This is a genomic window from Streptomyces sp. G45, assembly GCF_049542095.1.
GTDB lineage: Bacteria > Actinomycetota > Actinomycetes > Streptomycetales > Streptomycetaceae > Streptomyces.
Genome location: NZ_JBMUZU010000001.1, coordinates 5683689 through 5914374, shown reverse-complemented (window position 1 = coordinate 5914374; position 230686 = coordinate 5683689). Strand labels below are relative to the sequence as shown.

The following is a 230686-nucleotide window of genomic DNA, read 5'->3' as shown; positions in this document are numbered from 1 at the left end:
GCGCACGACGCGGTCGTCGTCACCACGTACGACGTCGCCGACGGCGGCCCCCAGCAGTCCCTGGTCGCCGCGCTCGCCGCCACCGGCACGCCCGTCGTCGCCGTCGCCGTACGCGTCCCGCACGACGTGGCGCGCCTGCCCGAGGCCGCCGCCTGCCTGGCCGCGTACTCCTGGACGGACGTCGAACTGCGCGCCGCCGCCCGGGTCATCGCGGGCCGCGTCCCGCCCGTGGGCAGGCTGCCGGTGCCGGTGCCGCGTCCGGACGACCCCGGGCAGGTGCTGTACCCGATCGGCTACGGCCTTTCGTACTAGCGTCGTACGCGGCCCCCGCGGTCGCCCGTTCGCCTTGCGCGGCCCCGCTCCCCGGGGTCACGCTGGGACGGTCCGGGGGTGTGCGATGCGGGTATCCGGGGCGGGGGCGGTCTGCGCGGGCGTGCTCCTGGCCGCCGCGCTCTCCCTGACGGGGTGTCACTCCTCGGGCGGGGGCGGCCCCGTCGGCGGCGGTGCCTCCGGGCCCGCCCACGGCGCCGTCTTCCTCGGCATCGGCGACTGCGCCTCGCGCGGGCGCTCGGGCGTCACGGAGGTGCCCTGCACCAGCGAGCGGGCCGCCGCGCGCGTCCTCGCCCGCTACGACGGCGGACGCGTCGCCCGGCCCTCCTGCCCCGCCCGCACCGACTTCGTCCTGCGCGTCAGCGACCGTGACGTGGCCCGCGGGTACGCCTGCGTGCGCAACCTCGAACCGCCCCACCCCGGGGACCCCGGGCAGGGCGGGGGGCCGCGGACGCTCGTCGGGGACTGCGTGTACGCCGTGGGGCGCGGGGAGGTGCGGGAGGCACCCTGCGACGGCTCCGGGCGGCGCCGCCCCGAGTACCGGGTCGTCCGCGCCACCACGGCCCGCGCCCACTGCGCCCCCGGCACGGCCCTGTACGTCACCTTGGGCGGCCGCCACCCGATCGGCTGCGCGATCCCCCACCCCGCCCGCCCCTAAAGGGGGCGGGCGGGGTGGGCGGGGAAGACAAGCCCGTCCGGCGTTTGAGGACGAGGCGCGCAGCGCCAATCAAGCGGTGCCGGGCGCCCACGCCAGCAAGGGCTACGGCCGCAGGGACTCGTCGCGGTCCAGCCGCTTCTGGTCCAGCTTCTTGTCGTACGGAGCCAGCGGCTTCGCCGCCGCGGACGGCACCCCGGCCCAGGCCAGGATCCGCTGCGTCGCCTTGGCCTTGTCGGCGGCCGTGAGGCCCGCCACGTTCGCGCCGTGGTTGGCCCCGGGCGCCGTGAAGACGTGAGAGTCGTGCTTGGCGCCGCGCGCGGGCTTGAACGGCTCGGCGCCCCACGGGTCGTTCTCGCCGTACACGAACATCATCCGGTGGGAGTTGTGCCGCACCCAGCGGTCGACGTCCTTCATGGCGTGCTTGTCGAACCGCATCGGAATCGAGCGGGGCACGAAGTTCCGCGGCGGCTGGTAGCCGTAGCGGCTCAGGTCGGCCAGCCAGGGCTGCTTGATGTCCGGGGAGCCGAGCTGCGTGCCCGCCTGGTAGTAGTACGGCGTGTACGGCTCAAGGCCCTGGTCGGTGTAGGAGGACCAGCCGCCGACCTCCTCGATCCAGTCGAAGAGCTCCTGGTCGCTGGCGGTGTCCGCGTCCGGCACCCGGCCGCAGGCGGTGCTGGACGGCTGGTACTGCCAGAAGCCCCAGTTCACGTCGAGGACGACGGCCTCGAAGGCGCGGTCGAGGCCGCCGATGGTCTTGAAGGTCTGCCCGTTCGCGGCGGCGTACGCGGCGTACTTCTCCTTCAGCGGCCCGCGGCGCTCCAGCGCCTCGCGCTGCGCGTCCTGGAGGGCGGTGCGGCACTCCTTGGTGCCGACCGTCTCGAAGAAGCGGTCGTACGCGGAGTCCTCGCGGTTGTCGACGTCGTTGGGCGCGACGTAGGCGACGACGCCGTCCATGTCGCGCGGGTAGAAGCGCTCGAAGTAGGTGGCGGTCATGCCGCCCTTGGAGGCGCCGGTGGACAGCCACTTCTTGCCGTAGAGCGGCTTGAGCGCCTTGAAGATGCGGTGCTGGTCGCTCGCGGCCTGCCAGATGTCGAGCTTGCTCCAGTCCGCGGGGCTCGGCCGCGACGGCGTGAAGAAGCGGTACTCCATGGAGACCTGGTTGCCGTCGATGATCCGGGTCGGCTCGGCGCGGGACGGGTTGGTGTTCAGGCCGTAGCCGGAGGTGTGGAAGACGGTGGGCCGGGCGGTGTCCTTGTGCAGCACGGTGATCCGCTGCTGGAAGGTGCCCTTGGAGGGGTGCCGGTGGTCGATCGGCTGGGTGTAGTTCAGGACGAAGAAGCGGTAGCCGTCGTACGGCTTCTCCTCGATGAGGCTCATGCCCTTGATGGCGAGGAGCCGGTCCTTGATGTCGGCGGTGGCGGCGGGCCCCGCCGCGAACGTGCCGGTCGACGCGTCCGTGGCGGCGGTGGCCGTGGCTCCGGTGGTGCCCACCGTGCCTATGAGCACCGTGAGCGACAGCGCCCATCTGAGCGTTCTGTGCATGTGTGATCCCCTGTCGGTGTCGGTCCCTCTGGGTGGCCGGTCAGTGGCCGGTCGGTGGCCCGGCGGTGGCCCGATCCGGCCGCGATGCCCGGAACCTATACGCAGCAACTCGCCCCTCACCAGGGCACATTGAGGGCAAAAGGGGACTACATCCGCTCAGGGACATTCACTTAGAGGACCCGGGCGTCCGCTCAGCGGACCCGAGCCGGGGCAAACACGGCAGTTCGGACCGGTACCGCACAGGCGTCAGCACGCGGCGGCCCGGACCCGGCTCAGCACAGGATCCAGCCGGAGCTGACGCCCCGTCCGGCCACCGCCCCGCGTACCCACACGCAGCGGTGCCCGGCGTGCATCCGCACCGGCCCCGCGTGCCGCAGGTAGTTCCCCCGGTCCCGCACCGGACGGCTGCCGCGGGCCTGCACGCTGACCGACATCGCCTTGCGGACGCGGGGGTCCTTCGCGTACGTCACGGCGCACACATAGCCCCGCTTCTTGTACAGCACGACCTTGCCCGTGGCGAAGGACAGGGTGCGCACCTTGTGGCCGGGGCACAGGGGGCGGCCTGCGCGGTGCCGGAGCCGGGTCCGGCGAGGCCGAAGAGGAGGGCAGCCGAAAGCGCGGCCGCGCCTGTCGCAAGGTGCCGCCGTATCCGACCACTGTGCACGAATACCCCTCCCGTCGCCCCCGCCTCAGCGTACTGAGGTACGGACGCAGGACCGGCGCCCGGCGGTTGCGGAACCGACCGCCTCACTTCCGGCCGCGCCCGGACGTGACGATTCCCTGCCCGTTTCCTGACCGAGTTTGGGGCAACTCCCGTCAGGCACCCGTTGTCGAACCAGGCAGCAAGGCCAGAGCAGGAGCCGAAGCAGGACCCAGAGCAGAACCAGAACAGGACCCGGAGCGGGACTGGAGCAGGACCCGGAGCGGGACCTGGACACAGGAGGAGCACTCTCATGAACCGCACGCTCACCCGGGGCAAAGTCGCCCTGACCGCCGCGCTGCTCACCGCCGTCGCCGTGGTCCCCTCGGCCGTGGCGGCGTCCGCCCCGGCCGACGCCGACGCCAAGGCGCCCGGCGCCAAGGCACCCGTCCGCAGCGGCAGCCCCGGCCCCGCCTACGAGCGCGTCGCGCACTTCTACGGCGCGTACGTCGACGCCGCCAGCGACCCGGGCTCCCACAAGGCCGCCGCCGCGCTCCGCGCGTTCTACCTCACGCCGGAGCTGCGGACCCGGCTGCTCGACTGGGAGCGCGGGCACGACGCCGACGGCGTGCTGCGCGCCCAGAACGCGCCGACCGCCTGGCGCGTGACCGCGGAGGACAGCGGCATGGGCCACACCTGGTCGACGGTCCGGCTGACGTGGGGCACCGGCGACGAGCGCCGGTACACCTACCTGACGGTCCAGTCCGACCTGGCGACCCGGAAGATCAGCGACATCAAGGAGAAGTACTGATCAAGGAGAAGGACTGGTCGGCGCCCGGGGTCAGGCCCCCACCGGCTCCCCCACGAACGTCCGCCACAGCGCCGCGTACCGCCCGCCGCGCGCGAGGAGTTCCGCGTGGGTGCCGTCCTCCGCGACCCGGCCGTGGTCCATCACGACGACCCGGTCGGCGCGGGCGGCGGTGGTCAGCCGGTGCGCCACGACCAGCGTGGTGCGCCTGCCCGCGAGGCGGTCGGTGGCCTGGTTGACCTGGGCCTCGGTGGCGAGGTCCAGGGCGGCGGTGGCCTCGTCGAGGAGCAGGACGTCGGGGTCGACCAGCTCGGCGCGGGCCAGGGCGATCAGCTGGCGCTGCCCGGCCGACAGGTTGCGGCCGCGCTCGGTGACCTCGTGCAGATAGCCGCCCTCCAGCGTGGCGATCATGTCGTGGGCGCCGACCGCGCGGGCGGCCGCCTCGACCTCGGCGTCGGTGGCGTCGGGGCGGCCGTAGGCGATGGCGTCGCGGACGGTGCCCGCGAACAGGTACGCCTCCTGCGGCACGACGCCGAGCCGGTGCCGGTACGAGGTGAGGTCGAGGGCGCGCAGGTCGGTGCCGTCGACGGTGACGCGGCCGCCGGTCGGGTCGTAGAAGCGGGCGACGAGCTTGACGAGCGTGGACTTGCCCGCGCCGGTCTCGCCGACGAAGGCGACGGTCTGGCCCGCGGGGATGCGCAGGTCGACGCCGCTGAGCGCGGTCTCCGCGCCGTCCCCGGCGCCGTACGCGAAGTCGACGTCCTCGAAGGCGATCTCGCCCCGCAGGGACAGCACGTCGAGCGGCTCGTCGGGCGGTGTCGTCGACGTCGGCTCGCGCAGCAGCTCCTGGATGCGGCCGAGCGAGACGGCGGCCTGCTGGTAGCCGTCGAAGACCTGGGACAGCTGCTGGACGGGGGCGAAGAACAGGTCGATGTAGAGCAGGTACGCGACGAGCGCGCCGGTGGTGAGGGTCCCCGCGTCCACGCGGTGCGCGCCCACGATCAGGACCGCGACCACCGCCACCGACGACAGGAGCTGCACGAACGGGAAGTACACGGAGATCAGCCACTGCCCGCGCACCCGGGCCTCGCGGTAGGCGCGGCTGCGGTCCGCGAACCGCGCGCCGCCCGACCGCTCGCGCCGGAAGGCCTGCACGATCCGCAGGCCGGACACGGTCTCCTGGAGGTCGGCGTTGACCACGGACACCCGCTCGCGGGCCAGTTCGTACGCCTTCACGCTGGACCTGCGGAAGAAGTACGTGCCGACGGCGAGCAGCGGCAGCGTCGCGAAGACGACGAGCGCGAGCTGCACGTCGATCACCAGCAGGGCGACCATGATGCCGAGGAAGGTGACCACGGAGACGAACGCTGTGACGAGCCCGGTCTGGAGGAACGTGGACAGGGCGTCGACGTCCGTCGTCATCCGCGTCATGATGCGGCCGGTCAGCTCCCGCTCGTAGTAGTCGAGCCCGAGCCGCTGGAGCTGCGCGAAGATCTTCAGGCGCAGGGAGTACAGGACCCGCTCGCCGGTGCGTCCCGTCATGCGGGTCTCGGCGGTCTGCGCGGCCCACTGCACGGCGACGGCGGCGAGCGCGAGGCCGGAGGCCGTCCACACGGCGCCGAGCGCGAGCTGGGAGACGCCCTCGTCGATGCCGTGCCGGATGAGGACCGGAAGCAGCAGCCCCATGCCCGCGTCGACGGCGACGAGCCCCAGGCTGAGCAGCAGCGGGAGGCCGAAGCCGCGCAGCAGGCGGCGCAGGCCGTAGGAGTCCTCGGGCGAGACGGCGCGGGCCTCGTCGATGCCGGGGGTGTCGGTGGCGGGCGGCAGGGCGTCGACCTGGGCGAGGAGTTCGGGCGTGGCGGGGGTCCCGGCGAGCGCGGCGTCCTTGGGTTCGCGGTCGCCGGTCCACAGGCGGGGCGTGATGCCGCGCTCGGCGTCGAACTCGGCGTCCAGCTCGTCGCGTACGGAGGTGTCCTCGCGGGTCTCGGCGGGGCGGGGCGCGATGTGGCCGGGCGAGACGCCGCCGAGTTCGTCGGGGTCGGTGAGCAGGCGCCGGTACAGGGGCGAGGTGCGTTCGAGTTCGGCGTGGGTGCCGAGGGCGGCGAGGCGGCCGCCGTCGAGGACGGCGATGCGGTCGGCGAGGTTCAGGGTGGAGCGGCGGTGCGCGATGAGGAGGGTGGTGCGGCCCTCCATGACCCGCGCGAGCGCCTCGTGGATCTCGTGCTCGACGCGGGCGTCGACGGCGGAGGTGGCGTCGTCGAGGACGAGCAGGCGCGGGTCGGTGAGGATGGCGCGGGCGAGCGCGACGCGCTGGCGCTGGCCTCCGGAGAGCGTGAGCCCGTGCTCGCCGACCTTCGTGTCGTACCCCTCGGGCAGCTCGCTGATGAACCGGTCCGCCTGGGCGGCGCGCGCGGCCCGCTCGATCTCCTCGTCCGTCGCGTCGGGCTTTCCGTACGCGATGTTGGCGCGCACGGTGTCGGAGAACAGGAAGGAGTCCTCGGGCACGAGCCCGATGGCGGCGCGCAGCGACTCCTGGGTCAGCTCGCGCACGTCGTGGCCGCCGATGAGGACGGCGCCTCGGTCCACGTCGTAGAAGCGGGGCAGCAGCAGCGAGACGGTGGACTTGCCGCTGCCGGAGGACCCGACGACGGCGAGGGTCTCGCCGGGCCGGATCTCGAAGCTGAGCCCGTCGAGGACGGGGGGCTGGTCCTCGCCGTACGCGAACGCCACGTCGTCGAACTCGACGGTCGCCGGGGCGTCGGCGGGCAGCTCCTTGGTGCCGTCGGCGATGGCGGGCCGGGTGTCGATCAGCTCCAGGACGCGCTCGGCGCCCGCGCGGGCCTGCTGGCCGACGGTGAGCACCATGGCGAGCATCCGCACGGGCCCGACGAGCTGCGCGAGGTACGTCGAGAACGCCACGAACGTGCCGAGGGTGATCTCCCCCTCCACGGCCAGCCAGCCGCCGAGGGCGAGCATCGCGACCTGGCCGAGCATGGGCACGGCCTGGAGGGCGGGCGTGTACCGGGAGTTCAGCCGGACGGTGCGAAGCCGCCCGGCGAACAGCTTCCTGCTGACCTCCCTGAGCTTCCCGGTCTCCTGCTCCTCCTGCCCGAAGCCCTTCACCACGCGTACGCCGCTGACGGCCCCGTCGACGACGCCCGCGACGGCGGCGGCCTGGGCCTGCGCGTACCAGGTGGCGGGGTGCAGCTTGGCGCGACTGCGGCGGGCGATCCACATCAGGGCGGGCGCCACGGCGAGCGCGACCAGGGTGAGCGGCGGCGAAAGCCACGCCATGATCGCCAGGGACATCAGGAACAGCAGGACGTTCCCGATGGTCATGGGCAGCATGAACAGCAGGCCCTGGATGAGCTGGAGGTCGCTGGTGGCCCGCCCCACGACCTGCCCGGTGGACAGCTCGTCCTGCCGCCGCCCGTCCAGCGCGGTGATCGTGTCGTACATCTCCGTACGCAGATCGTGCTGCACGTCGAGGGCGAGGCGGCCGCCGTAGTAACGCCGGATGTACGTCATGACGTACACGAGCACAGCCGCGCCGACCAGGGCGGCGGCCCAGGGCCCCATGGGCCGACTGTGATCCCCGATCACGTCATCGATGACGACCTTGGTGAGCAGCGGGACGACGGCCATGAGCGCCATTCCGCCGAGGGACGAGCCGAGGGCGAGCAGCACGTCCTTGGGATAGCGCCAGGCATACCCCCACAGCCGCTTCGCCCAGCTCCGCTGGTCCTGCCGCTCCGCCACCACGCGCCTCCTCGTCGTCTGCCGAGAGGCGCAACGCGCGGGCCTGCGGATTTCATCCCGCCGCAACAAAACGATGGGCTCTGCGCCTGAGCAGGGAGCGGCTTTTCCCCGCCCGCCCCTTTTCAGGGGCGGGCGGGGAAGCCCTACGCCTCCGGCACCGGAACTGCCGCTTCCTTCGGGGTGTCCGTCGGGGTGAAGCGCGTCGGGGCCTGGCTGATCGGGGTCAGGTCCTTGTGGATGGCGCGGGACACCTTCTGGATGGTGTCCACGCCGTACTGCATGCTGCCGTTGCCGTGCGTGAGCACGGAGATCGTGTAGTCGTGCCCGCGGCCCTTGAACGCGCCGACGCTGTGCACGCGCCACCCGTGCGTGGCCCGCGGCAGCCAGCCGTTCTTGACGGCGATGGAGGTGCCGGACGGGGCGCCCGCCGGGGTGCCCCAGCGCTGGTCGCGGACGACCTTGCCCATCAGCTTCAGGATGTACGCGCGGGCGTTGTCGCTGAGCACGTCGTTCTTGGTGGTGATCAGCGCGAGGAGCTTCTGCTCGTCGGTGACGTTGATGCGCGTCAGGCCCCAGTAGCCGCCGGAGCCGGGCACCGTCTTGGTCATCTTGGCCTCGGCCAGGAACTTCTTGACCTTGGTGGTGCCGAGCTGCCGCCACAGGGTGCTGGTGGAGGCGTTGTCCGACTTGGTGATCATGGCGGTGGCGAGCTTGGCCTCGCGGTCCGTGAGGTACCGGTCGTGCTTCTTGGCGTCCCACAGCAGCGTCGCGAGGACGGTCACCTTGACGACGCTGGCGGAGTCGAAGGAGGTGGTGCCGCGCAGGGTGCAGGTCGTCTTGGTGGCCTTGTCGTACAGGCCGACCGCGATGGTGCCCTTGCGGTTCTTCAGGGCGGCCGCGATGTCCTTCTTCAGCTTCTTGGCCAGCTCCGGCTGCTGCGAGGTACAGCTGACCTGCGGCGTCGCGGCGACGGCCGGACCCGCGGCGGCCACCCCGGCGACCGGCACGAGGACGGCGGCGGCCACACCCGCGCTGAGCACGCGGGCACGCCGCGAGATGCGGTGAGTCATTGGAGGTTCCCCCCTAGTCGGTACACACGTGCGCCCCCGGCACACGCGTATCCCATGACTCACTTACACGGGTGAATGGTTGTACGGATGTGGGGCTTCTGTCGGCGCTGCCTTCGTCACACAGGCGTCAGGTCGGGCTTCACGCCTCGAAGCCGTACTCCAGGACGTACGCGGCGGCGTCAAGCACCATCTCGTTGGCTTCGACGGCCCGCCCCTGCTCGTCGTACGCGGTGCGGCCGACGAGCATGACCGGCGTGCCCGGCGCCATGTTCAGCTGGGCGGACTCTTCGCCGTTCGGCATGCGGGAGCGGATCTCCTCGCGGAACCGGACCGGCCGGTGCCCGAGTTCTTCGAGCCTCGCGTACGTGCCGCCCGGACCGGTGTCCGGCCGCGTGATCGGCGTCCCGCCGACCAGGTCCATCGGCAGGTACGAGACGGAGAGCAGCACCGGTTTGCCGTCCAGGACGAACCGGCGCCGCCGAACGCAGACGCGGTCCTCGTCGCCGAGTTCCAGGACTCCGGCCACCGCGGCCGGGGCGGCCTCCTCGGTCACCCCGACGGAGTCGACCACCAGGTCGCGCTCACCGACGTCGGCGGCCCAGATCGAGCGTCCCGAACCCCACTGCGTGTGCGCGAGGCGCTCGATGCCACGCCTGCGGATCGGCCTGAAGTCCCGGACGAACACCCCGGCGCCCTTGCGGGCTTCGACGAGCCCTTCCGCCTGAAGCAGCGCGAGCGCCTGCCGAGCCGTCATGCGCGCGACGCCGTGGGTGGCCATGAGGTCGTTCTCACCGGGCAGCCGCTCCCCCGGCCCGTACTCACCAGCCTCGATCCCCGCCCTCAGCTCCGCGGCGATGCGCTGGTACTCGGGCTGGCGTGCGCTACCCCGGCCGCTCATCCGGACCTCCTCCGACCATCCCTGGACACCTTAGGCAGCCCGCGTCGCGCGACACAGCCGACTCCACGAAGCGCAGCCAGCGCCCGCGTGCGGTTCCGGCGGGCCGGGAGACCGGCGTACGGATCGCCCGCCACGGGGGGCAGTCGCGGATCGCTCAATACCCTGACAGCGCCGCACGCCCCACGCCCTGAGGGAGGACGCGATGAGCACCGCCTGGGAGGAGCTACCCCTGTGGATGCGGCCACCGCGCGAGAGCGGGTGGGAAGCCGACGACCTCGATCACGTCCCCGACCTGCCGCGCCACACCGAGCTGATCGACGGAGCCCTGGTCTTCAGGATGTCCCCGCGGCGCTCCGCGCACGCCCGGATCGTGGAGAACCTGACGTTCGCCCTGCGGCGGGCCGCCGGGGCGGCGTACGAGGTGGAGCGGGAGATGACGGTCCGCATCGACAAGCTCACCCGGCCCGAACCGGACATCCTGGCCGCGACCGTGCCGTACGACCCCGACCGGACGCGTTTCCTTCCCGAAGAGGTCGCACTGATCGTGGAGGTCGTCTCGCCCGAGTCGGCCCATCGCGACCGCACGGTCAAGCCGATGAAGTACGCCGAGGCGGGCATCCCGCACTACTGGCGGGTGGAGGAGGAAAGCGGGCTGCCGGTGGCACACGTCTACGAGTTGGACGAGACCACGCGGTGGTACGTCGCCACCGGCATCCACCGCGACCGGCTGAAGGTGGCGGTGCCCTTCCCCGTGGATCTCGACCTGGCGGCGCTCGCCCCCTGAGGGACGGGGTCGCCAGCCGAACGGACGGGTGGGTGGGTGGGTGGGTGATCAGGGCGCGTCGAGATGTGTCGGTGCGAACATGCGCAGGACGGCGGGGAGTACGACCACCGACGGGCCCGGTGTGGACAGGGCCTTGGCCAGGTCGGCGCGCAGCGCCTCGGGGGACGTCCGCACCCCCGGCACCCCGAAGGACTCCGCCAGGGCGACGAAGTCGGGGCGGGTCAGCTCCGTGCCCGTGGCCTCGCCGAACGCGTCGGTCATGTACTCGCGCAGGATGCCGTAGCCGCCGTCGTCGACGATCAGCCAGGTGACGTTCAGGTCGTGCTGGCGGGCGGTGGCCAGTTCCGCGATCGAGTACATGGCGCCGCCGTCGCCGGAGACGGCGAGGACCGGGCGGGTCGGGTCGGCCGCCGCCGCGCCGAGGGCGGCGGGGAAGCCGTAGCCGAGGCCGCCCGCGCCCTGCGCGGAGTGCATGGTGCCCGGGCGCCGGGCGTCGAACGCGGACCAGGCCCAGTACGCCAGGATCGTCATGTCCCAGAAGGACGGGGAGGTGTCGGGGAGGGCGGTTCGGATGGAGGCGAGGACCTGCTGCTCCAAGGTCAGGTCCTGGGCGGCGATGCGTTCCCGCACCCGGGTGAGCACCGCCGCGACCCGTTCAGCGGCAGCCGGATCACGCCGCTCCCCCACCGTCTCAAGCAACGCCGACAGGGCGAGGCGGGCGTCCGCGTGGATGCCGAGCGCCGGGTGATTGGACTCCAGTTTGCCGAGGTCGGCCTCGATCTGGATGACCCGGCCGCGCGGCCGGAAGGTGTGGTAGTTCGAGGAGAGTTCGCCGAGGCCCGAGCCGACGACGAGCAGGACGTCGGCGTCCTCCAGGAAGTCCGTGGTGTGCCGGTCCTCCAGCCAGGACTGGAGGGACAGCGGGTGCTCCCAGGGGAAGGCGCCCTTGCCGCCGAAGGTGGTGACGACGGGCGCGTCCAGCCGCTCGGCGAGCGCGCGGAGCTTGCCGGAGGCGTCGGCGCGCACGACCCCGCCGCCCGCGATGACCGCCGGGCGCTCGGCCCGCGTCAGCAGGTCGGCGGCGACGGCGGTCAGCTCGGGGCGGGGCACGAGGTCGCGCGGGGTGGCGTCCACGGCCGTGACGACGGGCAGGGCCGTCCCGGCGAGGAGGACGTCCTGGGGGATCTCCACCCACACCGGCCCGTGCGGGGCGGTGAGCGCCGACTCCCAGGCCGCCGCGATCGCGGACGGGATCTGGGACTGCGTACGGACGGTGTGGACGGACTTGACCACGTCCCGGAACGAGGCCTGCTGGTCGCGCAGCTCGTGGAGGTAGCCGTGGCGCCCGCCGCCGAGCCCGGCGGCGGGGACCTGGCTGCCGATGGCGAGCACCGGCGCGCTGGCGGCGGCGGCCTCCTGGAGCGCGGCGAGCGACAGCAGCGCGCCCGGCCCGGTGGACAGCAGCAGCGGCGCCACCTCGCCCGTGATCCGGCCGTACGCGTCGGCCGCGAACCCGGCGTTGTTCTCCACCCGCAGCCCCACGTAGCGGAGCCCCGAGCGGCGCAGGGCGTCGAACATGCCGAGCGCGTGCTGCCCGGGCAGGCCGAAGACGGTGGACGCGCCGAGCCCGTGCAGCGTCTCGACGACGAGGTCGCCGCCGGTGCGCCCGGCGGGCGGGTTCAGGGCGGCCTCGGTCTGCGCGGCCGTGGGCCTCAGTTCCAGGTCGTGGTCGTGGGTCACTGCGCGCGGGCCTCCGCGATCTGGCGGGACATGATCGTCGTCAGTTCGTACGCGGTGTGGGAGGCCGCCACGGCGGTGATCTCGGCGTGGTCGTACGCGGGGGCGACCTCGACGACGTCGGCGGAGACCAGGTTGCAGGAGGCGAGGCCGCGCAGGATCTCCAGGAGTTCGCGGGAGGTCATGCCGCCCGCCTCCGGGGTGCCGGTGCCCGGGGCGTGGGCCGGGTCGAGGCAGTCGATGTCGATGGAGATGTACAGCGGCCGGTCGCCGATGCGCTGGCGGAGCTGGTCGGCGACCTCGTCCGCGCCGCGCCGGTAGATGTCGGCGGACGTGACGATGCCGAAGCCCATCTTCTCGTCGTCGGTCAGGTCCTTCTTGCCGTACAGCGGGCCGCGCGTGCCGACGTGGGACAGCGCGGAGGTGTCGAGGATGCCCTCCTCCACGGCCCGGCGGAACGGGGTGCCGTGCGTGTACTCGGCGCCGAAGTAGGTGTCCCAGGTGTCGAGGTGCGCGTCGAAGTGGAGCAGCGCGACCGGGCCGTGCTTCTTCGCCATGGAGCGCAGCAGCGGCAGCGCGATGGTGTGGTCGCCGCCGAGGGTCATCATGCGGGCGCCGGTGGCGAGGAGGTCGTCCGCGGCGGCCTCGATGGTCTCCACGGCCTCGTTGATGTTGAACGGGTTCGCGGCGATGTCGCCCGCGTCGGCGACCTGGGCGAGCGCGAAGGGCGACGCGTCCTGGGCCGGGTTGTACGGGCGCAGCAGGCGGGACGCCTCCCGGATGGCGTTGCCGCCGAAGCGGGCGCCCGGGCGGTACGACACTCCCGTGTCGAAGGGGACACCGACGACGGCGACGTCCGCCGTGCCGACCTCGTCGAGGCGGGGGAGGCGGGCGAAGGTGGCGGGGCCCGCGTAGCGGGGGACGCGGGAGGAGTCCACGGGCCCGCGGGGGCTGGCGGGGGCGCCCTGGGCGGTGCTGTCGGTGCTGGTCATGGTTGGTGTCTCCTGGTGATGCGGATGTGCGTGTTCAGTGTGGTCCCTCGCGGGGGCGCCCCGGGCCCGCCCCCGGGGATCCAGCCCGTCCGGCGTTTGAGGACGAGGCCGCCAGGCCGATGGACGGGGGTCCAGGGGGCGGAGCCCCATGGTTCGGGAAGGGGCGGGGTGGGGGAGATCAGACCGGCATCGACACCTCCGGCTCGGGTGCGCGCCCAGCGACCCGCTCACGCCACGCGCCCAGCACCGCCTCGTCCGTGGGCCGGGTGGCCAGGGACACCCCCACGTACACCACCAGCGAGGTCAGCAGCCCGTAGTAGATGGGCTCGTTGGCGAGGATCCCGTACCCCCACATCAGGCCGATGACCGACAGGCCCCCGGCGACGACGGCCGCGAGGGCCCCCGCGCCCGTGCCCCGCCGCCACAGCAGCCCGCCGAGGATCGGCACCAGCAGCCCGCCCACCAGCAGGTTGTACGCGACGGTCAGCGCCTCGACGACGTCGTTGAGGGCGATGGAGACGCCGATGACGGCGACGCCCATGACGAGGATGAAGGCCCGGTTGCCCTTCACCTCGTCGTGCGGGTCACCGCCGCGCCCGGCGGCGCCCCGCAGCCGCGCCCAGATGTCGTTGTTGGCGACGGTGGCGCAGGCGATGAGCGCGCCGGAGGACGTGGACATCACGGCGGCGAGGGCGGCGGCGAGCACCAACCCCCGTACGCCCATGGGCAGTTCGTCCTTGACGATGGTTGCGAAGGCGGAGTCGGGGCTCGGCAGCTTCGGGTACATGACGCGTGCGGCGGTGCCGATGACCGCGCCCGCGAGGGCGTAGACGAGGCAGTACGTACCGGCGACCGTGCCGCCCCAGCGGGCCACCTTGTCGCTGCGCGCGGTGAAGACGCGCTGCCAGATGTCCTGCCCGATGAGCATGCCGAAGGTATAGATCAGGACGTACGTGAAGATCGTCTCGCCGCCGACGCCGAGCGGTTCGAAGTAGTCGTCGGGCAGCGTGTCGCGCATCGCGCCGAAGCCGCCCGCCTTGACGACGGCGATGGGCAGGAGCAGCAGCAGGACGCCGATGGTCTTCACCACGAACTGCACCATGTCCGTCAGCGTGATGGACCACATGCCGCCGAGGGTGGAGTACGCGACGACGATGGAGCCGCCGATGACGATGGCGACCGTGCGGTTCACGTCGAACAGGACGTCGAAGATCGTGGCGTACGCGATGGTGGAGGTCACCGCGAGCATCAGGGTGTAGCCCCACATGACGACGCCGGACAGGACGCCCGCCCGGCCGCCGTAGCGCAGGTCGAGCATCTCGGAGACCGTGTACACCTTCAGGCGGGCGATGCGGGCCGAGAAGAAGACCGACAGGGCGAGCAGGCCGAGGCCGATGGTGAAGACCATCCAGGCGCCGGACAGGCCGTGCGTGTAGCCGAGGCCCACGCCGCCGATGGTGGAGGCGCCGCCGAGGACGATCGCGGCCATCGTGCCGGAGTACATCCACGGCCCCAGGCGGCGGCCCGCGACCAGGAACTCGGACTTGGACTTCGCGCGGCGCATGCCCCACCAGCCCATGGCCAGCATCCCCGCGAGGTACACGACGATCACTGCGTAGTCGACAGCCATGGACAGCTCTCCTTCACGCGCGGGAGGGGGCGACCTCGGTGTGACGGTCGACACGACCCTAGGTGGCCGGAAAGCGACGTTGAAGTGTACGTTTCCTCTACTTCTCCCGGACTGGATGGAGGAATCGTCCACCATGGCGGAGCCCACGCCCGCACTGCCGGGACCGCTTCCCCCGGAGCCTCCCGCCGCGCCTCCCCCGGAGCCTCCCTCGGGGCCTCCCGCCGGGCCTCCCTCGGAGCCTCCCGCCGGGCCGCCTTCGGGGCCGCCGGGCGCACCGCCGGGCCCGCCCACCCCGCCGGTCCCCCTGACCGCGCTGCTCGCCCGCGCGGAGCTGGGTCTGCGGCAGATCGCGGGCCCGGACGCGGCGGCCACGGCCCTGCACTGGGTGCACACCTCCGAGATGGCCGACCCGTACCCGTACCTGCTGGGCGGCGAGCTGCTGCTCACCGCCGGGGTGCACGTCCGGGCGGGCGAGGAGGCCCGCCTGGACGACTACGTGGCCCGCATCGTCGCGGCGGGCGGCGCCGCGCTCGGCTTCGGCGTGGCACCCGTGCACGAGGAGGTCCCGCGGGCGCTGGTGGCGGCCTGCGACCGGCACGGCCTGCCGCTCCTGGAGGTGCCGCCGCGGACCACGTTCAGCGGCGTCGCGCGGGCCGTGTGGCAGCTGATGGCCGAGGCCCGGCACACCGAGCTGCGCCGCGTCGCACAGGCCCAGGCGGGCCTCGCCGCGGCGGCCGCCCGCCCCGACCCGGTGCCCGCGCTGCTGCGCCAACTGGCCGCGCGCCTCGACGGGTACGCGGCCCTGTACGCCGCCGACGGCACCGTCACGCAGAGCGCGGGCCCCCCGCCGGGCCCCGCCGCCCGCGCCGCCCTCGCCCGGCTCACCGGCGTCGTCCGGCACCCGGCCGAGCCGCACCCGGCCGAGCCCCGCCCGGCGCCCGCGTCCGGCGCCGACACCGCCGACGGCAGCCACCTCGCCGCCTACGCGCTCGCCGGGGCCAAGGGCCTGGCCCTCGGGGTCGCCGCCCCGCGCCGGGAGCCCGGCGACCACACCATCGCGCAGGTCGCCGCCGTGCTCCTGGCGCTGCTCACCGCCGCCCACCAGGGCGCCGCCGAGTCGGCGCGCACCGCCGCGCTGGTCCGCCTGCTGCTGGGCGCGGCCCCGGCCGAGGTGGCGCCGCTGCTGGGCGGTGACCGCTGGACGGTGGTGCGCGCGCGGGCCCGCGGCACCGGCGGCGCCCCGCCCGCGGCGGCGTCCCTGGCGGTCGCCCTGGGCAGCACGCTGGTGGACACCGCCGCGGACGACGTGACGCTGCTGCTGCCCGCCGACCGCGGGGTCACCCCGCACAGCGGCTGGACCCTCGGCGCCTCCGCCCCCGCCGACGCCGCCGGGCTCGCCGCCGCCGACGCCCAGGCCGCGCGCGCCCTGGCCCGCGCCGAGGCGACCCGCGCGCCCCTCGTGCGCCACCGCGGGACGGGCCTGTCCGCGCTGGTCTCCCCCACCGAGGCCGCCGCCCACGCGCGCGCCCTCCTCGCCCCGCTCGGCGGCAACGCGGCCCTGACCGAGACGCTGCGCACCTGGCTGTCCCTGCACGGCAGTTGGGACCGCACGGCGACCGCCCTGTCCGTCCACCGCAACACGGTCCGCCAGCGCGTCACCCGCTGCGCGACCCTCCTGAACGCCGACCTGGACGACCCCGACGTCCGCATGGAACTGTGGTTCGCCTTGAACCACCCCACCTGAGCCGAGGGGGCAACCACCCCGAAAGGCAACCGCCCCGAAGGGCAAGCGCCCCGAAGGGGCGCGGGGAACTGCGCGAGCAACCACAACAAACCCGCACCCGAAAAAGACCCCGCACCCGAAACCCGCCCACGCCAGTCGTACGTGCCCCGGCACAATGGGGGGCATGCCGATACCCAGCCGCCCCGCGCTCGTCGACCACCTCGTGCGCACCCGCATCGCGGGCGACGTCGCCACGCCCCGCGAGAACAACCTCTCCCACTACCGCAAGCTCGCGAACGGCGACCGCCACTACTGGCTGGGCCTCGAACTCGGCGACCGGTGGAGCGACGAACAGGACGTGCTCGCCGTGATGGCCGAGCGCTGCGGGGTGATCGACGACCCGCAGCACCGCCAGGGCCAGGACACCATCGACCCGGAGCTGACGGTCGACGCCCTGGAGCGGATGGCGGGCCGCCTGCGCAAGGCGGCCGACGCCAAGGAGCGCGTGCTGTTCGCCACCGGGCACCCCGGGGGTCTGCTCGACGTGCACCGGGCGACGGCGGCCGCGCTGCGCGCCGCGGGCTGCGAGATCGTCGTCATCCCCGAAGGGCTCACGGCGGACGAGGGCTTCGTGTTCCAGTTCGCGGACGTCGCGGTCCTGGAGCGGGGCGCGACGCTGTGGCACACGCACTCGCCGGAGCCGATGAACGCGATCCTCGACGGGCTGCTGCGCGAGGAGCGCCCGCTGCCGGACCTGGTCGTCGCCGACCACGGCTGGGCGGGCCGCGCGGGCCAGCGCGGGATCGACGCCGTCGGCTACGCGGACTGCAACGACCCGGCCCTGTTCATCGCGGAGGCCGAGGGCACGGTCCAGGTGACGGTCCCCCTCGACGACCACGTGACCAGCCCCCGCTTCTACGACCCGCTGACCGCCTATCTGCTCGGCGCCGCGGGGCTGACGGACGGCTGACCCGGGCCCGGCGTCGGGTCCAGGTACACCCGGCGCACCGCGGGGAAGCGGGCCTGGACGCGCCGGGCCGCGCGGTCGCAGGCCCGCTCGACCTCGGCCGCCGTGGACACGTCCCGGAAGTCGACCTTCGCCGCGACCAGCGCCTCGCTCGGCCCCTGGAGCAGCGTGGTCAGCTCCAGTACGGCCACCACGTGCGGGTCGTCGAGGAGTTCGGCCCGCACCGCCGCCCGCACGGACGGCGGCAGGGGCCGCCCGATGAGGAGTTCCGCGTTGGCGCGCCCGAGGACCCAGGCCACGTACACCAGCAGGGCGCCGATGGCGAGCGACGCGACGCCGTCCCAGGCGCCGGAGCCGGTGAGCTGGCCGCCGAGCAGGCCGCCCGCGGCGAGCACGAGGCCCGCGAGCGCGGCGGAGTCCTCCATGACGACGGCCTTCACCGCGGTGTCGGGCGTGTGCCGCAGGTAGTGCCCGACACGCACGTCGAACCGGGCGGCCGCGCCGCGCGCCTGCCTCAGGCCGGTGCGCAGCGAGTAGCCCTCCAGGACGAAGGCGACCGCGAGAACGAGGTACGACACCAGCGGGTCGCCGGGCTCCTCGCCGTGCGTGAGGGTGTGGATCCCGTCGTACACGGCGAAGACGCCGCCACCCACGAAGGTGGCGACGGAGGCGAGCAGCGCCCAGACGTAGCGGGCGCCGCCGTAGCCGAGCGGGTGGTCCTCGTCGGCGGGCCGCTCGGCGCTCCTCAGGGAGAAGAGCAGCATCAGCTCGGTGACGGTGTCGGCCACGGAGTGCGCCGCCTCGGAGAGCATCGCGCTGGACCCGCTGACGGCCCCGGCCACGGCCTTGGCGACGGCGATCCCGAGGTTGGCGAGCGCGGCGACGACCACGGTGAAGGCACTCTCGCCACCCGTGCCGCCCGTGGGGGTACTTGACACTGTTTCACCCATGGTGGGCGAGTATGCCGGACCGCCCTCCCCTGCCCCGTGACGCCTCGCGGGCGGACCTTATCGCCTACTTACAGCCCAACTTGTAGCCTGGCTGCAAGTTCTCAACACGTGCGCTTTCGCTGAAGGTTCGCCCACCGCTTCCGCCGAGGCAGGGAGAAGAAGGACCATGACCGACGACCAGCGTGACGACGACCAGCATGAAGACGACCAGCGGGAACTCGACATCGCGATCCTGGTGTGCCCGGGCTATATGCCGGTGGACGTCATCGGCTTCCACTGGGCCATGAGCGCCCTGCCCCGCACCCGGGTGCACCTCGTGGGCAGGACCCTGGACGAGATCGCGGGCCATCCGCACTTCCCGACGCGCGCGACCACCACCTTCGAGGACTGCCCGGCCGACCTGGACGTGCTGTTCACGGGCGCGGTGCCCGCCGACGTCCTGGAGGACGCCGAGACGCTGGCCTTCCTCGCCGACCGGGGCGGCCGGGCGCGCTGGGTGGCGGGCGTCTGCGCGGGCAGCCTGCTCCTGGGAGCGGCCGGACTGCTCCAGGGCTATCGCGCCACGACCAACTTCCACGTATACGGCCTGCTGCCGTACTACGGCGCCACGCTGGTGCCCACCAACCGCGTGGTGGAGGACCGCGACCGCATCACCGCGGGCCCCGGCACCGGCGCCCACGAGATCGCCCTGCGCCTCATCCAGGACCTCCGCGGCACCGAAGCGGCCCGCCTGACCGAGCTGACCATGGAGTACGCGCCGCGACCGCTGTTCGGCGTCGGCACCCCGGAGCTGGCCGGTCCCGAGCTGACCCAGGCCGCGCTCGGCGCCGCCGCCAAGGGACTCACGCCCTTCCTCGAGGTGTCGCAGCGGGCCGCCGACCGCTTGGGCGTCGCGGTGTGACCGCCCCGCCCGCCCCCGCTCGCCCCCGCCGCCCGGCCTGGGACACTGACACCGGTCATGTCCTGTCCGCACGGACACCGGTAGGGAGAGTCACAGGTGAGCAAGGCGCCGGAGAGTGCGCAGTCGACCGTCATGCTGGTGATCGCCACCGGACGGCGCCTGCACGAGCGGCTGGAAGCGCGGCTCACCGACATCGGCCTGTCGATGCGGCTCTTCGGGGCGCTCGGGCACATCTCCCGCAACGCCGACCTGTCCTACAGCGACCTGGCCCGCCGCGCGGGCGTCACGAGCCAGAGCATGCGCGCCACCGTCCTCATGCTGGAGGAGCTGGGGGCGGTGGAGCGCGACCTCCAGGGACAGGGGCACCGCGCGCGCCTTGAACTGACGACGTACGGCCGCTCCCTGCTCGCCACGGCCTGGGACATCGTGGCCGACCTTGAGGAGGAGTTCCTGCGCGGCGCCCCCGAGGGCGGCGCGGAGGCGCTGGCCGCGGCCTGCCGGGCCACCCTGGACGCGCCGCCCGCGTAGCTCAGCGGGCGCGCGGCACCCGCACCACGCCCTCCTGGATCACGGTCACGGCCAGCCGCCCGTCCCGCGTCCAGATCCGCGCCTGGCCGAGGCCCCGCCCGCCCGAGGCCGACGGCGACTCCTGGTCGTACAGCAGCCACTCGTCGGCGCGGAACGGCCGGTGGAACCACATGGCGTGGTCCAGCGAGGCGCCGACCACGTCACCGACGGCCCAGCCGCCGCGCCCGTGCGCGAGCAGCACCGAGTCGAGCAGCGTCATGTCCGACACATACGTGGCCAGACACAGGTGCAGCAGCGACCCGGCGGGCTCCGCGCCGAGCTTGCCGTTGGTGCGGAACCACACCTGGGAGTGCGGCTCGCGGGGCTGCCCGACAGTGCCCCACGGCGGCGCGTCGGCGTACCGCAGGTCGACCGCGGCGCGCGCCTCCACCAGGCGCCGGGCGACGTCCGGCGGCAGATGGCGCGGCAGCATCTCCGCCGCCGTCTCCAGGGTCTCCGGGTCCGGCGCGTCCGGCATCCCGCCCTGGTGCTCCAGGCCCTCCTCGTACGCCTGGAACGACGCCGACAGGTGGAAGATCGGCTGCCCGTGCTGGACGGCGACGACGCGGCGCGTGGTGAAGGAGCGGCCGTCGCGGATGCGGTCGACGGTGTAGACGATGGGCACGCCCGGGTCGCCGGGGCGCAGGAAGTACGCGTGCAGGGAGTGCGCGGGCCTTTCGTCGGGCACGGTACGGCCCGCGGCGACCAGGGCCTGGGCCGCGACCTGCCCGCCGAAGACGCGCGGCACCAGCGCCGAGCGGCTCTCGCCGCGGAAGATGTCCTGCTCGACCCGCTCCAGGTCGAGCAGGTCGAGCAGGTCCTCCAGCGGGCCCGAGGCCTCGCTCACAGGCCCATGTCCTTGGCGATGATCATCTTCATGACCTCGCTGGTGCCGCCGTAGATGCGGTTGACGCGGTTGTCGGCGTACAGGCGGGCGATCGGGTACTCGTTCATGAAGCCGTAGCCGCCGTGCAGCTGGAGGCAGCGGTCGATGACACGGTGGGCGACCTCGGTGCAGAACAGCTTGGCGCTCGCCGCCTCGGCGGGCGTCAGCTCGCCCGCGTCCAGGGCCTCCAGGGCGCGGTCGGCGACGGCCTCGGCGGCGTCCACCTCGGCCTGGCAGGCGGCCAGCTCGAACTTGGTGTTCTGGAAGGAGGCGACGGGCTTGCCGAAGACGGTCCGCTCCTGGACGTACTCCTGGGCGAACCGCACGGCGGCCTTGGCCTGCGCGTAGGCGCCGAAGGCGATGCCCCAGCGCTCGGACGCCAGGTTGTGGCCCAGATAGCCGAAGCCCTTGTTCTCCTCGCCGAGCAGGTCCTCCACCGGGACCTTCACGTCGACGAAGGCCAGCTCGGCGGTGTCGGAGACCTTCAGGCCGAGCTTGTCGAGCTTGCGGCCGACCGAGTAGCCCTCGGAGCGGGTGTCGACGGCGAACAGCGAGATACCGAAGCGGCGGTCGTCCTCGCGCGGCGGGGAGGTGCGGGCGCAGACGATCACGCGGTCGGCGTGCACACCGCCGGTGATGAAGGTCTTGGCGCCGTTGAGGACGTAGTGCGTGCCGTCCTCGGAGAGCCTCGCGGTGGTCTTCATGCCCGCGACGTCGGAGCCGGTGCCCGGCTCGGTCATGGCGAGCGCCCACATCTCCTCGCCGGTGACGAACTTCGGCAGGAAGCGCTTCTTCTGCTCCTCGGTGGCGAGCATCTGGAGGTAGGGCAGGCCGAGCAGGACGTGCACCCCGGAGCCGCCGAAGGAGACGCCCGCGCGGGCCGTCTCCTCGTACATGACCGCCTCGAACTTGTGCGAGTCGATGCCCGCGCCGCCGTACTCCTCGGGCACGCGGATGCCGAAGACGCCGAGGTCGGCGAGCTTGTAGTAGAAGTCGCGGGGCGCCTGGCCCGCCGCGAACCACTCGTCGTACACCGGGACGACCTCGGCCTCGATGAAGGCGCGGATCGTCTCCCGGAACGCCTCGTGGTCCTCGTTGAAAACGGTACGCCGCACGACGTGACTCCCTCTGGCGATGGGCGCGCCCTTACTAAGCGCTTGCTCAGGCCCAGGCTACCGGTGGGTTCGCGCGACCGTCCAGACCGGCCGGGTCACCAGTGGCGGCGGGGCCGGTCGTCGCGGCCTTCGGCCTGGCCCGTCCTCACACGCCGGACGGGCTTGGATTCGCGGCCTCCAACGCTCCGCGCGCGAGTCGGTGCAGCAGGGCGGCCATGGCCTCCCGGCCGGGCAGGGACGCGGGGCGGGACAGGTGCGGGGTCGAGTTCAGCAGGCCGAAGACCGCGTGGACGGCCGCGCGCGCCTCCGGCTCCGCGAGCCCCGGGTAGACCTCCCGCACCGCCGCCACCCACAGCTCCACGTACTGCCGCTGGAGCTGGCGGACCCGCTTGCGGTCGGCCTCGCGCAGGCGGTCCAGCTCGCGGTCGTGCAGCGTGATCAGGGGGCGGTCGTCGAGGGCGAAGTCGATGTGCCCCTCGATGAGGGAGTCCAGGGCGGCCTCCGGCGCGCCCGCGGCCTCGGCGGCCCGGCGCCTGCCGCCGGTGAGCAGCCGCTCGCTGATGCCGACGAGCAGTTCGGCGAGCATCGCGTCCTTGCCCGAGAAGTGCCGGTACAGACCGGGTCCGCTGATGCCGACGGCGGCCCCTATCTCGTCCACGCCCACGCCGTGGAAGCCGCGCTCGGCGAACAGGCGGGCGGCTTCCTTGAGGATCTGCTCGCGGCGGGTGGGGGCGTCGGTCCTGGTGGCCATGGAGACAATTCTAGACAGCGCGGTTAGCGGTCGTTAACCTGAGGAGCAGACGTTAACGCTCACTAACCAGGGAGCACAGCGGATGCAACAGGCACCGGTCCTCACGAGCGCGGCGGACCCCGCCTCGGACGCCTGGCGGGCGAACGAGTCGGCGCACCGCGCCCTCGTCGACGAGCTGCGCGCCAAGCTGGCCGCCGCCCGCCTCGGCGGCGGCGAGAAGGCGCGGGCGCGGCACACGGCGCGCGGCAAGCTCCTGCCGCGCGACCGCGTGGACGCGCTGCTCGACCCCGGCTCGCCGTTCCTGGAGCTGGCGCCGCTGGCCGCGGACGGGATGTACGAGGGGCAGGCACCGGCCGCCGGGGTGATCGCGGGCGTCGGCCGGGTCAGCGGCCGGGAGTGCGTGATCGTCGCCAACGACGCCACGGTCAAGGGCGGGACGTACTACCCGATGACGGTGAAGAAGCACCTGCGCGCCCAGGAGATCTCCCTGGAGAACCGCCTGCCGTGCGTGTACCTGGTCGACTCGGGCGGCGCGTTCCTGCCGATGCAGGACGAGGTCTTCCCCGACCGGGAGCACTTCGGGCGGATCTTCTACAACCAGGCGCGGATGTCCGGCGCGGGCATCCCGCAGATCGCGGCGGTCCTCGGCTCCTGCACGGCCGGGGGCGCCTACGTCCCGGCGATGAGCGACGAGGCCGTGATCGTGCGGAACCAGGGCACGATCTTCCTGGGCGGCCCGCCCCTGGTGAAGGCCGCCACGGGCGAGGTCGTGACCGCCGAGGAGCTGGGCGGCGGCGAGGTCCACTCCCGCGTCTCCGGAGTGACCGACCACCTCGCGGAGGACGACCCGCACGCCCTGCGGATCGTGCGCACGATCGTCTCCACGCTGCCCGCGCGCGGCGCGCCCCCCTGGGAGGTGCGCCCGGTGGACGAGCCGAAGGTCGACCCGCTCGGCCTGTACGGGGCGGTGCCGGTGGACTCCCGCACTCCGTACGACGTGCGCGAGGTCATCGCCCGGGTCGTCGACGGCTCGCGCTTCGCCGAGTTCAAGGCCGAGTTCGGGCAGACGCTGGTGACGGGCTTCGCGCACATCCACGGCCACCCGGTCGGGATCGTCGCCAACAACGGCATCCTGTTCGCCGAGTCCGCCCAGAAGGGCGCCCACTTCATCGAGCTGTGCGACCAGCGCGGCATCCCGCTGGTGTTCCTCCAGAACATCTCCGGCTTCATGGTCGGCAAGGACTACGAGGCGGGGGGCATCGCCAAGCACGGCGCGAAGATGGTCACCGCCGTGGCCTGCACGCGCGTACCGAAGCTGACGGTCGTGGTGGGCGGCAGCTATGGAGCGGGTAACTACTCCATGTGCGGCCGGGCCTATTCGCCCCGCTTCCTGTGGATGTGGCCGAACGCCAAGATCTCCGTGATGGGCGGCGAGCAGGCCGCATCGGTGCTCGCGACGGTCAAGCGCGACCAGTTGGAGGCGCGCGGCGAGCAGTGGTCGGCCGAGGACGAGGAGGCCTTCAAGGCCCCGGTCCGCGCGCAGTACGAACAGCAGGGCAACGCCTACTACGCCACGGCGCGCCTGTGGGACGACGGCGTCATCGACCCGCTGGAGACCCGGCAGGTCCTCGGCCTGGCCCTGACGGCGTGCGCCGGGGCCCCGCTGGGCGACCGCGGCTTCGGCGTCTTCCGGATGTGAGGGGTACGCACGCGATGCACACGAACAGGACGAGCATGTTCGACACGGTCCTCGTGGCCAACCGCGGCGAGATCGCCGTCCGCGTCATCCGCACGCTGCGCTCCCTGGGCGTCCGCTCGGTGGCGGTCTTCTCCGACGCGGACGCCGACGCCCGGCACGTGCGGGAGGCCGACACAGCGGTACGGATCGGCCCGGCGCCCGCGGCCGACAGCTATCTGCGCGCGGACCGCCTCCTGGAGGCCGCCGCCGCGACCGGCGCCCAGGCCGTCCACCCCGGGTACGGCTTCCTCGCGGAGAACGCCGCCTTCGCCCAGGCCTGCGCGGACGCGGGCCTCGCCTTCATCGGGCCGCCCGCCGCCGCCATCGACCTGATGGGCGACAAGATCCGCGCCAAGGAGACGGTGCGCGCGGCCGGGGTGCCGGTCGTCCCCGGCTCCTCGGGCAGCGGCCTCACCGACGCCGAGCTGACCGCCGCCGCCCACGAGATCGGCACGCCGGTGCTGCTCAAGCCCTCGGCGGGCGGCGGCGGCAAGGGCATGCGCCTGGTGCGGGACGCGGCGCTGCTCGGCGAGGAGATCGCCGCCGCCCGGCGCGAGGCCCGCGCCTCCTTCGGCGACGACACGCTCCTGGTGGAGCGCTGGGTCGACCGGCCCCGGCACATCGAGATCCAGGTCCTCGCCGACGCCCACGGCAACGTGGTGCACCTCGGCGAGCGCGAGTGCTCCCTCCAGCGCCGCCACCAGAAGATCATCGAGGAGGCGCCGAGCGTCCTGCTGGACGAGGCGACCCGCGCCGCGATGGGGGCCGCCGCCGTGGAGGCGGCGCGCTCCTGCGGGTACGTGGGCGCGGGGACGGTCGAGTTCATCGTCCCCGGCGGCGACCCCTCCTCGTACTACTTCATGGAGATGAACACCCGCCTCCAGGTCGAGCACCCGGTCACCGAGCTGATCACGGGCCTTGACCTGGTGGAGTGGCAGCTGCGGGTGGCGTCCGGCGAGCCCCTTTCCTTCGGGCAGGACGACATCACGCTCACCGGCCACGCGGTCGAGGCGCGCGTCTGCGCGGAGGACCCCGCCCGCGGGTTCCTGCCCTCCGGCGGAACGGTCCTGCTGCTGCGCGAGCCCTCCGGGGACGGGGTGCGCACCGACTCCGGGCTCAGCGAGGGCACGGAGGTCGGGAGCCTGTACGACCCGATGCTGTCCAAGGTCATCGCCTACGGCCCCGACCGGGAGACGGCCCTGCGGAAGCTGCGGGCCGCGCTGGCCGACACGGTCATCCTGGGCGTGCCGACGAACACCGGTTTCCTGCGGCGGCTCCTTGCGCACCCGGCGGTGGTGGCGGGCGAGTTGGACACAGGGTTGGTGGAGCGCGAGGCCGAGGGACTGGTGGACGGGGACGTCCCGGCGGAGGTGTACGAGGCCGCCGCGCTGGCTCGGGTGAGCACCGCCGCGAAGGACACCGGGAGTTGGGTGGACCCCTTCTCCGTGCCCAACGGCTGGCGGCTCGGCGGTGAGCCCGCCTGGACCGTGCACCACCTGCGAGTGCCGGGGCACGACCCGGTCGTCGTACGCACCCGGCTCACCGCCGACGGCGAGGTCGAGGCCAGCCTCGGAGGGTCCACGGGGCGCGGCCCGCTGGCTTCCGGCTTCCACCGCGCCGGAACGTGGCTCGGGCGGGACGGCGACGCCTGGGACGTCCGGGACCACGACCCCGTGGAGGCGTCCCTCACGGGCGCGGCCCACGCGGGCGCCGACGCGCTCACCGCCCCCATGCCCGGCACCGTCACCGTCGTCAAGGCGTCCCCCGGTGACCGCGTGAGCGCGGGGCAGAGCCTGCTGGTCGTGGAGGCGATGAAGATGGAGCACGTCATCTCCGCCCCGCACGCGGGCACCGTCACCGAGCTGGACGTCACCCCCGGCACCACGGTCGCCATGGACCAGGTCCTGGCGGTGGTGGTCCCCGACGAGGCCGAGGAGGAGTCATGACCGCGAACGGCCTGCCGATGGCGGTCCCCGCCCAGGGCCTGCCGCCCCGCGTCCGCGTCCACGAGGTGGGCGCGCGCGACGGCCTCCAGAACGAGAAGGGCACCGTCCCCACGGAGGTGAAGGCGGAGTTCGTCCACCGCCTGGCCGACGCGGGCCTGACGACGATCGAGGCGACCAGCTTCGTCCACCCCAAGTGGGTGCCCCAACTGGCCGACGCCGAGCGCCTGTTCCCGCTGCTCGGGGACATCCAGGGGGTGCGCCTGCCGGTCCTGGTGCCCAACGAGCGGGGCCTGGACCGGGCGCTGACGCTCGGCGCGCGCCGCGTGGCCGTGTTCGCCAGCGCCACCGAGTCGTTCGCCAGGGCCAACCTGAACCGCACGGTGGACGAGGCGCTCGCGATGTTCGAGCCGGTGGTGGCGCGCGCCAAGGAGGCGGACGCGGCACACGACCGCGTGCACGTGCGGGGCTATCTGTCGATGTGCTTCGGCGACCCCTGGGAGGGCGCCGTGCCGATCGCGCAGGTGGTCCGGGTGAGCAAGGCGCTGCTCGACATGGGCTGCGACGAGCTGAGCCTCGGCGACACCATCGGCGTGGCGACGCCGGGCCACGTCCTGGCGCTGCTCGCCGCCCTGAACGAGCACGGCGTGCCGACGCACCGCATCGGCGTGCACTTCCACGACACGTACGGGCAGGCGCTCGCCAACACCCTCGCCGCGCTCCAGCACGGCGTGACCACCGTGGACGCCTCCGCGGGCGGCCTCGGCGGCTGCCCGTTCGCCAAGAGCGCCACCGGCAACCTCGCCACCGAAGACCTCGTGTGGATGCTTCACGGCCTCGGCGTCGAGACCGGGGTCGACCTCGGCCGCCTCACCGCGACCAGCGTCTGGATGGCCGACCAGCTGGGCCGACCGAGCCCGTCCCGCACCGTGCGTGCCCTCTCCCACAAGGAGCAGTGATCTCCATGGACCACCACCTCTCCCCCGAACACGAGGAACTCCGCCGCACCGTCGAGGAGTTCGCCCACGACGTGGTCGCCCCGAAGATCGGCGACTTCTACGAGCGGCACGAGTTCCCGTACGAGATCGTGCGCGAGATGGGCCGCATGGGCCTGTTCGGCCTGCCCTTCCCCGAGGAGTACGGCGGCATGGGCGGCGACTACCTGGCGCTCGGCGTGGCCCTGGAGGAGCTGGCCCGGGTCGACTCGTCGGTGGCCGTGACCCTGGAGGCGGGCGTCTCCCTCGGCGCGATGCCGCTGCATCTGTTCGGCACCGAGGAGCAGAAGCGGGAGTGGCTGCCGCGGCTGTGCTCCGGCGAGATCCTGGGCGCGTTCGGCCTCACCGAGCCCGACGGCGGCTCGGACGCGGGCGGCACGCGCACCACGGCCCGCCTGGACGAGGCCACCAACGAATGGGTGATCAACGGCACCAAGTGCTTCATCACCAACTCCGGTACGGACATCACGGGCCTGGTCACGGTCACCGCCGTCACCGGCCGCACCGACGCGGGCAAGCCGCTGATCTCCTCGATCATCGTGCCGTCCGGCACGCCCGGCTTCACCGTCGCCGCCCCGTACTCGAAGGTCGGCTGGAACGCCTCCGACACCCGCGAGCTGTCCTTCTCCGACGTGCGGGTGCCCGCCGCGAACCTCCTGGGCGAGGCGGGCCGGGGCTACGCCCAGTTCCTGCGCATCCTCGACGAGGGCCGCGTGGCCATCGCGGCGCTCGCCACGGGCCTGGCGCAGGGCTGCGTCGACGAGTCGGTGAAGTACGCCAAGGAGCGGCACGCCTTCGGTCGGCCCATCGGCGCCAACCAGGCCATCCAGTTCAAGATCGCCGACATGGAGATGAAGGCCCACACGGCGCGCCTCGCCTGGCGCGACGCCGCGTCCCGGCTGCTCGCCGGGGAGCCCTTCAAGAAGGCGGCCGCCGTCGCGAAGCTGTACTCGTCCACGGTCGCCGTGGACAACGCCCGCGAGGCCACCCAGATCCACGGCGGGTACGGCTTCATGAACGAGTACCCGGTGGCCCGCATGTGGCGCGACTCCAAGATCCTGGAGATCGGCGAGGGCACGAGTGAGGTGCAGCGGATGCTGATCGCGCGGGAGCTGGGCCTCACGAGCTAGGGGGTACCGGCGGGGCCGGGGGCGCCCTCTTCTCCCACCCGCCCGCCCTCCCCTCGCGCTCCGCGCTCGTCCTCAAGCGCCGGACGGGCTGGATCCCCGCCGCCGCCCGGCGGGGTCCAGCCCGTCCGCCGTACTCCGACAGCGGCCCCGCCGTGGGAAGTTGGCCCCTACCATCGGAGGGGAGCAGCCTGAGCTAACGCACTGGAGTGGCCGTGGGCAACTGGGCAGACCTGACGACCGGTAAGCGCATCAAGCACCTGCGGGGCTCTGATCTGACACAGCAGGGGCTCGCCGACGCCTCGGGCCTCTCCCTCGCCCTCGTACAGAAGGCGGAGCAGGACCGGGGAGAGCTGTCCGTCGGTTCCCTGCTCAAGCTGGCGAGCGCGCTCAAGACGGACGTGGCGGTGATCCTGGGGCAGCAGGCGCCGCGCCGGGGGATGAGCCAGGACATCAGGGCCGCGTTGCGGCAACTGTCCGACGCGGTGCACGAAAGCGCGCTCGGCGAGTGGGAGGGCATCGACGACCCGAGCACCGTGGAGGAGTTGAGCGCCGCCCGCGACCGCGCTTGGGACGCCTACTGGGCGAGCGACACGGTGATGGTGAGCGGCTACGCCGCGAAGGTCCTCATGGAAGGGCAGGTCAGGTACGTCAGCGCCACCGGGCGCGAACGCGAGCAGGTGGGTGCGATCCTGGCCAGCACGTACCGCGTGGCCGCGTCGTGCTCGAACGGGTTCGGGCAGCGTGACCTCGCGTTGAGCGCGCTCACGTCGGCCAAGCACCTCGCGAAGGGCGCCGACGACCCGGTGATGACGGCACTGCTTGAGTCCACGCTGTCGTGGATCTACCTGCGCGGCGCCAACCTGCCCCGCGCCGTGACCGTGGCCGAGCGCGCCGCGCTGGCGATCGAGCCGTCGTTCAGCAGCGGGTCCCGGTCCCAACTGCTCGCGTACGGACGCCTGATGATCTCGGCGGCGGTGGCGGCATCCCGGCGCGAGGACGAGGCCACGGCCGACGACTACATCTCCCAGGCCCATGCCGCGGCGGCACGCCTCGGCCGGGACGAGAAGCTGTACGGCACCAACTTCGGCCCCACGGCGGCGAAGACCGAGGCCGTGGGCATCCACGTCGCGCTGAAGAACTACGGACGGGCGCTCCAGCTGGCCAGCCAGCCGGACATGAAGCAGCTCCCCCAGTCCATGTCGAAGGTGGCCCGCAACCGCTACAAGCTGGATGTCGCCCTCGCGCAGTGCGCGGCCGGACTGCACGACCGCGCGGCGGACACCCTCATCGAAGTGGGCCTCGACGCCCCGGAGTGGGTCAAGCACCAGGCCCTGCCCGGTGTCATCGGCAGGCGGCTGGCGAAGGTGTCCACCGCGCGCGTCCGCAGGATCGGGGACGTCATCGGCGTACCCCTGATCGCGTAGGCACTACGGAGCGTACGAGTCGCGGCCTGACAAGCTCCCCGGTCCCACCCCTCGTCACTTCGCTGTCCGTGATCGCTCGGGCACGCTGGGGACATGGTCAGCAGTGACAACGGACAGAGGTGGGAGCGGGCCGGGGCCCGGCGGACCGAGCGCGAACTGAGGCGCCGCCAGGCGCTGGCGGACGCGGCGGCGGGCGTCGTACCGGGCGAGGGGCGGGCGCCGGACACGACGGCGCGGATAAGGCGGTTCCGGTGCGTGATCTACCTGTGCGGCGCGCCGCACACGGACCTCGCGACCGCCCGCAAGGAGTGCACGGAGTACGCGGAGGCGTTCGGCTGGGAGATCACGGACGTGATCGAGGAGCGCGCGGGGCTGCTGCCGCCGCACGGGCGGGACGGGCTCGGGCAGGCCCTTGAGCACCTCAAGGACGGCGAGGCGGGCGCGGTGCTCACGGCGTACCGCTCGATGATCTCGTCGGTGCCGCAGGAGTACGACGAGATCGCGCGCGAGACGGAGAAGGCGGGCGGGTTCCTGCACGTCAGGGACGCGGCGCGGGGGGAGCCGGGCACCTGAGGGGCCCGCTCGGCGGCTGTGGGCGGGGCGCGGGCTGGACCACGGGGAAGGTTAGGTTAACCTAAGCACGATTTCCGGCCAGCGCCCAGCGCACCCGTACGAAAGCAGAGACCGCCATGCCCCGTCTCCCCCAGCCCACCCGCCGCGGCATCCTCGCCGCGGGCGGCGCCCTCGGCCTCACCGCCGCCCTCGCCGCCTGCGGGGACGACAAGAAGGACAGCGGCGGCAAGAGCGGCGGCGGTTCCGGCAAGGACGGTGGTCCCTGGTCGTTCAAGGACGACCGCGGCAAGACCGCGAAGAAGGACTCCACGCCGAAGAACATCGTGGCGTTCACCGGTGTCGCCGCCGCGCTGTACGACTACGGCATCGAGGTCAAGGGCGTCTTCGGCCCGACCAAGACCAAGGACGGCAAGGCCGATGTCCAGGCGGGCGACATGGACGTCAGCAAGCTGACGATCCTGGGCAACGCCTGGGACCAGTTCAGCGTCGAGAAGTACGTGGGCCTCCAGCCGGATGTCCTGATCTCGACGATGTTCGACGACAAGGGCACCCTCTGGTACGTGCCGGAGCAGTCCGCCGACAAGATCCTGAAGCTCGCCCCGAGCGTCGGCATCTCGGTCTACGACCGCCAGATGACCAAGCCCCTGGAGCGGCTGCACGCGCTCGCCGAGTCGCTGGGCGCGGACGTCAAGGCCGACAAGGTCGTCAAGGCGAAGAAGCGGTTCGAGGCGGCGGCGGAGCGGCTGCGCAAGGCGGCGAAGTCCCGGCCGGAGATCCGGGTGCTCGTCGGCTCCGCCAGCGCGGACGTGTTCTACGTCTCCGGGTCCAACCTCTCCGCCGACCTGGAGTACTTCAAGGCCCTCGGCGTGAACCTGGTCGAGCCGTCGGCGCAGGCGCTGAAGGCGAGCGGCGGCTGGTTCGAGAACCTGTCGTGGGAGAACGTCGACAAGTACAAGGCCGACGTGATCATGATGGACAACCGGACGTCGGCGCTTCAGCCCGAGGGCCTGGAGAAGCAGAAGCCGACGTGGGGGAAGCTGCCCGCGGTCAAGGCCGGGCAGGTCATCCCGCGCGTGACCGAGCCGATCTTCTCGTACGACAAGTGCGCGCCGATCCTGGAGGACCTGGCGGAGGCCATCGAGAAGGCCAAGAAGGTCGCCTGACGGGCCCTCAGCCCCTGGCACCCCGCCCACCCGCCCCCTCCGGGCGGGTGGGCTTCTTCAGCCTGTCCGGTGCGTGAGGACGAGTCGAGGGCACCACCCCACCCGCAGGTGACTTAGGTTAGGCTAACCTTAGTTTCGCGTCGCCTCCGAAAGGACGACCCATGCTCCCGCACCTGCTCAAGGACACCCCCGCGGAGCGGCACCGCGTCGGCGTGGTCGAAGGAACCGTGGGAACCCTCACCCTGCGCCCCATGGACCCCTTCACCGACGCCGAGCTGATCCACTCCTGGCTCACCCACCCCAAGGCGGCCCACTGGCAGATGGGCGGCGTGAAACTGTACGACGTGGAGCGGGAGTACATGGCCGTCGCGGCCTCCGACCACAGCCACGCGTACGTCGGCCTGCACGAGGGCGAGCCCGCGTTCCTGATGGAGCGCCACGACCCCCGCCACGGAGAGCTGGCCGACCTGTACGAGCCCGAGCCCGGAGACGTCGGCATGCGCCTCCTCACCGCGCCGACCGACCGGCCCGTGCACGGCTTCACACACGCGGTGCTCACCACCGTGATGGAGTACCTGTTCGCCGACCCGGCGACCCAGCGCGTCGTCACCGCGCCCGACGTGCGCGCCACGGCCGCCCATGCGCTCGTCGAGACCGTCGGCTTCGTCCCCGAGCGCGAGGCGGACACGCCGGAGCGGCGGGTGCTGCTCAGCTTCTGCGCCCGTGAGCGGTTCGAGGCGGCCGTCATCCACCGGGCCGTGGCCGCCCGCCCGGCCGCCGCGCTCGGCGCCTGAGACCAGGCGGGGCTCCGGAGTACGGTCCTCCGGAGCCCCGTCTTCCGTCACCGTGCCGTCGGCCAGGGCACCTGCGGCGAGCGGTAGTAGGTGATGCCGAGCGCGTCCCAGCGCGGGGCCTGCCGCACCAGGCGCTCCTTGTACGCCTCCCAGTCGTGCGTCGAGGCGGGCGACCAGCCCAGCTCGGCGATGCCGGGCAGCCGCGGGAACGCCATGAAGTCCAGCTGCTCGTTCGTCGACAGGGTCTCCGTCCACAGCGGCGCCTCGACGCCGAGGACCGCCTCCTCGGCAAGCCCCTGGAGATAGGCGCCGGGGTCCCAGTCGTAGGCCCGCTCGACCTCCACATAGCCCGCCCAGCTCAGACCGAGCGGGGTGTCCTTGTGGTACTTGTGATCGAGGTACGAGCGGTCGGCGGGCGACAGGATCACCTTGGCGCCGTCGCGCGCGGCGTCCACCACCTTCTCGCGCTCCGCCTGACCGGTGCGGTCGTAGCCCCAGTACTGCACCACGGCACCCGGCACGGGCTTCGCGTCCACCGCCAGCTGGTGCCAGCCGACCACCGTCTTGCCGTGCTCGGTCACGATCGGCTGCACCCGCTCCATGAACGCGTGGAAGTCGTCGTCGCTGGTGGAGTGCGCCTCGTCCCCGCCGATGTGCAGATAGGGGCCGGGCGTGAGCGCGGCCAGCTCCCGGACGACGTCCGCCACGAAGTCGTACGTCACGTCCTTCTTGACGCACAGCGAGCTGAACCCGACCTCGGTGCCCGTGTACAGCGGCGGCGCCACGCCGTCGCAGTTCAGCTCCGCGTACGAGGCGAGCGCCGCGTTCGTGTGGCTCGGCATGTCAATCTCGGGGATCACCGTGATGCCCCGGGAGTACGCGTAGTCGACGAGGCCGGTGTACTGCTCCTTGGTGTAGTGGCCGCCGGGACCGCCGCCGACCTGGGTGGAGCCGCCGTACTCCGCGAGGCGCGGCCAGGAGTCGATGGCGATGCGCCAGCCCTGGTCGTCGCTGAGGTGCAGGTGCAGCGTGTTCATCTTGTACAGGGCCAGCTGGTCGATGAACCGCCGGACCTGCTCGACGGTGAGGAAGTGCCGGGACACGTCCAGCATGGCGCCCCGGTAGGCGAAGCGCGGCCGGTCCTCGATGACGCCGCCCGCGACCCGCCAGGGCCCCCGCTGCCGTGTCGTCCGCTCGACCGCGGCGGGCAGCTGCTGGCGCAAGGTCTGCACGCCGTGGCGCAGCCCGGCGGCCGTCCACGACGTGATCGTCAGCGAGCCGCGCGTGGACGCGAGCCGGTAGCCCTCGCCGCCGAGCGCCTTGCTGTGCGCGTCGGAGCTGATGCGCAGCCGGATGCCGCCGGGGCCGCCGCGGTCGGTGACCGGCAGCGGATAGCCGGTCGACGGGCGCAGCAGGCCCGCCAGGTACTCGGCGACGCGGCGCTCCTCGGGGTGGCCGCCGACGCGGATGTACGTCTCGGGGGTGATCTCGAAGCCGGGCCCGGCCGCCGTCACCTTCATGGGGACGGGCACGACCTGCCCCAGCGGGACGGGGTCGCCGGGGGGCCGCCGCTCCCCGCCCGGTACGGCCGCCATGGACGACATCCCGGCGGCGACGACGAGCAGCAGCGAACCGATGACACGTGTCGATCTGTGGTGCTCTCTCACTAGCGGGTCCCTTCGACGGGCCGTCGCGGATGTGCACGCAGTCGAACCTTCATCATCCGTACCGCGCGCCCCAGGCCCGGTCAAGGTGTAGACCACCTGGCCCAAGGCCCAGTGGGACAATCCCCGCATGGCGGAAATCATCCAACGCGATGGAACCTGGACCTTCGACGGACTGACGCTGCGGCTGGTGCCGGGGCGCGACAAGGGCGTCTCGCTGCTGCGCAAGACGCTGGGCGAACTGACCGTGCCGCTCCAGGCGTTGGCGGGCATCGCCTTCGAACAGGGCAAGAAGAGCGGGCGCCTTCGGCTGCGGCTGCGCGACGGCTCGGACCCGCTGCTCCAGGTGACGGGCGGCAAGCTCGCCGACTCCTCCGACCCCTACCAGCTCACGGTGGAGTCCGACCGGTACGGCGTCGCGGAGTACCTGGTGGACGAGGTGCGCAACGCACTCCTGATCGAGCAGGTGCCGTCCACGTGCTGCGACGCCTATCTGCTGCCCGGCCCGTCCGTGCCGCTCCAGGTCTCCGCGGGCGACGCCACCGTCAGCTTCGACGGCGAGCACCTGCGCCTGGAGTGGAACTGGAAGACGGAGGAGGCCAAGTCCGCCTCAGGCACCCGCTCCCTGGCCCTCGCGGACGTCGCGGCCGTGGAGTGGCAGCCCGCCATCGGCCTGGAGAACGGCTACCTCCGCTTCAGTGTCCGGAACGCGCCGACGAAGGCCCCGCCGAAGTACGACCCGAACTCCGTGGAGCTGTGGGGCTTCAAGAAGGACCCGCTGATGGCGCTCGTCGCGGCCGCCGTCCAGGCCCGGCTCCCGCACCCGGCGGCGCCGCGCGAGCCCGCGCCGGAGCTGGCGGACGCCCCCGTGCCCGCGCTGGCCAAGGGGCCGGACGCCGCGCCGCCCGCCGCACGGGAGGACGACCACGACGCGCTCCTTCGCCGCCTGCGGGAGCTGGGGGAGCTGCACCAGAGCGGAATCCTGACGGACGAGGAGTTCACGGCGGCGAAGCAGGCGGTGCTGCGGCGGATGTGAGGAGGTGAAAAGGGGGTGCCCTGGGCCATCCGGGGCGCCGATCGGGTCAGCCCCTGCCCGAAATCGGGCAGGATTCTTGCGAAAGGTCCCTGTGTAATCCAGGATCGTCGGGTGCACGAGGAACTTGTCGATCACCTGACGCGCTCCACCCAGCTCCAGCGCGGCGAAGCGCTCCGGGTGATCCAGGACGTGCTCGCGTACTTCGACGAGACGACGGAAGCGTACGTCCGCCGCCGCCACCGCGAACTCCAGGGTCAGGGCCTGGTGAACGCGGAGATCTTCGAGCGGATCGCGACGGACCTGCGGTACCGCGCGGTGGCGCCGCCCGAGCTGACGCTGAGGCAGCTGCGCCGCATCGTCTACGGCTGACCCCTGTCCACACCAACCCGAGGGACCCTTATGTGCGGAATCGTCGGATATATCGGCAAGCGTGACGTCGCCCCTCTCCTCCTCGAAGGCCTCCAGCGCCTGGAGTACCGCGGCTACGACTCCGCGGGCGTCGTCATCACCAGCCCCAAGGCCACCGGCCTGAAGATGGTCAAGGCCAAGGGCCGCGTCCGTGACCTGGAGGCCCGCGTCCCCAAGCGGTTCACCGGCACCACCGGCATCGCGCACACCCGCTGGGCCACCCACGGCGCCCCCTCCGACGAGAACGCCCACCCCCACCTCGACGCCGAGAACAAGGTCGCCGTCGTCCACAACGGCATCATCGACAACGCCGCCGAGCTGCGCGCCAAGCTGGTCGCCGACGGCGTGGAGTTCCGCTCCGAGACGGACACCGAGGTCATCACGCACCTCATCGCCCGCTCCGAGGCCGAGACCCTGGAGGAGAAGGTCCGCGAGGCGCTGCGCCACATCGAGGGCACCTACGGCATCGCCGTCCTGCACGCCGACTTCAACGACCGCGTCGTCGTCGCCCGCAACGGCTCCCCCGTGGTCCTCGGCATCGGCGAGAAGGAGATGTTCGTCGCCTCCGACGTCGCCGCCCTGGTCTCGCACACCCGCCAGGTCGTCACCCTCGACGACGGCGAGATGGCCACCCTCAAGGCCGACGACTACCGCACGTACACCACCGAGGGCTCCCGCACCACGGCCGCGCCGACCACCGTGGAGTGGGAGGCCGAGTCGTGGGACATGGGCGGCCACGACACGTACATGCACAAGGAGATCTTCGAGCAGGCCGACGCCGTGGACCGCGTGCTGCGCGGCCGCATCGACGACCGCTTCGCCACCGTGCACCTCGGCGGCCTCAACCTGGACGCGCACGACGCCCGCAAGGTGCGCCGCGTGAAGATCCTCGGCTGCGGCACCTCGTACCACGCGGGCATGATCGGCGCCCAGATGATCGAGGAGATGGCCCGCATCCCCGCCGACGCCGAGCCCGCCTCCGAGTTCCGCTACCGCAACGCGGTCGTCGACCCCGACACCCTGTACGTGGCGGTCTCCCAGTCCGGCGAGACCTACGACGTGCTCGCCGCCGTGCAGGAGCTGAAGCGCAAGGGCGCCCGCGTCTTCGGCATCGTGAACGTCGTCGGCTCGGCGATCGCCCGCGAGGCGGACGCGGGCGTGTACGTGCACGCGGGCCCCGAGGTCTGCGTGGTGTCCACCAAGTGCTTCACCAACACCACCGTCGCGTTCGCGCTGCTCGCCCTGCACCTGGGCCGCATCCGGGACCTGTCGGTCGCCGACGGCAAGCGGATCATCGCGGGCCTGCGCGAACTGCCCGCGCAGATCGAGCAGATGCTGGCCCGCGAGGACGAGATCAAGAAGCTCGCCCAGGAGTTCGCCGAGGCCAAGTCGATGCTCTTCATCGGGCGCGTGCGCGGCTACCCGGTGGCGCGCGAGGCCTCCCTGAAGCTGAAGGAGGTCTCGTACATCCACGCCGAGGCGTACCCGGCCTCCGAACTGAAGCACGGGCCCCTCGCCCTGATCGAGCCCGCCCTGCCGACGGTCGCGATCGTCCCCGACGACGACCTCCTGGAGAAGAACCGCGCCGCCCTTGAGGAGATCAAGGCCCGCAGCGGCAGGATCCTCGCGGTCGCCCACCAGGAGCAGGAGAAGGCCGACCACACCATCGTCGTACCGAAGAACGAGGACGAGCTGGACCCGATCCTCATGGGCATCCCGCTCCAGCTCCTCGCCTACCACACGGCCCTGGCCCTCGGCCGGGACATCGACAAGCCGCGGAACCTGGCGAAGTCCGTGACCGTGGAGTAGTCCGCACGCGTCGGGTGAGTGGCCCCCGTACGTGTGAGTGGCCCCCCGTACGTGCCACCAGGCGCACGGGGGGCCACTCTTCCAGGGACCGGGGTCGCCCATTACCCCGGCCCGCGCCTGCCTCGACCGGTGGCCGTCACCCCCCGGTCGGCAGGACGCCGCGTCCCTTCGGGGCATCCGAAGCCCCAGCGACCGGTATGTACCCTTCACAAGGGAACAAACCACCTCTACGCGCGAGTAGATTTATGCGTTCCTCGTAGGGGAGTTGGCGCCTGGGGCGCTCAACTCGGCAGTGCGGGCGGGGTGTTGCGGAGGGTGGGAGCGCGGCGCGAGTGCGGGCGCGGCGCGGGGGTGCCGGGGTGCCGGGGGTGCGCGTACGGGTGATGTGCGGCGGCCGGGGGGTGGGGGTGGCGCGCGGCGGTAGGGGGTGCCCGTGGTTGTTACAGGGGTTGCAGGGCTGCGGGGTGCCCCTTGCGGAACGCGGGGGCGGCGGGGTGCCGGGACGCCGGAACTCCGGTGTTGCGGGACGGCGGGGTTACGGGATGACGACGACCGGGCGCTGGGCGCGGCGCGCCAGGCGGCCCGCGACGGAGCCGAAGATGCGGCCCACGATGCCGTGCGTCGAGCCGACGACGATGGCGTCCGCCGCGTACTCCCGGCCGACTTCCTCCAGTTCGTGGCAGATGTCGCCGCCGCGCTCGACGAGGATCCAGGGGACCTCCGCGAGATACTCCGCGCAGGCCAGCTCCAGCCCGAGGACCTCGGTGCGGTGGTCCGGGACGTCGACGAAGACGGGGGGCTCGCAGCCCGCCCAGACCGTGGTGGGCAGGCGATTGGCCACATGGACGATGATCAGGCCGGATCCGGAGCGATGGGCCATCCCGATCGCGTAGGCGAGGGCCCGCTCACTGGAGGTCGAGCCGTCGAAGCCGACGACTACGCCGTGCCGGAAGGCGGGATCGCAGGAATGACGTGGTTCTTCCGCCGCTTGGGGCGTCGCCGTCGGATCGGCGACCTGCCGCTTGCGGTCCGCGGGTTCGGAGAATTCGTGACCGGCCATCGGTGTCTCGGCGAAGGAGTCCTCGTGTGGGAGGGTCGGCTTTTGTCTGAGGTGAGCGGTGGTCACCGGACCTGCGCGGGAACCTCGCTCGCGGGGCCCCTGTCCGGTAATCGTCTTCACAGCCCCTTACCCCCAAGGGTACGGCGGCACTCCTCTCCTGCCCAGGTTCCGTCCGAAGCCGCACCGGGCCTGTTTCCGGGCCCGCCGGGGCCCGCGGGGGCCGCGCGGCGTTCCCCGGAGCATGCATGAGCCGGGCTCGGATGGCAATGGCAGCTGCCCCGTACAGGCGGTTTCCACCCGGTTCGCGCGGCGTGGTCCCGTTGGGCCAGTGACCGCGCGGCGCGCCACGCGTTGAACCCGCGAAACCACTCTTTCGAAGACATTCGCCCCCACGTTCCCCACCCACCCGCTTTCCCCAGCCACTCACCCCCACCGACTCCCCGCCGACTCCCCGCTGGCTCCCCCCCCCCCCCGCTGGCCCCCCGCTGGCCCTCCATCGCTCCCCGCCCGCTCCCCTATCCGCCCCGCCCCGGCCTCTCCCCTACCTGCCCCCGGGCCTCTCTCCGGCCCAAGCTCCATCCGCACCCCCAGCCCTCCTCGTCCGCTCCCTCCTCGTCCGCTCCCTTCTCCGCTCCCCGTCCCCCGGCTCCGCCCGCGCCCCAGTCCCTCCCCGTCCGCTCCCCCAGTCCCTCCCCGTCCGCTCCCCCATTCGCTCGCCCTCCGCTCCCCATCCCCTCTCCTGTCCGCTCCCCGACCCCTCCCCGTCCCCAGCTCCCTCCGCGCCCCCGGCCGCCCGCACCCCACGCGCCCCGGCTCCGCCCCTCTCCGCCACGTCTCCCGTCACCACACCACCCAGCCGCCCGCCCCCCGCTCCCCAGCCCCAGTTCCATCCGCACCCCAGCCACCCCGCCCCCCGCCCCCACGCCCGTCCACCCCCCCCTCGCCCCCCACACCCCCACCCCGCCACCACGTGCGAAACCACCGTCACAGGGAGTACGCCGTGCCAGGACCGACGACCACCGCCGAAGCGACCGCCGCGACGCCCCGTCGCCACACCGCCCCGAGGGCGCGCGAGCGCCGGGGGACGGAGGCGGGCGGGCAGCGGACCACCCCCGCACAGGCGCCCACGCCAGAAGACGCCGCGAGCGACGTCGTGCGCTGGGCCGCCTTCTCCTGCGTCCTGGTTCCCGTCGTACTCATCGGGTACGGGACCTCACTGGCCGGGGCGGCCGGATCCGCTCTGGGGCTCGCGGCCGTGACGGGGGTCTGCCGGGTGCTGCTCCGCCAGTCGGAGCGCGGGGCGGCGCGGGCGCGCGCGGAACGGCGCTCACGCGCCCGGGGGCGCCGCCCGAGGGCCGCCACGGGGGCGCGCAGGGGCGGTCGGCACGGAGGCCCGGACGCACCGGCGCACTGACACGCACTGACCGATTCCCACGCACCCCTCCGCATGTTTTCAGCCAACTTCCGGCTGGTCCTCACTCCCTGGCCGAACAGGGGGTCAACCCACGTCCCACCAGGGGTGAAAGGAGCGAAGGAGGCGTCTGCACCCTACGTTGACCGGCCACTGGGACAAGGCGCACTTCCCTGGGGGCCTCGCGAGTGCGACGCTTCGTGATCGAATGCTTTACGCCAAGTTGCCATGTCGACAATGCGCCGGGTGCTGAACTGGTCACTCCGGCGGCACGGAACGCAGTAGATTCGATCTTGACTGTAGTACGGCGGGGGACTGGTGGAGGACCGAGGGGAAACGTGCAGGAGCGACAGGTCCGTCAAGAACAGGGAGCCGGGACGACCGAGGGGGGCTTAGCGCCATGAGCCACGACTCCACTGCCGTGCAGGAAGCCGCGGCGCGGAAACTCTCCGGGCGGCGCCGTCGGGAAATCGTCGCGGTGCTGCTCTTCAGCGGCGGTCCCATCTTCGAGAGTTCCATACCACTCTCCGTGTTCGGCATTGACCGGCAGGACGCGGGAGTGCCCCGGTACCGGCTGCTGGTGTGCGCCGGTGAAGAGGGCCCGCTGCGCACCACGGGCGGGCTCGAACTGACCGCGCCCCACGGGCTGGAGGCGATCTCGCGGGCAGGCACCGTCGTGGTGCCCGCCTGGCGTTCCATCACCTCGCCGCCGCCCGTGGAGGCACTGGACGCGCTGCGCCGCGCGCACGAGGAAGGGGCCCGCATCGTCGGCCTGTGCACGGGTGCGTTCGTTCTCGCGGCGGCCGGTTTACTGGACGGCCGCCCGGCGACGACGCACTGGATGTACGCGCCGACGCTCGCGAAACGCTATCCGTCCGTCCACGTCGACCCGCGCGAGCTGTTCGTCGACGACGGTGACGTGCTCACGTCGGCCGGGACCGCGGCCGGAATCGATCTCTGCCTGCACATCGTGCGCACGGACCACGGCAACGAGGCGGCGGGCGCGCTCGCCCGCAGGCTCGTCGTGCCGCCGCGCCGGGCCGGTGGCCAGGAGCGCTACCTGGACCGTTCGCTGCCGGAGGAGATCGGCGCCGACCCGCTCGCCGAGGTGGTCGCCTGGGCCCTTGAGCACCTCCACGAGCAGTTCGACGTGGAGACGCTCGCCGCCCGCGCGTACATGAGCCGCCGCACGTTCGACCGGAGGTTCCGCTCGCTCACCGGGAGCGCTCCCCTCCAGTGGCTGATCACCCAGCGGGTGCTCCAGGCGCAGCGGCTCCTGGAGACGTCCGACTACTCCGTCGACGAGGTGGCCGGGCGCTGCGGCTTCCGCTCGCCCGTCGCGCTGCGCGGCCACTTCCGCCGCCAGCTGGGCTCCTCGCCCGCCGCGTACCGCGCCGCCTACCGGGCGCGCAGGCCGCAGGGCGAGCGGGGCGTCGACGGCGTACCCGCCACCGTGCCCCCGGCACCCGCCGTGGTCGCGATGGACGGCCCGGGCGGCTCCGGAAGCCACGGCGGTCACGGCAGTCACAGTGGGCACAGCGGTCACGGAGGCCACGGTGGGCACAGCGGTCACGCCGCCAGCCACAGTGGTCACGGAGGCCACGGAGGCCACGGTGGTCACGGAGGGCACGGCGGCTCGGGCGGACCCATCGGTCCGGGCGTCGGCGCGGGCTCGACGGGGATGACCCCCGGCCCGGTCCCGTCCCAGACCCGGCGCACCGCCGCCGCCAGCGCGCTCGGCGCCACCGCGTCCCTGCCGCTGGACCCGGGCAAGCCGGGAGCCGACGCCTACGCCCCGGGCCGGGCGCCGCTGCCGGGTCAGAGGAGTGCGCCGTAGGGTTGGGCGCATGAACGATCGCATGGTGTGGATCGACTGCGAGATGACCGGGCTCTCGCTGACGGATGACGCACTTATCGAGGTGGCCGCGCTGGTCACCGACTCGGAACTGAACGTGCTCGGCGAAGGTGTGGACATCGTGATCCGCCCGCCGGACGCGGCGCTGGAGACCATGCCGGAGGTGGTGCGGCAGATGCACACCGCCTCCGGACTCCTGGCCGAGCTGTCCGGCGGCACCACCCTGGCCGACGCCGAGGAGCAGGTGCTCGACTACATCCGTCAGCACGTGAAGGAGCCCCGCAAGGCCCCGCTGTGCGGCAACTCGGTCGGCACGGACCGCGGCTTCCTGCTGCGGGACATGCCGACCCTGGAGAACTTCCTGCACTACCGCATCGTCGACGTCTCCTCCATCAAGGAGCTGGCCCGGCGCTGGTACCCCCGGGCGTACTTCAACAGCCCGGACAAGAACGGCAACCACCGGGCACTCGCCGACATCCGCGAGTCCATCGCCGAGCTGCGCTACTACCGCGAGGCGATCTTCGTGCCCCAGCCGGGCCCGGACTCGGAGACGGCGCGGACGATCGCGGCGAAGCACGTGCTGCCCGCGGAGTAGCCCGCCGGGAGGCCCCGCGTACGGGGTCCGGGAAAGGTGTGCGCGAGCACCCCTTCGGACCCTGTACACTTTTTCTCGGCCGGTCGGAAGAACGACAAAAGACCGGCTCACGGTGGGTGTAGCTCAGTTGGTAGAGCACCTGGTTGTGGTCCAGGTGGCCGCGGGTTCAAGTCCCGTCACTCACCCTGATGATCAAGGGCCTGACCTGCGAAAGCGGGTCGGGCCCTTGTCGTTTCCCGATGTTTGGGAACACCACGGGAACACGATCTTCGTTCTGGCGCCTACCGTCCCGGCATTCGGGTGTGGCAGGAGCCGCGACCGGATTGATCGCCCTCCTCGCACGCTGAACAGGCCCCCCTCCCACCACCCGGCGGGAGGGGGCCTTCGTCGTGCTCAGGGACAGGCCGTGGTGACCACGTCCACGGAGTCGTTAGCTGCCCAGGACGTCCATCAAGTGGTCATCGAGGTCGGCGACCCAGTTCTCCCGGCGCCACGGCCTCAGCTCCCGGCGAGCCCGACGTAGACGAAGTGCCGGAACGCGGCCGCCCGTGGCAGACGCTGCGGCGACGCACTGGTGCAGGAGCTGCACGGCGCCACGCGGCTCACCGAGGCGGATGCGGGCGAGCGCCTGGTCGGTCGTGACGATCGCCCGCTGCACCTGCTCCCGCGGAGCGGACAACCCCTCTGCCGACCGGGCGAATCGATCATGCGCCGCCACCGGATCACCGACGTACAGCTCGCATACGCCCTCGAATCCACGCAGGTGCCCGAGCGAAAACGACGACGGCGACGGATCGTCCTCGGGGGGCGCTTCCATGTCGTACCAGGCCAGGCCGAGCGCGGTCTGTGCCTGCCGCTCATGCCCGGCCCGCGCGGCTAGCTCGGCCTGAAGCGCGTGGGCCCGCGCGCGAGTCAACGTGCTTTCCCCGGTGCGGGCTGTTCGTACGGCCTGATCGACCAGGCGCCGCGCGCCGTCGAGGCCGTCCGTCGAGTAGAGGGTGACGAGGGCGTGGCTCATGTGCACGCTGGACTGCCGCCACGGCTGCTCAAGCAGGCCCGCCTCGCGAGTGGCCTCGGCGTACAGCGCCCGTGAGGCGGCATCGTCGCTCGTCTCGAAAGCGAGTCGACCGCCGAGCGTCGCGGCGGCGACCACGACCTCCCGCAGGTGCGGCATGAGCGGGGCGGGGGTCGGGCCCGCGAGCAGGCGCCGCGCAGCCTCGGCCGCCGGGGCCAGGAGCATCTGGAGTCGCACCATCGGCAGCGAGCCCACCTCAGCGTTGACGTCGGCCACGACAGCGGCCAGCCCTGCCACGGTCGCCTCGTCTGCCTGAGACGGGTCTGCGAGCGCCACATCCAGACGGGCCTGCGTGCTCGGGGCGAGAAGGGCGAGCAGCCCACCGCCAGAGTCGGTGGCCGCGCACAGAACCAGGCTGCGAAGCTCGGCTATGCGGTGCTCGCTCTCACCGAGGAGGCCGAGCGCGTGGAGATACTCGGCGAAGTCGGAGCCGCTTCCGAGGGATACGCCCCCCGCGGGGGTGCGCGCGTAGAGGTGAGCGAGCAGGAGCTGATACCGATCGTCCGGCATGGTCGGCCGTCTCGCCTCCCAGCGGGCGACGGAGCGCTGCACGCTGGCCACGGCGGGCAGGGCTGGCTGATGCAGTTCCTCGGCGAGCGCGACGAGGCCGCGGGCGGCCTCAGCGAGGGACAGGCCGCGGCGGTGCCGCAGCGCCTTCAGCCGTGCCGCTCCCGCGGCTCGATCCTCCATATCGTCATAGTGGCGCCGACCGGGCTTACACGGGCACGATCAGGCATGGTTTCCCCTGATCGCGTGTGTAGTTGAGGGTCTGCCATGTGCCCGAGGACTCTTCGGCGTGGTGCGGGAAGCCGATCGTCATGCTCGCGCGGTCCACCATCCAACGGTTGCGCGCGTGGTAGGCGGGCGCCTTCAGCTCTGGCGCTCGCAGTTCGACGATCTCCTTGACGCGGTCGCGGGTGCGGGCGATGGCCTGCCGGGCCTCGGGAGGCTGCTGGTCGATCCGGCCCGGGACGACGATGGTGATGACCGCGGACGTGTTGCCTGCCAACCAGATCAGGGACATGGAGTCGATGCCCTTGGCGCCACCGATGTAGAAGTGCGCCTCTGAGCTGGCGAACGGTCCGAGGTAGTCCCGGAACAGGTCCGCGTACTCGTCGAGGCGGCGGTGCCCCGTGTTCCTGGTGCCGGTCACGGCCACCGCACGCATGATCAGCTCTGTGTCATAGGTTGTCATATCCCGCACCTGCCTGCCTCGTTGGGATCGTCAGCGCGTGGACACCAACGACCTGAAGCAGCTCACCAGCCATCTGGAGAATCTCGGTCTGCTGATCGACGTGGGCGAACCCGCGATGCGGGTGGCCGTCACCAACCCCTTGAATAGCCGTCTGTCTGAGGAGATTCTCGTCGTCGGCGACCGGTACGTCACCAGTTTCGACTACGAGGTGGGAGTGCGGGGAGCGGAACGCGAGTGCGCCGATCGCATCTCCCGCATCCTCGCCGTCAACAGCAATTCTGGCCGCACGCGATGACCAGGCATCGCCGCAATGACGGCGTCCTCGGGGCGGTGGGCCGATGATGACCGCCGACCCGACCCCGCTGGAGGACCTGCTCGACCGGGCCTTCGCCGCGTGCAGCGAACTTCCCTCACCTGAGGTGACGGCCGTCGTGCGCCGCCGCCTCGTCGAGGAGATCCTCCGACGCGTACCTCGCGCGGAGCAGGCCGCAGCGGGCCGGTTCCGTGTGCGTCTGGTGCCCCCGCGCCCGGGTTGATCGCCCTCCTCGCACTGAACAGGCCCCCTCCCACCGGGCGGTGGGAGGGGGCCTCCGTTGCGCGTACCGTTCTGAGTGTCGAAGCTCTGAACGGAGGCGTTATGCCCGAGACTACCGACCCCGCAGAGGAACAGCAGCTCACCTTCGGCCAGCGTGCCAGGCGGGCCCGTCTACGCACGGGTAAGAGCCGCGCCTACGTCGCCGCCGTCATGGGTCAATCCGTCGAGTGGGTCAAAGCCATCGAGACCGGCGCCATGGGGATGCCCCGGCTTCCCAAGCTTCTGCGGCTCGCCCACGCCCTAGGCGTCGAGGACGTCCGGGATCTCACCGGGGACGATCGCATCATGGCCGCCACGTACTCGAAGGCCGAGCACCGTCAACTTCCACTCATCAAGCAGGCCCTGACCACGTACCGGCTATCGCCGTCGGAGCGGCAGCCCGAGCCTGCCGACGTACTGGCCGCGCGGCTACGGCAGGCGTGGAAAATCTGGCACGCCCGCGACGATCGTGCCGGAAACCGAACGATCGGGCACCGTACCCGCATCGCCCAGCTGCTCCCCGCCCTTCTGGACGACACCCGGCACGCCGCCCGGACGCTGGAAGGGGCCGATCGGCGCCGCGCGCTGATGGCCGAGGCCGAGGCGAACCACCTCACACAGTTGTTCCTGTCCTTTCAGCCCGCGCCGGACCTGGTCATGCTCACCGGAGACCGAGCCATGGCCGCCGCCCAGGACGCCGACAGCCCGCGGGCGATCGCGGCCGCCGCCTGGTACGTCAACCACGTCCATCGCGACGCTGGCGAGGCCGCCGAGGCCCGGGTCGACCTCGCCGAGCAGGCCGCCTCGCTCCTTCCCGACACGGACGACCCCGACCACCTTGCTCGCCGAGGGCTGCTCTACCTCGCGGCCGCCCTGTCATACGCGAAGACCGGCCAGGCCGGTGACGCGTGGCGGTACTGGGACAAGGCCGACGACCTGGCCCGCCAACTCGGCGACGACTACGCGCACCCGTGGCTGATCTTCGGGCGGGGGGTGGTCGGCGGCTATGCGATCACTATGTACAACGATCTCGTGCAGCCAGCCAAGGCGCTGGGGATCGCCGATGACCTCGATCTGTCCACGATCCCGTCGGCCACGCGCCGGTCGTACCACCTGATCGAAACGGCTCGTGCGCACACCCTGCTCGGCGAGGGGGCGGCGGCCGTGGGCTACCTGAAGAAGGCCCACGCCGAGTCACCGGAGACGATCCGGTACAACCTTTTCACCCGCAATGCACTGCCCGGTCTGGCGACGTCGGGCCCTCGAATGGTGCGCGAGGATGCCGCCGAGCTGGCAGCGGAGTTGGGCGTACCCGTGTGATCACGTAGGTGGTAGAAACCCTACCCCTGCTCATAGGGGTAGGAGTTCTACCCCTTGCTCGCCTCACGCCCCCCCTACGGTCGCGATGTGAGACACATCACTCATGTTGCCCATGGGAGGCCCTGCAGTGAGCAGAGCAAACAAGGCCATCTCGGCGTGGTTCGCACAGGCGCACCCGAGCCCACTCAAGGCGTACGCGGAGTGGCGGCAGCACGGTGTCGCGCTGCTCCCTCTCGGCCGCCGCTTCGACGCAATCCGCGTCGCCGCCGCGCGCGTCCATGTCGCCGTGGGCAGCAGCGCCCCCAGCACTGTGGCCGCAGCGCTGGCCGACTGGCTGCACGGCCCGGTGGTCCGGGACCAGCGGCCCGCGCACGGCCCGTACTACGTGCTGATCTCCCCAGCTGAACAGTGGGTCGGCGACGAGCGCCTGAGCACCACCACATACCTCGGCATCCCCCGCGTCGGCGACCCCGGCGAGATCATCACGTGGGTCGTCCCGCCCGCGTACCCGGGCGCCCTGTGCGACATCGCGAGGCTACGGGCCCTCCTGCTCCTCGCCGACGGCATGCAGACGCAGGCGGTAGAACCGTGACCGCTGACCTGCCCGCGCTGGAGGACCGCGCCCAGCGGGCGTACGCCGACCACCTGGCCCACCTGAGCGCCTGCCCCGCGTGCGGCCGGACCACGCACGGCTGCCGCACCGGCGCCCTCCTGCGGCGCGCGGTGCGCGACGCCAAGAACACCGCCCTGCGCGTCCGCCGCGCCCGTCCAGCCCACACCGAGGGAGGCGGCGGCGATGCGTGACGTGACCGAGGCCCTGCGCGTATTCATCGTGCCCCCGGGCAGCGCCCTGACCGCCGAGCAGCGGGCCGGTGCCGTGTGCGTCTGGTGCCCCCGCGCCCTCGACGGCGGCGACGCTGGCATGGACCTCGGCGGCACCGGCGACTGGCACCCGCGCGCCTGCCCGGCGTGCTACGAGATCCAGAGCCGGGCCCTGGCCTCGTACCTCGACTGGCACGAGCACGGCCTCACCTGCCCCCACTGCCCCCTGCGCCCCTGCGACCACGGCCAAGCCCTGGGCGCGGAACACCTGGCCGCGCGCGAACGGGCCGGGAAGCTAGCCCTGGTGTGCGCGCACTGCCGCACCGCCCCCGCCCCCGGCGAGCAGATGCGCCCGCACCTCTGGCACGGCGTGAGCGGTCCCGTGTTCAGCTACATACACGCCCGCCCGTGCCCGGCACGCGCCTCACACCCCGAGTGAGACACGCCCGGCGACCCGCGCCCGGCACGCTCGCCCCGAGGGCAGCCCACCCTCAATCCCCCAGGTGTGTGGGTGTGGCTGGCAGCGCCCCGGGACGGTTCATCAAGGCCCTCGTCATTCCCCCAGCATGGTTACGGTGCCCCTACCCCGTACCCATACGCCCCTCACGACGAGGCGCGGCAGACCAGTTCCGTCGGCAGGATGATCCGGGGGCGGCTCAGGTCGCGGGTCGCCGTTGGGCGGGGGTCGGCGATCTCGGTCAGGAGGACGTCCGTCATCACCTGGCCCATCCGTACGATCGGCTGGCGCACGCTGGTCAGCGGCGGGTCCATGTGCCGGGCGATCGCCGAGTCGTCGAAGCCGACCAGGGCCACGTCATCCGGTATGCGGCGGCCCGCGCCGCGCAGCACCTGGCGGGCGCCCGCCGCCATCACGTCCGAACCGGCGAAGACCGCGTCCAGGTCCGGCCTGCGGTCCAGCAGCTCCGCCATCGCACGGCGGCCGCCGTCCTCGGTGAAGTCCGAGCGCGCCACCAGGGACTCGTCCACGCCGTACCCGGCCTCGGCCAGGGCGTCGCGGTAGCCGTCGAGGCGGCGCTGCGCCCCGTACACGTCCAGGCGGCCGGTGATCGTCGCTATGGCGCGGCGGCCCCGGGCCAGCAGATGCGTGACGGCGGCGCGGGCGCCCGCGAAGTTGTCGGAGTCCACCGAGGCCAAGGGCTCCTCGGCCGAGCGGCGGCCGCTGATCACGGCCGGGATCTCCAGCTGCCGCAGCAGGTCGGGCAGCGGGTCGTCGGCGTGCACCGACACCAGCAGGACCCCGTCCACGCGGTGCGCCGACAAGTACTGCGCCAGTCGCTGCCGCTCCCGGTCGCCGCCCGCGAAGGTCAGCAGGAGCTGCATGTCGGTGTCGGCGAGCGCGCGGCCCACACCGTGGATGATGTCCGAGAAGTACGGCTCCGCGAAGAACCGCGACTCCGGCTCGGGGACCACCACGGCGATCGAGTCGGTGCGGTTCGCGGCGAGCGCGCGGGCCGCCGTGTTCGGTACGTAGCCCAGCTCGGCCACGGCCTCCTCGACGGCGGCGCGGGTACGGGCACTCACCCGGGGCGAGCCGTTGATCACCCGGGACACCGTGCCCCGGCCGACGCCCGCGCGCGCGGCCACCTCCTCCAGGGTGGGCCGCCCCCCGCCGCGCCCCTTGGGCCGATCACTCCTCATCCGTGCCTCCCCATGACGCGCCGGGACCACCCCCGGGATGCCCCGGCACAAGCACGTCAATCTAACAGCGCGGCAGCCGCCACCAGCGGCGGTGCCCGGGCCCGCAACTCCCGGCGTCCAGTGCCTTGACACCCCCGCGGCGAGCCGGGACTCTTCAAGGCATCACGAATGGGAGCGCTCCCACCCTACTCGTCTCTTACATGACCCGCACGTGCCGTCCGAGCCGTCCCGTCCCGAATTCCGCATCGCACAAGGTGGTTGGCCGGTGGCCGGTACGTCGGAGCACCAGGAGGACGCAATGCGCTACAGGACTCGAACGCACCGCACGGCCGTGGTCCTCACGGCCGTCGCCGCCCTCGCGGGCGGACTGCTCACCGGCTGCGCGGAGGACTCCGACGACGGTGGGCAGGGCGGCTCCTCGGGCGGGGGCGGCGGGGGCGGCGGGGGCGGCAAGGGGAAGACGACCCTGACCGTCGGCGTCTTCGGCGCCTTCGGCCTGAAGGAGGCCGGGCTCTACGAGGAGTACGAGCGGCTCCACCCCGACATCGCCATCAAGCAGAACTCCGTACAGCGCAACGAGAACTACTGGCCCGCGCTGCTCACCCACCTCAGCAGCGGCAGCGGCCTGTCCGACATCCAGGCCGTCGAGGTCGGCAACATCGCCGAGCTGACCGGCACCCACTCCGCCAAACTGATGGACCTCGGCAAGGTCCCCGGCGTCGACAAGGGCTCCTACCTCGACTGGAAGTGGAAGCAGGGCACCACCAAGGACGGCAAGACCGTCGGCCTCGGCACCGACATCGGCCCGACCGGCATCTGCTACCGCAAGGACCTGTTCGAGAAGGCCGGGCTGCCCACCGACCGGGAGGCCGTGGGGAAGCTGTGGGCCGGGGACTGGCGCAAGTACCTGGCGGCGGGCAAGCGCTACCAGGCCAAGGCACCCAAGGGCACCGCCTTCGTCGACGGCGCCACCGGCGTGATGGCCGCCGTGCACGGCTCGGGCACCGAGAAGTTCTACGACGCCGACGGCGAGCTGGTCTACAAGGACAGCGCCGCCGTCAAGGAGGGCTGGGACCTCGCCGCCGAGTTCGCCGAGGCCGGGCTCACCGACAAGCTCCAGCAGTTCCAGCCCAGTTGGGACCAGGCGCTCGCCAACGGGTCCTTCGCCACCGTGACCTGTCCGCCCTGGATGCTCGGCTACATCAAGGACAAGGCGGGCGAGGCCGGGAAGGACCAGTGGGACGTCGCCGCCGCGCCCAAGCCCAGCAACTGGGGCGGCTCCTTCCTGACCGTGCCCGAGGCGGGCGAGCACAAGGAGGAGGCCGCCAAGCTGGTGGCCTGGCTGACCGCGCCGAAGCAGCAGGCCAAGCTGTTCGACAAGCGGGCCAGCTTCCCCAGCGCCAAGGCCGCGTACGACCTGCCCGAGGTGAAGGACGCCAAGAACCCCTACTTCGGCGGCGCGCCCGTCGGCCGGATCTTCTCCCGCGCCGCCGAGGGCGTGCCGGTCCAGCCCATCGGGCCCGAGGACGGGATCATCTCCCAGTACCTCGCCGACACCGGGATGCTCGGCGTCGACCAGAAGGGCACGGACCCCGACAAGGCGTGGGGCAAGGCCGTGAAGACCATCGACAACGCGCTGGACCAGTGACGCGGTGACCGACATGCCGAGCGACGCCACCGCGCCCCCGGGGGCCACCGCGCCCCGGGGGCCGCCGGGTCCGCTGGGGCCACGGGGTCCGGAGGGGCTGTCGGGACCGCCGGGTCCGCCGTCGTGGAGGAGGGCGCCGCCGCCGGTCCCGCGCGGGCCGGGCGGTCGAGGGGGTCCGTGGTCGACGAGCGGGCCGTCCGCCTCCGGGCGCGCCGCAGCCGCCGCTACCGCTGGGACGTGCGGTGGAGCCCCTACGCCCTGGTCGCGCCCTTCTTCCTGTTCTTCGTCGCCTTCGGGCTGTTCCCCCTGCTCTACACCGGGTGGGCCTCGCTGCACCGCGTGGAGCTGGGGACGCCCACCGACATGGAGTGGGTGGGCCTGCGCAACTTCTCCCGGCTCCTGGACGACGACTTCTTCTGGAACGCGCTGCGCAACACCTTCACCATCGGCCTGCTCTCGACCGTGCCGCAGCTGGCGATGGCCCTCGGCCTCGCCCACCTCCTCAACTACCGGCTGCGCGGCTCGATGTTCTTCCGGGTCGCGATCCTCACTCCGTACGCCACGTCCGTGGCCGCGGCGACGCTCGTGTTCGTGCTCATGTTCAGCAGGACCGACCACGGGCTGATCAACTGGGGGCTCGGGCTCGTCGGGGTCGATGCCGTGGACTGGCAGAACGGGGACTGGACGGCGCAGTTCGCCGTGTCCGCCATCGTGATCTGGCGGTGGACCGGGTACAACGCGCTGATCTATCTCGCCGCGATGCAGGCCGTGCCGCGCGATCTGTACGAGTCGGCGGCGCTGGACGGGGCCAGCCGCTGGCAGCAGTTCGTCCATGTGACGATTCCGTCGCTGCGGCCGACGATCCTGTTCACCTGCGTCGTCTCCACGATCGGGGCGACGCAGCTCTTCGGCGAGCCGCTGCTCTTCAGCCAGGGCGCGAGCCCCACCGGCGGGTCCGACCACCAGTTCCAGACGCTGGGGCTCTACCTCTACGAGCAGGGGTGGTTCAACCAGCACCTGGGGCGGGCGTCGGCGATCGCCTGGACCATGTTCCTCCTTCTCGTGCTGATCGGCCTGGTCAACTGGGCGGTCAGCCGGTGGATCCGCAGAAGCGCGTGAGGGGACGCCATGACCGACGTGACACATCCGGGGCGCGGGGCGCGGACCGACGAGCGCGGGGGCAGGAGCCGGGCCGGGCGCTCGGGCGGGCGCGGGGCCGGGCGCCCCGGGAGGCGTGGTGCCGGGCGCTCGGGCAAGCGGGGGGCCGGGCGGCAGCTGCACGGGGAAGCTGACCTATGCCGTGCTGATCCTGTTCACCCTCGGCTCGCTCTTCCCTCTCGTATGGACGGCGATCGCCGCGTCCCGCACCAACACCCGGCTCGCCCAGACGCCCCCGCCGTTCTGGTTCGGCGGCAATCTCTTCAAGAACCTGGAGATCGCCTGGACCGACGCCAACATGGGCACGGCGCTGCTCAACACGCTCGTCGTGGCGGGCACCATCACCCTCGGCACCGTGCTGTTCTCCACGCTCGCCGGATTCGCCTTCGCCAAGCTGCGGTTCCGCTTCCGGGGGTTCCTGCTGCTGTTGGTGATCGGCACGATGATGGTGCCGCCGCAGCTCAGTGTCGTCCCCCTGTTCATGATGGTCGCCGAGTTCGGCTGGACCGATCAGCTGCAGGCCGTGATCCTGCCGACGCTGGTCAGCGCCTTCGGCGTGTTCTTCATGCGGCAGTACCTCGTCGAGGCGCTGCCCACCGAGCTGATCGAGGCGGCGCGGGTGGACGGGGCGAACAGCCTCCGGCTGATCTGGCACGTCGTCTTCCCGGCGGCGCGGCCCGCGATGGCCGTGCTCGGCATGCTGACCTTCGTGATGGCCTGGAACGACTTCTTCTGGCCGATCATCGCGCTCACACAGGGCGGCGAGCCGACCGTGCAGGTGGCCCTCGCGGGGCTCGGGCGGGGGCAGATCCCCGACCAGTCCGTGATCATGGCGGGGGCGCTGCTGGGCACGCTGCCGCTGCTGGTCGCCTTCGTCCTGTTCGGCAAGCAGATCGTGGGCGGGATCATGCAGGGCGCCGTCAAGGGCTGACCCCGCTCCCTCCACTCCCCCATCCCTACGACTCATGGGAGCGCTTCCATGCCCGATGCGAACCTGCGGTTTCCCCGGCTTCCTCTGGGGCGCCGCGACCGCCGCCTACCAGATCGAAGGAGCCGTCCGGGAGGACGGCAGGACCTGGTCGATCTGGGACACCTTCAGCCATACGCCGGGCAAGGTGCACGGCGGGGACACCGGGGACGTGGCCTGCGACCACTACCACCGGTGGCGCGAGGACGTCCGGCTGATGGCGGACCTGGGCCTTGGCGCGTACCGCTTCTCCGTGGCCTGGCCGCGGGTGCAGCCGACCGGGCGGGGGCCCGCCGTGCAGCGCGGGCTCGACTTCTACCGGGCGCTCGTCGACGAGCTGCTCGCGCACGGCATCACGCCCATGGTGACCCTCTACCACTGGGACCTGCCGCAGGACCTGGAGACGGGCGGCGGCTGGCCCGAGCGGGAGACCGCGCACCGCTTCGCCGAGTACGCCGGGCTCGTCGCCGGGGCGCTCGGTGACCGCGTCGAGCTGTGGGCGACGCTGAACGAGCCCTGGTGCAGCGCGTTCCTCGGCTATGGCTCGGGCGTGCACGCGCCCGGGCGCACCGACCCGGTGGCGGCCCTGCGCGCGGCCCATCATCTGAACCTCGCCCACGGCCTGGCCAGCCAGTCGCTGCGGGCGGCGCTGCCCGCGCGGGCCGGGGTCGGCGTCTGCCTCAACCCGAGCGCCGTGCGCCCGCTCACCCAGGCCGCCGCCGACCTGGACGCGCGGCGGCGGATCGACGCGCTCGCCAACCGCGTCTTCACCGGGCCGCTGCTGCGCGGCGCGTACGACGACGATCTGCTGGCGGACACCGCCGCGCTCACGGACTGGGGCTTCGTCCGCGACGGCGACCTGGACGTCACGCGGCAGCCCCTGGACTTCCTCGGCATCAACTACTACTCCCCCTCTGTCGTGTCGGCGGCCACCGGCGACACGGGCCACCGGCGCCACGACGGCCACGGCACGGCCGACCACTCCCCCTGGCCGGGCGCCGACGAGCATGTCTCCTTCCACCGGGCGCCCGGCGAACTCACCGCCATGGACTGGCCGGTGGACCCCACCGGCCTGAAGGACCTTCTCCTTGAGTACACCGCTCAGGCCCCCGGGGTTCCGCTCTACGTGACGGAGAACGGCGCGGCCTTCGACGACGGGCCCGCCGACGGCGGCACCGTCCACGACCCGGACCGGATCCGCTATCTGCACGGCCATCTGGCGGCCGTGCGCGAGGCGATCGTCGAGGGCGCCGACGTGCGCGGCTACTTCCTGTGGTCGCTCCTGGACAACTTCGAGTGGGCGTACGGCTACAGCAAGCGGTTCGGGGCGGTGCACGTGGACTACGCGACGCAGGTCCGGACGCCGAAGTCCAGCGCCCACTGGTACGCGAAGGTGGCGGCGAGCGGGGAGCTGCCCGCGGGCTGAGGGGCGTACCAGGAGACACCCGGGGGGCGCGGGAGATACGGAGGGGGCGCGCCCCGGCCAGGTGGGGGGATGGGCTGGCCGGGGGCGCGTTTCCCGAGGGGGGGTACGGGAACCCAACGGAACGCTAGCGCCGCCGGGGGCGACAAAACGGGCACGGGCGGGGGGAACCCGTGTTCTTAGGGTGGGCTTAAGGGTGCGATGGGGGTGCGGAAAGGTTGCCGGGCCTGGCGCGTCGGCGGCGGCGCACGCCCCTGCGGCCGCCCGGGGCGCCGGGCGCGCCCCGCTGGATCCACACGCGGACCTCCGTACCCCCGAGGACGGAGCGGCCGATCCGTACGTCGCCGCCCGTCGACTCGGCGAGGCGGCGGACGATGTCGAGGCCGAGCCCCGTGGAGCCGACCGCGCCGGTCGAGGCGCCGGAGTTGCCGCGGGCGAGCGCGGCCTCGGGGTCGGCGATGCCGTCGCCCGCGTCGGAGACGAGCACGATCACGGCGTCCTCGGTGCTGTGCACGTCCACGGCGAACGCGGCGCCCTCCCTGGTGTGCCGGAAGACGTTGCCGAGCAGCGCGTCGAGCGCGGCGCCCAGGTCGGCGCGCGCGACCGGCGCCCATACGGGCCGGTCCACGCCCGCGACGCGCGCCGTGCGCCCCTCGTCCTCGGCGAGCGCCGACCAGAAGTCCATGCGCTCCCTGATCACTTCGGCGGCGTCACAGCCCGCGCCGGGCCCGCCGCCCACCCCGGTGCGCGGCCGGGCCTCCCGGGCGGTGCGGATGACGGTGTCGACCTCGCGCTCCAGCTGGGCGACGGCGACGCGGGTCTGCTCGGCGGCGGGCGAGTCGCCGAGGGAGGCCGCGTTGAGGCGCAGCACGGTCAGCGGGGTGCGCAGGCGGTGGGAGAGGTCGGCGGCGAGTTCGCGCTCGTTGGCGAGGAGCTGGACGACCTGGTCGGCCATGGAGTTGAACGCGACGGCGGCGAGCCGCAGTTCGGTCGGCCCGTCCTCGGGGACGCGCGCGCCGAGCCTGCCCTCGCCGAGGTCGTGCGCGGCCCCGGCCAGGCTCCGGGCGGGCTGCACCATGCGCACCCCGAGCCGGTCGGCGACCGCGACGGACCCGATGACCAGGGCGACGCCGACGCCCGCGAGCACCAGCCAGGCGGTGGTGACGCCGTTGCTGACCTCGCTCTCGGGTACGAAGATCTCGACGACGGCGGTCTCTCCGGAGCCGAGGCCGAAGGGCTGGAGCAGCGCGGAGCCGCCGGGAACGCCGACGGTCCTGGCGCGGCCCTGCTCACGGGCGGCGGCCACGTCCCGGGCGTGCGCGCGGGGGTCGCCGACCCGCAGCGGCGGCTGGCCGTCGACGGCCGGGACGTGCACGGCCATGCGCCGGTCGGAGCCCGCCTCGGAGGTGGCGACGGCGCGGGTGAGCTGGTCGCGGTCGGTGGTGATGGACAGGGTGGGGCCCATCCCGGCGGCGTGCCGCTCGGCGTTGGAGAAGGCCCGGTCGCGGGCCATCTCCTGGATGACCAGGCCGAGCGGGATCGCGAAGGCGGCCACGACCATCGTGGTGACGGCCAGGCACACCTTCACGAGCGCCCATCTCACGGCGCCGCCGCCCGCCCGGCGGTCACCGCGGGGGCTCCGGCGCGGGCGGCTCCAGCTTCACGCCGACGCCGCGAAGGGTGTGCAGGTAGCGGGGGTTGGCCGCGGTCTCGCCGAGCTTGCGGCGCAGCCAGGACAGGTGGACGTCGATGGTCTGGTCGTCGCCGTAGGACTGCTGCCACACCTCGGCGAGGAGTTCCCTGCGGGGTACGACGACGCCGGGCCGCCCGGCGAGGAAGGCGAGCAGGTCGAACTCGCGCCGGGTCAGGTCGAGCCGCGCGCCGTCGAGTTCGGCCTGCCGCCGCAGCGGGTCGACGCTCAGGCCGCCGACGCGCAGGACCCGCTCGGCGGCCGCCTCCGCGGTGCCGCGGGCGCGGCGCAGCACGGCGGTCATGCGCGCGGAGAGGTGCTCCACGGAGAACGGCTTGGTGAGGTAGTCGTCGGCGCCGTCGTTGAGGAGCCGGACGATCTCCGCCTCGTCGTCGCGGGCGGTGGCGACGATCACGGGCACGTCCGTGATGCCCCGGAGCATCTTCAGGGCCTCGGCCCCGTCGAGGTCGGGCAGGCCGAGGTCGAGGATCACCACGTCGAAGCGGACGTGCGCGACCTCGCGCAGCGCCTCCAGGGCGGTGCCGACGCTGCGTACGGTGTGCGAGGCGTCGGTGAGGTGCCGGATGAGGGCCGAGCGCACGAACTGGTCGTCCTCGACGACGAGCACACTTGCCATGGCACGGCACCGTACGCGATGCGGACACGGGCGGTGCCCCGCGGGAGGTTTGGCCCCGCCTTGCGGCCCGATGTCCGATGGGGGGCGCCTGGTGGGGACTTGCGCCGTGTATCCGCTGGCGGGCGTCTGGTGGGGGCTTGTGCCGGATATCCGCTGGCAGGCGTCTGGTGGGGGCTTGCGCCGCATGTCCGCGCGCCTGGTCCGCGCGGGTTGTGGACGGCGCGCGGGGCGTGGTGCAGTGGGCCGCGATGCGCAGGGGTAGGCACAGGGGTCTCGTCCACGCCGTCGCGTGGACGCTCGCCACGGGCGCGGCGGTCACGCTGTCGTGGTGGGGCGTGCACACGGTGATGGCGGGTACGGCGTACGACCCGCCGCGCGCCCTGCCGTTGACGGCCGGTGACCGCGGCGGCGAGTCGCTGTCGTCCTCCACGCACCGCCCGGCGCCGCCACCGGCCACGAAGCGCCCGAAGCCCCCGAAGGCCCCGGCGCCCGCGCCTTCGCGCTCCCCCTCCGCGCGCCCGCCCGCCCCCGCCAGGGCCCCGGCGCCCCCGCCCCGCCCGTCTCCGAAGCCGTCGTCCGGGTCGGTGAAGGGCTACAGCACCGAGGGCGGCCGGGTGGTGTTCGACCTGGGCGAGCGGTCGGCGACGCTGGTGTCGGTGCGGCCCGCGGCGGGCTGGTCGATGCAGATGTGGAAGGCGCCTACGTGGATCCGCGTGGAGTTCGCGACGGACACGCGGCGGGTGTCGGTGTTCTGCGCCTGGCACGACACGGCCCCGCGGGTGGAGGTCCACACGTACTGACCGCGCGGGGGCGCGTCAGCGGAACACCGACGGCGGCGGCGCGGGCGAGGCCACGGCCCGCGCGTCCGTGACGGCGGCGGCGCCCCCGCTGAAGTCGACCAGCTCCCGCCCGTGCGCCACCCGCGCCGGATGCGGGTCACCGGCGCTGCGGCGGGTCAACTCGGCCACGGGCAGCGGCGCTTCGGAGGCGAGCAGCACGGCGTTGCCGAACCGCTTGCCGCGCAGCACGGCCGGGTCGGCGACGAGCGCCAGCTCGGGGAAGACCGCGGCGGCGGTGGACAGCTGGCCGCGCAGATAGGCGAGCGGCGGGCCGTCGGCGAGGTTCGCGGCGTACTGGCCACCGGGTTTGAGGGCGCGGCGTACGTCGGTGAGGAACTCCACGCTGGTGAGGTGCGCGGGCGTGCGGGCGCCGCTGAACACGTCGGCGATCACCAGGTCCGCCCAGCCGTCCGGCACCTTCGCGAGGCCCTCGCGGGCGTCGGCGCCGCGCACGCGGACGCGGGCCTGCGGGTCCAGGGGCAGCGCGCGGCGCACGAGCTGGACGAGGGCGGTGTCCCGCTCCACGACCTGCTGGGTGGAGCGGGGACGCGTCGCGGCGACGTAGCGGGCGAGGGTGAGGGCGCCGCCGCCGAGGTGCACGGCGTGCACGGGTTTGCCCGGGGGTGCGGTGAGGTCCGCGATGTGGCCGAGCCTGCGCTGGTACTCGAAGTCCAGGTACGCGGGGTCGTCCAGGTCCACGTACGACTGGGGGGCGCCGTCCACCAGGAGGGTCCAGGCGTGGGGGCGGTCCGGGTCCGGCAGCAGCTCGGCGAGGCCGCCGTCCACTTCCTCCACGACCGCGTCGCGCGCCGCTCGGCCGCGGCGGTTCCTTGCCATCGCCCCATTATCGCCGCGCCAGCCCGGCGGCGCCCTGCCGGGGGCTCCTCCCCACCCCGCCGCTCATCGGCGCTCCGCGCCTCGTCCTCAAACGCCGGACGGGCTGGGTCCTGCCCCTTCGGGCGTGTGTGACCTACTGCCGCCTTCGTCGCGGGGCTCCGCCGCTTCGCGGCGGAATCTCCCCACCCACCCGCCCCCTCCCGGAGCGGGAGAAAAGCCCGTCCGGCGCCTGAGGACGAGCGCGCAGCGCGAATTAACAAGCCCGTCCGGCGTTTGAGGACGAGCGCGGAGCGCGATGGAGGGCGGGTGGGTGGGGGAGAGAGCCCGCCCGGCGCGTGAGGGCGAGGCGCGGAGCGCCGACGAGGACGGCACAAGGCGCCCCCGCCAGCTACCGGCAGCGGTCGGCCGCCTCGATCAACCGCGCCGCCTCCCCCAGCGCCGCCCGCAGCACCGCGGGGTCGGTCACGGGATCGGTCCCCCCTGGCGGCACGAGCCACCCCGTTCCGGCGACGGGCGGCGCGGGCACCGGCTCGTGCCACAGCCCGACCCCCGCCCGAAGGTCTGCGTACAGGCGCTCCCCGGCAGGTCCCAGCCCGCGGCCGTGCCGGGCGGCACCAGGAAGCCGAGGGTGTCGCAGCTCCCGTCGTGCAGGACCGGTCCGACGGCCTCGTCACCGGCGCCCCGGCGCAGGATGTCGACGGCTTCGAGCCCCTGCCGGGCGGGCACGGTCACGAGGTCGCACGGCGCGGCGCCGCCCCGCGGGCCGCGGGGCCCCGCGCTGCGCTCCAGGGTCGGCCGGTGCCGTGCCGTGGTCAGTGAGCTCCAGGATTCGCCGTTCTCCATGCCGGTCTCCAACAAGGGAACACCTCCTCGCCAGGGCGGAAGCCGCGTTGCTCCCTCTCCGCATGGTTCAACGCCCCACCCCGTCAACGGCTACGGCGCCACGCCGCCGCAAAGGATGGCAGTTCATGGCAGATCGCGGGTGAGATATCCCGTTTGTAGCCAAACCCCGCCTCATCGCGGGGCCGCACCCGGTACGTTCAGCTCCGCTGGAACAGGGTCGGGCCGGGGCGGAGACGGGGCCAGCCCCACGTGGGCCACGGGCTGTCCGGCACGGTCCCGCACGAGAGGAACCGGCATGGCGTCGTCGCCCAGGCAACCGTCGGCATCGTCCACTCCGCCTCCGCGACCGAACCTCGTCTTCCGGCAACTGCGCGGCCAGCGCTCGCCGGGGGAGTTCGCCGCCGCCGTGCGGCGGGCCGCGCGGGAGATCGGCGAGCGCGTGAGCTGCGACGCGCGGTACGTCGGGCGGGTCGAGGCCGGGGAGATCCGCTGCCCCAACTACGCGTACGAGCGGGTGTTCCTGCACATGTTCCCCGGCCGGACGCTGACGGACCTCGGCTTCGCGCCGCGCTCGGCGGTGCGGGGCCGGGCGGCGCGCACGGAGCCGAGGGCGAGCGGCGCCGGGTCCCCCGCCGCCCGGAGGACGGCCCGCGTCCCCCGCGAACAGCTAGACCAGTTTGACCAGTTCGACCACACGGACCAGACGGACCACACGGACCAGACGGGCCACACGGACCAGACAGAACCGCCTGAGGCAAGCGCACTGCCTGACCCCCTTGAACTTGCCCCCCTTGACCCCCATGAACCACTTGCACAGAACGACAGCGACGAGGTGAGCGACGTGCGGCGTCGCGCATTCATGACCAGCGGCACGGTGGCGGCCGCCTCCCTGGGCGCCACCGGGCTCCCCCTGGGAGCCAGTGCCCACGCGGCCACCCGCACCACCGGCCGCGCGCGCCCGGCGGGCCGCGCCGAGGTGCGCGCGGTCGAGGAGGCCGTGCGCCGGATCCGGCTGCTCGACGACCGGCACGGCGCCGACGGCCTCTACCGGCGCGCCGCCGCCCCGCTGCGCACGGCGTACGCGCTCCTCGACGCGGGCACCACGCGGCAGGCGGGGCAGGCGACGGCCGACCGGCTGTACGCGGGCGCCGGTGAACTCGCCATCTCCGTGGGCTGGCTCGCGCACGACTCCGGCCGCTTCGACGACGCCCGCTCGCACTACGCGGAGGCGCTCGCGACCGCCCGCATGTCGGCGGACCCCGCCCTGGAGGCGCACGCCTTCTGCAACACGGCGTTCCTCGCGCGGGACGCGGGGCGCCCGCGCGAGGCGCTGCGGGCCGCGCAGGCAGCCGCCCAGGCCGCGCGGCACCTGGGCTCGCCCCGGTTCCTGTCGCTGATCGCGCTGCGCGAGGCGGGCGGCTGGGCCGGGCTCGGCGACCGCGGCGGCTGCGAGCGGGCGCTGGCCCGCGCGCACGCCCTGTTCGACCAGGGGCCGTGCGACAGCGACCCCGAGTGGATGACCTTCTACGGCCCCGCGGAGCTGGCGGGCCTGGAGGCGCAGTGCTGGTCGGCGCTCGGCCAGTGGGAGCGGGCCGCGCGGCACGCGCACCGCGCCGCGGGCGTGGCGGCGGCGGAGACCCCCCAGTTCACGCGGAACATCGCGCTCTACACCGCGGAACTCGCCGACGACCTCACGCGGGCGGGGCGGCCGGACGAGGCCGCCGACGCGGGCGGGCGGGTGCTGGCCCTCCTCGACGAGGTCCAGTCCTCCCGCATCCAGGGGATGCTGGCGACCACGGCGCGGCTGCTGCTGCCGCACCGGCGGGTCAGGGGCGTCGGGGACTTCCTGCACGCCCACGCCGCCCGCCGCCCCCACCAGGGCGGGCCGGACGGCACGGTCAGGACGTGAGGTGGCCCGTCTCGTTCCAGGACTCGATGGCGGGCTGGCCGTAGGCCCAGCCCAGGGTGGACAGGGACGTGGGGCTGAGGCGGATGCGCGCCGCGAAGTCGATCTCGTAGCCGAGCCAGCGCGCGGCGATCACCCGCAGGATGTGCCCGTGCGCGAAGACGAGCACGTCCCGGTCGGCCTCCCGCGCCCAGGCGACGACCTCGTCGGCGCGCGCCGACACCTGCGCCAGGCTCTCCCCGCCCGGCACCCCGTCGCGCCAGATGAGCCAGCCGGGGCGCACCGCCTGGATGTCGGCGGGCGTGAGGCCGTCGTACGCTCCGTAGTCGAACTCCCTCAGCGCGTCCCACTCGGCGGCCCGGTCGCCGAACCCGGCGAGCTCGCACGTCTCCCGCGCGCGGGAGAGGGGGCTGGTGCGCACCTCCACTCCGGGGAGGCCGTCGTAGGGCGCCCGGTGCAGGCGCTCGCCGAGGAGTTTGGCGCCGCGACGGCCCTCTTCGAGGAGCGGGACGTCGGTCCTGCCGGTGTGCTTTCCGGACAGCGACCACTCGGTCTGTCCATGCCGGGCCAGCAGGATGCGCGGTGCCATGGGGTGCCTTCCAAGGGGGTGCGTAGGGGGCACATAAGGGGATACATGCCAGGACAAAAGGGGACAGTCGCCTGTCCGTTCCCTCCATCATCACTCACCCCGGCCCTGAGCAACCGCGCCGTGGATCTCTGCGTCTATGACCATCAGGGGGATGACTCGTCGGCCTTCGCGTACGCCGTAAAGTGACCCAGCGGCCGTACGCCGCGAGAACTGAGCGGGAACAGCGCGAAATGAGATGGGGGACCCACCGGATGCCGCACACCGAGGCACAGGGCACCGGCAACGGGGGCATATCAGGACACCGCACACCGGGCCTCCGCCCCCGCTGGTGGACGGAGCTGCCGCTGATCCTGCTGGTGTACGGAGCGTATTCGGCGGGGCGGCTGCTCGCCCGCGGTGACGTGACGACCGCCGTGGACCACGGCCTGGCGATCCTGCGCGTCGAGAAGGCCCTCAGCCTCAACCTCGAACACCCGCTGAACCGGCTGTTCACCGCGCACGCCTCGCTCGGCGTCCCCGCCGACTTCTGGTACGCCTCGCTGCACTACCTGGTCACGCCGCTGATCCTGGTGTGGCTGTTCCGCAGCAGGGCCGCGCACTACGCGGCGGCCCGCACCTGGCTGATGGTCTCCACGCTGATCGGCCTGATCGGCTTCTCGCTGCTCCCGACCTGTCCGCCGCGGCTCCTGGACGCCAAGCACGGCTTCGTGGACACCATGGCGCAGTACGCGGACTGGGGCTGGTGGGGCGGCCAGGCCAGCGCCCCGCGCGGGCTCGGCGGCATGACCAACCAGTACGCGGCGATGCCCAGCCTGCACGTCGGCTGGTCGCTGTGGTGCGGCGTGATGCTGTGGCGGTACGGGCGCACGCCGCTGGCGAAGACCGCAGCCGTCGCCTACCCGCTGCTCACCACGATCGTCGTGATGGGCACCGCCAACCACTACTTCCTCGACGCCGCCGCGGGCGTCGCCGTGATGGGCGTGGGCCTGCTCCTGGTCCGCCCGGTGCGGCGGCTCACGGAGCGGGTCAAGGCGCGGCTGCTGCCGCACCTGCCGCAGCGGTTCGCCCGGCCCGGCGGCGCGTCCGGCGACGGCGCCCCGAGCGCGGCGGGCGCCACGGCCGTCCCTTCCGGCGCCCGGGCCTCAGTTGTCAGTGGGGGATGCCAGACTTCCCCGGGTGAGCGAATTCCCCATCAGCGCAAGCTCGGTGCCGAGCCGGGCGCCAAGCCCCGGGGCAGCGGAAAGCCCGGCGGCAAGAAGGGCACCCGCCCCGCCGGACGCGCCGCGGACACCGGCGACGGCGCTGCGCCAGCGGCTCGCGGAGCTGCGCGGACCTGACGTCGCGCCGCAGCCGATGGACGCCCGCGCCCTCGCCGCCCTCGCGGCGAACCCGGGCTGCAGACGGCGCGCGCTCCTGGACGGCGCCGGAGTGCCCAAGGCGGCGCTCGCGGAGTCCCTGGGGGTGCCGTCCGGGTTCGGCCAGTCGCAGTTCGCCTTCATGCGCGGGCACGCCTTCGAGGCGCGGGTCACCCGGGACGGCGGCGCGGAGCTGCTGCGCCTGACGCACGCGTGCCTGGGCGGCGGCCCCGAGCCCGCGCCCGGCGACGCGCGCACCCCCGACCTGTCGGCGGCGGGCCCCGAGGGCCGCGTGGCCCGCACGGCGCTCGCCCTGCGCGAGGCCGCCGACGCCGGTGCCTGGACGCTCCTGGACCACCCGATGCTGGCCCTGGACGTCGCGGGCACGCCCGCGTTCCTGGAGCCGGACGCGGTGGTCGTCGCCCCGGACGGCACGTGGACGGTCGTCGAGATCAAGTCGTTCCCGATGATCGACGGCGCGGCGGACCCGGCGAAGGTGGGCGCCGCCGCCCGCCAGGCCGCGGTGTACGCGCTCGCCCTCGCCGACGTCGCGGCCGGGCTCGACCCGGCGCCGACGGTCCGCGACCGGGTGCTCCTGGTGTGCCCCAAGGACTTCTCGAACCTGCCGACGGCCGCCGCGGTGGACATCCGCAAGCAGCTCTCCGTCACCCGCCGCCAGCTCGCCCGGCTCGACCGCGTCGAGGACATCGCGGCGTCCCTGCCGCCGGGCACGACGTTCGACGTCACCCGCCCCGCCGCCGAGCTGACCGCCGCGGTCGACGCGGTCCCCGCGACGTACGCCCCGGAGTGCCTGGCCGCCTGCGAGCTGGCCTTCCACTGCCGGGCGCGCTCCCGGGCGCGGGGCGAGGTCACGGCGCTCGGGCGGCCGCTGCGGGCGGAGCTGGGCGCGCTGAGCACGGTGCCGCAGGCCCTGGCGGCCGCGCGGGGCGAGGCCGGTGACCCCGAGGACCCGGCGGTGGCGGCGCTGCGCCGGGCCGGTGCGCTGCGCGCCGAGGCGCTGGCGGGGAGGTCCGCGTGATGCCCTCGCGGGGGCGCCGCAGGCCCGCCCCTTCACCGGAGCCAGGGGCTGCCGCCCCCGGCACCCCGCTCTCATCGGCGCTTCGCGCCTCGTCCCCACACGCCGGACGGGCTGAATAACCCATGACGCTGATCGACAATCTGGCCCGCCTGGAGGCCTCCGCCACCGGCCGGGCACAGCCCCGGGCCACCGTGCGGCACCGGCACCTCTCCCAGCGGCCCCTGGTCTTCGTACCGCTGACCACGGCGGGAGAGGCGGGTGCCCCTCTGGGGGCGCTGATCGGTACGGAGCGCACCTCCCCGCGGCTGCTGGTCGTCCCCCAGCCCCGCGACCGCGACCTGCGCTTCGCGTTCCTCGCCGACCTGGCCGACACGCTGCTCCCGTACGTGGAGTCGTACGCGGACGACGTGGAGGCGACCGAGCGCACGGAGACCGACCCGGAGACCGGCAAGCGCGTCAAGGTCGAGGCGGAGCTGTGCGCGGACGCGCCGCAGATCATCGTGCCGAGCCGCGCGGGCATCGAGTTCGTCCGCCTGCTCGGCCGCTCGATGCGGTTCCGCCGCACCGCCGAGGACGACCCCGAAACGCCGCATCCGGCGCCGCCCCGCGTCCCGCTGCTCGGCCGCTGGCTGACGCACTACGCGGAGCGCTCCCGGGTGCCCGGCTCCGCGCTGCTGCTGGCGATGACGGACCTGCTGTCGCGGCACTGGGCGACGGGCCAGTCCAGCCTGGAGGAGCAGCACCTGGGGGCGCTGCTGGCGTGGATCGAGGCCCCCGAGGGCACGTCGGGGGCCGAGGCGGCGCTGCGCGCGGAGACGGCCCGGGACGCCGCGGGGCAACTCCTCTGCCCGCCCGCGGGCCCGGCCACCGACCCCGCGTTCGACAACGACCTGCTCGCCCCCGCGATCGAGGCCTACGACCGGGCGCGCACCGCGCTGGCCGCCGCCGAGGACGGCGAGACGGCCGACGCCCGGCTCGCCGCGCTCACCGCGGCCGAGCGGGAGATCCGCGCCCTGGTCGACAGCCGCACCCGGCCCACGTGGGACGCGGTGTGGCGGGGCCTGGACGCGCTGTGCACGCTGCCCGAGGCGGCGCACGCGGCGGACCGCTGGCGCGGCGACCGCTGGTCGTTCACCGCGCACCGGGACCGCGTCGCCGCCGGTGAGCCGCCGCAGCCGCGCCGCGACGACGCGGTGACCGCGGCGAACAAGCTGGCGACGCGCGAGCGCGAGCAGGCCCGCCTCGACGCCCAGGAGGCCCTGGACGACCCGCTGGTCATGGCCGGGCGGCGCCTCGCGGGCGAGGCCTTCGCCGGGGAGGTCACGGAGGTCGTCATGGCGTACGGCGAGGGCCGCTCGCCGCGCCCCCGCCCGCTGCTCACGGTGCGCACCGCCGACCGGCCGCACCTGGAGGAGGGCACGCGGGTGTACCGCTCCCTGGACGGCAAGGCGCAGTCCGCGCAGCTCGTGGCGTACGACGGGCAGGGCGAGCTGGTGCTGCGGGTCCTGGACAAGATGGGCCGCGGCAAGGAGCCCGACGCGGGGTCCGTGCCCGAGCCGGGCGACCGGATCTGCTTCACGCTCTTCGAGCACGAGCAGCGCGGCGGCCCCAAGCTGCCCGCCCCGGAGGACACCCCGTGGACGCACGGCGGCCCGCCCGACCCGGCCGCCACCGAGAGCCCCGACCCCGTGACCGCGGAGGACGCCCTGTGACGACCCCGTTCGACCCGGCAGCGGCGGCGGCCGAGGCCACCGACGCGATCCTGCGCGACACGCTGCACGGACCGCACCGCGGCGTCGTCGTGGACTCGCCGCCCGGCGCGGGCAAGTCGACGCTCGTGGTGCGCGCCGCCCGGGAGCTGGCCGCGGCCGGGCGGCCCCTGATGGTGGTCGCGCAGACCAACGCCCAGGTCGACGACCTGGTGCTGCGCCTCGCCGCCAAGGACCCGGACCTGCCGGTGGGCCGTCTGCACAGCAGCGACTCCGACGCGTACGACAAGGCGCTGGACGCCCTGCCGAACGTGAGGAAGTCCGCCAAGGCCGCCGACCTCGCGGGCCTCGACGTGGTCGTGTCCACGGCCGCGAAGTGGGCGCACGTGCGGGGCGTCGAGCCGTGGGGGCACGCCATCGTCGACGAGGCGTACCAGATGCGGTCCGACGGGCTGCTCGCCGTGGCGGGGCTGTTCGAGCGGGCGCTGTTCGTGGGCGACCCGGGGCAGCTCGACCCGTTCGCGATCGCGGAGGCCGACCAGTGGGCGGGCCTCGCCTACGACCCCTCGGCGAGCGCCGTGAGCACGCTGCTCGCGCACAACCCCACCCTGCCGCAGCACCGGCTCCCGGTGTCCTGGCGGCTGCCCGCGTCGGCGGCGCCGCTGGTGTCCGCCGCGTTCTACCCGTACACGCCGTTCCGCAGCGGCACCGGCCACGGGGACCGGACGCTCGCCTTCGCCGTGCCGTCCGACGGCTCCGGGGCCGACCGGGTCATCGACGAGGCCGCCGCCACCGGGTGGGGCCTGCTGGAGCTGCCCGCGCGGCACACGCCCCGCACCGACCCGGAGGCGGTGCGGGCCGTCGCCCAGGTGGTGCGGCGGCTCCTCGACCGCGGGGGTGCCGCCGCCTCCGAGCAGGCCGCCGATCCCGTGCCGCTCACCGCCGCGCGGGTGGCCGTGGGCACCGCGCACCGGGATCAGGCCGCGGCCGTGCGGGCGGCGCTCGCGGACCTCGGGGTGGCGGGGGTGACCGTGGACACCGCGAACCGGCTCCAGGGGCGGGAGTTCGACGTGACCGTCGTGCTGCACCCGCTGTCGGGGCGGCCCGACGCCACCGCGTTCCACCTGGAGACGGGGCGGCTGTGCGTGCTCCTGTCCCGGCATCGGCACGCGTGCGTCGTGGTGTGCCGGGCGGGGGTGGACTCGCTGCTCGATGACCATCCGTCGGCGGAGCCGGTGCCGTTGGGGGTGACGGTGAAGTTCCCTGACGGGTGGGACGCGATGATGACGACGTGGGACCACCTGGCGGCGCACCGGGTGCGGGCGCGCTAGCCCTGCCGGGTGGCCCCACCCCCGTTCATCGCCGCTCCGCGGCTCGTCCTCAAACGCCGGACGGGCTTATTTCTCCCGGCGGGCCACCGAACGCCGACGACGGCGAGCACCGCGGGGTCCAGCCCGTCCGGCGTTTGAGGACGAGGCGCGGAGCGCCGATCGGGGGCGGGGGTGCTAGGGGGTGCAACCCCCTGGTTCGGGAAGGGGCGGGTCTGGGGCGCTCCCGCGGGGGAAGGGACAATGGCGGCACGTGGCGTACGAGGGAAGGAACTGGAGATGGCGGAACCCGGAGCACAGGGCAAGCGCATGCGTCCCGCCCCGCTGCTCTTCGAACCCGTGGACGCCACCGCCGACCCGGAGCACTTCTTCGACCTGGAGTCCATCGAGGACCCGCACGAACTGCTGACCCGGGCGACCGAACTGACCCAGGCGTTCCGCGCCGCGACGGACCGCTCCATGGAGTTCCAGGCCATCGCGGCCGCCCAGCTCGCCGACCCGCGCCGGTTCGACCGGCTGACCCTGGCGGCCATCGCCGAACGCGCCCAGTGGACCGAGGACTACGCCAACAAGATGGTGGAGTTCGGGCGGGACCTGCTGCGCGGCGGGGCCGAGGGGCGCCCGGACCTGGCCCCGTAAGACCGCAGGACCCGCAGGCGCCGCAAGGCCCGTGGCGCCGTAAGGCCCAGTGGCATATGCCGGGGGGCACGGTAGCGGAGACAGAGGCGCCCTGTCCCCGTTTTCGGCAACTCTGGGGAACGGGGCGCTCACCATGGGTACATCTGGTCGCCATGAGCATTCCACTCCCCCACACCAGCGCGCGCCCCGCCACCGACGTCACGCCCGAGGGGGCCGCCTGGCTCGCGTCCGCCGAAACGTATCCGCGGGGACTGCTCACCGACTGGCGGGCCCGCCCCACCGTGCCCGCCGTCCTGCCCTGCGGGACCGTGTTCGACGTGGTGAGCGTGCCCATCGTGTTCGGGCGGCGGATGGTCGACCGGCTCTGGCAGGAGGGGCCGGGCTCGGGCCCCGTCGCCACCTGCCGGGGGCGGGTGCTGCTGTTCGCCGCGCCGGGCACCGCCCAGCGCCTGCCGTCCCTGCTGGAGTGGGAGGAGTGGGGCGCCGCCGTGCCGTCCCTGCTCTGCCACGGCCCCGGGGACGCCGTCACGGTGCCGCCGCTGGCCCGGGAAACCGGCGGTGACCAGCGGCTCGGCACGCGCTGGCTCGTCGCCCCCGACACGCGAAGCCCCTGGCTGCCGGGCCCGGACGTGGTGCTGTGGGCGTGCGTGCGGGCGGCCCGGCTATCGATTTTTCCTGACGGCGATCGTGATGCTAAGGTCTACGACGTCAGCAGGCGCCGCTAGCTCAGTTGGTTAGAGCAGCTGACTCTTAATCAGCGGGTCCGGGGTTCGAGTCCCTGGCGGCGCACGATGGCGATGGCGACCCATGTCCACGGAACGCGTGGACCGGGGTCGCCATCGTTGTTTTTGCGCGGCTTCGCCGCGCTTTGTGGGGGCTTCGCCACCCACACCCCCCTTTTGCGGCGGTCAGGGCGGCCCGAAGGGATGGTGCTGCCGCCAGGCCCTGGGGGCACGCCGAGGGCAGCGTGACCGTCCACGCCCCGAAAGGGATGGTGCTCCCACGAGCACAGGTCGGCTGGCAGGCCCTCAGGTCACGCCGAAGGCAGCGTGACCGTCCACGCCCCGAAAGGGATGGTGCTCCCGCGAGCACAGGGCGGCTGGCGGGCCCTCAGGTCACGCCGAGGTCAGCGTGACCGTCCACGCGCCGGAGGCCGTCCGGGACTCCACCTCCACGCGGACGCCCGTGCCCGGGACCGTGAAGCGCTCCCCCACCCGCACCGGCGCGTCCGCGAGCGGCGGGTAGACCGAGTCGTCCCGGCAGGACGCCGAGCGCGGATGGGCGTCGACCACCTCGACGGGCCCCCGCCCGGAGGGCGTCTCATTGCGGACGCGGTAGACGAGGACGCCCGCCGTGCAGGTCGCGCGGTCGTTGCCCAGGGGCCCCCGGGCCTCGATGACCACGGCGCTGCCCCGGCCCGTGCGGACCACCGCCAGCTTCGTGCCGCCGACGCCGCGGCGCGCGGGCGAGGCCGACAGCGGGTCCAGGGTCAGCCGCCGCGCCCCGCCCCGCACACAGACCACCTGCCGCGCATCCAGCCAGCCCAGCTTCCACTTGTGCCAGCCGAACAAGTCGGGGGCCAGACCGAACTGGCTGCCCATGACGTCCCAGTCGCCGACGTGCGTGTCCCAGTCGCCCTTGCCGTCGGTGGGGCGGTGGTAGAGATCCGGCAGGTCGAAGACGTGGCCGGTCTCATGGGCGAGGACGTTGCGGTCCGGCGGATGGCGCTCGAAGACGGTGACGACGCGCCGCAGACCCGTACCGTCCGCGCGCAGCGGGCGGTCGAAGTTCACCACCTTCGTCGCGTCCGAGTTCACTCCCGGCGCGTCCGGATCCGCGACGAAGTACACGATGTCGTACGCGGAGAAGTCGACGTGCGGATCGGCGGCGGCCAGCGCGTCGCGCAGATAGGCGCCCCGCAGCCGGGGGTGCCAGTCGCGCTCTATGGCGTACGCCGTGGAGGCACGCGGCATCCGGATCCACTCGGACCGGGGATGCGCCCGCAACCGGAACCGCCCGTACGAGGCACGCTCGAAGAAGTCGCTGGTGGCCGGGAAGTGGTCGGCGGCCAGCTCGGCCGGGGAGGTCAGCGGCGGCGCGTCCGGGAAGGACAGGAAGACGAGCACCGCGTCGAGAGGCCGGGTGGGCCGCGGATACGCGGCGTTCCAGGTGTCGAGCCCCTCCGAGTGGTGCGCGGAGGTGCGGCGCAGCGCGCACGGACCCGCCTCGCCGTGGGCGATCGCGGGGCCCGCCACCAGCGACGTGGCCGTGAACGCGGTGAGCCCGGTGAACAGGGCCGCCGCGCTGCGCAGGCGCCGCCGCTCCCCTCCACGGGTGAGCCTCCAAGGGGGAGCTGACGCCCCACGTCCACCTCCGGATGCGGAATGCGAGAGATCCCACCCACCTTGTGTTGGTTTAGTGAAGTTCGCCCAGTCTGTCTGACCCGAGTGAGTGAGAACGGTCAGAGAGGCGACACTCCGAGCGCTCACTGAGGGTCACAAGCGGTCGGAGCGCAGAGAAAGCCGGGCAGGGCCGAGCAGAAACGATCTGGCGGGGGCTCCCGGGCCCGGTACCGGCGCGAATGCGGCTGGAGGCACCGCGTACCAGCCTCTATGATCGGCACACTTTCCCGGCCCCACCGGCCGCCCGCCAGCGGCCGGTCGCCTCCCCAGACCCGCCAGGACCCGGGGCCCCATCGACCTGCTCGACCAACTGCACTGCGGGAGCAAGCGGTGAACGGAACGTCTGAAGGGCCGACGTCGACAGCAGCACCCGACCGCACCCGGCCTGCCGTCACGGAAAGTGACCAGGCCCGTCCGGTCGGGCGGCACTCCCCCGCCGACTACCGCGCCGCCTTCGCCGCGGCCCCCCTGCCGCTGGCCGTCGTGGACCGCGAGGGCCTGGTCGTCTGCGCCAACGACGCGTTCGCCGCGCTGGCGGGCGCCGCCCCCGCCGACCTGGCCGGGCGGGTCGCCGCCGACCTGGTGGACCTGGCGTCGGACACCCGCACCTGGCACGCGTACCGCGAGGTGCTCCGCGGCCGCCAGGCCAAGCTGCGCTGCACCCGCCGTCTGAAGCACCCCGACGGGCACTCCCTGTGGACCCAGGTGACGGTCTCGCCGCTGCCGGGCCGCGAGGAGGCGGCGGGGCGCGAGGCGTGGGCCGGGGCGGGCGCCGTGCTGCTCGCCGCCGCCGACATCAGCGCCCGGCGCGACCTCCAGGCCCGGCTGCGCCACCTCCAGATGCACGACCCGGTGACCCGCCTGCCCAACCGCGCCCTGTTCTTCGAGCGGCTCGCCTCCGCGCTGGAGGCGGGCGCCTACGACGACACCAGCACCGGCCGGGTCGGCCTGTGCTACCTGGACCTCGACGGCTTCAAGGCGGTTAACGACACGCTCGGGCACCGCGTCGGCGACCGGCTGCTCGCCGCCGTCGGCGAGCGGCTCACCGCCTGCGCCGACCGGGCCGCGTACGGCAGGGCGTCGGCGCCGCTGGTCGCGCGGCTCGGCGGGGACGAGTTCGCGCTGCTCGTGGAGGACTCCACCGGCACCGACCAGCTCGCGGAGCTGGCCGACGCGACCCTGAAGGCCCTCCAGGAGCCCTTCGACCTGTCCGGGCAGCGCCTGTCCCTGTCGGCCTCCATCGGCGTCGTCGAGCGGCGCGCCGCCGGGACCACCACGACGGGCCTGATGCAGGCCGCCGACACCACGCTGTACTGGGCGAAGACCGACGGCAAGGCCCGCTGGACCCTGTTCGACCCCGAGCGCAACGCGCACCGCATGACCCGCCAGGCCCTGGCCAGCTCGCTGCGGCCCGCCGTGGAGCGGGACGAGTTCGTCCTCGAGTACCAGCCGCTGGTGAGCCTGGAGGACGGCGGGCTCAAGGGCGTGGAGGCGCTGGTGCGGTGGGACCATCCGCAGTTCGGGCTGCTCACGCCGAATCGGTTCATCGGACTTGCTGAAGAAGACGGCTCGATCGTGCAGCTGGGCCGCTGGGTGCTGCGCGCGGCCTGTCTCCAGGCGCGCCACTGGCAGCTCGAACACCCGGACAGGGAGCCGCTGTTCGTGAGCGTGAACGTCGCCGTGCGGCAGGTCTGGGACTCCGACCTGGTCGCGGACGTCGCGGAGATCCTCGCCGAGACCGGCCTCGCGCCCCGGCTGCTCCAGCTGGAGCTGACCGAGTCCGCCGTCATGGGCTCCGCCGGGCGCCCGCTCCAGGCCCTCCAGGCCCTCAGCGACATGGGCGTGCGCATCGCCATCGACGACTTCGGCACCGGCTACTCCAACCTCGCCTACCTCAGCCGTCTGCCGGTGTCCGTCCTGAAGCTGGACGGTTCCTTCGTACGGGGCTTCCAGTACGAGGAGGCCGACGGGCACGTCAACCCCGCCGACGAGGTGATCGTCGAGGCCCTGGTGCGGCTCGCGCACCGGCTGGGCCTGACCGTCACCGCGGAGTGCGTGGAGACCGCCGAGCAGGCGGCGCGGCTGCGCGGCATCGGCTGCGACACCGGGCAGGGGTGGCTGTACTCACGGGCGGTGGCGGCGGATCGTATCTCCGTGCTGATCGAGGACGCGCTGGACTTCCCGGCGGAGGTCACGGCGCTGCCGGAGAGCGGCGCGGCGTAGCGGGCGCGGGCGCCGGGCGCGGGCGCCTGGCGTGGGGCGGCTGGCGTGGGGCGGCTGGCCTGGGGCGGCTGGCCTGGGGCGGCTTGCGTGGGGGATGGCGCCGCCCCCACCCCCGTCGGGAGCGGCGCCCGCTCCCACTGGTGCGCTGGCCGTCAGGGCGCCTTCGGCAGGCCGTAGGCGTCCGCGATGAGTTCGTAGCTGCGCAGGCGCACGGCGCCGGTGTGGGCGTTGGCCGTGAGCATCAGCTCGTCGGCGCCGGTGCGCTTGGCGAGGTCGTCGAGGCCCGCGCGGACCTGGTCGGCGGTGCCGTGGACGACGTTGCTGTTCCAGTTCGTGACGAAGTCCCGCTCCACGTCGGTGAACCGGTGGGCCTCGGCCTCCTCCGGGGTGGGTACGAGGCCCGGGCGGCCGGTGCGCAGCCGGATCATGTTGAGCGCGGCGGCCCTGACCTGGCGGCGGGCCTCCTCCTCGTCGTCCGTGGCGAGCGCGGAGACGCCGATGACGGCGTACGGAGCGGAGAGCACGGCCGAGGGGCGGAACGACTCGCGGTACAGGTCGAGCGCCGGAAGCGTGTTCTGCGCGGAGAAGTGGTGCGCGAACGCGAAGGGCAGGCCGAGGGTCCCGGCGAGGCGGGCGCTGAAGCCGGACGAGCCGAGCAGCCAGATCGGCGGGCGGCGCGTCGACTGGACGCCGCCGGGGGACGTGGCCTGCACGGGGCCGGGGACGGCGTGGATGCGGGCGTAGGGGTGGCCGTCGGGGAAGTCGTCGTCCAGGAAGCGGGTCAGCTCCGCGAGCTGCTGGGGGAATTCGTCGGCGCCCTCGTGCAGGCGGTCCGTGCGGCGCAGGGCGGCCGCGGTGGCGCCGTCGGTGCCGGGGGCCCGGCCGAGGCCGAGGTCCACGCGGCCGGGGGCCAGGGCCTCCAGGGTGCCGAACTGCTCCGCGATGACCAGCGGGGCGTGGTTGGGCAGCATGACGCCGCCTGAGCCCAGGCGGATGCGGGTCGTGTGGGCGGCCAGGTGGGCGAGGATCACCGCCGGGGAGGAGGAGGCGACGCCCGGCATGGAGTGGTGCTCGGCCACCCAGTGGCGGTGGTAGCCGCGGGACTCCGCGAGCCTGGTCAGCTCGACGGAGGTGCGCAGGGCGTCGGTGGCCGTGGTGCCGGAGCCGACCGTCACCAGGTCCAGGACGGAGAGGGGGGTGGGGGCCGTGCCGTGCCTGCGGCCGCGGATGTCCTCTTCGGCTGGGGGGTGTTCGCCTCGCGTGGTCACGCGGTGCCTCCTGGGTTCGCCGTGCGTCTTGGCCTGCCGCCTCGCCTTAACAGGAGGTCGTCTCCGGTTATTCCCTCCGGGGTCTGGCGGTGCCCTGGGCCGCCCCCGCCCACCCGCCCGCCCGTGACCGGCTGCCCTGGGCGGGCGCCCGTCGCGGTGGCTGAGCGCCGTCGGCGACTGCCGCTGCGTGGGGGCTTCTCTCTCCCACCCGCCCGCCCGTTGCTGCCTGCCCCAGGCCGACGCCCCTCTCGACGGCTGAACACCGTGGGCGACTGCCGCTCCGTGGGGGCTTTTCTCTCCCACCCGCCCACCCGTGACCGCCCACCCCAGGCCGACGCCCCTCTCGATGGCTGGGCGCCGTTGGCGGCTGGCGGTGCGTGGGGCGATTCTTTCCCACCCGCCCACCCGTTGCTGCCCGATACGGGTGGGCGCTCCTCGTGTGGGCTGGGCGCCGTTGGCGGGTGCGGGTTGTCGGCGCGGTGGCCGCGACGGACCGGCGGACGCCGACGGCGGGCAGGCCCCACGAGGGGCGTCGGCCTGAGGGCGGCGGTCATGGGTGGGCGGGTGGGAGAAGCAAGCCCCGCGCAGCGGCAGACGCCGACGGCGCAGCAGTCCCACCAGGGGCGGTCACCTGGCGCGGGCAGTCACGGGCGGGCGGGTGGGAGAAGCAAGCCTCGCGCAGCGGCAGGGGCCGCCAGGGGCGGTCGCCTGGGGCAGGTGGGCACGGGTGGGCGGGTGGGTGGGGGCGGCAGGTGTTGACGGTGGGCAGGGGGCGCCGGGGGCGGTCACCCTGCGGCGGGTGGGGAGGCGTGGTCGCCGCGGGTGGTGGAGGGCGCGCCCGCTTGGGGGAGTCAGTCCGTGGGGGCCTGGACTACTGGCTGGCGGGTGAAGAGGGCGCCCAGCGTAGGGGCGTTGACACGGCGGGAGGCCAGGCGCAGGGCCTCCCAGGCGGTGACCTGGTTGGCGGTCAGGACCGGCTTGCCGAGTTCACCCTCCAGTTCCTGGACGTACGCGGCGGTGTGCAGCGCGGTGTCCGGGAGAAGGAGGGCCTGCGCCTCGGGGTGGTCGCCCTCACGGGCCAGGGCCAGGACCTCGTCGCGGCCCCATGTGCCCACCTCCGCGGCCGTGATGATGCCGCTGCCGCGGGAGGAGACGACAGAGATCCCCGCGGCGGAGAGGAAGGCGGCGAAGTGGCCCGCCACGTCCTCGGGGTACGTCGCGGCGACCGCCACCCGGGCCGCCCCCACCTCCCGTACCGCGTGGACGAAGGCGAAGGACGTCGACGACGCGGGCAGCCCGGCCGCGCGGGCGAGCGCGCGCACCTGGTCGTGGGCGCCCTCCCACCCGTACACGAAGCTCCCGCTCGTGCACGCCCAGACGACGGCCTCCGCCCCGGTGAGCCGCAGCTCCTCGACCCCGGCGGCGAGCCGCGCGGGCGCGCCCATCTCCAGGAGGGCGTCCACGCGGTGCGCGTCCTCGCCGATGTCCGTGTGGACGACCTGGAGGCGGATGTCGGAGCCGAGGAGCTGTTCCATGCGGGGGTAGTCGTCCTCGGCGGAGTGGCCGGGATAGAGGAATCCGAGTGCGGTCAAGTCCAGCCTCCTTCAGCGGCGGGGCCCGCGGGTTCGGGGCCCGCGGGCGGCGGGTCGGGCAGGCCCTCGGTCGGCGCCGCCGCGGGCGGCGGCACCGGCGCGGACGGCACCGGCGGCACTGGCGGCACCGCCGGATCGAGCCGGTCCGGGCCGAGCGCGGCCAGGTCGGCCGCCCCGGCCGCGCGCCCGCGTCGACCAGCGCCTGGTAGGGCCCTACGGCACGCGTACCCAGCCGTCGCAGCGCCGACCACATCGTCACCTGGTTCGCCGAGAGCACCGGCACCCTCAGCTCCGCCTCCAGTTGCGGGATCACGTCGTACGTGGGCAGGTTGGTGCAGCTGATGAACAGCGCGTCGACCGAGCCGCGCACCGCCCGCCGCGCCATGTCCGCGACATCCCGGTACGACACCTTCCAGATGTGCCGGGTGAGCCCCAGATAGGCGCGGCCCACGACCGCCACGTCCGCCTCGGCCAGGTACTCCTCCAGGGCGTGGGTCACCGACCAGGTGTAGGGCGTGACGAGCGCGACGCGGGTCGCGGCCAGTTCGGCGAGCGCTTCGAGGAGCGCCCCCGACGTGGTCACGGACGGCACCGCGCCCTCGCGGGCCATGGCCGCGCACATGGCCCGCTCGCCCGACCGGCCGTCGACGAAGCTGCCGGACGTGCAGGCGTACGCGAGGACCTCCGGCTCGGCGGCCGACAGCGCGCGCACGGCCTCGGCGAGCGTCTCGTGCTCGCTGACCAGGCGCGCCAGGTCCAGGCTGACCTCGACGGGCACGTACGGGGTACGCGTCAGGTGCAGCGAGATCTCGTCCGGGACCCAGCGCCACAGCTCGCGGTCGAGGGCGAAGTCGAACGGGGCGACGACGCCGACGCCGCGCTGCGGCTGGGGTCCCTGGAACATCGAGTACGCGGAGAAGGAAGTGACGTCCATGAGCGGGCCCTTTTGATCGTGCGAGTGTGACCGTGCGAGCGGGAACAGGCCCGGCCTGGGGCCGGAAGTGGTGCGCGGCGGCGACGCGCCGGGACGTCGGGACGGGGACGCGGGAACTCCCGCGGGGCGCTCCGCGCCGGTTCGTACGGATCGCCGTACGGGTCGTCGTGCGGATCGCCGTACAGGCCGTCGTACGGGTCGTCGTGCGGACCCGCGTACGGGTTCACCGGTTCGGTTCGGTGCGGTGCGGTGCGGTGTGTTCTGGTGCGGTGCGGTTCGCTGCGTGTGCTGGTCCGCGTGCGGAGTCGGGTACGGCGTCGCGTACTGATCCGCGGAGCGGGCCGTCTCTGTTGACGAAGGTAGGTTCGGGTGCCAGCGTGGTCAATCCGCGCATCTCAGACAGTCGCGGGGCGGTCGCGGGCGGCTCCCGCCGCGGGTCGGCGGGAGCCGCGCGGTCGACGGGCCGTCCAGACGCCACCAGGGAAGCGGGCTCGTGTTGCGTAATGGTTCCTCCGCCGTGTCCGAAAGCACCGGGTCGCCTCCGGGAGGCGGCACCCCGACGGTCCTCGTGCTCGACGCCCCGCCGCCCGCGCCCCCGCCGCGCCTTGGCGCGCTGACGGGGCGCGCGCGGGTGCTGCACGCCGACGCGGAGTCGGTCGCGCGGCTGCTGCCGGAGGCCGACGTGCTGCTCGTGTGGGACTTCCTGTCCGACGCGGTGCGGCACGCCTGGCCCGGCGAGGGCGCCCGGCCGCGCTGGGTGCACACCGCGAGCGCGGGCGTGGACCGGCTGCTGTGCCCCGAACTCGTCGCCTCCGACACGGTGGTGACCAACGCCCGGGGCGTCTTCGACCAGCCGATCGCCGAGTACGTCGCCGCGCTCGTGCTCGCCCTCGCCAAGGACCTGCCCCGCACCCTGGACCTCCAGCGCGAGCGGGTCTGGCGGCACCGCGAGAGCCAGCGGGTCGCGGGCACCCGCGCCTGCGTGGTCGGCTCGGGGCCCATCGGCCGCGCCATCGCCCGCACCCTGAAGGCGCTCGGCATCGCCACCGCGCTCGTCGGCCGCACCCCGCGCACCGGCGTGTACGGCGCGGACGACCTGGACCGGCTGCTCGCGCGCGCCGACTGGGTGGTGTGCGCGGCGCCGCTCACCGACGCCACACGCGGCATGTTCGACGAGCGGCGCTTCGGGATGATGCAGCCCTCCGCGCGGTTCATCAACGTGGGCCGGGGCCAGCTCGTCGTGGAGGACGACCTGCTCGCGGCCCTGTCGAAGCGGTGGATCGCGGGCGCCGCCCTGGACGTCTTCGAGCGCGAGCCGCTGGCGCCGGACAGCCCGCTGTGGACCGCGCCGGACCTGCTCGTCTCGCCGCACATGAGCGGCGACACGGTCGGCTGGCGGGATCAACTGGGCGCGCAGTTCGTGGAGTTGTACGGCCGCTGGGAGGCGGGCCGGTCGCTGCCGAACGTGGTCGACAAGGAACGTGGGTATGTCCCTGGGCACTGATCCCGCAGCAGCCCGTACCGGAGACCTCTCACGGAGGAGCGTGCATGACCCAGCTCACGGACCTCACCGCCGTACAACTCGTCGACGGCTACGGAAAGGGCGAATTCAGCCCCGTGGACGCGGCGCGCGCGGTGCTGCGCCGGGCGCGCGAGATCCAGCCCGCCGTGAACGCGTTCGTGCGTATCGACGAGCGGGACGCGCTGGCCCGCGCCGAGGAGAGCGCGGCGCGCTGGCGCGCGGGTGAGCCGCTCGGCCCGGTGGACGGGGTTCCGGTGACCGTGAAGGACATCCTGCTCCAGCGCGGCGGGCCCACCCTGCGCGGCTCCAAGGCCGTGTCGGAGGAGGGACGTTGGGACGAGGACGCGCCGTCCGTCGCCCGCCTCCGGGAGCACGGGGCGGTGTTCGTCGGCAAGACGACCACGCCCGAGTTCGGCTGGAAGGGCGTGACGGACAGCCCCCGGCACGGCATCACCCGCAACCCGTACGACACCACGCGCACCTCCGGCGGGTCCAGCGGCGGCAGCGCGGCCGCCGTCGCGCTCGGCGCGGGGCCGCTGTCGCTCGGCACGGACGGCGGCGGCTCGGTGCGCATCCCCGCCTCCTTCTGCGGGATCTTCGGGTTCAAGCCGACGTACGGCACGGTGCCGCTGTATCCGGCGTCGGCGTTCGGCACGCTGTCGCACGTCGGGCCGATGACCCGGGACGCGGCGGACGCCGCGCTGCTCCTGGACGTGATCGGGGTGCCGGACACCCGGGACTGGTCCTGCGCCGGGCCCCGCGCCGGGAACTTCCGCGACGGGCTGCGCGACGGCGTGCGCGGCCTGCGGGTGGCGTACTCGCCGACGCTGGGCGGGCAGGTCGCGGTGCGGCCCGACGTCGCGGCGGCGGTGCGGGGCGCGGTGGAGACGCTGGCCGCCCTCGGCGCGTACGTCGAGGAGGCCGACCCCGACTTCGCCGATCCCGTCGAGGCGTTCCACACCCTGTGGTTCAGCGGGGCCGCGCGGGTCGCGCAGCACCTGCCGCCCGCCCGCCGGGAACTGCTCGACCCGGGCCTGCGGGAGGTCTGCGGGCGGGGGCGCGGTACAGCGCGCTGGACTACCTCGCGGCCGTCGACGTGCGGACGGAGCTGGGGCGGCGGATGGGCCGGTTCCACGACGCGTACGACCTGCTGGTCACGCCCACCGTGCCGGTCACCGCGTTCGCGGCCGGGGTGGAGGTGCCGCCGGGGAGCGGGGCGCGGCGGTGGACGGGGTGGACGCCGTTCACCTATCCGTTCAACCTGACGCAGCAACCCGCGGGGACGGTGCCCTGTGGCCTGGACGGGGAGGGGGTGCCGGTGGGGGTGCAGCTGGTGGCCGCGCGGTTCTCCGACGCCCTCGTGCTGCGGGCCGCGCACGCGTTGTACGAGGCCGGGGTGGCGTCTCTCCCCCACCCGCCCGCCCTTCCCTGAGGCCCGCGCCCCAGGCCCCGCTTTCGGCTGGGGCTTCGCCCCTTCCCCCTTTGTTGGCGCTTCGCGCCTCGTCCTCAAACGCCGGACGGGCTGATCACGCCCGCCGGAAGTGGAGGGTCTCGCCCTGGGCTCCGGTGCGCCACAGGTCGTTGGACGCCTCGGCCAGGCGGTCGAGGCCGTCCACCACCTGGCCCCAGACGATGCCGGGGACCCAGCCGACGTCGCCGTTGACGAGCAAGTTGTTGCGCTCGTAGAACAGGGCCAGGTCGACGATCGTGCCGCGCTGGGCGCTGTCGTAGCCGTAGGAGGACGTGCCCAGCTCGGTGCCGGTGAACGTGAAGTAGCACAGGTCGCCGGGGATGGGGGTGACGGTGGGGTTCTCCAAGGGGGTTCCTCGGCCGCGAAGGCCGGGAAGAGGGCGTAGATCTCGTTGCGGGCGTACTTGGCGTGATACACGTCCCCGCCGAGCGGCAGCGCGTCCCATACGGTGGCGCAGGTCACGGGGGCCCGGTCGTCGAGGAGCTTGGCGGTGGCCCGGACACCGCGCTTGGCCAGGGCGACTTCGATGTAGCGGTCTGCCATGCGGCCATGGTCCTCCCGGGGGCGGCGCCCGCGTCAAGAGGGCCGTGATCACGGCCGGGGCCGGAATTCGTCGGCATGTTTCGCATCCGCTCGGGTAGCCGCGCGCCCATGGCTCCACCACTGAGGAACCTCATCACGACAGGGAAGGTGCCCCGGCGCGCGGTCCTCGCCTCCGCCGCCGCGGTCGGCGCCGCCGGTGCGCTCGGCGCGGCCGGGTGCAGCCGCGTGCCCACGGGCGACACGCTGGCCCGGCTGCGCTCGCAGGGCACGGTGCGCCTCGGCATCGCGGGCGAGGCGCCGTACGGGTACATCAACGACCAGGGGGACTTCACCGGTGAGGCGGTGGAGCTGGCCCGGATCATCTTCGGGCGGCTCGGCGTGGACAGCGTGCAGCCCGTGGCGACCGAGTTCGGCTCGCTGATCCCCGGCCTGAAGACACAGCAGTTCGACGTCGTGTCCGCCGGGATGTACATCACCAAGGACCGCTGCCAGCAGGTGATCTTCTCCGATCCCGAGTACCAGATGCTCGACTCGTTCATCGTTCGCAAGGGCAACCCGATGGGCCTGCACACGTATCAGGACGTCGTGCGGAAGAAGGCCAAGTTCGGGACGGGCACCGGCTACGCGGAGATCGGGTACGCCGTCGCCGCCGGGTACAAGGAGAGCGACATCGTCATCTTCCAGGACCAGGTCGCGGGCATGAACGCCGTCGAGGCGGGCCGCATCGACGTGTTCGGCGGCACCGCCCTCACCGCCCGCGAGGTCGTCCGCAAGAGCGCCAAGGCCGAGGCCACCAAGCCGTTCGCGCCGGTCATCGACGGCAAGAAGCACGTCGACGGCGGCGGCTTCACCTTCCGGCCCACCGACACCAAGCTGCGCGACGCCTTCAACGTGGAGATCCACAAGATGAAGAAGAGCGGCGAGCTGTTCCGGGTGCTCAGACCCTTCGGCTTCACCAAGGCCGAGATGACCGACCTGACCGCAGAGGAGCTGTGCCGATGACAGCGGGTCTGTGGGAGCACTGGGTCCTGCCCGGCATCTGGATCACCGTCCAGCTCACCGTCTACAGCGCGGCCCTCGCCACCGCCGTCGCCTTCGGCGTCGGCATGGCGCGCACGCACCGCTCACGCGTGGTGCGGTTCTTCGCCGCGTTCTACACCGAGGTCTTCCGGGGCACGTCCGCCCTGGTCCTGATGTTCTGGATCTTCTTCGTCCTGCCGCAGCTCGCGGGCTGGGCCCTGGTGCCGATGTGGGCGGCGGTGCTCGCCCTCGGCCTGTCGTACGGGGCCTACGGCGCCGAGATCGTCCGTGGCGCCCTGAACGCGGTGGCCCCGGCGCAGCGCGAAGCGGGGGTCGCGCTGAGCTTCACGCCCTGGCAGCGGATGCGGCTCATCCTGCTGCCGCAGGCCGTGCCGGAGATGATCCCGTCGTTCTGCAACCTGCTGGTCGAGCTGCTGAAGGGCACCGCCCTGGTGTCGCTGCTCGGCATCGGCGACGTGTCGTTCGCCGCGTACCTGGTGCGGCTCGCCACCACCGAGAGCGCGCAGATCTACTCGATCACGCTGGTGATCTACTTCGTGATCGCCTTCCTGCTCACGCGCGGCATGAAGCTCCTGGAGCGCCGGGCGAAGGCCGGGATCGGGCAGTTCCCGCCGCCCGGCCAGGGCGTCGGAGCCTGGCTGAGGTTCCGTCAGCCGTCAGCGAAGTCCGATGAGTTGAGCGCCAGCGGCGTCGCGGGCGGAGGTGGGTCCCGATGAACAACGGCAGTGACAGCTGGGACTGGGGCGCCGTCGCCGACTTCATGCCGCACTTCTGGGACGGCGTGCTCGTCACCCTCCAGGTCCTCGCGCTCGGCTCGCTGATCTCCTTCTCGCTGGGCCTGGTGTGGGCGCTGGCGTTCCGGGCGCCGACGCGCCTCATCCGCTGGCCGGTGGCCCTGATCACCGAGTTCATCCGCAACACGCCGCTGCTCGTGCAGCTGTTCTTCCTGTTCTTCGTGCTGCCGGAGTGGAACGTCCAGTTCTCCGCGGAGACCACCGGCACCCTCGCGATCGGCCTGCACTACTCGACGTACACCGCGCAGGTCTACCGCGCCGGAATCGAGGCCGTGCCCGTCGGCCAGTGGGAGGCCGCCAAGGCCCTCAGCCTGCCCTACCGGCACACCTGGACCGCGGTGATCCTGCCGCAGGCCATCCGCCGCGTGGTGCCCGCGCTCGGCAACTACGTCATCGCCATGCTCAAGGACACCCCGCTGCTCGCCAGCATCGGCGTCCTGGAACTCCTCCAGCGCTCCCGCCTGGAGGCCGCGCAGACCTTCCAGTACACGGAGGCGCTGACCGTCGTCGGCGTCGCCTTCATCCTCATCGCCTACCCCTCGTCCCTCCTCCTGCGAGCCCTGGAGCGCCGTCTTGTCCGCTGACGCCAGCCCTTCCAGCCCTTCCAAAGAACAGCCCAACCCGGCGGTCGACGGCAGCGAGCTGATCCGCTTCGACAAGGTCGTCAAGCGCTTCGGGTCGAACACGGTCCTGGACGAGCTGGACTTCTCCGTGGCCTCCGGCAAGCACGTGACGCTGATCGGCCCGTCCGGCTCCGGCAAGACGACGATCCTGCGGCTGCTGATGACCCTGATCAAGCCGGACGAGGGCACCATCAAGGTCGGCGGCGAGTACCTGACCCACGAGGAGAAGAACGGCAGGCTCGTCCCGGCGGGCGAGAAGCATGTCCGCGAGGTCCGCAAGAACATCGGGATGGTCTTCCAGCAGTTCAACCTGTTCCCGAACATGAAGGTGCTCAGGAACATCACCGAGGCCCCCGTCACCGTCCTCGGCCTGCCCAAGGACGAGGCCGAGCAGCGCGCCCGCGACCTGCTCGACCTGGTCGGACTCGGCGACAAGTGCGACGCCTACCCGACGCAGCTGTCCGGCGGCCAGCAGCAGCGCGTCGCGATCGCCCGCGCCCTCGCGATGCGGCCGCAGGTGCTGCTCCTGGACGAGGTGACCTCCGCGCTCGACCCCGAGCTGGTCGCGGGCGTCCTCGACGTCCTGCGCGACATCGCGCACACCACGGACATCACGATGCTCTGCGTGACCCACGAGATGGGCTTCGCCCGGGACATCTCCGACCAGGTGCTGATGTTCGACGCGGGCCGGGTGATCGAGTCCGGGCCGCCGGAGCGGATCTTCTCCGAGCCGGAGCACGAGCGGACCCGCGAGTTCCTGTCCGCCGTGCTGTGAGCGGGGGCGCCTGCCGCGGCACGGGCGGGGGTTTCGCCCTGCCGTGGGCGGGGGTTTCGCCCTGCCGTGGGCCGGGGTTTCGCCGCGCTCGGGGCTGAGGCGTGCGCTCCCCGGCCCGCCGGGACCCGCAGGCCCCGCCGCCAGGGGCGGAAGCGCGCCACTGGCTTGCCAACGCCCTCTCCTCGGAGGGGATTTGACAGCTATCGTGGACGTTGTCCACCTGTCTGGGTGTCTGGAACTGTTCCATGGGGGGAACCGTGGCGCTGCAGCACCAGCCGACGACGGCGCACCGCTCGGCGCGGCGCGCCCTGCGCGTGCTCGAAGCCGTCGCCCGCCGCGGCAGCGGGGTGACCGAGGACGGGCTGACCCGCGCGACCGGCCTGACCGCCGGGCAGCTCACGCCGCTGCTGCGGATGCTGCGCCGCGAGGGGTACGTGGAGCGGATCGCCGACGGGGCGTATGTGCCGGGCGCCGCGCTGACCCGCCTGGGCTCCGCCCGCGACCGGGGCCTGGCCCTGCGCGACAAGCTCCAGGAGACCCTCGACGGGCTGCGCGACGCCCTCGGCGCCGCCGTCTACCTGAGCCGCTACGTGGACGGTGAGATCCGCGTCACGGACGTCGCCGACGGCCCGCGCACGCCCAAGGTCAACGAGTGGGTGGACTTCCGGGTCGCCGCGCACGCCAGCGCGGTCGGCAAGAGCCTCCTCGGCCAGCTCGACGTGAACGCCCGCCGCGAGCACCTGGCCCGGCACAAGATGCCCCGGCTCACCTCGCGGACGATCACCAGTGAGCGGGTCCTGCTGAACAAGCTCGCCGCCCAGGCGCCCACGGTCCCGGTCCTGGACCTCCAGGAGTACGCGGTCGGCACGGTCTGCGCCGCCGTCCCGATCACGGCGGGCGCCACGGCTGGCTCGCTCGCGCTGTCCCTGCCGGTGGAGCGGGCGCACCGGCTGCGGGCCGCCGCGCAGACGCTGAACCGCAGGGCGGCGCCGGTGCTGCTGTCCCTGGCGCTGTGAGCCCGGGATTCCGCTCTGCCGGACGGTGGTCACGAGCACCCCTTCGGACCAGGTAATATTTTCTCTGTCAGCAGGCGCCGCTAGCTCAGTTGGTTAGAGCAGCTGACTCTTAATCAGCGGGTCCGGGGTTCGAGTCCCTGGCGGCGCACGACAGAGGAAAGGCTCCTCCGCTCCGGCGGAGGGGCCTTTCCTCGTATCCGCGCCCGTCTAGTGGAAGCTCAGGGTCCGGTAGACCGTGACGTTGCCCGTCAGCTCCTGGCAGCGCTGGGCCGCCGCCGTCAGCTTGGTGTGGCAGTCGGGGGCCGCGGTGTCCAGGAGGATGCCGAGGGCCGTGCCGCTGTGGCCGACGACGACGCCGAGGCCGCCGATCTCCTCGCAGATGCCGATCAGCGGCTCCAGGGACCACTTGTGCCGCAGCACCTGGTTCATCCGGGCGCTGGCGGTGGCGACCCGGCCGACCTCCGCGAGGTCGCGGCGGGCCACGGCCGTGGTGATCCGGTCGAGCAGGTGCGCGTACCGGCGCTTGTCGGCGGCGGTGAACGGCTTGGGCAGGGCGTTGAACGCCACCGTGTCCACCGAGCCGCCCTCGTCGACGCTGACCACCGCCATCGACGGCAGCGACCCCAGGCGGGCGCGCAGGCGCACGCTGCGGTGGTGGAAGGCGACGACGGACGGGTAGAGCACGCCGTCGGTCGGCTCGATCCTCGCCAGGTACGTCTCGATGCGGCGCGGCGGCATCGGCTCGCCCAGGGCGTTGGCCACGGCCCGGGCCGTGGCGACCAGGTCGGCGGACGAGCTGGCGAGGCCCTTGCCCTCGGGGAGCGTGCTGTCGATGGTGAGCAGGCCGCCCGCGGGCCGCGCCGCGTCCGCCATGATCATGCCGGTGAGCCGCAGGGCCTTCTTCTTGTGCGCGGGGCGCACGGCCAGCGCGTCGGCGTCCGGGTCCAGCTCGAAGCGGGCCATCGCCCAGCGGGCGACGGGGAGCGTCACCAGGAAGTCGCCGTCCCGCTCGGGCAGCACGCCCTGAAGCAGCTCACCGAAGGTGCCGAAGGCTGCGCTGACGCCTGTGGCGACCGTTCGGCTGGCCGCCGGGGCTTGCAGGGTCATGGGTGGGCTCCTGGGGGCTGTCGGTCGGGTGCGGGTGCGTGGGGGCTTGTCGCGCAGTTCCCCGCGCCCCTTTGGGGCGCTTGGCTCGCCGCCGGGGCTTGCAGGGTCATGGGTGGGCTCCTGGGGGCTGTTGTTGGTCGGGTGCGGGTGCGTGGGGGCTGGGCGCGCCGTTCCCCGCGCCCCTTTGGGGCGCTTGGCTCGCCGCCCGGGCTAGCAAGGGCATCGGGGGGCTTGGCTGGGTCGTAGTGTGGTGCGGATCGCTGTTGCCGTGGCCGCTGGTTGGGTGGTGGTGAAGTACGGGCCGCCTTCGGGGAGTTCGTGGTGCGTCACGTTGGCGGACACCGCCTTCCACTCCCGTGCCCGGGCTTCGGCCCGCGCGGCGGCCGGGTCGTCGCGGGCGGTGACGACGTGGACGGGGGCCGTGACGCGGTGGGCGTCCGGGTCCGCGCGCAGCGCGAGCAGATGGGCCAGGGACGTCTGGACGTCGTGGCGGTAGGCGCGGGCCGTGACCGTGGCGCGCTGGGGGCGCAGGGCGTCGAGCTCGACGTACGCGTGGCCCGCGCGGAGCCGGTCGAGGAGGGCGGCGTCGTCGGCCGCCGCCGTGGCCGCGGCGCGGGCGCGCAGCGCGGCGGCGTCGTCGAGGAGCAGGCCCGCGACGAAGACCCGCTCGGCGGGGCAGCCCGCCCGCTCAAGGAGTCGCGCGGTCGCCAGGGCGGCCGCGGCCCCCGCGCCGTGCCCCCACAGCAGCAGCGGCCCCGTGCCGTGCGCGGCCAGCTCGGCGCACGCCCGGCGGGCGACGGCGGACACGTCCATCAGGTCGCCCCCGGGGTCGGCCACGTCGTGCCCGGGCGGCTCCACGCCGAGCACGGCCACGCCGTCGTCGGCCAGGTGCCGGGCCAGGGACCGGAAGTTGACGGCGTTGCCGCCCTCGTACGGGAAGCAGACCAGCGTACGGCGGGGGCTGGTGACCGTCGACAGCGGCTGGAGCAGGCCCGGCGCCGCCGGTCCCGTGCCGTCCAGGGCCGCCGCGAGGTCGGCGAGCACCGGCCGGGCCGTGAGGTCGGCGAGGGACAGGGCCCGGTCGAGGTGGACGAGCAGGCGCACCGCGGCCAGCGAGGTGCCGCCGAGGTCGAAGAAGCTGTCGGTGCGCCCGATGCGCTCAAGGGGCACGCCGAGGACCTCCGCCCACGCCATGGCGAGCCGCTGCTCGGCGGCGGTGCGCGGCGCCGCGTCGGGTGCCCCGCCGTGCCCGAGGGTCCCGGCGAGGCGCACCAGGGCCCGCTTGTCCGCCTTGCCGTGCCCGGTGCGGGGCAGACGCCGCAGGCCGTGGACGTAGGCGGGCACCATGTGGTCGGGCAGCTGCCCGGCGAGGAAGTCCCGGACGCGGCCGGGGCTGGTCTCCTGCCCGCTGTAGAAGGCGGCGAGGCCCGGCACGCCGCCCGCGCCCGCCTCGACGACGACGGCCGCCTCGCGGATGCCGGGCATCGTCAGGAGGCGGTGCTCGATCTCGCCGAGTTCGATGCGGTAGCCGCGGATCTTGACCTGCTCGTCGTGGCGGCCCAGGAACTCCAGGCGGCCCTCGGGCAGCCAGCGGCCGAAGTCGCCGGTGCGGTACATGCGGGTGCCCGGCCGGTACGGGTCGGGCACGAACGCCTCCCGGGTGCGCTCGTCGTCGCCGATGTAGCCGCGGCCCACGCACACCCCGGAGAACGCGATCTCACCGGTCGAACCGAGCGGCACGAGCTGGAGGTTGGCGTCCAGGACGTAGGTGTTGACGTTCCGCAGGGACCGCCCGAGCGGCACCGTGTCGCGGGCGGGCACGCCGTCGATGACCTCGTGCAGGGTGTCGTCGCAGACCTCGGTGGCGCCGTAGGCGTTGACGAGCCGGATGCGCGGGTAGCGCGCGAACCAGCGGCGCACCAGGTCCGGGCTGAGGGCCTCACCGGTCACGGACAGCGCGCGCAGGGTGGCCAGGGGCCGCGCCGGTCGGCTCTCCAGGTGGGTGAGGAGCGCGTCCAGGTACGAGGGGACGACCTGCGCCACGGTGACGCGGCCCCGGTCCAGCTCGTCCAGGAAGCCCTCGACGCCGAGCAGCGCCCCGGTGTCGACGACGCGTACGGCGGCCCCGGTGAGCAGCGGCGCGGCGAACTGCCACAGCGAGATGTCGAAGCTCACCGCCGCGGTCTGCGCGACGATCTCGCCCGCGCCCGGCGCGAGCCCCGTGCCCGGCGCGAGCCCCATGTCCTCGGTCTTGGCCAGCAGGTGGTTGAGCAGCCCGGCGTGCTCGCACACCGCGCCCTTGGGCTCCCCCGTGGAGCCGGAGGTGAAGTAGACGTACGCCGCCTGGCCGGGCGTCACCGTGACGTCCGGGGCGCCGGGCGGCGCGGGCGCGGCGAGCACGTCCGGCACGGAGAGCACCGGCAGCTCCGGTGGGGCGGCGGCCCGCACCAGCGGCTCGGCGCCGGGTTCGGTCAGCGCGCACGCGGCGGCGGCGCGGTCGAGCTGGGCGGCCACGTGGCCCGCGGGGAAGCCGGGGCTCACCGGCAGGTAGACGCCGCCCGCCTTGAAGACGCCGAGCGCCGCCGTGATCCAGTCCAGGCCGCGCTCCATGACGACGGCGACCACCTCCTCGCCGCCGAGACCGGCGGCGAGCAGCGCGTGCGCGACCGCGTCCGAGCGCCGGTCCAGTTCGGCGTAGGTCAGGCGGCGCGTGCCGTGCTCGGCGGCGGTGGCGTCGGGCGCCGCGCGGGCGCGGTCGCGGAACAGCTCCACGAAGGTGCGCTCCGGCAGCTGCGCGCGCGGGCCCGCCAGGTCGTACAGCTGCGTCTCGACCTCGGGCGCCGACAGCAGGCTCTGCCGCTCGTGCCGCGCGGCGGGGTCGGCGGCGATCAGGCGCAGGGCGGCCCGGTGGTATCCGGCGACGCGAACGGCGTACGAGGTGTCGAGCGCGGTGGTGTCGTGGGTGACGCGCAGGGTGAGACCGCCGTCACCGCCGTCACCGCCATCACCGCCATCACCGCCGTCGCGGCGGTCGCGGGCGTCGCTGGCGAAGGCGACGCGCAGGATGATGCCGTCGGGCAGGGGGCCTCCCGCTTCGGTGGCGGGGGCGGCTTCGGTGGCGGGGGCGGTGAGGTCCGCGAGGTCGAGCGCCACCTCCGGCCGGGTCCCGCCCCGGTAGGTGTGCGCCCCGGCCCCGCCCGCCACCAGCTCCGCCCAGGTCGCGTCGGGCACGGCCAGGCGCAACGGGCCCTGGACGCCGCCGGGTTCGGGGGGCGCGTACGCGACGAGCAGGTCGCGTTCGTTGGTGAGGGTGGCCAGGACCCGGGCGTGGGCGGCGATCAGGAGGGCGGGCAGGGTGGCGCCCAGGGCGCGGGCGGTGCGCGTGAGGGCGCGGGTGACGTCGGCGGGCAGGCGGGTGGTGTGGGTGCCGGTGCCCGGGGTGCCGCCCGTGGGCGGGGTCCAGCGGGGGATCCGGGTCGACGGCTCCCCCGTGTGCGGTCGTCGTCCGTCATGGCCCACCCGCCCCTTCCGCTCGTGCGTCGTCCTGTACGGCGTCCTGTACGGCTGCTCGTGCGGCGCCTTCTGCGATGGCCGCTCCGGTGGCTTCCCGACCGGCTTCCCGACCGTCGAGGCCCACCGTGATCAGGGCGGTCGCGTCCCGTGCGCGGCGGGCCGCCGTCGCGGTGTCCTGGCCGGTGGCCACCGCGCAGGCGAGGCGGTCGAGGAAGGAGTGCGTGACGCGGACCTCGCGGCCCGCGGCCGTGCTCACCGTGACGGCCACGACGCCCGGCGCCCGGCGGGCCGCGGCCGCCCCCGTCACACGGGTGACCCGGCCTTCGCCCGCCCCGTGCAGGAACCGGACCGCCGCGTGCCCGGCGCCGGGCCCGGGCGGTGCCGGGGCCTGTCCGGCCGCGCGGGCGATCACGGCGTCGACGAGGTCCACGCCGGTCGCGGCGCGCACGGCGACGGGGATCATGCCGCCCGCGAGCCGCGGGTTGACCTCGATGACGACCGGGCCCCGGCAGGTCAGGCGCAGTTCGGTGTGGGCCGCTCCCCAGCCGAGGCCGAGGGCGGCCAGGGCCCGCAGCGCGGTCCCGCCGAGCGCGGCGGCCGTGGTCGCGGGCACCGGCGCCGGAACGTCGTGCCCGGTCTCCACGAAGTACGGCTCGGGCCCCACGTGCTTGGCGACGACGGCCACCACGCGGTCGTCGAGGGTCTCCACGGAGAACTCCGGCCCCCGTACGGCCGCCTCGACCAGGATCCGCCCGGGCACGGGCGCGCCGCGCTCGTCGGTGCCTCGGTCCAGGAGCCGGGCGGCCCAGTCCCGTACCTCGTCGGCGCCCCGGCACAGCCGCACCCCGACCGAGCCGGACCCGCTGACCGGCTTCACCACGACCGGGCCGCCGCACTCCGCGGCCGCCCGCACCGCGTCCGCCGCCGTGCCGACGGCGGCGAACCGGGGCACCGGCACGCCCGCCGCGGCCAGCGCCGCCCGCTGCCGCTCCTTGTCCCGGCAGCGGGCGACCGCGTCACCGTCGGGCGCGGGCAGGCCGAGCTTGGCGGCGGCCCGCGCGGCGGTGGCCACGAAGTACTCCGAGCTGGAGGCCACCGCGGCGAGCCCGCCGCCGTCGGCGAGGGCCTGGCAGGCGGCGACCACCGCCGCGGGGTCGCCGGTGTCCAGGACCCGGTGGGCGACGGCGTCCTCGGCGACGTACGGATAGCGGTCGGCGTCCCGGGTCAGGAGCACCGGGCGCAGGCCGCGGGCGCGGGCGGCGGCGCAGAACTCGCGTCCGGTGCCGGTGGTGTTGCTCTCCACGAACGCGAACCAGGCGCCTTCGCTCGGCGCCTCGGGCGCCCCCGGCCCCTCCGGTGCCCCCCGCGCCTGAGTCGGGTTCCTCATGCCGTGCCTCCCGTCCCGTACCGGGCCACGACGTCCGCGACCGTCGCCGCCAAGTCCCCTTCCGCGTCCCGCAGTCGGGCCCGGCGGGAGGACAGCCACGCGGCGTGGCCGACGAGCCGCTGGCGCAGTTCCGCGACGACGGCGGCGCTCGCGCCGGGGCCGCCGCCCCGGTCGTGGTCGGCCACCACCCGTGGCAGCGGCGGGAGTTCGCCCCCGGCGTCGAGGGGCACCCCGTCGGGCGGGGTGAGCTTGGTCAGCTCGTCGGCGCCGGAGTCGACGGCCTCGCGGACCGCCGCGCCCACGACGTGGTGGGCGGTGCGGAACGGCACGCCCCGCGCGACCAGGCGGTTGGCGAGCGCCGTCGCCGTCACGAAGCCCTCCTTCGCCCGCCGCTCCATCCGTTCCGGCACCGGGCGCGCCCCGGTGACCAGGACCTGCGCGAGCAGCACCGCGTCGCGGACCTCGGCGAGCGCGGGCCACACGGCGGCCACGGCCTCCGTGCCGACCTCGATGGAGTTGGTGAACGGCGTGGACTTCATCGCCGAGGCCGCCGTCGTCCAGGCGCCGACGGCCGCCGACGCCTTGGCCTTCACATGCTCCAGGAGGAAGGCGTTGCGCTTCTGCGGCATGGCGGAGCTGCCGCCGACAAGGCGCTCCGGGAACGCCACGAAGCCGAACTCCTGGGTGCTCCACAGTTGCAGGTCGGTGGCGAGCCTGCTCAGGGTGACCCCGGCGCAGGCCGCCGCGGCGAGCGCCCGCAGCGCCGTGTCGCGGGCGGCGACCGCGTCCGTGGCGTGCAGCGGCGGCGCCGCGAAGCCCAGCAGGGCCGCCGTGCGCTCGGGCCGGATCGGCAGGTCGGTGCCCGCGACGGCGCCCGCGCCCAGCGGGCAGCGGGCCAGACCGGTCAGCGCGTGCCCGAGCCCGGCGACGTCCCGGTCCAGGGCGGCGGCGATGCCCGCCAGGTAGTAGCCGTAGGTGATGGGCATCGCGGGCTGGAAGTGCGTGTACACCGGCATCACGACGCCGTCGTGCGCGCGGGCCCGGGACAGGAGCGCCGCCTGGAGCCGCAGCGTCTGCCCGAGCAGTTCGAGGAGTTCCGCGCGCAGCCGCATCGCGGTGACGGTGGCCTTCAGGTCGTTGCGGGAGCGCCCGGTGTGCAGCTTCCCGCCGACGTCCGCGCCCAGCTCGGCGGCGAGGTGGCCCTCGTACATCAGATACAGGCCGCGCGGCGCGTCCCGGCCCGCGAGGTCGGCGAAGCCGTCGGCGCGCAGGCGGCCGATGCGGTCCAGGAGCGCGGCGGCCGCCGGGCCCGGGAGCAGGCCGCACTCGGTGAGCATCACGATGTGCGCGAGGTCGACGGTGCTGGTGGCGGTCAGCTCACGGCGGACGGCGTCCGGGCCCGGCGTGCCGTAGACGACGCGCCGGGTGCGGGGGCCGAGGACCGCCGTGAGCCGCCCGGTGCCCGCGGTCATCGCCCGAACTCCCCGGTGGGGCGGGCGGGGCTGCGCGGCACCACGCCGGGCACGTCGTCGTAGGCGCGGCGGCCCCAAGCGAAGCGGGTCCAGCGGCCGCTGGCCTCCTTGGGCGAGGTGACGGTGACGGGCTCGGCGTCGGCGCGGACGTCGAGCACGTACCCGCTGTCGGCGAGCCACGCGTCGTCGTACACCGTGGCCTGGTAGCGGTAGCCCTCGTCCGGCATCATCACCACGCACAGCCGGTCCGGGTGCTGCCGGGCCCACCAGCGGGCCACCAGGTAGGCGGCGCCGCTCGTGGGGCCCTGGAACAGGGCGTGGTGGGCGTGCAGGTCGCGGGTGTGGGCGTAGGCCTCCTCGGCGGTGCACCAGTGGACCTCGTCGAACGCGCTGTGGTCGAGGTTGCCCGGCCACAGGCTGTTGCCGAGGCCGCGCAGCTCGCGCGGGCCGTCGCTCTGCCCGAACAGGACGCTGCTGTGGCAGTCGACGCCGATGGCGAGGGTGTCCGGCGTGTGCTCGCGCAGGCCGCGCACGGTGCCGCACATGGAGCCGCCCGAACCCACCGGGCCCACCAGGCAGTCCACGCTGCCCAGGGTGCGGATGAGCTGCTCGGAGACCCGCTCGTAGCTGCGCGGGTTGTCGGGGTTGGTGTACTGCTCGGGGCAGAACGTGGACGGCAGCTGGGCGCGGATCTCGGCGAGGCGGCGCAGCCGGGCCTCCTGGTAGCCGCCGACGGGCGCGGGGTGCTCGCAGATCTCCACGCGCGCCCCGAGGTCGCTGAGCCTGCGGTGCAGGTTCGCGTCGATCGCCGGGTCGCTGACCAGGATCAGCTCCCGCTCGGTCAGCGCGGCCTGCATGGCGAGCGCCAGGCCGAACGTGCCGGACGTGGTCTCCACGACGACCGTGCCGTGGTGCAGCTCGCCGCGCTCCCGCGCGCGTTGCAGGATGAAGTGCGCGGGCAGCAGCTTCATCAGGGTGAAGACGGCGCCGTACAGATTGGGTCCGAGGCGCACGAGGCGCGGCATCATCGTCGCCTCGGTGATCGAGTGGTACGTCGGCGGGGTCACCGGCATGGGAACTCCCTGGGGATGTGGGTGGTGCGTCCGGTACGGGCAGCCGTGTCGCGGCGGCGGGCGGCAGGGCCGCGCTCCACGCCCCTGTCGGGCGGCGCCAGGCGTGCCTCTCCTTGGGACAGCATCCGACGGCGCCCTGACAGCGGGCTGACAAGCACGCGTGCGTGCCGCACCTCACAGGGCGGGGCCGAACGCGGGGCGGCCCGGGATGGGACCATGAGGGCGGACGGGCGCCAAGAGCAGCCGGTAGCAGCCAAGAGCAGCCGGTAGCAGGGGAGACGGGGGAGACGGCGATGGTGTGGACGGAACTGGTCGCGGCGCGGCCCTTCGCGGCGCGGCGCATGGTGTGCTTCCCGCACGCGGGCGGCTCGCCCTACTTCTTCCGGTCGTGGGGCAAGGAGCTGGCGGACGTCGAGGTGCACACGGTGTGCTATCCGGCGCGCGGCGACCGCATCGCCGAGCCGCCGCCCACCGACCTGCGGCAGATGGCGCGGGAGATCGCCCGCGAGCTGCGCCCGCTGCCCGACGGCCGCCCCACGGTGTTCTTCGGGCACAGCATGGGCGCGTTCGTGGCGTACGAGGTGGCGCGGATCTGGCAGGCGCAGGGCGCGGACGTCGAGCACTTCTTCGCCTCCGCCGCGCGCGCCCCGCAGACCGCCGACGGCTCCCCCGAGCGGGCCGCCGCGATCGACGACGCCGCCGTCCTGAAGACCCTGGCCCAACTCGGCGGCACGGACGCGGAACTCCTTGACAACCCGGCGTTCCTGGAGCTGGTGATGCCGTACGTCAGCGCGGACTTCCGCATGGTCGCGGGCTACGCGGGCCCCGCCGACGACCCGCTGCGCTGCCCGGTCACGGCCCTTTTGGGCGACGAGGACACGCGGGTGCCGCGGGAGCAGGCGGCGGCGTGGGAGGGCGCGACGCGCGCGGGCTTCGAGCTGGTGATGCGGCCGGGCGGGCACTTCTACCTGTCGGACGACCCGCCGTTCGACGTGATCGAGCGGGCGCTGGGGGGCTAGGTCCGGGGCACCGGGCCGGTCCGCGCGACGGCGCCGCCACGCCCGCCGTACGGCGTCAGCGGTACAACTCGGCCAGCAGGAACGCCAAGTCGAGGGACTGCGCGTGGTTCAGCCGCGGATCGCACGCCGTCTCGTACCGGGACGGCAGGTCCTCCTCGCGCACCGCGGTGCCGCCCCCGACGCACTCGGTGACGTCGTCCCCGGTCAGCTCCACGTGGATGCCGCCGGGGTGCGTCCCCAGGCCCCGGTGGACCTCGACGAACCCGCGCACCTCGTCGAGGACGGTGTCGAAGCGGCGCGTCTTGTGGCCGCTGGGCGCGGTGACCGTGTTGCCGTGCATCGGGTCGCACACCCAGCACACCTGGGCGCCCTCGGCGTTGACCTTCTCCACGAGCGTCGGCAGCACGTCGCGGACCCGGTCGGCGCCCGCCCGCACCACGAACGTGAGCCGTCCGGGCTCGCGGTCCGGGTCCAGGCGGTCGATCAGGGACAGCACCGTGTCGGGCGTCGTCGCCGGGCCGAGCTTCACGGCGACGGGGTTGGCGATCTGGGAGAAGTACGCGACGTGCGCGCCGTCCAGGTCGCGGGTGCGCTCGCCGATCCACAGCAGGTGGCCGCTGGTGGCGTAGGCGCGCCCGGTGCCGGGGTCGGCGCGGGTGAGGGCCGCCTCGTAGTCGAGGAGCAGCCCCTCGTGGCTGACGTAGAACTCGGCGGTGGCGGCCTCGCGCGCGTCGACGCCGCAGGCCCGCATGAAGGCGAGGCTGCGGCCGATCTCGTCGGCGAGCCGCTCGTAGCGGGCCCCGGCCCCGGACCCGGCCACGAACCCCCGGTTCCAGGCGTGCACTTGGCGCAGGTCGGCGAAGCCGCCGGTGGTCAGGGCGCGCACCAGGTTCAGGGTGCGGGCCGAGGCGTCGTACAGCGCGCGCAGGCGGCGCGCGTCGGGGCGGCGGGCCGCCGCGGTGAACTCCGGGCCGTTCACGGCGTCCCCCGGTACGACGGCAGGGCGACGCCGTCGCGCTCCTCGACGGGGCGTGAGCGGGGCTTGGCGTACTGGCCCGCCATGCGGCCGACCTTCACGACCGGCAGCGCCGTGGCGTGCGTGAGGACCACCGCCATCTGGAGCAGCGTCTGGAGCTTGCCGCGCACGGAGCGCTCGTCGGTCCCGGCGAAGGTCTCGGCGCAGTCGCCGCCCTGGAGCAGGATCGCCTCGCCGCGCGCCACGGCCGCCATGCGGCGGCGCAGCTGGTCGCACTCGGCGGCGGCGACCAGCGGCGGGGCCGCGGCCAGCTCCCCGGTGACGGCGCGCAGTGCGGCCGCGTCGGGCCAGTCGGGCCGCTGCCGGGCGGGGAGGTCCCGCCACGAGGCCGCCGCCGCGCCCCCGGCGTTCCCGGCATTCCCGGCATTCCCGTCGCTTTCTCCGTCTCGCCTGTATTCCCTGTCGCTGTCTTTCATGACTGCCTTCCCCGTACGGACACAGAGCAGAAGGAATGGAAACGTCCCTCAACTGAATACGGGACCGGCGGCCGGGTCAAGCGATTCTGAAATGGTCCGCACACGGGCCCGCCAATTGGTCTGGGCGCGCTCGAAGAGCCGCTGATTCACTGCTGGTGATGACGAATTCACCACCCGGTTGAGGGAGTTCACCATGGCGGAATTGGCGACGATCGACGTACGGGTGACCCGGACGCCCCTGCCCCCGCACGACCCGCTCGACCTGTACACCGGGCTGCGGGCGGCCGTCGGCCGGGCGGCCGAGGGCCAGGAGGCCTTCCTCTTCGAGAGCGCCGGGGGCGACGGGGGCGGCGTGGGCAGCGTGAGTGGTGGGGACGGTGAGGGCGCCGGAGGCGACGGGGAGCGGCGCTGGGCGGCCGTCGGCTGCGGGCGGCTCGCCGAGATCCGGGTGTACGACGGGTACGTCGACCTGGACGGGACGCCCGCCCTCGCGCGGGCCCTCGCCTCGGCGGCGCTCGCGGCGGGCCTGCGCGGCGACCACCCTGAGGAGCCGGAGCCCGGCACGCACCGCCTGCGGCTCACCGCGCCGGGCCAGGTCTGGGACCTGCTCGCCCGCGCGCGCCGCCTGTTCGCCGTGGACACCGAACGCCCCGAGGACACCTACGCGTTCGGCTTCCTGACGTCGCTCGCGTACGAGGCGGCCTGGCACATGGAGGCCCTGCCCGCCCGCACCGGCCCGCCCCGCGGCCCCGACCTCACGCTCACCCTGTTCCGGCACACCGTCTGGTACGACCTCGACGACGGCCTGGTGCACCACCTGCGCGCCGACAGCCGGGCCTTCGGCGACGAGAGCGCCGAGGCCGGGGCGGCCGACCTCGACCTGGCGGGCCTCGCCCGGGACGCCGCCGCCGTGCCCGCGCGGCCGGTGCCCGAGGCGCCCGCGCCCGCGTCCGTGCGCGACAGCGTGGACCGTACGACCTTCCTCGACTGGGCCCGGCGCTGCCTGGACCACATCCGCGTCGGGGACATCTACCAGATCCAGATCGGCCACCGCGTCGACGTCGACACCTCCCTCACCCCCGTCGACGTCTACCGCCGCCTGCGCGCCCGCAACCCCTCCCCGTACCGCTATCTGCTGCCCCGCGCGGGCCGCACCCTGATCGGCGCGAGCCCCGAACTGTTCTTCCGGATCGAGGGCGGCCGGATCGTGATGCGGCCCATCGCGGGCACCGCGCGCCGCGGCCGCGACGAGGAGGAGAACCAGCTGCGGATCAAGGAGCTGCGCGAGAGCGCCAAGGAGCAGGCCGAGCACATCATGCTCGTCGACCTGTGCCGCAACGACATCGGCCGGGTCACCGTGCCCAGCACCCAGCCGGTGGACCGGCTGATGGCCGTGGAGCGCTACAGCCACGTCTTCCACCTGGTGTCGACGGTGTCCGGGCCGCTGGAGGCGGGCGTGGACGTCTGGGACGCCACCCGCGCCACGTTCCCCGCGGGCACCATGACCGGCGCGCCCAAGGTGCGCGCCATGGAGATCGTCGACGGCCTCGAAGAGCAGCCGCGCGGCGCCTACGCAGGTGCCGTCGGCCTGGTCGACGCCCGCGGCTGGGCCGAACTCGCCCTGTGCATCCGCACCATCGAGCACGACGGCCGCACGTACTCCACGCAGAGCTCGGCGGGTGTCGTCGCCCAGTCCGAGCCGGAGGCCGAGTGGCACGAGACGCTGGCCAAGATGGGCGCCGCCTACTGGGCGCTCACCGGAGAGGAACTGCTGCCGTGAAGGTCCTGCTCATCGACGCCTACGACAGTTTCGTCCACATCATCGACCAGTACCTGCGCACGCTCGGCGCCCGCACCGAGGTCGTGCGGTCCCTGACCCGCTCCCCCGCCGAGCTGGCCGCGTCCCGGCCGGACGCCGTCGTGCTCGGCCCCGGCCCCGGGCACCCGGCCGACTCCGGGCACGTCGAGCTGGTCCGGGAGTTCGCCGGGCGGGTGCCGCTGCTCGGCGTGTGCCTGGGCCACCAGGCCATCGCCCTCGCGTACGGGGGTGACGTCGCCGTCGCCGACCAGGTCATGCACGGCAGGGTCAGCACCGTGCGGCACGACGGCGCGGGCGTCTTCCACGGCCTCGGCCACACCCTGGAAGCCACGCGGTACCACTCCCTCGTCGTCCCCGAGCCCCTCCCCGACGCCCTCGTCGTCACCGCCACGGCACTCGACCACGGATACGTCATGGGCCTGCGACACCGGCGCCTGCCCGTCGAGGGCGTGCAGTTCCACCCCGAGTCCATCACCACCAGCGGCGGCCTGGCACTCCTGGACAACTTCCTCTGGCGGGGTCGCCCCACACCGCCCCATCGGCGCTCCGCGCCTCGCCCTCAAACGCCGGGCGGGCTGATCTGACCTCCGACCGGCACTTGCGGACGAACGCGCGGCGCGAGAATCCAGCCCGTCCGGCGTTTGAGGACGAGCGCGGAGCGCGACAATCAAGCCCGTCCGGCGTTTGAGGACGAGGCCGGAGGCCGATCAGCGGGGGTGCCAGGGGCGGCAGCCCCATGGTTTCGGGGAAGGGGCGGGCCTGGGGCGCCCCGCGACGGTGCCCCTACCCGCCCCGGGTCACCGCCCCGAGGACCCGGACCGCGTCCGCGAGCCCCGACGTCGGCAGATGGGCGTGCCCCACCACCAGCGCCGGACGGCACCGCCGCGCCCCGGCGTGGAACGCCGCCCCGCCCCGCACCAGCACGGACCGCGCCAGCGCCCCCGCCACCACCGCCTGCTCGTCCACCTGCGGCGGCAGCCGGACGTACGCGTGCAGCCCCGCCGCCCGCCCGACCACCACCGCCCCGGGCAGATGCGTGCGCACCGCCTGCTCCAGGGCCTCCCGGCGGCCACGGCAGCGGGAGTTGAGGCGCCGCAGGTGCCGGTCGAAGAGCCCGCTGCGCAGCAGCTCGGCGAAGGCGAGCTGGGTGAGCGTGTCGGTGCCCAGGTCGTGCCGGGCCCGCACACCCAGCAGGGCGGCGAGCAGCGGCCGGGGCGCCGCCACCCAGCCCAGGCGCAGGCCGGGGACGAGGGACTTGCTGGCCGTGCCCGCGTACACCACCCGGTCGGGCAGGTCGCGTTGGAGGGCGAGCGGGCGCGGGCCGCCCTGCTCGTACCAGAGCCCGCCGTCGTAGTCGTCCTCGATCACCAGGCCGTCGCGCTCCCGCGCCCACCGCGCCAGCGCCTCACGCCGCCGCGCGGACAGCGTCACCCCGGTGGGGAACTGGTGCGCGGGCGTGACCAGGACCGCCCGCGCCCCGGACGCGGCGAGCGCGTCGACGTCGACGCCCTCCGCGTCGACCGGCAGCGGCACCGGCCGCAGCCCGCTGTCCCGGACGAACTGCCGCTGCCCGGGGTGGCCCGGGTCCTCGATGGCGAGCGCCTCGACACCGTCCTGGGCGAGCATCGCGCACACCAGGCCCAGCGTCTGCGCGAACCCCGCCACCACCATCACCTGGTCCGCGTCGGCCCGCACGCCCCGCAACCGGCCCAGGCAGCGCGCCAGTTCCTCCCGCAGCCCCGGCAGGCCCGCGAGCGGCGGATAGCCGTGGTCGGTGGGGTCGGCGCGGTTGAGGACCCGCTGGTAGCAGCTCAGCCACTCGCGGCGCGGGAACGCCGGGACGTTCCGGCCGCCCGGTCTGAGGTCCCAGCGGACGTCCGGGACCTGGCCCTCGGGGCCGTCGTCGAGCAGCGCGGGCACGACCGGCCGCGGCGGGGCGGCCTCCAGGTGCTCCACCACGCGCGTTCCCGCGCCCTGCACCGCCTCCAGATAGCCCTCGGCGACGAGCTGCCCGAACGCCTCGACGACGACGCTGCGGGACACGCCCAGGTCGTCGGCGAGCCGTCTGCTGGACGGCAGCCGTGTGCCCGGGTGCAGGATTCCCTCCGCTATCTCCTTCCTGAGGAAACGCTGTATCTGAGAAGTCAGGGACTGCTTGGATTCCCTGACGACATCCACCGCTATGTGCAGGGCCACCGGCCCCCTCCTTCTCTCGTGTGCCGTTTCTGGAATTGGTCCGTGCGGCTCCCGGGAAAGTGGTCTGGAACGCGGCGGCGCGGCTGCCGAGAATCGGGGGTGAGGAACGACGGCAACGCCTTTCCTTCGCGTCGTTCGCCCCACTGGGAGGAGAATTCCCGTGACCGCCGACGATTTGCCGGGCCCCACCAGGCCGGAACTGCTGCCGGGCCCCACCTGGCCGGAACTGCTGGACGCGCTGCTGAGCCGCCGGGACCTGTCCGCGCGGGAGACCGCCTGGGCGTTGGGTCAGGTGATGTCCGGCAGCGCCGGGCCCGCCCGGCTCGCGGGCCTGATGGTGGCGTTGCGCGCCAAGGGCGAGACGGTCGAGGAGATCGACGGCCTCGTCGACGCCCTGTACGCCCACGCCGTGCCCCTGGACGTCTCGGGGCCCGCCCTCGACATCGTCGGCACCGGAGGCGACGGCTCCCACAGCGTCAACGTCTCCACCATGTCGGCCGTCGTTGCCGCGGGCGCCGGGGCGCGGGTCGTCAAGCACGGCAACCGCTCGGCGTCCTCGGCGTGCGGCTCGGCCGACGTCCTGGAGGAACTGGGCGTCGCTCTGGACCTGCCCGCCGCCGAGGTCGCTGAGGTCGCCGAGGACGTGGGCATCACCTTCTGCTTCGCGCCGCTGTTCCACCCGGCGATGCGGCATGCCGCCGGGCCCCGCCGGGAGCTGGGCATCCGCACCGTCTTCAACGCCCTGGGGCCGCTGACCAATCCGGCGGGTCCGGTGGCCCGCGCGGTGGGCGTGGCCGACGCGCGGCTCGCGCCGCTGCTCGCCGGGGTGCTCGCCCGGCGCGGCGTGTCGGCGCTGGTGTTCCGGGGCGACGACGGGATGGACGAGTTGACGGTCACGACTACCTCCACGGTCTGGTCGGTCCACGGGTCCGAGGTGCGCGCGGAGTCCTTCGACCCGCGGGACCTCGGCATCCCGTACGCCCCCGCCGACGCGCTGCGGGGCGGGGACCGGGCGCACAACGCACGGGTGGCGCGGGAGCTCTACTCGGGGGCGCGGGGCCCGGTCAGGGACGCGGTGCTGCTGTCGGCCGCGGCGGGCCTCGCCGCGCTCGAACCCAGCGACCGCACGGTCACGGAACGCCTGGGGGCCGCGCTGGAGCGGGCCGCCGACTCCCTCGACTCGGGCGCGGCGGCCGCGGTCCTCGAACGCTGGATCAGCGTCACGACGAAGCGGCGCTCGCAGGGGGGTTAGGCGGCCGGGAGACAAGGGTGGGTGGTGGTGGGTGGTGGTGGGTGGTGGTGCGGGGAGGCGTCGGGCGGGCCCGGGGTTCTAGGCTCCCCGGCAGCTCCAGGCTCCCCGGCAGCTCCAGGCTCCCGGCGGCTCCAGACTTCCGGCAGCTCCAGGCTCCCGGCGGCTCCAGGGCCCCTGGGCCGCGGGTCCCCGGGGGGCCGCGGGTCCCCTACCTCCCTCCCCCGAGCCGCCCCCGCCAGCCGAGCCGCCCGGCCTGCACCAGCGCGGCCACCGCCTTGCGGCTGTCGCCGTCGGTCACCACGGACTCGCCGACCAGGATCGCGTCGGCGCCCAGCGCCGCGTACTCCGCGGCGTCCTCCGGGCCCCGGACGCCCGACTCGGCTATGCGGACGACGCCTTCGGGAATGTCCGGGGCGAGGCGGGCGAACGTGCCCCGGTCTATCTCCAGGGTGCGCAGGTCCCGGGCGTTGACCCCGATGACCCAGGCCCCCGCGTCCAGGGCGCGCTTGACCTCCGTCTCGTCGTGCACCTCCACCAGGGGCGTCAGGCCTATCTCGGCGGCGAGCGCGAGCAGTTCGGCGAGCAGCGGCTGCTCCAGGGCGGCGACGATGAGCAGGACCAGGTCCGCGCCGTGCGCCCGGGTCTCCCACAGTTGGTAGGGGTCGACGATGAAGTCCTTGCGCAGCAGCGGCACCCGCACGCGGGCGCCGACCGCGTCCAGGTCGGCGAGCGTGCCGCCGAAGCGGTGCCGCTCGGTGAGGACGCTGATCGCCGCGGCGCCGCCCGCCTCGAACTCCGCCGCCAGGCCCGCCGGGTCGACGATGTCGGCGAGGGGGGCGCGGGCGTTCAGGCGGGTCGGGCTGTTCCTCTTCACCTCGGCGATGACCTTCGGGCCGTCCACGCCGGACAGCAGCGCGGCGCAGTCGAGGCCCGGTCCGACCTCCGCCACCTGGTCCGACAGCTCCGCCTCCGGTATCAGCCGACGGCGCTGTGCCAGGTCCGTGCGTACCGCTCCGATGATCTCGTCGAGCGCGTTCATCCCATCCGTCCTTCCCTGTGACTACCACGCTAAAGACGGCGGAAGGCGCGGGCCATACCCTTTAGTACCTGGTGAAACTCCCAGGTGAGGGGGGTGGTCCAGCGCCTTTCGCTCCCCGGGGGCGGGGCCTCGCGGGGGCGCCCCAGGCCCGCCCCTTTCCCGAAACCATGGGCTGCTGCCCCTGGCACCCCGCCCTATTGCCGCTTCGCGGCTCGTCCTCAAACGCCGGACGGGCTTGATCTGTCGCGCTGCGCGCTCGTCCTCAAACGCCGGACGGGCTGAGATCGCTGCGGGGGCTCGCTCGGCCTCGCACGCCGGACCGGCTCTGAAGTCCCCCTACGTCATGGAGACGACCACCTTGCGGGTGCCCGTGAAGGACTGGCGGCCGTGCAGGACCGACATGTTGTCGACGATCATGATGTCGCCCTCCTGCCAGGGTTCCGCGTGCTGGTGGGCGCGGTGGGCGGCGCGGACCTCGGCCAGGTCGGCGTCGGAGAGGGGTTCGCCGTCGGCGTACGTCACCCAGTGCGGCAGTTCGTCGACGCTGTCGACGAGGGAGAGCAGGGTCTCGCCCTCCTCGTCGGGCAGGTTGGACGGGTGCCACTGGTCGGCCTGGTTGAACCAGGTTTCGCGGCCGGTGCGCGGGTTCGTGCGCAGGCCCGGCCGGTGCTGGCGGACCCGCAGGCCGCCGTCGGGCGTCCACGCGTACTCCGCGCCGGAGTCCGCGAGGAACTTCTCCACGACCTCCGCGTCGTCGGTTTCGAAGGTGTCCTGCCAGGACTTGCCGAGTCCGGCGCCGCCGTGCAGGTGCTGGTGGTAGACGACGCCGCGGGCGAAGCGGGCCCGGACCTCGGGTGACAGCGCGCCGAGCAGGGCCTCGCCGTCGCAGACGGGCGTGGCGCCGCCGGTGTCGGGGGCGTCGAGGCAGCAGAAGTAGAGGCGGGTGGGCCACCGCTGGGCGTACGACATCTCGTTGTGCAGGGAGATGTCGTACCGCGCCGGGTACTCGGTGGAGGTGAAGACGCCGTCAAAGACCGTGGCGCGCGGGGTGTTGCCGCCGCGGTAGCTTCCGATGAGCGTCTCGCCGAAGCGGGTGACCGCGGTGTGGAAGGCGGCGGGGTCCGCGATGCCGAGGCCGCGTACGAGGACCGCACCGTGCTCGTCGATGAGCTGGTCGGCGCGGGCGCGCACCGCGTCGAAGGGCGCGCCGTCGGTGTGCAGGACGGCGAGGGTGGTGCCGCCGGTGGTTCGGCGTTCGTCACGCATGTCGGGGTGCCTCCTCGGGGGCCGCCTCAGCCGTGAGGGCGACGGGCAGCCCGCTGTAGCCGTTGACGAAATTGGAGTAGAGCCGCTGCGCGGGGCCGCGCAGCTCGACGGTGGCGACCAGGTCGCGCAGCGCCTCGACCATCGCGCCGACGTGGACGCGGCCGAGGAACGCGCCGAGGCAGAAGTGCGGGCCGTGCCCGAACACGACGTGCTTGTTGGGGCTGCGGCCCACGTCGAAGGCGTACGGGTCGGGGAAGACGGATTCGTCGAAGTTGGCGGAGCTGTTCCACAGCGTGACGACGTCGCCCGCCTTGATGGTGCGCCCGCGCAGCTCCACGTCGGTCAGGGCGCGGCGCCCGAAGTGCATGGCGGGCGTGGTCCAGCGCAGGATCTCCTCGGTGACGGTGTCCACGCCCGCCTCGCCCGCCTTCAGGCGCCGCCACTGCTCGGGGTGTTCGGCGAGCGCGATGAGGCCGCCGACCAGGGACATGCGGGTGGACTCGTCGCCGCCGAGGATGAGGCTGTAGCAGTTGAGGACGATCTCGTCCTCGGTGAGCGGCCTGCCGTCGACGGTGGCCGTCGCGAGGACGCTGATGACGTCGTCGCCGGGGTCCTTCCGCCGCTGGGCGGCGAGCCCGCCGAGGTAGAGCAGGATCTCGTTGCGGGCCATGAGGGAGTCCAGTTCGCTGTCCTCGCTGGCGTGGCGGGACAGGGTCTGGGTGTTCCACGCGACGAGTCGGGGGCGGTCGGCCTCGGGGATCGCCATGAGGTCGCCCATGGTGTGGATCGGTACGTGGTCGGCGACGTCGGCGGCGAAGTCGATCTCCCCCGGATTCCCTGACGTCCCCGAGCGGAGTGCCTGGGTGATGAGGTCGCGGGTGTGGCGGTGCACTCCGTCCACGACGGGTTGGAGGACGCGCGGCGCGAACGACTTCAGCATCAGGTTGCGGATCGCCCGGTGGCGCGGCCCGTCGGTGACGGCCAGCATCTTGCCCGCGGCGGAGTCGCCGCCTTGGAGGAGGGTGGCGAGGACGTTGCCCTTCTCCGACGTGAACCGCTTGTTGTCGCGGTAGACGGCGACGGCGTCCTCGTACCGCGAGACCACCCAGAAGCCGGGCGCGCGGTCGGTGGGCGGGTGCCAGTGGACGGGGCTGTGCTCGCGGAAGGCGCGCCACAGGGCGTGGGTGTCCACGTCGTGGAAGGTGCGGGGGTCGGTGAGGTCGACGGCGTGCGGGTCGATCGGCGCCGCCGGGGCCTCGGTGGGCAGCGGGGCTTCGGTGGGCAGTGGGGCTTCGGTGGGCGGCGGGGCTTCGGTGGTCAGCAAGGCTTCGGTGGTCATGAGGTGACGTCCTTTCAGGAGACCGGACAAGTGGCCTGGTCAGGTGGCCCGGACAAGCGGCCCGGTCAGGTGGCCCGGTCAGGTGGCCCGGTCAGGAGCCCGCCGTGCGGAAGCGGCGCAGGCTCACCGCGGTGCAGGTCGTGAGCAGCACGCCCAGGGTCACGCCGACCACGGCCAGGGGGTGCTGCCCGGGGAAGCCGCCGCCGGTGGTGTCCGGGTTGCCCCACAGGTCGCGGCAGGCGGCGATGACGGCGCTGACGGGGTTCCACTCGGCGATGGGGCGCACGGCGCCGGGCATGGACTCGGGGGCGAGGAACGCGCTGGACAGGAACGGCAGCACGACGACGATGAACGGCGCGACCACGCTGATGGTCTCCACGCTGCGCAGCGTCATCGCGAGCAGCACCCCGAGCCACAGCATCGCGTACAGGAACAGCGCGAGCAGCCCGAACCCGGCGAGCGTGGACAGCACCCCCGTGTGCGAGCGCCAGCCGAGCGCGAGACCGGCGCCCGCGGTGACCGCGAGCGCGGCCAGGCCGAGGAGCAGGTCCGCGACGGTGTACCCGAAGGGCACCGCGGACCGGCTGATCGGCAGCGAGCGGAACCGGTCGACGAGCCCGCCCTGGAGGTCCATGGCGATGGACACGGCGGTCGGCCCGACACAGGCCAGGCCGACCTGCACCGCGCCGCCCGCGAACACATACTCGGTGTACGGGCCGCCCGCGGGCAGCGTGATGGCGTCGCGGAAGAGGAACCCGAGCAGGACGAGGGAGACCAGCGGGTTCAGGACGACGCCGATGGCCCGGCCGGGCGCCCGCCGCAGCCGCCTCAGGCGGCGCCCGGCGACGGCCAGGACCTCGGTGAGGACGGTGCGGACGGTGCCGCCCGGGTCGGCGGGGGCGCTGTCGCCGGGGGCGCGCCCGGGTCCGCCTGGGCCGGTCGCGCGGCGGTCCGTCGCGGGGTACGTCGCGGTCATGACGCGCCACGCCCGTCCTGCCCGGGTCGCGGACCCGCCGGAACGGGACGGCGACCGTCCTGCCCGGGGCGCCGCGCGCCCTGCTCAAGGCGCCGCGCGCCCCGCTCAAGGCGCTCCCCGTGCCAGCGCTCCAGCTCCGCCGCCACCACCGGCCCGATCTCCGCCAGCGGCCCGGGGTCCAGCATGTCGTCGTGGGCGCACTCAATCCGGTGGACGAGGACCTCGCCCGCGCAGTACGGCTCCCACAGCCGCTCCTTGTCGCGCACGTCGCCCCACGGCGAGTGCTCGGCGAGGAAGAGCCGCATCCGGCCGTCGAAGGCGCCGGGCGTGTAGGCGGGGATGATCTCCTGGTGGCGGGCCATGAGCCGCAGCATGCGGCCCATGCGGTCCTCGCCGAGCTGGGCGAGGGGGTTGCCGTCGCGGCGCAGCGCGCCGATGACGTCGTCGGGCGTCAGGTCCCGGTCGCCGAACTCCGCGCGGTGGTGCCCGATGCCCTCCAGGAACCAGGCGAGCATCTGCTGCTCGCCGCCGCGCGTGTCGGCGACGCCGGTGCGCGGGTAGGCGTCGAGGTTGGCGAGCAGCCCCACCTCGTCGCCCGCGGCGCGCAGTTGGGCCGCGATCTCGTAGGCGATGAGCCCACCGAACGACCAGCCGAACAGGTGGTACGGGCCGTGGGGCCTGACGTCCTTGATGAGCCGGACGTAGGCGGCGCCCAGGTCCTCGATGCTCGTGGGCGGTTCGGCGCCCGCGACGACCGCGGGGGCCTGGATGCCGTACACGGGGTGCGCCTCGTCGACGTACGGCAGGAGGGGCAGGTACGACAGGGCGAGGCCGACGCCGCTGTGCAGGCAGAACACGGGCGGGCGGGAGCCGGTGGGGCGCAGCGCGAGGACGGTGGCGAAGGGGTCGGCGTCGGCGTCCGCGCGGTGCACCTCGGCGAGGGCGTCGGCGACGGCGCGGGTGCTGCCGCGCGGGGCGGGCGCCGCGGCCGACGCCGCCACCGCGACCGGCGCGGGTTCCGGTGCGGGTTCCGGCGCGAGCGTCGCCGCGAGGGCCCGTACCGTCTGGTGGGCGAACACGTCCGCGATGCCGATGCCGAGCCCCGCCTTGCGGGCCTGGCTGACCAGGCGCAGGGACTTCATGCTGTCCATGCCGCCGGGGACTTCGAAGAAGTTGTCGTCGGCGGCGAAGCCGTCCGTGCCGAGCAGTCCGGCGACGATGCCGCACAGCGTCTCCTCGGCGGGGCTGAGCGCGGCGGGTGCGGGGACGGCGTCCGCGCTCGGCTCCGGAAGCGGCGCGTCCGCACCCCCGAGCGCCCCCTCCGCACCCCGCGACACCCCATCGGCGCGCCGCGACACCCCATCGGCACTCCGGGGCACCCCATCGGCCCCCAGCGGCACCCCCTCGACGCCCCGCAGCCCCCCGTCCGCGTCCCGCCTGACCCGCACCCCCGTGCGGTACATCCGCGTCCCGGCGGGCCCGTACGGGTCGGCCACGAACCGCTCCGCGCTCGCGCCAGGCCGTCCGGCGTACCCGCGGGCGACGGGCGCCCCGGCGACGTACAACTCGCCTGCCACGCCCGGTGGTACGGGGTGCAGCCACGGGTCGAGGACATAGGTCCGGGCATTGACGGCGGTGGCGTCGGGCGTGTAGGCGTCCGGCGGCAGGAACGCCCCGGTGGTGGCGCCGGAGGCGAGGGCCGCGGCGGTGGCGTTGACGGCGGTGGCGTGCGGGACGACGACGGCGCCGGGTCGGCCCGCCGCGTCGTCGGCGCGGACCAGGTACGCGGCGTGCGCGGGCCGCAGCGGGGCGGTCCGGTCGGCGTCGGTGACCGGGTCCGCCGGGTGCGCGGCCACGTCGGGCGCGTCCCACACGACGGTGTCGACGCCGGTGGTGCGCAGCCGGTTGGCGAGGCCCGCCGTGGTCAGGACGCACAGCGGGCGCACCGCGGCGAACAGGGCCTTCACACGGGCCGTGGGCTCGTCGGCGGCCACGGGCAGGCAGGCCGCGCCGGACTTCAGGACGGCGAGGGCGGCGGTCGCGCGGTCGGCGGGCCGGGGCACGGCCAGGGCGACCACGCGCTCGGGGCCCGCGCCCGCGGCGATCAGGCGGCGCGCCAGCCGGTTCGCGCGGGGCTCGTCCGCGGGGGCCGTGGCCTGGAACAGCTCTGGCAGGGTCGCCGCGGGCAGCTCGCGCGCGGTGCCGTCCCCGGCGGCCAGCGCCCGGGCGCGGTCCTCCTCGTCGAGCAGCCTGAGCCCGCTGAGCCGCACGTCGGGGTCGGCGGCGACGGCGCGCAGGATCTGCCGGTACTGGTCGGCCATCCGCTCGACGGTGGACCGCTCGTACAGGTCGGTGCTGAAGGTGAGCAGGCCGCGCAGCCCGTCGTGGCCGGGCCAGGCGACGACTTCGAGGAGCAGGTCGAGCTTGGCGTGGGCGGAGCCGACGTACTCGGGCCGCACGGTCAGGCCCGGCAGGTCCATCGTGGTGACGCCCTCGGTGCGGACGCCGAGGCCGATCTGGAACAGCGGGTTGCGGCTGAGCGAGCGGGCCGGTTTGAGGGCGTCGACGACCTGGTCGAAGGCCACGTCCTGGTGGGCGTAGGCGGCCAGGTCGGTCTCGCGCAGGCGGTCGAGGAGTTCGCCGAAGGTGGGGTCGCCGCTGGTGTCGCCGCGCAGTACCAGGGAGTTGATGAACATGCCGACGACGTCGTTGAGGGCTTCGTCGGCGCGGCCCGCGACGGAGACGCCGAGCGGGATGTCGGTGCCCGCGCCGAGCCGGGTGAGCAGCGCCGACAGGGCGGCCTGGTGGACGACGAAGTCCGTGGTGCCGGTGGTGCGGGCGAGCTGGGCGAGGCGCTCGGCGAGGTCGGGTTCGATGTCGAAGAGCACCACGTCGCCGTGGGAGGCGCTGGCCTCGGGGCGGGGGTGGTCGGTGGGCAGGTCGAGTTCGTCGGGCAGGCCCGCGAGCGCGTCGTGCCAGTAGGCGAGCTGCCGTCCGGCGAGGCTGGTCTCGTCGTCCTCGGCGCCCAGCAGGTCGCGCTGCCAGGCGGCGTAGTCGGCGTAGGAGACGGGCAGCGGCGCCCACGCGGGGGCGCGTCCGGCGGTGCGGGCGCGGTAGGCGGTGGCCAGGTCGTGCTGGAGGGGGTCCATCGACCAGCCGTCGAACACGATGTGGTGCAGGACCAGCAGCAGCACGCACTCGTCGGCGGCCACGGGGAACAGCCGGGCCCGCCAGGGCAGTTCGTTGGTGAGGTCGAAGCCCTTGTCGCCCTCGGCGGCGAGCGCGGCGGCCAGGTCCCGGCCGTCGGTGGTCACCGTCCTGAGCTTCGGCCCGCCCGACGCGGCGTCCAGGAGGCGGGGCGCGGGCGCCCCGTCGGCCTCCGGGATGAGGGTGCGCAGCACCTCGTGGCGGTCGGCGACGTCGGTGAGGGCGGCCTGGAGGGCGGCGGTGTCGAGCCGCCCGGTCAGACGGAAGGCGAGGAGCGTGTTGTACGAGCCGTCGTCGGGCCCTTGGCGGCGGTTGAGGAACCACTGCCGCCGCTGGCTGAACGACAGGGTGCGCTCGCTGCCCTCGGGCGCCGGGGTGAGCGGCGGCCTGGCTTGCGCGGCGGCCTCCACGTGCCCGGCGAGGGCGGCGACGGTGCGCGCGTCGAACAGGGCGCGGATGGGCAGCTCCACGCCGAGCGCGGTGCGGGCCCTGCTGATGAGGCGGGTGGCGAGCAGCGAGTGGCCGCCGATCTCGAAGAAGTCGTCGTCGACGGTGACGTGCGCGACGCCGAGGACGTCGGCGAACAGGCCGCACAGGATGCCTTCGGTGAGGGTGCGCGGGGCCCGGCCGCGGGCCGCCGCGCCCAGGTCCGGGTCGGGCAGCGCGGCCCGGTCCAGCTTGCCCTGCGCGGTGAGCGGCAGGGCGTCGAGGGCGACGACGGCGCTGGGCACCAGGGTGGCGGGCAGCACCTCGGCGAGCCGGTCGCGCAGCGCGGCGACGCTCACTTGGGCACCGGCGCTGATTCCGGCACCGGCGCCCGCTTCCGCACCGGCGCCCGCTCCGGCACCGGCGCCCGCGAGGACCACGTACGACACCAGCCTGCGCTCCCCCGCCTCGTCCTGCCGCACGACGGTCACGGCCTGCGCGACGCCGTCCTGGGCGAGCAGCGCGGAGGAGATCTCGCCCAGCTCGACGCGGATGCCGCGCAGCTGGACCTGGTCGTCGACGCGGTCCAGGTAGTCGAGTTCGCCGTTCGGCAGCCAGCGCACCAGGTCGCCGGTGCGGTACATCCGCTCCCCCGCCGGGCCGTAGGGGTCGGCGACGAAGCGCTCGGCGGTCAGGCCGGGCCGGGCGAGGTAGCCGCGGGCGAGGCCCCCGCCGACGTACAGCTCGCCGGGGACGCCGGGCGGGGTGGGCCGCAGGTCGCGGTCGAGGACGTACACGCGGTGGGCGTGGGTGGGGCGGCCGATGGGCGGGCGGCCGGACGGGGTGAGCGGGCCGCTGACGGTGCAGCCGACGACGGCCTCGGTCGGCCCGTACCCGTTGAACATCCTCACCGACCCGGCCCACCGCTCGACGACCTCGGCGGGCACGGCCTCCCCGGTGCCGACCAGGCGCAGGTCGGCGGGGAGGGCGGCGCCCTCGGGCAGCGCGCCGAGGACGACGGGCGGCAGCGCGACCAGGTTGATCCGCTCCCGGTTGATCAGGTCGACCAGCGGCCAGCCCGGCGCGCGGCACTCCTCGTCGGCGATGACGAGGGTGCCGCCGGGCAGCAGCGCCAGCATGATCCCGAAGACCGACGCGTCGAAGCTGAACGACGCGAACTGCAACACCCTGGTGTCGGCGTCGAGTTCGAACCGGTCGGTGAGGCTGTCGACCATCGCGAGCAGCCCCTCGTGCGCCACCACGACGCCCTTGGGGCGGCCGGTGGAACCGGAGGTGTAGATGACGTACGCCGGGTGCTGGGGCCGCAGCGGGGCGTGGCGGTCGGCGTCGGTGAGGGCGCCGTCGGGCAGCGCGGCCAGGCGCGCGCCGGTCGCGGGGTCGTCCAGGCGCAGCAGGGGCGTGGCGCCGAGGTCCGGCAGGCCCGCGGGGCGGTCGGCGGTCGCGGTGTCGGTGACGAACACCGCGGGCCGGGCGTCCTCGACCATGTACGCGACCCGGTCGCGCGGATAGTCGGCGTCGACGGGCAGATAGGCCGCCCCGGCCTTGACGGCGGCGAGCGCGGCGACGATGAGGTCCGGGGTGCGCGGCAGCATCACGGCGACGGCCCGCTCGGGTCCCGCGCCGCGCTCGACGAGCAGGCGCGCCAACCGGTTGGCGCGGGCGTCGAGTTCGGCGTACGACAGCCGCTCGTCGCCGAGGGCGACGGCCGTCTTGGCGGGGGTCTCGGCGGCCCGCGCCTGGAAGACGTCGCCGGTGCGGGCCACGCGCGCGGGCCGGGTGCCGTGGCGGCCGGACCAGTCGCCGAGGACCTGGCGCAGCTCGTCGTCGCCGAGCGCGTCGAGGCGGCCGAGGCTGGTTCCGGGGGCGGCGGCGAGCTGTTCGAGGACGCGGGTGAAGCGGCGTACGAACACGGCGACCTCGTCGGCGTCGAAGAGGTCGGGCCGGTACTGGGCTTCGAGGCGCAGCCGGTGGTCTTGGGGGCCCTGGGGGCCGCCCGCGGGGAACACGCCGAGCGCCAGCGGGTACTCGGCGACGACGCGGGCCGTCCAGGCGCGGGTGCTGAGGCCGGGCAGGTGGTCGCCGAGCCGGTCGAGCGCGCCGGACGGGTAGTTGTGGAAGCTGACGACGGTGTCGAACAGCTCCCCGACGCCCGCGCCCTGCTGGACCTCGGCGAGGCCCAGGTGGTGGTGCGGCTCCAGGGCGAGTTGGCGGTCCTGGAGGTCGGTGAGCATCGCCTCGAACGGCACCGACGGGTCGAGGGTGACGCGCACCGGCAGCGTGTGCATGAACGCGCCGACGATCCGCTCCACGTCCGGCAGGTCCCCGGGCCGCCCGGAGGCGACCGCGCCGAACGTGACGTCGCGGCGGCCGGTGAGGCGGCCGAGGGCGACGGCCCAGCAGCCCTGCATCACGGTGTTCAGGGTCAGTCCGCGCTCGTGCGCCCAGGCGGCGACGGCGGCGGTCAGGTCCTCGGGCAGGTCGGCGGTGAGGGTGCGCGGCAGCACGGACACGCGGGGCCGGTCGGCGGGGCCGAGCCGGGTGGGCTCGTCGAGGCCCGCCAGCTCCTTCTGCCAGGCCTCGCGGGCGGCGTCCCGGTCCTGGGCCGCGGCCCACGCCAGATAGGCCTGGACGGGGGCGGGGTCGGGCAGGGCGGAGGCGTCGGCGCCGTTGGCCCACAGGGTGACCAGTTCGCTGGCGAGGACGGCGGACAGGGACCAGCCGTCGACGAGCAGGTGGTGGGTGGTCCACACGATCCGGTGCCGGTCGGGGGCCGTGCGGTAGACGGTGAAGCGGGTCAGGGGGCCCTGGGTGACGTCGAAGCGGCGCAGCCACTCCTCGTCGGTGCGGCGGGCCAGCTCGGCGTCGGCGCCTTCGGCGCCTTCGGCCGCGACGTGCGTGAGGTCCACCTCGCTCCACGGCAGGGCGACGGCGCCGGGGATCACCTGCACGGGGTCGCCCGCGTCGCGCTCGCGGAAGCAGGCGCGCAGCGCCGGGTGGCGGTCGACGAGGGCCGTGGCGGCGGCCTGGAGCGCGGCCGGGTCCAGGGGTCCGTCCACGTCGAGGATCACCTGGAGGGTGTAGGCGTCCATGCCGTGCCGGTCGAACTCGGCCTGGAACAGCAGGCCCCGCTGGAGCGGCGACAGGGGCAGGACGTCGTCCAGCCGGTCGAACTCGGCCTCGTACGCCTCGATCTCGCGCTGGCCGACGGTGACGAGGGGGAACTCCGAGGGGGTGCGGCCTCCGGCGCCGGGCCGTTCGGCGTGGCCGGTGAGGGCGGTGAGCGCGCGGAACCAGGTGTCGGCGAGGTCCCGCACGTCGTCCTCGGCGAGGAGTTCACCGGCCCACGTCCAGGCGGCGACCAGGACGGGGCCCTCGGGGCGGTCCTCGGTGACGGCGACCAGTTCCAGGGCGTGCCGCAGCGGGGTGGCGGGGGCGGCGGCCAGGCCGAGGGTGCCCGCCTCCATGGCCCAGTCGGCGCCGTCGCGGGTGCCGTCGACGGCGAACCGGCCCAGGTAGTTGAAGCCGACGCGGGGCAGCGGGCGGCGGGCGAGTACGGCGGCGGTCTGCGGGTTGAGATGGCGCAGCAGGCCGTGCCCGATGCCGTGGTCCGGCAGCGCGCGCAGGGTCTCCTTGACCCGCTTGAGGGCGTCGGCGCAGGCGGCGCCGCCGTCCCACACCTCGGTCCAGTCGACGTCGCCGATGTCCAGGGCGACGGGGAAGACGCTGGTGAACCAGCCGACGGTACGTGACGGATCGAGTCCCTCCGTCACGAGTTCCCGCCCATGTCCTTCCAGTTCGACGACCGCGCGCGTGGCGCCGCCGCCGTGCCGCCGGTCGCGGTCGGCGAGGGTCAGCGCGAGCCCGGTGAGCAGCGCCTCGTTGACCTCGGTGCCGAAGGCGGCGGGCAGCTTCGTGAGCAGCGCCCGGGTGCGGTCGGCGGGCAGTTCGACGCGGAGGGTGCGGGCGGTGGCGTGGGTGTCGCGGGCCGGGTCGACGGGGCGGCTCCCCAGGGCCGCGGCGTCCTGGCCGCCCGCCGACTGGGCTTGCCACAGGGGCAGTTCGGCGACGCGCCGCGCGGAGCGGGCCTCTTCGGCCAGGGCCTGGGCCCAGCGGCGGTACGAGGTGGGGACGGCGTCCAGGTGCGGGGTGCCGCCCGCCGCTAGGGCCTCGTACGCGGCGCGCAGGTCGGGCAGCAGGACGCGCCAGGACACACCGTCGACGGCGAGGTGGTGGACGACGAGCAGCAGCCGCGCGGAGTCCTTCGACAGGACGGCCTGGACGTTGAGGCCGTCCTCGGGCCGCAGCCGGGCCCGGGCCGCCGCGACCAGCGCGTCGGACGAGCCCTGACCGGCCGCCTCGCTCAGGACGTCGGCCGCCGACACCGCCCCCGGGGGCAGCGTCTCCAGCGACCACAGCCCGGCGACCGGCGCGGCGAGCCGCAGCCGCAGCGCGTCGTGCCGGTCGAGGACCGCCTGGACGGCCCGCTCAAGCAGGGCGGTGTCCACGTCGGCGGGCACGGCGACCGTCACGTACTGGGCGAACTCCCGGGTGGCGTCCGGCAGATGGGACACCTCCTCGCGGAGCTGGTCGGCGATCGGGGTGAGGGCGACCTCGCCGACACCGTCCTCTGAAACGGCCGACACGGCGGGCGCGGCCCCGGTGCGGCGGGCGACGGCGGCGAGCGCGGCGGGGGTGCGGTGGGTGAAGACGTCGCGGGCGGTGAGGGCGAGCCCGGCGGCGCGGGCCCGGCCGACGACCTGGATGGAGCTGATGCTGTCGCCGCCGAGCGTGAAGAAGTTGTCGTCGGCGCCGACCTCGGGCAGCCCGAGCACCTCGGCGAAGACCGCGCGCAGCGCCGCCTCCTCCGCGCTGTGCCCGGCGGGGCCCCGCGGGTCCGTGCGCGCCTCCCATTCCGGTTCGGGCAGCACCTTGCGATCCACCTTTCCGTGGGCGGTCAGCGGGAGTCGGTCGAGGGTGAGGAGGACCGTGGGGACGAGGGCGGCGGGCAGCGCCGCCGTCAGGCGCGCGCGCAGCGCGGCCACGTCCAGGCCGCCGTCCGGCGCGGCGGGGTCGGGCACCAGGTAGCCCACGAGCCGCCGCTGGCCCGTCGGGTCGGTGACCGCGGCGGCCACCGCGTCCGCGACGCCCGCCTGGGCGCGCAGCGCCGCCTCGACCTCGCCCAGCTCGACGCGCTGGCCGCGGATCTTCACCTGGTGGTCGCGGCGGCCGACGAACGCCAGCTGCCCGTCGGGGCGCAGCACCACCTGGTCGCCGGTGCGGTACATGCGGGAGCCGTCGCCCGCGAACGGGTCGGGCACGAACGTGGTGCCGGTGCGGGCGGGGTCGCCCAGGTAGCCGCGGCCCACGCCCCACCCGGCGATGTACAGCTCCCCGGGCAGGCCGCGCGGCACCGGCCGCAGGTCGTCGCCGAGGACGTACAGGAGGGTGTTGCGCAGCGGGCGGCCGATGGCCACCACGGGGTCGTCGAGGTCGGCGGCCGAGCGGACGTAGGCGTGCGTGACGTCGTCGGAGCACTCGGTGGGCCCGTACAGGTTGGCCAGCGGCACGTGCGGGTGGCGGGCGAACCAGCGGGCGCACAGGTCGGCGGGGAGCGCCTCCCCGTTGGAGATCATCCAGCGCAGGGCGGGCAGCGCGGGGGCGCCGCCCGCCGCGTCCCACAGGTCGAGGGCGGCGCGCAGCAGGGACGGCACGACCTCGATGACGGTGAGCCGCTCCTCGCCGACGACGCGGAACAACGCGTCCGGGTCGGCGAGGTCGAGCCGGTCCACGGCCCGGGTCCGGCCGCCGACGAGCAGCGCCGTCAGGGTCTGCCAGACGGTCACGTCGAAGGTGACGGGCGCGTTGTGGACGAGGGTGTCCGCGCTGGTCAGGCCGAACTCCTCGACCTTGGCGAGCAGATGGTTGACCATGCCGCCGCGCTGCACCATGGCGCCCTTGGGCCGCCCGGTGGAGCCGGAGGTGTAGATGACGTACGCGAGGTCGAGGGGCCCGCCGAGCACGGGGGCGAGGGCGCCGGGGGCGTCCTGGGTGCCGTCGAGGACGTGCACGGGGGGCAGCGGCAGCGCCCCGAAGGGGCGCGGGGAACTGCGCGACCAGCCACGACGAACCCGCGGACGGACAGCGTCCCCCGGGTCCTCCAGGCCCTCCGGCGCGGCGCGCAGGGCGGCGACGGCGCGCTCCGCCAGCTCGCGGTTGCGGCCGTCCGTGAGGACGGCACCCGCGCCGCTGTCGCGCAGCAGGGAGGCGAGGCGGGGCAGCGGGGCGCCCGGGTCGAGCGGCAGGAAGGCGCGTCCGGCGCCCAGCGCGGCGAGTTCGGCAGTGACGAAGTCCCGGCCGGGCTCGGCGAGGACCGCCACCGGGCCCCGGCCGCCCGCGAGGCGCCGGGAGGCGGCGCTGGCGCGGCCCACGAGCGCCGCGTAGTCGAGGTCGCCGCCGTCGTCGGTGACGGCCACGGCTTGCGGGGTGCGCGCGGCCTGCGCGCGGACGCGTTCCACGACGCCCAGGTACGGGGTGGGGCGGGCCGGTCCGGTCAGGTCGGCGGCGTCCTCACCGGGCTCGGCGAGGCCGAGGGCGGTGACCCGGTCGTCGGGCGCGGCGGTCAGGAAGGCGTCGAGGAAGGCGAGGAAGCGGTCGAGGTGCTGGCGGAGTTCGGCCGCCGTGTAGCGGGCCTCGTTGCCGCTGAGGTCGATGCCGACGCCCGCGTCGCCCTGGTCGGCGACGGTGAACTCCAGGTCGTCGACGAGGCCGGGCGCCGGGGTGTGGACGGTCGCGGCGACGGGTCCGATGCCGAGGTCGGCCAGGGACGGCAGGACGTTGACGTACGGCCCGAAGGGGCGGCGGTCGTCGCTGGTCAGGCCCATGGCGCGGCGGATGCGGCTGGTGCGGTGCCGCTGGTGCCTCAGGCCCTGGGACAGCGCCTGGTAGGCGTCGGCGAGCAGGTCGGCGCGGGTGGTGTCCTCGCGTACGGCGAGCCGCAGCGGCAGGCAGTTGACGACGACGCCGGGGATGTTCTGCGTGCGGGCGCCCGCGCGGGCGGTGACCGGCAGGGACAGCAGCACGTCGGGGGTGCGGGCCATCCGGCCGGTGTAGGCGCCGACGGCGGCGACCAGCGCGGTCTGCCAGGTGACGCGGGCCTCCCAGGCCACGGCCCGCAGGCGCTCGGCGACCGGCTCGGCCAGCACGGCCGTCTCGCGCCGGAAGGTCTGCGCGGGCGCCGCGTCGCGGGCGGCGAGGGTCAGCGGCGGGGGCGCGTCGGCGGTCTGCCGCTCCCAGTAGGCGCGGTCGCGGGCGGCGCGCGGCGAGCGGGCGTACGCGTCCTCGGCGGCGACCAGTTCGCGCAGCGGCGGGAAGGCCCCGTCGTCCAGGGAGGTACCGGCGAGCAGCGCCTCGTAGATCGCGGACAGCCGCCGCCACAGCAGGATGACGCTGTAGCCGTCGGTGACGAGGTGGTGGCTGACGAGGCTGAAGTGGGCCCGCTCGGCGCCGAGGACGTACAGGCCCATACGGAACAGCGGCACCTCCGGCGCGGCGGCGACGGTGAACGCGGTGCGCAGGTCGGCGTCGATGGCGGCGCGGGCGGCGGCGGCCGGGTCGGGGGCGGCGGAGACGTCGGTGACGGTCAGCGGCAGGGCGCCGAGGGGCTCGACGGACTGCCGGGGCGCCCCGTCGGGCCCGGCCTCGGTGAAGCGGGTGCGCAGGCACTCGGCCTCCGTGACGAGCCGCTCCAGGGCCGTGCGGAACAGGTCGTGGTCCAGGGGGCCGCGCAGGTCCCAGTAGGCGGCGGTGTTGTACGTCGCGCCGCCGCCGGAGAGCTGCTCGTCGAACCAGATGTCCCGCTGGCCCGCGGTGAGCGGAAGGCCGTCCGCCGGGTCCGCGGATTCCCCGGGGCCCGTCGGGTCCGCGCGGCCCGCCGGGTCCGTCAGGTGCGCGCGGTCCGTCGGGTCCGTCGGGTCCGTCAGGCCCGCGCGGTCCGTCGGGTCCGTCGGTGTGTCGGTCATGGCAATCCCCTAGCGAAGGTCACTGATGTCGCGGGCTCTCACGGGCTCGATCGTCGGGAAGCCGCGCTGACAGCGGGCTGATGCGGGTCTGACGGCTGCCCGCGCGCCGCGGCGGGTGCGCGGGCGGGCCCGGCGGCCGGGGCGCGGGCGGGCGCTGGGTCCGGGGCGCGGGCGGGCGCCGGGGCCGGGACGCGGGCGGCGAAGGCGTCCACCCGGTCGAGGCCGAAGCAGCGGGTGGTGCCGTGCGCGAAGAAGGGCACGCCGAACACCCCGTCGGCCAGGGCGTCGAGGAGCCCGCCGATGGCACGGGCGCGCAGCCGCGGCAGGTCGCTGGCCCGGCCCAGGAGCCCGGCGGGCAGGCCGAGTCCGCGGCCGATGGCCTCCACGGTGGCCCGGTCGCACAGGTCCCTGCCGGTCAGGAAGCGGGCGCGGAACGCGGCGTCGAGGAAGTCCCGGCCGCGGCCGTGCTCGGCGGCGGCCAGGTGCGCCAGGTGCGGCACCTCCCACACGCGGTCGTCGTCGCGGGCGGGGCCCGGCGGCAGGTGCCCGCCGCGCTCGGCGACGAGCCGGGCGGTGAGCGGGTCGGGGTCGAAGAACGGCACCCACTCCATGCGCTCGGCGAGCGCGCGGTGCCGGATGGACAGCTCCTGGTGGGCGAGCCAGGAGTACGGGCTGCGGAAGGAGAAGTAGCAGCGGGGTGTGGTGCGTGCGCTCATGACCGGCTCCCGGTTCACACGGCTCGGGCGGCACAGACGACTCAGGCGGCTCGGGCGGTGTCAGACGACGAGGCCGCCGTCCACGCCGAAGACCTGGCCGGTGATGTACGAGGCGCGGTCGGAGGCGAGGAAGGACACGAGGTCGGCGACCTCCTGGGGGCGGCCGAAGCGGCCGAGCGGGACGCGCTCGGTCATCGTGCGCACGTGGTCGTCGGAGAGCCCGGCGAGCATGTCGGTGACGATGAAGCCGGGCGCGACCGCGTTGGCGCGGATGCCGTAGCGGCCTGACTCCTTGGCGAGGGCCTTGGTGAAGCCGATGATCCCGGCCTTGGTCGCCGAGTAGTTGGTCTGGGTGGCGTTGCCGTACACCCCGGCGACGGACGACAGCGTGACCACCGAACCGGCGCGGCGCTTCATCATGGCGAACACGGCGGCCTTGCACAGGTGGTAGGTGCCGTCGAGGTTGACCCGGACGACGTCGTGCCACTGCTCGGGCGCCATCATCACGAGGGGGTTGTCGCGGACGATCCCGGCGCACGACACGACGGTGTGCAGCGGGCCGAGTTCCCGCTCGGTGCCGCGCACGAAGTCCCGTACGGCGTCGTGGTCGGCGACGTCGGCGCGCGCGGTGTGGACGCGCGCCCCGGCGGCGGTGGCCTCCTCGACGACGGCGTCGGCGGCCTGCTTGTTGGACTGGTAGCAGAAGGCGACGTCGTACCCGTCCTGGGCGAGCCGGAGCACGACGTGGCGTCCGATGCCCCGCGAGCCCCCGGTCACGAGGGCCACGCGTCGTTCGGTGGCGGACATGCTGCATCTCCTTCGCGGGTGCGGGGGGGTGCGGATGTAGGTACGGGGGGGGTGGCGGGCCGCGGCGTGAAGGGGAGAACGCCGCGGCCCGGCACCCGGAGGGGTGGCTCCGCGGGTGCTGCGGGCTGCTGGCGCTCAGGCGCCGCCGAGCAGGGCGCAGCCCACCGTGCCGTCCCGTTCGACGCCGGTGACCAGGGCGGTCTCGCCGGGGGCGAGGCCGCCGGGGCCCGCGGCGGCGAGCACGGCGGCGGTCTGGAGGGCCGTGGCGGCGGCGGAGGCGTCGCCGATGAGGGCGCTCAGGCGCAGCCACTCGGGCTGTGCGGTGCCGAGCGCGTCGCCGATGCCGAACCGCTCCTGCTCGGCGAGCGCCCCGCCGGTGCCGAGCGGCGCCACGATCCGTACGGAACCCGCGTCGGCCCCGGCGGACTTGAGGGCGTCCTGGACGCAGTCGGCGAGGGCCTGCCGGGCGTCGCCGGGGGCGTGGAAGGCGCGGAAGCGGGTGGCGTGGACGCGGGCGAGCGGCGCGCGCCCGGGGGCGCGCGCCGCGTCCTCGGTCTCCAGGAGGAACACGGCGCCGCCCTCGCCGAGCGGCTGCTTCCGCTCGGCGGCGCTCCGTCCCTGCCACTCCAGCCAGGCGCGCTGCGTGGAGTACTCCTCGGCGGCGCCGCACAGCACGCGGGCGCAGTGCCCGCCCCGGTACAGGCGCAGCGCGTACGACAGGGCGAGCAGCCCGGTCAGCGCGCCGCCCGCGACGGTGGTGTTGGGGCCCTTGATGCCGTGGCGGATGGCGCTCTGGCCGGTGGCGCGGTTCATGACGGTGCCGGGGAAGCGGGCCGCGTCGACGTGGTAGGGGCGCTCGCCGGTGAGCGAGTCGCGGGTGAAGTCCATGATGCTCTGGACGCTGCCGGAGCCGGTGCCGAGGACCAGGCCGATGTCGCCGGGCCGTTCGGTGAGCGCGGCGCCGCACGCGGCGATGAGGCGGCCCACGGCGGTGACGGCGATGGCCGTCTCCCGGTCCATGGTGCGGGTGCCCTTCTTGCCGACGTACGCGGCGGCGCTGAAGTCCGGTATGAGGGCGCCGCGTTCGTACGGGCCGGGGTGCGCCGCCGGGTCGAGGGCGGTGACGGCGGTGCGGCCCGAGGTGACGCCGGTGTGGAAGGGCTCGCGGCCGACGCCGTAGGGGCTGACCGCCGACCAGGCGGTGAGGGTGAGCGGGGACATCACGCGGCCTCCTGGTAGCGGCCGAGGATCAGCACGGCGTTGTTGCCCGCGAACGCGAGCGCGTTGTTCTGCACGACGTTCAGGTCGGCGGCCCTGGCCTCGTTGGGCACGCAGTCCAGGCCGCACTCGGGGTCGGTGGTGCCGTGGTTGATGGTGGGCGGGATGAAGCCCTCGGTGAGGGCGAGGGCGCAGGCGGCGGAGGCGAGCGCGCTGGCCGCGCCCATGGAGTGGCCGATCATCGACTTGACGGACACGGTGGGCGGCGGGGTGGCGAAGACCTGCCGGATGGCGCCGGTCTCGGTGACGTCGTTGGCGCGGGTGCCGGTGCCGTGCGCGGAGATGAAGTCGATGTCCTCGGGTTTCACTCCGGCGTTGCGGTGGGCGACCTCCATGCAGCGGGCCAGGGAGTCCCGGTCGGGGGCGACGGGGTGGTGGGCGTCGCAGTTGAGGCCGTAGCCGAGGACCTCGGCGTAGACGCGGGCGCCGCGGGCGCGGGCGGACTCCAGGCTCTCCATGAGCAGGATGCCCGCGCCCTCTCCGGTGAGGATGCCCTTGCGGTCCTGGTCGAAGGGCTGGCACACCTCGGGGGCGACGGTGCCGAGCCGGTAGAAGCCGACGAAGTTCTTGCGGCACACGGCGTCGGCGCCGCCGCACAGGGCGATGTCGACGTCGCCGTCGCGCAGCGCGTCGAAGGCGTTGCCGATGGCGTAGTTCCCGGCCGCGCAGGCGGTGGGGATGGTGAGCGCCTCGACGTCGACGAGGCCCAGCTCGCGGACGATGCCGGTGGACAGGCGCCCGGCGCCCGAGCGGCGCGCCACCACCGGGTCCATGTGCTCGGGGCCCTCGGTGAGCTGGGTCTCGGTGAGCGTGTCGAGGTCGCGGGTCTCGGCGTCGGTGGTGCCTACGGAGACCAGCGCCCGGCGCGCGCGGAGTCCGGCGCGGGTCAGGCCCGCGTCGGCGACGGCCATGCCCGCGGCGGCGACCGCGAACTGGGTGGCCCGGCCGAGCCCTTCGGGGTCGACGTGGCGGATCCACCGCCGGGGCTCGAAGTCGGCGACCTCGCAGCCGTTGGCGTGGGCGAATCCGGTGGTGTCGAAGCCGGTGATCGGCTTGACGCCGCTGCGCCCGGCGCGCAGCCCGGCGAGGAAGTCCGGGACGCCGAGCCCGATGCTGCTGACCGTGCCGAGGCCGGTGATCACCACCCGGCGCGGCCGCTGCTCCTTGTCGTGCACCATGCCCCCTCCAGTGGTCGGTGCCGGGTGGCGAGTCGGCGGCGGGGGCCGTGTCGGCGCGGCCCGCGAGCGACTCGGACACGACGGCGACGATGCCGTCGAGGTTGACCATGCGGGGCAGGTCGGCCTGGTCGATGTCGGTGTGGAAGGCCCGCTCCAGCTGCGACAGGATCTCGATGGCGGCCATCGAGTCCGCGTCGTGCTCCTCCTTGAAGAGGCTGGTGTCGGTGAGTTCGTCCGGCTCGATCTCCAGGATGTCGCAGACGATCTCCTTGACCCGGGCGCGGTCCACGGCGGCGAGTTCGTTGGCTGTAGTCATGCGCCGATGCTCGCCAAGGGCCGCTGACAGGTGGCTGATGCGGAGCTGACCGGCCGCCGGTGGCCCGTACGCAGCGGGAAGCCCCCGGGCCGGGCGGCCTGGGGGCTGTGGTGGAGCGGGTGCGGGCGGTGCGGTCAGGACGACGACACCGTGGGCGGGCTGAAACCGTTCAGCTCCAGGAAGTCCCGGGGGTGTTCGACGATCCAGTGCCAGTATCCGGGCACCGTGCGGGCGTACTCCCCGTAGTACTGCCGCACCGTGTCGACGAGCTTGCGCAGCGTCTCGCGGGGCACCGCGCCGCTGCGCCACACCAGCAGCATCTCGACCCGCTCGGCGCCGGGCAGCGGCACGAGCCGCACGTCGGGGGTGGCGCCGGTGGGGGTGTCAGGGCGGCGACGCCGAGGTCCCGCACCCAGTTCATGGCCTCGCGGTGGCCGTCGACGCGGTGCAGGATCTCCAGGTCGGGGTGGTCGAAGGCGGCGAACAGCTGCCGTTCGATGGCGTGGAACCAGTGGTCCTGCGAGTAGCGCACCCAGCCGAGCCGCGCCAGGTCGGTGGCCTCCAGGCTGTGCCGCCCGGCCAGCGGGTGCTGCAACGGCAGCGCGAGCCACACCGGTTCGCGCACGATGAGCATCTTGCCGAGGGCGGGCTCGGGGCCCTCGGCGGCTTCGGCGACGGTGATGCTCGGCACGAGGGCGGCGGTGAGCGTGCCGTTCTGGACGCCCTCGACGGCCGTGGCCGGATCCATGGTGATGGTCTGCAACTCGACGGCGGGCAGCGCCGACTGCAGGGCTCCGCGCAGGGTGGGCGGGGTCCACTCCATGTTTCCGAAGCGCAAAGGGCCGGAGGTCGGCGCGGCCGCGGCCGCCATCACCTCGTCGGCGCGCTTGACCAGGTCGGCCAGCATGGGGATCAGCCGTTCCCCCAGTGCGGTGCGGGTGACTCCGGCACGGGAGCGGACGAACAGATCGCCGCCCACGGCTCTTTCGATCCTGCGTAACTGTGCGGTGAGGCTGGGCTGCGGCAGATTGAGCTCGCTCGCTCCCTTGGAAATGCTTCCGGCCGCGTCGATCGTGGCCACTATCCGCGCGTGGCGCAGTTCTATGTCCAAGTCCCCGTAACCCCCCTGAAGGCAAATCCCCCGATACGCCTCACGGAAGTTGTTGAAGTTGTCATAGACGCGCACGTGAACTGAACTGCCGCATGCGAGACGCCAGAGAACCCTAACGAGAACAGGGTCTCTCTGTCCACAGGTGAGGACAGCAACAGGCGTACGGTGAACGGTGGTTCACCTCAATCCCGTCATGTCCGCAGGATTCGTAGGGGAGGGTGTTTTCTCAGGATGTCGGCGCGAGCTGCGCCAGGGCCTGGCGGGGCTCCCCCAGTTCCGCGTCCTGCTGGAGGATGGCCTGGTAGACGCGGTGCAGGGCGCGCCCGGGCTCCAGGCCGAGGTCGCTGGCGAGGCGCCTGCGGGCGCCGTGGAAGACCTCAAGGGCCTCGGCCTGCCGCCCGTCACGGTAGAGGGCCAGCATCAGCAGTTCGCTGAGCCGCTCCCGCTCGGCGTGTTCGGTGGCGAGCTGGCGCAGTTCGGTCACCGAGACGCGGTGCGCCTCGACGGCGAGCTTGGCGGCCGTCAGGTCCTCGTACGCGGTGATCCTCCGCTCTTCGAGCTGGGCCGCGCTGATGCGGCAGCGCAGGCCCTCGCAGGCGTCGAGCAGGGCGGGTCCGCGCCACAGGGCGAGGGCCTGCTCCAGGCGGTCGATGGCGGCGGCCGGGTCGCGGTGGACCAGGTCGGCGCCCGCGTCGGCGAGCTTCAGGAAGCGGTGGGCGTCGACGGTCTCCGGCGGCACGTCCAGGAGATAGCCGCTGCCGACCGTGCGAATGAGGTCGCCGCCCCGGATTCCCGTAATGGATTCCAGGTATTTGCGCAGGCGGCCGACATTCGCGTGCAGCGCGTTCCGCGCGTTCGCCATCCGGCGCTCGCCCCAGAGTTCGTCCACGAGCTGGTCCGAGGAAATCGGCTCGCGCGGAGTGAGGGCGAGGACGGTGAGGACGGAACTCACACGCTTGGACGCCATCGCGTACTGCTTGTTCTCGTGCGTCAGGAAAACAGAGCCAAGGATTTGAATCTCCATGGTGCCAGACCCCCGTCATCGTGGTCGCTGGTGACTTCATGGTGCCCCGGCGACGCACACCCCGGGAAATACCATCCGACGGGCGGCGGGGGCCGGAGGTGGTATGGCCGCCCCTGTCACATCCGCGGCGGCCGCGCCCGTCGGGGTACGGCCGCCGCGGGTGTCGCCGCAGCTCGCGGACGTGCTCAGGGGGTGCGCACGGCCTCGACGGGGACCTTGGGCCGGGGGGCGGGGTGCGGGGCGGCGGGCCCGGGGGCGGCGGCGCGGCCCCCCTCGGTGCGGCTTCCCTCGGCGCGGCGCAGCTTCTTCGAAGGCCACCAACTGGCCCTGCCGAGCAGCACCATCGCCGACGGCAGAATGAGAATCCGTATGACGAACGCGTCGAGCAGCACGGCGACGGCGAGACTGAAGCCGATCTGCTTCATCTCCGCGAGATGCAGGAAGACGAACGTGGAGAACACCGTCACCATGACGACGGCCGCGCTGGTGACGACCTTCGCGGACTTGGCGAGCCCGTCCATCACGGCGTCGCGCGTGGACATACCGGCGAGGACCGCCTCCCGGATCCGGCTGACGACGAAGACCTGATAGTCCATCGAGAGCCCGAAGAGGATCACGAACAGGAACAGCGGCACGCGCGAGCCGATCTCACTGGTGGCACTGGACTCGAAGCCGAAGAGGGTGGAGGCCAGGCCCCACTGGAAGAACACGGTGAGGACGCCGAACGCGGCGGCCACGGACAGCAGGTTGAGCAGCACCCCGAGGAGTCCGAGGACCACGGACCCGAAGACGAGGACGGTCATCACGAACGTCACGAGCAGCAGCACTCCGAGGATCAGCGGCATCTTCGCGTTCTGGTTGTCCAGGTAGTCGCGGTCGACGGCGATGGGCCCGTCGACGCCGTACTCGGCGCCCTTGACGGTGCCCACGGTGGCGGGCAGGTAGTCCTCGCGCAGGTGGTCGAGGGAGCGCTGGGCCTGCGGGGAGCCGAGCTTGAACGGCACGCGCAGGGTGAGCAGGCTGGTGGTGCCGTCGGCGGAGGTGCGCAGCTCCCGCGGGGTCTTGGCGAAGGCGGGGTCGGCCTGGGCGCGGGCGCGCAGCTTCGTCAGCGCGTCGGCGACCTCGCGCTTCTGGTCGGCGGCGGCGCGGACGACGACCCAGTGCTCGGCGCGCAGGTGCGGGAAGGCGTCGTTGAGGCGGTCGTAGGCGCGCATCTCGGGGATCTGGCGCGAGTGGGTGTCCTTGTTCAGGACGCGCAGCTCCATGCCGAGGGTGGGGGCGGCGAGGCCGAGCATGGCGAGGACGGACAGCACGAGCGTGGCCACGGGGCGCTTCCGCGCGGGCTTCAGCAGGGCGGACCAGACGCGGCCGTTGCGCTCGGGGGTGCGGCGGCGCTTGACGGGCCTGCCGCGCTCCCTGGCGCGCCGCTCCCCGCGGTCCATGCGGCGGCCGATCTTCACCAGGAGGGCGGGCAGCACCGTGAGGGAGCTGACCATGGCGACGAGGACGACGACGATGGTGCCGGTGGCGAGCGTGGAGAAGATGGTGTCGTTGGCGAGGAACAGCGTGGCCGTGGAGACGATCACGGCGAGCGCGGAGACGACGACCGCGCGCCCCGAGGTGGCGGCGGCGATGCCGACCAGCGCCTCCGGAGAGAGGCGGCCGTCCGCCAGCTCCCGCTCCTCTCGTTCGCGCTTGAGGTAGAAGAGGGTGTAGTCGACGCCGACGGCCATGCCGATCAGCAGGATCATGTTCATCCCGAGGCCGGAGTCCGGCACGGCGTGCGAGACCACCATGGACAGGCCGATCGCGCCCGCGATGGAGGTGAGCGCGAGCAGCAGCGGCACGCTGATCATGATGAGGGAGCCGAAGACGACGAGCAGCGTCACCAGCGTCACGGGGAACGTGATCAGCTCGGACTTGCTGAGGTCTTTCCCCCGCTGCTTCTCCAGGCCGTACGTCACCGACGCGTCACCGATCTGCTCGACGACCAGGCCGGGGTGGGCCTTCTGGACGCGGGCGGTCTCGTCGAGCAGCGGCTCCACATAGTCCTTGGCCTCGCGCTTGGTGCCCTTCAGGGTCACCTCCACGCGCATCATCCTGCCGTTGTCGGCCGTCACCGGGTCGCGTACGCCGATGACTTCGGGCAGCCGCTTCATGCGGGCGGTGACGTCCCGGGCGGCGGCTTCGGCGGAGCGGGTGTCCAGGCGGCCGGACTCGGTGTGGATCATCACGTGCTCGGTGGGCCGGTCCTGGACGTCGGCGCGCATCGCGATCGCCTCGGCGCGGCCGGACTCGCCCACCTGGAAGTCCCCGTCCCCGGCGCGCTGGTTGCCGAGGGCGATACCGACGGCCAGGCACAGGGCGACGAACACGAACCACCCGGCGATCGCCCGGCCCGGGTGTAAGGCGCTCCAGTGGGCCACCTTCAGGACGGTTGGCTGCTTCTTCACGACCCGGCTCCTCACTGCGGTCTCGGCGCGTCCCATCGGCGGTCTTCCGTGCGCCGCTGTCGTCGGCACACCCCTGCCTTCAGCACCGAATTTCAGGTGTAAGTCGAGGATTACAGGTGGCCAGGAGAAGCGTCAACGGCGCCTCCGCTTATGGCCGAACTCCGCCCCCTGAGATCTCCCCTAGGGGGGATCCCTGGTCGTGAAAGGACCAGTGAGGCCGCGCGCTCTGCAGTTTTCCGCCCGCCGCTGGAACCCTCGACTCATGGCCGGATCCCTACCCGGGTCGCCGCCGAACCACCGACGGACGCCGGGAAATTCCAGTGAATTCAGCTCGGGGCGCAATACTCCGAGCCTATGGTCGCGTACATGCTCTGACAGCTCGCTGACAGACGCTTCCGAATTTCCCCGCGCAGCCCTGACCGTCGCGCTCCATCTGGTGCTTCACCTGCAAGTTTCGGTCGATGCTTAAGGACCTGGTTCCTCTCCCGGCCCGCTCTTAGGCTCATTTCCAATCGTGAAGCGACCCGACGGGAGTCACCAATGCTCAACCGTGTTGTGATTGTTGGCGGCGGCACCGCAGGATGGATGACGGCCTCGTACTTCAAGGCCGCTTTCGGCGACCGGATCGACATCACCCTCGTCGAATCGGGCACCGTGGGAACGGTCGGGGTCGGAGAGGCGACCTTCAGCGACATCCGGCACTTCTTCGAGTTCCTGGGACTCAAGGAGAAGGACTGGATGCCCGCGTGCAACGCGACCTACAAGCTCGCGGTCCGCTTCGAGGACTGGCGGGAGAAAGGCCACTACTTCTACCACCCCTTCGAGCAGATGCGGTCGGTCAACGGCCTGCCGCTCACCGACTGGTGGCTGCACCAGGGCCCCACCGACCGGTTCGACAAGGACTGCTTCGTGATGGCCTCGGTCATCGACGCGGGCCTGAGCCCGCGCCACCTGGACGGCACGCTCATCGACCAGCCCTTCGACGAGGGCGCGGACGAGATGGCGGGCCTGACCATGTCGGAGCACCAGGGCAAGACCCAGTTCCCGTACGCCTACCAGTTCGAAGCCGCCCTCCTCGCCAAGTACCTGACGAAGTACGCCGTCGAGCGCGGCGTGAAGCACATCGTGGACGACGTCCGCGAGGTCGGCCTGGACGAGCGCGGCTGGATCTCCGGCGTCACCACCGCCGAGCACGGCGAGATCACCGGCGACCTGTACGTGGACTGCACCGGGTTCCGCGGCCTGCTGCTCAACAAGACCCTGGAAACGCCGTTCATCTCGTACCAGGACACGCTGCCCAACGACAGCGCGGTCGCCCTCCAGGTCCCGATGGACATGCAGAAGCGCGGCATCCTGCCGTGCACCACGGCCACCGCCCAGGACGCGGGCTGGATCTGGACCATCCCCCTGATGGGCCGCGTCGGCACGGGCTACGTGTACGCGAAGGACTACCTGTCCCCCGAGGACGCCGAGCGCAGGCTGCGCGAGTTCGTGGGCCCGGCCGCCGCGGACGTGCCCGCCAACCACATCAAGATGCGCATCGGCCGCAGCGAGAACTCCTGGGTGAACAACTGCGTCGCGATCGGCCTGTCCAGCGGCTTCGTCGAGCCCCTGGAGTCGACCGGCATCTTCTTCATCCACCACGCCATCGAGCAGCTGGCGAAGAACTTCCCCGACGAGTCCTGGAACCCGGTCCAGCGCGAGCTGTACAACGACGCCATCGCCCACGTCATGGACGGCGTCCGCGAGTTCCTCGTCCTGCACTACGTCTCCGCCAAGCGCGACGACACGCAGTACTGGCGCGACGCCAAGACCCGGGCCCTGCCCGACGGCCTGGCCGAGCGCATCGAGAAGTGGAAGACCCAGCTGCCCGACTCCGAGACGGTCTTCCCCTACTACCACGGCCTTCCGCCCTACTCGTACATGTGCATCCTGCTCGGCATGGGCGGCATCGACCTCAAGCCGTCCCCGGCCGTCCGCCTGTCCGAACCGGCCATCGCCCAGCGCGAGTTCGACGCGATCCGCGAGAAGACCCAGCACCTGACGGCCACGCTGCCCCCGGCGTACGACTACTTCTCCCGCCTGCGGTGACCGGCCGACCGGCCCCGGCACGCCCCGCTGAACGGCACCCATGAAGCCAGGGCCCCCGACCGTCCCGCCCCGACGGCCGGGGCGCCCGCCCCCCTCAGGAAGGCCACCTCCGATGAGCGACGCAGCCACCCAGAGCGAACCCGCCCTACGCGACGAACGGCCCGGCGGCCCGGTCGGCGTGTCCGACCGGAACGCCGCCGCCACCCCCGACGGCTTCCGGACCATGATGAGCCGCTTCCCCACCGGCGTCTGCGTGGTCACCAGCGTGGCCGCCGACGGCCTGCCGCGCGGCATGACCTGCTCCGCCGTGTGCAGCGTGTCCGTCGACCCGCCGACGCTGCTCGTGTGCCTGCGGGCCGCGAGCCCCACCCTCGCCGCCGTCCTCACCTCCGGCGCCTTCACCGTGAACCTGCTCCACGAGGGCGCCCAGGACGTCGCCGAGCTGTTCGCCTCCGGCAACCCCGACCGCTTCCTGATGACGCCGTGGGAGCGGACCCCGGGCAGCGCGGGACCGCACCTGGTCCAGGACGCGCACACCGTCGCCGACTGCGACGTGGTCCTCACCCAGCGCATGGGCGACCACGTCACGGTCTTCGGCGAGACCCGCCGGATCACCCAACGCCACGTCCAGGAACCGCTGTTGTACGGCCTGCGGCAGTTCCGCCCCTGGTCCAGGACCTGACGGCCGACGCCGCTCACCTGGTTCCGGACCCGACCCACACCCCTGCCACCCTACGAAGGACACCACCCATGAGTGGGACCACAAGCCCCGACACCCAGCACGTCGTACGACTCGACGCCGTGCGCAAGGTCTACGGCGGGTCGAAGAACCAGGTGACCGCCCTCGACGGAGTGACCATCGGCCTCGACCGGGGCACGTTCACCGCGGTGATGGGCCCCTCGGGCTCGGGCAAGAGCACCTTCCTGCACTGCGCGGCCGGACTCGACCGGCCCACGTCGGGCACCGTGCGGCTCGACGGCGTGGAGCTGTCCGCCCTCAAGGAACGCGCGCTGACCAAGCTGCGCCGCGAGCGCATCGGCTTCATCTTCCAGGCGTTCAACCTGCTGCCCGCCCTGAGCGTGCTCGACAACGTGACGCTGCCGCTGCGCCTCGCGGGCCGCAAGCCGAAGCAGGACGCCGTCGACGAGGTCCTGGAGCGCGTCGGCCTCGGCGGCAAGCAGCACCGCAGGCCCGGCGAGCTGTCCGGCGGCCAGCAGCAGCGCGTGGCCATCGCGCGCGCCCTGGTCACCCAGCCCGCCGTGATCTTCGGCGACGAACCCACCGGCGCCCTGGACACGCACACGGCCCGCGAGGTGCTCACCCTGCTGCGCGAGTCCGTGCGCTGGGCCCGGCAGACCATCGTGATGGTCACGCACGACCCGGTGGCCGCCGCGCACGCCGACCGCGTCCTGTTCCTCGCCGACGGCCGCATCGTCAGCGCCCTCGAACAGCCCACGGCCGACCAGGTCGCCGAGCGCATGACGCACCTGGGCGCGTGGGGCGGCGGCGAGCGCGCGGGCGACGGCGAGCTGCCGGGGTTCGGCGTGTCCGGGGCGGTTGAGCCCGGGCCGGTGGAGGCGGTCGTGGGCAAGGCCACCCAGTACGTCGCCGGGACGGACCTGACCGCGTCCGCGCGGCGGTCCGCGCAGGCGCCCGCCTGGGAGGGACTGCGATGATCCGGATCGCCCTGCGCACCCTGCGCCACCACCGCGTCGGCTTCCTCGCGTCGTTCGTCGCGCTGTTCTTCGGCGCCGCGATCGTCGTCGGCTGCGGCGGACTGCTCCAGAGCGCCCTGAAGAGCACGGCCCAGCCGCAGCGGCTCGCCGCGGCCCCCATCGTGGTCAGCGCCGACCAGCGCTATCTGGGCACCCAGAGCGAGGAGCCGTTCGTCGAGCGGGTCCCGGTCGACGCCCGGCTCGCGGACCGCCTGAGGTCGGTGCCCGGCGTCGGCTCCACCGTCCCCGACGTGTCGTTCCCCGCCGCCCTGGCCGGCGACGGCGGCAAGCAGGCCGGAGCCAAGGTCACCGGCCACGGCTGGTCCTCCGCCCGCCTCACCCCGTACGAGATCAGCGCGGGGTCGGCGCCGCGCGGGCCCGGCGAGATCGTCCTCGACGCGCGCCTCGCCCAGCAGGCCGGACTGAAGCCCGGCGACCGCACCCAGCTCCTGGTCCGGGGCGGCACCGAGCGGTTCACGGTGTCCGGGCTCGCCGCCGCCGACGACGGCGGCGCGGGCAGCGTCTTCCTCACCGACTCCCGGGCCGCCGAACTCACCGGGCGGCCCGGCAAGGCGGACCTGATCGGCGTGTTCCCCAAGCCCGGAACCGACGCCGCCCAGGTCGCGCAGGCCGTCGAGAAGGCCGTCGACACACCCGCGACCACGGTGCTCTCCGGCGCCGAGCGCGGGCGCGCCGAAGACCCCGAGCTGGTCTCGGGCGGCGACGACCTGGTGTCGCTGGCGGCGGCGTTCGGCGGGCTCGCCGGGATGGTCACGGTGTTCGTGGTGGCCAGCACCCTGGGCCTGGCCATGCAGCAGCGGCAGCGCGAGATGGCCCTGCTGCGCGCCATCGGCACCACACCCGGACAGCTGCGCCGCCTCATCCTCGGCGAGACGCTGCTGCTCACGCTCATCGCCACGGCCCTGGCCTGCGCGCTCGGCCCGCTCTTCGGCCGGTGGCTGCTCGACGCGTTCGCCTCGGCGGGCGTCGTGCCGGACACCATGGAGTTCCACGCGGGCAGCCTGCCGCTGTTCGCGGGCGCGGCGACCGCCCTGGTCACCGCGGTCGGCGCGGCGCTCATCGCGGCGCGCGGACCGGCCCGCACCCGGCCCACGGAAGCACTCGCCGAAGCGGGCCTGGAGCGGCGCTGGTTCACCTGGCCGCGCCTGGTCCTCGCCGTGATCTGCCTCGGTGGCGGCGGAGCGCTCGCGGTGGTCACCGCGGGCATGGACGGGCCGAAGGCGGCCGGTGCGGCGACGCCCGCGGCGATGGTGTGGACGGCCGGGTTCGGGCTGCTCGGCCCGGTGCTGGTGCGGGCCATGACGGCGGGCCTGGTCCGGCCGCTGCGCGCGGTGTCCGGTCTCGCGGGCCGCCTGGCCACGCTCAACGCCAAGGCGCGCACGGCCCGGTTCGCGGGCGCGGTGATGCCGGTGATGCTGGCCACGGGCCTCGCGATCGCCCTGATCTACATGCAGACCACCAACTCCCGGGGCGCGGAGCGGGCGTTCGACGACAGCCTCCGCGCCGACCTGGCCGTGACGTCCGACGCGGGCGGCCTGCCGCTGAGCATGGTCGACACGGTCAAGGAGCAGCCGGGCGTCGCCGCGGCCTCCGCGCAGGTCTCCAGCCGCGGGTATGTGGAACCGGCCGAGCCGGTGGACCCCGCGGCCGACGGGGGCGAGGGCGCCGCCGACCCGCCGGAGATGGCGCTCGCGGGCATCACGCCCGAGGGCATCACCAAGACCACGGCCTTCCGCGCCACCGAAGGCAGCCTGGGCGCGCTGCGCGGCAGCACGGTCGCCCTGCCCACGCGCTACCAGGGCGACCACGAGATCGGCGACATGGTGCCGATGCGCCTCGGCGACGGCAGCCTGGTCCGCCTGAAGCTGGTCGCCACGGTCAAGGGCGAGCGGGGTTACGAGACCGCGCTGCTGCCCGCCGCGTTCCTCGCCCGGCACACCGACTCCGGTCTGATCCCCCGCATCATGGTGACCGCCGAGCCGGGCACGGACCGGGCGAAGCTGACCGCCACGCTGTCGGCGCTCGCCGAACAGCAGCCGGGCCTGAGGGTCACCAGCCGTGACACGTTGGCCGCCGCGGCCGCCGAGCAGGACGACACGCAGGCGTGGATGGCCTATCTGGTCCTCGGCGTCGTCGTCGGCTACGCGGTCATCGCCCTGGTCAACACGCAGGCCCTCGCCACCGCCGAGCGCCGCCGCGAGTTCATGCTCCAGCGCCTGATCGGGGCCACACGCCGCCAGGTGATGCAGATGATGGCGATGGAGGCGGCCCTGGTGTCCTTCGCGGGCATCGTCCTCGGCTCCCTGGTCGCGGCCCTGACGCTGGTGCCGCTGAGCATGAGCGTCCTGGGCACGGCCACCCCCGAGGGCTCCCCGTGGATCTTCGTCACGGTGGTCGGCGCCGCCTTCGCCCTGACGCTGACCACGACGCTCGTCGCCGCCATGACGGTGCTGCGGAACCGTCCGGTGGAGGCGGTGGGGATACGCGAGTAGCCCCCGGAGGGCGCGAGGGTGGCCCCGCCCAGCGGAAAGCCCCGGTACGGATGTCCGTACCGGGGCTTCCCCGTGCCGCTGCCGTGCCGCCCGGCGGCTACGGCGCGGCGGCTCCTAGGCGGGTATGCCGTCCAGGACGCGCAGGCGGCGCGCGGACTGCGCCCGGCGGCGCGGGGCGTGCCGCTCCGGTGCGGGGCGGACGACCATGCCCTTGAGCAGGGCGTCGCCGAGCGGGGTCAGGGTGTGCAGCACCGTGTTGCGGATGCGGCGGGTGGTGATCAGGCCGGTCTGGCGGAGCACCGCGGTGTGCTGGCTGGCCCCGGCCGCGGAGATGCCGAGCCGGTCCGCGAGCTGACTGGTCGTGCAACTGGCCCGCAGCACCTGCAGGGCGGCCGCCCGGGTCTGCCCGACGAGCGCCCCGAGGGACTGGGCGCCCTCCGCGCCCTGGTCGGCCTCCGGCTCGTCCCACAGGCTCGCCGCCTGGTGCACGTCCGGCGGCGTCGCGAACGCCAGGACGACCGGGCCGTCCTCGCTGAGCTTCCTGGTGACCCGGCCCGCCCGGTGGTTGAGGAACACCGAGGGCGTCAGGACCAGGCCCCGCCCGTTGAGGTGGATGTCCTCGTCCGGCCCGTCGTGGATCTCCAGGACGGGAGCCTTCCACGTCACCTTGGAGTGCAGCGTGGCGAGCAGCAGCTCCACCCCGCCCGCCATCACGACCCGGCCGCGCGCGTCGCACTCGGCCTCCAGATACGCCACGACACGGTCCCAGTACGGCGCGACGACCGCCCGCCACAGGTGTGACAGGTCCCCCGACACCTCCTGCACCGGTAACGACGGCACCGGCGCCGACGCGTCGAGCAGATCACCGCTCATCGCCCGGTCGGACCGCTCTATGCTCCGCAGCATCGCGTCCAGGTCGGGCAGGTCCCCCGCCCCCGCGAGCAACTCGGGCCTCCTGACCAGCCTCTTGCCCACCTGACTGCGCCAGCGCGCGAACGGCGCCGAGATTCCCCGGCCGAGCAGCCCGTACGCGAACGCCGTCTCGACCAACGGCCCCGCCGTCGTCTGCATCCGCGTCCGCGCGTAGTCCGCGGCGGTGAAGTGAATTCGTTGCATGACGTCGCCCCCAGAAGTCCCGCGCAGCCCCGTTGCCCCGTGGTCACGCACGAACGGAAAGTGAGTGGAGAGAAAGGAAGTGAGGAGGAAGGAGAGGAGGAAGGAAGGGAAGGAAACGCGGGGAGAAGACGGGAGAAGACCCCGACGACCGGAAACCGCGGGGCCCCGGAGAGACCCGGTGGCACCCTCGGCCGGGCGGCCGCGAAGGCCTTCCCCGGGCCGTCGCCCCGTCCTACGCCGACTTTCCGGTGAGCGTGACGAACACGTCGTCGAGCGTCGGCCTGCGCAGCGCGAAGTCCGCGACCTCGACGCCCCGTTGCCGCAGCGCGACCGCGGCGGACGCGAGGTCCGCCGTGCCGTCGCTCAGGGCGACGGAGATAAGGCGGCTCTCCACGTCGACGGACGGCTCGTCCGCCGACACCGAACGCAGCGCGGCCACCGCGGCACTCACACCCTCGGGCCGCGCCACGGATATCTCCAGGCGCTCCTCGCCGACCTTCCGCTTCAGCTCGTCCGGGGTGCCGTCGGCGATGACCCGGCCGCTGTCGACGACCGTGATCCGGTCGGCGAGAAAGTCGGCCTCCTCCAGATACTGCGTGGTCAGCAGCACGGTCACCCCGTCCGCGACCAGCTCCCGCACCACCGTCCACAGGGCCATCCGGCTCACCGGGTCAAGTCCCGTCGTGGGCTCGTCGAGGAACAGCACCGACGGCGTCGCGACCAGGCACGCCGCCAGGTCCAGGCGCCGCCGCATGCCGCCCGAGTACGTCCGCGCGGGGCGGTCGGCGGCGCGCGTCAGGTCGAACCGGGCCAGCAGATCCTCCGCCCGCTCCCGCGCCGCCCGCCTGCCCAGGTGCAGCAGGGTCCCGATCAGGACCAGGTTCTCCCGGCCCGTGAGGTGCTCGTCCACGGCGGCGTACTGCCCGGCGAGGCCGATGCGCCGCCGAACCTCACGCGGCTGCCGCACCACGTCGAACCCGGCCACCTCGGCATGCCCGCCGTCCGGTTCGAGCAGCGTCGCCAGCATCCGCACGGTCGTCGTCTTGCCCGCGCCGTTCGGCCCGAGCAAGCCCAGCACAGTGCCGTAGGGCACCGTCAGGTCCACTCCGCCGAGCGCCTCGGTCTGCTCATACCGCTTGCGCAGACCTTCCGCCTGAATCGCCATGCCCACGACTGCTCCTCAAGGTCCGGTGAACCGATGGGCCGTCAGGCCGCGGGGGTGTCCATGGCCGCGCGCAGGCTACGCGGGCGCAGGTCCGTCCAGTGCTCCTCCACATAGGCCAGGGCCACGTCGCGCGGGCCCTCGCCGAGCGCCACCGTCCAGCCCTCGGGCCGGTCGGCGAACGCGGGCCACAGGGAGTACTGGCCCTCGTCGTTCACCAGCACCAGGAAGGTTCCGTCCGGGTCTTCAAAGGGGTTCGACACGTCGCACGCTCCGTTGTCCGAGCCATCAGGGGTGCGGGCCGGGCTCCGACCCGCACCGTCATGTTCTCGGCGGGGCTCTGACAACGTTCTGACGGTTGCGACGACCAGCGCGGTCACCTGCGTGGGCGTCATGCCGGATCCCGTATGGGACTGCGCCCCTTTCCCCTGTTGGCGCTTCGCGCCGCGTCCTCAAACGCCGGACGGGCTGGTCTTCTCCACCTGGCGCCTGGTCGCGGATATGTCGCACTTGCCGTTGGCGTTGAAGACGAGGCGGGGGACTATGTGGATCGGCTCCGGGACCAGGGCCGAGGGGAGGGACTGGGCCAGGGTCTTGCGGACGGCTTCCGTCAGCTCGCCCCTCGTGGACGGGCCGCTCTGCGCGTGTACGAACAGTTCCAGCGTGTCGACGGGGCCGCGGACGATGTCGAAGGCCGCGTCCGCGACGCCGGGGACGGACAGGACGTGGTGCCGCAGCTCGCCCAGCTCCACGCGGTGTCCGTTGACCTTCAACTGGTCATCGCCGCGCCCGAGATAGAGCAGCGCGCCCTCCGGCAGCAGCTCCACCATGTCACCGGTGCGGTAGGCCCGGCCGGGGGTGCCGCCCAGGTCACGCTCGTCGATGAACTTCTCGCCCGTGTCCCATCCCCCGAGATACCCCGCCGCCACCGCCCGTCCCGCGATCACCAGCTCCCCCGGGCTGCCGGGCGCCACGGGGCGCAGGTGCTCGTCGACCACATAGGCGCGGGTGTTCCAGGCGGGCCTGCCGATGGGGACCGTCGGGGTCGCGGGGACGCGGGTCCGGTCGAAGGCGTAGGCACAGCAGCCGATCGTGGTCTCCGTCGGGCCGTAGTGATTGACCAGGCGGACACCGTCCAGGCGCGGGGCAAGCGCGGCGATGAGGGCCGGGTCGAGTCCCTCGCCGCCGAACATCAGCAGCTGCGTCGCCCGGTCGTACTGGGGCGGCTCGGCGAGGAGGTCGAAGAACCGGGCGTGGGACGGCGTCAGCTTGATGAACGTGTACCTCTCGTCGCGGGCGCCGAACAGCGTGGCCTGGTCGTGCAGCCCCGACACCGTCACCACCCGGCGCCCCTGCGCCAGCGGCACCCACAGCGACGTCATCGCCAGGTCGAAGCCGAGGCTCGCGAACAGCGGACTGCCGCCGCCCTCCGCCCCCACCAGGTCCCCGCACCAGGACACGTAGTTGACCAGGGACCCATGCGGCACCATCACGCCCTTGGGGGTGCCGGTCGAACCGCTGGTGAACACCACGTACGCGATGTCCTCCGGCCCCGGCAGCGCGCGCTCCGGCGGTTCGGCAACCGTCCTGCCCGTGCCGGGGGCGCCGGTCGCCTCCGCCGTCACCGCCCGCACGTCGAGGACGGGCACGTCGACCGCAGGCAGCAGGCCCGTGCCACCCGCACCGTCGTGGACCAGAGCGGCGGGGTCGGCGCCCGCGAGGACCGCGGCGGCCCGGTCGCCGGGGTGCGCCGGGTCGATCGGCACATAGGCGGCGCCGAGCGCCATGACGGCCAGGGCTCCGGTCACCGCTCCGGCCGTCCGGTCCGCCCACAGCGCCACCCGATGCCCCGGGCCGACGCCACACTCCTCCAAGGCGTCCGCCACTAGTCGGGCCCGGCACCAGAGTTGACGGAACGTCAGCACGCCGCCGCGCGACTCCACGGCCACCGCGTCCGGGCGCCGCATGGCGTGTGCGCGCACCAACTCGACCACCGAGCTGGCCTCGACGCGGCGCACCGCACCGGTCAGCGAACTGGGGTGTGCCCCTGTCGAAACCATCGCCACTCCTGTCATCGGGGCCCTTGTCGGGCTGCTTCGAGGTCCTGCGTCGGGTCCTGCCATCTGGTTCGGTCAGCGGGCCGGGGCGTCCTCGGTGCCGCTGGGCACTGCGCTGGGCAGCCGCACGATTCCCTGCGACGGCACCAGCCCTTGCGCTCTCAGGGCCGCCCGTGGGATCGGCACAGCCGGAGCGGGCGGCCACGGCTCCGGCCGGACGGGTATGTGCCCGCGCCGCGCCCGGTCCGACGTATGCGGCGGCTGCGAGCACCGGGGTGCCGCCAGCGGCTGCGACGGGCCCGCCATCCGCTGGAGCTCCGCCGTGACCACGCCCAGCAGCAGCACGTCGATGACCAGGTCCTGCACGGCCGAGAACTGGTGGATGGTGAAGTTCAGCACCTGGCCCGGCAGCAGGTCGATCAGGAGGCCGGTGCGCAGCGCCCGGAAGGCCGCGGGGCGGTCGCGGCGCAGCATGCGCACTCCGTACAGATACAGCCCCCATGTGACGGTCGCGCAGGCCAGGGCGGCCACCAGAGCGTTCCACTCGCGTTCGCTGTCCGGGCCGCCGAGGCCGCTGGCGGCCAGGCGGCCGAGGCGGAGGAAGCCCATCACCACCACGAGGACCACGGCGGCCCGCACGACTCCCGTGTGGCCCGTCATCCCGGAGAAGCGGCGGCCGAGCGACTGCCATGCGTCGAGCCATGGCCTGGGCCGGGGCACGCGCTCCGGCACCGAGCCGAGCGCCGCCAGCAGGGCCCGGTCGGTCGGCGCCTGCGAGCCCTCCAGTAGTTGCTGGGCCCTGGCCCGCTCCGCCGCCGTCAGACCGCCGTCCATGCCGTGCAGCAGGAGCTCGGCGGCCTGGGAGGTGCGCGTGGCCGCCGCCTCGCGTTCGGCCCCGTCCGAGGCGCCGTTGTCCGAAGCGCCGCCGCCCGGGGTGTCGTCGCTCGGAGTGCCGTCGCCAGGAGCGCCACCGGCGGAAGAGGGGCCTCGCTGCGCTGGCGGCGGGCTGTCCTCGGCTCGCCAGGCGATGGCGACGAGGACCGCGAAGCTGAGGTAGATCAACCCGGCCGCTGGCGCGTACAGATAGCCCTCGTTCGACACCTGCTTGCCGACCTGGTCGATGAACAGGCCGAAGCCGACGCCGCCGACCGCGCTCGCCCACATCCGCAGCCGCCGCCCGCTGAGCCCGAGCAGGGCGACCTGGCTCACGGTCATCAGAAGCCCGCCCCACAGCATGTGCGAGATGTGCACCGTCGCGTCGGGGTCCTTGCTGCCGAGCTTGGGATACCCGGCGAGCGCGAGGAACGCCCGCGTGACCAGGACCGTGAGGATCCCCGACATCACGAACAGCCGCAGCAGCCGGGCCGAAGTGGCCGACCTGCGGGCGCCGATGGAAGTCAGTGGCTTCATGACACAAGCGTGCCGATCGTGCCTCGTCCAGCGGATCCGGGCTGTCCCCACTCGCCCCGGAGGCGCCCCCTACGGGACCCGTCGAACGGATCACCCGCAGCACCTCCGCGCCCAGCGCCGTCGCCGGATTCCCGAGGTCGAAAGGCAGGTCGAAATGGTGCCGCCCCGGCACGACCAGGTCCGTGACCCGGGCACGGCCGCTACCGCACAGCCGTGCGGCTTGCACGAACTCCCGCTGTTGGCGGGCGAATTCGGGGGTCTCGGTCTCACCGCGGGCGATCACCAGCTCCGGCAGCACGCGTCCCGCGACGCCCGCGGTGAGCAGCCGGGAGGGGCTGCACTCCCGCGCCTCCGCCTCATCCATTCCGAGCGTGTCGTTGACGTAGGTGTGCCGCAGCAGCGTCAGGTCGTACACCCCGCTGATGAGCGTGGCCGAGGCCACCGCCTCGTGCGGGGCCACCCCCGCTCGCGCCCAGGCATCGGCGTCGAGCAGCGCGGACGCCACCAGGTGCGCACCGGCCGAGTGACCACCGAAGTGCACCGAGCGTGGACTGCCCAGCAGACCGTCGGGACCGCCGGGCGGCTCGCCGGGCACACCGCAGATCCGCCGCAGCGACGCGCCGACCGCGATCGTGATCTGCCGCATCGAGTACCGCGGCGCGAGCCCGTACCCCAAGGCCGCGAAAGCCACGCCCGCCGCCACGAAGTCCCGGGCGGCGAAGGCCGCTTCGGCCTTGCTGAGCTCCTGCCAGTAGCCACCGTGCACGAAGACGAACAGCGGGGCGTCCGGCTCGGCCGCGGGGAAGTAGTCGAAGCGCTGCTCGGGCAGGGGGCCGCAGGGCACGTCACGGTGGACGGTCAGCTCGGCGCGGGCCCGGGCGCTGTCTGTCGCGTACCGCTCCAGTTGGGCGTCCAGGTCGGCCACCAGGGAACTCGGCGAGTACGCCCGGTCGAGGTCCGGGCCAAGGCCAAGGTCAAGGTCAGGGGCAGGGCCAGGGTCAGGGACATGTGATGGCCCGCACCCCGCTCCCTCGGCGGCTCCCCCATCATGTCCCAGGTCACGACGTCGCCCACGCGTCGGGCAGGACGCGGCGCCGGGCCGCCATCCACAGGTACGCCGCGCCTTCAGAGCCCGCCGTCCCCGTGGCCCCGCCGAGGAACCGCTCGGCGAGCACCGCGTGCCGGGCGCGCCACATGGCGAGGGCCTCGTCGAAGTCGACCAGGGCACGGCGGACCCGCTCGACGGCGTCCGGATCGGTGGCGCGGACGGCGAAGTCGGCGTACGCCTCCTGCACGGACCGCTCCTTCAAGCGGGCGCCGAGCCGGGCGCGGTCCTCCTCGCTGAATCCTTGCGTGCTCAGAAAACGCGTGTCGCGCAGGCCGCAGAGATACTCGACCTCGCGGAACTGGGCGGACTGGAATCCGCTGGCCGTGCCCAACTCCGTGCGGATCGCGTCGAAGGCGCGTGGCGTGAGCGTCGCGAGGCCGTCGAACTGGCGGGTCAATGTGGTCACGATGATGGGCAGGGGCGCGGCTCGGCGCACCGCGAGCGTGCTGTCGTCGGCGTCGAGTGCCGCGCGCACGGCTTCCAGGTGCCGCAGCAGCACCGCGAAGTAGATCTCGCACGACTGGTGCGTGGCCAGGAACAGGACGCTGTCCACGTCGTCGTCGTGCACGCGGGCGCTGCTCAGGAGGTCATCGAGCTGGAGTATCTCCCCGTAGGACAGCTGCCCTTCGGGTGGAGCGACGGCTTGGCCGTTCACAACAGACCCCTTCCTCGCAGACGGAAGGGTCTGCGCGTACAAAGCTCCCGCTGAATCGCCTCATCGCCGGAACTCGAATCCATGACGGAATCTCTCGGACCCTCACGAGGCTAACCAGCGGGAATTCGCCCGGCATCGTCATCAAGCGCACACTTAAAAGCGCACCTCATCACGGAGCGGGCGCGCCCCAGCGGAACTCACAGGACGGTCAGATGTCGCACAGCCCCCGGGTCCTCACCCTTGCCCTCGCCCTCGTCGCCGCGCTCCTCGCGGGCTGCTCGTCGGGCGAACCGGCCTCCGACAGACCGGCCTCCGCCAGACCGTCACCAGGCCAGGACCGCGCCCCGTCCGATCAGGCCGGAGGCACTCCGCGCCCGCCCCGCCCGCGCGCCTCCTTCGACTATCAGCTGGGCGGCGCCTATCCGCCGCCGAAGGGCGTCGAGGCCGTTTCCCGCGACCGCTCGGCGAAGCCGGCGCCCGGCCGCTACAACATCTGCTACGTCAACGCCTTCCAGGCCCAACCCGGCCGCAAGGCCGCCGCGTGGTGGCGCGCCGAGCACCCGGACCTGCTGCTGCGCGACGACAACGGCGCGCTCGTGATCGACGAGGACTGGCAGGAGCCGCTGCTCGACATCTCCACGGCCGCCAAACGCACGGCCCTGATCAAGGTCGTCGGACGCTGGATCGACGGCTGCGCGCGCGCCGAATTCGACGCCGTGGAACCGGACAACCTCGACTCCTACACCCGCTCCGACGGCCAGCTCGACGCCGCCGACGCGATGGCGTTCACGCGCCTCCTCGTCCGCAGGGCGCACGCGAGCGGCCTGGCCATCGGCCAGAAGAACACCACCGAATTCCTCGGCAAGGGCCTGGGCTTCGACTTCGCGGTGGCGGAGGAGTGCGGCCAGTACGGCGAATGCGGCGCATACGTCGAGGAGTTCGGCGGGCGGGTCTTCGACATCGAGTACGAGACCAAGGGGTACGAGACCGCGTGTGACCGCTGGGGCGGAAAGCTGTCCGTCGTCCTGCGCGACCGCGACGTGCGCCCGGCCGGGGAGCGCGGCCATGTCTTCCGGCACTGCCGATCCACGAACTAACGCGCTGTTTACTTTTCGTGACGTAGCGTTATGACAGCACCGCGAAATCCATCACGAACGACGCGAGCAGGCCCGCGCCCAGCAGATAGCTGCCGAGCCTGGTCCGACCGCGCCTGCTCAGCTCGATGACCAGGCCGCAGAGAATGAGCAGCAGTCCGTATACCCCCACGACCAGGACGGACGACCGGCTCGCGAGCCGCGCCGCGAGCAGGACGGCCGCCAGGACCATCAAGGCGGAGGCCGCCAGCACGCGCAGCCGCCGGGCCTGACGCGGGGTCAGGCGTACCCGGTTGAGCGGCCCGACCGGCATCTGACCACACCCGTCGGCCCCGTCATGCCCGTCGGATCTGTCGAACCCACCAGATCCACCGAACCCATCAGAGTCACGGAACCCATCAGACTCACGGAATCCACCAGGCCCAACGAATCCACCAGACCTGATGAATCCACCAGGCCCGTCGATTCCACCAGGCCCGTCAGAACATCCCTCAGAAGACCCGTCAGACACGCTCATATCGAGGATCGTAGTGGAGACGTACACGTCAAATCGGGGAGGCCCGGGCGCGGGCTCAGGCCCTGAGATAAGCGAGTACCGCCAGCACGCGGCGGTGCGTGCCCTCAGCCAGAGGCAGGTCGAGCTTGCCGAGAATGTTGCCGATGTGCTTGCCCACGGCGGCCTCCGTCACGACGAGTTCGGCGGCGATCGCCGCGTTGGACCTGCCCTCCGCGACCAGCGCCAGCACCTCGCGCTCCCGCGGCGTGAGCCGCTCCAGCGGATCGCGTCTGCGGCGCAGCAACTGCCGTACGACATCGGGGTCGACGACCGTGCCGCCCTCCGCGACCCGCGTGAAGGCGTCCACGAACTGCTCGACCTGGCCCACCCGGTCCTTGAGCAGATAGCCGACGCCGCGGCCGTCCCCGTCGTCCAGCAACTCGGCCGCGTACGCCCGCTGCACATACTGGCTGAGCACGAGCACCGGCAGGCCGGGCCGTACGGCCCGCAGCGCGAGTGCGGCCCGCAGCCCCTCGTCCTGGAAGCCGGGCGGCATCCGTACGTCGGTGACGACGACGTCCGGCACGTGCGCCGCCACCGCGTCACGCAGCGCGTCCGCGTCGCCGACCGCCGCGACGACCTCGTGCCCGAAGCGGCTCAGCACACCGACGAGGCCTTCGCGCAGCAGCACGCTGTCCTCGGCGAGGACTACGCGATGGGAGCGGGGCTGCACGGGACCTCCACGGACAAGGCGGTCGGGCCGCCGGGCGGGCTGGTGACGGTCAGTGTGCCATCGAGGACGGCCAGACGGTCCGCGAGGCCCGTCAGACCGGTGCCACGCGCGGGATCGGCACCGCCGTGCCCGTCGTCGCGTACGGCGATACGCAGCGCGCCGTCGGTGTACCGCGCCCACACCTCGGCCCGCGCGGCCCCGCTGTGCTTGGCGACGTTGGCGAGCGCCTCGCGGACCGCGAAGTACCCGGCGGACTCCACCGGTTCGGGCAGCCGCGGCAGCTCGACGTCGGTGTCCACGGGCACTGGGGAGCGGTCCGCCGCGTCCTCTATGGCCGCGGCGAGACCGTAGTCGGCGAGGACCTGCGGATGGATGCCGCGGATCAGCTCGCGCAGTTCGGCGAGCACCTGGTCCGCCTCCCGGTGGGCGGCGGCGAGGCGGTCCGCGAGCGGGCTCTCCTCCGGGGCGTCCAAGCGGGCGAGGCCGAGGGTCATGCTCAGGGCGACCAGGCGCTGCTGGGCCCCGTCGTGCAGGTCCCGCTCGATGCGGCGGCGCTCGGACTCGAACGCCGCGACGAGACGGGCCCGCGAGCGCGTCACCTCCGCGAGCCGCGCCTCCGTTTCCGCCTCGCGCGGGGCGAGGAGGAGCAGCGCCAGGCGCGCGCGGGCGCGGGCATGGACCGTGAGGGGGTAGGTGAGGACGAGCAGCAGGAGCAGGCCGAGCGCGGAGGTGCCGCAGGCCGCCGCGTACGAGTCGACCGGCCACAGCTTGGCGGCGCGGATCCCGCCGCCGCCCGGCCCGCCCGCCAGCGCCAGGTGGGCGGGGGCCGCCGCCAGGGCCAGGGGCAGCGCCACGGCGCAGGCGGCTACCGCCAGGTCAAGGGGCCAGAGGACGACCGCCGCGAGGACGGCGTACGCCAGTTCGCGCCAGGTCGCCTGCTCCGTGAAGCGCAGACGGAGCCAGGCGGTGAGCCCGGGGACTCCGGGGTGCGGTGTGGGGTGGCGGTGGCCGTGGTCGTGAGGTCGGGGAAGAGGAGACGGGCGCGGGCGCGTTCCAGTGCGCCCAGCGGTATGCCCACCAAGACGAGCAGGGGGATTCCGATGAGAACGGGGCTCAGGGTGAGACCCAGCACCAGCCAGACCGCCAGCGCGGTGCCGAGCAGCAGACTGCTCCCCTGGTATCCGAGCGCCCGACCTACCTGCCCCCACCGCATCGCCCCACGCTATCCCGCCCCTCGCGGAACTGATCGCCGTGGGCGACCGAAGGTTCCGGGGGCGGTGCCCCGGCGCGCCCCGTTACCTGGCGCCTGCAGGGCGATGCCCACGCCATACGTCTCCGTAAGGGGTGGGCGGCGAGACAGCGCGGCAGCGGGCGAGGCCGGGCGGCTTGGGAGTGCGACGTGGGAGGGGTGGGCCGTGGGCACGGTTCAAGGCCACCGGCCAGGGATGGCTTGCCGCCGCAAGCCATCCCTGGCGGTCAGTGGCCCTGGACGCGAGCCCAGGGCACCCCCGTGGGGGGAATCCGGTTAGAACTTGACGTCGGAGCAGGCGTAGAACGCGTTGCCCGTGTCAGCGACCGTCCAGACCGCGAGGATCACGTGGTGTCCGCTGCGGCCACCGGGAATGGTGCCGCTGTGCGACAGCGTCGCGGGCGGCTGCTGGGCGTTGTAGGGCACGGTGAGGAACGGCTGGGGGTCGAGCGCCGCCCTCGTCAGGGGCTGGCTCTCGTCCCAGCCCTGCTTGGTGATGTAGTAGCGGAAGTCGGTGGTGCGGTGCCGCGCGGTGAACTGCCAGCGGAAGGTGTAGCTCTGGCCCGCGTTCACCTGGGTCGCGGGCCAGGCGCCACCGTTCGGCTTGGTGGCCCGGTCGAGCGAGCTGAAGCCCGCGAGACCGGCGGAGCAGATCTTGCCGTCGGCCGGACCGCGCGCCGGGAAGCCCTTGGGACCCTCGACGCTCTGCGGCTCGTACTGTATGGAACCACAGCCGGTCACCACGCCCTTGGCGCAGTTGATCTGACGGCTTGCGGGCAGGTCGGTGTAGCCATGGCTGCTGGCGCCGCCGGTGGAGAGCGCGAACGCTCCGACCGTCGCCATACCGAGCATGGCTGCGGACATCTTCTTTCGCATGCTGCCGCTCCTGAAGAACGTGGGGGAGTTCCTTGAGCCGTGCGCGCTGACGGACTTGGGGTCGCCGAGGGAAGGCCGCATGGTACGAGGGCAGCCTCCTGTGACCCCTGGAGCACTGACGGACCCGAGCTGTGTCGGTGCCCCCGGGGCACTGCGGGGAAGTGCGGTCTAGACCAAGCCCTAGATTATTGCCGGTAGTTGAACATGTCCATACCAATCGTGGAGAGGATCCGGTCGCAGCGTTCCCGCGACGCCGCGACCAGTTCACCGTTGGGCCGGTCGTTGTCCGCCACCCACGCCCGTGCGGCCGCAGGCGTTCGCCCGCCCCTCAACTGCCGCTCCACGAGCCGTTCCTGGCGCACGTCACCAGGCGCGTCCACGTACCAGCACTCCCCCAACAGCTCCCGCGCCTCACGCCATCCGGGCAGGTCGCAGGCCAGATAGTTCCCCTCGGTGACCACGAGGCGCGCGCCGGGCGCGACGAGATGGCGGGCGGCGACGGGCTCGTGCAGCGTGCGGTCGTAGTCGGGTACGTAGATGTCGTGCGCGGTGTCGGCGAGGACCCGGCGCAGCAGGGCCACGTATCCGTGGACGTCGAAGCTCGGCTCGGAGCCCTTGCGGGCGGTCAGGCCGAGCCGGGCCAACTGGACGTTGGAGAGGTGGAAGCCGTCCAGCGGGAGGTACGCGGCGTCCGCGCCGACCGCCGCGACCAGCGCCCGGGCGAGCGTGGACTTCCCGGCGCCGGGCGGACCCGCGAGCCCGAGCAGCACGCGGCGGCCCCGCGCGCCCTCCGCCAACCGCCGGGCGCCCTCCACCAGCGCCGCGAACCCGACCCCCTCAGGGCCATCCCCAGCGCCCGCACGCCCCGGCGCCACCGCAGGCGCCGTACGCGGCGTACGCGCCGTACGCGCCGTGTGATCAGCGTTCTCCATGCCCCGTATAGAACGCCACCGTCAGATCCTTGACCAGCGCCTTGCGCTCGTAGTCGTCGAGCTCGACCAGGCCGCGCCCGGTCAGCCGCGCCACGGTGTCCTCGACGGAGTCCACCACGGACGTGAGCACGCTGTCGCGGTGGCGCGCGTCCAGCGCGGCGATCCGGCGGCGGTGCATCGCGGCGGCGACCTCCGGCGCGTACTCGGTACGGGTCGGCTGCGCCGAGAAGACCTCGACGCCGACGGGCTCCACCTGCGCGGCGAGCGCCCGGGTCAGCGCCTGGCCGACCGCCTCCGCGTCCCGCAGCGTCGGCCCCTCCTCGGCGGCGTCGCGGCCCCCGTCGTGGAAGGCGTCGGCGGGCAGCCGGGACAGGACCCGCGCGGTGGTCGCCTCGACGCACTCGCGCAGGTACTCCTGGTGGTCCGCGACGGCGAGCGTGGCCCGCGCGGTGTCCTTGACCCGCCACACCACGAGCACGACGACGCGCAGCGCGACCCCGCAGCGGTCCACGGCGGGCATCGGCTCGCTGCGCCAGTGCCGCAGGCGTACGTCGACGCGGCGTCGCAGCAGCAGCGGGTTCATCCAGAGCAGTCCGGTCCGCCGGGCGGTGCCCCGGTAGCGGCCGAAGAGGGAGAGCACCCGCGCCTCGCCGACCCGGCCCCGCGTGAGCCCCCCGAAGCCGAACAGCGCGAGCGCCCCGGCCCCGGCGAGCGCCGCCCAGCGCGCTGCCCCGATCCCCGCCGCCCCGGGACCGTCGGGCCCCGGAAGCCCCACGGCCCGCGCGACCGAGTCCGGCACCGCCCCCGCCCACCACAGCGCGAACACCCACGCCGCCGCCCCCGCCCCACCGGCGAGCACCCCCACGGCCCCGGGCAGCACCCGCGCGGGCCGCTCGACCAGCTCCGCGTCGACATCCGGCGCGGGCAGGGCCACCGGCTGCCCCGCCCCGCCCTCAGGCTGGCGCCCCGTGCTCCGCCCAGCGGTCCGCCCCTCAGGCCGCCGCCCCGAAGCAGGCCGCCCCTCGGGCTCCCGCCCCCGCGCTCCGCCGCCGCCCCGCACCACCGTCGGCGGCAGGGCGAGGCCCACCCCGTCCTGGGGGTCGTCACGGAAGAGCAGGTGTACGGGGATCTCGGTGGTGGCCTCGCTGTGGATCAGCCGGGGCGGACGGCTGCCGGACGCGCCGGGGCCGTTCCCGCCGCCGGACTCCGGCGGCCGCTGTGTCGTCGTACTCATCCGTGCCTCCGTGCCTCCGTCGTGCGTTCCGTACCGGCCCGCCCCTCTCACCACCGCTAGAACCTCTCACTGCAGCTTTTCCCGGGAGCCACCGTGAGGGCCTCTCACCACAGCCCTCTCGATAACCACCGTGAGGGCCTCTCACCTGCGTCCCTCCTGATAGCCGCCGTGAGTACCTCTCACCCCCGCCCCCTCGATAGCCGCCGCGAGGCCCTCTCACCACAGGCCCTCCCACCAGCTCCCGTTAGAACCTCTCACCAGGCCCCCCTCACCGCGGACCCCTGAGAGGCCCCCGCAAGCCCCCCTCACCGAAGCTGCCGTTAGACCCCCTCACTGAAGGAAGAGCCTCCGCCACGTCTCCGGCCCCGGCACCCCGTCCGCCGCCCCACCCCGCCACCCCTGCGCCCGCTGGAACGCCTCCACCGCGCGCCGGTCCGCCTCGCCCCAGCTTGGCCCGGGGCCGAGGGCGTAGAACCGGCCGTACCCCTTTCGTGCCAGTTGCCGCCCGAGCCGGGTCACGTGCGGGTTGCGCTGCCCGGGGCGGAAGTAGGCCTTGCCCGGGAACGCCGGGGTGCCCGTCGGCCCGGCTGTGCCCGGTGCGGCGGGGATGTCCCGGCCCGCGCCCCGCACCAGGTACGACCAGGTCGTCGGGCCCGGGAGGCCGTCCGCGGCGGGGCCCGTCCAGCCCTGTGCCCGTTGGAAGGCCTGTGTCGCCCTGCGGTCCGCGTCGGTCCAGCGCGGGCCGGGGCCCGAGCGGTAGTAGCGGGCGCCGCCGCGGGCGATGAGGAGCTGGCCGAGCCGGGTGACGTGCGGGTTGTTCGCGCCGGGGCCGAAGGCGCGCGCGCCGGGGTAGCGCGCCGTCGGGGCGTTCGGACCGTCCTGGGGTTCGGCGCGCAGCCCCTTGTAGCGGTAGGCCACATAGCGGCCGCCGTTGGTCCAGTACGCGTAGGGCGTGGCCTGGCGGCGGGTGTGCGGGCGCGTCTGTTCGTAGGCGAGGTAATAGTTGCGCGTGTAGTCCGTCCAGCCGCCGAAAATCGTCACGTGCGACCCTCTCTGCGGGGCTGCCGCATTGTGGAACAGCAGAATGTCGCCGGGTTTCAGCTCGTCTTTGGAGATGCGCGTGCCGTAGGCGCCGAGATGGCCGGTCCATTCGTTTCCGCCGAGGTTCCAGGCCATGGAGACGAAGCCGGAGCAGTCCTGCCGGTAGCCGTCGGACCAGTAGGCGCTCATGCTGTACGGCACCTTCGCGGCGACCCACCGCTTGGCCCGGTTGATGATCTCGGCGCGGGTCGTGGTCCGGGGGCGCGCCGGGTGACCGGGCGCCCCGTGCAACGCGCTCTGCCTGCCCTGCGGGGTGCCGGGATCCTCACCGCCGGACCGGACACCGGCCGCCGCACCCCCTCCCACCTGCGGAAAACCTACTTCCACCTGCGGAAAACCTCCCGGCATCGGGGCCGCCACCGCCTGCCCCGCCCCCAGCCCTGGCCCGAGCCCAATGCCAAGCCCGGACCCCGACCCGAGCACCGAACCCGCCGCCGTCGCGAGCACCAGCGCCCGCCGCGCCCCGTGCGCCCCCGGGTGGCCTCCGAGCCGGGGCGGCAGGGCGTGGGCCCCGGAGCGCCGCCAGTGCACGCATCCCGGGCAGTCGCAGTCGGGCGCGGGCTCGAATTCCTCGAATACCGGAGCAGCCTCCATGCGATTCCCCTCACACCCGAGAGTTCCCCGGGCCACCCCGGGGACGCCCCCGGGAATTCCTCCGGGCCGGATCGTCCGCACTTCTGCACATCCGTCAGTTTCTCAACTGTCTCCGGACAGCGCATGTTGACGGTCCGAATGATGGATCGGCAGGCGATTCCACGGCGCGGACCGGACACCGCTCCCTTCGCCGGGCGCGCCGCCCCCTCCGCCCCCCTCCGCTCGGTGCGCCGGGCCCCCGGCCGCCAGTGGTCAGGACCACCCCCGGACATCCGGTAGAGTTATCCAGGTCAGCAGGCGCCGCTAGCTCAGTTGGTTAGAGCAGCTGACTCTTAATCAGCGGGTCCGGGGTTCGAGTCCCTGGCGGCGCACAGACAGGAAAGGCCCTCCGCTCCGGCGGAGGGCCTTTTCGCTGCCCGCGCCACGACGCGACACCCACCCCGCCCCACCCGGCGACGCCCACCCCACGACACCCATCCCGCCCCGCGACGCCCACCCCGCGAGGCCCGCCCCACACCACGACACCCGCCCCACACCACAGCGTCCACCCCACGCCACGACACCCGCCCCACACCTCCGCCCCTCCACCACGCGCCCCCGCGCTCACGCGGCCCCGCGCTCACGCGCCCCCGTGCCCCCACGCCCCCACGCTCACACACCCACTCCCCCGCGCGCCCTCGCGCCCCCGCGCCGACCGCTACCGTTGCGCCCATGGCGCGCGACATCCAGGAGCGGATCAAGAGGCTCATCATCGACCAGCGGCTGCCCTCCGGCGCCGTGCTGCCCACCGAGCCCGAGCTGATGGAGCGCCTCGGCGTCAGCCGGAACTCGGTGCGCGAGGCCCTGAAGGCGCTCCAGGCCATGGGCATCGTCGAGATCCGCCACGGCTTCGGCACCTACGTCGGGCCGATGTCCATGGCGCCGATGATCGAGGGCCTCACCTTCCGCACCGTCGCCGGGCACTACCGCGGCGAGGACAGCCTGCTCCAGCTCCTGGAACTGCGCGAAGCCGTCGAGACCGGCCTCATCGCACGGCTCGCGGGCTCCATCCCCGCCGCGGACCTCGCCGACCTCGACGCCCTCGTGGACCGCATGGACGCCGAGGCCGCCTCGCCCGAGGGGGCCGTGCGCGCCGAGACCGACCGCGCCTTCCACACCACGCTCTACCGCTGCCTGGGCAACCGGCTCCTCGGCGAGGTCCTGGAGGCGTTCTGGGACGCCTTCCACCGCGTGCGCACCGACCTGGTCGACGTACCCCAGGACCCGAAGGTCACCTGCCGCCAGCACCGCGAGATCCTCGACGCGGTGCGCTCCTCGGACGTACTCCGGGCGGAGCGGGCGATAAGGGAACACTTCGGTAACATCCGCACCCGGCTGAGCGCACCCGCCCCAACAGCGGCCCCTCTTCCCACATATGACCGGTAAACTGCTTGCTTCGCTCTTGCGATCATGCTTATGCGCGGACAACCTTGTCGGAAGGCCGGGGCAGGCCGCGGCTCTCGGGTTCTCGCGAAGGGGTTCTCGTGAGGGGGCTCTCGTGAGGGGGCTCTCGTAAGGCGCCTCCAGGGTGCTTTCGCGCGCTTTCGGGTGCCTCATCCGGCGTGCGTCACAAGGCGGTTGGGCTTTGGGGCACCACCCGCCGGGAGAGCCCACCGGAAGAGCCCACCGGGACGCGGGGACCAGGATCCACCCACCATCCGGGACCTGGATTCGTACGGGCCGGGACCGGAATCCGTACGGGTCCGGACCAGGACCCGCAGTGCGGGGCCCGCGTTCATGAACGGATGCCGAGGGGGGCATCATGCAACCGGAAGGCCTCATTTCGCTGTCTTGGCGGAAGGAGGCCCAACAGTGACGCGCCCGCGCAGGTCATGGGGGACCCGGCCGGGCTGAAGGACCGACGACCACGCGGACGACCGTGTGCGGGGGGATGACCGATGACGTCCACACCGGCGGGCGAGCAGCACAGCGACCCGTCCCAGACGACCCGGCTCAGAGTGGTGTCGCACCGGACGGCGGGCCTCAAGCGCCTGAAGAAGTCGCTGCCGCGCTACGACTACGAGCACTACAGCCGCCTCGCGGGCCCCCTCACCCAGCCCGACCCCGGCAAGCCGTACCGGGTCCAGTACCGCTCGCTGCTCTCCCAGGAGCCGCACCGGATCCGCGCCGCGCTCATGCTCGGCGCCGCCCCGCTGCTCTCCCTGGTGCTGCTCGCCTGGCTCCTCCAGCCCGACCACTGGACGGAGCGCGACTACCCGGCGTACGACTTCCTGCCGGTCCTGGACATCGTGATGCTCGTCTCGATCGGCCTGATCGAGTTCTTCCGCTGCATGAACGTCCTGTCGAACGCGCACGCCACGCTCGTCGCCCGCGACCCGGTGCCCGTCGTGCCGGAAACCGGCACGCGGGTCGCCTTCCTCACCTCGTTCGTGCCCGGCAAGGAACCGATCGAGATGGTGACGAAGACGCTCGAAGCGGCGGTGAGATTGCGCCACCGCGGACTGCTGCACGTGTGGCTGCTCGACGAGGGCGACGACCCGGAGGTGAAGGCGGTCTGCGCGCGCCTGGGCGTGCACCACTTCTCCCGCAAGGGCATAGCGAAGTGGAACCAGGCCAAGGGCCCGCACCGCGCCAAGACCAAGCACGGCAATTACAACGCCTGGCTGGAGGCGCACGGCGACCACTACGACTACTTCGCCTCCGTCGACACCGACCACGTCCCGATGCCCAACTACCTGGAGCGGATGCTCGGCTTCTTCCGCGACCCGGACGTCGGCTTCGTCATCGGCCCGCAGGTCTACGGCAACTACGACACGTTCGTCACCAAGGCCGCCGAGTCCCAGCAGTTCCTCTTCCACGCCCTGATCCAGCGCGCGGGCAACGCCTACGGCTCCCCCATGTTCGTCGGCACGAGCAACGCCGTACGGATCAAGGCGCTCCAGCAGATCGGCGGCCTGTACGACTCGATCACCGAGGACATGGCGACGGGCTTCGAGATCCACCGGCACCGGAACCCGGCCACCGGGAAGAAGTGGAAGTCGGTCTACACCCCGGACGTGCTCGCGGTCGGCGAGGGCCCGAACGCCTGGACGGACTTCTTCACACAGCAGCTGCGCTGGTCGCGCGGCACGTACGAGACCATCCTCAAGCAGTTCTGGAAGGCGCCGTTCTCGCTGCCGCCGGGGCGGCTCTTCAACTACACGATGATGGTCATCTTCTACCCGATGTCCGCCCTGAACTGGATCCTCGCGGCCCTGAGCTGCGCCCTGTTCCTCGGCCTCGGCGCCTCCGGCGTGAACATCGACCCGACGATCTGGCTGATGCTGTACGGCAACGCCTCCGCCCTCCAGATCGGCCTGTACGTCTGGAACCGCCGCCACAACGTGTCGCCGCACGAGCCCGAGGGGTCCGGCGGCGTCGCGGGCATGGTGATGTCGGCCCTCTCCGCGCCCATCTACGCGCGCTCCCTGATGGACGCGGCGCTGCGCCGCAAGTCGAAGTTCGTGGTGACCCCCAAGGGCGACTCGGCGAGCCCGGACACGCTGTTCGGGACGTTCCGCATCCACCTGTTCTTCATCGTGGTCTTCGCCGGGTCCATCGTGGCGGCGTACGTGTACGACCACGCGCACCCGGCGATGATCACCTGGGCCGCGTTCGCGCTGCTCGTCACGGCGTCGCCGATCTTCGCCTGGCGGTACGGGATGCGCCAGGAGCGCAAGCGGCCCGGCCCCGCGCCGGACGCCGCCGCCGGGCCGCACACGTCCCCCGCGCCGCCCGCCTCGCCCGCGCCGCAGCAGGGCCTGCCGGTGCGCCAGACCGCGTACGCCCAGCAGCACCCCAACTGGGCCTCGAACGCCTCGAATGAGGACACCATGCAGATCGCCCTCGGGAGCCACGAGAAATCGAGAGACCCCTCAAGCCGCCGCCGCGCCCGCCGCCTCGCGATAGGCACGGCGGTGGTCCTGGCCCTGGCCGGGATGAACGGCCCCTGGCTGTGGCGCGTGGGCTCCGAGAAGTACCACAACTACAAGATCAACCAGCCGGAGTACAAGGCCGAGAACGGCCACTGGAAGGTCGTCGAATTCCCCGAGGAGTACCGGCAGAACACCATTCACGCCTCGCTCCTGCACACCGGGAAGATCCTGATGGTGGCGGGCTCGGGAAACAACCAGAAGAACTTCGACGAGAAGAAGTTCGACACCCGGCTCTGGGATCCCGAGAAGAACACCATCAAGAAGATCCCCACGCCGACGGACCTGTTCTGCACCGGCCACACCCAGCTCGCCGACGGCAAGCTGCTCATCGCGGGCGGCACCAAGCGGTACGAGAAGCTCAAGGGCGACGTCACCAAGGCGGGCGGCCTGATGATCGTGCACAACGAGAATCCGGACAAGCCGATCACGCTGCCCGCGGGCACCCGGTTCACCGGGAAGAAGAACGGCAAGACGTTCGTGTCCAAGGACCCGATCGTCGTCGAGCGCGCGAAGAAGGTCTTCGACAAGCGGACCGGCGCGTTCCTGCGCAATGACCCCGGCCTCGGCCGCATCTACGTGGAGGCGCAGCGCAGCGGCACCGCGTACGAGACGGGCACGCAGGACAACTACCGCGTGCAGGGCCTGAACGGCGCCGACGCCCGCAACACGTACGGCATCGCGCAGAAACTCGCCCTCGACAAGAAGGACTTCCAGGGGATCAAGGACACCTTCGAATTCGATCCGGTCGCCGAGAAGTACATCAAGGTCGACCCGATGAACGAGGCCCGCTGGTATCCGACGCTGACCACGCTCGCCGACGGAAAGGTCCTGTCCCTCTCCGGCCTGGACGAGATCGGCCAGTTGGTGCCGGGCAAGAACGAGGTGTACGACCCGAAGACCAAGAAGTGGACGTACACCAAGAAGGTCCGCCAGTTCCCGACGTATCCGGCGATCTTCCAGATGGCCAACGGCAAGCTCTTCTACTCCGGTTCGAACGCGGGCTACGGACCCGACGACGTGGGCCGCGACCCGGGCATCTGGGACCTGGAGACCAACAGGTTCAAGAAGATCCCCGGCATGAGCGACCCGGACATGCTGGAGACCTCCAACACGGTGGAGCTGCCGCCCGCGCAGGACCAGCGGTACATGGTCGTCGGCGGCGGTGGCGTCGGCGAGTCCACCAAGGCGTCCAAGAAGACCCGCGTCGTCGACCTGAAGGAGCGCGACCCGCGCTTCGTCGACGGCCCCGAACTGGACAGGGGCACCCGCTACCCGCAGGCGTCGATCCTGCCCGACGACTCGGTCCTGGTCTCGGGCGGCTCCGAGGACTACCGGGGGCGCGGCGCCTCCAACATCCACGAGGCGCGGCTCTACGACCCGCGGAAGAACACCTTCGACAGGGTCGCCGACCCGCACGTGGGCCGCAACTACCACTCGGGGTCGATCCTGCTGCCCGACGGCCGCGTCATGTTCTTCGGCTCGGACTCGCTGTACGCCGACAAGGCCAACACCAAGCCGGGGAGCTTCGAGCAGCGCGTGGAGATCTACACGCCGCCGTACCTGTACCACGGCGAGCGCCCCGTCCTCGGGGCGGGCCCCAAGACCATCAAGCGGGGTGGGTCCGGCACGTTCGCCACGAAGGGGGCCGCGTCCCTCACGAAGGCCCGCCTGATCCGGCCGTCCGCCACCACCCACGTCACGGACATCGACCAGACGTCGATCGCCCTGGACATGAAGAAGTCCGCGAGGGGGATCACGGTGACGGTTCCCAAGAACAGGAGCCTGGTGGAGTCGGGTTGGTACATGCTCTTCGTGACGGACGCGGAGGGCACGCCCAGCAAGGCCCAGTGGGTGCACGTGCCCTAGGGGAAGACGCGCCCCTTACGGGGCGCTGTTCTCCGCCAGCTTCAAGGCGTACGCGGGCCACCACTGTCCGGCCTGCGGGCCACCGCGACACGTGCCGTCGGACTCCCCGGGGCGCTTCACCCACAGGTAGGCGTCGACCTGCGGGTCACCGGTCTTGGTGGTGGGGGCCTTCCCCAGGGCCCGGCCCGGGGGGTTGCACCACGGGTCCTTGCCGCCCCCGGCATAGGGCCCGCGGCCGTTGCGGCTGGTGTCGATGACGAAGGGCTTGCCGCCGACCTTGGCGGAGAGGGTCTTGCCGTAGGCCACGCTGGCCTCGGTGGTCTGGAAGTTGGAGACGTTCACCGCGAAGCCGTCGGCCTTCTCGACGCCGGAGCGCTTCAGGGGCTCGAAGAGGGCGTCGGGGTGCGACCACCCGGCGTTGCCCGCGTCCAGGTAGACCTTGGTGTTCTTCAGGGACGTGAGGGTGCCGATGGCGCCGTTGAGGAGGTCGTAGCGCTCCTCGTGGAACTGCTCCGGCGTGCACTTGTCGACCATGTGCAGCACCGCGTCCGGCTCCAGGACGACCGTGGCGTGCCGGTCGCCGATGCCCTTGGCGACGCCGTCGATCCACGCGCGGTAGGCGTTGCCGTCGGCGGCGCCGCCCTTGGAGAACTGGCCGCAGTCGCGGTGCGGGATGTTGTACAGGACGAGGACGGCGTCCCGGTCGGCCTTCTCGGCGGCCTGGGTGAAGCCGCGCGCCTCGTCCTCGGGGCGCTCCGGGCCGATCCACTCGGCGACGGGCTGCTCGGCGATCTTCCGGATCTGCCGCGCCTCGTCCTTCTTGCCGTCCTTCTCGTACGCGGCGACCTGCCGCGCCGCGTTCCCGTCGGGGTTGACCCAGAACGGCGCCTCGTCCTTCGGGCGCTGCTGCACCGGGCGCGTCGCGCCGTCCCCCTCGCCCTCGCCGTCACCGCCGTCGGACGAGCACCCCGAGAGGGCGGAGAGCAGCAGGGCCGCGCCCGCCAGGAGCGCCGGAGCCGCCGTCCCCGGGCCGCGATCCCCCGTACGCGACCTGTGTTGTTGCGGTACATCCACTCCCCCTTGGGCGCACGGTTCAGTGGTCAATCCTGACATAACACAGTGCGCCCCACGAGGGCGGACGGATGCGCGAAGGCACCTGTTGGAGAGCTGTTACAGCGTCCGGAAGCGGGGTAGGCGAGCTGCCGTGGGGGGCGGTGGAGAAGGGAACGCCCATGCCCGACCGCGCCTCACAGCTCCAGCTGGCCCGGGCCCTCGTCGAGGCCGTCGACACGGTCAGCGACGACTTCGACGCGGGGCGGCACCTGGGCCGCGTGAGCCAGCACTGCGCCGAACTCCTCGACGCCCTCGCCGCGGGGGTGATGTACGCGGACCCGGACGCGGCGGACGGCGGGGCGCGCCTGGCGGTGAGCCGCCGCGGGGGCGAGCTGGCGCGGGAGCTGCTCGAGGCGCAGCGGCGCGGCGGGCCCTGCGTCGAGGCGTACGGCAGCGGCCGGGCGGTGCCGCCGGTGCGGCTCGGCTCCGGCGACGCGCTGGTGCGCTGGCCCGCCTTCACGGCGCGGGCCCGCGCGCGGGGCGTGGCCTGCACGTTCGCGGTGCCGCTGCGGGAGCGCGACGACGTGTTCGGCGCCCTGAACGTGTTCGTCCCGCGGGCCGACCCCGCGGGGGCGCGCGGGGGCGCGGGCGACGGCGGAGTGGAACTCGCCCGGGCGCTCGCCGAGGCCGCCGCGGTCGGGCTGCGCAACCACCGTACGTACGCCTCGTACCGGGTGCTGGCGCAGCAGCTCCAGTCGGCCCTGACCAGCCGCATCCGCATCGAGCAGGCCAAGGGCATCCTCGCCGAGCGCTGGGGGTCGGGGCTCGACGGCGCGTTCGACACGCTGCGGCGGTACGCGCGCCGCGAGCGCCTGGTGATGGACGCGGTCGCCCAGGCGGTGATCGAGGGGACGCTCGACGACGCGGTGCTGCGGGGCGACGGGGCCCGCGCGGACGGGGTGGCCCGCACGGACGGGGTCGCCCGCGCGAGCGGGGACGGCACCCGCCCCGGCCGGGACGGTGCGGGCGGCCCGGGTGCTGGCGTCAAACGCCCCTAGGCCGCGGTCGCCTTCCGCTCTAGAGTCAGCTACACGGCCCAAGCCCCCGGCCTGAGTTGACCGAGGACCGCGCCCCGCGTCGGGGAGCGGACCACCAAGGCCTCCCGCGCCGACGCCGGGTTCCTCCCGCAGCTCGTGCGCGCGCGGTCGAGGACCAGCCCGGTCGGCGGCTCCAGGGGGAGCGGGTCGTTGACCGGGCCAGGTGCGTCCCGGCCCACCGCACACGTTCCGGGCGCCACACGCGCGCGGGCGCGCGCGCCCGCTCCGGGCGCCTGTGCGCCGCCGCCCGGCTCACTTGACCTGGTTGACAGTGTCCATGACCACCTGGGACTCTCCCGGCGACAAGTCCATACATCGAGGCGACGGTTGCCAGGAACCCGGTGCGACTCCGGGACGGTCCCGCCACTGTGACCCCGGGCGCGTGCTGTCGGCGCGCGGGGAAGTCAGGAACTGACCCGTCGTCCTCCTGCCATGGGGCGTGGAAACCCCAGAAGGAGAGTGACGGCATGTCCGCTTCCGCCGCGCACACCGCACCACAGTCCGAGCACGCCGCCGTACAGTCCGCGACCATCCAGACCCGCGACTGGCTGATCGCGGCGGCCGCCGCGATCGTGGCGCTGATCGCGCTGTACGCCGTCTTCATGGACAACGGCTCGCTGGTCTCGGCGACCGGCGACTACCTGCACGAGTTCGCGCACGACGGACGGCACCTCTTCGGTGCCCCCTGCCACTGATCGGGGCCGCGCGCGCCATGACGTCGTCCCCTGACTCCCCGAACTCCCTCACCGCTCCCCGGACTTCACCCACCGGCCCCCCTGACTCCGCGTCCGCCCCGGTCACGGCCTCGCCCGTGCTGTCGTTGCTCGGCCGCGGCCTCGCGGCCGGGGGCCTCGGCGGGCTCGCCGCCGGTCTGTTCTCGCTGCTGCTCGCCGAGCCCCTGATGGACAGGGCGATCCGCGCGGAGGAGGCCCGCTCCCACGAGCACGAGCCCGCGGGCGGCGCGGTGCAGCACCACGAGGAGCTGTTCTCGCGCTCGACCCAGCACGCGGGCCTGGTCATCGCCCTGGTCGTCGCGGGCCTCGCGATCGGCGTGCTGTTCGCCGTCGCATACGCCGTCGTGCACCGGCGCGACCCGCGCGCGCACCCCTGGCCGAGGGCGCTCGCTTGCTGCGCGGCGGCGTTCTGCGCCGTGTCCCTGTTCCCGGCGCTGCGCTATCCGGCGAACCCGCCGGGCGTCGGCGACTCCGGCACGGTCGGCGACCGGCAGGAGATGTGGCTGGGCGCGGTCGCCGTGAGCGTGCTCGGCATGTTCCTGGTGTGGCAGGTGTACGTGCGCCTGGCGCACCGCCCGCTGCCGGTGCGCCAGGGCGCGGCGGCCGTGACGGCAGTGGCGGTCCTCGCGCTGCTGTGGGCGCTGCCGGACAACCCGGACCCGGTGCCGGTCAGCCCGACGCTGCTGTGGGACTTCCGGATGCTGTCCCTGGCGTCGCACGTGCTGCTGTGGGCGGTGTTCGCGGCGGTCTTCGGCGGCCTGGGGCTGCGCGCGCTGCGCGGCACCCGGAGTGCCGCCGAGGGCTAGCGGTCCACCCCGGTGAGGTAGGCGGAGACGACGACGTTCGCCGAGTAGGTGCGGCTGGCCCGGTCGAAGGTGCCGCCGCAGGTGATCAGGCGCAGCTCGGCCCGTCCTGCCTCCCGGGGCCCGTAGGCCCGCCGCGCGTCGAAGTCGTTCCCGCCGAGCACCTGGACGTCGTCCACGGTGAACTCGGCGAGGGAGCCGTCGTCGCGGGTCACGCGGATCTTCTCGCCGGGGCGCACCGCGCTCAGGTGGTAGAAGACCGCGGGCCGGGTCTCGGTGTCCACGTGCCCGACGAGCAGGGCGGGCCCGGCGGCACCGGGCCGCACGCCGCCTCCGTACCAGCCGACGACGCCGGGCTGCGCGTACGGCGGCGGGTCGATCGCGCCGCGCGGGTCGAGGCCGCGGGCCACGACCGGGGCGCGTACGCCGAGGGACGGCACGTCGACGCGCTGCGGGCGCGCGGGGTCCAGGGGGTCGTGGGCGCGCGGCAGGTCGACCCCGGCGGGGCGGCCCACGGCGGCGACGTCACCGGTCGTCGGATCGGAGAGCCCGCCGCGTACGTCGGTGATCTCGTTGCCCCACAGCCACAGGCCCACCAGGAGCACCGCCCAGGCCGTCCCCATGACGAGACGGCTCGTGCCGTGCGGGGGGCCGCCGTCGGGCTCCGGCCCGGTCATGGCGGCGGCTCACTCGGGGCGGCGCCGACGGACGCTGCGCAGCGCCACGGCGACGGCCGCCGCACCGGCGAGCACCAGGCCCACGACGGCGTGGCGCCTGCCGGGTCCGGCCTCCTCCGCCGTGGCGACCGTGGGGGTCAGGGGGGCGGTGCCGCCGCCGCCCGCGCGCACCGGGGAGACGGGGGTGGGGCCCGCGCCGGTCACCTGGACGGTGCCCACGCCCTGGTGCGGGTGGCCGTCGCAGGTGACGGTGATCTCGTAGGTGCCGGAGACGCCCTGTCTGACCCGGGCCGTCCCCGCCAGCGCGCCCGCCGCCCCGCGCAGCTCGGCGTCCCCCTGGAACGCGCCCGATCCGGCGCTTCCCGTGGTGCCCTCGCACCCGGTGACCCGTAGGGCCAGCTGGGCGCCGGGGGGTGCGGTGCCCGGGGTCACCCGGGCCTTGACCTGGTCCTGGTCGTGGGCCGCGGCCGGGCCGGGCGGGGCGAGGAGGGCGAGCGCCGCCCCGGCACCCACGGCCACCATCCGTATACGCATCGTGAACCTCCTGTCCTCCAGGCTCACGCTCCCCCACGCCCCCCGCATCCCCAGCGCCCCCGTCCGGGTCCCTGCCGGGGGCTCCCTCCCCCACCCCGCCCCTTCCCGAAACCAAGGGGCTCCGCCCCCTGGACCCCCGAAAATCGGCCTGGCGGCCTCGTCCTCAAACGCCGGACGGGCTGAATCTGTCGCGCTGGGGGCGCGCCCCGCGGGAGGGGGCACACCCGTCGGGGCTACACCCGGTCGACGAGGTCCGCGATGGAGTCGACCACCCAGGAGGGGCGGAACGGATAGCGGTCGATGTCAGCGCGGGAGGTGAGCCCGGTGAGCACCAGGAAGGTCTCCATCCCGGCTTCCAGTCCGGCGAGGACATCCGTGTCCATGCGGTCCCCGATCATCGCGCTGGTCTCCGAGTGCGCGCCGATCGCGTTCAGCCCCGTCCGCATCATCAGGGGGTTCGGCTTCCCGGCGAAGTACGGCTTCTTCCCGGTGGCCTTGGTGATGAGCGCGGCCACGGCCCCGGTGGCGGGCAGCGGGCCCTCCGTGGAGGGGCCGGTCTCGTCGGGGTTGGTGCAGATGAACCGCGCGCCGTCGTTGATGAGCCGCACCGCCTTGGTCATGGCCTCGAAGGAGTAGGTGCGGGTCTCGCCGAGGACCACGTAGTCCGGGTCGTGGTCGGTGAGGACGTACCCGATGTCGTGCAGGGCGGTGGTGAGGCCCGCCTCGCCGATGACGTACGCGGTGCCGCCGGGCCGCTGGTCGTCGAGGAACTTGGCGGTGGCGAGGGCGGAGGTCCAGATGTTGTCGACGGGCACTTCCAGGCCCATGCGGGTCAGCCGGGCCTGGAGGTCGCGCGCGGTGTAGATGGAGTTGTTGGTGAGGACCAGGAACGGCCTGCCGGACTCGCGGAGCTTCTTGATGAACGCGTCCGCGCCGGGAATGGGCACGCCTTCGTGGATGAGCACCCCGTCCATGTCGGTGAGCCACGATTCGATGGGCTTGCGCTCTGCCATGGGGTGCACTCCTGCGGTCTGCGTAAAGCAACAAAGTGGCTGATGGGGCGCCGGAACGTCACTGTGCCGACACCCCACCAGCGTAATCACGACGCGGCGATCTCGACCCCGTCGATCACCCAGTACCAGTTGTTCCCCCGGTGTACCGGAAGCGGACCCGTGCCGTGCGGGCTCCAGCGGGCACCTGGAGGCGGACGCGCTCCACGACGGAGGGGGTGTCGGCGGTGTACGTCTTCACGACGACGGGCGCCCCGTCGTCGTACGAGACGAGCACCTGCCCCTGCTGCGGGGCCTGGTGGCGGTAGTACGTGGTGTAGGTGAGGGTCGCCGGGGCGCCGCCGGTGACGGGGTACGCGGGGCTGACGAGGGTGGAGTCGAAGGTGCCGGTGACGGGCTTGTCGGACCACTCGTCGCCGTCGGCGACGGCGAAGACGTTCCGGGCCCGGATGTTGAGTTCGCGGTGCTGGTCGCGCTGGGTCTTCGTCCAGAACTCGTCCGTGGTGAAGGTCCAGCCGCGCCACTCGGTGACGCCTCCGCCGCCCATGCGCGCGTTGTCGACGCTCCAGCCGTCGGGCGGGGTGTGGGTGAAGCCGACGACGCCCGCGCCGACGCCGGACTCGTCCACGGGCGGCTTCAGCGCGGGCCGCAGCGCGTCGAAGGCGTCCGGGCGCGGCTGCTGCACCGGCCGCCCGTCGAGCCCCCACGCCGGGTCGATGGCGACCCCGAGGTGGGCGAGCGCGCTGGCGGCGACGTCGGGCATGCGCACGTCGTGCCGTACGGAACCGGCGGTGAGCCCGCCGCCCGCGGCGATGAGGAAGGTCTGCCGCTCGGCCCAGCTGGAGCCGCCGTGGCCGCCCGCGTCGGTGTGGCCGTGGTCGGCGGTGACCATGACGAGCCAGTCCTCGTCGCCGTACGTGGGCCGGGCGGCGACGGCGTCGAGGATGCGGCCGACCTGGGCGTCGGCGCCCTGGATGGCGTCGAGGTAGGCGCGGCTGGCGGCGCCGCTGGCGTGCCCGGCGTGGTCGATGTTGTCGAGGTGGACGAAGACGGCGTCGGGGTCGCCCTGGGTGAGGGCGGCGACGGCCCGCGCGGTGGTGCCCGCGTCGTACTCGGCGGACGGCGTGGACACGCGGGTGTCGACCTTCGGCGAGAGGATCGTGTCGGTGATGGGCGCCCAGGACGACACGGCGTACGTCGTCAGGGCAGGCCGGGCGGTCTCGGCGCGGGTCAGGAAGTCCGGGTGGGCGGCGAGGGCGTGGCCGGTGAAGTCGTTGCTGAGGACCTTGTGCTTGTCGGGCCAGACGCCGGTGAGGACGGTGGCCCAGCCGGGCCCGGACAAGGTGGGGGCGAGCGGCTGGGCGTAGAGGCTGCTGGGGGCGGTCAGACCGCGTGCCATCAGGGCCTTCAGGGTGGGCGCGGCGGCGTCCCGTATGCGGTTCAGGAGCGCCCCGTCGAGGCCGATGAGCAGCACTTTCGGTGTGCGTACGGGGGTGGCGCGGGCGAGGTCGGACAGGGGGCCCGCGGCGGTGGCGAGGGCGGCGGCGGAGACGAGGAGCGAGCGGCGGCGCAGGCCGTGGGACACGGTTCCTCCGGGGGGTGGTGGGTGCGGGCATGGCGACGCCCCTGACGGTGCAGGGGCGTCGCGGGGTGCTGGGCTGGCTGGGGGCGCGTCAGCTGCCGGTGGCGGACTTCCAGTCGTCGACGTAGTCCGTGAGGTTCTCGGAGATGTCGGCCCAGTCGGGTTCGAAGACCTCGACACCGTCGATGATCTTGTCGAGGGCGATGGCGTTGGCGTCGGTGGCCTTGATGTCCTTGCGGGCCGCGAAGCCGCCGCCGACGGCGCTGACCTGCTTCTGGGCCTGCTGGCTGAGCAGGTAGTCGAGGAACTTCTTGGCGTTGGCGCTGTGGGGGGCCTTGTCGACCAGGCCCGCCGCGTACGGCAGGGCGAAGGTGGTGGGCTTCTTGCCCTGCTTCGCGGGGAACCAGATGCCGAGGTTCGGCATGGACTTGGACTGGGCGTAGTTCATCTGGACGTCGCCGTTGGCGACGAGGAGTTCGCCCTTGTCGACCTTGGGGGCGAGCTTGCCTGTGGAGGCGGACGGGCCGACGTTGTTGGACTGGAGCCTGCCCAGGTACTTCATGGCGGGCTCCTTGCCGCCGAAGTCGTGCATGGCCTTGATGAGCACGGCCGTGCCGTCGCCCGCGACGCCGGGCGTGGAGTACTGGAGCTTGTTCTTGTACGCGCTGCCGGTCAGCTCGTCCCAGGTCTTGGGGGCCTTGGCGCCCTTCAGCTCCTTCTTGTTGTAGATGAAGCCGAAGTAGTTGTTGACGACGGCCGTCCACTTGCCGTCGGACGCCTTGTTGGCGCCGTCGACCTGCTCGGAGCCCTTGGGCTCGTAGGCGGCGAGCAGGCCCTTCTCGTCGGCCTGCTGGATGAACGGCGGCAGCGTGATCAGCACGTCGGCCTGGGTGTTGGACTTCTCGCGGACGGCGCGCTGCACCATCTCGCCGGAGCCGCCCTCGACGTACTTGACCTTGATGCCGGTCTTGTCCTCGAAGTCCTTGAAGACCTTGTCGTACCAGCCGTCGCCGTTCTCGCCCTTGAGGCCGTCGGCGCTGTAGACGGTGACGACCTTCGCGTCGGACGCGGCGGAGTCGCCGCCGCAGGCGGTCAGGGCGGTGGCGAGCAGGGCACAGCCGCCGAGGGCGGCGAGCGTGCGGACGGGGGTGAGGGTGCGCATGACGTGTCGTACTCCTTGACGAGTCGTACGGGATACGGGGATACGGGGATACGGGAGTGGAGGCTGATCAGCGGTAGGAGGCGCGGGTGCGGATGCGGGAGACCGCGAAGAGGACGAGCAGGGTCGCCCCCATGAGGACCACGGCGAGCGCGGCGCCGGTGAAGGCGGCGCCCCGGTCGGTGGCCGCGTAGATCCGCACCGGCAGCGGCGTCCAGTCCGGCGGGTAGAGCATCATCGTGGCGCTCAGCTCGCCCATGGACAGGGCGAAGCACAGGCCCGCGGCGGCCGTCAGGGACGGAAGCAGCAGCGGCAGCTTGACCCGCCACAGGACGTACGCGGGCCGCGCGCCCAGGGACGCCGCGGCCTGCTCGTACGCCGGGTCGAGACGCACGATGGCGGCCGAAACCGACTGGTAGGCGAACGCCGTGACAAGAATGGCGTGCGCGAGGACGACGATCGTGGACGTGCCGTTGAGGATCACCGGCGGCTTGCTGAACGCGACGAGCACGGCGAGCCCCACCACCACGGACGGCACGGCGACCGGCAGCATGAACAGCGCGTCGAGCACCCGCCTGCCGCCCTTGCGCAGCCGGGCCGCGGCGAGCGCCGCCCAGGTGCCCGCGGCGAGCGCGGCGAGGCTCGCGCCGAGCGCCGTGAGCAGGCTGGTGGTCAGGGCGTCCAGGGACTCGCCGCGGGTGGCGGCGCTGTAGTGCTCGCCGGTGAAGTCGGAGGGGAAGGCGCCGGACCAGTGGCCCGCGAAGGACGCCATCACGATCACCAGCAGCGGCAGCGCGAAGACCGGCAGGAAGAGGACGAAGAACACCGCCCACAGGGTCCACTTGCCCTTGCGGCTATGCACCAACACGACGGCTCACCACCCGGTACAGGCCGTACAGGCCCACGGAGATCGCGATGTTGACGACGGCGACGACGCAGGCCGCCGGGTAGTCGGATTCGAGCATGGCCTTGCCGTAGACGAGCGTCGGCAGCGTGGTGACGCCCTTGGCGCCGGTGAACAGCACGATGCCGAACTCGTTCAGGCACATGACCAGGACGAGGCTGCCGCCCGCGGCGAGCGCGGGCAGCGCCTCCGGCAGGATCACCCGCCGCACGATCCGCGCGGGCCGGGCGCCCAGGCTGGACGCCACCTCCAGCTGCGCGGTGTCGAGCTGCGAGAACGCGGCGAGCAGCGGCCGCATCACGAACGGCGTGAAGTACGTGATCTCGGCGAGCAGCACGCCCCACGGCGTGGTCAGGAACTGGAACGGCCCGTCGGCGGCCCCGGTCGCGTCCGTCCACACCCCGTTGGCCATGCCCTTGGTGCCGTAGATGAACAGCAGCGCCAGGGTGATCAGGAAGGACGGGAAGGAGAGGAAGACGTCGATGAACTTGGCGACGGCCTTCCCGCCGGGGAACGGCACGAACGCGATGACCAGCGCGAGCACGAACCCGAGCACCAGGCATCCGACGGTCGCCCCCACCGCCAGCCACACTGTGTTCCCGAGCGCGTCCCGGAAGGCCTCCGAGGCGAACACGTCGGAATACGGCTGCAGCGAGGTCCCCCCGGTGTCGGGCTGCACGGACTGCTTGACGACGAGGGCGAGGGGGTAGAGGAACACGAGCGCGAGCAGTACGACCGGCGGCAACGCCCAGACGAAGCCCGGCAGTTGCCGTACCCGCCGCGGGCCGTTCTCCCGCACGGCGGGTCCCGGCCCGGCGAGAGCCGTCGACGCCGGGCCCTCCTTGGCCAGGGGCTCCGCGGGGCTACTCACCGCTCACCCCTGCGGCGAGCAGCACGGCGTCCTCGGGGGCGAAGTGCAGCGTGACCTGCTCCCCCAGCGCCGGGGGCGTCCGCAGTTCCCGGACGTCCGCCTTCACCGCGTGCCCCTCCACCTCCACGTACAGGCGGTGCGTGGCCCCCCGCCACTGCACCTCCGACACGGCGCCGGTGAGCGCGTTGGGCCCGGGGCCGAGCCCCACCAGGTGCGGTCGTACGCAGAGCGTGGCCGTGACCCCGGCCGCCACGCCGTCGGTGGGGACCTTCAGCTCGGCCCCGCCGAAGGTCACGGAGCCCGCGCCCACGGAGACCGGCAGCAGGTTGGCGTTGCCGACGAAGGAGGCCGTGAACTCCGTGCGCGGCCTGCGGTACAGGTCCTGCGGGGTGCCCACGTCCCGCAGCCGCGCCTTGTCCATGACGGCGATCCGGTCGGCCAGCGTCAGCGCCTCGACCTGGTCGTGGGTGACGTACAGGATGGAAACGTCGGGCAACTCGCGGTGCAGCCGGGCGAGTTCGGCGAGCATCCCGGAGCGCAGCTGCGCGTCGAGCGCGGACAGCGGCTCGTCCAGGAGGAGCACGCCGGGCCGGATGGCAAGCGCGCGGGCGATGGCGACGCGCTGCTGCTGCCCGCCGGACAGCTCGCGCGGATAGCGCCTGGCGTAGGCGGCCATGCCGACCATCTCCAGGGCCTCGGTGACCCGCTCGGCGATGCCCGCCCGGGGGGCCTTCTGTGCCTTGAGGCCGAAGGCCACGTTGTCCGCGACGCGCATGTGCGGGAACAGCGCGTACTGCTGGACGACCATGCCGATGCCCCGCCGGTGCGGCGGCAGCGCGGTGACGTCGCGGTCGCCGATGAAGACCCGCCCCGACGCGGGCCGCACGAACCCGGCGACGGCCCGCAGCGCGGTGGTCTTGCCACTTCCGGACGGCCCGAGCAGCGCCATGACCTCGCCGGGCTCGACGGTCAGGTCGAGGGAGTCGAGGACGACGTTGCCGCCGTAGGCGACCGAGACGGAGTCGAACCGGATGCCGCTGCTCATGACCCGAAGTCCCGGATGAGCGCGGGCAGTTCGGCGACGGACGGCAGCACGTGCGTGGCCCCGGCCTCCCGCAGCGCCGCCTGGTCGTGGGCGCCGGTGAGGACGCCCGCGACGATCCCGGCCCCGGCGCGGGTGCCGCTGCGCATGTCGTACGCGGTGTCCCCGGCGACGGCGATCTCGCGTACGGAGTCGGCGGCGGCGGTGCGCAGGAACGCGGCGAGCACCATGTCGGGGTAGGGGCGCCCGCGCCCGCCCGCGTCGGCGGGGCACAGGGTGAGGTCGGCGAGGTCGCGCCAGCCGAGGGCGTCGAGGATGGCGTCCTGGGTGACGCGGGCGAAGCCGGTGGTGAGGACCACGGTGAGCCCGGCGGCGCGGAGCTGTTCGATGGCTTCGCGGGCGCCGTCGAGGGGTGCGACGAGGCCGCCGTCGACCAGCTCCCCGTACGCCTTCTCGAAGGCGGTGTTGGCGCGCTGGGCGAGGGCCTCGTCGCCGAACAGGTGCCGGAAGACGGAGATCTTGGACTCGCCCATGGTGGCGCGGACGTAGTCGAGCTTGGCGGCGTGGTCGGCGGAGCCCGGCTCGACGCCCAGCTCCTCGGCGGCCACGGCGAAGGCCCGCTCGACCAGGCCGCCGTCGGCGACGGTGGTCCCGGCCATGTCGAGCACGGCGAGCCTGATGTCGTTCGTGGTCAACTTCTTCACCATCCCAGCTCGTCGGCGGTCTTCTCGGCGATCGCGGGCGAGCACGTCATGCCGCGCCCGCCGGGCCCGGTGACGAGCCACACGCCGTCGCGCACCTGCTCGCGGTGGACGACCCGGCTGGTGTCGACGCACTGCGCGTACACCCCGGCCCAGCGGCGCCGGACCTTCGGCAGCGGGCGGCCGAGGAAGCCCTCGACGACCTCGGTGAGGTGGTCGTAGGGGTCCTCGACGGTGTCGAAGGCGAAGGGGTGCTCGTACTCGTGGGTGTCGCCGATGGTCAGGCCGCCGTCGGCGCGCTGCACCATGAGCAGCTGCATCTTGTGGGCGGCCGCGGTCGGGGTCTGCGGCTGCCCGGCGTTGAGGGCGTCCAGGGCGTCGGACCGGTACGCCGGGTAGTAGCGGAAGCTGTCGGCGTCGGCGACGGACGTGGTGAGCGGCTCGCCGAGCGGGTCGGTCTGCATCATCTGGAGCCGCACGCGGCGCACCGGCAGCTCCGGGGCCAGCTCGCGGACGAGCCCGCCGAGCCAGGCGCCGGTGCACAGCACGACGGCGTCGCCGGTGTGCACGTCGCCGTGGTCGTCGCGGACCGCGCCGGGCCCGACGACGTCACGGACCTCACGGCCGGGCAGGAAGGTGTAGCGCGGCGACGCCAACAGGGCCTCGCGGAGCTGGAGTTGCGCGGTGCGCGGCTCGACGGCCGCGTCGCGCTCGCACCACAGGGCGGCGGTGAACTCGCCGCGCAGCGCCGGGTTGACGGCGCGGGCCTCGTCGGCGGTGAGCAGCTTGTAGCCACGGGCGGCGGCGTCCGGGCGGGCGAGCGCGGCCTCGGCGACCTGGCGCTCGCGCTCGTTCCGTACGAGGGTCAGCGAGCCGATGGCGCGGAAGCCCAGGCCCGGGACGCGGGCGCCGATCTCCTCCCACAGCTCGCGTGCGCGCAGGGCGGTGTCCAGCTCCTCGCCGCCCGCGCGACCGCTGACCCATATCTGCCCGAAGTTGCGCAGCGACGCGCCCCGGGCCTCGCTCTCGCGCTCGATCTGTACGACCTCGTGGCCGCGTTCCACTGCGTGCCAGGCGTGCATGGTGCCCACCACGCCTGCTCCTACGACGATGACTCTCACGACGGCAACGCTCCTTTCGACGGGTGTCCCGGCGGGGGCCGGTTGGCAACCAAAGGGTGAACTGCCGCGCAAGCTTGGACTAGACCCGTTATCTTCTCGTGACCTAAAGGGGGTGTGTGGCGTCCGAGAGAGGTCGATTTCACCTGAGGTATGCCCTCACCTGAGTTACAGGGTGTCACCCGGGATGGGGGTCTTCGCCCGAGATGCGGGGTGTCGCCTGGGGTGGGCGCTCTTACCCGGGGTGGGCGCTGTCACCCGAGATATAGGTTGTCACCCGAGATACGGGCTGGCACCCGAGGTAGGCGCCCTCACCGGCGATACAGGCTGTGACCCGAGATAGGCACCCTCACCCGAGATGCAGGCTGTCACCCGAGAAAGGTGCCGTCACCCGCGATACGAGCTGCCACCCGAGAAAGGCACCCTCACCCGCGATACAGGCTGCCACCCAAGAAAGGCACCCTCACCCGAGATGCGGGCCCTCACCGAGATGCGTAGTGAACGAGAAGCGGTCCCCGCGGTACAGGGTCCGCACCCGCTCCAGGGGCCGCCCGGCGGTGTCCCGCGACGCGCGGTGGATCAGCAGCATCGGCAGCGCGGGCGGCGTGCCGATGAGCAGCGCCTCGCGGGGCGTGGCGAGCACGGTCTCGATGCGCTCGTCCGCGTCGCCGAACGCGATGCCCAGTTCGTCGCGCAGATAGCCGTAGAAGGACGAGTCGGGGTCGAAGTCCGCGCCGAGCTGGGGCACCCGCGCCACGGACACGTACGTGCTCTCCAGGCCCACCCGCTCGTCGTCGGCGAGCAGGACGCGCTCCATGTGCCAGACGGGGTCGCCCTGTTCGGCGCCGATGTCGGCGGCGAGGGCGGGCGGGCAGGGGAAACGGTCGAGGGAGATCAGGTTCCGGCCCGGGGTGCGGCCCTGTCTGCGGACACCCTCGGTGTAGCTGGCCAGGGACAGCGGCTGCTCCAGCTTGGGCCCGGCGACGACGGTGCCGCGCCCCTGTCGGCGCAGCCTGCCTTCGAGCAGCAGCTCGCGCAGCGCCTGCCGCACGGTCTCGCGCGCGACCTCGTACCGCTCGGCGAGGTCCCGCTCCGTCGGCAGCGTCCGGCCGACCCCCAACTCCTCGATCAGCTCGGCGATCCGCGCCTTCACGGCGTAGTACTTGGGGATCCGCCCGTGCTCCGGGATGCCGGAGCGGATGGGGGCGCCGGGGGCCTGGTCGCGCAGGTGCGCGGGCGGGGCGGCGGCGGGGTTGTCCTGGTAGTCCACGGGGGGATGGTCGCACGGCTGGGTGACGGTACCGGGGGCGAGGCGGCGCGACCGGCGGCTCGGGGGGGGCCGCCCGTCGGTCCTCAGCTCCCGGTCGCCCCGAGCCGCCGCGCGCCCGCGACCAGAGCCCCGCCGCCGAGGACGAGGGCCAGGGCGGCGGCCCCGAGCCCCAGGGCGTGTCCGGTGCCGAGGACGCGCCCCGGCCCCGTCATCGCCAGTTCGCCGGGCGCGGCCCAGGGACGGCCGCCGTCAGCGCGAATGTCGAACGAGTAGTCACCGGACTCCCCCACCCAGTCGCCGTCGTCCCCCCGGCGCTGTACGACGGCGGCGCTGGCCACGACGCGGTCGGGCGCGGTGCCGTCCCGGAACGCGAGCCGCACCCGCACCGTCACCGTCTCCCCGGGCCCGGCCGTGAACCCGCCGAACCCGTCGTCGAACACCCCCACGTGCTCGGCCCGCGCGGTCCGCTCGAACCGCACCGGCCGCCACCGCGCCCCGTCGTGGAACTCCATCCGGATCTGCCCCGACCTCAACTCCCCTCTGTCGTCCACGAGTACGACGACGGGGTGGATGCTCCGGCACACGCCCCGCGTGGCGTTGCTCAGCCGCACGGTCCAACTCCGGTACCCCCCACCGGGGTGGTAGACGGCGGGCCCCTCGCGGATGCGGGCGTCGAGGGGGAAGTCGCTGCGGACCGGGGCGGCGCAGACGGGCTGGCGGGCCTGGCTGGGGGCGTGGGCGAGGGCGGGGGCCCCGGCCAGGGCGGGTACGAGGAGGGCGGCCGCGGCGGCGGTGCCCGCGGCCGCGCGGGGGCTGAGTCGCATGCGGAACCTTCGGCTGAACGCGTGGCGGGGCGCGGTGCCCCACGCCCCGGGTCCCTTCCCTCCCCCGGCCACCCCCACCGCCCCAGGGACCCGACCGGCCGCCAAACGCCCCCCTATCGGGGTAACCCCGTGTCGGGTCGTCGACATGCTTGTGGATCTGCGCGACCCAGCACAGGGCGACGAACCGCCCCTTCTGCTCACGCGTCAGCTTGGACGTGCTGCCACCACTGACTTCGATGAAGTCCGCGACCTGTGTGAACACCGCGGTGGCCGCGTCGCGCTCCCATGCGGGAGTCTCTTCCCACGGGGTGATGTACCCGGGCTTGGGCTCTCCGGGGAAGTACTTCCTGACCCCGGAGATCCATGCCTCTCGGAAGATTCGCCCGCTCTCGCTCTGCAAGACAGCTCCCCTACTGGCTAGGACTGGTTGGGACCCATCAGCGGGCTTCGATGACGTGCGAGGGCATACCCGAGTGCTGGGCCGTCGCGGAGGGGGGCACCGCAACGGGACGGCCCGGCACACCCAGGGTGCGGGCTGGCGGCGGGGAGCTTGATCGCCTCACTCGGGGTGTGGGGCGCGTGCCGGGCACGGGCGGGCGTGGAGGTAGCTGAAGACGGGCGCGCTCACGCCGTTCCAGAGGTGTGGGCGTACCTGCTCGCCGGGCCCGACGGCGGCCCGGCAGTGCGCGCACGTCAGTGCTGGCTTCCCGGCTCGCTCCCGCGCGGCCAGGTGCTCGGCGCCCAGGGCTTGGCCGTGGTCGCAGGGGCGCAGGGGGCAGTGCGGGCAGGTGATGCCGTGCTCGTGCCAGTCGAGGTACGAGGCCAGGGCCCGGCCCTGGACCTCGTAACACGCCGGGCAGGAGCGCGGGTGCCAGTCCCCGGTGCCGCCGAGGTCCATGCCAGCGTCGCCGCCGTCCAGGACACGGGGGCACCAGACGCACACGGCACCGGCCCGCTGCTCGGCGGTCAGGGCGCAGCCCGGGGGCACGATGAATATGCGCAGGGCCTCGGTCACGTCACGCATCGCCGCCTCCTTCGGTACTGCGGCTGGCGCGGCGGACGCGCAGGGCGGTGTTCTGGGCGGCGCGGGCCGCGCGCCGCAGGACGGCGCCGGTACGGCAGCCCTGCGGGCTCTGGCCGCACTCGGGGCAGACCTTGAGGTGGGCCATGAGGGTGTCGTACGCGCGCTGGGCGCGGTCCTCCAGCGCGGCCAGGTCGGCGGTCACCTCCTGGTCACCACCTTCATCACCTCGTACGCGGCGAGGTAGGCGGCGTGCAGGGCGTCGGGGTCGGTGAGGACCAGGGGCGCGGCGGGGGCGACGATCCAGGTGCGGGCGCGGGTGGTGAGCGGGGCGATGACGGCCGGGTCCGGGGCCGCGACGAAGTCCCCGGGACCGAGGGCCGAGGTCTGCGGCGCCTGCCAGGACCGCGCGGCCCCCGCGGGGACGAAGACCTCGACGTGGGTGGCGGTGTGCAGCACCGGCCCGAGCGGAGAGCCGTCGGCACGCAGGCGGTGGATGGTGCGCCAGCCGACGCGCTGACGGATGCGGACCACGTCCCAGGCGCGGCCCACGGGAACGGTCGCCAACTCGGCGCGGTCCCACGCGGCGAGCGCCCCGCGGACGTCGGCCCGCGCTTCGGTGAGCCAGCTCACGGCACACGTGGTCCTCGCGTTCTCGACCAACCGGCGGGCGGCCGGGGCGCCTTGACCCTGTCTCATGTCGCGTACCTCCGCGGGTTCCGTGTTCGCTGCGTCACCGAACGTAAGCGGGTGTACGGCGGTGGAACAGGCACGTTCCGTGGCCGTCGCGACGCGAGGCTCGCGACAACGGACACGGAACGTGCCCCCCTCAGCCCCCTCAGCCCCCTCAGCCCCCCCTCAGCCCCCTCAGCCCTCGGGCCCGAAGAACGCGGCCAGGTCTCGCTGCTTCGCCGTCAGGCGGCGGCGCTTGCTCTTGCCCAGGGCGTCGTAGAACGTCTCCCGCGCCATCCGCTGGTGCCGAAGCCATTCCGGTGTCTCGTCCCACAGCGACCACAGGATGCTCGTCGCCTCGTCCGGGTGCCGCAGCATGACGTGGGCCTGTGCGACGTCGAGCAGGTGGCGGCGCATGAACAGCCGCCCCTTCGCACCCGTCGGAGCGGGCATCCTGTCCGACAGCCCCAGGACGCGGTCCGGCCTCTGCGCGACCAGGTGGTTCTCGATCCCCTGGAACGCGACGGTCCGCCAGTCGAACCGTCCCCAGGACGACATCGCGACCGCCTGGCCCGTGCCGAGCGCGGCACCCGCCGTGCGGCCGAGCCGCAGGATCTCACGGGCTTCCCGGGGCCGGTTGTTGCGCGCCGCCGCCGCACTGCCGTGGACCAGCAGCTTGCCCCAGGCGCCGAGCGCGTGCCGGGTGGCCCGGGAGATCCGCGGTTCGATGGCGTCCGCTGTGGTGACGCTGACCTGCTCAGCCTCGTCAAGGCGGCCCTGCCGCATCAGGAGCCAGCCCTGCTGGTAGACCGCCGCGGCCACGCCCTGGAGGTCGTTGACCCGGGTGGCATCCTCGATGGCGTCGCGCAGCGCGATGTGAGCGAGGTCGTACGCGCGGACCTGCGTCAGATAGCGGCCAGCCATCTGCAGCACGTCGGAGCGGATGCGCAGGGCGTCCTGGAGTTCGGGACCGTTGTCGTAGTGCCGCACGGCGGCGTGAGCCGCGTGCACCAGGCTGGGCAGCAGCTCGGCGACTTCCCCGTACCGGTCCTGGTGGTAGGCGCTGCCGAGTTCCCGGGCTGTCGCCCCCAGGCGGGGGATGTCCGGCTCCGTGGCCACCGCCTCCGGCCCGCTGAGGCGCCCCGAGAAGGTGACCGGCGGCGCGACGGCCTGGCGCAGCGGCATCAGGTCGATGTTGTCGTCGTCGGACCGGGTGCGGGAATGGGGTCCGGAGGACCCGAACAGCGCCGAGGTACGGACGTTCAGGGCGCGGGCGAGAGCGTGATAGGCGTCAACCCGAGCGGTGCCGCCCCGTTCGAGCTTCTTCACGACTCCCAGGCTCAGGTTGGCTCGTTCGGCGAGGCGTTCCTGGGTCAGGCCGCGGCGGCGGCGCAGTTCACGCAGCAGGGCGCCGGGGTGCCCAGGCGCAGGCGTAGCCGGATCGGGCATACGGATGCTCCGTTCTCAAGGTCGCACCTAGAACGGTACGCCGGACGGCTCCCGCACACGCGGGGTCCGTCACGCTGTTGACCCAGCCCGCACCATCTGCGCGTTGGAGCCCGACCCCCGCACCACGCTGGTCCTCTACCGCGCCCGCGACGTCATCACTAGGGTGCCGCGGTGGTGCACGAGAGGCGCGCGAGGCGCGGGCGCTGCGCGAGACCCTTGCGCTGCCCCCCTACGAAAACGGAGCGCGGGCGTGGAGATCAGAACGGCGACGGGGGCGGACGCTGAGGTCATCTCTGTGATCCTCGGGGAGATCGAGGAGTACTACGGCGGTGAACCGGTGCCTGGCGACTTGGGGCAGATTCGGGCCGCGCTGTTCGGCGAGCGGCCGGTGGCGACCGTGCTCCTGGCCCGCGAAGAGGGTACGGTGCTCGGCTTCGCCTCGTACTCCCGGCTGTGGCCAGCGGCCGGGGCGACCGCCAGCCTGTACCTGAAGGAGTTGTACGTCAGGGAGCCAGCGCGGCGCCGGGGCGTAGCTCGCGCGCTGATGGCCGCGCTTGGGGAAGAAGCGGAGGCGGTCGGGTGCTCTCGGGTGGCCAGCGTTCGATGCCGTACAGCGGGTGCCGCCAGTCGAACGACAACGGGGCAGCAGGCTTCCGAGCGCTGGCAGCGGCGGCTCGGACCCGCCGACGCGCGCTCGTCACCGCTCCTCCTCGTCGACGTCCACGATCCGCCACCCCAGTTGAACCAGGGCCCGCGGCGTCAACCCCAGGGCCTCGCCCGCGTAGCGGGCTTCCTGCGCCTGCCACGCCGATCGGAACCCCCCGCGAGGACGTGTTCGGTCCAGGCCGGCCTTGTCCTTCTCCACGGCGGGTTTGAGGGCGGCGTGCGCCTGGCGCTGCGTGTCCTGCGCCTCGGCGCGGCGGGCCCGCGTCTTCAGGAACGCTTCAACGGTCGGGCGCGCGGCTTCGGGGATCTTGTCGAGCGGGGGGACCTGTGCGTGGTGGTGGTCGGAACGCGGGTGGGGGGCCATGGGGGGCTCCCTCAGAGGGGCTTGGTGGCGTTGCAGGTGGTGCAGGTGAAGGTGATCGGGTCGCCGGTGCGGATGCTGTTGCCGTGGGGCGTGCTCTCCGTGATCTGCGGGTTGGAGCAGCCGGGGCGGTGGTCCACGGTGGCGTCGGGGTCGCGGCCGTCACTGAGGGCGTCGAGGTGCCCGGCCTCGTCGGCGGCCACGATGTCCTCGGGGGGCATACCGCAGTGAGGCGGCGCGGGGTGTGGTCGGGGCGGACTGCCCGGACGAGTTCGCAGGTGCCTTCGGGGCACTGGACGAGGTCCCTCTTGTCGCCCTTGACGGTGGTGGTGCCGACGCGGCGGGTGATCCGTTCCTTCCGGCAGGCCGGGGGCATGTGGGGTCCTCTCGTTCAGGCGGCTTCGCGGCAGGGGCCGCAGAGGGGGAGCCGTCGAGGTTCCACTGCGGTCGACGGCAGCGGGCGCATGGGGTCTCGGGACGGTCACCAGAGAGAGGGCGAGGCTCGGGGCGCCGGTGAGGGCAGGGGCAGGGGCGGCAGTCCCTGGTTCGGGGAGGGGCGGGTCCGGGGCGCCCCCGCCAGGGCTAGCGGCCGAAGACCGGGGCCAGGATCAGCTGCGCGGCGCCCTCCGCCACCCCCCGCTCGCCGCCAGGCGCCAGCGCCACCCCCGCCGCCGCCCGGGCACCCTCCCGCCGGGCCCGCGCGGCGACCACGGCGCCCACCCCCCGTACGAAGAGGTCCGGCGCCGCGGCGACCGTGCGCCCGCCGAGCAGGACGAGGTCGATGTCGAGCAGCGAGACGAGGTTCCCGGCGCCGACGCCGAGGACGCGGGCCGCCTCGCCCAGGTCGCCGGAGGCGACGGCGGCCAGGCACAGGGCCTCCAGGCACCCCCGGTCGCCGCAGGCGCAGGGCGGCCCGTCGAGCCGTACGACCTGGTGGCCGAACTCGCCCGCGCCCGTGCGGGCCCCCCGGTGGAGGCCGCCCCCGAGGACGAGCCCCGCGCCGAGGCCGGTGCCCAGGTGGAGGTAGGCGAACGACTCGGCGGCGCCGCCGAGGGCGAGGCCGAGCGCGGCGGCGTTGGTGTCCTTGTCGACGGCGACGGGCAGGCCGCCGAGCCGCGCGGCGAGCGCGTCCCGCAGGGGGTAGCCGTCCCAGGAGGGGAAGCCGGTCACCCGGTGCAGCACACCGGTGGCGTGGTCGAGGGGCCCCGGCAGCGCCACCCCCACGCCCAGCACCCCGCCGGACGCGGCGGCGGCCAGCGCCCCGGCCGCCTCCGCCCCGGCCGCCACGACCGCGTCGGCGCCCGCGCCGAAGTCGAGCGGAGCCCGGCGCTCGGCGACCACGCCCCCGGCGAGGTCCACCAGGACCGCGAGCAGCGCGTCCCGGTCCAGGTGCAGGCCCACCGCGAACCCGGCCCCGGGCACCAGCCTGAGGGCGGCGGCGGGCTTGCCCCCGGTGGAGGCGCGCCGCCCCGCGTCGGCCACCAGGCCCTCGTCCCGCAGCCGGGCGGTGATCTTGCTGACGGCCTGCGGGGTGAGCCCGGTCCGCTCGGCGAGTTCGAGCCTGCTGACCCCCTCCCGGCCCGCGCCGCGCAGGAGGTCGAGCACCACGGCGGCGTTGTGCCCGCGCAGCGCCCGGAGGTTCACACCGGAGTTAGACCTGTTCACTCCCCCATTGTCCGCCCCGCTTGCACTTACGCAACAGCGTTGCCAAAGTGGAAGGCATGGACGTCAAGACTGAAGGCACCCAGGACCTGCGCGTCGGCCTCGTGGGCTACGGCCTCGCGGGCTCCGTCTTCCACGCCCCGCTGATCGCCGCCACGCCGGGCCTCGCGCTCGACACGGTGGTCACGTCGAGCGCCGACCGCCAGCGCGAGGCCCGGGAGGCGTACGGGGCGCGGGCGGCCGCGTCGGCCGACGAGCTGTGGGACCGCGCGGACGAGCTGGACCTCGTCGTGGTCGCCTCCCCGAACCGCACCCACGTGCCGCTCGCGACCGCCGCCCTCAAGGCGGGCCTGCCGGTCGTCGTGGACAAGCCGCTCGCGGGCACCGCCGCCGAGGCCCGGGAGCTGGCCGCCCTCGCCGACGAGCGCGGGCTGCTCCTGTCCGTCTTCCAGAACCGCCGCTGGGACGCCGACTTCCTGACGCTGCGGTCCCTGCTGGCCGACGGCGAGCTGGGCGACGTGTGGCGCTTCGAGTCGCGCTTCGAGCGGTGGCGCCCGCAGCCCAAGGGCGGCTGGCGCGAGTCCGGCGACCCCGAGGAGATCGGCGGGCTCCTGTACGACCTGGGGAGCCACGTCGTCGACCAGGCCCTGGTCCTGTTCGGCCCGGTGACGCGGGTGTACGCGGAGGCCGACGTGCGCCGTCCGGGCGCGGCGGCCGACGACGACACGTTCCTCGCGCTCACCCACGCGAGCGGCGTCCGCTCCCACCTGTACGTGAGCGCCACCACCGCCCAGCTCGGCCCGCGCTTCCGCGTCCTCGGCTCGCGGGCGGGCTATGTGAAGTACGGCCTCGACCCGCAGGAGGCCGCCCTGCGCGAGGGCAGGCGCCCCACCGACGAGGGCGCGGCCTGGGGCGAGGAGCCCGAGTGCGCCTGGGGCCGCGTCGGCTCCGGCGAGTCCCCGCTGACCGGCGGCGGCCGCCCCCACCGGACCCTGCCGGGCGACTACCCGGCGTACTACGCGGCCGTGACCGCCGCCCTGCGCGGCGAGGGCCCCAACCCGGTCACCGCGCACGAGGCCGCCGCCGCCCTGGACGTCCTCGAAGCCGCGCGCCGCTCGGCCCGCGACGGCGTGGCGGTGACCCTGTGACCGAGCGCGCCGACGCCCCCGCCGCCCCGACGATCGCCGAACTGGAGGAGCAGGAGCGCCGCCTGACGCTGCCCCGGTTCACGTACGACGACGCGTGGGCGCTCGGCTGCCTGCTCGTGGAGCTGGCGCGCGAGCGCGGGGCGCCGGTCGCGATCGACATCCGGCGCGGCGGCCAGCAGCTCTTCCACGCCGCGCTGCCCGGCTCTACCCCCGACAACGACGCCTGGCTGGACCGCAAGCGCCGCGTCGTCGAGCGGTACGGCTGCTCGTCGTACCTGGTGGGGAGCCGGTTCCGGGCCAAGGGCACGACGTTCGAGGCCTCCTCGCGACTCGACCCCGACCGGTACGCCGCGCACGGCGGCGCGTTCCCGGTCAGGGTCGAGGGCGTGGGCGTCATCGGCACGGTGGCCGTCTCGGGCCTCCCCCAGGTCGCGGATCACGCGCTGGTGGTGGCGGCCCTCGAACGGTTCACCTCGGCCTGACGCTCCGTCACCGCGAGGTGACTACAGCCGGGTCACTGTCACTCGTAGTGGCCCTCGCTGCGCCGCCGCATCCGGATCACGAACGTGGCACCGGTGCCGAGCAGCGCGGCCGCGATCGCCCCGACGATCGCGAGCTCGCCCGCCGAGGCACCGGTGTTCGCCATGTGCCCGCCGTCCGTCTTGGACGGGGACGGGTGCGGATGCGTCGGCGTGTCCGACGGGGACGGGGACGGTCCGTCGCTGTCGGAGGGAGACGGGGACGGGCCGTCACTGTCCGACGGGGACGGGGAGGGGCCATCGCTGTCGGAGGGGGAGGGTGACGGGCCGTCACTGTCCGACGGGGACGGCGACGGGGACGGGCCATCGCTGTCCGACGGGGACGGGGAGGGACCGTCGCTGTCCGAAGGAGACGGGGACGGCGACGGACCATCGCTGTCGGACGGGGACGGCGACGGCGACGGACCATCGCTGTCGGACGGGGACGGCGACGGCGACGGACCATCACTGTCGGACGGAGACGGGCTCGGCGACGGGCCGTCACTGTCCGAGGGAGACGGCGACGGCGACGGACCATCGCTGTCGGACGGAGACGGGGACGGCGACGGACCATCGCTGTCCGACGGGGACGGCGACGGCGAGGGACCGTCACTGTCCGACGGAGACGGGCTCGGCGACGGGCCGTCACTGTCCGAGGGAGACGGCGACGGCGACGGACCGTCACTGTCCGACGGAGACGGGCTCGGCGACGGACCGTCACTGTCCGACGGAGACGGCGACGGCGACGGGCCATCGCTGTCCGACGGAGACGGGCTCGGCGACGGTGACGTGGACGGGCTCGGCGACGGCGACGGCGTGGTGCACGTCGGCAGGTCCCCGTTGAACGGATACGCGTGGAACTCCTGGCCGCCGCCCGCCTCCGAGGTGTGCGTCAGCTCGCCGACGGTGAAGAACCGCCCGTTCATGCCGGGCAGCGTCACCGTCGTGGCGCTCGCGGCCGAGCCGACGAGCACGCTGCCCTGGAACTGCCCGCTGCCCCCGAAGTTCACCGTGGTCGCGTCGGGGAAGTTCCACAGCAGCCGCTCGCGCAGGCCGTCGGGCAGCGTGCCCATGTAGGTGCGGATGGTGCGGGCGTCACCGGTGAGGTTGACCAGCACGGTGGCGTTGGAGGGGATGCCCTGGAAGACGATGCCCTGGTCCCCGCCGGTGCGGCTGACCAGGTCGAAGTCGACGTTGAAGACCTGCAGCTCGGAGGTGCCGTCACCGGTGAAGAGGGTCTCGCTGCCGTTGTTCACCGCCGTGCCCGTGGCCTCGCGGGGCGCGCCGTTGTCGTACGCGTAGCACTGGCTGGCCGCGGTGAGCTGGGCGGGGAGCTGGGCGTACTTGTCGGTGGCGCCCGGCTCCTGGACCGCCGGAGGGGCGACCGTGCCGCTGGCGGTGCCCTCGTAGACGACGCGGCCGGAGACGCTGCCCTCCTCGGCGAGCAGCCGCTGGCCGTCGGCGATGGTGAGGTTGCCGCCGGTGGTGAGGAAGTCCGAGCCGTTGGGCGGCGGCACGCGGGAGCCGACGCCCGCGACGCCCACGTTGTAGATCTGCGAGGCCCCGGCCCGCTTGTTCATGTCGAAGTCGCCGAGCACGACGACCTTGCCCTCGGCCTCGGCGGCCGCGGCCCGCACGAACATGTCCCGGCCCACGAACACGTTGATGTTCTCGTCGCGGCCCGCGACGGGGCCGTTGTTGACCTCGGGGTAGGTGTCCGGGCAGGCGGAGCCCAGGCAGGGGCCGAGCCCGCCGGGCAGGGGGTCGGCGACGCCCTGCCCGGCCAGACCGCCGACGACCGCCGCCGCGGCCACGGTGACGGCCGCCGCCAAATACGCTGAACTTTTTCTTCGCATACTCGGAAATATGCGCAATTCGGATAAAAGTGATGGGAGACACGCTCAGGGCTTCCCCCATTGGCCCGACAGGAGCGGGCGGCCCGCCGGACGGCGTTACGCCGTCAGGAGCGCGCGGCCCACCCGATGGCGACACGCCGTCAGGAGCGCGCGGCCCACCCGATGGCGATACACCGTCAGGAGCGGGCGGCCCACCCGATGGCGATACACCGTCAGGAGCGCGCGGCCACCGGATGGCGATACGCCGTCAGGAGCGCGCGGCCCGCTCGACGGCGTCACGCCGACGCGAGCTGCTGGCGCTGGCGTCCGAGCCCGTCGATCTCCAGCTCCACGACGTCACCCGGCCGCAGGAACGGCTTGGGGTCCGGCTGCCCCAGCGCCACCCCGGCGGGCGTGCCCGTGTTGATCACGTCGCCGGGGTACAGCGTCATGAACTGGCTGACGTAGCGCACCACTTCCGCGACCGGGAAGATCTGCCGGGCCGTGCTGCCGTCCTGCCTCAGCTCGCCGTTGACCCACAGGCGCAGGGACAGGGCCTGCGGGTCCGGCACCTCGTCCGCCGTCACCAGCCAGGGGCCGAGCGGGTTGAAGGTCTCGCAGTTCTTGCCCTTGTCCCAGGTGCCGCCGCGCTCGATCTGGAACGCGCGCTCGGACACGTCGTGCGCCACCGCGTAGCCCGCGATGTGCGCGAGGGCCTCCTCGGGCGTGTCCAGATAGCGTGCCGTGCGGCCGATGACGACCGCCAGCTCGACCTCCCAGTCCGTCTTGACCGAGCCGCGCGGCACCAGCACGGTGTCGTTCGGCCCGACCACGGTGTCCGCGGCCTTGAGGAAGATCACGGGCTCGGCGGGCGGCTCGGCCCCGGTCTCAGCCGCGTGGTCGTGGTAGTTCAGACCGATGCACACGACCTTGCCGACGCGGCCGACCGGCGGCCCGATCCGCAGCCCGGCCCGGTCGAGCGCGGGCAGGTCGCCGCGCTCGGCGGCCTCGCGCACGCGGGTGAGCGCGGCGTCGTCGGCGAGCAGGGCTCCGTCGACGTCCCCGACGACGCCGGACAGGTCGCGCAGGGTGCCCCCGGCATCGAGCAGCGCGGGGCGCTCGGCGCCCGCCGTACCGACTCGCAGCAGCTTCACGGTCTGTCTCCCTCTGGTCGAGCACGATCGCGGTGATCGGCGGAGCCCGGCCGATGGGGTGCGGCCATCGGAGTTCGGCTGATCCTCCAAGGTCGCCGTCCGCCCCGCAAGACCCCGTTCACGTACTGGACTCGGGGCGCGGGGCACCTGACGCCGGACCGGCGCTGTGCCTCCCGGAAGCGGACCGGGGACGTGACACCTGGTGCGAGGCCGTCACATCGCCGACGCCACGGCTCCCGCCGCCCCCTGCGGCACGTCCCGGTAGAGGAAGGCCCGCTCCACCGCGCTCCAGGTCGTACTGGTCACGACGTACAGCGCGGCGGCGAGCGGCACCACGGCGACGGTGACCAGCGTGAAGAAGGACAGGAACGGCAGGAACTTCGTCATCGCGGCCATGGCCTCGGCGCCCGGGGCCCGCTCGCCGCCCGCGGGCGCGGCGCCGCCCTGGGCCATCTGCCGCTTCGTACGCCGGAAGTTGAAGGTCGCGACGGCCGCGACGAGCGCGAAGAGCACCAGGTAGACGAGCCCGGCGCCGCCGAAGGGGCCGCCGTCGCCGAGCGCGTCGGCCAGGCGCCCGCCGAGCGGGGCGGCGAGCAGTTTGTGGTCGAGCAGCTCGTTGGCCTCGCCGCCGATCGTCGAGCTGGAGAACAGGTGGTAGAGCAGGAAGAACGCGGGCAGCTGGAAGAGCCCGGGCAGGCATCCGGCCAGCGGCGACACCTTCTCCTTCCGGTGCAGCTCCAGCAGTGCCCGCTGGAGCTTCTCCGGGTTCTTGCCGTGCTTCTCGCGCAGTGCGGTGATCTGCGGGGCGAGCCGGGCGCGGGCCTTCTGGCCACGGGCGGCGGCCCGGGACAGCGGGTGGACGAGCAGGCGTACGGCCATGGTGACGGCGACGATGGCGGCGGCCATCGCGGAGCCGTGGAAGAGCGGGGCGAACAGGTCGGCGAGGCGCGCGACCAGGTCGGCGAAGAAAGACATGGGTGAGCCCTTTCGGGGGTCTCGTCGTGCCGGGTGAGCGTGCTGCGTCGGCATGACGACCCGCGCGGGGCCTGGTGAGCGGGGCTCCCTACGCGGCCGTCAGGAGGGGACGGCCGGGTGCCCGGGGCCGGGTGCGGCCGCGGGCGTCGGGGTCGCGCTGGGGCAGGAAGGCGGTGCGCTGCTCGCGGTCGCGGATGGCGGTGCGCACGCGGGTGCGGGGCACGGCGGGCGCGGAGCGCGCGGCCAGCAGGGAGCACAGGGTGAGCGCGGAACCGGCGGCGGCGGTCGCGGCGAGCGCGACGGCGCCCGCGAGGCTGCCGGTGTCGGCGAGCACGGTCTCGACGAGGAGCACGAAGAACAGGACGGCGGGCCGCAGCGCGGCACCCCAGCGCCTGACCCGTTCCGTGATCAGCTCCCTGGTCAAGGCCGCCCCCTCCCCGTCGCTCGAACGCGCGTATGTCCTGCTGCTTTTATACAGGAATAGAGGGTGGGCCCGCCGCCCCCGGGCCTGACCGCCCGGCTCAACGGGTCGGCTCAGCAGGTCGGCTCAACGGGTCGACTCAACGGGTCGGCGCGTCAACGGTTCGGCTCAACGGGTCGGCGCGCGCGGGGACCACACCCCGAACCACTGCTCGGCGCCGTACTCCTCGAACCGCTCCACCTCGGTGAACCCCAGCTTCTCCGCGAGGCGCAGCGCGCGGCCGTTGGCGGTCTGGGTGCAGAGCACGACCGGCTCGCCGGGAAGCGCGGCGGCGAACCAGCCGAGTACGGCCGCGCACGCCTCGGCGGCGTACCCGCGCCCCCACGCCCCGGGCAGGAACAGATAGCCGAGCGCGGCCTCGTCGGCTTCCGGGCGGACGTGCCCCGGGTGCTCCGCGCCGCGGGGGTCCAGCGTGATCATGCCGATCATCGCGCCGTCGAGGTCGGCCACGAACAGGCCGGGGCGCCGCCCGGGCACCTCGGGCACCACGCGCTCCAGCTCGTCGCGCGGCCGGGCGCCGCCGATGTGGGTGCCCACCTCGGGCGAGGCGAACAGTTCGATGAACGCCGCGCGGTCCCGGGCCTCGGACACGCGCAGCACGAGCCGTTCGGTCCGTATCGGGGCGGGTGGCCAGACGGCGGGGCCGAGTCCAGTCATGGCGGGCAACCTAGCGCACCCCTGCGGGTCCCGGAGGGGCCGCCCGGGGCAGGCGCCGGGCCTAGGCCGCGCTCACGTCGAGCGGCTCAAGGAGCCGCCGCGGCCGCAGCAGCGCCCGGCTGACCGGATCGCTCGGCTCCGGGTCGAGCCCGGGGCCCGGCAGCATCTCGACCTCCTCGACCGGCACCAGCCGCCCGCACGCCGGACACTCCCCCGCCGCGCCCAGCTCCGTACCGCACTCCACGTGCCGGAAGTACCGCAGCGGCGCCGCGTCGGCGAAGGTGTCGCGCCCCCAGGCGCCGAGGGCGCGCAGGGCGGGCCACAGGGCGCGCCCGCGCTCGGTGATCACGTACTCGTGCCGCCGGGGCGCGTCCGCGCAGGGCCGCTTCTCCAGGACGCCCGCGTCGGTCAGCGTCTGGAGGCGGGCGGCGAGGACCGCGCGCGGGATGCCGAGGTGGACGAGGAAGTCGTTGTAGCGCCGGACGCCGTAGAGCGCGTCGCGCACCACGAGCAGGGTCCAGCGCTCGCCGACGACTTCGAGGGCGCGGGCGATGGAGCACTGCTGCGCCGCGTAGTCCTTGCCGAGAGCCATGGGCACCACTGTAGCCACTTTCCCGACCCATGGTTCATTCATTGAACTCAGAGTGCTACGGTCGTGCGCACGCCATAGGTTCAATCACTGAACCATCAGCCCGGGCATCCGCACTCCGCCCGTCCCGAAGGGACACCCATGCCACGCGCCGAAGGGACACCCATGCCACGCGCCACCCCCACCCCGGCCCCGGCGGCCACCCCGACCCCCGCGTCCACCGCCCCCGCGACGACCTCCCGCCCCGGCGCCACCCTCGCCCTGACCAGCGCCGCGACCCTCATGGCCCTGATGACGTACACGGCCCCCATGGTCACGCTCTCCGACACCGCCGCCGCGCTCGGCACCTCCCTGTCCGCCCAGGCCTGGCTCCTGAACGGCACCCCGCTCGGCCTCGCCGCCCTGCTCCTGGTCGCGGGCAGCCTCGCCGACGACTACGGGCGCCGACGGATCTTCCTGTACGGCACGTACGCGCTCGGCGTCACCACGGCGCTCGGCGCGCTCGCCACGTCGACCTGGATGTTCACGCTCGCCCGCGTCGCCCAGGGCGCGGCGAGCGCCGCCGTCCTCGCCGCCAGCCTCGGCCTGATCGCGCAGGCCTACCCGGCGGGCCCCGGGCGGATCCGGGCGACCGGCGTGTGGGGCGCCTGCGTCAGCGGCGGCATCGCCCTGTCGCCGCTGGTCTCCGGCGCCCTCGCGGACCTCGCGAACTGGCGCCTGCCGTACGCCGCCCTGGCCCTGGTCACGCTCGCCGTCGGCGCGTTCGGCCCGCGCGCCCTGACCGAGTCGCGCGCCCCGCGCCCCGGGCGCCCCGACCTGGCGGGCGCCCTGACCTTCGGCCTGGCGCTCGTCGCCCTGCTCGCCGCGCTCACCCTCGGCCGCGACGGCTGGCTGCGGGCGCCGGTGGGCGCGCTGCTGCTCGCGGCCGCGGCGCTCCTGGCCGCGTTCGCCCACGTGGAGCGGCGGGCCGCCACGCCCATGCTGGACCTCGGCCTGCTGCGCCGCCCGCTGTTCCTCGCCTCCACCGCGGGCGGCCTGTTCACCGGCCTGTCCGTCATCGCCCTGTTCAGCTTCCTGCCGACGCTGCTCCAGCAGACCGCGATCGGCCTGTCCGCGATGGACACGGCGTGGCTGTTCGCGCTCTGGTCCGGTACGTCGTTCCTGGTCGCCCTCCAGGCCAGGCGCCTCGCGGGCCGGGTCACCGCGCGGCACCAGCTGGCCGTGGGCTTCGCCCTGCACGCCGTCGCCTCCGTCACCCTGCTGGGCGCCGCCGCCGGGCACTCCTGGGCGCGGCTGCTGCCGGGCCTGCTGGTCTCCGGCGCGGGCAGCGGCCTGCTGAACGCCGCCCTGCCACTGCTCGCCGTCGAGTCGGTGCCGCCGGAGCGGGCCGCGATGGGCTCGGGCGCGGGCAACACCGCCCGCTACATCGGCTCGGCGGCGGGCGTCGCCCTGATGATCGCGGTGTCCACGGCCTCGGGCTCCTCGCCCGCCGCCCTCGCCGACGGCGCGGACACGGCGCTCCTGGTCTCCTCCGGCCTCGGCGTCCTGGCCGCGCTCACCGTCGTACTGGCACGGGAGCGGGCTCCCCGCCTTCGCTAGGGGGCGCGTCGACCGGGTCCCGGGCCAGCACCTCGGCGTCCGCCCGGCCGTCCCGGTCGGCCGGTCCGGCGTACGACACGACGAGCGCGACCAGCAGGTTCACGGCGAGCGCGACGATCCCGGCGTTGACCCCCGCGACCGGGTCGTGCTCGCTGAACACCAGGCCGCACACGAGCGCCACCCCCACGACGAGCCCGCTCACCCCGCGCCCACCAGGGTCAGCCGCCGCCACACGAGCCCCAGCAGCAGCATCGGCACGAGCTGCGCCATCCCCTCGTACGAGATCAGCGAGAGGCGTACGAGGGTGTGGGGCGCCGCGTACGTCAGGACGAGCGCCAGCGTCCCCGCGGCCACCACGACCGCCTGCGAGGCGGCCTTCTGCCGCGCGGACGACCGCCACCGGGACGAGAGCGAGAAGACGCTCCTGCCCCACATCGTCCCGATGACCAGCATGAACACGGCCATCGGCACGATCGACGACAGCGCGGCGGCCACCCCGATGACCCCCACCGCCCACGCGGGCAGCGAGTCCACCACCAGCTTGAACAGCGCCAGGTTCGACCCGGCGCCGCTCAGCCCCGGCACCACGAACAGCGCCGCCATGCCGAGCAGCATCGGCACGAACAGCAGGACGTTGTACGCGGGCAGCCAGATGGCGTTGCGCCGCAGCGCGTCGGCGCTGCGCGCGCCCAGGTACCCGGCGACGGTGGTCGGGAAGATCACGACGGTGAGGGCGTTCAGGAAGGACGTGGTGGCGAACCACGCCTCGCCGTACGGGCTGCCGCCGCTGCCCGGCAGCGTCAGCCACGCCCCCTTCTCGCGGACGATCCGGTCGACGAAGTCCCCGTACCCGTCGAAGTAGTGCAGCGGCACGTACCCGGCGAGGAACGCGAGCGTCCCGATGACCAGCACGTCCTTCAGGACCGACACCCAGGCGCTGCCGCGCAGCCCGCTCACGACCACGAACCCGGTCGTCACGGCGAACCCAATGAAATAGGCCCAGTTCAGACTGATGGCGCCGTACGAGATGGTGGAGACGACCACCCCCATCCCCGTGATCTGCAGCTGGATGTAGGGCAGCAGGAACACGGTCGCGAGCACGGCGATCCCGGCGCCGAGCCAGGGCTTGCCGTAGCGGTGCGCGACCATGTCGCTGACGCCGACGAGCCCGTGCCGCCGCGCGTAGTCCCAGAGCATCGGCCCGACCACGTACCCCACGGCGTACCCGCACGACATGTACGCGACGACGTACAGCACCGGGGCGCCGAAGTTGTACCCCCACCCCGCGGCCCCCAGATAGCTGAAGCTGGTGTACCCCTCGCCCGCCATCAGCACCCAGATGAACACCGGCCCGAGCGACCGCCCGCCCACCGACCACTCGGCGAGCCCGCCCTGCTGCCCCCGCCCGCGGACGGCGAGCAGCCCGAGCGCGACGGTGGCCACCATGGAGACCCCGAAGACGGAGGTCGCGACGGCGGTGTTCACGACCGCCGCCTCTTCTGATCGCCCCGGTACGTGAGCCAGACGGCGACAGGCGTGGCGAGCGTGGCCCCGAGCAGCCACACGAACAGGAACGGCAGCCCGAACACGAGCGGCTCGACCCGGTTGGCGAAGGGCAGCGCGCCCAGGTAGAGGACGAACGGGACGAGCAGCCAGAGGAGCTGCGGGCGGCGGCGAGTGATCACGGGCAGCAAGGCTACCGAGGGGGTGGGCGGGGGGCTTCGCGCGCGGCGGGCGGTGGGCGCCGCGCGTGGTGCACGCCGTCCGTGGTGCGCGCCGTCTGCGGTGCGCGCCGTCTGCGGTGCGCGCCGTCTGCGGTGCGCGCCGTCTGCGGCGGGGCCGACGCCAGGGGCCGCGCCGCCGGGCGGCGCCCCGTCACACCGCCCTCGCGCCCGCCCGGGACCCGCCGTCGTCCCCCGTACTCCCCACCCCGGGAACGGCAGTACGGCAGTACGGTGTCACCCATGCGCCCCGACAAGCCTGCCGACCACGCCGTCGCCCCTGTCGACCACATCGCCGAAGCGGAGCGCCTGGAGCGCACCGCGGGCCTCTACCCGGAGGACGCGGAGCACCTGCTGCTCCAGGCCGCGGCCCACCTGGAGCTGGCCGAGGCCCGCGAACGGGCGACCGCCCTCTACGACACCCTCCTGTCCCCCTCCGCCCCGCACCCGCCGGAGAACCCCACCCTGATCCGCGCGCTGAAGGCGGCGAACCTGTGGGAGTACGGCCACGAGGCGGAGGCGCGGGCCATCATCGAGGGCGTACGCGGCACGCGCCCGCGGGACGCGGCGCCCTGGGTGATCGTGGCGGAGGCCCTGGAGTCCCACGACGAGCTGGACCAGGCGCACGACACGTTCACGGAGGCCCTGCGCCTGCTGCTCCCGGACGCCGAGACCGAGCCCCCCTTCCCCACCCACCCGCTCCTGTTCGGCCGCCACCGGGTGCGCCGCCTGCTCGGCGCCGCGCACGACAACTGGGACGAGCGCGCGGACCGCGTCCACCGGGCGCGCGCGGCGGCGACGGGCCGCACGCCGGTCCCCCTGGACGAACTCCACGACCCGAAGCGGGTCTGGGCCCTCGGCTCCGAGAACCCGGCCGAGATCCGCGCCGAGATCACCCGCCTCCAGGCGGAGCTGGGCACCTACCGCGAGGCCCTCTCCCGCCCCTTCCCGGTGGCGGTCCTCCACTGGCCTTCAGAGGAACTGTCGGAACTCCTCACGGCGTACCCGGAGTTGGCGTCGGAGTACCCCTCCCACGAGTCCCACCTGTCGACCATAGAGTCCTCCCTCCGCGAACTCTCCGCCTCCGGCACCCCCAACTTGGGCATCGTGACGGGGACGGTCCCTTCCTACGAGGCGTTCGCGGCATCGGAGGGCACACCCCCTCCGACCCCACGCTCCTCCCCCAGTACGCGACGACCCTGGCAGCCCGGGGGCGCGCGGAGGAGTGGCCGCCACAGCCCGGGGAGCCGTGCTGGTGCGGATCAAACCGACCTTACGAGGGCTGCCACGGGACCGACTGAGGTCAGCCACGCGTCCTCGCTGCATTGCACCGTCGCGGAATCACACGGGAACTACATCCGCTCGATCATCGGAGCTAGCCAACCAGCATGATAAGCCTCGCCATTGGGACGGAAATCCGGCGACGGGAGCTGCACCAGCAGTTCGGCGGCAATCGCCAAAGCGGGATCAGCGCATCACGGAGCAACCCCGTCGTCATGTGCTTTACCGATGCCAAACAGGGCGCCCTGTACGGCTACCGCGACGGCTGGGGCGACGACGGCCTGTTCCACTACACCGGTGAGGGGCAGGTGGGCGACCAGGAGATGCTCCGGGGCAACAAGGCCATCCTCCAGCACGTCGCAGACGGGCGGGATCTGCACATGTTCGAGATGGTCCGCAAAGGGGTGGTCAGCTACCTCGGCCAGTTCGAACTTCCGGACGAACAGTCGTGGTACAGAGCCGAGTCTCATGACCGCGATGGCGTGCTGCGGTCCGTCATTATCTTTAAGCTCAAGCCTTGTTCACCCGCGGCCACGTCGCAGACAGCGCAGGTGCCGCCCACCCGTACGCCGGCCGAGGAGACGACCGTCAAGGACGTTCCTCCCGAGGAATTCCTCACCACGCGGTCACTCCAGACGCCCAGTGGCGAGCCCACGGTCACCCATCGCCGCGAGAGCAAACTGCTCTCCTCCTACCGCGCCCATCTAGCAGCGCAGGGGCACGAGGTCTTGCGTCAGTGCATCACGCCGCGTGGAGAGCGCAGCAGCCTCTACACGGACCTCTTCGACCGCACCAGAAACCTCCTAATTGAGGCCAAGGGTCAGGCCACACGCGAATCGATCCGCATGGCGATAGGGCAACTCTTCGACTACCAGCGATACATCACGCCACGCCCGCGCCTCGCCATTCTCGTCCCCACCCAACCGCGAAAGGACCTGCGCGACCTGTGTGCCGCGCATGCCATCCACACGATCTGGCCTGACGAAGACTCCAGCCAGTACCACATCGAGCCCACGGAAACGGCACAGGAATAGCAGAACAGCAGGAAGAGCACGAACACGGAGCTCTCCCACGCCAAGCAATGGCCGGGCGTTACGCTCGGGGCAAGGGTTGGTCTCGTGGGGATCGGCCGGTTGTGAGTGGTGTGGAGGCGAGGCGGGGATGGCGGGCGTGCGGGTTCCAGGGGGCGTGGTGGCTGTGGGAGGGCTGGTCGGGGGTACTCCGTCGCCCGCTTCACCAAGAGGCGGCCGCTCGGTGGGGTCGTGCTCGCGGCGGCCGGCGCCGCGGCCGCCCGGGAGTGGCGGCAGCGGGCGGGTGGCAGGGCCGCCGCCGCGCTCAGCACCGCGTACGTCGCCGCCTTCGCCGGGTCTCATCCGCTCGCCAAGAAGGTGGGCGCCTGGCCCGCCGTGCTCGGCGTCGCCGCGGGCGTAGGGCTCGCCTCCTGGGCGGTAGCGGACCGGCGCCGCGCGGATTAGAGAGCCCCGCCGAGCCCACGCGGTAGCGGACTGGCGGCGCGTGGGCTAGAGCTCCGCCGAGCCCGCCCCCTTCAGGGCCGTCAGGTCGAAGGTCTCCGCCATGCGGCGGAAGCCCGCGTCACTGGGGTGCAGGTGGTCACCGGAGTCGTAGCGGGCGAGGAGCCTGCGCGGGTCGTACGGGTCGCGCAGGGCCTTGTCGAAGTCGGTGACCTCGTCGAAGACCCCACCGGAGCGGATGCGGGCGTTGACCTCCTGGCGCACCGCCTCCTGGGCGGGCCCGTAGCCGCGGTGCCCGCCGAACGGCATGAGCGTCGCGCCGATGACCCGCAGCCCCCGGGCGTGGGCCTGGCGGGTCAGCTCGCGCAGGCCCGCCACGACGCGGTCGGCGTCGGTCTCCCGGTTGCGCAGGATGTCGTTGATGCCGAGGGCGATCACTACGGCCTTGACGCCGGAGCGGCCGAGGACGTCCCGGTCGAAGCGGGACAGGCCGCTCGGGTTGCCCGCGGGCGTGCCCGGCCTCCCGTCGGACAGGACGCGGTTGCCGCTGATGCCCTGGTTGACGACGCTGTAGCGGGGCGCGCCGCCGGGCGCGCCGCGCAGCCGGTCGGCGAGCACGTCGGGCCAGCGGCGGTTGGCGCCCATGCTGGAGGTGATGCCGTCCGTGATGGAGTCGCCGAACACCACGACCGTGCCGTCCGCCTCGCTGCTCAGCACGTCGACGGCGGTGACATAGCGCCAGTACGGGCTCTGCTCGTGGTACGTGGCGCCGCTCGGGTCCTCCGTCCGGTCGCCCCGGGCCACGTACGACAGCTGGCGCGCGTGCGGGTGGTACGTCACCGGACCGGACGGGGTGGGCGAGAACGTGGTGACGAGGAGGTCGGCGTCGCCGGGGACGCGCAGCCGCGCCGGGTCGGAGACGATCTGCGCGCCGGGCGGGATGACGACGCCCGTGTCGCCGCCGAAGGTCAGGCGGCGCAGGGTGCCCGCGGCGGCCGTGGGCGAGTTGGGCGCGGCGGCCACCGCCACGGAGGCGCGGGTGATGCTGAGCGGCGTCCTGCCGTACAGGTTCGACAGGGTGACGCGGGCGCTGTCGCCGCCGACGCTGGTGTGGACGACGTTGCGCACGGAGCGGCCCGCCATGCCCCGCGCCGCCGTGCCGGGCTCCGCGCCCGCCGGGGACGCCGACCAGGTGGCGACCCAGGTGCCCGCCGACGCGGGGGCCGCGGAGTTGCGGGGCGCGCGGGGGCCGGTGCCGAGCTGGTCCTTCGCGTCGTCGGCGCCGCTGGCGCCCAGGTATATGGCGGCCGAGACCACCACGACGACCGCGAGAACGGCGGCCAGCAGTGCATAACCGTGACGCTTGGTCATGCGGGCGTTTTCTCCTCGGGACAGGGGGAGCCCGAGGCTCCGGTGTGAAGACCCCATGATGCGTCATGGGCCGCGAGCGGGCCGACACTGCCCCCCTCTGCCCACTCGGACGCCGGGAACTCGCCGGGCGTTCCAGGAGTCGGTCAGAGAGGGACGCCACACGGCTCGGAGAGGGACGCCACACGGCCACGTCGCACGAGCCACCTGGCACGGCCCGGAGCCGGTCCGGAAGCGACAATGCGTACGACGACACCGTGCGCGCACCAGGCGTGCGTACGCACACACGACGAGGAACGACGCGAGACGGGGCGCCAGCGCATGGAACGCACGAGCACCGGGGAACCGGAGGGAGCGGCGAGCGACGCGGCGCGCGCGCCCGCGGCCTTCACCTACAGCGCCGCCGACGAGGAGAAGCGCCGCGGCGTACGCCGGATGAAGCTCACCGCGACGGGCCTGCTGCTCTTCGTGGCGGTGGTGTACGTCCTGGCGAAGTGGGCCGGGCACGAGGGCGCGGGCCCCTGGGCCGGGTACGTGGCGGCGGCGGCCGAGGCGGGCATGGTGGGTGCGCTCGCGGACTGGTTCGCGGTGACCGCCCTGTTCCGCCACCCCCTCGGCATCCCCATCCCGCACACGGCGATCATCCCGAAGAAGAAGGACCAGCTGGGCGTCTCGCTGGGCGAGTTCGTCGGGGAGAACTTCCTCTCCCAGGACGTGGTGCGCCAGCGCCTGCGGGCCGTCGGCATCGGCAGCCGCCTCGGCGCCTGGCTGGCCGAGCCGCAGCACGCCGACCGGGTGACGGCGGAGCTGGCCACGGCCCTGCGCGGCGCGCTCACCGTGCTGCGGGACTCCGATGTGCAGGCCGTCGTCGGCGAGGCGATCACGCGGCGCGCGGACGCGCAGGAGATCGCGCCCGGCATGGGCAAGATGCTGGAGAAGGTCGTCGCCGACGGCGGCCACAAGCGGTTCGTGGACCTGGTGTGCGTACGCGCCCACGACTGGCTGGTCGCCCACGCGGACCAGGTGATGGACGCGGTGCAGGGCGGCGCCCCGGCTGGACGCCCCGGTTCGTGGACAAGAAGGTCGGCGAGCGCGTCTACCGCGAGCTGCTGCGGTTCGTCACCGAGATGCGGGACATGCCCGGGCACCCCGCGCGCGGCGCCCTGGACCGCTTCCTCACCGACTTCGCCGCCGACCTCCAGTCCGACACGGACACCCGGGCGCGCGTGGAGCACCTGAAGCGGGAGGTGCTCGCCCGCGACGAGGTCCAGGACCTGATCGCCTCCGCCTGGTCGGCGGTCCGCCAGATGATCGTCGCCGCCGCCGAGGACGAGCGCAGCGAGCTGCGCCTGCGCGTACGCGCCGCCCTGCTGTCGCTGGGCTCCCGCATGGCCACGGACACCCGCCTCCAGGAGAAGGTCGACGGCTGGGTGGAGGGCGCGGCGGTGTACGTCGTGACGACGTACCGGCGCGAGATCACCTCCCTCATCACGGACACCGTCGCGGGCTGGGACGCCGAGCACACCTCACGCAAGATCGAGGCCCACATCGGCCGCGACCTCCAGTTCATCCGCATCAACGGCACGGTGGTGGGCGCCCTGGCCGGGCTCGTGATCTACACGGTGTCGCGGCTGTTCACGGGCTGACACCGCCCTCCCGCGCGGCTCGCCCGGGTACGGGTGCTCAGGTCCCGGTACGGGTGCTCAGGTCCCGTACGAGTACTCAGGTTCCGTACGGGCGCTCAGGTCCCGGCACACCTGGCTCACGCCCCGCCGCGGGCCGCCCGGCCCCGGTCAGCCCCCGGTCAGCCCCGGTCAGCCCCGATCCGGACGCGCACCCCCGGAGCCGCCCTCGCCGCGCACCCGCTGGTGGTGCTCGGCGGCACGCCTGTGGTGCAGCTCGTGGCGGCGCGCGTGCTCCAGGCGGCGCGCCTCCCGCTCCTCCAGCCTCGCGCGGCGGCGCTCCTCCTTGATGCGCTGCCGCTCGGCCTTGCGCAGCTTGCGCTCCACGCTGACGCCGCCCATCAGCGCGAAGCCGGTGACCGTGACGCGCGGCGAGCCGGGGGTGCCCTCGCCCGTGGCCTCGTCGCCGAAGCCGCCCATGAAGCCGAAGCCCCTGACGTTGACGTGCAGTTCGGGCGGGACGACGACGCCGATGCCGCCCATGACCGCGAAGCAGCGGATGGTGACGTCCCGGCCCGCGAACCGCGCCTCGCGCAGGTCGATCTCACCGCCGCCCCACATCGCGAACGAGGTGAACACCCGCCCGATCTTCCACGGCCCGCGCCGGGTGAACCCGCTCCAGAGCGCGAACGCGCCGGTGGACGAGGGCTCGCCGCCGACGACCCGCTCCGACCAGTCGATCTCGGTGGAGTCGTCGCCCCGGCCCGCTTCACCATGGACACCTTGGGCGCGGCCGCCCCGGCGGCGGGCAGGTCCTGGGTGAGCGGCTCCAGCTCGCCGTACGTACGCGCCCGGTACGCGGCGTCGAGCCGCTCGTTGAACTCGTCCATGTCGAGGCGGCCTTCGGCCATCGCCTCGCGCAGGACCTCCGCGACGCGCTCGCGGTCGGCGTCGGAGGCCCGCAGTTCGGAGCCCGGCGAGCCGGGGACGGCCGGGAGCGGGGCGGCGGGCGGGGAGGCCGGGGTGGGCGGCTGGGAAGACTCGGCGTCCGTCATACCAGCAGCCTACGCGGCACCCCCGCGCCCCGGCTCCCAGGAGACCGCCCGGTCCTCGTACATCCGCGCGATCACGGCCTCGATGTCCGGCTCCCGCACCGACAGGTCGACCAGCGGGTAGCGCTCGGCGATCGCGGCGACCAGCGGCGCCGCGGACCGCTCCGCGGGGAACGCCAGCCACTGCCGGGGCCCGTCCGTCCTGATCACCCGCGCCGACTCCACGTCCAGCGGCGGCAGTTCGCGCTCCAGGTCGACGACGAGGGTGCGCTCGGCGCGGCCCGCCTCGTGCAGGCCGGTCAGCGGGCCGTCGTACATCAGGCGTCCGTGGTCGATGACCATCACCCGCTTGCACAACTGCTCGATGTCCGTGAGGTCGTGGGTGGTGAGCAGCACCGTCGTGCCGGTCTCGGCGTTCAGGTCGCGCAGGAAGCCGCGCACCTTGGCCTTGCTGACCACGTCCAGGCCGATCGTCGGCTCGTCCAGGTACAGCACCTCCGGGTCGTGCAGCAGCGCCGCCGCGATGTCGCCGCGCATCCGCTGCCCGAGGGACAGCTGCCGCACCGGCACGTCCAACAGGGCGCCGAGGTCCAGGAGTTCCACGCACCGGTCGAGGTTCGCGGCGAAGCGCGCGTCGGGCACCCGGTACATGCGGTGCATCAGACGGTACGAGTCGATCAGCGGCAGGTCCCACCACAGCGTGGTGCGCTGGCCGAAGACGACGCCGATGCGGCGGGCAAGGCGGGTGCGCTCGCGGGCCGGGTCGATGCCCGCGACCCTGAGGCGGCCGCCGCTGGGCGTGAGGATGCCCGTCAGCATCTTGATCGTGGTGGACTTGCCCGCGCCGTTCGGCCCGATGTAGCCGACCATCTCGCCGCGCCCCACCCGGAAGGACAGCCCGTCCACGGCCCGCACCCGCCGCCTCTCCCGGCGCAGGAAGCCCGTCTTCTTGCGTACGTCGAAGACCTTCTCGACCCCGTCGAGCGCGATGAAGTCCCTGTCGTCCCTGTCGTCGCTGTCGGTCACGGTTCAGCTCCCTGTGCTGCGGTACGAACGGAGGCCCGCGCGCCAGGCCAGGCCCGCGAGCGCGCAGGCGGCGACGGCCACCAGCGGCGAAGCGAAGGCCACCCACGACGGCAGGCCGAGCGGATAGGGGCGGCCGAGGACGTACAGGCCCGGCAGCCAGTTCACGAACGCGATCGGCACGACGAACGTGACGCCCCGCACCAGGTCCTTGCCGAACACCGACGGCGGGTACTGGAGCAGCGTGTTCCCGCCGTAGGTGAAGGCGTTCTGCACCTCGGAGGCGTCCTGCGCCACGAACTGGAAGGCCGCCCCGCCGACGAAGACGGCCACGAAGATGGCCGCGCCGCTGACCAGCATCACCGGCACGAGCAGCGCCTTCAGCGGCGTCCAGTCGATGTCCACGGCCGCGAAGCCGTACCCCAGGACCAGGCCGCCCTGCGTGATCCGGCCCAGCCTGCGCAGCGCGAACCGGTCCGCGGCGACCTGCGCGAGCACCGGCGCGGGCCGCACAAGGAGGGTGTCCAGGGTGCCGTCGCGCACCCGGCGGCCGAGCCGGTCCATGGAGCCCACGGCCAGGTCGGCGGTCCCGAAGGCGGTGGCGGCGACGCCGTACAGGAAGGCGACCTCCCCGAAGCCGTAGCCGCCGAGCGCGTCGACCTGCGAGAACATCAGCAGGATCGCGACGAAGTCGAGTCCGGTCGCGACGAAGTTGGACAGGGCCGTCAGAACGAAGGACGTGCGGTACGCCATCGTGGAGCGGATCCACATCGCCGTGATCATCCGGTAGGCGCGCAGCCCCTCCAGGGCCCGCCGGACGGGCCCCTCACTCCCCCGTACGGGCGTCGGGGCACACGGCGCCGCGGTCTCTTCCGGGCGCTCCCGCGTGAGGTCAGCCACCCTGGACCACCACCCGGCGGGTCGCCACGGCCTGGAGCAGCCGCCCGGCCGCCAGCAGCACCGCCGCCCACCCGGCCTGGAACACGTAGATCCCCAGCAGACCGGCGCCCGTGTGCTTGCCCAGGAACACGTCCGCGGGCACCTGGAGCAGCGCCGACCAGGGCAGCGCGCGGGCGATCTCGCCGAGGGCGCCGGGGAACACGTTCAGCGGCAGCAGCATCCCGGAGAAGAACATGCTCGCCAGCCATGCGATCTGCGCCACACCCGCCCCGTCCAGGAGCCAGAAGGCGCTCAGCGCCACCAGGAAGCGCAGCGCGAAGCTCACCACCACCCCGAGCAGCACCGCGACCAGCGCGGCCAGCCACCGCAACGGGTCCCCGGGCACGGCGAGTTCGAAGCAGAGCCCGCCCACCAGCATGGGAACCGCACCCCGCGCCACCAGGTGGAACGCCGAGCGGCCCAGGTCAGCGGCGAGCCACCACGCCTGGAGGTCGGCGGGCCGGTACAGGTCGATGGCGACGTCGCCCGTGCGGATGCGCTCCATCAGCTCGTCCTCGAAGCCGCCGCCCATCGCCGCGACCGCCATCAGGAGGGCCTGGCCGAGCCACACGTACGTGAGGGCCTCCGCCTGGTCGTATCCTCCTAGTCCGGGCCTCTCGTCCCACAGGGCAATGTAGGTGTAGGTAAGGATCACCCCGAACACAGTGTTGGTGAAGACACCCGCCAGGGTCGCCATCCGGTACGTAGCGAATCTCCGGAAGCTTCCTCCGGCGACGGCCGCGTACAAGCGGAACCGTCCTGTTCTCACGGACATCCCTCTCAGAGAGCCTCGTCCCGTTCAGGGCACGGCGCGGACCGAAGCGCAGGAGCCTAATGCGATCGGGGCCGTGGGTGCCAGGCATTTTCGCCGTGCGGCGCGTGCCTGGTCATCAGGGCCCGCCGGGACGGTGTGCAATGGGTCGTACGAGGCGCAGTGGATGTATGAGGCGTACGAGATGTACGACGCGAACTGGGAGTTCCGCGAGACATGAGCAGCGACGAGCCGCAGCGTGGCCCCGGGCGCGGGTCCGCCGAGGGGCCCACGCCCCGCCCCGACGGCCCCGCGGGGGCGCCGTCCGGCGCCAGCGGCAGGCCCGGCGGCCCCCACGGCACCGGTGCCCCGGCGCGCCCGGCGCCCCTGGCGACGGGCGCGAACGCGCGGCCGAGCGCCCCGGAACTCCTGGGTCCCCCCAGGGGGGCGGGGGCCCTGCGGGCGGCTCGGGCACCCGGGGCGCCGCTGGTGCGCCGGGCGGACCGGGCGGGCCTGACGGCCGGGGGGCTTCCGACGGCTCCCGGGGTTCCGACGGCTCCCGGGGTTCCGGCAGCTCCCAGGGTTCCGGCGGCCAGGGTGCCTCCGGCGGCTCCAGGGGCTCGGGGGACTCCGGCGGCCCCGCACGCCCTGGCGGGCCGGGCAGCACCGGCGGGCCGGGCAACACCGGCCGACCGGGAACCCCTCCTGGCCGCCCCGGACAGCACGGTGGCCCCGGACAGCACGGTGGCCGCCGACCCAACGACGGCCCCGGCACGCCCGGCGGCCCCGCACGCCCCAACGACACCCCCGGCACTCCCGGCCCCACAGGCCCCGCCCGCACCCCAGCCGCGCCCACCGACCCCGCGACCCAGCAGATCCGCCCCGTGAAGGGCCACGAGACGCCCGCTGCGGGCCCCGAGAAGCCCCGTACGGGTCAGGGGCGCCCCGGCGCGGGCAAGCCGCCCCACGGCGCCCAGCAGCACGGCGGCCAGCAGCATGGCGCCCAGCAGGGTCGCACCCCCAGCCCGGCGGCCAGCCGCGCGGCGGTCAGCCGCACGGCTCCCCCACCGACCCCGCCACCCAGCAGATCCGCCCCGTCACCGACCGCCCCGGAGCCCCCGGCGGCGGCCAGCGGCGCGCGGCGGGCGCCGGAGCGGCGGCCGGTGCGGCCGGTGCCGCGGCCGCGCACGGCGATCAGGGCACCCAGCAGCTCCGCGCGGTCTCCGCAGACGGCCCCGGCGGCCCAAGCGGCGGCGGCCCCGGCGGCGGCAAGCCCCAGGGCTGGGCCCCCCGCGAGCCCGAGGGCCCCGAAGGCCCGGGCGAGGGCACCGGCACACCGGCGGACGGCGGCAAGGGCAAGGGCAAGAAGAAGGGCAAGCGCCCCAAGCGCAAGGGCTGGCGGCGGCTCATCCCCACGTGGCGGATGGTGCTCGGCACCTTCATCCTGCTGATCCTGCTCTGCGTGGGCGCGTTCATGACGGGCTACTTCCTCGTGAACATCCCGCCCGCCAACGCCATGGCGACCAAGCAGAGCAACGTCTACCTGTACGCCGACGGCTCGGAGATCGCCCGCGACGGCGAGGTCAACCGCGAGAACGTCCCCCTGTCGAAGGTCCCCAAGCACGTCCAGCACGCCGTGCTCGCCGCCGAGGACCGGGACTTCTACAGCGAGTCCGCCGTCGACCCGAAGGCGATGCTCCGCGCCGCCTTCAACACGGTCACCGGCAAGGGCAAGCAGTCCGGCTCGACGATCACCCAGCAGTACGTGAAGAACTACTACCTGGCGCAGGAGCAGACGATCTCCCGCAAGGCGAAGGAGTTCTTCATCGCGATCAAGCTGGACCGCGAGGTCAGCAAGGACGACATCCTCCAGGGCTATCTGAACACCAGCTACTTCGGCCGCAGCGCGTACGGCGTGCAGGCCGCCGCCCAGGCGTACTACAGCAAGGACGTCGAGGACCTGAGCGTCGCCGAGGGCGCCTACCTGGCGACCCTGGTGAACTCCCCCAACGCCTACGACGTGGCCACCCACCCGGAGAACAAGCCCCGCGCCGTGGCCCGCTGGAACTACGTCCTGGACGGCATGGTCAAGGAGGGCTGGCTGGACCAGGCCGACCGCGACAAGACCAAGTTCCCGATGCCCCAGCAGGCCAAGGGCGCGCCGAACCTGTCCGGCCAGCGCGGCTACGTCGTGAAGGCCGTCGAGGACTACCTCATCGAGAACCGCATCGTCGACGAGGACGCCCTCAGCAAGGGCGGCTACCGCATCACCACCACGCTCCAGAAGCCGAAGCAGGACGCCTTCGTGAAGGCCGTCGACGAGCAGGTGATGTCGAAGGTCGACAAGAAGGCCCGAAAGGTCGACAAGAACGTCCGCGTCGGCGGCGCCTCCGTGGACCCGAAGACCGGCAAGGTCGTCGCGATGTACGGCGGCATCGACTACACCAAGCAGTTCGTGAACAACGCGACCCGCCGCGACTACCAGGTCGGCTCGACCTTCAAGCCGTTCGTGTTCACCGCGGCGGTGGAGAACGGCTCGACCACGCAGAGCGGCAGCCCGATCACGCCGAACACGGTGTACGACGGCAACAACCGCCGCCCGGTCCAGGGCTGGGACGGCGGCACGTACGCACCCGCCAACGAGGACGACGTCCAGTACGGCGACATCACCGTCCGCGAGGCCACGGACAAGTCCGTGAACTCCGTGTACGCGCAGATGGCCGTCGACGTCGGCTCGGACAAGGTCAAGGAGACCGCGGTCGCGCTCGGCGTCCCGGAGAAGACCCCCGACCTGACCGCGTCCCCGTCGATCGCGCTCGGCCCGTCCACGGCGTCCGTCCTGGACATGACCCAGGCGTACGCGACGCTCGCCAACCACGGCAGGCACGGCACGTACACGCTGGTCGAGAAGGTCAGCAAGGACGGCCAGGACATCGCCCTGCCGCAGCGCAAGACGTCCACGGCGGTGAGCCGCGAGGCCGCCGACACCACGACGTCGATCCTCCAGAGCGTGGTGCAGTCCGGCACCGGCCGCGAGGCGCTCGCCGCGGGCCGCCCGGCGGCGGGCAAGACCGGTACGGCGGAGAACGACAAGGCGGCCTGGTTCGCGGGCTACACCCCGGACCTCGCCACCGTCGTCGCGGTGATGGGCCAGGACCCGGTGACGGCGGCGCAGACACCGCTGTACGGGGCGCTCGGCGAGACCCGCATCAACGGCGGCGGCTACCCCGCCAAGGTGTGGGCGCAGTTCACCCGGGACGCCCTGAAGGGCAAGCCGGTCAGGGAGTTCGACCTGGAGATCGAGCCCGGCGCGGACGAGCCGGTCGCCCCGGACCCGTCGCAGTCGGCCGAGGAACCGGACGAGGACGACACCGCCACCGACGGCGCGACCGGCGGCGACGAGGACACCGGCGGCCAGACCGACGGCGGCGCCACGGACGGCGGCCAGACCGGCGGCGGCGACCAGGGCGGCCAGACCGGCGGCGGTGGCGACCAGGGCGGCCAGACGGGTGGCGGCGGCGACCAGGGCGGCCAGACCGGCGGTGGCGGCGACCAGGGCGGCGCCACGGACGGCGGCGCCACCGACGGCGGCGCCACGGACACCGGCGGCACGGCCGACGGCGGCGGCACCGGGGACGGCGGCGCCACGGACACCGGCGGCGCCGCCCAGGGCGCCCTCGGCGGTCTGACCACCGGCCCGGGCGGACGCGGCCGCGGAGACTGACGCACGGCGTACACGGACGCGAACCGAGAACGGAACCCCGCACCCCCTCAGGGGCGCGGGGTTCCGTCGCGTCCGGCGCTCGTGGGCGGCGTCAGTGGCCGCTGGTCGCCTTCAGGCCGACCACCGACACGAGCAGCAGACACACGAAGAAGATCCGGCCCGCGGTGGCGGGCTCCCCCAGGGCCAGCATGCCGACCACGGCGGCACCGGCCGCGCCGATGCCCACCCACACCCCGTACGCCGTACCGATCGGCAGCGACTTGGCCGCGTACGACAGCAGGACCATGCTCGCGACGATGCCCGCGCCGGTGAAGACACTCGGCCACAAGCGGGTGAACCCCTCGGTGAACTTCATGCCGATCGACCAGCCGACCTCGAGCAGACCGGCGACGATGAGCAGGACCCAGGCCATGACGGCACCTCCGGAAAACGTGACTTCAGGGGGTGCGTCGTCTTTGCGGATCCCGGTACGGCGCGTCTCGTCGGGTGCCTCCACGGTAGCAAAGGGCAGCCGAAAGGGCTGGTGACACCGGTCACCAGCCCTTCGTACGCCGCGCCCGGCGGCCTCTCGCTACAGGTACAGGCCCGTGGAGTCCTCCGAGCCCTCGAAGCGGTCCGCGGCCACCGCGTGCAGGTCGCGCTCGCGCATCAGCACGTACGCCGTGCCCCGCACCTCGACCTCGGCCCGGTCCTCCGGGTCGTACAGCACCCGGTCGCCCGGCTCGACCGTGCGCACGTTCTGCCCCACGGCGACCACCTCGGCCCAGGCCAGGCGGCGCCCGACGGCCGCGGTGGCCGGAATCAGGATGCCGCCGCCGGAACGCCGCTCGCCCTCGCTGGTGTCCTGGCGCACGAGCACGCGGTCGTGCAGCATCCGGATCGGCAGCTTGTCGTCGTGGGTGCTGGATTCATGTGTCTTGGCGCTCACGCCCCGAACCTACCTGCCCGCGCGCGCCCTGTACGCCCCCGGGTCAGCCCTTGCGGCGCTTGGAACCGACCGCGAGGAGCCCGACGAGGCCCACGACCACGAGCGCCACCGGCACGATCCGCTCCAGGCGCGGGGCACCGTCCTCCGCGACGAGCTGGCCGCGCACGTCGGAGACGAAGCGGTTCGCGCTCACGTAGGCCCGTCCGAGCGACCGGTCCACACTCGACGCGACCTTCGCCTTGGCGTCGCCGACGATCGTCTTGGGGTGGACCCGCACCCCGATCTCGTCCAGGGTCTCGGCGAGCTGCTCGCGCCGGCGCTTGATGTCCGCCTCGATCTGCGCAGGGGTCCTGGCATCCGCATCCGACACCGCGGGGCCTCCGTGGGTGTGTTCCAGTACGTGGTCGTCCACAGTCTGTCAGCTTCCACCGCACCGCACCCCACAGCACCCCCATTACGCTCGACTCCGTCACCACACCGTTTCGCCCACGCACGTGCGAGGAGACCGAGAATGAGCGAGCGACTGAAGCCCGGCGACACCGCCCCGGCCTTCACCCTGCCGGACGCCGACGGCAAGGAGGTCTCCCTCGCGGACCACCAGGGCCGCAAGGTGATCGTGTACTTCTACCCGGCCGCCCTCACGCCCGGCTGCACCAAGCAGGCCTGCGACTTCACCGACAACCTGGACGTGCTCGCGGCCGCGGGCTACGACGTGATCGGCGTCTCCCCCGACAAGCCGGAGAAGCTCGCGAAGTTCCGCGAGAAGGAGAACCTGAAGGTCACCCTGGTCGGCGACCCGTCCAAGGAGACCCTGGAGGCGTACGGCGCCTTCGGCGAGAAGAAGCTGTACGGCAAGACGGTGACGGGCGTCATCCGCTCCACGGTCGTCGTCGACGAGCACGGCAAGGTCGAGCACGCCTTCTACAACGTCAAGGCCACCGGCCACGTAGCCAAGATCATCCGCGATCTGGGCATCTGACCCTCCGCCCGCTCCTGATCCCGCCTCGGCCCGCGCGTGACTGTCCGATAGTCGGTTCGTTACTCCGTACGAGACCACGAACGAGTGGCCGGAATCGGAGGGAACCGGATGGGGGCAAGCCCGTACACACGGGAACGGCTGGCCGAGGCGGCGGCGTCTTCCGGGACGCTGTCGGAGGCGTTGGGAAAGTTGGGGGTGGATCCGAAGGGGCCGAGCCGCGGGTACATCCGGGCGCGGATGAAAAAGCTGGGCGTGGATACCTCGCACTTCGTGCGGGAGAACGGCGAGCGCTGGACGCGGGAGATATTGGAGCCCGCGGTGGCGGCTTCGCAGAGCGTGAATGATGTGCTGCGGTATCTGGGTATCGGAATTGTGGGTGGCTATCACACGCACATCAGCCGCCGCATCAAGGCGTATGGGATCGACACATCACATTTCGGCAAGCAGGCTCGGTCCGAAATGGTCCCGGATATCCGCAGGAGGCGCACCCCTACGGAGATCCTGATCGTCGCCCCTGCCAGGCGTGTGCCCAACACTCGACTCAAGCGAGCCATGACAGAACTCGGTGTTGTCGAGCAGTGCGCGCTGTGCGGAATCGGGCCGGAGTGGCTGGGTGAACCACTGCCGCTTGAGGTCGACCACGTCGACGGCGATTGGCGCGACAACCGGATCGAGAATCTGCGGCTGCTCTGCCCAAACTGTCACTCCACCACAGATACGTACCGGGGGCGTGGCAAGGGAAGGCGGTCATGAACGAGCCGCCAGTCCGCTACACGCGAGAGCTGCTCGCGGAAGCGGCCGAGAACTGTTCGTCCATCGACGACGTCATCGCGTTCCTGGGGAAACGCCCTGACCGGAACCTCCGCAGCTACCTGTTCAAACGGTTCCGCCACTTCGGAATCGACGTAACGCACCTGCGTCTCTGGAAGCGCCGCACCAGGCTGCACACACGGCCCGAGGCGGCCACTCTCCGCAAAGCCGTAGCGGAGTCCGAGTCCATCGCCGGGACGCTTCGGTTCCTGGAGCGACCGAACAACCAGGCGCAGCGGAGCATGCTGCGCGATTGGATCGCTGAGGAACGAATAGACACGTCCCACTTCCTCGGTCAGGCGCACCAACGGGGCAAGCCAGGCACCACCCCGAGGAAGACGGCTGGGGCCATCCTGGTCAAGCACGGCGGCCGTCGCCGAGCCGAGAGCTACCTACTCCGTCGGGCCCTGCGCGAGGTCGGCGTCCCCGAAGAGTGCGACAGGTGCGGGACCCCACCCGAATGGAACGGCAAGCCCATGACCCTGGAGATCGACCACATCAACGGCGACTGGAGCGACGACCGGCGCGAGAATCTGCGGTTGCTGTGTCCCAACTGCCACGCGATCACCAGTACGTGGTGCAGAGGAGGCCAGCGGTCGCGAGCGAGGGGCTGACCGGTACCATGGCTAGCGCCCGCGGCGGTGGTGCAATGGCGACACAGCAGACTTAGGATCTGTGGCCCTTGATCGGGCTTGAGGGTTCGAATCCCTCCCGCCGCACATGGATGGCCTGCGAATCGAAGGATCGATTCGCAGGCCATTTCTGTTAGCCCAGCAGCTCCCGCACCACCGGCACCAGCGCCCTGAACGCCTTGCCTCGGTGGCTGATCGCGTTCTTCTCCTCCGGTGTGAGCTCGGCGCACGTGCGCGTGTCGCCCTCCGGCTGGAGGATCGGGTCGTAGCCGAAGCCGCCCGTGCCGGAGGGGGCGTGGCGGAGGGTGCCGAGGAGGCGGCCCTCGACGACGCGTTCGGTGCCGTCGGGGAGGGCGAGGGCGGCGGCGCAGAAGAAGTGGGCGCCGCGGTGCTCGTCGGCGATGTCGCCGAGCTGGGCGAGCAGCAGGTCGAGGTTGGCCTTGTCGTCGCCGTGGCGTCCGGACCAGCGGGCGGAGAAGATGCCGGGGGCGCCGCCGAGGACGTCGACGCAGAGGCCGGAGTCGTCGGCGACGGCGGGCAGGCCGGTGGCCTGGGCGAGGGCGTGGGCCTTGAGCAGGGCGTTCTCGGCGAAGGTGACGCCGGTCTCCTTGACGTCGGGGACCTCGGGGAAGGCGTCGGCGCCGACGAGTTCGTGGTCGAGTCCGGCGTCGGCGAGGATCGCGCGGAGTTCGGTGAGCTTGCCGGTGTTGCGGGTGGCGAGGATCAGGCGGGTCATGGCACCAGTATCCGTCCCGTCGGCGGGACCTGGTCGCCGGGCCGTGACCCGCCCGGGGCGGGTCAGGTGCAGGCCTTGGTGACCTTGCGGGCCGCGTCGACGACGGGGCTGAGGTCGGGGGTCTCGTCGCCGTCGTCGACGGCTTTCTCGACGTTGTCGACGGCCTTCTGCATCTCGTCGACGGCTTCGCGGATGTCCTCGTCGTCCTCGTGGTCCCGGCGGATGTCGTCGAGGTCGTCGCGGATCTTGTCGAAGCGCTTCTCGGACTTCCGGTCGGGGTAGAGGACGGCGTCCTGGGCGGCCCTCCGCAGCGCGTCGGCGCCGTCCGACACGGCGTCGGCGGCCTGGACGCAGTCGACGGCGTCCTTGGGGTCGCAGGCCACGAGGCCGAGTGTCGCCGGGACGGCTAGGAGAGCGGTGGTGACGGCGACGGTGATGCGCCGGTGACGCACGGCCATGGATGGGTCCCTCCCGTTACGCGGTGGCGGGCACGCGGCTGTGCCCGCACGCCTCATACCCCTGAGAACGCCGGGGTTTGCCGCAAGGGTTGCCTCGGGGGTGCCGGGGAGGGACCGAACTGGCCGTGTCCGTTCGTTACTTGGCCGCTTCGAGTGCTTCGCACTGGAGCGCGGTGAGCTGGGCGCAGCCGCCGACGGCGAGGTCGAGGAGCGCGTTCAGTTCGTCGCGGGCGAAGGGGGTGGCCTCGGCGGTGCCCTGGACCTCGACGAAGCGGCCGTCGCCGGTGCAGACGACGTTCATGTCGGTGTCGGCCTTGACGTCCTCTTCGTAGGCGAGGTCGAGGAGGGGTACGCCGTCGACGATGCCGACGGAGACGGCGCTGACGGTGCCGGTGAGGGGCTTGCGGCCCGCCTTGATGAGCTTCTTGCCCTGGGCCCAGGTGACGGCGTCGGCGAGGGCGACGTAGGCGCCGGTGATGGCGGCGGTGCGGGTGCCGCCGTCGGCCTGGAGGACGTCGCAGTCGAGGACGATGGTGTTCTCGCCGAGGGCCTTGTAGTCGACGACGGCGCGCAGGGAGCGGCCGATGAGGCGGGAGATCTCGTGGGTGCGGCCGCCGATCTTGCCGCGGACGGATTCGCGGTCGCCGCGGGTGTTGGTGGAGCGGGGCAGCATGGAGTACTCGGCGGTGACCCAGCCTTCGCCGGTGCCCTTGCGCCAGCGGGGGACGCCCTCGGTGACGGAGGCCGTGCAGAAGACCTTGGTGTCGCCGAAGGAGACGAGGACGGAGCCTTCGGCGTGCTTGCTCCAGCCGCGGTCAAGGGTGACGGGGCGGAGCTGATCGGGGGTACGGCCATCGAATCGGGACATGGCGTTGAGCCTAGCCGGTGCGTAGGGGGCTGCCCTGGTGCGGGTTTCGTCGCGCTGCGCGCTCGTCCTCAAGCGCCGGACGGGCTTTTCTCCCGCGCGGGCCCCCGTGCCCTGGCGGGCATCGCCGCGTACGTGCGGCGGGCTTTTCTCCCCCTGGCGCGCTTTCTTCCGCGCATGTGCGAAGGCCCCGTTCCGGTCGGGTGGAGCGGGGCCTTCTCAGACCGGTGGGGCCGGTCTCACATCATGTCTTCGATTTCGGCCGCGATGGGGTCCGCGTCGGTGCCGATGACGACCTGGATGGCCGTGCCCATCTTCACCACGCCGTGCGCGCCCGCGGCCTTCAGGGCGGCCTCGTCGACCAGGTCCGGGTCGTTGACCTCGGTGCGGAGGCGGGTGATGCAGCCTTCGACCTCTTCGATGTTGTCGAGGCCGCCGAGCCCGGCGACGATCTTCTCAGCCTTGCTGGCCATTGCTTTCTCCCTGCTGTGAAAGGACGCGGCCTCAACACCGTAGGTCCGCTTTGTCACGGTAACGCACGGTTGGCCCATCTTCGCGGGCGGTCACGGCGGCCGCACCCCATCATGACGATCAAGGTGTCGCCCCTCGTGGGGGCGGTGCCGCACACCCGTCCGCAACTGGTCTACACCAGTTTTCAACGACCGCCAAACCGGCGGGTTCCAGGAGGAACGCCGATGAGTTCCGACGCCGCCGCGGCCCCACGGAAGAAGAGGTGGAACGGCCTCTTCCAGGGCCTCCAGAAGATGGGCCGCAGCCTTCAGCTGCCCATCGCCGTGCTGCCCGCCGCGGGCATCCTGAACCGGCTGGGCCAGCCGGACGTCTTCGGCGACGACGGCCTCGGCTGGACGAACGTCGCGAAGGTGTTCGCCGCCGCGGGCGGCGCCCTGCTCGACTCCTCGCTCGGCCTGCCCCTGCTGTTCTGCATCGGCGTCGCCATCGGCATGGCCAAGAAGGCGGACGGCTCCACGGCGCTCGCGGCGGTCGCGGGCTTCCTCGTCTACTACGCCGTCCTGCGCGCGTTCCCCGACGACTGCCCCGCGGGCGCGGACTTCGCGGGCGCCGGGATGTGGAGCGGGGTGTGCGTGACCGGGGAGGGGGCGCCGACGCAGGCCGCGTACCAGAACCCGGGAGTGTTCGGCGGCATCGTGATGGGCCTGCTCGCGGCCTGGTTCTGGCAGCGCTACCACCGGGTGCGCCTTGTCGACTGGCTGGGCTTCTTCAACGGCCGCCGCCTGGTGCCGATCATCATGTCGTTCGTCGGCCTGGTCTTCGCGGGCCTGTGCGTGTGGGTCTGGCCGCCGATCGGCGACGGGCTGACCAGCTTCTCCAAGTGGCTGGTCGACCTCGGCTGGCTGGGCTCGGGGATCTTCGGCGTGGCCAACCGCGCGCTGCTCACGGTGGGCCTGCACCAGTTCCTGAACACGTTCGTCTGGTTCCAGTTCGGCGACTACACCAAGGCGGACGGCACGGTCGTCCACGGCGACATCAACCGGTTCCTCGCCGGGGACCCGTCGGCGGGCCAGTTCACCAGCGGCTTCTTCCCGATCATGATGTTCGCGCTCCCGGCCGCCGCCCTCGCGATCACGCACGCGGCCCGCCCCGAGCGCCGCAAGGTGGTCGGCGGCATGATGCTCTCGGTCGGCCTGACGTCGTTCGTCACCGGCATCACCGAGCCGATCGAGTACTCGTTCCTGTTCATCGCGCCCGCCCTGTACGCGATCCACGCGGTGCTCACCGGTGTCTCGATGGCGGTGACGTGGGCGCTCGGGGTCAAGGACGGCTTCAGCTTCTCGGCGGGCCTGATCGACTACGTCATCAACTGGAGCCTGGCCACCAAGCCCTGGCTGATCATCCCCATCGGGCTGGTTTTCGCCGTCGTCTACTACGCGTTGTTCCGGTTCGTCATCCAGCGCTTCGACCTGCCCACGCCGGGGCGTGAACCGGAAGAGGAGGCACAGGCGTTGGACGCCGAGCAGACCAAGGCCTAGGCGGTTTCGCCCCGGCCTGCGGGGCGGAAGCGGAAGAGCCGGACGGTACCCTCTACAAGGCCCTCGGACCCTGCGGTCCGGGGGCCTTTCGCCGCGTTCGCGGGGCTATGGCCGAGCCCACAGGAATGGCGGGTTCCTTATGTCGCCTTCACCGTGTTACAACAGGTCTACACCACTGAGTGGTGTAGACCACTTGGCTGCTGTCGCACCCCCGAACTGTCCCCTGACAGCACCCGCACATGGAGGAAGTCATGAGTACGGCCACCGCCAAGGCGGCCCCCGCGAAGAAGCGGGGCTCCGGCCTGTTGCAGGGCTTGCAGAAGGTCGGCCGCAGCCTTCAGCTGCCCATCGCCGTGCTGCCCGCCGCGGGCATCCTGCTCCGCCTCGGCCAGCCCGACGTGTTCGGCGCGGACGGCCTGGGCTGGGGCAAGGTCGCCACGGTGTTCGCCAACGCCGGTGACGCGGTCTTCGCCAACATGCCGCTGCTGTTCTGCATCGGCGTCGCCATCGGCTTCGCGAAGAAGGCGGACGGCTCCACGGCCCTCGCCGCGCTCGTCGGCTTCCTGGTCTACACGAACGTCCTCAAGGCGTTCCCGGTGACCGAGGCGAAGATCACCAAGGGTGCCGACATCGCCGCCACGTACAACGACCCCAAGGTCTTCGGCGGCATCATCATGGGCCTGATATCCGCCGTGGTCTGGCAGAAGTTCCACCGCACCAAGCTGGTGGACTGGCTCGGCTTCTTCAACGGCCGCCGTCTGGTGCCGATCATCATGGCCTTCATCGGCACCGGCATGGGCGTCTTCTTCGGCCTGTGCTGGGGCCCGGTCGGCGACGCCATCACCAGCTTCGGCGAGTGGATGACCGGCCTCGGCTCCATCGGCGCGGGCATCTTCGGCGTGGTCAACCGCGCGCTGCTCCCGGTCGGCATGCACCAGTTCGTGAACACCGTCGCCTGGCAGGAGATCGGCTCCTTCACGGACTCCGCCGGTGCCGTCTGGCACGGCGACATCCAGCGCTTCATGCACGGCGACCCGACCGCGGGCCAGTTCATGTCGGGCTTCTTCCCGATCATGATGTTCGCGCTGCCCGCCGTGGCGCTCGCCATCACCCACGCGGCCCGCCCCGAGCGCCGCAAGGTCGTCGGCGGCATGATGATGTCCCTCGCGCTGACCTCGTTCGTCACCGGCATCACCGAGCCGATCGAGTTCGCGTTCATGTTCATCGCCCCGGCGCTGTACGTGATCCACGCGATCCTCACGGCCGTCGCGATGACGGTCACCTGGGCGCTCGGCGTGCACCACGGCTTCACCTTCTCCGCCGGTGCCATCGACTACGTACTGAACTGGAAGTTCGCGGAGAAGCCCTGGCTGATCATCCCGATCGGCCTGGCGTTCGCGGCCGTCTACTACGTGGTCTTCCGCTTCGCGATCGTCAAGTTCAACATCCCGACCCCGGGCCGCGAGCCCGAGGAGGAGATCGAGGACCTGACCAAGGCGTAGCCCTCGGCCAGCCACGGCGAAGGCCCCGGAACCGCGTGGTTCCGGGGCCTTCGCCGTGCCGGGCCGCCCCTGGCGTATCGATACGCCGGATCGGCGGGGCCGCGGCTCAGACCTCGTACGTCGCTCCGGGCGCCGCCAGCTCCACGGGTCCCGCGAAGGCCTCCCGGGCGTCGGCCAGATTGACCTCGGCGTCCGTCCACGGCGGGATGTGCGTGAGGACCAGGCGGCCCACTCCGGCGCGGCGGGCGGACTCGCCCGCCTCGCGGCCGTTGAGGTGCAGGTCCGGGATGTTCTCCTTGCCGTGTGTGAACGCGGCCTCGCACAGGAACAGGCCGCAGCCCGCGGCGAGTTCGTCGAGCGCCTCGCACGGGCCGGTGTCCCCGGAGTACGTCAGCGACGCCCCGCCGTGCTCCACGCGCACCCCGTACGCCTCCACCGGGTGGCACACCTTCTCGGTCCGCACCGAGAACGGGCCGATGTCGAAGGCGCCCGGCTTGACCGTGTGGAAGTCGAAGACCTCGCTCATCGACGACGCGGACGGCGTGTCGGCGTACGCCGTGGTCAGGCGCTGCTCGGTGCCCTCGGGCCCGTACACCGGGATGGGCGCGCAGCGGCCGCCCTCGTGGCGGTAGTAGCGGGCCACGAAGTACGCGCACATGTCGATGCAGTGGTCGGCGTGCAGATGGCTGAGGAAGATCGCGTCGAGGTCGTACAGACCGATGTGGCGCTGCAGCTCGCCCAGGGCGCCGTTGCCCATGTCGAGCAGCAGCCGGAAGCCGTCGGCCTCGACGAGGTAGCTCGAACAGGCCGAGTCCGCGGACGGAAACGACCCCGAGCAGCCGACGACGGTGAGCTTCATATAGCTGGAACCTCCGCGCTGGCGGTCGGGGGAAACGGGGGCGTGCGGTCCGTCGAGCGTAAGGCGCGAAAGCACGGCACGCTCCTCCGTCGTGGGCCGTTGTGGGCGAACTCACCTGGGGTGTCACCGGTTCGGGGGGCCGTCGGGGGCGGGGCCCCGGTGGGGCCCCGGGGGAGAATGGGAGGGAAGGTTTCGGCTCGGGCCCCTGAGGGGTGTGGGGGTGCTGGGGATGGCGGGGCGGGCGGCGACGGCGGCCGGGCGGCGGGCCTCGCTGGTGACGGCGGGCCTCGCGGTGGCGCTGCTGCTGGTGTCCGGCTTCTTCTCCGCCGCCGTGCCGGACGCGCTCGCCCGGGAGCGGGCCTACGTCTCGGCGCCCGCCTGTGCGCCCGGGGCGCGGTCGCAGGGGTGTACGACGACGGTGTCCGCGACCGTCCGGGGCAGGGACGAGCGGTCGCGGGGCCGCGACACGCGGTACTGGCTGCGGGTCGCCGAGCGGGACGGCGGGGCGGTGCGGCGCGTGCGGATGTCCGGCTCGACGCTGTACGACGTGGTGCGCGCCGGGGACCGGGTGGCGCTGACGTCGTGGCGCGGGGAGGTCCGCCGGGTGCGGTTCGGGACGGCCGTCGAGGAGACCGCGGCCTCACCGGTCGGCGACTGGCGGCTGCCGCTGGGCGTCGGCCTCGGGACGGGGCCCATCGCGCTGGGCTTCCTCGGTACGGCCTGGTGGTCGCGGCGGCGCTACGCCACCGCCGCGCACGCCAGCCCCTGGCAGCTCGCCGTGGGGATCGTGGGCGGGGCGCTGCTCGGCTGCGTCGGCTTCGTCGCGGCTCAGGTCAGCCCGGGGGTGGGCGAGTCCCTGCTGGTCACGGCCCTCGCGGTGCTCCCGGTGGCGGCGCTGACGGCGCTGTGCGCGGGGTTGCTGCGGCGGCGGCAGCGGCGGGCCGTTGACACCGGCGACATCGTCCCGGTGGTGCCCGACGGGCGGCGGTGCGTGCGCGCGGCCGTCCTCGGGGACGCGTCGTACGGCCCGTACGGTGCGGAGGGCTTCGACCACCTGGTCGTCGGGGACGGGCCGCCCGCCGTCACGCCCGACCCGGACGGGCGCGTCGCCCGCAGGCCGCTGCCGCCGACTCTGAGCGTGGTCGGGGTGCGGGCGCCGCGGCCCGACGACTGGCCGCTGCTCGCGGGCGGCGGCACGTACGACACCGTGGTCATCGAGTGCCGCGACGGCGGTGCGACGGTCCTCGTCGTCCTCGACCGGGCGGACGCGCCGGTCGTCCTCGGCGCGCTGCGGGCGGCCGCGCGGGCGGCGGGCTGAGGGGCGCGCCGGTACCGTCGGTGCCATGGACACGTCCTGGTGGCTCGCCCTCGCCGCCGTCGTCGTGCTCGCGCTCGTCGTCACGGTGGTGGACGGCTGGGGGCGCTCCCCGCGGGGCGCCTCGCGGCGGGCGCGGCGGGCTGCCCCTGGCGGGGCGGAGCCTCGGGGCGGGGAGATCTGGTGGGTGCGGGACGCCGGGGGCGGCGGGGTGGAGCGGCCGTTCCTGGTGCTGTCCGTGCGGGGGGACCGGGTGGTCGTCGCGGGGATCAGTACGCGGTACCACGACGGGCGGGCCGGGGTGATCGCCCTGCCGCCGGGGGCCGTGGGGGACGTGCGGGGGCGGGCCCGCTTCGTTGAGCCGGGCGTGGTGCGGGAGCGGGCCCTGGGGGACTTCCGGCGGCGCGGCGGGGTGGTGGACCCGGCGGTGTGGGACCAGGTGCGGCACCTCGGGGGTTAGCCGTCGCGGGGGCGCCCCAGACCCGCCCCTTCCCGAACCAGGGGCGGCTGCCCCTGGCACCCCGCTTTTCGGCGCTCCGCGCCTCGTCCTCAAACGCCGGACGGGCTGGATCTTCGCGGCTCGGGCTGAGTTCTGCCGGTTGCGGCGGAGTTTAAGCCCGTCCGGCGTTTGAGGACGAGCCGCGAAGCGGCGATGAACGGGGGTGCCAGGGGGCTGGCCCCATGGTTTCGGGAAGGGGCGGGTCTGGGCGCCTCCCCGCGAGGGCTATGCCCAGAGTTGGCCCTGGACCGTCGCGATGGCCTCCTCCGTCGTCGGTGCCGTGTACAGGCCCGTGGACAGGTACTTCCAGCCGCCGTCGGCGACGACGAAGACGATGTCGGCGGACTCGCCCGCCTTGAGGGCCTTGCGGCCGACGCCGATCGCCGCGTGGAGGGCGGCGCCGGTGGAGACCCCGGCGAAGATCCCCTCCTCCTTGAGGAGTTCACGCGTGCGGGTCACCGCGTCGGCGGAGCCGACGGAGAAGCGGGTGGTGAGCACGGAGGCGTCGTACAGCTCGGGCACGAAGCCCTCGTCGAGGTTGCGCAGGCCGTAGACGAGGTCGTCGTACCGCGGCTCCGCGGCGACGATCCTCACGTCGGGCTTGTGCTCGCGCAGGTAGCGCCCGACGCCCATGAGGGTGCCGGTGGTGCCGAGCCCGGCCACGAAGTGCGTGATGGAGGGCAGGTCGGCGAGGATCTCGGGGCCGGTGGTGGCGTAGTGGGCGCCCGCGTTGTCCGCGTTGCCGTACTGGTAGAGCATCACCCAGTCGGGGTGCTCGGCCGCCAGTTCCTTCGCGACGCGCACGGCCGTGTTGGAGCCCCCCGCCGCGGGCGACGAGATGATCTCCGCGCCCCACATGGTGAGCAGGTCGCGCCGCTCCCGCGAGGTGTTCTCCGGCATGACGCACACGATGCGGTAGCCCTTGAGGCGGGCCGCCATCGCGAGGGAGATGCCGGTGTTGCCGGAGGTGGGTTCGAGGATGGTGCAGCCGGGGGTCAACCGGCCGTCCTTCTCCGCCTGTTCCACCATGTGGAGCGCGGGGCGGTCCTTGACGGAGCCGGTGGGGTTGCGGTCCTCCAGCTTGGCCCAGACGCGGACGTCGGCGGACGGCGACAGGCGCGGGAGGCGGACCAGCGGCGTGTTGCCGACGGCCGCGAGCGGGGAGTCGTAGCGCATGAGCGGTCAGCTCATGCCGCCCGCGACCGCGGGCAGGATCGTGACGCTGTCGCCGTCGGAGAGCTTGGTGGCGACGCCCTCCAGGAAGCGGACGTCCTCGTCGTTCAGGTACACGTTCACGAAGCGGCGCAGCTCGTTGCCCTTGTCCTTGTCGACGAGGCGGTCCTGGATGCCCGCGTGCCGGGTCTCAAGGTCGGCGAAGAGGGCGGCGATGGTGTCGCCGTTGCCCTCGACGGCCTTCTCGCCGCCGGTGTAGGTGCGGAGGATGGTCGGGATGCGGACCTCGATGGCCATGGCGTTGGGCTCCTGTCGGAAGGGGTTGGCGTCGGGTACGGGCGCGGTCCGGGGCGGCCCCGGGGTACGGCCGGGTGGTGCGGGCGGTGCGGGGCGCCCGGAGCCGGGCGTGCGGCACCCCGGGGCGCGGGAGGCGTACGGCGGCGCTGCCGCGCGGCGGCGCCCGTCAGCGCCGACAGATCGCGCTGGCGAGACGGCACAGGTCGACGTGCAGCCTGCCGACGAGCAGTGCGCCCGGCGTCGTGTCGATGCTCACGTCGTTCGAAACCATGCGCTCATCGTAACGATTCCCGGTCCGGGCTCCGGAATGTGATCTCGCATACCGGACGGATCGCGTTCGCCACCCGGACACTGGCGGGGGCGCCCTCAGCGGACCGGCGGTGCCCCGCCGCACGGCCCGCCCTCGTCCCGTCCCGGACGCCGCTGGCCAATCCGCCGGGGGCCGGACATCCAGCCGCGCGCACGTGACGCTTTCCGCGCCGGCGTCACCATTCCCGGGCAGTACACCGTCGCCTCCGGGCCGCTGCCCCCGTCGGGCGCCTCGCCGCGGGCCCGCCCACAGCGTCCGCCCCGCTCAGGCGCCCGCCGACGGCAGGTACGTGACCGTCGGGGCGCCCGTGGTGGGGTGGACCGCCACCTCGGCCCGCACCCCGTAGACCTCCACGAGCAGCTCGGCGGTGAGGACCTCCTCCGGTGGGCCGCAGGCCACGGCGCGGCCGCCGTCCAGGACGTACAGGCGGTCGCAGTAGTACGCGGCGAGCGTCAGGTCGTGCAGGGCCAGCAGGTTGGCCGTGCCGAGGGCCCGGACCAGGCCGAGGATCTCCAACTGGTAGCGGATGTCCAGGTGGTTGGTCGGCTCATCGAGGACGAGCACGTCCGGTTCCTGCACCAACGCGCGGGCGAGCAGCGCCCGTTGGCGCTCACCGCCGGACAGCTGCCCGAAGGGGCGGTCGACCAGGCCGTCGGCGCCCACGCGTTCCAGGGCGGCGTCGACCAGGGCGCGGTCGGCGGCCGTGTCCGCCTCCCAGAAGCGCTTGTGCGGGGAGCGGCCCATGGCGACGATCTGCCGGACGGTGAGGTCGAAGCCGGTCTGCCCGTCCTGCGGGACGGTGGCGATCCGGCGGGCCCGCGCCTTGGCCCCGGCCGCCGCGAGGTCCGCCCCGTCGAGCAGCACCCGGCCCGCCGTGGGCCGCAGCGTCCCGTACACGCAGCGCAGCAGCGTCGTCTTGCCGCTGCCGTTGGGGCCGACCAGGCCCACCGTCTCGCCTGCGGAGACGGCCAGTGAGACGCCGTCGACGAGGCGGCGGCCCGAGGGGGTGTCGTAGGCGAGGTCGTCGGTGCGCAGCACCGCGCCCGGCGGCGCGGGCGCCACCGCCTCCGGCACGTCGTCCGGCGCCGTCATGACGTCACCCCCTCGCGCGCCTTGCTCCGCCGCAGCTGCCACAGGAAGAACGGCCCCCCGGTGAGCGCGGTGAGCACGCCCACCGGCACGTCCTGCGGCGCCGCCACCGTGCGCGCCGCGAGGTCGGCGAGGACCAGGAACACCGCCCCCATCAGCGCGGCCACCGGGAGCAGCGCCCGGTGCCCGGAGCCGACCAGCATGCGGGCCGCGTGCGGCACCATCAGGCCGACGAAGCCGATGGCCCCGCTGTGCGCGACGAGGACACCGGTCACCAGGGAGGCCAGCGCGAAGGCGCCCGCGCGGAACCGGGCCGTGTCCAGGCCGAGGACGGTGGCGCCCTCCTCGCCGACGAGCAGCAGGTCGAGCGGGCGGGCCAGGGCGATCAGCAGGGCCGTGCCCACCGCGAGCACGGTCAGCGGCAGCGCGAGCATGTCCCAGCGGGCGCTGCCGAGCCCGCCGAGCGTCCAGTACATGACCTCCTTGAGGTGGTCGGCGCGGGCCGACACCACCAGGATGAGGCTGGTCAGGGCGGACAGGACGTACGAGACGGCGACGCCCGCGAGGACCAGGCGGCCGGTGGTGAAGCCGCCGCCCGGTTCCCGGGCGAGCACGTACACCACGAGCAGCGCGAGGAACGCGCCGACGAAGGCCGCCGCCGGGATGGTCACCGTGGTGGCCAGGCCCGCGCCCACCCCCAGGACGATCACCGCGACGGCGCCCGCGGAGGCGCCCGAGGAGACGCCGAGCAGGAACGGGTCGGCCAGCGGGTTGCGGACCAGGGCCTGAAGGGTGGTGCCGATCACGGCGAGGCCCGCGCCGACGGCCGCGCCGAGCAGGACCCTGGGGAGGCGGACGTCCAGGATGATCGTGCGGTACGGGGACGGCTCCCGCGCCCTGCCCGTGAGGATGTCGACGACGTCGGCGGGCGGGATGCTGACGGAGCCGTAGGCCAGCGCGGCGGTGCCCGCGGCCGCGAGGGCGAGGGTGAGGGCGGCCATGAGGGTGGCGTAGGCGGCCCTGCCGGGTGGCCCCCAGGCCCGCCCCTTCCCGAACCGGGGGCTGCCGCCCCGGGGCCCCGCTCATCGCGCTTCGCGCTCGTCCTCAAACGCCGGACAGGCTTGATCTCTGCCGGGGCAGGCTTGTCGGTGCGGGTCACGGCAGTTGCTCCGCCAGCTTCTCCACGGCCCCTGGCGCCCTCACCCCCAGCACCACGTCCGACAGCGGCAGGACCGCGAAGCGCTTGTTCCTGATGGCGGGGACGTCCTTGAGGGCGGGGTCGGTCAGGAGGCGCTTCTTCTTCTGGGCGACCGTGGTGGCGCCGTAGTCGTAGATCAGGATGACCTCGGGGCGGCGGTCCACGACCGTCTCCCAGGAGGCGTCGGCGAAGGACTTGTCGAGGTCGGCCATGACGTTGCGGCCGCCCGCGCGCTCGATGATGTCGTTGCCGATGCCGCGGCCGCCCGCGGTGAACGCGGTCTTGTCGCCGCTGTCGTAGACGAAGACGGACGCCTTCCGCTTGCCCTTGGCCTTCTCGGCGGTGCGGGCCAGTTCGGCCCTGGCGGCGCGCACCCACTTCTCGGCGCGGTCGCGGACGCCGAACGTGGCGCCCGCCTCGCGGACCTCGCGGTAGACGTCGGCCATGGTGACCGGCTTCTTCGCGCAGCCCTCGATGTTCAGGCGGCTGTTGATGCCGGACTTGGCGAGGGCCTCGCGGGAGCGGCCGTCACCGGCGGCGAAGGCGCTCGGGTAACCGCCGTACACGAAGTCGGGGTTGGCGGCGAGGAGCTTCTCGTAGGAGGGGTACTCCTTGGCGAGCACCGGGCGGGACGCGTAGGCCTTCGCGTACTTCGGCAGGACCTTGTCGTCGAGGTAGGCGGTCCCGGCGAGGCGGTCCTCCAGGCCCAGCTCCAGGAGGACCTCCGTGGCGTGCTGGTTCATGGTGACGGCGCGCTCGGGGGGCGCCTTGTACGTCGTCTTCACACCGCAGTTGGTGACGGTGTACGGGAATCCGGCGGACCGGGGTGCGGACTTGGCGTCGGGTTCCGGGGTGGCCGAGCAGGCGGTGAGCGGCAGCAGGATCGCCGCCGTGGTGAGCAGCACGCGGGTGCGCATGGTGGTGCGGGCCTCCTCCAGGGGATTTCCGCGTCCCCTGAGTGTGGTGGGAGGAGGCGGCAGGGCAGTTCCTGGCTTCCGGCACGGGTGTGCCGGTCACAGTGGCGGGACCGCGCCGGATTCGCACCGGCTTCCTGGGTCCTGCCGCCTCTGAGGTCGGCTTCAGTATGCCTGGACGACCTTGACCTCTTCTTCGGTGACCTCGCCGTCCACGATGCGGAACGAGCGGAACTGGAAGGGGCCGAGGCCGTCGGTGTCGGCGGTGGAGACCAGGACGTAGTGGGCGCCCGGCTCGTTGGCGTAGCTGATGTCGGTGCGGGAGGGGTAGGCCTCCGTGGCGGTGTGCGAGTGGTAGATGACGACCGGTTCCTCGTCGCGGTCGTCCAGCTCGCGGTACAGCTTGAGCAGGTCGGTCGAGTCGAACTCGTAGAACGTGGGTGAGCGGGCCGCGTTCAGCATCGGGATGAACCGCTCGGGGCGGTCACTGCCCGCCGGGCCCGCGACGACGCCGCACGCCTCGTCGGGGTGGTCCTCACGGGCGTGCGCGACGATCTGGTCGCGCAGGGCCTGGGTGATGGTCAGCATGTGGGCCAGGATAAGCAGCACGGACATGCGAAGGGGCCGCCGCGTACCAGCATGTGGTACGCGACGGCCCATATCGTGGATATTGCGTCTCGGCGGTACGACAGCGCCCGAAGGGGCGCGGGGCGGTGTCCATCGGCGGCTCCGCCGCGCGGGCGCGCCCAGCCACGGACGGCCCGCGGATCCGGCGAGACGCAGAGGTCAGTCCTTGGCCCCAGGCACAGCGGCAGCGCCCCCGTGCGCCCGCTTCTTGAAGGCGGCGGCCTCCGGGTTGCGGCTCTTGAGCACCAGGTAGGACACGCACAGCAGGGCGGCCCAGATCGGGGCGCAGTACAGGGAGATCCGCGCGTCCTTGTCGATGCCCATCATCACGATGACCATGCCGATGAAGGCGAGCGCGAACCAGCTGGTGTACGGGGCTCCGGGGGCGCGGAAGGTGGACTGCGGCAGGATGCCGCGCTCGGCCTTGCGGCGGTAGTTGATCTGGGAGACCAGGATCATGATCCAGGCCCACATGCCGGAGATGGTGGCGAAGGAGACGACGTAGTTGAACGCCTCGCCGGGCCACTGGTAGTTGATCCACACGCCGACGAGCATCAGCGCGGCGGAGAAGGTGGTGCCGACGAGCGGCAGGCCGTTCTTGGTGAGCTTGGTGAAGAACGTCGGGCCCTGGCCGTTGAGCGCGAGGTCGCGCAGCATGCGGCCGGTGGAGTACATGCCGGAGTTGCAGGAGGACAGGGCGGCGGTGAGGACCACGAAGTTCACGATCGCGGCGCCGATGCCGAGGCCCATCTTCTCGAAGGCGGCGACGAACGGCGAGACGCCGGGCTGGAAGTGCGTCCACGGCACGACCGAGAGGATCATGATCAGGGCGCCGACGTAGAAGACGGCGATGCGCCACGGCACGGTGTTGATCGCCTTGGGCAGGGTCTTCTTCGGGTCCTTGGACTCGCCCGCGGTGACGCCGACCAGCTCCACGGCGAGGAAGGCGAACATCACGATCTGGAGGGTCATCAGCGTGTTGCCGATGCCGTTGGGGAAGAAGCCGCCGTTGTCCCACAGGTGCGTCACGGAGGCGGAGTCACCGGCGTCGGAGAAGCCGATGGTGAGGATTCCGGCGCAGATCAGGATCATGCCGATGATGGCGGTGACCTTGACCATGGAGAACCAGAACTCCAGCTCGCCGAAGAGCTTCACGGAGATCAGGTTGGCGCCGTAGAGGACGACGGTGAAGATCAGGGCGAACACCCATTGCGGCACGGACTTATGGGTCCAGTACTGCATGTACTGGGCGGCCGCGGTGACTTCGGTGATGCCGGTGACGACCCAGAAGAGCCAGTACGTCCAGCCGGTGACGAACCCGAAGAAGGGGCCGACGAACTCGCGCGCGTACTCGGAGAACGAGCCCGAGACGGGCCGGTACATGAGGAGCTCACCGAGCGCCCGCATGATGAAGAAGATCACGAGGCCCGCGATGGCGTAGGCGAGGATGAGGCTGGGCCCGGCCTTGTGGATGGCCTTGCCCGCACCGAGGAACAGGCCGGTGCCGATGGCACCGCCGATCGCGATCATCTGGATCTGCCGGGCGCCGAGCCCGCGCTGATATCCCTCGCTGTCGCCGGACGTACCCGTTCCGGCCGCCGCGGCCTCATTGCCGTCGTGGTGCTCTTCGACCTGCGCTGAGGTCATGCTGACGCCTTTCTCCATGCTGATCCGCGCCGCGAACTGCGGTGTCGCGCGGACCAGGTCGTGATCCCCCGGATGGTGATGGAGTGCCGCCGACGGTCTGTCGGCCCCTGGCGCCCTCGGTGAACATGGGTGGCGTCACCGAGTGGTCGTGAACATTTATCACGACCGTCACAGTGATCGAATGAGCCAGAGGTGACCCACATCACAGGGAGAAGCGGACAAAAGGAGAATTCTCCTCCAGAGCGGGGCAACGAGGTGACCCGATCGTTATGCGGATTTGAGCGTCCGTTGAGCGAACGTTCTCGATCTTCAAAGCGGCGTCACACGACCCCCGGGAAACCGTCACGCGCCCCCGCCTGATCCTCACGCGGCCCGGGGGCGCACCGGCCGGATCGCACCGCGGCCCTGAGGCACCGACGGGATCCCGGGCGGCAGCCACGGCGCACCGGCCGGATCCTCACGCGAGGAGCGTCTCCACCAGGGTCTCCTGGAGGCCGCCCAGCCACAGGTAGGCCATCACCATCGGCTTGCGCGGGTCGGAGTCCGGCAGGCGGTACAGCACCTCGGTGTCGTCCTCGTCGGTCACGTCGAGCCGGGTGCCGATCGCGAGCCGCAGGTCGTTGAGCGCGCCGAGCCAGTGCCGCGACTCGTCGCCGGACAGCTTCAGGACCGCGCCGCCCTCCCCGGCGACCGTCAGGGCGTCCAGGGAGCGGATGACCGCGAGGGCGTCGTCCCGCTTGCGGGCCCGCAGGTCGTTCTCGGTGAAGCGGCGGAACTCGGCGGAATACGCCCGCAGTTCCTCCTCGTCACCCGCCTCGCTTCCGGGGCCGCCGTAGGCGTCGGGGAGCAGCCGCCTGAGCACCGGGTCGGCGGGCGGCTCGCTCGGGCCCTCGGCGAACAGTTCGGCCAGCGGGTCGCTCTCGCCGTCCGCGGCCTCCTCCCCCGGCCCGATCAGCTCCAGGAGCTGCACCGCGAGCGAGCGGATGATCGAGATCTCGACCTCGTCGAGCGCGACGGCCGCGCCGCCACCCGGAATGGGTTCAAAGTGTCCTGGCATCAGTCGCGTCGCTACTTCCGGTCCTGCTGAAGGGTGGCCCACAGTCCGTACCCGTGCATCGCCTGCACGTCGCGCTCCATCTCCTCGCGGGTGCCGGTGGAGACCACGGCCCGGCCCTTGTGGTGCACGTCGAGCATCAGCTTGGTGGCCTTGTCCTTGGAGTAACCGAAGTACGTCTGGAAGACATAGGTCACGTAGCTCATCAAATTGACCGGATCGTTGTGCACGAGGGTGATCCAGGGGACGTCCGGCTCGGGGACCGCGAAGGCCTCTTCGCTCGCGTCCGGGCGGGTGATCTCTACGGGAGCCGCGCTACTCACTTGTCCCATGCTGCCACCCGCGAGGGCCTGCCGCACAAACGGACCCCCGAAATCGTCAGAGTGACGAGATGCGGGGTAGCATCCGTCCCATGAACTCTGGGAACTCTGGGGAGCGTGACCTGGGGCTGCCGGTGGACGTGCCGTCGACCGCGCTCTTCACGGATCACTACGAGTTGACGATGCTCCAAGGCACCCTCAAGTCGGGCGCCGCGCACCGCCGCTCCGTGTTCGAGGTCTTCACGCGCCGACTGCCCGAGGGCCGCCGCTACGGCGTGGTGGCCGGGACCGGCCGGGTCCTGGACGCCGTCGAGAACTTCCGCTTCGACTCCGGCGTCCTCGACTTCCTGCGCGAGCGGGGCGTGGTCGACGAGCCAACGCTCCAGTGGCTGGCGTCCTACCGCTTCAGCGGGGACATCTGGGGCTATCCCGAGGGCGAGGTGTACTTCCCCGGCTCGCCGGTCCTGCGCGTCGAGGGCAGCTTCGCGGAGTGCGTGCTCCTGGAGACCGTGGTCCTGTCGATCCTCAACCACGACTCGGCGATCGCCGCCGCCGCGTCCCGCATGGCCTCCGCCGCGGGCGACCGGCCGCTGATCGAGATGGGCGCGCGCCGCACGCACGAGCTGGCCGCCGTGGCCGCGTCCCGGGCCGCGTACGTCGGCGGCTTCACCACCACCTCGAACCTGGCCGCCGGGTTCCGCTACGGCATCCCGACCGTCGGCACCTCCGCGCACGCCTTCACCCTGGTGCACGACAGCGAGCGCGACGCCTTCCAGGCGCAGGTGGACGTCCTGGGCCGCGGCACCACCCTCCTCGTCGACACCTACGACGTGGGCGACGCCGTCCGGATGGCCGTGGAGATCGCCGGGCCCGAGCTGGGCGCCGTGCGCATCGACTCCGGCGACCTGCTCCTGGTCGCCCACCGGGTGCGCAAGGAGCTGGACGAGCTGGGCGCCACCCACACCAAGATCGTGGTCACCTCCGACCTGGACGAGTACGCCATCGCCTCGCTGGCGGCGGCGCCCGTGGACGCGTACGGCGTGGGCACCCAGCTCGTCACCGGCTCCGGGCACCCGACCTGCTCCATGGTGTACAAGCTGGTGGCCCGCGCCCGCTCCGCCGACCCCGGGGCGCCGCTCGAACCCGTCGCGAAGAAGTCCCTCGGCGGCAAGTACTCCGTCGGCGGGCGCAAGTGGGCCGCGCGCCGCCTCGACGAGCACGGCGTCGCCGAGGCCGAGGTCGTCGGCACCGGGCCCGTCCCCGCCGACCTGGCCGACCGGCAGCTGCACGTCGAGCTGGTCAGGGGCGGCGAGGTCGTCGCCCGGGAGCCGCTGGACACCGTGCGGGAGCGGCACGCCGCCGCACGGGAGCGGCTGCCGCTGTCGGCGACCCAGCTGTCGCGCGGGGAGGCGGTGATCCCGACCGAGTTCGTGTGAGGGACCGGGACCCGGTGTGCCCGGCTGCCGCCGAGTGCGCCGAGCGCCGTCTCCCGCAGCCCACGTGAAGTCCCTACGCTCGCACCATCACGCTACCGAAGGACATCCGTCATGCGCCGCGCACTGATCGTCGTCGACGTACAGAACGACTTCTGCGAGGGGCAGCCTCGCCGTCGCGGGCGGCGCGGACGTGGCCGCCGCCATCACCGAACTGATCGGCCAGTCCTCCCCCTGCTACCGCCACGTCATCGCCACCCGCGACCACCACGTCGACCCCGGTGACCACTTCTCCGACCGGCCGGACTTCGTCGACTCCTGGCCGCCGCACTGCGTCGCCGGGACCGAGGGCGTCGGCTTCCACCCGAACTTCGCGCCCGCCGTGGCCTCCGGCGCGGTCGACGCCGTCTTCTCCAAGGGGGAGCGCTCGGCGGCGTACTCCGGCTTCGAGGGGGTCGACGAGAACGGGACGCCGCTGGCCGACTGGCTGCGGGAGCGGCAGGTGCGCGAGGTGGACGTGGTGGGGATCGCCACGGACCACTGCGTGCGGGCCACGGCGCTGGACGCCGCGCGCGAGGGGTTCCGTACGCAGGTGCTGCTCGACCTCACCGCGGGGGTGGCTGCCGCCACCACCGAGCGGGCCCTGGAGGACCTCCGCGCGGCGGGCGTCACCCTCACGGGCAAGCCGGTGGTGTAGCCCGCGTGGGACGCCCCGGGCCCGCCCCTTCCCGAAACCGGGGGCTGCCGCCCCCGGGCCCCCGCCTTCATCGGCGCTCCGCGCTTCGTCCTCAAACGCCGGACGGGCTTATTCCGGCTACGCCGCCGCAGGTCCCCGGAGGAGCGCGCGGATCGGGTGCCAGAGTTCGTCCACGGCGGTGGACGCGCGCCATATCAGGCCGTCCGGGTGGTGGAGGACCGCCGTGATCTCGTCGGGCGACGGCGGCTGCGTGTTGCCGCGCAGATACACCGCCCTGAGGCCCAGGTTGCGCAGCCGGGTCAGGGCCCGCGCCCGGTTCGCCGCGTGCACGAGCACGCGGACCTGTGCGGTGCCGCCCGCCGAAGGGCTCGGCAGGGTCAGGGCCACCACGACGCTGCCGTTCGGCAGCTTGCAGAAACCTCCTGCGGCCATGCTGTGTCACACCCCCGTGAGACGTAGCGTCAATAAGAAGTCCACAGCACGCACCTAAACACGATCGGCCGCCGCCCGCTAGGGGGCGGCGGCCGATCGCCGATCCGCAAGCCTCTGACCTGCGGAAACGAAAATTCTTTCGAAGACTACCGCACCGAGCGGTCCACCTGGACGGTGATCGAGGAACCGTCCTTCGGCTGCTTCAGGATCTTGATCTTGGTGTTGGTGTCAGTGACCTTGACGCTGCCGGTGGGGTTCTCCGGGTACCAGTAGGTGCCCTTGTGGTCGTCGAAGACCGAGACGCCCTTCTTCGACTTGATCTTGAGCGGGACGTCCGCGTTGTGGAGCGTGATCGCGTCCGTGCGGTACTTCGAGAAGGGCGCGTCGAACGGCTGGATCTTGTTGCGCAGGACCGTGCCGTCCTTCCACTTCAGCGGCTTGGCGTGGGCGTCGACCGGGAGGATCAGACCCTTGCCGTGGTGCTTGCTGACGTTGTTGTCCTTCTGGGAGGTGTCCCACTGCCAGATCAGCAGGCCGGTCTGGTACGGGTAGTGCTCGACCCAGGAGGGACGGGACGCGAAGCCGAAGTTGTACGGGCCGACCTTGAGGGTCTTGTCGTACGACACGTACTGGCGGTTCTCGGCGATGTAGTACTGCTCGTACTTCTTGGTGAAGGACTCGCCGATGCGCGAGAAGCCCTTCACCTTCCAGCCGTTGTCGCCGTTCTCCGCGCCGTCGGTGACCAGCTTGGCGCCGTCCGCGGTGACCGCGATGTCGTCGGCGGTGAAGCCCTTGAGCGCGTTGCCGCCGTCCGTGGTGTAGCGGAAGCGGAGGTCGATCTTCTTGCCCGCGTAGGCGTCCAGCGGGTAGACGAGCCGCTGGTACTTCGTCGAGGAGCCGGTCAGCGCTGGGCGGTCGCCGCCGTCGCGGGTGATCTGCTTGCCGTCGGCGGTGCCGTCGATGGGCGTCCAGCTGGCGCCGCCGTTGGTGGACACCTCGGTGTAGAGGTAGTCGTAGTTCCGCTCGATGTCCCACCAACCGGCCAGGGACAGCTCGGCCTTGGACTTGCCGGTGAGGTCGACGGACCGCGTGAGGGTGTTCTTGAGGTCGTCGTCCTGGCCGCTCCACCACTGCTTGGTGCCCTCGGCGGGCTTGGCGATGGTGGTGGTGACCGACTTCTTGGGCAGCTCGACGAGCAGCGCCTGCTTGTTGCGGGTGTTGTACTCGGACACGCCCAGCTTGTGCGTCGACTTCGTCGCGGCCTTCGCCTTGGCGTAGTCCAGCCAGCCGAGCTGGTACTTGTCCCAGGCGGTCATGTCGCCGGGCAGGTCACCGATGGCGTTCTTGCCGGTGCCGAGCCAGGAGCCCGCCGACATCAGCGACCAGAAGCCGACGGAGTTCTCCTGGCTGGCCGGGACGCCCGTGGTGTCGTACAGGTCCGGCAGGCCGAGGTCGTGGCCGTACTCGTGGGCGAAGACGCCGAGGCCGCCGTTCTCCGGCTGCATCGTGTAGTCGCCGACCCAGATGCCGGACTTGCCGATCTGGGTGCCGCCCGCCTTGTTCTTCGCCGGGCCGGTCTTGCCCGCGTCCTCGCCGTAGGCGTACCAGCGGTGCGCCCACAGGGCGTTCTCGCCCTCGGCGCCGCCGCCCGCGGACTCGTCCTCGCCCGCGTGGACGATCTGGAAGTGGTCGATGTAGCCGTCCGGCTCGTTGAACTCGCCGTCCTCGTCGAAGTCGTAGCGGTCCCACTTGTCGTACTTCGCGAGGTCGGCCTTGATCTGGGCGTCGGTGCGGCCCTTGGCCTTCTGGTCCTTCACCCAGGCCGCGACGCCGTCGCGGACCGCGTCCCAGACGTTGGCGCAGTTGGAGTCGCCGCAGTAGTTGGAGCCGTAACGGGCCTCGTTGTAGTCGACCTTGACCCAGTCGGAGACGGTGCCCTCGACGGAGTAGCGGCCGGAGGAGGTCTTCTCGTAGTACGTCTTCAGCGAGTGCTTGGTCTTGCCCTTGGCGTCCTTGCCCTTGCCGAAGTACAGGTCCTGGAAGTGCTCACGGTTGTAATCGGCCTGCCAGGCCGTGCTGTTGTCCTTGGCACGGTCCGGCTTGGGTATCTTGTTGTGGCGCGGGCCGGGCTCGCCGCCGTACTTCTTGACCGGAGGCTGGGGCCCGTCGGGACCGTCGGGGTCGTACAGGGTGGTGTCGTCCACCTTGTCCCCGAACTCCACCAGGATCGTGAAGATCTTGTCGGTCTTCTCGCGGCCCAGCTCGACGTACTTCTTGTCGTCCAGCTTCACGACGTTGGAGCCGCCGCGCTTGCTCACCTTGGCCTCGCCCGACACGACCTGTTCCAGGGCGGCCTTGCGCTGCTGGGCCTGCTGCTTGCTGAACGGGCCCTCCAGGTCGTGGTCGACCCGCGTCTTGGCGTCCGCCGGGTCACGGCGGTCGACGGTCGGTGCGTCCTTGGCGGCGGGTGCGCCGTCGTCGGCCGCGGCGACCCCGTACGCCGAGAACGTCGCGGCGGCCGCGGCCAGGGCGACGCCCGCTGCCGCGGCTCTGAACGTCCGTCTCTTGACTGTCACTTGATGCTTTCCTCCCCCGCGCCCCGCGGCACGGACCGCGTTCCCGGTCGAGGAGGTCCGCGCGCGATGTGCGCGTCACAAGTGACGACATTCGACCGGAGCGTGCAGAGAAAAGACAGACCTTGACTTGAACAGGCCAAGTGCTTTATGCAACGACGTCCGTCCAGTATCCGGACATGGTCGATGTTCTGCCGCCACATGCCCGAATGGCATATTGCGCTGTCAACAGGCGCGTGCGACCGTCCAGTTGATGGAACGCATGAATCCATGCGCCCCCCGTGCACCGGCGCCGTGTGTTAGGTCACGCTTACCGCATGTCGCGGTAGGGCATGGAGGCAAACAGGGGTGAAATCTACGGTGTTGGCGGATGCTCGGCAAGGCATCCAAGTCCGCACCGAAGAGCACCCTTCGATTCACATAAGTTCACATGGGTTCAGAGAGGTCCGTGTGCGTCCGTGTGCGTCCGCACGCAGCAGCGTGTGTCCGCATACATCCATGGACGTCCGCGTACGTTCGCGCACGTCTGTGGATGTCGGTGTACGTCTGCACGCGTACGCGTACGGCCGCGTTCCCGCACCTCCACACATCTGCATACCGCCTGGACCGCCCGGATCCCGCGGCTCCCCCGGAGCTGTCGACCCCGTCCGAGCTGCCGGAATCCCGTGTCCAGTGGATCCTCCGGATCACCCCCGCATCCGCTGTCCCGAGGACGGATCACGCCATGTCTCGCTCCATGCCTCGTCCGACCGTCGCACAGCTCTCCTACGGCGCCGCGACCGTCGTGTGTTCCACGGTGGCCATGCTGCTGCTCTCGCAGGCGACCTCTCCCCCGGGTGTGGCGGTCATAGCCGTCGCCGCCCTCGGGCTCGGCCTGCTGGTCGCCTGGACGGTCCCGCTGCCCAAGGAAGAGGCCGAGCCTACGCGCCCGGCACCCGCCACGGCCGCCGCCCGCGCCGAAGCCGCCCCGCAGGAGGAGCGGATCCCGGCACAGCGAGCGGTCATCGCGTCCGCCCCGCTGCCCGACTCCGTCCACCGGCCGGTACGGGAACCAGCCGGTCCCTGACGTACGCGCGCGTACGCGAAACGGCGGGTCCGTGACGTAACCCGGACCCGCCGCCCTTCGCCGCCCCCGGTGCCGCCGCAGCACCGGGGGTCCGCCTGCCCGCGGGGCGCTTCCGCGACCCCCGCACCACCGGTCAGCTGACGCTGACCACCACCGTCTTGGCCGCCTTGTCGTGCAGCCCCTGCTTGTACGGCTTGTCGAAGAAGCTCCAGCCGCCGCAGATCGCCGTCCAGATGCAGGCGCAGCAGAACGCGAACGGCAGCCACAGGACCGCGGAGCGCGCGATCGCGGTCTGCAGGGCGGGCGTCGAGCCGTCGTTCAGGTTCGCCACGCGCATCCCCAGCCACTTCTTGCCCAGCGTCTGCCCGTTCTTGGCGATGAGGACGCTGTCGTACGCCGTGTAGAGCACGGCGGCGAGCAGGGACTGGCCGAACGACTTGCCGTACTCGACCTTGTCCGGGTCGATGTCGTACTCATACGTGCCGAACGCCCAGGACAGCAGCCAGACGACCACGCCCACGAGGATCATGTCGATGATGCGGGCGAGTACGCGCTTGCCGCTGTCCGCCAAGGGGGGCATCCCCGCGAGGGGGTCGGTGCCGTACGGGCCTCCCGGCGGGGGCGGAGGCGGGGGCGGGCCGTCGTACGGGGAGCCTGGACCTCCCGGAGGGGGCGGGGGCTGCTTCCTGAACGGGTCGTTGTCGTGGGGGTCGGGGGTGCCGGGGTAGGGCGGCGGTTCGGTGCTCATGGGGTGAGTGCACCTCGAAGCGGGGGGCTGCGCGACTGCGGACGTCTGTCCGGGTTACCTCACGGCCGCGCCCCAGACCCGCGGTGGGGAGCCCCCGGCAGGGTCAGCCCGCCACGAACGTGCGGGCCGCCTTGTCGTGCCAGCACTGGTGCCACGGGCGGTCGAAGAGGCACCACAGCACCCCGACGACCCCCACGCCCAGCACCCCGGGCACGCTGTACACCAGCCACCGCCGCAGCGCCGCCCCCAGGGACGGCGCCCCATGGGCCTCGATGTCCCGCACCTCGACCCCGCAGAGCTTCTTGCCCAGCGTGCGCCCCCACTTGGCGGTGGGCAGCGCCTCGTACAGCCCCCCGAAGAGCAGCAGCACCCCGAGCACCATGCCGAGGTACCCGGCGGTGGTGCCGTCCAGGAGCCAGACGGTCACCTTCTCACCGGACATCTTCGCGGCGTCGATCTTGCTGTCGATGTGGTCGGCGGCCCGCGTGCCGAGCGGCAGCGCGGCCCCGGCCGTGACGGCGCCGAGGACGACGGTGTCGATGAGCCGCGCGGCGAACCGCCTGCCGAGCGGCGCGGGCCGCGCCGCCGCCTGCGCCCGGGCGGCCGCCGCGAACGGGTCCTCGGTCACCGGCTTCCACGGCGCGACGGGGCCGTCCGGCTGCTGCTGGGCGAGCTGGTGCACCTGCTGCGCCCAGGAGGTCGCGCCCCCGCCGGGCCCGGAGGTCAGGGGGAGGGGGTCTGCTGGGGGACGGACGCCTGCGCTGCGGGAGCGGGGGCGGAAGCGGGGGTGGGGCCCGGAGCGGAAGCGGAAGCAGACGCGGGGGTGGGGCCCGGGGCGGGGGCAGGGGCGGGGGCAGCGGCGGGCGGCTGCTTCGCCTGGGGGCGCAGCGCCCTGATCGCCATCGTGCCGTCGCTCCCGGCCCCCGGACCCGGCTGCGCGGGATTCACCGGTCCGGTGGGACGCCGGAAGGTGACCGTTCCCTCGCCGGTGGTGGGTGCGGGTGCGGTCGGCTTGACGGCGCGGCCGCCCGGGGCGCCGGGGGTGCCGGGGCTCTCGGGCTCCGGCTCGGGCCCGGCCTGCGCGGGGACCCGGGCGGCCGGTGCCGCGTCGGCGCGGGCGGGCGCCCCGCCCGGCACCCGGGGGTCCGGCCGCGCCGGGGAGCCCCACGACACCCGCTGGTCCTGCTCGCCGCCGAGCCCGGACTGGCGCGCGGCGTCCACGTGCCAGGCGGACGCGGGCTCGGGCCTGCTCCCGTGCCGGGCGCCCTCGGCGGCGGCGTCGGCGTCCGCGTCGGCGGTGCCGGTGTCCTCCGGCTCGGCCGTCTCGGACTGGGCGACCCCTTCCGGTTCCTCGTCGAAGAACACGGGCCCCGTCTCCTCCGCCCGCGGGGGCGGCGGGGCGGTGGCGGCGCGGGGCGGGGCGGGCAGCGGTTCTCCGTCGGACGGCGCCGGGCGGCTCGTACCGGGCACCCAGGCCGCGCCGTTCCAGTACCGGACGTAGCCGGGGATGGACGGGTCGGGGTAGTAGCCTTCGCGGGGCCTGTCGTCGCCGGGGGCCGGGGTTGGGGCGCTCATGTCCGTCGTCCCGTATCTGCTCGGGGGTCGTGTGCGGCTCCACATCTATCAGACCGGTGCGCCCACCCGGGCGGCTCCCGCAGCACCGCCCCCTTCCGCGCACGGTTCCCTTGCTTCTGGGGGTGCTTCTGGGGTGCTTCTGGGGGCGCTTCCGGGGTGCTTCCGGGGTGCTTCCGGGGTGCTTCCGGGGTGCTTGGGGGTTCTTCCGGGGGGTCCCCGCCCTCACCGGAAGCCCCCGCGAAAGCCCCTCCGCGAAAGTCTCCGAAAAAAACTTCCCGAACCCGCGTAATGCTCCGCGCCCTCCGCGCTCTCGATCTGTGCGGGCCCGCTCCGGACCCGTACGAGACGCACAGCGACGAGAGGAACGTGACCGACATGCACACCGTGGTGGAGCGCGAGCTGGAGCTCAAACTGGTCCTGTCACCGGAGCGGGCCATCCCGGTCCCGGCCCGGCTGACCTACCGCACCGACGACCCGTACGCCGTGCACATCGCCTTCCACATCGGCTCCGAGCACCCCGTGAACTGGACGTTCGCGCGGGAGCTGCTGGTCGAGGGCGTGTTCCGGCCGTGCGGGCACGGGGACGTGCGGGTGTGGCCGACGAAGGTCGAGGGGCGCTCGGTGGTCCTGATGGCGCTCAGCTCGCCGGACGGCGACGCCCTCCTGGAGGCCCCGGCGCCCGCCGTGTCGGCCTGGCTGGAGCGCACCCTGCGGGTGGTCCCCCCGGGTTCTGAGGCCGAGCAGCTCGGCATCGACGACGGCCTCGCCGAGCTGCTCGCCCCGACCACCTCCGGCCGCGCCGACGAGCTGTGGCTGCGCGACCCGTGGCCCTCGGACGAGTCCAAGGACGGTGAGTGACCGCGGGCGCCACGGGGGTGCCCGCCGTGCCCCCCGTGGAGCGGGAGGGCCTCACGGGCCGGTCGCGTCAGAAGAGCTTGCCCGGGTTGAGGAGGTGGTGCGGGTCGAAGGCGGCCTTGACGGCCCGCTGCATCTCCAGGCCCACCGGGCCGAGTTCGCGCGCCAGCCACTCCTTCTTCAGGACGCCGACGCCGTGCTCGCCCGTGATGGTGCCGCCGAGGTCGAGGCCGAGGGCCATGATCTCGTCGAAGGACTCCCGGGCCCGCCGGGACTCGTCGGGGTCTGCCGCGTCGAAGCAGACGGTGGGGTGCGTGTTCCCGTCGCCCGCGTGCGCGCAGACCCCGATGGTCAGGGCGTGCTTGTCGGCGATGGCGGCGACGCCGTCGAGCATCGCGCCGAGCTTCGAGCGCGGCACGCACACGTCGTCGATCATCGTGGTGCCCTTGACCGCCTCCAGGGCGGTGAGCGACAGGCGGCGCGCCTGGAGCAGCAGTTCGGACTCGGCCGCGTCCTCCGCCGGGACGACCTGGGTGGCCCCGGCGGCCTCGCACAGGGCGCCCACGGCGGCGAGGTCGACGGCCGGGTCCGGGGTGTCGAAGGCGGCGAGCAGCAGGGCCTCGGTGGTCTCGGGCAGGCCCATGTGGGCGAGCGCGTTGACGGCCTGGACCGTCGTGCGGTCCATCAGCTCCAGGAGGGAGGGCACGTGCCCGCCCTCCATGATCGCGCAGACGGCGTCGCAGGCCGCGGCGGCCGAGCCGAACTCGGCGGCGAGGACGAGCTGCTGGGGCGGCTTCGGCCGCAGGGCGAGGACCGCGCGGACGACGATGCCGAGGCTGCCCTCGGAGCCGACGAACAGGCGGGTGAGGTCATAGCCCGCGACGCCCTTGGCGGTGCGCCGCCCGGTGCTCATCAGACGGCCGTCGGCGAGGACGACGTCGAGGCCGAGGACGTACTCGGCGGTCACGCCGTACTTGACGCAGCACAGGCCGCCGGAGGCCGTGCCGATGTTGCCGCCGATGGTGCAGGTCTCCCAGCTGGAGGGGTCCGGCGGGTAGTACAGGCCCAGCTCGCCGACCGCGCGCGACAGGGTGGCGTTGACGACGCCCGGCTCGACGACGGCGACGCGGTCGACGGGGTTGATCTCCAGGATGCGGTCCATCTTCACCAGCGAGAGCACCACGCAGCCGTCGGTGGCGTTGGCCCCGCCGGACAGGCCGGTGCGGGCGCCCTGCGGCACGACGGGGACGCGCAGCGCGCTGGCCGTGCGCATGACGTGCTGTACGTGCGCGACGGTGCGGGGCAGGACGACGACGGCGGGGCTGCCCGCCGCGCAGAAGCTGGCCATGTCGTGCGCGTACGAGGACGTGACGTCCGGGTCGGTGAGGACCGCGTCGGCGGGTAGCTCGGCCCGGAGGGCTTCGACGAGTGCGCTGCTCATGATCACAGCCTCGCACCCGGGGCCATCGGTGTGAACCCGTGTGCGACGCCGTTCGCGGAGCCGGGGCGCACTCTTCGTATTGACGCACAGTGAGCGCCATGGAGACCGAGAACCGCGTCCTGTCGTCGGTGCCGCCCGCCGGGGGGCCGCGTCGTTCCCGTGCCGTCCGGCGGGCGCTGCTCGCGGCCGTGGCGGGCGCCGCCGTGCTCGGCGGGGTGCTGGTGGCGCTCCCGGGCGGCGGGCAGGCGCCGCCGCCCGCGCCGGGGCCCGTGGGGCGGGCGCTGGCCGCGGCGGGCGGTGGCGCTCCGGCGGCGCTGCCCGACCTGGCGGCGCTCATCGGGGAGCGCGAGGCGCACCTGCGGGCGCACCCCGGTGACGGGCAGTCGTGGGCCGTGCTGGGCACGGCGTACGTGGAGCGGGGCCTGCGGACGGCGGACTTCGCGTCCTACCCGAAGGCCGAGCACGCGCTGCGCACCTCGCTGCGGGAGCGGCCCGAGGGCAACGTGGAGGCGCTCGCCGGGCTCGCGGCGCTGGCCAACGCGCGGCATGACTTCCGGGCCGCGCGGTCGTGGGGCGAGCGGGCGGTGCGGCTCGCGCCGAAGCGGTGGACGACGTATCCGGTGCTCATCGACGCCTACCGGGGGCTCGGGGACGCCAAGGGCGTCGGGCGGTCCCTGGACACCCTGCGGGAGCTGCGCTCGGGTGCGGCGGTGAAGGCGCGGGCCGGGATGGTGTACCGGGACCGGGGCTGGCGGGAGGACGCCGCCGCCGCGCTCTTTGACGCCGCCGCGCTGGCCGAGGGCCCGGCCGAGCGGGCGGCGTGTCTGTACCGGGTCGGGGAGCTGGCCTGGGAGCGGGGCGAGCCCGCCCAGTCGCTGCGCTATCTGGACGCGGCGCTCGCCGCCGACCCCGACCACCACCCCGCGCTCGCCGCGCGGGGCCGGGCGCTGGCCGCGCTCGGCCGGGCCTCCGACGCCCTCCAGGCCTACCGGAGTGCGCTGGCGCGGCGGCCCGCTCCTGAATACGCCTTGGAGCTGGGCGAGTTGTACGAGTCCCTGGGGCTGATGCCCGCCGCGCGCGCCCAGTACGACCTGCTGCGGGACCGGGTCCGGCAGGCCGGGCGCGGCGGCGTCAACGACGAGCGGGTGCTCGGCCTGTTCGAGGCGGACCACGGCGACCCCGAGCGGGCCGTGCGCCGCCTCACCGCGGAGTACGCCCGTCACCGCAGCCCCGAGAACGCCGACGCGCTCGGCTGGGCGCTGCACCGGGCCGGGGACTCCGCCGCCGGGCTTCCGCACGCGGTGGCAGCGATGGAGAAGGGG

The 230686-nt window shown here is 73.3% G+C and carries 184 protein-coding genes, 5 tRNA genes, 20 pseudogenes and 3 riboswitches (2 of these 212 only partly in view); of the genes and pseudogenes, 89 read left to right on the top strand and 120 right to left on the bottom strand.

The features are described from left to right. A protein-coding gene (locus ACOBQU_RS24945; protein ID WP_423629696.1) for a glycoside hydrolase family 3 protein crosses the window boundary here: on the top strand, positions 1-312 show its 3' portion. It extends 1434 nt beyond the left edge of the window; 312 of the gene's 1746 nt are visible here — the last part of the coding sequence; the start codon falls outside the window, past its left edge; it ends in the stop codon at positions 310-312. Positions 313-397: 85 nt separating this feature from the next. Then, positions 398-988 (top strand): hypothetical protein, encoded by a 591-nt coding sequence (locus tag ACOBQU_RS24940; RefSeq protein WP_423629694.1) that lies wholly within the window; start codon positions 398-400, stop codon positions 986-988. Between the two features lie 102 nt (positions 989-1090). On the opposite strand, the gene ACOBQU_RS24935 is transcribed toward ACOBQU_RS24940, so the two are convergent. Both ACOBQU_RS24935 and ACOBQU_RS24930 read right to left on the bottom strand, forming a co-directional pair. Next, positions 1091-2530, bottom strand: coding sequence for a S28 family serine protease (locus ACOBQU_RS24935; RefSeq protein WP_423629692.1), 1440 nt, complete (start codon positions 2528-2530; stop codon positions 1091-1093). A 272-nt stretch (positions 2531-2802) separates the two neighbouring features. Then, positions 2803-3066 (bottom strand): hypothetical protein, encoded by a 264-nt coding sequence (locus ACOBQU_RS24930; RefSeq protein WP_423629690.1) that lies wholly within the window; start codon positions 3064-3066, stop codon positions 2803-2805. Positions 3067-3483: 417 nt separating this feature from the next. Here ACOBQU_RS24930 and ACOBQU_RS24925 point away from each other — a divergent pair, with 417 nt between their 5' ends. Beyond that, complete coding sequence (locus ACOBQU_RS24925) at positions 3484-3981, top strand: hypothetical protein (RefSeq protein ID WP_423629688.1); 498 nt, start codon at positions 3484-3486, stop codon at positions 3979-3981. A gap of 30 nt (positions 3982-4011) precedes the next feature. Here ACOBQU_RS24925 and ACOBQU_RS24920 read toward each other — a convergent pair whose 3' ends face one another. The 3 genes from ACOBQU_RS24920 to ACOBQU_RS24910 all read right to left on the bottom strand — a co-directional run bounded on the left by ACOBQU_RS24920 (position 4012) and on the right by ACOBQU_RS24910 (position 9705). Continuing rightward, the gene (locus ACOBQU_RS24920; RefSeq protein ID WP_423629687.1) at positions 4012-7737 is read right to left on the bottom strand and encodes an ABC transporter ATP-binding protein; all 3726 of its coding nucleotides are present in this window, start codon (positions 7735-7737) and stop codon (positions 4012-4014) included. Between the two features lie 143 nt (positions 7738-7880). Continuing rightward, positions 7881-8807 carry a serine hydrolase gene (locus ACOBQU_RS24915; RefSeq protein ID WP_423629685.1) on the bottom strand — a complete coding sequence of 309 codons (927 nt, stop codon included), beginning with the start codon at positions 8805-8807 and terminating at the stop codon, positions 7881-7883. 139 nt (positions 8808-8946) lie between these two features. Beyond that, complete coding sequence (locus tag ACOBQU_RS24910) at positions 8947-9705, bottom strand: GntR family transcriptional regulator (protein ID WP_423629683.1); 759 nt, start codon at positions 9703-9705, stop codon at positions 8947-8949. A 202-nt stretch (positions 9706-9907) separates the two neighbouring features. Between ACOBQU_RS24910 and ACOBQU_RS24905 the strand changes: the two genes are divergently transcribed. Then, positions 9908-10489 (top strand): Uma2 family endonuclease, encoded by a 582-nt coding sequence (locus ACOBQU_RS24905; protein WP_423629681.1) that lies wholly within the window; start codon positions 9908-9910, stop codon positions 10487-10489. A 48-nt stretch (positions 10490-10537) separates the two neighbouring features. Here the strand turns inward: ACOBQU_RS24905 and ACOBQU_RS24900 are convergent, their stop codons facing one another. The 3 genes from ACOBQU_RS24900 to ACOBQU_RS24890 all read right to left on the bottom strand — a co-directional run bounded on the left by ACOBQU_RS24900 (position 10538) and on the right by ACOBQU_RS24890 (position 14848). After that, positions 10538-12229, bottom strand: a complete 1692-nt coding sequence (locus ACOBQU_RS24900) for a thiamine pyrophosphate-binding protein (RefSeq protein WP_423629679.1) — start codon at positions 12227-12229, stop codon at positions 10538-10540. After that, positions 12226-13218, bottom strand: coding sequence for an agmatinase (gene speB / locus ACOBQU_RS24895; RefSeq protein ID WP_423629677.1), 993 nt, complete (start codon positions 13216-13218; stop codon positions 12226-12228). The genes ACOBQU_RS24900 and speB overlap by 4 nt, the downstream gene beginning before the upstream one ends. A 178-nt stretch (positions 13219-13396) precedes the next feature. Continuing rightward, positions 13397-14848, bottom strand: a complete 1452-nt coding sequence (locus ACOBQU_RS24890; RefSeq protein ID WP_423629675.1) for a sodium:solute symporter — start codon at positions 14846-14848, stop codon at positions 13397-13399. 133 nt (positions 14849-14981) lie between these two features. Here ACOBQU_RS24890 and ACOBQU_RS24885 point away from each other — a divergent pair, with 133 nt between their 5' ends. Then, positions 14982-16592 (top strand): PucR family transcriptional regulator, encoded by a 1611-nt coding sequence (locus ACOBQU_RS24885; RefSeq protein ID WP_423629673.1) that lies wholly within the window; start codon positions 14982-14984, stop codon positions 16590-16592. Positions 16593-16755: 163 nt separating this feature from the next. Next, positions 16756-17541 (top strand): phosphatase, encoded by a 786-nt coding sequence (locus ACOBQU_RS24880; RefSeq protein WP_423629671.1) that lies wholly within the window; start codon positions 16756-16758, stop codon positions 17539-17541. On the opposite strand, the gene ACOBQU_RS24875 is transcribed toward ACOBQU_RS24880, so the two are convergent. Further along, positions 17505-18488 (bottom strand): cation diffusion facilitator family transporter, encoded by a 984-nt coding sequence (locus ACOBQU_RS24875; RefSeq protein WP_423629669.1) that lies wholly within the window; start codon positions 18486-18488, stop codon positions 17505-17507. The two genes, ACOBQU_RS24880 and ACOBQU_RS24875, sit on opposite strands and share 37 nt — an antisense overlap. 166 nt (positions 18489-18654) lie before the next feature. On the opposite strand from ACOBQU_RS24875, the gene ACOBQU_RS24870 reads away from it, so the two are divergent. Then, entirely contained in the window at positions 18655-19389 is a 735-nt protein-coding gene (locus tag ACOBQU_RS24870) for a DJ-1/PfpI family protein (protein ID WP_423629667.1), read from the top strand. A gap of 96 nt (positions 19390-19485) precedes the next feature. After that, positions 19486-19917 carry a MarR family winged helix-turn-helix transcriptional regulator gene (locus tag ACOBQU_RS24865; RefSeq protein ID WP_423629666.1) on the top strand — a complete coding sequence of 144 codons (432 nt, stop codon included), beginning with the start codon at positions 19486-19488 and terminating at the stop codon, positions 19915-19917. 1 nt (position 19918) lies between these two features. Here the strand turns inward: ACOBQU_RS24865 and ACOBQU_RS24860 are convergent, their stop codons facing one another. From ACOBQU_RS24860 to ACOBQU_RS24850, 3 genes are all read right to left on the bottom strand, one after another. Then, positions 19919-20803 (bottom strand): acyl-CoA thioesterase, encoded by an 885-nt coding sequence (locus ACOBQU_RS24860; protein WP_423629664.1) that lies wholly within the window; start codon positions 20801-20803, stop codon positions 19919-19921. After that, a complete protein-coding gene (locus ACOBQU_RS24855) occupies positions 20800-21957 on the bottom strand; it encodes an acyl-CoA dehydrogenase family protein (RefSeq protein ID WP_423629662.1) in 1158 nt (385 codons plus the stop codon). Before ACOBQU_RS24855 ends, ACOBQU_RS24860 begins: the two co-directional genes overlap by 4 nt. Before the next feature lie 145 nt (positions 21958-22102). Then, the gene (locus tag ACOBQU_RS24850) at positions 22103-22708 is read right to left on the bottom strand and encodes a TetR/AcrR family transcriptional regulator (RefSeq protein ID WP_423629660.1); all 606 of its coding nucleotides are present in this window, start codon (positions 22706-22708) and stop codon (positions 22103-22105) included. Positions 22709-22790: 82 nt separating this feature from the next. On the opposite strand from ACOBQU_RS24850, the gene ACOBQU_RS24845 reads away from it, so the two are divergent. The 8 genes from ACOBQU_RS24845 (at position 22791) to ACOBQU_RS24810 (ending at position 32468) form a co-directional block, all read left to right on the top strand. Further along, positions 22791-24407 carry a carboxyl transferase domain-containing protein gene (locus tag ACOBQU_RS24845; protein WP_423629658.1) on the top strand — a complete coding sequence of 539 codons (1617 nt, stop codon included), beginning with the start codon at positions 22791-22793 and terminating at the stop codon, positions 24405-24407. 35 nt (positions 24408-24442) lie between these two features. After that, entirely contained in the window at positions 24443-26392 is a 1950-nt protein-coding gene (locus ACOBQU_RS24840; protein ID WP_423634695.1) for a biotin carboxylase N-terminal domain-containing protein, read from the top strand. Beyond that, the gene (locus ACOBQU_RS24835) at positions 26389-27348 is read left to right on the top strand and encodes a hydroxymethylglutaryl-CoA lyase (RefSeq protein WP_423629657.1); all 960 of its coding nucleotides are present in this window, start codon (positions 26389-26391) and stop codon (positions 27346-27348) included. Before ACOBQU_RS24840 ends, ACOBQU_RS24835 begins: the two co-directional genes overlap by 4 nt. Before the next feature lie 5 nt (positions 27349-27353). Continuing rightward, positions 27354-28514: an acyl-CoA dehydrogenase family protein gene (locus tag ACOBQU_RS24830; protein WP_423629655.1), complete on the top strand. Its 1161-nt coding sequence runs from the start codon at positions 27354-27356 to the stop codon at positions 28512-28514. Positions 28515-28726: 212 nt separating this feature from the next. After that, positions 28727-29938, top strand: a complete 1212-nt coding sequence (locus ACOBQU_RS24825; RefSeq protein ID WP_423629653.1) for a helix-turn-helix domain-containing protein — start codon at positions 28727-28729, stop codon at positions 29936-29938. 93 nt (positions 29939-30031) lie between these two features. Then, entirely contained in the window at positions 30032-30511 is a 480-nt protein-coding gene (locus tag ACOBQU_RS24820) for a hypothetical protein (protein WP_423629651.1), read from the top strand. 116 nt (positions 30512-30627) lie between these two features. After that, positions 30628-31674, top strand: coding sequence for an ABC transporter substrate-binding protein (locus ACOBQU_RS24815; protein ID WP_423629649.1), 1047 nt, complete (start codon positions 30628-30630; stop codon positions 31672-31674). Positions 31675-31925: 251 nt separating this feature from the next. Further along, complete coding sequence (locus ACOBQU_RS24810; protein ID WP_423634693.1) at positions 31926-32468, top strand: GNAT family N-acetyltransferase; 543 nt, start codon at positions 31926-31928, stop codon at positions 32466-32468. A 47-nt stretch (positions 32469-32515) separates the two neighbouring features. Here ACOBQU_RS24810 and ACOBQU_RS24805 read toward each other — a convergent pair whose 3' ends face one another. Beyond that, complete coding sequence (locus ACOBQU_RS24805; protein ID WP_423629647.1) at positions 32516-34135, bottom strand: beta-N-acetylhexosaminidase; 1620 nt, start codon at positions 34133-34135, stop codon at positions 32516-32518. 127 nt (positions 34136-34262) lie between these two features. On the opposite strand from ACOBQU_RS24805, the gene ACOBQU_RS24800 reads away from it, so the two are divergent. The 3 genes from ACOBQU_RS24800 (at position 34263) to glmS (ending at position 37385) form a co-directional block, all read left to right on the top strand. Then, complete coding sequence (locus ACOBQU_RS24800; RefSeq protein ID WP_423629645.1) at positions 34263-35168, top strand: DUF4429 domain-containing protein; 906 nt, start codon at positions 34263-34265, stop codon at positions 35166-35168. Positions 35169-35279: 111 nt separating this feature from the next. Next, positions 35280-35537, top strand: a complete 258-nt coding sequence (locus ACOBQU_RS24795) for a hypothetical protein (protein WP_423629644.1) — start codon at positions 35280-35282, stop codon at positions 35535-35537. A 30-nt stretch (positions 35538-35567) separates the two neighbouring features. Beyond that, positions 35568-37385 (top strand): glutamine--fructose-6-phosphate transaminase (isomerizing), encoded by a 1818-nt coding sequence (gene glmS / locus ACOBQU_RS24790; protein WP_423629642.1) that lies wholly within the window; start codon positions 35568-35570, stop codon positions 37383-37385. Positions 37386-37920: 535 nt separating this feature from the next. On the opposite strand, the gene ACOBQU_RS24785 is transcribed toward glmS, so the two are convergent. Both ACOBQU_RS24785 and ACOBQU_RS24780 read right to left on the bottom strand, forming a co-directional pair. Then, positions 37921-38445, bottom strand: coding sequence for a universal stress protein (locus ACOBQU_RS24785; RefSeq protein ID WP_423629640.1), 525 nt, complete (start codon positions 38443-38445; stop codon positions 37921-37923). 984 nt (positions 38446-39429) lie between these two features. After that, complete coding sequence (locus ACOBQU_RS24780; protein ID WP_423635039.1) at positions 39430-39645, bottom strand: hypothetical protein; 216 nt, start codon at positions 39643-39645, stop codon at positions 39430-39432. Between ACOBQU_RS24780 and ACOBQU_RS24775 the strand changes: the two genes are divergently transcribed. The 4 genes from ACOBQU_RS24775 (at position 39599) to ACOBQU_RS24760 (ending at position 42491) form a co-directional block, all read left to right on the top strand. Further along, on the top strand, positions 39599-39859 hold the full coding sequence (locus tag ACOBQU_RS24775) for a hypothetical protein (protein ID WP_423634692.1): 261 nt from the start codon (positions 39599-39601) through the stop codon (positions 39857-39859). The genes ACOBQU_RS24780 and ACOBQU_RS24775 overlap by 47 nt on opposite strands. Before the next feature lie 397 nt (positions 39860-40256). After that, positions 40257-41693, top strand: a complete 1437-nt coding sequence (locus tag ACOBQU_RS24770; RefSeq protein WP_423629638.1) for a helix-turn-helix domain-containing protein — start codon at positions 40257-40259, stop codon at positions 41691-41693. A 10-nt stretch (positions 41694-41703) separates the two neighbouring features. Continuing rightward, a complete protein-coding gene (gene orn / locus ACOBQU_RS24765; RefSeq protein WP_423629636.1) occupies positions 41704-42306 on the top strand; it encodes an oligoribonuclease in 603 nt (200 codons plus the stop codon). 112 nt (positions 42307-42418) lie between these two features. Continuing rightward, positions 42419-42491 (top strand) — tRNA-His (locus ACOBQU_RS24760). A 245-nt stretch (positions 42492-42736) separates the two neighbouring features. Here ACOBQU_RS24760 and ACOBQU_RS24755 read toward each other — a convergent pair. Both ACOBQU_RS24755 and ACOBQU_RS24750 read right to left on the bottom strand, forming a co-directional pair. After that, positions 42737-44071 (bottom strand): hypothetical protein, encoded by a 1335-nt coding sequence (locus ACOBQU_RS24755; protein WP_423629634.1) that lies wholly within the window; start codon positions 44069-44071, stop codon positions 42737-42739. Positions 44072-44096: 25 nt separating this feature from the next. Next, positions 44097-44576 carry a hypothetical protein gene (locus ACOBQU_RS24750; protein WP_423629632.1) on the bottom strand — a complete coding sequence of 160 codons (480 nt, stop codon included), beginning with the start codon at positions 44574-44576 and terminating at the stop codon, positions 44097-44099. A 37-nt stretch (positions 44577-44613) separates the two neighbouring features. Between ACOBQU_RS24750 and ACOBQU_RS24745 the strand changes: the two genes are divergently transcribed. From ACOBQU_RS24745 to ACOBQU_RS24720, 6 genes are all read left to right on the top strand, one after another. Beyond that, positions 44614-44871, top strand: coding sequence for a hypothetical protein (locus tag ACOBQU_RS24745; protein WP_423629630.1), 258 nt, complete (start codon positions 44614-44616; stop codon positions 44869-44871). 43 nt (positions 44872-44914) lie between these two features. After that, on the top strand, positions 44915-45112 hold the full coding sequence (locus ACOBQU_RS24740; protein WP_423629628.1) for a hypothetical protein: 198 nt from the start codon (positions 44915-44917) through the stop codon (positions 45110-45112). Positions 45113-45213: 101 nt separating this feature from the next. Then, a complete protein-coding gene (locus ACOBQU_RS24735; RefSeq protein WP_423629627.1) occupies positions 45214-46470 on the top strand; it encodes a helix-turn-helix domain-containing protein in 1257 nt (418 codons plus the stop codon). A gap of 127 nt (positions 46471-46597) precedes the next feature. Continuing rightward, positions 46598-47062: a hypothetical protein gene (locus tag ACOBQU_RS24730; protein ID WP_423629625.1), complete on the top strand. Its 465-nt coding sequence runs from the start codon at positions 46598-46600 to the stop codon at positions 47060-47062. Then, entirely contained in the window at positions 47059-47274 is a 216-nt protein-coding gene (locus tag ACOBQU_RS24725) for a hypothetical protein (protein ID WP_423629623.1), read from the top strand. The genes ACOBQU_RS24730 and ACOBQU_RS24725 overlap by 4 nt, the downstream gene beginning before the upstream one ends. Then, entirely contained in the window at positions 47267-47731 is a 465-nt protein-coding gene (locus ACOBQU_RS24720; RefSeq protein WP_423629621.1) for a hypothetical protein, read from the top strand. Before ACOBQU_RS24725 ends, ACOBQU_RS24720 begins: the two co-directional genes overlap by 8 nt. A 164-nt stretch (positions 47732-47895) precedes the next feature. Here the strand turns inward: ACOBQU_RS24720 and ACOBQU_RS24715 are convergent, their stop codons facing one another. Further along, complete coding sequence (locus ACOBQU_RS24715; protein WP_423629619.1) at positions 47896-48951, bottom strand: LacI family DNA-binding transcriptional regulator; 1056 nt, start codon at positions 48949-48951, stop codon at positions 47896-47898. 298 nt (positions 48952-49249) lie between these two features. Between ACOBQU_RS24715 and ACOBQU_RS24710 the strand changes: the two genes are divergently transcribed. The 4 genes and pseudogenes from ACOBQU_RS24710 to ACOBQU_RS24695 all read left to right on the top strand — a co-directional run bounded on the left by ACOBQU_RS24710 (position 49250) and on the right by ACOBQU_RS24695 (position 54150). Next, on the top strand, positions 49250-50599 hold the full coding sequence (locus ACOBQU_RS24710; RefSeq protein WP_423629617.1) for an ABC transporter substrate-binding protein: 1350 nt from the start codon (positions 49250-49252) through the stop codon (positions 50597-50599). Positions 50600-50722: 123 nt separating this feature from the next. Further along, positions 50723-51718 (top strand): carbohydrate ABC transporter permease, encoded by a 996-nt coding sequence (locus tag ACOBQU_RS24705; RefSeq protein ID WP_423629615.1) that lies wholly within the window; start codon positions 50723-50725, stop codon positions 51716-51718. A gap of 9 nt (positions 51719-51727) precedes the next feature. Next, a pseudogene (locus tag ACOBQU_RS24700) lies at positions 51728-52688 on the top strand (carbohydrate ABC transporter permease). A 34-nt stretch (positions 52689-52722) separates the two neighbouring features. After that, entirely contained in the window at positions 52723-54150 is a 1428-nt protein-coding gene (locus tag ACOBQU_RS24695; protein WP_423629614.1) for a GH1 family beta-glucosidase, read from the top strand. Between the two features lie 187 nt (positions 54151-54337). Here the strand turns inward: ACOBQU_RS24695 and ACOBQU_RS24690 are convergent, their stop codons facing one another. Both ACOBQU_RS24690 and ACOBQU_RS24685 read right to left on the bottom strand, forming a co-directional pair. Next, positions 54338-55750, bottom strand: coding sequence for a sensor histidine kinase (locus ACOBQU_RS24690; protein ID WP_423629612.1), 1413 nt, complete (start codon positions 55748-55750; stop codon positions 54338-54340). A 22-nt stretch (positions 55751-55772) separates the two neighbouring features. Continuing rightward, positions 55773-56474, bottom strand: a complete 702-nt coding sequence (locus ACOBQU_RS24685; RefSeq protein ID WP_423629610.1) for a response regulator transcription factor — start codon at positions 56472-56474, stop codon at positions 55773-55775. Positions 56475-56722: 248 nt separating this feature from the next. On the opposite strand from ACOBQU_RS24685, the gene ACOBQU_RS24680 reads away from it, so the two are divergent. Continuing rightward, positions 56723-57274, top strand: coding sequence for a hypothetical protein (locus ACOBQU_RS24680; RefSeq protein ID WP_423629609.1), 552 nt, complete (start codon positions 56723-56725; stop codon positions 57272-57274). 15 nt (positions 57275-57289) lie between these two features. On the opposite strand, the gene ACOBQU_RS24675 is transcribed toward ACOBQU_RS24680, so the two are convergent. Together ACOBQU_RS24675 and ACOBQU_RS24670 are read right to left on the bottom strand one after the other, a co-directional pair. Beyond that, positions 57290-58150: a spermidine synthase gene (locus ACOBQU_RS24675; protein WP_423629607.1), complete on the bottom strand. Its 861-nt coding sequence runs from the start codon at positions 58148-58150 to the stop codon at positions 57290-57292. A gap of 388 nt (positions 58151-58538) precedes the next feature. Further along, positions 58539-58993, bottom strand: a pseudogene (locus ACOBQU_RS24670) (hypothetical protein). Between the two features lie 295 nt (positions 58994-59288). Between ACOBQU_RS24670 and ACOBQU_RS24665 the strand changes: the two are divergent. Further along, positions 59289-60902: a tetratricopeptide repeat protein gene (locus ACOBQU_RS24665; protein WP_423629605.1), complete on the top strand. Its 1614-nt coding sequence runs from the start codon at positions 59289-59291 to the stop codon at positions 60900-60902. On the opposite strand, the gene ACOBQU_RS24660 is transcribed toward ACOBQU_RS24665, so the two are convergent. Next, positions 60892-61488 carry a histidine phosphatase family protein gene (locus tag ACOBQU_RS24660; protein ID WP_423629603.1) on the bottom strand — a complete coding sequence of 199 codons (597 nt, stop codon included), beginning with the start codon at positions 61486-61488 and terminating at the stop codon, positions 60892-60894. The two genes, ACOBQU_RS24665 and ACOBQU_RS24660, sit on opposite strands and share 11 nt — an antisense overlap. A gap of 251 nt (positions 61489-61739) precedes the next feature. Between ACOBQU_RS24660 and ACOBQU_RS24655 the strand changes: the two genes are divergently transcribed. From ACOBQU_RS24655 to ACOBQU_RS24625, 7 genes are all read left to right on the top strand, one after another. Further along, positions 61740-62825 (top strand): phosphatase PAP2 family protein, encoded by a 1086-nt coding sequence (locus ACOBQU_RS24655; protein WP_423629601.1) that lies wholly within the window; start codon positions 61740-61742, stop codon positions 62823-62825. Between the two features lie 16 nt (positions 62826-62841). Further along, positions 62842-63882 carry a hypothetical protein gene (locus tag ACOBQU_RS24650; RefSeq protein ID WP_423629599.1) on the top strand — a complete coding sequence of 347 codons (1041 nt, stop codon included), beginning with the start codon at positions 62842-62844 and terminating at the stop codon, positions 63880-63882. Between the two features lie 122 nt (positions 63883-64004). Further along, on the top strand, positions 64005-65594 hold the full coding sequence (locus tag ACOBQU_RS24645) for a hypothetical protein (protein ID WP_423629598.1): 1590 nt from the start codon (positions 64005-64007) through the stop codon (positions 65592-65594). Then, positions 65591-66922: an AAA domain-containing protein gene (locus ACOBQU_RS24640; RefSeq protein ID WP_423629596.1), complete on the top strand. Its 1332-nt coding sequence runs from the start codon at positions 65591-65593 to the stop codon at positions 66920-66922. The genes ACOBQU_RS24645 and ACOBQU_RS24640 overlap by 4 nt, the downstream gene beginning before the upstream one ends. Positions 66923-67198: 276 nt before the next feature. After that, entirely contained in the window at positions 67199-67558 is a 360-nt protein-coding gene (locus ACOBQU_RS24635; RefSeq protein ID WP_423629594.1) for a hypothetical protein, read from the top strand. A 152-nt stretch (positions 67559-67710) separates the two neighbouring features. Beyond that, a complete protein-coding gene (locus tag ACOBQU_RS24630) occupies positions 67711-68283 on the top strand; it encodes a bifunctional DNA primase/polymerase (protein WP_423629592.1) in 573 nt (190 codons plus the stop codon). Further along, positions 68274-68347: transfer RNA gene (locus ACOBQU_RS24625), tRNA-Lys, on the top strand. The genes ACOBQU_RS24630 and ACOBQU_RS24625 overlap by 10 nt, the downstream gene beginning before the upstream one ends. Before the next feature lie 326 nt (positions 68348-68673). Here the strand turns inward: ACOBQU_RS24625 and ACOBQU_RS24620 are convergent. After that, positions 68674-69870, bottom strand: a complete 1197-nt coding sequence (locus tag ACOBQU_RS24620; protein WP_423634690.1) for a M6 family metalloprotease domain-containing protein — start codon at positions 69868-69870, stop codon at positions 68674-68676. Between the two features lie 420 nt (positions 69871-70290). Between ACOBQU_RS24620 and ACOBQU_RS24615 the strand changes: the two genes are divergently transcribed. Further along, on the top strand, positions 70291-72183 hold the full coding sequence (locus ACOBQU_RS24615) for a putative bifunctional diguanylate cyclase/phosphodiesterase (RefSeq protein ID WP_423629590.1): 1893 nt from the start codon (positions 70291-70293) through the stop codon (positions 72181-72183). A 152-nt stretch (positions 72184-72335) separates the two neighbouring features. Here ACOBQU_RS24615 and ACOBQU_RS24610 read toward each other — a convergent pair whose 3' ends face one another. From ACOBQU_RS24610 to ACOBQU_RS24600, 3 genes and pseudogenes are all read right to left on the bottom strand, one after another. Further along, positions 72336-73451, bottom strand: coding sequence for an LLM class flavin-dependent oxidoreductase (locus ACOBQU_RS24610; RefSeq protein WP_423629588.1), 1116 nt, complete (start codon positions 73449-73451; stop codon positions 72336-72338). An 851-nt stretch (positions 73452-74302) separates the two neighbouring features. Next, positions 74303-75043 carry a maleate cis-trans isomerase family protein gene (locus tag ACOBQU_RS24605; RefSeq protein WP_423629586.1) on the bottom strand — a complete coding sequence of 247 codons (741 nt, stop codon included), beginning with the start codon at positions 75041-75043 and terminating at the stop codon, positions 74303-74305. Positions 75044-75200: 157 nt separating this feature from the next. Continuing rightward, a pseudogene (locus ACOBQU_RS24600) lies at positions 75201-75977 on the bottom strand (maleate cis-trans isomerase family protein); the annotation flags it as partial. Positions 75978-76494: 517 nt separating this feature from the next. Here ACOBQU_RS24600 and ACOBQU_RS24595 point away from each other — a divergent pair. Beyond that, positions 76495-77481, top strand: coding sequence for a D-2-hydroxyacid dehydrogenase (locus ACOBQU_RS24595; protein WP_423629584.1), 987 nt, complete (start codon positions 76495-76497; stop codon positions 77479-77481). Between the two features lie 44 nt (positions 77482-77525). Further along, a pseudogene (locus ACOBQU_RS24590) lies at positions 77526-78931 on the top strand (amidase). Positions 78932-79025: 94 nt separating this feature from the next. On the opposite strand, the pseudogene ACOBQU_RS24585 reads toward ACOBQU_RS24590, so the two are convergent. Next, positions 79026-79513 (bottom strand): annotated as a pseudogene (locus ACOBQU_RS24585) (DUF3830 family protein). Positions 79514-79621: 108 nt separating this feature from the next. Between ACOBQU_RS24585 and ehuB the strand changes: the two are divergent. The 6 genes from ehuB to ACOBQU_RS24555 all read left to right on the top strand — a co-directional run bounded on the left by ehuB (position 79622) and on the right by ACOBQU_RS24555 (position 83910). Then, positions 79622-80515, top strand: a complete 894-nt coding sequence (gene ehuB, locus ACOBQU_RS24580; protein WP_423629582.1) for an ectoine/hydroxyectoine ABC transporter substrate-binding protein EhuB — start codon at positions 79622-79624, stop codon at positions 80513-80515. Further along, complete coding sequence (ehuC, locus tag ACOBQU_RS24575) at positions 80512-81270, top strand: ectoine/hydroxyectoine ABC transporter permease subunit EhuC (protein ID WP_423629580.1); 759 nt, start codon at positions 80512-80514, stop codon at positions 81268-81270. Before ehuB ends, ehuC begins: the two co-directional genes overlap by 4 nt. Beyond that, entirely contained in the window at positions 81267-81932 is a 666-nt protein-coding gene (gene ehuD, locus ACOBQU_RS24570) for an ectoine/hydroxyectoine ABC transporter permease subunit EhuD (RefSeq protein ID WP_423629578.1), read from the top strand. The genes ehuC and ehuD overlap by 4 nt, the downstream gene beginning before the upstream one ends. Next, a complete protein-coding gene (ehuA, locus tag ACOBQU_RS24565; RefSeq protein ID WP_423629576.1) occupies positions 81922-82746 on the top strand; it encodes an ectoine/hydroxyectoine ABC transporter ATP-binding protein EhuA in 825 nt (274 codons plus the stop codon). Before ehuD ends, ehuA begins: the two co-directional genes overlap by 11 nt. Positions 82747-83003: 257 nt before the next feature. Further along, entirely contained in the window at positions 83004-83762 is a 759-nt protein-coding gene (locus ACOBQU_RS24560; protein ID WP_423629574.1) for an IclR family transcriptional regulator, read from the top strand. 74 nt (positions 83763-83836) lie between these two features. Then, a tRNA-Lys gene (locus ACOBQU_RS24555) sits at positions 83837-83910 on the top strand. Between the two features lie 59 nt (positions 83911-83969). Here ACOBQU_RS24555 and ACOBQU_RS24550 read toward each other — a convergent pair. From ACOBQU_RS24550 to ACOBQU_RS24530, 5 genes are all read right to left on the bottom strand, one after another. Continuing rightward, positions 83970-84869, bottom strand: a complete 900-nt coding sequence (locus tag ACOBQU_RS24550; protein ID WP_423629573.1) for a kinase — start codon at positions 84867-84869, stop codon at positions 83970-83972. 210 nt (positions 84870-85079) lie between these two features. Next, positions 85080-88388, bottom strand: coding sequence for an amino acid adenylation domain-containing protein (locus ACOBQU_RS24545; RefSeq protein WP_423629571.1), 3309 nt, complete (start codon positions 88386-88388; stop codon positions 85080-85082). After that, on the bottom strand, positions 88378-89769 hold the full coding sequence (locus ACOBQU_RS24540) for an ATP-grasp domain-containing protein (protein ID WP_423629569.1): 1392 nt from the start codon (positions 89767-89769) through the stop codon (positions 88378-88380). The genes ACOBQU_RS24545 and ACOBQU_RS24540 overlap by 11 nt, the downstream gene beginning before the upstream one ends. After that, positions 89766-91241 carry an argininosuccinate lyase gene (gene argH / locus ACOBQU_RS24535; RefSeq protein ID WP_423629567.1) on the bottom strand — a complete coding sequence of 492 codons (1476 nt, stop codon included), beginning with the start codon at positions 91239-91241 and terminating at the stop codon, positions 89766-89768. The genes ACOBQU_RS24540 and argH overlap by 4 nt, the downstream gene beginning before the upstream one ends. Further along, complete coding sequence (locus ACOBQU_RS24530; protein ID WP_423629565.1) at positions 91238-92314, bottom strand: cysteine synthase family protein; 1077 nt, start codon at positions 92312-92314, stop codon at positions 91238-91240. The genes argH and ACOBQU_RS24530 overlap by 4 nt, the downstream gene beginning before the upstream one ends. Positions 92315-92607: 293 nt before the next feature. On the opposite strand from ACOBQU_RS24530, the gene ACOBQU_RS24525 reads away from it, so the two are divergent. Further along, positions 92608-93333: a thioesterase II family protein gene (locus ACOBQU_RS24525; protein WP_423629563.1), complete on the top strand. Its 726-nt coding sequence runs from the start codon at positions 92608-92610 to the stop codon at positions 93331-93333. Positions 93334-93388: 55 nt separating this feature from the next. Here ACOBQU_RS24525 and ACOBQU_RS24520 read toward each other — a convergent pair. After that, positions 93389-94785 (bottom strand): annotated as a pseudogene (locus ACOBQU_RS24520) (class II 3-deoxy-7-phosphoheptulonate synthase). A 193-nt stretch (positions 94786-94978) separates the two neighbouring features. On the opposite strand from ACOBQU_RS24520, the gene ACOBQU_RS24515 reads away from it, so the two are divergent. Further along, the gene (locus tag ACOBQU_RS24515; protein ID WP_423629561.1) at positions 94979-96565 is read left to right on the top strand and encodes an anthranilate synthase component I family protein; all 1587 of its coding nucleotides are present in this window, start codon (positions 94979-94981) and stop codon (positions 96563-96565) included. Next, a complete protein-coding gene (locus tag ACOBQU_RS24510; protein ID WP_423629559.1) occupies positions 96562-97188 on the top strand; it encodes an anthranilate synthase component II in 627 nt (208 codons plus the stop codon). The genes ACOBQU_RS24515 and ACOBQU_RS24510 overlap by 4 nt, the downstream gene beginning before the upstream one ends. A 199-nt stretch (positions 97189-97387) precedes the next feature. On the opposite strand, the gene ACOBQU_RS24505 is transcribed toward ACOBQU_RS24510, so the two are convergent. Continuing rightward, complete coding sequence (locus ACOBQU_RS24505; protein ID WP_423629558.1) at positions 97388-98800, bottom strand: PLP-dependent aminotransferase family protein; 1413 nt, start codon at positions 98798-98800, stop codon at positions 97388-97390. 160 nt (positions 98801-98960) lie between these two features. On the opposite strand from ACOBQU_RS24505, the gene trpD reads away from it, so the two are divergent. Then, on the top strand, positions 98961-100052 hold the full coding sequence (gene trpD / locus ACOBQU_RS24500; protein ID WP_423629556.1) for an anthranilate phosphoribosyltransferase: 1092 nt from the start codon (positions 98961-98963) through the stop codon (positions 100050-100052). 208 nt (positions 100053-100260) lie between these two features. Here the strand turns inward: trpD and trpC are convergent, their stop codons facing one another. The 14 genes and pseudogenes from trpC to ACOBQU_RS24430 all read right to left on the bottom strand — a co-directional run bounded on the left by trpC (position 100261) and on the right by ACOBQU_RS24430 (position 125263). Then, positions 100261-101091, bottom strand: a complete 831-nt coding sequence (gene trpC, locus ACOBQU_RS24495) for an indole-3-glycerol phosphate synthase TrpC (protein WP_423629554.1) — start codon at positions 101089-101091, stop codon at positions 100261-100263. Positions 101092-101427: 336 nt separating this feature from the next. Continuing rightward, the gene (locus tag ACOBQU_RS24490; RefSeq protein WP_423629552.1) at positions 101428-102357 is read right to left on the bottom strand and encodes a TauD/TfdA family dioxygenase; all 930 of its coding nucleotides are present in this window, start codon (positions 102355-102357) and stop codon (positions 101428-101430) included. Further along, a complete protein-coding gene (locus ACOBQU_RS24485; protein WP_423629550.1) occupies positions 102350-103696 on the bottom strand; it encodes a cytochrome P450 in 1347 nt (448 codons plus the stop codon). The genes ACOBQU_RS24490 and ACOBQU_RS24485 overlap by 8 nt, the downstream gene beginning before the upstream one ends. A gap of 91 nt (positions 103697-103787) precedes the next feature. Then, complete coding sequence (locus ACOBQU_RS24480; RefSeq protein WP_423629548.1) at positions 103788-104672, bottom strand: ABC transporter permease; 885 nt, start codon at positions 104670-104672, stop codon at positions 103788-103790. After that, positions 104669-116344: an amino acid adenylation domain-containing protein gene (locus ACOBQU_RS24475; RefSeq protein ID WP_423629546.1), complete on the bottom strand. Its 11676-nt coding sequence runs from the start codon at positions 116342-116344 to the stop codon at positions 104669-104671. Before ACOBQU_RS24475 ends, ACOBQU_RS24480 begins: the two co-directional genes overlap by 4 nt. Positions 116345-116382: 38 nt before the next feature. Next, positions 116383-117060, bottom strand: coding sequence for a 2-hydroxychromene-2-carboxylate isomerase (locus ACOBQU_RS24470; RefSeq protein WP_423629544.1), 678 nt, complete (start codon positions 117058-117060; stop codon positions 116383-116385). Positions 117061-117120: 60 nt separating this feature from the next. Then, positions 117121-117867: a 3-oxoacyl-[acyl-carrier-protein] reductase gene (fabG, locus tag ACOBQU_RS24465; protein ID WP_423629542.1), complete on the bottom strand. Its 747-nt coding sequence runs from the start codon at positions 117865-117867 to the stop codon at positions 117121-117123. A gap of 135 nt (positions 117868-118002) precedes the next feature. Beyond that, positions 118003-119088 (bottom strand): beta-ketoacyl synthase N-terminal-like domain-containing protein, encoded by a 1086-nt coding sequence (locus tag ACOBQU_RS24460; RefSeq protein WP_423634688.1) that lies wholly within the window; start codon positions 119086-119088, stop codon positions 118003-118005. Next, positions 119088-120323 carry a beta-ketoacyl-[acyl-carrier-protein] synthase family protein gene (locus tag ACOBQU_RS24455; protein ID WP_423629540.1) on the bottom strand — a complete coding sequence of 412 codons (1236 nt, stop codon included), beginning with the start codon at positions 120321-120323 and terminating at the stop codon, positions 119088-119090. Before ACOBQU_RS24455 ends, ACOBQU_RS24460 begins: the two co-directional genes overlap by 1 nt. Before the next feature lie 67 nt (positions 120324-120390). Continuing rightward, positions 120391-120639: pseudogene (locus ACOBQU_RS24450) on the bottom strand (acyl carrier protein); the annotation flags it as partial. Positions 120640-120808: 169 nt separating this feature from the next. Then, the gene (locus ACOBQU_RS24445) at positions 120809-121618 is read right to left on the bottom strand and encodes a LysR substrate-binding domain-containing protein (protein ID WP_423634686.1); all 810 of its coding nucleotides are present in this window, start codon (positions 121616-121618) and stop codon (positions 120809-120811) included. Next, positions 121619-121720 (bottom strand): annotated as a pseudogene (locus ACOBQU_RS24440) (helix-turn-helix domain-containing protein); the annotation flags it as partial. 256 nt (positions 121721-121976) lie between these two features. Continuing rightward, positions 121977-122774, bottom strand: a complete 798-nt coding sequence (locus ACOBQU_RS24435; protein WP_423629538.1) for an AfsR/SARP family transcriptional regulator — start codon at positions 122772-122774, stop codon at positions 121977-121979. A gap of 185 nt (positions 122775-122959) precedes the next feature. Further along, positions 122960-125263, bottom strand: coding sequence for an MMPL family transporter (locus ACOBQU_RS24430; RefSeq protein WP_423629536.1), 2304 nt, complete (start codon positions 125261-125263; stop codon positions 122960-122962). A 504-nt stretch (positions 125264-125767) separates the two neighbouring features. Between ACOBQU_RS24430 and ACOBQU_RS24425 the strand changes: the two genes are divergently transcribed. The 4 genes and pseudogenes from ACOBQU_RS24425 to ACOBQU_RS24410 all read left to right on the top strand — a co-directional run bounded on the left by ACOBQU_RS24425 (position 125768) and on the right by ACOBQU_RS24410 (position 131547). Further along, positions 125768-127318: a tryptophan halogenase family protein gene (locus tag ACOBQU_RS24425; RefSeq protein ID WP_423629534.1), complete on the top strand. Its 1551-nt coding sequence runs from the start codon at positions 125768-125770 to the stop codon at positions 127316-127318. A 112-nt stretch (positions 127319-127430) separates the two neighbouring features. Then, entirely contained in the window at positions 127431-128000 is a 570-nt protein-coding gene (locus tag ACOBQU_RS24420; RefSeq protein WP_423629532.1) for a flavin reductase family protein, read from the top strand. A 68-nt stretch (positions 128001-128068) separates the two neighbouring features. After that, positions 128069-128818: pseudogene (locus ACOBQU_RS24415) on the top strand (ABC transporter ATP-binding protein); the annotation flags it as partial. A gap of 173 nt (positions 128819-128991) precedes the next feature. Further along, the gene (locus ACOBQU_RS24410) at positions 128992-131547 is read left to right on the top strand and encodes an FtsX-like permease family protein (protein WP_423629530.1); all 2556 of its coding nucleotides are present in this window, start codon (positions 128992-128994) and stop codon (positions 131545-131547) included. A 114-nt stretch (positions 131548-131661) separates the two neighbouring features. On the opposite strand, the gene ACOBQU_RS24405 is transcribed toward ACOBQU_RS24410, so the two are convergent. The 5 genes from ACOBQU_RS24405 to ACOBQU_RS24385 all read right to left on the bottom strand — a co-directional run bounded on the left by ACOBQU_RS24405 (position 131662) and on the right by ACOBQU_RS24385 (position 137292). Further along, entirely contained in the window at positions 131662-132663 is a 1002-nt protein-coding gene (locus ACOBQU_RS24405) for an ArsR/SmtB family transcription factor (RefSeq protein WP_423629529.1), read from the bottom strand. 232 nt (positions 132664-132895) lie between these two features. Next, positions 132896-133828 carry an ATP-binding cassette domain-containing protein gene (locus ACOBQU_RS24400; protein ID WP_423629527.1) on the bottom strand — a complete coding sequence of 311 codons (933 nt, stop codon included), beginning with the start codon at positions 133826-133828 and terminating at the stop codon, positions 132896-132898. A gap of 41 nt (positions 133829-133869) precedes the next feature. After that, complete coding sequence (locus ACOBQU_RS24395; RefSeq protein WP_423629525.1) at positions 133870-134088, bottom strand: MbtH family protein; 219 nt, start codon at positions 134086-134088, stop codon at positions 133870-133872. A gap of 189 nt (positions 134089-134277) precedes the next feature. Next, entirely contained in the window at positions 134278-135885 is a 1608-nt protein-coding gene (locus ACOBQU_RS24390; RefSeq protein WP_423629523.1) for an amino acid adenylation domain-containing protein, read from the bottom strand. A gap of 72 nt (positions 135886-135957) precedes the next feature. Continuing rightward, a complete protein-coding gene (locus ACOBQU_RS24385; protein WP_423629522.1) occupies positions 135958-137292 on the bottom strand; it encodes a hypothetical protein in 1335 nt (444 codons plus the stop codon). A 760-nt stretch (positions 137293-138052) separates the two neighbouring features. On the opposite strand from ACOBQU_RS24385, the gene ACOBQU_RS24380 reads away from it, so the two are divergent. After that, entirely contained in the window at positions 138053-138304 is a 252-nt protein-coding gene (locus ACOBQU_RS24380) for a hypothetical protein (protein WP_423629520.1), read from the top strand. Between the two features lie 46 nt (positions 138305-138350). Here the strand turns inward: ACOBQU_RS24380 and ACOBQU_RS24375 are convergent, their stop codons facing one another. Continuing rightward, entirely contained in the window at positions 138351-139055 is a 705-nt protein-coding gene (locus ACOBQU_RS24375; protein WP_423629518.1) for a tryptophan 2,3-dioxygenase family protein, read from the bottom strand. Positions 139056-139267: 212 nt separating this feature from the next. Here ACOBQU_RS24375 and ACOBQU_RS24370 point away from each other — a divergent pair, with 212 nt between their 5' ends. After that, complete coding sequence (locus ACOBQU_RS24370; protein ID WP_423629516.1) at positions 139268-140152, top strand: endo alpha-1,4 polygalactosaminidase; 885 nt, start codon at positions 139268-139270, stop codon at positions 140150-140152. A gap of 28 nt (positions 140153-140180) precedes the next feature. Here the strand turns inward: ACOBQU_RS24370 and ACOBQU_RS24365 are convergent, their stop codons facing one another. The 8 genes and pseudogenes from ACOBQU_RS24365 to ACOBQU_RS24330 form a co-directional block, all read right to left on the bottom strand. After that, positions 140181-140462 (bottom strand): hypothetical protein, encoded by a 282-nt coding sequence (locus tag ACOBQU_RS24365; protein WP_423629515.1) that lies wholly within the window; start codon positions 140460-140462, stop codon positions 140181-140183. A 259-nt stretch (positions 140463-140721) separates the two neighbouring features. Next, a complete protein-coding gene (locus ACOBQU_RS24360; protein ID WP_423629513.1) occupies positions 140722-141378 on the bottom strand; it encodes a response regulator in 657 nt (218 codons plus the stop codon). After that, positions 141354-141977: a sensor histidine kinase gene (locus ACOBQU_RS24355; protein WP_423634684.1), complete on the bottom strand. Its 624-nt coding sequence runs from the start codon at positions 141975-141977 to the stop codon at positions 141354-141356. Before ACOBQU_RS24355 ends, ACOBQU_RS24360 begins: the two co-directional genes overlap by 25 nt. A 99-nt stretch (positions 141978-142076) precedes the next feature. Continuing rightward, positions 142077-142591: pseudogene (locus ACOBQU_RS24350) on the bottom strand (sensor domain-containing protein); the annotation flags it as partial. A gap of 312 nt (positions 142592-142903) precedes the next feature. Then, complete coding sequence (locus tag ACOBQU_RS24345; protein WP_423629511.1) at positions 142904-143503, bottom strand: lytic polysaccharide monooxygenase auxiliary activity family 9 protein; 600 nt, start codon at positions 143501-143503, stop codon at positions 142904-142906. Positions 143504-143688: 185 nt separating this feature from the next. After that, a complete protein-coding gene (locus ACOBQU_RS24340) occupies positions 143689-144435 on the bottom strand; it encodes a nucleoside/nucleotide kinase family protein (protein WP_423629509.1) in 747 nt (248 codons plus the stop codon). Beyond that, positions 144422-145669 (bottom strand): SPFH domain-containing protein, encoded by a 1248-nt coding sequence (locus ACOBQU_RS24335; protein ID WP_423629507.1) that lies wholly within the window; start codon positions 145667-145669, stop codon positions 144422-144424. The genes ACOBQU_RS24340 and ACOBQU_RS24335 overlap by 14 nt, the downstream gene beginning before the upstream one ends. A 330-nt stretch (positions 145670-145999) precedes the next feature. Then, a complete protein-coding gene (locus ACOBQU_RS24330; protein ID WP_423629505.1) occupies positions 146000-147364 on the bottom strand; it encodes a peptidoglycan-binding protein in 1365 nt (454 codons plus the stop codon). A 297-nt stretch (positions 147365-147661) separates the two neighbouring features. Here ACOBQU_RS24330 and ACOBQU_RS24325 point away from each other — a divergent pair. From ACOBQU_RS24325 to ACOBQU_RS24315, 3 genes are all read left to right on the top strand, one after another. Next, a tRNA-Lys gene (locus ACOBQU_RS24325) sits at positions 147662-147735 on the top strand. Positions 147736-148075: 340 nt separating this feature from the next. Next, positions 148076-148789, top strand: a complete 714-nt coding sequence (locus ACOBQU_RS24320; RefSeq protein ID WP_423629503.1) for a FadR/GntR family transcriptional regulator — start codon at positions 148076-148078, stop codon at positions 148787-148789. A gap of 512 nt (positions 148790-149301) precedes the next feature. Then, entirely contained in the window at positions 149302-153204 is a 3903-nt protein-coding gene (locus ACOBQU_RS24315; RefSeq protein WP_423629501.1) for a galactose oxidase-like domain-containing protein, read from the top strand. A gap of 15 nt (positions 153205-153219) precedes the next feature. Here ACOBQU_RS24315 and ACOBQU_RS24310 read toward each other — a convergent pair whose 3' ends face one another. Further along, a complete protein-coding gene (locus tag ACOBQU_RS24310; protein WP_423629499.1) occupies positions 153220-154278 on the bottom strand; it encodes a glycoside hydrolase family 6 protein in 1059 nt (352 codons plus the stop codon). A gap of 158 nt (positions 154279-154436) precedes the next feature. Between ACOBQU_RS24310 and ACOBQU_RS24305 the strand changes: the two genes are divergently transcribed. From ACOBQU_RS24305 to ACOBQU_RS24295, 3 genes are all read left to right on the top strand, one after another. Then, entirely contained in the window at positions 154437-155315 is an 879-nt protein-coding gene (locus ACOBQU_RS24305; RefSeq protein ID WP_423629497.1) for an ANTAR domain-containing protein, read from the top strand. Between the two features lie 326 nt (positions 155316-155641). Then, a riboswitch (cobalamin riboswitch) is annotated at positions 155642-155788 on the top strand. A 33-nt stretch (positions 155789-155821) separates the two neighbouring features. Next, on the top strand, positions 155822-156049 hold the full coding sequence (locus tag ACOBQU_RS24300) for a CbtB domain-containing protein (protein WP_423629495.1): 228 nt from the start codon (positions 155822-155824) through the stop codon (positions 156047-156049). A 116-nt stretch (positions 156050-156165) separates the two neighbouring features. After that, positions 156166-156894, top strand: coding sequence for a CbtA family protein (locus ACOBQU_RS24295; RefSeq protein ID WP_423629493.1), 729 nt, complete (start codon positions 156166-156168; stop codon positions 156892-156894). Here the strand turns inward: ACOBQU_RS24295 and ACOBQU_RS24290 are convergent. From ACOBQU_RS24290 to ACOBQU_RS24210, 17 genes and pseudogenes are all read right to left on the bottom strand, one after another. Further along, positions 156891-157568, bottom strand: a complete 678-nt coding sequence (locus ACOBQU_RS24290) for a class F sortase (RefSeq protein WP_423629491.1) — start codon at positions 157566-157568, stop codon at positions 156891-156893. The genes ACOBQU_RS24295 and ACOBQU_RS24290 overlap by 4 nt on opposite strands. A gap of 9 nt (positions 157569-157577) precedes the next feature. Beyond that, on the bottom strand, positions 157578-158102 hold the full coding sequence (locus tag ACOBQU_RS24285) for a hypothetical protein (RefSeq protein WP_423629489.1): 525 nt from the start codon (positions 158100-158102) through the stop codon (positions 157578-157580). Positions 158103-158335: 233 nt separating this feature from the next. Beyond that, positions 158336-159115: an HAD-IIA family hydrolase gene (locus ACOBQU_RS24280; protein WP_423629487.1), complete on the bottom strand. Its 780-nt coding sequence runs from the start codon at positions 159113-159115 to the stop codon at positions 158336-158338. An 86-nt stretch (positions 159116-159201) separates the two neighbouring features. Next, a pseudogene (locus tag ACOBQU_RS24275) lies at positions 159202-160697 on the bottom strand (alkaline phosphatase family protein). Between the two features lie 88 nt (positions 160698-160785). Beyond that, positions 160786-161856 carry a 2-aminoethylphosphonate ABC transporter substrate-binding protein gene (locus tag ACOBQU_RS24270; protein ID WP_423629485.1) on the bottom strand — a complete coding sequence of 357 codons (1071 nt, stop codon included), beginning with the start codon at positions 161854-161856 and terminating at the stop codon, positions 160786-160788. A gap of 67 nt (positions 161857-161923) precedes the next feature. After that, positions 161924-162721 (bottom strand): ABC transporter permease, encoded by a 798-nt coding sequence (locus ACOBQU_RS24265; protein WP_423629483.1) that lies wholly within the window; start codon positions 162719-162721, stop codon positions 161924-161926. After that, a complete protein-coding gene (locus tag ACOBQU_RS24260) occupies positions 162708-163628 on the bottom strand; it encodes a 2-aminoethylphosphonate ABC transporter permease subunit (RefSeq protein ID WP_423629481.1) in 921 nt (306 codons plus the stop codon). The genes ACOBQU_RS24265 and ACOBQU_RS24260 overlap by 14 nt, the downstream gene beginning before the upstream one ends. Next, complete coding sequence (locus tag ACOBQU_RS24255; protein ID WP_423629479.1) at positions 163621-164673, bottom strand: ABC transporter ATP-binding protein; 1053 nt, start codon at positions 164671-164673, stop codon at positions 163621-163623. Before ACOBQU_RS24255 ends, ACOBQU_RS24260 begins: the two co-directional genes overlap by 8 nt. Beyond that, positions 164670-165377 carry a phosphonatase-like hydrolase gene (locus ACOBQU_RS24250; RefSeq protein ID WP_423629478.1) on the bottom strand — a complete coding sequence of 236 codons (708 nt, stop codon included), beginning with the start codon at positions 165375-165377 and terminating at the stop codon, positions 164670-164672. Before ACOBQU_RS24250 ends, ACOBQU_RS24255 begins: the two co-directional genes overlap by 4 nt. Beyond that, positions 165371-166492, bottom strand: coding sequence for a TIGR03364 family FAD-dependent oxidoreductase (locus ACOBQU_RS24245; RefSeq protein ID WP_423629476.1), 1122 nt, complete (start codon positions 166490-166492; stop codon positions 165371-165373). Before ACOBQU_RS24245 ends, ACOBQU_RS24250 begins: the two co-directional genes overlap by 7 nt. A 460-nt stretch (positions 166493-166952) precedes the next feature. Next, positions 166953-167759, bottom strand: a complete 807-nt coding sequence (locus ACOBQU_RS24240) for a GntR family transcriptional regulator (RefSeq protein WP_423629474.1) — start codon at positions 167757-167759, stop codon at positions 166953-166955. Positions 167760-167842: 83 nt separating this feature from the next. Further along, the gene (locus tag ACOBQU_RS24235; protein WP_423629472.1) at positions 167843-168583 is read right to left on the bottom strand and encodes a hypothetical protein; all 741 of its coding nucleotides are present in this window, start codon (positions 168581-168583) and stop codon (positions 167843-167845) included. A 121-nt stretch (positions 168584-168704) separates the two neighbouring features. Further along, positions 168705-168983 (bottom strand): annotated as a pseudogene (locus tag ACOBQU_RS24230) (hypothetical protein); the annotation flags it as partial. Between the two features lie 159 nt (positions 168984-169142). Further along, the gene (locus tag ACOBQU_RS24225) at positions 169143-169607 is read right to left on the bottom strand and encodes a hypothetical protein (RefSeq protein ID WP_423629470.1); all 465 of its coding nucleotides are present in this window, start codon (positions 169605-169607) and stop codon (positions 169143-169145) included. Next, positions 169600-169809, bottom strand: coding sequence for a hypothetical protein (locus tag ACOBQU_RS24220; protein WP_423629468.1), 210 nt, complete (start codon positions 169807-169809; stop codon positions 169600-169602). Before ACOBQU_RS24220 ends, ACOBQU_RS24225 begins: the two co-directional genes overlap by 8 nt. Continuing rightward, positions 169806-170303, bottom strand: a complete 498-nt coding sequence (locus ACOBQU_RS24215) for a hypothetical protein (RefSeq protein ID WP_423629466.1) — start codon at positions 170301-170303, stop codon at positions 169806-169808. Before ACOBQU_RS24215 ends, ACOBQU_RS24220 begins: the two co-directional genes overlap by 4 nt. 168 nt (positions 170304-170471) lie before the next feature. Next, the gene (locus ACOBQU_RS24210; protein ID WP_423629464.1) at positions 170472-171725 is read right to left on the bottom strand and encodes a helix-turn-helix domain-containing protein; all 1254 of its coding nucleotides are present in this window, start codon (positions 171723-171725) and stop codon (positions 170472-170474) included. A 163-nt stretch (positions 171726-171888) separates the two neighbouring features. On the opposite strand from ACOBQU_RS24210, the pseudogene ACOBQU_RS24205 reads away from it, so the two are divergent. Then, positions 171889-172329, top strand: a pseudogene (locus tag ACOBQU_RS24205) (GNAT family N-acetyltransferase); the annotation flags it as partial. A 93-nt stretch (positions 172330-172422) separates the two neighbouring features. On the opposite strand, the gene ACOBQU_RS24200 reads toward ACOBQU_RS24205, so the two are convergent. The 3 genes from ACOBQU_RS24200 to ACOBQU_RS24190 form a co-directional block, all read right to left on the bottom strand. Then, positions 172423-172755, bottom strand: coding sequence for a hypothetical protein (locus ACOBQU_RS24200; protein WP_423635037.1), 333 nt, complete (start codon positions 172753-172755; stop codon positions 172423-172425). A gap of 11 nt (positions 172756-172766) precedes the next feature. Further along, complete coding sequence (locus ACOBQU_RS24195) at positions 172767-172973, bottom strand: hypothetical protein (RefSeq protein ID WP_423635035.1); 207 nt, start codon at positions 172971-172973, stop codon at positions 172767-172769. Positions 172974-173334: 361 nt separating this feature from the next. After that, positions 173335-174417, bottom strand: a complete 1083-nt coding sequence (locus ACOBQU_RS24190) for an ROK family transcriptional regulator (RefSeq protein WP_423629462.1) — start codon at positions 174415-174417, stop codon at positions 173335-173337. 56 nt (positions 174418-174473) lie between these two features. Between ACOBQU_RS24190 and ACOBQU_RS24185 the strand changes: the two genes are divergently transcribed. After that, on the top strand, positions 174474-175562 hold the full coding sequence (locus ACOBQU_RS24185; RefSeq protein ID WP_423629460.1) for a Gfo/Idh/MocA family oxidoreductase: 1089 nt from the start codon (positions 174474-174476) through the stop codon (positions 175560-175562). Beyond that, complete coding sequence (locus tag ACOBQU_RS24180) at positions 175559-176044, top strand: heme-degrading domain-containing protein (protein ID WP_423629458.1); 486 nt, start codon at positions 175559-175561, stop codon at positions 176042-176044. Before ACOBQU_RS24185 ends, ACOBQU_RS24180 begins: the two co-directional genes overlap by 4 nt. A 38-nt stretch (positions 176045-176082) precedes the next feature. Here ACOBQU_RS24180 and ACOBQU_RS24175 read toward each other — a convergent pair whose 3' ends face one another. The 6 genes from ACOBQU_RS24175 to ACOBQU_RS24150 form a co-directional block, all read right to left on the bottom strand. Then, entirely contained in the window at positions 176083-177912 is a 1830-nt protein-coding gene (locus tag ACOBQU_RS24175) for a choice-of-anchor A family protein (protein ID WP_423629456.1), read from the bottom strand. 299 nt (positions 177913-178211) lie between these two features. Then, the gene (locus ACOBQU_RS24170) at positions 178212-179069 is read right to left on the bottom strand and encodes a fumarylacetoacetate hydrolase family protein (protein ID WP_423629454.1); all 858 of its coding nucleotides are present in this window, start codon (positions 179067-179069) and stop codon (positions 178212-178214) included. 213 nt (positions 179070-179282) lie between these two features. Further along, positions 179283-180044 (bottom strand): YidC/Oxa1 family membrane protein insertase, encoded by a 762-nt coding sequence (locus ACOBQU_RS24165; protein WP_423629452.1) that lies wholly within the window; start codon positions 180042-180044, stop codon positions 179283-179285. Positions 180045-180132: 88 nt separating this feature from the next. Continuing rightward, positions 180133-180468: a DUF6412 domain-containing protein gene (locus ACOBQU_RS24160; RefSeq protein ID WP_423629450.1), complete on the bottom strand. Its 336-nt coding sequence runs from the start codon at positions 180466-180468 to the stop codon at positions 180133-180135. 165 nt (positions 180469-180633) lie between these two features. Further along, the gene (locus tag ACOBQU_RS24155) at positions 180634-181182 is read right to left on the bottom strand and encodes a GNAT family N-acetyltransferase (RefSeq protein WP_423629449.1); all 549 of its coding nucleotides are present in this window, start codon (positions 181180-181182) and stop codon (positions 180634-180636) included. 61 nt (positions 181183-181243) lie between these two features. Next, complete coding sequence (locus ACOBQU_RS24150) at positions 181244-181774, bottom strand: winged helix-turn-helix transcriptional regulator (RefSeq protein ID WP_423629447.1); 531 nt, start codon at positions 181772-181774, stop codon at positions 181244-181246. Between the two features lie 162 nt (positions 181775-181936). On the opposite strand from ACOBQU_RS24150, the gene ACOBQU_RS24145 reads away from it, so the two are divergent. Beyond that, on the top strand, positions 181937-183370 hold the full coding sequence (locus tag ACOBQU_RS24145; RefSeq protein WP_423629445.1) for an MFS transporter: 1434 nt from the start codon (positions 181937-181939) through the stop codon (positions 183368-183370). On the opposite strand, the pseudogene ACOBQU_RS24140 reads toward ACOBQU_RS24145, so the two are convergent. Both ACOBQU_RS24140 and ACOBQU_RS24135 read right to left on the bottom strand, forming a co-directional pair. Beyond that, a pseudogene (locus tag ACOBQU_RS24140) lies at positions 183327-184855 on the bottom strand (sodium:solute symporter family protein). The gene ACOBQU_RS24145 and the pseudogene ACOBQU_RS24140 overlap by 44 nt on opposite strands. Then, positions 184852-185022 carry a DUF3311 domain-containing protein gene (locus tag ACOBQU_RS24135; protein ID WP_423634682.1) on the bottom strand — a complete coding sequence of 57 codons (171 nt, stop codon included), beginning with the start codon at positions 185020-185022 and terminating at the stop codon, positions 184852-184854. The pseudogene ACOBQU_RS24140 and the gene ACOBQU_RS24135 overlap by 4 nt, the downstream one beginning before the upstream one ends. Before the next feature lie 312 nt (positions 185023-185334). Here ACOBQU_RS24135 and ACOBQU_RS24130 point away from each other — a divergent pair. From ACOBQU_RS24130 to ACOBQU_RS24120, 3 genes and pseudogenes are all read left to right on the top strand, one after another. Next, positions 185335-186392, top strand: a pseudogene (locus ACOBQU_RS24130) (SEC-C domain-containing protein). An 87-nt stretch (positions 186393-186479) separates the two neighbouring features. After that, entirely contained in the window at positions 186480-187406 is a 927-nt protein-coding gene (locus ACOBQU_RS24125) for a restriction endonuclease (protein ID WP_423629443.1), read from the top strand. A 127-nt stretch (positions 187407-187533) separates the two neighbouring features. Continuing rightward, positions 187534-187847 (top strand): annotated as a pseudogene (locus ACOBQU_RS24120) (hypothetical protein). A 45-nt stretch (positions 187848-187892) separates the two neighbouring features. Here ACOBQU_RS24120 and ACOBQU_RS24115 read toward each other — a convergent pair. Further along, on the bottom strand, positions 187893-189215 hold the full coding sequence (locus ACOBQU_RS24115) for an SGNH/GDSL hydrolase family protein (RefSeq protein WP_423629441.1): 1323 nt from the start codon (positions 189213-189215) through the stop codon (positions 187893-187895). 237 nt (positions 189216-189452) lie between these two features. On the opposite strand from ACOBQU_RS24115, the pseudogene ACOBQU_RS24110 reads away from it, so the two are divergent. Next, a pseudogene (locus tag ACOBQU_RS24110) lies at positions 189453-190858 on the top strand (DUF445 domain-containing protein). Positions 190859-191026: 168 nt separating this feature from the next. Here the strand turns inward: ACOBQU_RS24110 and ACOBQU_RS24105 are convergent. The 4 genes and pseudogenes from ACOBQU_RS24105 to ACOBQU_RS24090 all read right to left on the bottom strand — a co-directional run bounded on the left by ACOBQU_RS24105 (position 191027) and on the right by ACOBQU_RS24090 (position 194623). Further along, a pseudogene (locus ACOBQU_RS24105) lies at positions 191027-191799 on the bottom strand (DUF1707 SHOCT-like domain-containing protein). 99 nt (positions 191800-191898) lie between these two features. Continuing rightward, a complete protein-coding gene (locus ACOBQU_RS24100) occupies positions 191899-192912 on the bottom strand; it encodes an ABC transporter ATP-binding protein (RefSeq protein ID WP_423629439.1) in 1014 nt (337 codons plus the stop codon). A 3-nt stretch (positions 192913-192915) separates the two neighbouring features. After that, positions 192916-193692: an ABC transporter permease gene (locus ACOBQU_RS24095; protein ID WP_423634680.1), complete on the bottom strand. Its 777-nt coding sequence runs from the start codon at positions 193690-193692 to the stop codon at positions 192916-192918. Between the two features lie 109 nt (positions 193693-193801). Further along, on the bottom strand, positions 193802-194623 hold the full coding sequence (locus ACOBQU_RS24090) for an ABC transporter permease (RefSeq protein WP_423629437.1): 822 nt from the start codon (positions 194621-194623) through the stop codon (positions 193802-193804). 1399 nt (positions 194624-196022) lie between these two features. Here ACOBQU_RS24090 and ACOBQU_RS24085 point away from each other — a divergent pair. Then, complete coding sequence (locus ACOBQU_RS24085; protein WP_423629435.1) at positions 196023-198323, top strand: transglycosylase domain-containing protein; 2301 nt, start codon at positions 196023-196025, stop codon at positions 198321-198323. A 91-nt stretch (positions 198324-198414) separates the two neighbouring features. Here the strand turns inward: ACOBQU_RS24085 and ACOBQU_RS24080 are convergent, their stop codons facing one another. From ACOBQU_RS24080 to ACOBQU_RS24070, 3 genes are all read right to left on the bottom strand, one after another. Then, positions 198415-198735 carry a DMT family transporter gene (locus tag ACOBQU_RS24080; RefSeq protein WP_423629433.1) on the bottom strand — a complete coding sequence of 107 codons (321 nt, stop codon included), beginning with the start codon at positions 198733-198735 and terminating at the stop codon, positions 198415-198417. Positions 198736-198766: 31 nt separating this feature from the next. Beyond that, positions 198767-198835: riboswitch (guanidine-III (ykkC-III) riboswitch) on the bottom strand. A 59-nt stretch (positions 198836-198894) separates the two neighbouring features. After that, entirely contained in the window at positions 198895-199251 is a 357-nt protein-coding gene (locus tag ACOBQU_RS24075) for a GroES family chaperonin (RefSeq protein WP_423629431.1), read from the bottom strand. Between the two features lie 43 nt (positions 199252-199294). Next, positions 199295-199621, bottom strand: coding sequence for a DUF3618 domain-containing protein (locus ACOBQU_RS24070; RefSeq protein WP_423629429.1), 327 nt, complete (start codon positions 199619-199621; stop codon positions 199295-199297). 141 nt (positions 199622-199762) lie between these two features. Here ACOBQU_RS24070 and bcp point away from each other — a divergent pair, with 141 nt between their 5' ends. From bcp to ACOBQU_RS24050, 4 genes are all read left to right on the top strand, one after another. Next, positions 199763-200230, top strand: a complete 468-nt coding sequence (gene bcp / locus ACOBQU_RS24065) for a thioredoxin-dependent thiol peroxidase (RefSeq protein WP_423629427.1) — start codon at positions 199763-199765, stop codon at positions 200228-200230. A gap of 108 nt (positions 200231-200338) precedes the next feature. Next, the gene (locus tag ACOBQU_RS24060; protein ID WP_423634678.1) at positions 200339-200983 is read left to right on the top strand and encodes an HNH endonuclease signature motif containing protein; all 645 of its coding nucleotides are present in this window, start codon (positions 200339-200341) and stop codon (positions 200981-200983) included. Then, positions 200980-201654 carry an HNH endonuclease gene (locus tag ACOBQU_RS24055; RefSeq protein ID WP_423629425.1) on the top strand — a complete coding sequence of 225 codons (675 nt, stop codon included), beginning with the start codon at positions 200980-200982 and terminating at the stop codon, positions 201652-201654. Before ACOBQU_RS24060 ends, ACOBQU_RS24055 begins: the two co-directional genes overlap by 4 nt. Before the next feature lie 21 nt (positions 201655-201675). Next, positions 201676-201759: transfer RNA gene (locus tag ACOBQU_RS24050), tRNA-Leu, on the top strand. A gap of 46 nt (positions 201760-201805) precedes the next feature. Here ACOBQU_RS24050 and rdgB read toward each other — a convergent pair. The 4 genes from rdgB to ACOBQU_RS24030 form a co-directional block, all read right to left on the bottom strand. Further along, on the bottom strand, positions 201806-202408 hold the full coding sequence (rdgB, locus tag ACOBQU_RS24045) for an RdgB/HAM1 family non-canonical purine NTP pyrophosphatase (protein ID WP_423629423.1): 603 nt from the start codon (positions 202406-202408) through the stop codon (positions 201806-201808). 62 nt (positions 202409-202470) lie between these two features. Beyond that, a complete protein-coding gene (locus tag ACOBQU_RS24040) occupies positions 202471-202866 on the bottom strand; it encodes a hypothetical protein (protein WP_423629421.1) in 396 nt (131 codons plus the stop codon). Between the two features lie 136 nt (positions 202867-203002). Further along, positions 203003-203734 (bottom strand): ribonuclease PH, encoded by a 732-nt coding sequence (gene rph / locus ACOBQU_RS24035; RefSeq protein ID WP_423629419.1) that lies wholly within the window; start codon positions 203732-203734, stop codon positions 203003-203005. Positions 203735-203970: 236 nt separating this feature from the next. Next, complete coding sequence (locus ACOBQU_RS24030) at positions 203971-204282, bottom strand: glucose PTS transporter subunit EIIB (protein ID WP_423629417.1); 312 nt, start codon at positions 204280-204282, stop codon at positions 203971-203973. Positions 204283-204426: 144 nt separating this feature from the next. Here ACOBQU_RS24030 and ACOBQU_RS24025 point away from each other — a divergent pair, with 144 nt between their 5' ends. Both ACOBQU_RS24025 and ACOBQU_RS24020 read left to right on the top strand, forming a co-directional pair. Next, positions 204427-205740: a PTS transporter subunit EIIC gene (locus ACOBQU_RS24025; RefSeq protein WP_423629416.1), complete on the top strand. Its 1314-nt coding sequence runs from the start codon at positions 204427-204429 to the stop codon at positions 205738-205740. A 251-nt stretch (positions 205741-205991) separates the two neighbouring features. Next, positions 205992-207242: a PTS transporter subunit EIIC gene (locus ACOBQU_RS24020; RefSeq protein WP_423629414.1), complete on the top strand. Its 1251-nt coding sequence runs from the start codon at positions 205992-205994 to the stop codon at positions 207240-207242. 106 nt (positions 207243-207348) lie between these two features. On the opposite strand, the gene ACOBQU_RS24015 is transcribed toward ACOBQU_RS24020, so the two are convergent. Beyond that, a complete protein-coding gene (locus ACOBQU_RS24015) occupies positions 207349-208101 on the bottom strand; it encodes an MBL fold metallo-hydrolase (protein WP_423634677.1) in 753 nt (250 codons plus the stop codon). 214 nt (positions 208102-208315) lie between these two features. On the opposite strand from ACOBQU_RS24015, the gene ACOBQU_RS24010 reads away from it, so the two are divergent. Further along, on the top strand, positions 208316-209419 hold the full coding sequence (locus ACOBQU_RS24010) for a hypothetical protein (RefSeq protein WP_423629413.1): 1104 nt from the start codon (positions 208316-208318) through the stop codon (positions 209417-209419). A 25-nt stretch (positions 209420-209444) separates the two neighbouring features. Continuing rightward, positions 209445-209876 carry a type II toxin-antitoxin system PemK/MazF family toxin gene (locus ACOBQU_RS24005; protein ID WP_423629411.1) on the top strand — a complete coding sequence of 144 codons (432 nt, stop codon included), beginning with the start codon at positions 209445-209447 and terminating at the stop codon, positions 209874-209876. Between the two features lie 264 nt (positions 209877-210140). Here ACOBQU_RS24005 and ACOBQU_RS24000 read toward each other — a convergent pair whose 3' ends face one another. The 10 genes from ACOBQU_RS24000 to clpS all read right to left on the bottom strand — a co-directional run bounded on the left by ACOBQU_RS24000 (position 210141) and on the right by clpS (position 218556). Continuing rightward, complete coding sequence (locus ACOBQU_RS24000) at positions 210141-211091, bottom strand: PLP-dependent cysteine synthase family protein (RefSeq protein ID WP_423629409.1); 951 nt, start codon at positions 211089-211091, stop codon at positions 210141-210143. 6 nt (positions 211092-211097) lie between these two features. Beyond that, positions 211098-211385, bottom strand: a complete 288-nt coding sequence (locus ACOBQU_RS23995; protein ID WP_423629407.1) for a MoaD/ThiS family protein — start codon at positions 211383-211385, stop codon at positions 211098-211100. Between the two features lie 166 nt (positions 211386-211551). Further along, positions 211552-211656 (bottom strand): putative leader peptide, encoded by a 105-nt coding sequence (locus ACOBQU_RS23990; RefSeq protein WP_318783814.1) that lies wholly within the window; start codon positions 211654-211656, stop codon positions 211552-211554. Between the two features lie 303 nt (positions 211657-211959). Beyond that, positions 211960-212787 carry an ABC transporter ATP-binding protein gene (locus tag ACOBQU_RS23985; RefSeq protein WP_423629405.1) on the bottom strand — a complete coding sequence of 276 codons (828 nt, stop codon included), beginning with the start codon at positions 212785-212787 and terminating at the stop codon, positions 211960-211962. Continuing rightward, positions 212784-213785, bottom strand: coding sequence for a FecCD family ABC transporter permease (locus tag ACOBQU_RS23980; protein ID WP_423629403.1), 1002 nt, complete (start codon positions 213783-213785; stop codon positions 212784-212786). The genes ACOBQU_RS23985 and ACOBQU_RS23980 overlap by 4 nt, the downstream gene beginning before the upstream one ends. A gap of 154 nt (positions 213786-213939) precedes the next feature. Continuing rightward, positions 213940-214899, bottom strand: coding sequence for an ABC transporter substrate-binding protein (locus tag ACOBQU_RS23975; protein ID WP_423629401.1), 960 nt, complete (start codon positions 214897-214899; stop codon positions 213940-213942). Between the two features lie 45 nt (positions 214900-214944). Continuing rightward, positions 214945-215059, bottom strand: a riboswitch (cobalamin riboswitch). A 2-nt stretch (positions 215060-215061) separates the two neighbouring features. Next, on the bottom strand, positions 215062-215484 hold the full coding sequence (locus ACOBQU_RS23970) for a Mov34/MPN/PAD-1 family protein (RefSeq protein ID WP_423629399.1): 423 nt from the start codon (positions 215482-215484) through the stop codon (positions 215062-215064). A 198-nt stretch (positions 215485-215682) separates the two neighbouring features. After that, on the bottom strand, positions 215683-217170 hold the full coding sequence (locus tag ACOBQU_RS23965) for an amino acid permease (RefSeq protein WP_423629398.1): 1488 nt from the start codon (positions 217168-217170) through the stop codon (positions 215683-215685). A 457-nt stretch (positions 217171-217627) separates the two neighbouring features. Beyond that, a complete protein-coding gene (locus ACOBQU_RS23960) occupies positions 217628-218227 on the bottom strand; it encodes a DUF2017 domain-containing protein (protein WP_423629396.1) in 600 nt (199 codons plus the stop codon). Between the two features lie 11 nt (positions 218228-218238). Then, complete coding sequence (clpS, locus tag ACOBQU_RS23955) at positions 218239-218556, bottom strand: ATP-dependent Clp protease adapter ClpS (RefSeq protein WP_423629394.1); 318 nt, start codon at positions 218554-218556, stop codon at positions 218239-218241. 80 nt (positions 218557-218636) lie between these two features. Between clpS and ACOBQU_RS23950 the strand changes: the two genes are divergently transcribed. Together ACOBQU_RS23950 and ACOBQU_RS23945 are read left to right on the top strand one after the other, a co-directional pair. Further along, positions 218637-219980, top strand: coding sequence for a nicotinate phosphoribosyltransferase (locus tag ACOBQU_RS23950; RefSeq protein ID WP_423629392.1), 1344 nt, complete (start codon positions 218637-218639; stop codon positions 219978-219980). A gap of 111 nt (positions 219981-220091) precedes the next feature. Further along, a pseudogene (locus tag ACOBQU_RS23945) lies at positions 220092-220674 on the top strand (isochorismatase family protein). 117 nt (positions 220675-220791) lie between these two features. Here the strand turns inward: ACOBQU_RS23945 and ACOBQU_RS23940 are convergent. Both ACOBQU_RS23940 and ACOBQU_RS23935 read right to left on the bottom strand, forming a co-directional pair. Continuing rightward, positions 220792-221106, bottom strand: coding sequence for a hypothetical protein (locus ACOBQU_RS23940; RefSeq protein ID WP_423629390.1), 315 nt, complete (start codon positions 221104-221106; stop codon positions 220792-220794). 146 nt (positions 221107-221252) lie between these two features. Then, on the bottom strand, positions 221253-223682 hold the full coding sequence (locus ACOBQU_RS23935; protein WP_423629389.1) for an immune inhibitor A domain-containing protein: 2430 nt from the start codon (positions 223680-223682) through the stop codon (positions 221253-221255). A 733-nt stretch (positions 223683-224415) separates the two neighbouring features. On the opposite strand from ACOBQU_RS23935, the gene ACOBQU_RS23930 reads away from it, so the two are divergent. Further along, on the top strand, positions 224416-224745 hold the full coding sequence (locus ACOBQU_RS23930) for a hypothetical protein (protein WP_423629387.1): 330 nt from the start codon (positions 224416-224418) through the stop codon (positions 224743-224745). A 133-nt stretch (positions 224746-224878) separates the two neighbouring features. On the opposite strand, the gene ACOBQU_RS23925 is transcribed toward ACOBQU_RS23930, so the two are convergent. Next, positions 224879-225493, bottom strand: a complete 615-nt coding sequence (locus tag ACOBQU_RS23925) for an RDD family protein (RefSeq protein WP_423629385.1) — start codon at positions 225491-225493, stop codon at positions 224879-224881. Positions 225494-225596: 103 nt separating this feature from the next. Beyond that, positions 225597-227068, bottom strand: a pseudogene (locus tag ACOBQU_RS23920) (RDD family protein). 375 nt (positions 227069-227443) lie between these two features. Here ACOBQU_RS23920 and ACOBQU_RS23915 point away from each other — a divergent pair. Continuing rightward, positions 227444-227926 carry an SsgA family sporulation/cell division regulator gene (locus ACOBQU_RS23915; protein WP_423634676.1) on the top strand — a complete coding sequence of 161 codons (483 nt, stop codon included), beginning with the start codon at positions 227444-227446 and terminating at the stop codon, positions 227924-227926. A gap of 67 nt (positions 227927-227993) precedes the next feature. Here the strand turns inward: ACOBQU_RS23915 and ACOBQU_RS23910 are convergent, their stop codons facing one another. Then, positions 227994-229364: an FAD-binding oxidoreductase gene (locus tag ACOBQU_RS23910; RefSeq protein ID WP_423629383.1), complete on the bottom strand. Its 1371-nt coding sequence runs from the start codon at positions 229362-229364 to the stop codon at positions 227994-227996. Between the two features lie 98 nt (positions 229365-229462). Between ACOBQU_RS23910 and ACOBQU_RS23905 the strand changes: the two genes are divergently transcribed. Then, a protein-coding gene (locus ACOBQU_RS23905; protein ID WP_423629381.1) for a tetratricopeptide repeat protein crosses the window boundary here: on the top strand, positions 229463-230686 show its 5' portion. The gene runs 276 nt beyond the window's last position; 1224 of the gene's 1500 nt are visible here — the first part of the coding sequence; the start codon lies at positions 229463-229465; its stop codon lies beyond the right edge, outside the window.

Bases quoted from the DNA above. Each gene is read 5' to 3' on its own strand.
- ACOBQU_RS24940 (WP_423629694.1), top strand. From the start codon at position 398: ATGCGGGTATCCGGGGCGGGGGCGGTCTGCGCGGGCGTGCTCCTGGCC.
- ACOBQU_RS24550 (WP_423629573.1), bottom strand. From the start codon at position 84,869: ATGACCCTGCAAGCCCCGGCGGCCAGCCGAACGGTCGCCACAGGCGTC.
- ACOBQU_RS24630 (WP_423629592.1), top strand. From the start codon at position 67,711: ATGAGCATTCCACTCCCCCACACCAGCGCGCGCCCCGCCACCGACGTC.
- ACOBQU_RS24710 (WP_423629617.1), top strand. From the start codon at position 49,250: ATGCGCTACAGGACTCGAACGCACCGCACGGCCGTGGTCCTCACGGCC.
- ACOBQU_RS24185 (WP_423629460.1), top strand. From the start codon at position 174,474: ATGGACGTCAAGACTGAAGGCACCCAGGACCTGCGCGTCGGCCTCGTG.
- ACOBQU_RS24410 (WP_423629530.1), top strand. From the start codon at position 128,992: ATGATCCGGATCGCCCTGCGCACCCTGCGCCACCACCGCGTCGGCTTC.
- ACOBQU_RS23970 (WP_423629399.1), bottom strand. From the start codon at position 215,484: ATGCTGACCATCACCCAGGCCCTGCGCGACCAGATCGTCGCGCACGCC.
- ACOBQU_RS24735 (WP_423629627.1), top strand. From the start codon at position 45,214: ATGCCCGAGACTACCGACCCCGCAGAGGAACAGCAGCTCACCTTCGGC.
- ACOBQU_RS24635 (WP_423629594.1), top strand. From the start codon at position 67,199: ATGGCGGAACCCGGAGCACAGGGCAAGCGCATGCGTCCCGCCCCGCTG.
- ACOBQU_RS24525 (WP_423629563.1), top strand. From the start codon at position 92,608: ATGGTGTGGACGGAACTGGTCGCGGCGCGGCCCTTCGCGGCGCGGCGC.
- ACOBQU_RS24335 (WP_423629507.1), bottom strand. From the start codon at position 145,669: ATGAGTACGACGACACAGCGGCCGCCGGAGTCCGGCGGCGGGAACGGC.
- ACOBQU_RS24305 (WP_423629497.1), top strand. From the start codon at position 154,437: ATGCCCGACCGCGCCTCACAGCTCCAGCTGGCCCGGGCCCTCGTCGAG.
- ACOBQU_RS24340 (WP_423629509.1), bottom strand. From the start codon at position 144,435: ATGGAGAACGCTGATCACACGGCGCGTACGGCGCGTACGCCGCGTACG.
- ACOBQU_RS24090 (WP_423629437.1), bottom strand. From the start codon at position 194,623: ATGTCCGTGAGAACAGGACGGTTCCGCTTGTACGCGGCCGTCGCCGGA.
- ACOBQU_RS24285 (WP_423629489.1), bottom strand. From the start codon at position 158,102: ATGCGTATACGGATGGTGGCCGTGGGTGCCGGGGCGGCGCTCGCCCTC.
- ACOBQU_RS24055 (WP_423629425.1), top strand. From the start codon at position 200,980: ATGAACGAGCCGCCAGTCCGCTACACGCGAGAGCTGCTCGCGGAAGCG.
- ACOBQU_RS24390 (WP_423629523.1), bottom strand. From the start codon at position 135,885: ATGGTTTCGACAGGGGCACACCCCAGTTCGCTGACCGGTGCGGTGCGC.
- ACOBQU_RS24540 (WP_423629569.1), bottom strand. From the start codon at position 89,769: ATGAGGAACCCGACTCAGGCGCGGGGGGCACCGGAGGGGCCGGGGGCG.
- trpC (WP_423629554.1), bottom strand. From the start codon at position 101,091: ATGAACGCGCTCGACGAGATCATCGGAGCGGTACGCACGGACCTGGCA.
- ACOBQU_RS24005 (WP_423629411.1), top strand. From the start codon at position 209,445: ATGGACACGTCCTGGTGGCTCGCCCTCGCCGCCGTCGTCGTGCTCGCG.
- ACOBQU_RS24660 (WP_423629603.1), bottom strand. From the start codon at position 61,488: ATGGCACCGCGCATCCTGCTGGCCCGGCATGGACAGACCGAGTGGTCG.
- ACOBQU_RS24435 (WP_423629538.1), bottom strand. From the start codon at position 122,774: ATGGAGATTCAAATCCTTGGCTCTGTTTTCCTGACGCACGAGAACAAG.
- ehuC (WP_423629580.1), top strand. From the start codon at position 80,512: ATGACAGCGGGTCTGTGGGAGCACTGGGTCCTGCCCGGCATCTGGATC.
- ACOBQU_RS23975 (WP_423629401.1), bottom strand. From the start codon at position 214,899: ATGCGCACCCGCGTGCTGCTCACCACGGCGGCGATCCTGCTGCCGCTC.
- ACOBQU_RS24150 (WP_423629447.1), bottom strand. From the start codon at position 181,774: ATGGCTCTCGGCAAGGACTACGCGGCGCAGCAGTGCTCCATCGCCCGC.
- ACOBQU_RS24255 (WP_423629479.1), bottom strand. From the start codon at position 164,673: ATGAGCAGCGGCATCCGGTTCGACTCCGTCTCGGTCGCCTACGGCGGC.
- ACOBQU_RS24425 (WP_423629534.1), top strand. From the start codon at position 125,768: ATGCTCAACCGTGTTGTGATTGTTGGCGGCGGCACCGCAGGATGGATG.
- rph (WP_423629419.1), bottom strand. From the start codon at position 203,734: ATGTCCCGATTCGATGGCCGTACCCCCGATCAGCTCCGCCCCGTCACC.
- ACOBQU_RS24470 (WP_423629544.1), bottom strand. From the start codon at position 117,060: ATGAGCGCACGCACCACACCCCGCTGCTACTTCTCCTTCCGCAGCCCG.
- ACOBQU_RS24740 (WP_423629628.1), top strand. From the start codon at position 44,915: ATGATGACCGCCGACCCGACCCCGCTGGAGGACCTGCTCGACCGGGCC.
- ACOBQU_RS24115 (WP_423629441.1), bottom strand. From the start codon at position 189,215: ATGACCAAGCGTCACGGTTATGCACTGCTGGCCGCCGTTCTCGCGGTC.
- ACOBQU_RS24515 (WP_423629561.1), top strand. From the start codon at position 94,979: ATGGCGGAATTGGCGACGATCGACGTACGGGTGACCCGGACGCCCCTG.
- ACOBQU_RS24750 (WP_423629632.1), bottom strand. From the start codon at position 44,576: ATGACAACCTATGACACAGAGCTGATCATGCGTGCGGTGGCCGTGACC.
- ACOBQU_RS24405 (WP_423629529.1), bottom strand. From the start codon at position 132,663: ATGCAACGAATTCACTTCACCGCCGCGGACTACGCGCGGACGCGGATG.
- ACOBQU_RS24815 (WP_423629649.1), top strand. From the start codon at position 30,628: ATGCCCCGTCTCCCCCAGCCCACCCGCCGCGGCATCCTCGCCGCGGGC.
- ACOBQU_RS24165 (WP_423629452.1), bottom strand. From the start codon at position 180,044: ATGTCTTTCTTCGCCGACCTGGTCGCGCGCCTCGCCGACCTGTTCGCC.
- ACOBQU_RS24480 (WP_423629548.1), bottom strand. From the start codon at position 104,672: ATGACCGCGACGTACCCCGCGACGGACCGCCGCGCGACCGGCCCAGGC.
- ehuB (WP_423629582.1), top strand. From the start codon at position 79,622: ATGGCTCCACCACTGAGGAACCTCATCACGACAGGGAAGGTGCCCCGG.
- ACOBQU_RS23980 (WP_423629403.1), bottom strand. From the start codon at position 213,785: ATGGCCGCCCTCACCCTCGCCCTCGCGGCCGCGGGCACCGCCGCGCTG.
- ACOBQU_RS24030 (WP_423629417.1), bottom strand. From the start codon at position 204,282: ATGGGCCAACCGTGCGTTACCGTGACAAAGCGGACCTACGGTGTTGAG.
- ACOBQU_RS24200 (WP_423635037.1), bottom strand. From the start codon at position 172,755: ATGGCCCCCCACCCGCGTTCCGACCACCACCACGCACAGGTCCCCCCG.
- ACOBQU_RS24685 (WP_423629610.1), bottom strand. From the start codon at position 56,474: ATGGCAAGTGTGCTCGTCGTCGAGGACGACCAGTTCGTGCGCTCGGCC.
- ACOBQU_RS23950 (WP_423629392.1), top strand. From the start codon at position 218,637: ATGAACTCTGGGAACTCTGGGGAGCGTGACCTGGGGCTGCCGGTGGAC.
- ACOBQU_RS24695 (WP_423629614.1), top strand. From the start codon at position 52,723: ATGGGAGCGCTTCCATGCCCGATGCGAACCTGCGGTTTCCCCGGCTTC.
- ACOBQU_RS24875 (WP_423629669.1), bottom strand. From the start codon at position 18,488: ATGGGTGAAACAGTGTCAAGTACCCCCACGGGCGGCACGGGTGGCGAG.
- ACOBQU_RS24225 (WP_423629470.1), bottom strand. From the start codon at position 169,607: ATGCGTGACGTGACCGAGGCCCTGCGCATATTCATCGTGCCCCCGGGC.
- ACOBQU_RS24890 (WP_423629675.1), bottom strand. From the start codon at position 14,848: ATGGCTGTCGACTACGCAGTGATCGTCGTGTACCTCGCGGGGATGCTG.
- ACOBQU_RS24490 (WP_423629552.1), bottom strand. From the start codon at position 102,357: ATGCGTGACGAACGCCGAACCACCGGCGGCACCACCCTCGCCGTCCTG.
- ACOBQU_RS24850 (WP_423629660.1), bottom strand. From the start codon at position 22,708: ATGGCCACCAGGACCGACGCCCCCACCCGCCGCGAGCAGATCCTCAAG.
- ACOBQU_RS24485 (WP_423629550.1), bottom strand. From the start codon at position 103,696: ATGACCACCGAAGCCTTGCTGACCACCGAAGCCCCGCCGCCCACCGAA.
- ACOBQU_RS24675 (WP_423629607.1), bottom strand. From the start codon at position 58,150: ATGGCAAGGAACCGCCGCGGCCGAGCGGCGCGCGACGCGGTCGTGGAG.
- ACOBQU_RS24385 (WP_423629522.1), bottom strand. From the start codon at position 137,292: ATGAAGCCACTGACTTCCATCGGCGCCCGCAGGTCGGCCACTTCGGCC.
- ACOBQU_RS24830 (WP_423629655.1), top strand. From the start codon at position 27,354: ATGGACCACCACCTCTCCCCCGAACACGAGGAACTCCGCCGCACCGTC.
- ACOBQU_RS24025 (WP_423629416.1), top strand. From the start codon at position 204,427: ATGAGTTCCGACGCCGCCGCGGCCCCACGGAAGAAGAGGTGGAACGGC.
- ACOBQU_RS24720 (WP_423629621.1), top strand. From the start codon at position 47,267: ATGCGTGACGTGACCGAGGCCCTGCGCGTATTCATCGTGCCCCCGGGC.
- ACOBQU_RS24020 (WP_423629414.1), top strand. From the start codon at position 205,992: ATGAGTACGGCCACCGCCAAGGCGGCCCCCGCGAAGAAGCGGGGCTCC.
- ACOBQU_RS24460 (WP_423634688.1), bottom strand. From the start codon at position 119,088: ATGTCCCCGCTCACCCTCACCGCCTGGTCGGCGGTCAGCCCCTACGGC.
- ACOBQU_RS24235 (WP_423629472.1), bottom strand. From the start codon at position 168,583: ATGCGACTCAGCCCCCGCGCGGCCGCGGGCACCGCCGCCGCGGCCGCC.
- ACOBQU_RS24040 (WP_423629421.1), bottom strand. From the start codon at position 202,866: ATGGCCGTGCGTCACCGGCGCATCACCGTCGCCGTCACCACCGCTCTC.
- ACOBQU_RS24715 (WP_423629619.1), bottom strand. From the start codon at position 48,951: ATGAGGAGTGATCGGCCCAAGGGGCGCGGCGGGGGGCGGCCCACCCTG.
- ACOBQU_RS23925 (WP_423629385.1), bottom strand. From the start codon at position 225,493: ATGAGCACCGAACCGCCGCCCTACCCCGGCACCCCCGACCCCCACGAC.
- ACOBQU_RS24800 (WP_423629645.1), top strand. From the start codon at position 34,263: ATGGCGGAAATCATCCAACGCGATGGAACCTGGACCTTCGACGGACTG.
- ehuD (WP_423629578.1), top strand. From the start codon at position 81,267: ATGAACAACGGCAGTGACAGCTGGGACTGGGGCGCCGTCGCCGACTTC.
- ACOBQU_RS24475 (WP_423629546.1), bottom strand. From the start codon at position 116,344: ATGACCGACACACCGACGGACCCGACGGACCGCGCGGGCCTGACGGAC.
- ACOBQU_RS24665 (WP_423629605.1), top strand. From the start codon at position 59,289: ATGGCGTCGTCGCCCAGGCAACCGTCGGCATCGTCCACTCCGCCTCCG.
- ACOBQU_RS24320 (WP_423629503.1), top strand. From the start codon at position 148,076: ATGGCGCGCGACATCCAGGAGCGGATCAAGAGGCTCATCATCGACCAG.
- ACOBQU_RS23990 (WP_318783814.1), bottom strand. From the start codon at position 211,656: ATGGTTTCGAACGACGTGAGCATCGACACGACGCCGGGCGCACTGCTC.
- ACOBQU_RS24880 (WP_423629671.1), top strand. From the start codon at position 16,756: ATGCCGATACCCAGCCGCCCCGCGCTCGTCGACCACCTCGTGCGCACC.
- ACOBQU_RS24755 (WP_423629634.1), bottom strand. From the start codon at position 44,071: ATGGAGGATCGAGCCGCGGGAGCGGCACGGCTGAAGGCGCTGCGGCAC.
- ACOBQU_RS24840 (WP_423634695.1), top strand. From the start codon at position 24,443: ATGTTCGACACGGTCCTCGTGGCCAACCGCGGCGAGATCGCCGTCCGC.
- ACOBQU_RS23930 (WP_423629387.1), top strand. From the start codon at position 224,416: ATGCCTCGTCCGACCGTCGCACAGCTCTCCTACGGCGCCGCGACCGTC.
- ACOBQU_RS24530 (WP_423629565.1), bottom strand. From the start codon at position 92,314: ATGCCGGTGACCCCGCCGACGTACCACTCGATCACCGAGGCGACGATG.
- ACOBQU_RS23960 (WP_423629396.1), bottom strand. From the start codon at position 218,227: ATGCCAGGACACTTTGAACCCATTCCGGGTGGCGGCGCGGCCGTCGCG.
- ACOBQU_RS24345 (WP_423629511.1), bottom strand. From the start codon at position 143,503: ATGCGAAAGAAGATGTCCGCAGCCATGCTCGGTATGGCGACGGTCGGA.
- ACOBQU_RS24365 (WP_423629515.1), bottom strand. From the start codon at position 140,462: ATGCCGGTCGGGCCGCTCAACCGGGTACGCCTGACCCCGCGTCAGGCC.
- ACOBQU_RS24430 (WP_423629536.1), bottom strand. From the start codon at position 125,263: ATGGGACGCGCCGAGACCGCAGTGAGGAGCCGGGTCGTGAAGAAGCAG.
- ACOBQU_RS24300 (WP_423629495.1), top strand. From the start codon at position 155,822: ATGTCCGCTTCCGCCGCGCACACCGCACCACAGTCCGAGCACGCCGCC.
- clpS (WP_423629394.1), bottom strand. From the start codon at position 218,556: ATGGGACAAGTGAGTAGCGCGGCTCCCGTAGAGATCACCCGCCCGGAC.
- ACOBQU_RS24280 (WP_423629487.1), bottom strand. From the start codon at position 159,115: ATGGCAGAGCGCAAGCCCATCGAATCGTGGCTCACCGACATGGACGGG.
- ACOBQU_RS24015 (WP_423634677.1), bottom strand. From the start codon at position 208,101: ATGAAGCTCACCGTCGTCGGCTGCTCGGGGTCGTTTCCGTCCGCGGAC.
- orn (WP_423629636.1), top strand. From the start codon at position 41,704: ATGAACGATCGCATGGTGTGGATCGACTGCGAGATGACCGGGCTCTCG.
- ACOBQU_RS24820 (WP_423629651.1), top strand. From the start codon at position 30,032: ATGGTCAGCAGTGACAACGGACAGAGGTGGGAGCGGGCCGGGGCCCGG.
- ACOBQU_RS24870 (WP_423629667.1), top strand. From the start codon at position 18,655: ATGACCGACGACCAGCGTGACGACGACCAGCATGAAGACGACCAGCGG.
- ACOBQU_RS24935 (WP_423629692.1), bottom strand. From the start codon at position 2,530: ATGCACAGAACGCTCAGATGGGCGCTGTCGCTCACGGTGCTCATAGGC.
- ACOBQU_RS24785 (WP_423629640.1), bottom strand. From the start codon at position 38,445: ATGGCCGGTCACGAATTCTCCGAACCCGCGGACCGCAAGCGGCAGGTC.
- ACOBQU_RS24655 (WP_423629601.1), top strand. From the start codon at position 61,740: ATGCCGCACACCGAGGCACAGGGCACCGGCAACGGGGGCATATCAGGA.
- ACOBQU_RS23995 (WP_423629407.1), bottom strand. From the start codon at position 211,385: ATGGCCATCGAGGTCCGCATCCCGACCATCCTCCGCACCTACACCGGC.
- ACOBQU_RS24885 (WP_423629673.1), top strand. From the start codon at position 14,982: ATGGCGGAGCCCACGCCCGCACTGCCGGGACCGCTTCCCCCGGAGCCT.
- bcp (WP_423629427.1), top strand. From the start codon at position 199,763: ATGAGCGAGCGACTGAAGCCCGGCGACACCGCCCCGGCCTTCACCCTG.
- ACOBQU_RS24080 (WP_423629433.1), bottom strand. From the start codon at position 198,735: ATGGCCTGGGTCCTGCTCATCGTCGCCGGTCTGCTCGAGGTCGGCTGG.
- ACOBQU_RS24835 (WP_423629657.1), top strand. From the start codon at position 26,389: ATGACCGCGAACGGCCTGCCGATGGCGGTCCCCGCCCAGGGCCTGCCG.
- ACOBQU_RS24215 (WP_423629466.1), bottom strand. From the start codon at position 170,303: ATGAGACAGGGTCAAGGCGCCCCGGCCGCCCGCCGGTTGGTCGAGAAC.
- ACOBQU_RS23910 (WP_423629383.1), bottom strand. From the start codon at position 229,364: ATGAGCAGCGCACTCGTCGAAGCCCTCCGGGCCGAGCTACCCGCCGAC.
- ACOBQU_RS24420 (WP_423629532.1), top strand. From the start codon at position 127,431: ATGAGCGACGCAGCCACCCAGAGCGAACCCGCCCTACGCGACGAACGG.
- ACOBQU_RS24910 (WP_423629683.1), bottom strand. From the start codon at position 9,705: ATGAGCGGCCGGGGTAGCGCACGCCAGCCCGAGTACCAGCGCATCGCC.
- glmS (WP_423629642.1), top strand. From the start codon at position 35,568: ATGTGCGGAATCGTCGGATATATCGGCAAGCGTGACGTCGCCCCTCTC.
- ACOBQU_RS24125 (WP_423629443.1), top strand. From the start codon at position 186,480: ATGATAAGCCTCGCCATTGGGACGGAAATCCGGCGACGGGAGCTGCAC.
- ACOBQU_RS24270 (WP_423629485.1), bottom strand. From the start codon at position 161,856: ATGCGCACCCTCACCCCCGTCCGCACGCTCGCCGCCCTCGGCGGCTGT.
- ACOBQU_RS24210 (WP_423629464.1), bottom strand. From the start codon at position 171,725: ATGCCCGATCCGGCTACGCCTGCGCCTGGGCACCCCGGCGCCCTGCTG.
- ACOBQU_RS23965 (WP_423629398.1), bottom strand. From the start codon at position 217,170: ATGACCTCAGCGCAGGTCGAAGAGCACCACGACGGCAATGAGGCCGCG.
- ACOBQU_RS24290 (WP_423629491.1), bottom strand. From the start codon at position 157,568: ATGACCGGGCCGGAGCCCGACGGCGGCCCCCCGCACGGCACGAGCCGT.
- ACOBQU_RS24645 (WP_423629598.1), top strand. From the start codon at position 64,005: ATGACGCTGATCGACAATCTGGCCCGCCTGGAGGCCTCCGCCACCGGC.
- ACOBQU_RS24060 (WP_423634678.1), top strand. From the start codon at position 200,339: ATGGGGGCAAGCCCGTACACACGGGAACGGCTGGCCGAGGCGGCGGCG.
- ACOBQU_RS24250 (WP_423629478.1), bottom strand. From the start codon at position 165,377: ATGGTGAAGAAGTTGACCACGAACGACATCAGGCTCGCCGTGCTCGAC.
- ACOBQU_RS24810 (WP_423634693.1), top strand. From the start codon at position 31,926: ATGGACCCCTTCACCGACGCCGAGCTGATCCACTCCTGGCTCACCCAC.
- ACOBQU_RS24315 (WP_423629501.1), top strand. From the start codon at position 149,302: ATGACGTCCACACCGGCGGGCGAGCAGCACAGCGACCCGTCCCAGACG.
- ACOBQU_RS24650 (WP_423629599.1), top strand. From the start codon at position 62,842: ATGGACGCCCGCGCCCTCGCCGCCCTCGCGGCGAACCCGGGCTGCAGA.
- ACOBQU_RS24330 (WP_423629505.1), bottom strand. From the start codon at position 147,364: ATGGAGGCTGCTCCGGTATTCGAGGAATTCGAGCCCGCGCCCGACTGC.
- ACOBQU_RS24400 (WP_423629527.1), bottom strand. From the start codon at position 133,828: ATGGCGATTCAGGCGGAAGGTCTGCGCAAGCGGTATGAGCAGACCGAG.
- ACOBQU_RS24915 (WP_423629685.1), bottom strand. From the start codon at position 8,807: ATGACTCACCGCATCTCGCGGCGTGCCCGCGTGCTCAGCGCGGGTGTG.
- ACOBQU_RS24145 (WP_423629445.1), top strand. From the start codon at position 181,937: ATGCCACGCGCCACCCCCACCCCGGCCCCGGCGGCCACCCCGACCCCC.
- argH (WP_423629567.1), bottom strand. From the start codon at position 91,241: ATGACCGCGGGCACCGGGCGGCTCACGGCGGTCCTCGGCCCCCGCACC.
- ACOBQU_RS24925 (WP_423629688.1), top strand. From the start codon at position 3,484: ATGAACCGCACGCTCACCCGGGGCAAAGTCGCCCTGACCGCCGCGCTG.
- ACOBQU_RS24455 (WP_423629540.1), bottom strand. From the start codon at position 120,323: ATGGTGCACGACAAGGAGCAGCGGCCGCGCCGGGTGGTGATCACCGGC.
- ACOBQU_RS23940 (WP_423629390.1), bottom strand. From the start codon at position 221,106: ATGGCCGCAGGAGGTTTCTGCAAGCTGCCGAACGGCAGCGTCGTGGTG.
- ACOBQU_RS24155 (WP_423629449.1), bottom strand. From the start codon at position 181,182: ATGACTGGACTCGGCCCCGCCGTCTGGCCACCCGCCCCGATACGGACC.
- ACOBQU_RS24370 (WP_423629516.1), top strand. From the start codon at position 139,268: ATGTCGCACAGCCCCCGGGTCCTCACCCTTGCCCTCGCCCTCGTCGCC.
- rdgB (WP_423629423.1), bottom strand. From the start codon at position 202,408: ATGACCCGCCTGATCCTCGCCACCCGCAACACCGGCAAGCTCACCGAA.
- ACOBQU_RS24000 (WP_423629409.1), bottom strand. From the start codon at position 211,091: ATGCGCTACGACTCCCCGCTCGCGGCCGTCGGCAACACGCCGCTGGTC.
- ACOBQU_RS24905 (WP_423629681.1), top strand. From the start codon at position 9,908: ATGAGCACCGCCTGGGAGGAGCTACCCCTGTGGATGCGGCCACCGCGC.
- ACOBQU_RS24095 (WP_423634680.1), bottom strand. From the start codon at position 193,692: ATGATCACGGCGATGTGGATCCGCTCCACGATGGCGTACCGCACGTCC.
- ACOBQU_RS24780 (WP_423635039.1), bottom strand. From the start codon at position 39,645: ATGAGTACGACGGGAACCAGGACGCAGGAGAAGGCGGCCCAGCGCACG.
- ACOBQU_RS24195 (WP_423635035.1), bottom strand. From the start codon at position 172,973: ATGCCCCCCGAGGACATCGTGGCCGCCGACGAGGCCGGGCACCTCGAC.
- fabG (WP_423629542.1), bottom strand. From the start codon at position 117,867: ATGTCCGCCACCGAACGACGCGTGGCCCTCGTGACCGGGGGCTCGCGG.
- ACOBQU_RS23985 (WP_423629405.1), bottom strand. From the start codon at position 212,787: ATGACGGCGCCGGACGACGTGCCGGAGGCGGTGGCGCCCGCGCCGCCG.
- speB (WP_423629677.1), bottom strand. From the start codon at position 13,218: ATGACCAGCACCGACAGCACCGCCCAGGGCGCCCCCGCCAGCCCCCGC.
- ACOBQU_RS23915 (WP_423634676.1), top strand. From the start codon at position 227,444: ATGCACACCGTGGTGGAGCGCGAGCTGGAGCTCAAACTGGTCCTGTCA.
- ACOBQU_RS24680 (WP_423629609.1), top strand. From the start codon at position 56,723: ATGCGCAGGGGTAGGCACAGGGGTCTCGTCCACGCCGTCGCGTGGACG.
- ACOBQU_RS24085 (WP_423629435.1), top strand. From the start codon at position 196,023: ATGGTGCTCGGCACCTTCATCCTGCTGATCCTGCTCTGCGTGGGCGCG.
- ACOBQU_RS24845 (WP_423629658.1), top strand. From the start codon at position 22,791: ATGCAACAGGCACCGGTCCTCACGAGCGCGGCGGACCCCGCCTCGGAC.
- ACOBQU_RS24770 (WP_423629638.1), top strand. From the start codon at position 40,257: ATGAGCCACGACTCCACTGCCGTGCAGGAAGCCGCGGCGCGGAAACTC.